Below are 225,455 nucleotides of genomic sequence, written 5' to 3' on the forward strand. Positions count from 1 at the left end.
ATCCAGCCAGCATCTTGAATCACAAACATCCGGTTTTGGGAATCCTACGATTCTCCCAAAATAGGAAATGCTCTAGGCCGCTGATTGAGGCAGCACGAACGGCATATTGCCGGCTGGCAGGACTCCAACCTTTAAGCGGCAACCGAATACCCTTTCGATCAGATCGTCGCTCAGCACATCCTGCGGCGAACCGGTGGCGGCAAGCCGGCCGCGGTGCATGACGAAAATCCGGTCGGCATACATCGCCGTCAGGTTGAGGTCGTGCAGGATGGCAACCACGCCGCCGCCCCTTCTGGCGAAGTCGCGGGCAATGTTCATGATGATCAGCTGGTGCTTGATGTCGAGGCTGGACACCGGCTCGTCCAGGAACAGATAGCGCGGCTTGCCGTCGAGCACCGGCGCCCAGATTTGGCACAGCACGCGGGCGAGTTGAACGCGCTGCTGCTCGCCGCCGGAAAGCTCCTGATAGAAGCGGCCGGCGAAACCGTCGAGGTCGACACGCGCCAGCGCCCGTTCCGGCAGGCGTTCGTCCTCGCCCGGCAGCACACCTGAGCGGCCTCCGACAAGGCCGAGCCTGACAATCTCGCGCACAGTAAAGGGAAACGACAAGGTCGTCGCCTGCGGCAGCACCGCGCGCAGCGTCGCCGCCTCGACTGGCGTTATCGTCGAGAGCTCGCGGCCGTTGATGGCAATCCGGCCGGTATGCGCGAGTTCCCCCGACAGCGCCTTGAGGAAGGTCGTCTTGCCCGACCCATTGGGGCCGACAATGGCCGAAATCTCACCCGGCCTGACCTCGAAATCGACGCCGGCGACAATGCCTTTCCTGCCGATCGCCACCGAAACATCGCGCGCTTCGATCATGAAACACCCCTACAGGTCGATGACGCCGCGCTTGCGCAGCAGGATCCAGAGGAAGAACGGCGCTCCGGCGATCGCCGTGACGATGCCGATCGGCAGTTCGGCGGGCGCCACGATGGTGCGCGCGACCGCGTCCGCCAAAAGCAGCAGCGAGGCGCCGAGCAGCGCCGAGGCCGGCAGCAGATAGCGATTGTCGGGGCCGATCAGCAGGCGCAGCAGATGCGGCACCACGATGCCGATGAAACCGATGCCGCCGCTGACGGCGACGGAGGCGCCGACCGCCGCCGAGACGCCGACGATGGCCGTGTACTTAAGCCGCTGCACCGGAATGCCGAGATGGCCGGCGGTCGCCTCGCCCAGCGCCAGCGCATTAAGGCCGCGAGCCAGGAACGGCATCGCCGCCAGCGAAAGCACGATGACCGGGCCGACAGAGCCGATCTTCTGCCATGTCGCACCGGCCAGCGAGCCGAGTTGCCAGAAGGTCAGGTCGCGCAGTTGCCGGTCGTCGGCCATGAAGATCAGGATACCGGTCAGCGCCATGGCAAGTGCGGCCAGCGCCAGGCCGGCAAGCAGCATGGTGGCGACGGATGTGCGGCCCTGCCGCGTCGCGACCTTGTAGAGCAGCAACGTCACCGACAAACCACCGCCGAAGGCCGCCAGAGGAAGGGTCAGCGCGCCGAACGAGGCGGTCACCGGCGACAGCACGGTCGTGCCGAGCACGATGACCGCCACCGCGCCGAGGCTGGAGCCCGCCGAAACACCGATAAGGCCGGGGTCGGCAAGCGGATTGCGGAACAACCCCTGCATGACCGCGCCGGACACCGCGAGGGCGGCCCCGATCAGCACGCCGAGCACGACGCGCGGCAGCCTTATGTCATAGACGATGAGGCGATCTCGCGCGCTCATCGCCACGTCGCCAGGCGCTGCGCCGAACAGCCAGTCGCCAACGACCTTGACGGCGGACGCATCCGAGGCGCCGGAGGTCAGCGACAGCAATACCGCTGCCGCAAGCATGACGCAGGCGAGCGCGATGACCAGACGGGCGCGCCCGGAACGGTCACCGTCGCTGGCCATCTTCCTCTCCGCCGGCCCGGCGATCGACTGGTCGACCATGCCGCTCAGTCCGTAATCTGCGTGCCATAGAGCGCGGCGGCAAGGTCGTGGACGGCGTCGGCCGTACGCGGTCCGAAGCCGAGCAGATACCCGCCGTCGATGCGGATCAGCTTGCGCGCGGTTCCGGCCGGCGTCGAGGCGATCGATGCGTTGCCGAACAGTTCATCGTCCGATACCGGCGGCCCGGCATTGCTCATCATCAGGATCGCGTCCGGCCTGGCGGTGACAACAGCCTCGTCGGACAGTTGCTTGTAGCCGGAGAAGCCTTCGATCGCGTTGACGCCGCCGGCCAGCTTGATGATGCCGTTGGCCGCGGTGTCGCTGCCGGCCGCCATGATCTTGCCGCCCTGCATCGACAGCACGAACAGAACGCGCTTGCGCTCCTTGATCGAGGCCGTCTGCTTTTCCGCCGCCTGCAGCTTGGCATCGATCTCCCTGGCCAGCGCTTCGGCCTTGGCGTCGGCGCCGAGCGCCTTGCCGACCACGCGGACCTTTTCGAGGATGCCTTCACGGTCATACAGGTCAGGCACTTCGATGAAGGGTATGCTCGTCTTCTTCAGCACATCGAGCGCCTCCTTGGGGCCGCTGCCGTGCAGCGCCAGCATGCCCGAAGGGTTGACCGACAACACACCCTCCGGCGACAGCTGGCGCATGTAGCCGACATCTTGCAGGTCGATAGCGGCTTTCGGATAGCGGCTGGTGGAATCGCGCGCCACAAGACGCTTTTCCTCGCCGAGCGCATAGACGATCTCGGTGATCGAGCCGCCGATCGACGCGATCCTGGTGGGATCGGCGAAGACGGAAACACCGTCGCTGGCGCCGGCCGGCTGCAGCGCTGTGAAAGCAAAGGAAAGGCCGACCATCGGGCCAAGCATCGATCCGCGCGCAGCCGTCAATCCGGAGAGAAGACCCATCATCGTTTCCTCAGGCTGCCGTCGGGCTTGGAATGCGCGGCAGGTTTTCGGCCAGGAAGCGCCAGTCGTCGCGCTCACCCTCTCCTTCATGGCGCTTGCCGAAGAACTGGATGATCATGTTGCCGCCGGCGTCGTAGACCTCCAGCGACGTAACATGGCCGTCCTTGGTCGGCTTGCGCACGGCCCAGACCTCATGAATGTGGTCGGTGCGCAGGTGCAGATGGAAGGTCTCGTCCAGCACATTGATCCATGGCCCCATTGGCTTGATCGACTTGACCGGACCGGAATGGATTTGGATACAGCCACGGTTTCCCACAAAGCACATGATCGGCATCTCGCCCTCGGCGGCACGATTGAACATGGCTCTCACCGCATCATTGTCGAGCAGCCATGCATAGTCCTGGCCGACCATGCGCACCGCCTGGCGGCGGCTGAGCTTCAACGTCTTCAGCATGCCGAAGAACTGATGCACATCGGTCAGCCGGCTCCAGCGATCGCGCAGATCGTCGAGATTCGCGGTCGTTGTCACCGCCTCGCCTTCGTTCTCGGCGGCTGGCCCCGAAATGGCGACCAGTGGCTCCTGGTTCGGCGATTCCAGCGAAGCGACCAGTTTCTGATAGGCATAGAGGTTTGACCCCGGCCGCAGATGCACCTTGTGCACCGCCTCGCCCGCCGCGTCGAAGAATTGCAGGCTGCGGCGGATGTCGTCGCCGTCGCGTTTTTCCACGGCAAAGCCGTGCGCCCATATTTTCGGGAAAATGCGCAGGTCGATGTTCTCGCCCAGCACCATGGCATTGTGATTGCCGGTGACGACCTTGTCGTAGGCGCCGATCTTTTCATGCACGGCGCTTTCGTTGCGGGTGAGCGCCATCACCTCGCCGACGGCTTCGAGGCCGGTCAGAAGATCGTTGACGCGTGGCTCGACGCGAACGACACCGTCGCCGCAATGCGCGGCCACCAACTCAGCCTCCGAAATGCCAAGCTGTGCGGCCAGATCGCGCTCGCGCGTTTTCGGATTATCCGTCCGCGCCCGCCGGATTTCGTGCGGGGTGGGTTTTACGCGCTGGTCCATTGTCCTGCTGCCTTACGCTTACTTGTTGAGGATGAGCTTGCCCTGACGGGTGATCTTGAGCCGGTAGAGCGCGCCGTGATGCTCGATGCCGATCTCGTGCTCACCTTGGAACAGCGTGTTGCTCGACAGCGTCCGCACCGCCAGCTGAACGCGGTCGAAGCGGGCGGAAGCATCGTCGGACCGGCGGACGCGATAGCGGAAGTCGTTGGGATTGTGCGTGTTCATGTGGATCGGTCCTTTCCTGTGCCGGGCGTCTGGCTAGGCGTTTGCGTAATCCCATTCATTCTTGACTTGAATAATCATGTTTACTAGTCAGTGCAATACCGGATTAAATTAGTCAAGATTTAAGACGCGAATACGATCACAAATGCCAGCCAGCCCCAGGCCAGCCCGCATCGAACCTGGAAACTTTGGAGTTGGGGCACATGGGGTTAGCGATTTGGGAACGGCGCGGCTGGTCGGCGGCGAAGGGTGCAGCGGCTTTGCTGGCGGGCGTGGCGGCGATTGCCTTATACGTGCCACCTGCCAACGCTCAGCAATCAGCACAGGCGGCGGGAGAGCAGGCCGATCAATCGAAGCAGGCTGAGGGGGAAAAGCCGGCGCCAGCGGGCGCAACGCTGCTCGACAAGGTGCTGGTCATCAGCCGCACCGGAGAAACGGCCATCCAATCGCTGGCCTCGGCCGGCCATGTCGACCAGGAACAGCTCGACCGCCGCATGGCGACGACGCCGAACGAAATGCTGTTCGGCGTGCCCGGCGTCGCGGCGCAGGCCGATGCCAGGCGCGTCAGCACCAGCGTCAATATCCGCGGCCTGCAGGATTTCGGTCGCGTCGCGGTTATCGTCGACGGCGCGCGGCAGAACTTCCAACGTTCCGACCATGGCACCCAATCGACCTTCTACGTCGACCCCGAGCTTATCAAATCCGTCGACGTGATCCGCGGGCCGGTCGCCAACACCTATGGCTCGGGCGCGATCGGCGGCGTGGTCTTCTTCGACACCAAGGACGCCCAGGACTTCCTCAAGCCGGACGAGACATGGGCTGGTTCCGTCACCGGACGCTACGAGAGCAACGGCAAGGGCTGGACCACCAGCGCATCCGGCGCCTATCGCTTTAACGACAATTTGGATGCGCTGGGCAACATCGTCTACCGCAATTATGACGACTACAAGGATGGCGACGGCGACACCGTCAAGGGCACCGGCTTCGACGTGCTGAGCGGATTGCTAAAGACCACGATCCGCCCGAGCGACAATAGCGAACTGAAGCTCGGCTGGGTCGGTTCGAGCGACGGCTGGAACGAGATCAGCGGCGGCATGCCGGTCAATGACGTCGACCTGAAATCGAACACCTTCACGGCTCGCTACAATGTCACGGACGAAGACAGGAGCTGGCTCGACCTCCACGTCAACACCTCCTACAACAAGACCAATCTCGACCTGACCGGCCTTGTTCCGCAGCGCCGCTTCGATCCCGTCACCGGCCTTCCCGTGATGTTGCCGGCAGGTTCGACGTCGACCTTCGATGTCGGCACAGCCGCCATCGACATCTGGAACACGTCGCGATTCGAGACAGGCGGCCTCGCGCATGAACTGACCTATGGCGGCGACTGGGTGAATGACGACGTCGAGACTGGCGGCACGGCAGGCGGCGACAGCTTCTACACGCCTTCCGGCAAGCGCAACGTTTCTGGCGCCTACGTCCAGGACAAGCTCAGCTGGGATTGGCTCGAAGTCATTGCCGGGCTGCGCTATGACAATTACAGCCTCGAGGACGACACGCACGAAACGTCGGGCGACCGCCTGTCGCCGCGCGTCACCGTCGGCGTCTCGCCTTTCGAAAGCGCCGGCCTTGCCGGCCTGCAATTCTACGGCACCTACGCGGAGGGCTACCGGTCGCCTTCGCTGACCGAAACCCTGATCAGCGGCAACCATCCGGCGGGCGTCAGCTTCCCGTTCCTGCCCAATCCCAATTTAAAGCCCGAAACCGGCAAGACCGTCGAATTCGGTGTCAATTACAAGCAGAACGACGTTCTCGAGTCCGGCGACGCGTTTCGGCTGAAGGCGGCCTATTTCAACAACGACGTCGACGATTATATTGACGGCGTTACGCTGTCGGCCTTCGATCCGACCAGTGGGTGCCCCTTCGGGCCGGGCATTCCGATCTGCTTCCAGTACCAGAACTTCGCCAAGGCAAAGATCAACGGCTTCGAGATGGAAGGCGTTTATGATGCAGCATGGGGCTACGCCGGACTTTCCGCCTCCATCATCAATGGTCACACCATATCCTACGAAGGCGATCGGGCGGACCTTGCCACGATACCGTCCGCGCAGGTCACCGTGCAGCTCGGCCTGCGCTTCCTCGAGGACAAACTCACTGTCGGCGGCGAGGTGCAGTACAATGGCAAGCCCAAGGGTAACCCGATCGCCAAGGACTATACGCTGGTCAACGCTTTCGCCAGCTACCAGGCGACCGACAATCTGAAGGTTGATTTCCGCGCCGACAATCTGTTCGATGTCAAATACGCCAATCCGTTGAACGGCAGCACCACGGTCGCGGTCTATGAACCGGGCATAACGCTGAAGCTGGCGGCAACGATGCGATTTGGAGGATGATGATGACGAACTTGACGGCATCCCTTCGTCTGCTGACCTCGGCGCTGGCGATGTCGCTCGCAGCGGTTCCGGCGTGGGCACAAGAGTCCGCGCCGGCGCCTGCTCTCTCCCTCGAACTCAATGGCGCGCAACCGTCTGAAAAGGGCTGCCGCCTGACCTTCGTGGTCACCAACAATCTCGGCGCCGACCTTTCCAGGGCGGCGTTCGAGATCGCGCTGTTCAACGACGCCGGCGTCGTCGACCGCCTGACCGTGCTCGACTTCAAGGACCTGCCGGCCGGCAAGACCAAGGTGACGCGCTTCGATCTCGCTGGCACCAACTGCGCCAAGGTCAGCCGCGTGCTGATCAACAGCGCGACCGAATGCGTCGGCACCGGCGTCGAGCCGAACACCTGCATGCGAAAACTCAAGACAGATGCCAAGACCGGCATCGCCTTCGGGGTCTGAGCACGGCGTGGGGCCGCACGCGGCATCCTGCGGCACCACCCGTCTAAGTCCAGGAAATCGAAAGGAACTCCATGTACATCGCCATGAACCGCTTCAAGGTGCAGAACGGCTCGGAAGCCGATTTCGAGGCCGTGTGGAAAAAACCGTGATTCCAGCCTTGCGGAAATGAAGGGCTTCCGGGAGTTCCATCTGCTGCGCGGCCCAGTCAACGAGACCGAAGGCTATACGCTGTTTGCCTCGCACACGGTCTGGGCAAGCCACGACGATTTCATCGCCTGGACCAAGTCGGAGAACTTTCGCGCCGCCCACAGGAACGTCGGCACGACGAAGGTCCACTATCTCGGCCATCCCCAGTTCGAGGGTTTTTCGGTCGTCGAGGGCGCCTGAAGCAACCTCGCCAGCCGGATAAGGGTCCTCACGCCGCCGCAAGCAGGCTGGCATTGCCGCCCGCGGCGGTCGTGTCGACGCAAACGGCCCGCTCATGCGCGTAAGCCGCCGGATTGAGCACCTCGCTGACCAGCGGCACGATCGGCCCTGAGCGTCCGGCGATCATTTTGCGCACGATGCGCGCCGCCTCCGGCGTCCCCGAGAAGGCGACGACGTCGACGCGTAACGAACGCGCCTCAACCGGATCGGGGCGGCCGTCGATCGCCGCCAGCGGCAGGCCCTTGCCGGTCAGCGCCGAAAGCGCCGCCGGCGCGCCTGGCGCCACCGCCAGCACCGCGTTGCCGGCGGCGAGCGCCTGGATCGTCTGCGCAAGCAGCGTGTCGCCGTCCGGTCCCAAGCACAGCACCCGGCCGCGCGGCGCCAATGACAGTGTATTGGCCTCGCCGGTCGGCCCGGGCAGGTCGACCTGGCCGAAATCGATTGCGGCGGCGGCACCGATCGCCGCGGCACCTTTGCCTCGCAGGTGCTTGCGCAGGATGGCGATGCGGTCCGGCCGCGTCGACCAGCCGCCAAGCGCGGGATCGGGCAGATTGTCGGCGAGTTCGGTCGCCGTCACCTTGTGGCCGTCGCCAACAGGCGTGCCTGCCTCCGGTCCCTTGCGAAAGCGCCGGAGATAATGCGGTCCGCCGGCTTTGGGCCCGGTGCCGGACAGCCCCTCGCCGCCGAACGGCTGCGAGCCGACGACCGCGCCGATCTGGTTGCGGTTGACATAGATGTTGCCGGCATGGATCCCGTCGACGAAATGCTGCACGCGACCCTCGATGCGGGTGTGCAGACCGAACGTCAGGCCGTAGCCCTTGCGGTTGATGGCGGCGATCACCGCATCGATCTCATCGGCGTCGAAACTGGCGACATGGAGCACCGGCCCGAACACTTCGCGCTCCATCTCCTCGATACCCTTGACCCGAAACACATGCGGCGCGACGAAGCGGCCATCCCTGGGTGCTTCGAGCTTGGCGATCAGCCGTCCCTGCAAACCCATCGTCGTGCAGTAATCGCGGATCGAACCCTGCGCCTCGTCGTCGATGACGGGACCGACATCCGTCGAGATAGCCCAGGGATCGCCGACCTTGAGCGCCTCCATGGCGCCCTTCAGCATCTCCAGCATCTTCTTCTCGACATCCTTCTGCACATAGAGGACGCGCAGCGCCGAACAGCGCTGGCCCGCACTCTGGAAGGCGGAGGCGAGGATATCGCGCACCGCCTGCTCGGGCAGCGCGGTGGAATCGACGATCATGGCATTCAGCCCGCCCGTCTCGGCGATCAGCATGGCATCGGGCGCGGCTGTCTCGGCCAGTTGCTTCTCGATCAGCTTGGCGACGTCGGTGGAGCCGGTGAAGCAGACGCCGGCAATGCGCGGATCTGATGTCAGTGGCCCGCCAACCGAGGGGCCGTCGCCCGGCAGAAGCTGGATGACGTCTTCCGGCACGCCGGCCTCGCGCAGCATTTCGACGGCTCGGAAAGCGATCAGCGGCGTCTGTTCTGCGGGCTTTGCAATTACCGAATTGCCGGTGACGAGCGCTGCGGCGATCTGGCCCGTGAAGATGGCGAGGGGGAAATTCCACGGCGAGATGCAGACAATGACGCCGCGCGCCTCGGTGCCCGCTTCGGCATTGGCCGCCTCGGCCGCGTAATAGCGCAGGAAATCCACCGCTTCGCGCACTTCGGCGACGCCGTCGGCCAGCGATTTGCCGGCCTCGCGGGTGGCCAGCGCGAAGAATTCGACGGCATTGGCCTCGTAGAGATCGGCGGCGCGATTGAGGATGGCCGCGCGCTCGGCAACCGGACGCTTTGCCCAGGCTGGCTGCGCTTCGACGGCGATGCGCACGGCGGTTGCCGCCTGCTTGGCGGTGGCTTCGCTGACCGTGCCCACCACTTCCGAAGGCCTGGCGGGATTGACGACCGGGCGTTGCTCGCCATAGCCGGCCGCGCGCGTGATCGGCTTGGCGTGCCAGCGGTTAGGGCCCGCGAAGGCTGTCCTCTCCTTCTCGATTGCTGCCAACGTCACCGGATCGGTGATGTCGAACCCTTTCGAGTTGCGGCGGCTTGCACCGAAGATGACGGCAGGCCGGGGGATCGCGGGATTGGCGGCGGGGCCTTGGCTCTCGACCGCTTCTAGCGGGTCGCGCGCGATGTCTTCGGGCTCGACATCCTCGTCGGTGAGTTGGTGGACGAAAGATGAATTGGCGCCGTTCTCCAGCAGCCGGCGCACCAGATAGGCGAGCAGGTCGGAATGCGCGCCGACAGGCGCGTAGATGCGGCAGCGCGTGCCTTCGGCCTTGCGCACCGTCTCGTGCAACGCCTCGCCCATCCCGTGCAGGCGCTGGAACTCGAAGCTCTCACGGTTCTTCGTCATCGACAGGATGGCGGCGACAGTGTGGGCATTGTGGGTGGCGAATTGCGGATAGATGCGATCGGTCATCGACAAAAGCTTTCTCGCGCAAGCGAGATAAGAAACGTCGGTGTTGACCTTGCGGGTGAAGACGGGGTAGCCGGCGAGCCCCAGCGTCTGCGCCCGCTTGATCTCGGTATCCCAATAGGCACCCTTGACCAGCCGCACCATGATGGTGCGATCGTATTTCGTGGCAAGCGCATAGAGCCAGTCGATGACGAAGGCAGCGCGCGGACCATAGGCCTGGACGACGACGCCAAAGCCGTTCCAGCCTGCAAGCTCCGGCTCGGCAAGCACGCGCTCGATGACGTCGAGCGAGAGGTCGAGGCGATCGGCCTCCTCGGCATCGATATTGAGGCCCATGCGCGAATGGCGCGCCGCGAGCGCCAGCGAAAGGAGCCGCTCGGCCATGACAGGCAGCATCTCTTCCTTCTGCGCTTCCTCGTAGCGCGGATGCAGCGCCGAGAGCTTCACCGAGATGCCGTGGTTGTGGCGGATATCAGGCCCGTTTGAACCGGCATCGAGTGACGAGATGGCATCGGCATACGCCTTGTGGTAACGCAGCGCATCGGCCTCGGTGCGGGCCGCCTCTCCCAGCATGTCGAAGGAATAGAGATAACCCTTCTGCGTCATCGGCCGGCCGCGCTTCACCGCTTCGGCGATGGTGCGGCCGAGCACGAACTGCTCGCCCATCTCGCGCATCGCCGCCGCCACCGCCTTGCGGATGACGGGCTCGCCCAGCCGGCGAACCATGGCGCGCAGCGTGCCTTCGATGCCGCCCTCGCCTTCATCGAGCACGCGGCCGGTCAGCATCAGCGCCCAGGTCGAGGCATTGACGAAGATGGAGCTCGAGCCGCCCGAATGCGCCGACCAGTCGTGCGGCGCGATCTTGTCGGCGATCAGGTCGTCCATCGTCTCGGCATCGGGCACGCGCAGCAGCGCCTCGGCCAGGCACATCAGCGCCACGCCTTCCTTGGTGGAGAGGCCATAGGCGGACAGGAAAACCTCCATCAGCCGCGGATCGGACGAGCCGCGCACCGCCCGCACCAGATCGGCGGCACGAGCAGAGATCGCCCGGCGGTCCTCCGCCGAGAGGCCGCTCGCCTCGGCCAGCCGCTTCACGGCCTGATCCTCGTCGGGCAGATAGTTGGCGCGGATTTGCTGGCGGATGGCGTCGAGCGCTGGCATGGCGGGTCCTACGGGCAAGCACAAGGGAGCGGGCCGGCGGTCACCGGACCGAATGGCGCAAGCTAGCACAAGTCCCGATTTTCAGGCGGTCTGAAGAAATCGACATTGCAGTTCGATCGATCTATCATATCGCCGCAAACTACCCGAAGAAGGCTGCATTTTCGATGAGGGAAGACCAATTGGACCGCATCGACAGGAACATCCTGTCGGCGCTGGCAAGCGCCGGCAGGCTTTCCATGTCGGAGCTCGCCGCCAAGGTCGGCCTGTCCAAGACGCCGGTGCAGGCGCGGGTGAAGCGGCTGGAGAAGGACGGCTACATCAGGGGCTACCAGGCGATTATCGACCGCGAGCGCATGGGCGAAGGCCATGTCGCCTTCGTCCAGGTGAAACTGTCCGACACCCGGTCCGCCGCGCTGGACGCTTTCAACCGCTCTGTCCAAGCCGTTCCGGAGATCGAACAGTGCCACATGATGGCGTCGAGCTTCGATTATCTGCTGAAGGTCCGCACCCGCGACATCGCCGCCTATCGCCGCGTGCTGGGCGAGCGCATCTCCGCCCTGCCCCATGTCGCCCAGACCTCGACCTTCGTGGCGATGGAGACTGTGAAGGATCGATAGTTCACTCCGCCAAGGTCTTCAAAAACGCCACCAGCGCCGCGCGCTCGCGGTCCGACAGCTCAAGCGGATGAATTTCGGATGTACCCTCAACGCTGGGGGCTGCCTTCGCGTAGTGCGCCACCACCTCGTCGAGCGACGCAAACTGACCGGCGTGCATGTAGGGCGGCCGCGTCGCCGCGCCGCGCAGCGAAGGCGTCTTGTAGGCGCGCACCAATTCCGGCGCATCCTTGACCATGAACCGCAATTCGCCGCAGGCGCCGACATCGCCATCACGGTAGGCGCCGAAGCAGTTGAACGGGTCGGCCTGAACTTGGCCTACCGCATCGACGCGGCCGCGATCCGGCGGCAGGCCCTTGACCGGCGGCACGCCGGTGTTGTGGAACCCATTGTCGGTGAAGCGCGGCCCATTGTGGCAGGTCACGCAATTGGCCTTGCCGATGAACAGTTTCAGGCCGAGGATTTCCTCCCGGGAGAAGGCGGCGTCGCCTTTCGGCTCGGCGCCGGTCGCCAGGTCCAGCGCGAACCGGTCGAAGCGGGCCTGCGGCGGCTCGATCGAGCGTTCGAAGGCAGCGATTGCCTTGCCGATGTTGGCGAACACCCCGTTTATCGCGTCACGCTGCTGGTCGCTCATGGCGCGCCATGCAGCCTTCTCGGCATCGCTGCCGAGCGGACTGGCATTGGCTGGTATGTCGGACAGATCGGGCAGCGGGCCGAAGATGCGCTCGTAGCGGTCGCCGAAGCGCGCCTTGATGTAATGCGCATAGGCGGCGCGGTTTCCCGCCTGCTCCAGGGGGTTCTCCAGCGGCGTCAGCGCCTGCGCCCACAGGCTGTCGCGCCGTCCGTCCCAGAAAAACCAGGGATCGCGCGCGATGCCGGCGAGCGGCATGGTACGCCGGTTCGTGCGGCCGACGCCAACCGCCTGCGGCAGGCCGTCCTGAAACTGCCTGTCGATCTTGTGGCAGGTCGAGCAGGACACCGTGCCGTCGCGGCTCATGCTGGCGTCAAAGAACAGCGTCGAGCCAAGGGCAGCGGCGGCCGGGACATCGGCGAACCGGTTGGTGGTGTCGGGTTTCAGCGCCGGCAGCCTCGACAGCGCCAGCGAGGCGATGGTCTTCTTCTCGGCATCGGAAAAGTCCGGCTTGCCGCAGCCGGCAAGGACGGCCATCGCCATCAAGACGAAAAAGCGCGCAAGACGCCTCATCTGCGGCTCACAGCACGACGTTGAAGACGACCGTATCCGACCCAGCCGTCGCGGAGATGGCAAAATGCAGCTGCCACCAGCCGCTCATGGTGAATTTCACGCCTTCGATGCGATAGCGCCCGTCGCCGAGATAGTCCGTCGCTTGCGGGCTGGTCGGCAGGCCGTGGCGGTGCTGCGGCATGCCTCCCGATACCGCGATCGCGGCCCCTTCCACCGGCGTCCCGGCTATCGTCTTCAACGTCAACAGCCAGGCTTCCAGTTCGCCTTGACGGACGACGCCGCGTTCCGGCGCGAAGCTCGCCATGAACAATCCGTTCTCGGTCTTTTTGGTTCGGGAGATATCCGGGCCGGCAACCTGCGCGGTTCGCGGTGCGGTCAGATAGACCACTGCCAGGATGCCAGCCAGCAAGGCTGCCAGACCAAGACCCGCCAAAAGATAACGCCATATCGAAGCCAAGCCGGTTCCTCTTCAGGGGATAACGTTTTGCCGCACCGATCGCATCCCGCCAAACCTGTTGGAATCGCAGGTGACGGAAAAAACCGCCCTTGCCAAGCATGGCGCTCTACTCTCCAAAAAGCTACAGCAGCATCGTAACAGGGGATGGATCATGATCGGCAAAGGTGTCGCCTCGATCGGCGAATGCATGATCGAGCTTTCGGGCCAAACAGGTTCGAACTGGCGCATGGGATTTGCCGGCGATACGTTCAACACGCTGTGGGCCCTGCATGCGCTGAGTGGAAGGCCAGCGACCTACGTCTCGGCTTTCGGAGACGATCCTTTCTCGCAAGACCAGATCGGCTTCTTCGCGGACAATGGCATCGGCATTGGCGAAAGCCCTGTTATCCCGGGGGCGCGGCCCGGCCTCTATGCCATCACGCTGACCGGCGCGGAACGCTCCTTCACCTATTGGCGCGGCGATGCGGCTGCCAGGCAGCTTGCCTCCAATCCGGCTGCGTTGGCAAAAAGCCTTGAAAAGCAGGCGCTTGTCTACTTTTCCGGAATCACTTTGGGAATTCTGGACTCCGCTGCGCGCGCCACGTTGCTATCGGCCGTGGCCGAGGCGCGATCCGCGGGGTCGCTGATCGCCTTCGATCCCAACTACCGGCCACGGCTGTGGCGCGATCGCGAGGAGGCGCAAGCCGCGATCCTGGAGGCGCTCGCCGTCACCGACATCGCATTGCCGACTTTCCCGGACGAGCAGATGCTGTTCGGCGATGAAGCGCCACAGGCAACGGCTGGGCGGCTCGGGCAACTGGTCGGCGAAGTCGTGGTCAAGAACGGGGAACAGCCGGCGCTGATCGTCGAGAACGGGATGCTGCGGGACGTTCAGGCGATCCATGTGGCCACGCCCGTCGACACCACGGGCGCGGGCGATTCCTTCAACGGCGGCTATCTCGCCGCGCGTCTCGCCGGACACACCCCTGCGGAGGCTACAAAGCGCGCGCACCGTGTCGCGGCCAGCGTGGTGCAGGTTCGCGGCGCATTGGCGCCATTCGAGACGTTGCGTGCGGCATTCGAAACGGATTGAGGGTCAGGGCAGCCGGAACCGATATTCCGTCACGTGATGGTAGATCGCACCCGGCCACAGCGTCGCCTGCGGGAAATACGGCCGGTTCGGCGCGTCCGGCCATATTTGCGGCTCCAGGCAGAAACCGCAGAAAGCTTTGTGGTTTCGCCCTTCCAGCCCCGTGCGCGGCGTCACATACTGGCCGGTATAGAGCTGGACGCCGGGCTCCGTGGTCCACAGTTCCATCTCGACGCCGGAGCTCGCGCCTTGCACCCACGCCGCCTGCTTGAGCGGCCCGCGCGCCGAAGCGAGGCAGAAGTTCTGGTCATAGGCAAGCTGCTCGCCCTCGATCTCCATGCGCAGCGGCCGTGCCTGGCGGAAATCGAAAGGCGTGCCGTCGACAGGCTTCACCGTGCCCGTTGGAATCATCTCGCCATCCACCGGCAGATAGGCGCCGGCATTGAGCATCATCCGGTGATCGAGGATGTCGCCCGTCCCGCCATCATCGAGATTGAAGTAGGAATGCTGCGTGAGATTGCACAGCGTCGGCTCCTCGCATGTGGCTGATATCTCGACGCTGAGCGTGCCGGGGATCTTCAGCCGGTAGGTGCAGGTGACGTCGAGTGCGCCGGGAAAGCCCATCGTGCCGTCGGGATCGTGCAGCGTCAGCGTGACGAAGTCCCGCCCGTGCAGCGAAACCGTCCACGGCCGATGGAAAAAGCCTTGCGAGCCTCCATGCAGCGTGTGCTTGTCGAGAAAATTGCGCTCGGTCTGGTAGCGCTTGCCGGCGATGGTGAAACGGCCGTCGCGGATGCGGTTGGCATAGCGGCCGACGACCGCGCCGAAGAAAGCCGTGTCGGTTTCATAGGATGATAGATTATCATAGCCGAGCACGAGAGGCGCATCGTGGCCGGCCAGGCGCAGGTCCTGGATGATCGCGCCGAGCCCAAGGATATTGGCGCTAAGTCCGCCGCCTCTGATGGTGAAGCGGCGAATCGGGTCGCCCGCCTGGGTGGTGCCGAAAACCTCGCCGTCCTTCATTGCCATGCCCGCAAACGTCAGTTGATCCAGACGGCCCGTTTCGTAGCCGGGGCAGGCAGATCATAGGCCTGCCTGTCCCGGCGACAGTCTATCAGAGGCCGAGGCCGCCGATGCAGACATATTTGGTGTCGAGGTAATCCTCGATACCCTGATGTCCGCCTTCCTTGCCGAGCCCGGACTCCTTGACGCCGCCGAACGGTGCTTCCGGCGTGGTGATCAGGCCTTCATTGACGCCGACCATGCCATATTTCAGCCCTTCCATGACGCGGAAGGCGCGGCCGAGATCGCCGGTGTAGAAATAGCAGGCGAGGCCGAATTCGGTGTCATTGGCAAGCGCAATCGCTTCTTCCTCGGTCTCGAACCTGAAGACGGGCGCCACCGGCCCGAATATCTCTTCCTTCATGAAGCGCATCTTGGGCGTCGCATCGGCGATGACGGTCGGCTGGAAGAACGAGCCGCCGAGCGCATGGCGCTTGCCGCCGGCGACGACCTTGCCGCCCTTCGAAGTCGCATCGGCGATCAGTTCCTCGACCTTCTCGACCGCCTTCTCGTCGATCAGCGGCCCCTGCTGCACGCCCTCCTCCAGGCCGGAGCCGACCTTCAGCTTGTCGCTGGCGGCAGCCAGCTTCTCGACGAACCGGTCATAGACGCCGGCCTGGACAAGGAAGCGGTTCGTACAGACGCAGGTCTGGCCCGAATTGCGGTACTTGGCCGTGATCGCACCGGCGACGGCGCGGTCGATGTCGGCGTCGTCGAAGACGATGAACGGCGCATTGCCGCCGAGCTCCATCGACACCTTCTTCACGGTGACGGACGACTTCTGGATCAGGATCTTGCCGACCTCGGTCGAGCCGGTAAAAGTGATCTTCTTGACCAGCGGATTGGCGCAGATCTCATCGCCGATTTCGCCGGCCGCACCGGTCAGGATGTTGATTACGCCCTTGGGGAAGCCGACTTCCTCGGCCAGCGCGCCCCAGGCGAGACCGGAGTAAGGCGTCTGCGAGGCGGGCTTGACCACGGCGGTGCAACCCGCGGCGAGTGCCGGGCCGAGCTTGCGGGCCAGCATCGAGGACGGGAAATTCCACGGCGTGATGGCGGCGATGACGCCGACCGGTTCCTTGGTCACCAGGATGCGGCGGTCCGCCCACGGCGACGGCACGACATCACCATAGGTGCGGCGGCCCTCCTCGGCGAACCACAGGATGTAGGAGGCGGCCGAGCCGATCTCGCCCTTCGATTCGAACAGCGACTTGCCCTGTTCAATGGTCAGGAGCTCCGCCAGAACGTCCTGATTGTCCATCATGGCATCGTGCAGCTTGCGCAGCAGCTTCGAGCGCTCGAGCGCGGTCGTCTTGCGCCAGGTCTTGAAAGCTTCGTCGGCGGCTTCGATGGCGCGGCGGGTCTCGACCTTGCCCGCTTTCGGCACGGTGCCGATCTTGAGGCCGGTTGCCGGATTGGTGACGTCGACCGTCTGGCCGCTGTCGGCCTGCACCCATTCGCCGTTAATAAGATTGGCCTGGCGCATGAAATGGCTGGTTTTCTGAAGCATGGTCTAGCCTCCGTTCGGCGCTCACGGGCCGCTATCTGGATGTCTTCGATTAGCGCACCGTGCGCTGGGGCCATTGCTCTTAACCTAGGGAAAGCCCCGCAAGCAATCGCAAGATGGCATATAGGGGTTATGCCAGTGCAAGGCGAGAGCCGAGGTTTGATTTCACCGCTGAGACATCGCGTCAAACCGGATTCACGCCGAGCGGCTCAGACCCCGGTCTTATTCATGTCAGCCGAACACGTGCACGCTCACCGCCAGCCAGAAAGCAGTGGTGACGACCGCGCTCGCGGTCGCGATGGTCATCTGGTTCGACGCCAGCGCCTGGCCTGTGTTGAACTGCACGGCAATGAGATAGGAATTGATGCCGGATGGCAGCGCCGCCACCACGACCGCTACCTTGGCGGTCAAGGGCGGCAGGCCGAGCAACCAGACGAAGATCAGAACCAGCGCCGGCATCAGGAACAGCTTCAGCGTTGATAGCGCCAGCGCCGGGCGGACATTGCCTGATATGCCGAAGCGGCGCAGGCTGAGCCCCATGGCGAACAGCGCCACCGGCCCGGCGGTGCCGGCCAGCGCGTCCACCAGCCGCATGACCAGTTCGGGCAGCGGGATGCCGCTGAAGCGCCATGCGAGACCCAAAAGAATGCCGATGATCAGCGGATTGATGAACAGCCGCCTCAGGAAATTGCGGACGACGCGCACGGGGTGCACATGCTCGCCGCCGCCGCGGCCGAACATCTCGAACAGCACGATCGAAGCCATCATCATGACAGGCAGATGCACGGAAACCAGGAGCGACAGCACCTCGAATCCATCCCGCCCGAATATGCCGAGAATGAACGGCGCGCCGAGCAGGACAACATTGGAATAGGCCGACGACACCCCGCCGACGACACCCGCGCGTGCGTCGCGTCCGAATATCCGCGTGGTAACGACATGGCCGGCGGCCCAGGTGATTGCCACCGCCGCGAAATAGGCCCCCCATAGCGACCACGGTGCCACCCCGTGGAAATCGGCATTCACCATCGTCTGGAACAACAGCAGCGGCATCGCAACGCTGACCGCAAAATCGGATATCCCCTCGCCGCTCGCCGGCTTCATATAACCGGTGAACCCGGCGAGGTAGCCGAGCGCCACGAGGCTGAAGACGAAAAGGACGGTTTCGGTAAGCGGAGACATTTTTCCAGGGATAGGCGAGCCAAGGTCGCGGTGCAATCGCGCCCGAATTTCTTCGACCCCGAATTTGTTCTGCCAAGCGGGCATCGCCGAAGGCGGCTGGACGTTTCCCATCCCGCTCACGACCGGAAGACCGATCTGGTGAAGCAGCGGATGACGAAGGAGAAGTGAGACCGCGGAGACCGCAGGCCTTTCGCTTGTCTTTGTACCTGCTTTCCGATCCCTATATGCGGGTGGCCGGTGCCCGGCTTCTGGAAGGATTACGATGATCCGATTTGCCTTGGCGTTGTTCCTGTTTGGCGTTCCGGCTGCAGCGCATGCGACGGATGCCGGCTGGGCGCTGCTGCGCGATGGCGGCCATGTCGTGCTTTTGCGCCATGCCATGGTCACCGGCACCACCGATCCCGCCAATTTTGATATCGACAGCTGCGCCACCCAGGTCAATCTGTCCGCACGCGGCAAGCAGCAGTCGAGCAAGATCGGCGCCTTGCTTGCCGCCCGCGCCGCGCCGATCGAGCGCGTGCTGTCCAGCCGCTATTGCCGCTGCCTCGACACCGCGCGCATCGCCTTCGAGACCGAGCCGGAGCCTTTCGCGCCGCTCGACCTGCTGAAGGGCGACGCGGCGCAAAAGGCGGCCCAGATCGCCGCGATCATGAAGGAAATCCGCGCCTATTCCGGCTCTGACAACCTGGTCATGGTCACTCATCTGGAAAATATCGCTGCGTTGACCGGCGTCTCGCCGCGCGAGGGCGAAGCCGTTGTCGTCGAGCCGCAGGGCGAGGGTCTGCGTGTGCTCGGCCGGGTCACGTTCTAAATCGGGGCCGACCGGCGCATCCGCGAGCAGCCACGCGATGAGGACTTGCGACAGAGGTAATGTTGCCAAAATACCACCCAAAAAAGATGCCGCGCTAGGGCCGCGACGATGAGGCCAACATCATCCGCGGTCGCCAGCCATGGAGGGGCCGCCGGGTTGACCGGCGGCCCGTCTTGCGTTTCTTGGGCACGCTACCCATCTGCGCCCGGCGTATCAGGCCTTTTCCTGCCGGGAAAAACCGATTAGACAGCGCCCAAACAAGATGCGGACAGATTCCGCCCGCAACCGAAGGAAAAGCCCTTGTCCACCACGTTCGACAAAGTCGCCAAGATCATTGCCGACACCAGCGAGATCGACATCGACACCATCACGCCCGAGAGCCACACGATCGACGATCTCGGCATCGACAGCCTCGATTTCCTCGACATCGTCTTCGCCATCGACAAGGAATTCGGTATCAAGGTGCCGCTGGAAAAGTGGACCCAAGAAGTCAATGACGGCAAGGCTTCGACGGACGATTACTTTGTCATGAAGAACCTGTGCGCCAAGATCGACGCACTGGTCGCCGCCAAGACCGCCTGATCCGTACCCGATCATCCATGAGCCCCCGCGACGTCGTCATCACCGGCATTGGCCTTGTCTCCTCGTTGGGAGAAGGCCCCGATGAACACTGGCGCAAGCTCACTCAGCCGGATCAGAAGCCGGTGCTCGAAGCCGAGCGTTTCGCGCCCTACACCGTCCATCCGCTGCCGGAGATCGACTGGAACCTGCAGATCGCCAAGCGCGGCGACCAGCGCCAGATGGAAACCTGGCAGAGGCTCGGCACCTATGCCGCGGGTCTTGCGCTGGACGATGCCGGCATCAAGGGCAATGACGAGCTCTGCACGACCATGGACATGGTCGTGGCCGCCGGCGGCGGCGAGCGCGACGAAGCGGTCGATGCCGCCATCCTGGCCGCCTCGGAAAGCCGCAACGACCGTGACGTGCTGCTCAACGAGAAGCTCACCACCGAACTGCGCCCCACCCTGTTCCTGGCACAGCTTTCCAATCTGCTCGCCGGCAACATCTCCATCGTCCACAAGGTGACGGGATCGTCCAGGACCTTCATGGGCGAGGAAGGCGCCGGCGTAGCCGCCGTCGAGACGGCTGCCGCGCGCATTCGTTCCGGCCAGTCGACGCATATACTGGTGGGCGGCGCCTTCCAGACCGAACATTCCGATATGTTGCTCGGCTATGAGCTTGCCGGCTACCTGCATCGCGGCGCCTGGAAGCCCGTCTGGCAGCGGCAAGGCGCCGAAGGTGGCGGCGTGGTATCGGGATCCGGCGGCGCTTTCCTGGTGCTGGAGCAGCGCGAACACGCGGCAAGCCGGGGGCGCAGGATCTATGCCGAGCTCGGCCCGGTCGTCTCCGGCCGTGCCAGGCGGCGGCAGGGCGAGCTCGATTCCGAGATCGCCGCGCTGCTCAAGAAGACCGCCGTGCCGAATGGCGGCTTGCTTTCCCTGTCTGGCGCCTCAGGCGCTCACGCGGCTACCGCTGCCGAGAAGTCGGCGTTCGACAGCAATCCCGCGATCGCGGTGCGCGGCTTCGCGACGCTGACCGGCCACATGAAGGAAGCGCAGTTTCCCTTCGCCGTGGCGCTGGCGGCGCTCGCCGTCGACCGTAAGGCCGCCTACCCCGTTTTCGATGCCGCTGCCGAGAAACCGTTCGAAGGCATTCCAAGAAGCGTCCTTGCAACGGCGATCGGCTACCACCAATTCGAGGGCATGGCGCTGGTCAACGCCGCATAGAGCGGCCAGCCACATACAACGACAAAGGTTAGGGCTTCCGGATGGCCAATCTCAGAGATCACATGGGCAGGCCGATCGTTGCCGTCACAGGCATCGGCGTGGTTACTTCCCTTGGAGCCGGCAAATCAGACAACTGGACGGCGCTGACCTCGGGCAGATCGGGCATCCACCCGATCACCCGCTTCCCTGTCGACCACCTCAACACCCGCATTTCCGGCATGGTCGATTTCCTTGCGTCGAGCTCGAAGGGCGCCAGCCCCCTCACATACGAACTGGCGGAGACGGCCGCGCAGGAAGCCGTTGCCGAAGCCGGCCTCAATTCCAGCGACTTCGGCGGACCGCTGTTTCTGGCCTCGCCGCCGGTCGAACTCGACTGGCATGAGCGGTTCGCGCTCTATAATTCCGACAAGCATGACGCCGGTGCCGAAAGGCTGCTTCGGGTGGCGCGCGGCTTGAAGGAGCTCGATACATTCGAGACCACGCAGTTCGGGTCGATCGCCGACCGGCTCGCCGACCGTTTCGGCACGCGCGGCCTGCCGATCACGCTGTCGACCGCTTGCGCCTCCGGTGCAACGGCCATCCAGCTTGGGGTCGAGGCAATCCGCAGAGGCGAATGCGACCGGGCGCTGTCGATCGGCGCGGACGGCTCGGCGACCGCCGAGGCGCTGATCCGTTTTTCGCTGCTGTCGGCGCTTTCGACCCACAACGACATCCCGGAAAAGGCTTCCAAGCCCTTCTCCAAGGACCGCGACGGCTTCGTGCTGGCCGAAGGTTCCGGCGCTCTGGTGCTGGAATCGCTGGAGGCAGCGCTCGCCCGTGGAGCAAGCGTTCTGGGCATTCTGCGCGGCTGCGGCGAAAAGGCGGACGATTTCCACCGCACCCGCTCCAAGCCGGATGGTTCGCCGGCCATCGCGGCGGTGCGCGCCGCCCTCGCCGATGCCGGCCTGGGCGAGGACGAGATCGACTATGTCAACGCGCATGGCACCTCGACGCCGGAAAATGACAAGATGGAGCACCTGTCGCTGTCGACGGTGTTCGGCGAGCGGATCGGCTCGATGCCGATCTCGTCCAACAAGTCCATGATCGGCCATACGCTGTCCGCCGCCGGCGCGGTGGAAGCGGCGTTTTCTCTCATGACCATGCGCGAAGGCGTCATTCCGCCGACCATCAACTACGACAATCCCGATCCGGCGATCGTGCTCGATGTCGTGCCCAACAAGAAGCGCAATGCGCAGGTTGGCACCGTGCTTTCGAACTCCTTCGGCTTTGGCGGCCAAAACACTTGCCTTGTCATGGCGCGGGAACCGGTCTAAGCGAGCCACTTCCGCTAGAACAGAACCGACAGGCTCCATGCGCGCACTGCAACTTATCGAGGACCGCCGTCTTGAAACGGTGGACCTGCCGCCCCCGCCGCCGCCCGCGCTCGGCGAGGTGACGCTGCGCATCAAGGCAGTGGCGCTGAACCACATTGACGTCTGGGGCTGGCGCGGCATGGCTTTCGCCAAGCGCAAGCTGCCGCTGGTCGTCGGCGCGGAAGCCTCCGGCGAGGTCGAGACCGTCGGTCCCGGCGTTTCCGGCCTGCTGCCGGGACAGTTGGTCTCGATCTACGGCGCGCGCACCTGCGGCCTTTGCCGTGCCTGCCGCGAAGGCCGCGACAATCTTTGCGAACACGTCTCGGGCGTTCATGGCTTCCACCTCGACGGCTTCGCGCAGGAGAAGATCAACCTGCCGGCGCGCCTGCTGGTCCCCGTCCCTCCAGGCGTGAGCGAGATCGGCGCGGCTGTCGCCCCCGTCACTTTCGGCACCGTCGAACACATGCTGTTCGACAATGCCAGGCTCGAGCCCGGCGAGACGATCCTTGTCCACGCCGGCGGATCCGGCATCGGCTCGGCCGCCATCCAACTGGCGAAGCGGATGGGCTGCACGGTCATCACCACGGTCGGCTCGAACGACAAGATAGACAAGGCCAAGGCGCTCGGCGCCGATCATGTCATCAACTACCGTGACGACCGGTTCGAGGGCGTCGTGCGCAAGCTGACCAAGAAGAAGGGCGTCGACGTCGTCTTCGAACATGTCGGCGCCGACACCTTTGCCGGCTCGATGCTGTGCCTGAAGCGCGGTGGCCGGCTCGTCACCTGCGGCTCGACGTCCGGCGTGTCGGCGCAGGTCAATCTGATGCAGCTCTTCCAGCAGCAGTTGAAGCTGCTCGGCTCCTTCGGCTGCCGCATGGAGAACATGGCTGACGCCATGCAGAAGATGGCGGCGGGACAGGTCGCACCCGTCATCGATACCGAAGTCGGCTTCGACGACATCGACGCCGCGCTGAAGCGCATGGAAGGCCGCGACGTCTTTGGCAAGATCATCCTACGCGTCGTCTAGGCCCTGACTTCTGTGTTGAAGAAGCTTCGCCGCGACCTGATGTTCCGCTACGGCCGGCAATTGCGCCGGTTCGAGCACTGGCTGGTCGCGCGCATTGCGATGATCATCATCTCGGTGCTGCGCCTGCTGCCCCCCGACAGCGCGCTGAATTTCGCCGACCGCGTCGCCCGCCGCATCGGTCCATGGGTCGGACGCCATAATGTGGCCGTCGAGAATCTGCGCAAGGCCTATCCGCACAAGAGCGAAGCCGAGATCCAGGCCATCGCCTCCGACATGTGGGGCAACATGGCGCGTCTCGCCGCCGAATACATCTTTCTCGACGCCTTGTTCGACTACGATCCAGCCGCCACCGGTCCCGGCCGTGTCGAGGTCAGGGGAGTAGACCATTTCGTCGAGATCGCGGCCGAAAAGAAGCCGCACATCGTCTTCACCGGACATCTCGGCAATTTTGAATTGCTGCCGGTGGCGGCGGCTACTTTCGGCATGAATATCACCGCGCTGTTTCGCCCGCCCAACAATCCGTACCTGGCCGACTACATCCTCTCGACGCGCCGCGCGACCATGGGATCGTTGCTGCCCTCGATGGCGGGCGCTTCGTTCGCGCTCGCCTCGGTATTGGAAAACGGCGGCAATATCGGGGTCCTCGTCGACCAGAAGTTCACGGGCGGCCTGGAAACGACATTCTTCGGCCGCCCCTGCCAGAGCAATCGCGTGCTCGGCACACTTGCCCGTCATTATGATTGCGACGTCTACCCGGCGCGCTGCGTCAGGCTGCCGGGCAACCGCTTCAGGCTCGAGATAGAAGAGAAGCTGACATTGCCCCGCACCGCCGATGGCAGTGTCGACGTGCGCGCCACCACCCAGCTCCTCAACGACGTGGTCGAGCGCTGGGTGCGCGAGGATCCCGGCCAGTGGATGTGGTTCCACAAGAGATGGGACATCAGCCGCAAGCGACGCAAGGCAAAGACCCGAAGCGCCTAGCCTGAATCCGTCCGATGCGCCTCCGGCACAGTGGCCGGCTTAGCAGTCAGTTCCTCACGACGATGCGCGTGTTGCCGAAGCCGACTTCTCGCACCATCGAGTAGAAAGCCGCCGCATTGGCCGTATGCAGCCGCACGCAGCCATGCGACGCCGGTCGGCCGAGCTGCCTCACCGCGCCCGTTCCGTGGATGGCATAGCCGCCGTGGAAGAACACGGAATAAGGCATCGGCGACATGTCGTATTTGCGCGAATACCACATCCGGGCCGTTCGCTGCGGTCGGTAGGTGCCGCGTGGCGTGAAGTAGCCGGACCGAGCCGTGGACACGCTCCACCGGTAGACCTCCTGGCCGTACCTGACCGTCATCGTCTGCGACGACACGTCTATATTTGCAATGAGGCTGGCTGCCCAGCTCTGCACCGAAGCACCCAACAGCATCGTGACAAGTGCTGCTGCCATGAGAACTGTCTTTTTCATGCGATCAAACCCCTTTGATTGCCCCTTGCCTGCCTTCACGTCGTTTTTCATCTCTTTAATGACAGGTGAACGGCATAACATATACCCTTGACCAATTCGCCAATCCAAAGCAGCGAATTTGAACGAATTCCCGCAAGAGTTGCCGTAACGACACGCCGCAACGGCCTAATTGCCAGCGGACTTGCAAAACGACGCCGATCGCTGCTCAACTCGGGCCATGAACGAGCGACTCTTCCAAGCGATCGATGACCGGCGTGACGATCTCGTCGCGCTGACCGCCGAGCTGATCCGCTTTCCCACCATCAACCCGCCCGGCGAAGCGTACCGGCCATGCGCCGAATTTCTTGCCGCGCGGCTGAAGAAGAGCGGCTTTCAGACCGAGTTCATCCGTGCCGAGGGCACGCCCGGCGACACCGACCGCTACCCGCGCGTCAACGTCGTCGCTCGCTTCGATGGGCGCTCGCCTGGCGCCTGCGTCCATTTCAACTCGCATATCGATGTCGTCGAGGCCGGCGACGGCTGGACCGTCGATCCCTTCGCCGGCATCGTCAGGGACGGCAAGGTCTACGGCCGCGGCGCCTGCGACATGAAGGGCGGCCTGGCTTCCTCGATCATCGCGGCCGAAGCCTTCATGGAGGTATTTCCCGATTTTCCCGGTGCTATCGAGATATCAGGCACGGTCGACGAGGAATCTGGCGGCTTCGGCGGTGTCGCGCATCTGGCGAGGCTCGGCTATTTCTCGAAACCCAGGGTCGACCACGTCATCATTCCCGAACCGTTGAACAAGGACCGCATCTGCCTTGGCCATCGCGGCGTCTGGTGGGCCGAGATCGAGACCAAGGGCGAAATCGCGCATGGCTCGATGCCGTTCCTCGGCGACAATGCGGTGCGCCATATGGGCGCCGTGCTGCAGGCCTTCGAGGACGAATTGTTCCCCGCGCTCGACCGCAAGATGACGCGCATGCCGGTCGTGCCCGAAGGGGCGAAGCGTTCGACCATGAACATCAACTCCATCCATGGCGGCCAGACCGAGGATTTCCGGCCCGGCCTGCCCTCGCCCAACGTGCCCGATTCCTGCCGGCTGACCATCGACCGCCGCTTCCTGCTCGAAGAGGATCTCGCCACGGTCAAGGGCGAGGTGATCGGCATTCTCGAGCGGCTGAAGCGCGATCGGCAAAAGTTCGACTACGAGATCCGTGACCTGATGGAGGTGCTGCCGCTGATGACCGAACGCGACGCTCCGGTCGTCAAGGCAATCGCGCAAGGCGTCCACGCGATCTTCGATCGCGAGCCCGACTACGTCATTTCACCGGGCACCTACGACCAGAAGCACATTGCCCGCATCGGCCATGTCTATGATTGCATCGCCTATGGCCCGGGCATTCTCGATCTCGCCCACCGGCCTGACGAATGGGTCGGCATCTCGGATATGGTGGAATCGGCCAAGGTGATGGCGTTCGGGCTCAACGTGCTGCTGCGCGGCGCCCGATAGCGCCGCACGGGCAAGAGCCAACGGTCGACGCGGCCGTCCGGAGAAAAACATTCCCGGCTACGCCGCCGCGCGGCACGAAACGCAATTTACTCCCGTGCGAAATCACGCTTCTATTCGCCCGGTTTGAGCGCATGTTTGACCACACGGGGAGTAGCACGATGAAATTGTGGAAAACCATCCTGGCCGCGGCCGTCCTGGCGCTGGCCGTCGGCACTCCCGCGCTGGCGGCGCGAACCGATCTGGTCATCGGCATCCCGCTCGAACCGCCACATCTCGATCCGACCGCCGGCGCGGCCGCGGCAATCGACGAGGTTCTCTACGCCAACGTGTTCGAAGGCTTGACCCGCATCGGGCCAAATGGCGAGGTCCTGCCGGATTTGGCTGAAAGCTGGACCATCTCCGACGACGGCAAGACCTACACCTTCAAGCTGCACACCGGCGTGAAATTCCACGATGGCGCCGGCTTCAGCGCCGACGACGTGAAATTCTCGCTCGACCGCGCCCGCGCCGACAATTCGGTCAATGCGCAAAAAGCCCTGTTCGCAGCCATCGATATGGTCGACGTGGTCGACCCGGCAACGGTCAAGGTGACGTTGAAGAACCCGCAGGGATCCTTCCTCTACAATATGGGCTGGGGCGATGCTGTCATCGTCTCGCCGAAATCCGCTGACGCCAACAAGGAAAAGCCGGTCGGGACCGGCCCGTTCAAATTCCAGAGCTGGGCCAAGGGATCCTCGATCACGCTGGTGAAATCCGACAGCTATTGGGGCACGCCGGCTTACCTCGACAAAGTCGAGTTCCGCATCGTGCCCGATGCCGCTGCTAGCGTACCGGCATTGCTTTCCGGCGATATCCAGGCGTTCCCATTCTTCGATCCCGACAGTCTCGCGCAGGTCAAGGACGATCCGCGTTTCAAGGTGGTGATCGGTTCGACCGAAGGCGAAACCATCCTGTCGATCAACAACAAGAAGCCGCCCTTCGACAAATTGCTGGTCAGGCAGGCGATCTCCTACGCGCTCGATCGCAAGGCGATCATCGACGGTGCCTCGGCCGGCCTCGGCCTGCCGATCGGCTCGCATATGTCGCCGGCCAACAAGGACTACGTCGACCTCACCGGCCGCTATCCGCACGATGTCGCCAAGGCCAAGGAACTCTTGAAGGAAGCAGGCCTGGAGAATGGCTTCAAGGCGACGTTGAAGCTTCCGCCGCCCACCTATGCCAGGCTCGGCGGCGAGATCATCGCCTCGCAGCTCCGTGACGTCGGCATCAACCTCGAGATCATCCCGGTCGAATGGGCGCAGTGGCTGGACCAGGTGTTCACCAAGAAGGACTACGACCTGACCATCGTCTCCCATACCGAGCCCAACGACATCGGTATCTATGCGCGTAAGGATTATTACTTCAATTACGACAATCCGGCCTTCGACAAGGTGATCGCCGATCTGGACGTCACCTCCGATGAAGCCAAGCGCAAGGAATTGCTGGGGCAGGCACAGAAGATCTTGGCCGACGACGCCGTGGTCGGCTTCCTCTACGAACTGCCCAAGGTCGGCGTCTGGGACGCCAAGCTGCAGGGCCTGTGGGAAAACGCGCCGATCCAGGCCAATGATCTCACCAAGGTGAAGTGGAACGAGTGAAGCCGTTGGCCAAGAGGCGACGTTTGCGCTCCGCACCCCCCTCTGCCCTGCCAAGCTGCCTGACCCGAGCCGCAGGACGATCGCTTCAGGTTTGCGCCGCCCCTCATCGCCCTGCCGGGCACTTCTCCCCGTATAGTGACGGGGAGAAGGGGGCTGGCCGCAACCTCGGCACCCTTTCTGCAACGCTGAAGATTGGCGAAATCCTTTGCGAAGGCGTCCTTCTCCCCGTCTCTATACGGGGAGAAGATGCCGGCAGGCAGATGAGGGGCAGCGCCGATTTCGACTGTTGGCCGATCAAGCGATGACCGCCTACCTCCTCAGGCGTCTCGCGATCGCCGCCGCCACGTTGGCGCTGGCCTCCATGGTCGTCTTCGCGGTGCTGGAGATCCTGCCCGGCGACCCGGCGCGGCTGATGCTGGGCATGAATGCCAGCGCCGACCAGGTTGAGCTGCTGCGCAACCAGATGGGCCTCGACGCGCCCCTGCCCTGGCGCTACCTGCACTGGGCCGGCGGCCTGCTCTGCCTGGATTTCGGCCGCTCCTACACCTATTCGGTGCCGGTCATCGACCTCGTGCGCGAGCGTCTCGTCGTCTCATTGCCGCTGGCGCTGATTGCGCTCGCCCTATCCACCCTCATCGCCATCCCGGTCGGCCTGTTTTCAGCGAACCATCGCGGGCGGATGGGTGACACAGCGGCGATGGGCGCCGCGCAGCTCGGCGTCGCCATTCCCAATTTCTGGTTCGCGCTGATGCTGATCTATCTCTTCGCGGTCTGGCTGCGGCTGGTTCCGGCCGGCGGCTTTCCCGGTTGGGGGGCCGGTGCCTGGCCGGCGCTGAAATCACTGCTGCTGCCGGCTGTGGCGCTCGCATTGCCGCAGGCCGCGATCCTGGCACGCGTCACCCGTTCGGCACTGATCGAGGTGCTGAACGAGGACTATATCCGCACCGCCCGCGCCAAGGGCCTGCCCTATCGCGCGGTCCTGTGGCGGCACGCACTGCGCAACGCCATGATCCCGGTGCTGACCATTCTGGGCCTGCAATTCGCCTTCCTGCTCGCCGGCACCATCATCATCGAGAACGTCTTCTACCTGCCCGGCCTCGGCCGGCTGGTGTTCCAGGCGATCACCCAGCGCGACCTGATCGTCGTGGAAAGCGTCGTCATGCTGCTGGTCGCCGCGGTCATCGCCGTCAACCTCGTCGTCGACCTCTCTTATGCCGTCGTCGATCCGCGCCTCCGAAGCCGGCAATGATGTTGCATCCGGACATCCCCGAAGAGACGCTGGGCGGCATCCTCGTCAAGGCGTTCGGCAACCGCTCGTTTCTTGCCGGCTTCGCCGTCACGTTGTTCGTGGCGGCGGTGGCGATCCTCTCCTATCTCTGGACGCCCTATGACGTGACCCGGCTGGTGATATCCGACAAGACGCTGGCGCCGTCCTGGGCGCACTGGTTCGGCACCGACCATTTCGGCCGCGACATCCTGTCGATGATCATGGTCGGCGCCCGCAATTCGATCGCGGTGGCGCTGGTCGCGGTCGGCATCGGCATGGGCGTCGGCGTGCCGCTCGGTGCTTTCGCCGCGGCGCGCGGCGGCCTCGTCGACGAGGCCTTGATGCGCATCAACGATCTCGTCTTCGCCTTCCCTGCGCTTTTGTCGGCCATCATGATCACCGCCATCTTCGGCCCCGGCGCCATCAATGCCATTATCGCCATCGGCATCTTCAACATCCCGGTTTTTGCCCGCGTCGCCCGAGCCGGCGCCTTGGCGATCTGGCCGCGCGAATTCATCCTCGCCGCCCGCGCCGCGGGCAAGGGCAAGGCGCTGATCACCATCGAACATGTGCTGCCCAACATCGCCACCTTGCTCCTGGTGCAAGGCACTATCCAGTTCGCGCTCGGCATATTGGCCGAGGCCGGGCTTTCCTATCTGGGCCTTGGCGCCCAACCGCCGATGCCGAGCTGGGGCCGCATGCTGTTCGACGCCCAGACCCGCATGGTGGTGGCGCCCTGGATGGCGATCTTTCCCGGCATGGCGATCGTGATCACCGTGCTTGGGCTGAACCTTTTGGGCGACGGCATCGCCGACATCCTCGATCCGAAATCGCGGCGGCAACGATGAGCCTTCTGGAAATCGACAATCTGTCGCTGGCGATCGGCGACACGCCGATCCTCCGGAGCATCGAGTTCTCCATCGCGCCCGGCGAGGTAATGGGGCTGGTCGGCGAATCCGGCTCCGGCAAATCGATGACGGCTCTGAGCGTCATGCGGCTCTTGCCATATGCCGCGCGTGCCAGCGGGCGCGTCACCTTCGACGGTATCGACATCCTTGCGGCAAGCGAGGATCAGATGTGCGCCCTGCGCGGTGACGATATCGGCATGGTGTTCCAGGAACCGATGACCGCGCTGAACCCGCTCAAGACCATCGGCGAGCAGGTCGCCGAAGGCATACGCTGGCATGCCAAGGCAACACGTGCCGAGACGGAAGAGCGGGCGCGAAAAATGCTCGACCGGGTTGGCTTGCCATCGGCAAAATTCCCGCTGTCGCGCTATCCGCACGAGCTGTCCGGTGGCCAGCGCCAGCGCGTCGTCATTGCCATGGCCTGCGCGCTGAAGCCGAAGCTGCTGATCGCCGACGAGCCGACCACGGCGCTCGACGTGGTGCTGCAGGCGCAAATCCTCACCCTCTTGCGCGACCTTGTCGCGGAGAGCGGCATGGGCCTGCTCCTGATCTCGCATGACCTCGCCGTGGTCACCGAGATGGCGGATCGCATCACCATTCTTCGTCGGGGCGAAGTCATGGAAGCCGGCGATACGGCCCGCACGCTCTCTGAACAGCTCCACCCCTATACCCGCCAGTTGGCGCTGGCCTCGATGCACGTGCCGGCCCGCGCCCGGCCGCATGGCGCCTCGGCAGCCCGGCCCTTGCTCGAGGTGGAGGGCGTGACGCGCGACTATCCAGGCCGGCGCACCTCCCTGTTCCGGCGCGCGCCTGATATCCGCGCCGTCGACGGCGTGTCGCTGTCGATGGCGCCGGGCCAATCGGTGGCGCTGGTCGGCCGCTCCGGCTGCGGCAAGTCCACCTTGGCGCGCATGATCCTGGCGCTGGACCGGCCGAGTTCGGGGACCATCCGCTTTCGCGGCGAGCCCCTCACCGGCAAGAGCGAGGCGGACCTGAAGCCGGCGCGGCGCGACATGCAGGTGGTGTTCCAGGACCCCTATGGCTCGTTCGATCCGCGCCAGAAGGTCGAGAAACTGGTCGCCGAGCCGCTGCACGTGCTGGACAGGAAACCGGGGCGCGCCGAGCGCCGCGAGATGGTGGCGCAGGCGCTGCACGAGGTCGGCCTCGACCAGCACGACATGGAAAAGTATCCGCACGAATTTTCCGGCGGCCAGCGCCAGCGCCTGTCGATCGCCCGCGCCATCATCACCCGCCCAAAACTGGTCGTCGCCGACGAGCCGGTTTCGGCGCTCGATGTTTCGATCCGCGCTCAGATCCTCGACCTGTTCGCCGAGCTCAACCAGAAACTCGGCATCGCCTATCTCTTCATCACCCACGACCTCACCGTCGCCCGCGCCATAACGGACGAAGTGCTGGTCATGCATGACGGCCAGATCGTCGAGCGTGGCCGGACGAGCGAGGTGCTGGATCACCCGCAATCCGAGGCGGCCAAGGCGCTTGTCGCCGCAGCGCCGGACCTGCACAGGGCAATTGCACGCCGTATGCAGGAGCAGGGGTGAGCGATCGGTTCGCGAAGCGAATCCGCCGTGTGAGTGAAAGGCCGCAAATGCCGGAGGCTGCCGTAGACAGCCGGCCCGGCTGGGATCCCATCAACCTACTGCTCAGATTTCACCACGTCGACCGGGCTGATGTCGAGCAGGTCGAGCGTGCGGCGCAGCAGGCGCACCTCGGTCTCGGCCAATTGCGCGTCCGCCTTGGCGATCTCGGCCATATGCTGCGCCAGTTGCTTGCGCCGCTCGACATCGAGGTCGCGGAACAGCGCGATGGCCTGTGAGCCATTGGTTTCGTAGCCGAATTCGTTGAGATATTCGATGACGGCGTCGATGCTGGTTTCCGGAATGCCGAAGGCATCCTTGCAGATGCGCCGGAAGGCAACCATCTCGCTCTCGCTGACCGTTCCGTCAGCCAGGATCATGCGGAACAGCATCAGAAGTTCCGCCGACAACACGGGGTCGTCCGCCACCTTGCGCACCCCGGGGTCGCCATCGAAGATCGAGCGTATCTGGTCGAGCAGTTCGAATGCCATCGGGAGCCCCTTTTGCCGATTCCTCTAATCCATGTAGCCCAAAAAAGCGCAGCGGTTTTGGGATAATGACAGCACAACGCGAAATCCAGGCGCGACGCGCTTGGATAGAAGTAGCGTGAAATCGGTCTTGCGCAAACGGGGTGTTCGTGATCGAAGCCGGAGCATCTCTGGCTTGATTTCTCCCTGATGATCGACTTCACCTTAGAATCCGTCGCCATGCTCGCCTTCGCCGGTTTTGCCGCGGGCTTTGTCGACTCGATTGCCGGCGGCGGTGGGCTGATCACTATTCCCGCACTGCTGCTGGCCGGCTTCTCGCCGGTCGAGGCGCTGGGAACCAACAAGCTGCAGGGCATGTTCGGCTCGGGATCTGCGACCATCCACTATGCCGCGAAAGGCCATGTCGACCTTCGCCGGCAACTGCCTTCTGCGCTGCTGGCGCTTGCCGGCGGTGCCGTCGGCGCCTTGCTGGCAACGGTCGTGCCCGCCGATCTGCTGCGGGCGCTTCTGCCGCTGGTGCTGATCGCCATCGCGCTCTATTTCGCCCTGAAGCCCAACATGACCGACGTTGACCGCGCCGAACGTATGACGCCCTTCCTGTTCGGGATAACGCTGGTGCCGGCCATCGGCTTTTACGACGGCCTGTTCGGGCCGGGTGCCGGGTCCTTCTACATGCTGGCCTTCGTCGCGCTTGCCGGCTACGGCGTACTCAAGGCGACGGCCCACACCAAGCTGCTCAACTTCGCCTCCAACATCGGCGGCTTCGTCGTCTTCGCCGCGGTCGGTGTCATCTCCTGGAAGATCGGCCTGATGATGGGCGTCGCCCAGTTCCTCGGCGCCCGCCTCGGCGCCAGCCTGGCCATGCGCATCGGCGCCAGGCTGATCAAGCCGCTGCTTGTCATCGTCTGCGTCGCTCTGGCGGCGAAGCTCCTGGCCGACCCGGCGAACCCGCTGCGCGTCCTGATTGGTGTGTGACCCGCGCGCCTGATGGAATGCCGCTGTTCGAATCATGTCGAGGAGAGGACCCGCACATGAATCTCAGCGCACCTACCGAGATTGTTTTCATCATCTCCCTTGTCATCGCCTCATCGGCATTCTCGCCGCCCTCGGCCTCTTTCGTTCATCCACTCGCGTCGGTGTGGACCGTGCCCATTGCTTACCTCGTGCGTGCCGGCGGCTGCCTGATGCGCGGCGCCTGACATTCAAATCTCAGGCAATTCGGAGCGCCCGGCCAAAAGCCGGGCGCTTTTGATTCGGGTCCGGGCTCTGCTAGAGTCCTGTCGATGCCAATCGAGATGCCATGTCAGGAGGAACAGGACCGGTCAGTCCCCGGGCGGTTCGAGATGCGGCGGCGCCTTCCCAGCCCTGCCCTCGCGGGCATTGTGTCAGACATTTGCGGTTATCGCGAAACGGCGCCCGGCCATCACCGCAATGTCGAATATGCCTCCCTTACCGTGCCTCTGGTCATCAGCTTCGCCGAACCTTTCGCCATCGGCCTTGGCAAGCCGCCCGGCGACAATGATCGCTTCGCCAGTTTCGCCGCCGGCCTCTATGCCGGACCCGTGATGATCGAATCCTTCGGCGGCGCCTGCTGCGTCCAGGTCAATTTCACCCCGCTTGGCGCACGCCGATTCTTTGGCCAGCCGATGAGCGGGTTGACCGACCGCATGGTCAGCCTGGACGATGTGCTCGGCATCGAAGGCGTCGCCTTGCGCGAGCGGCTTGGCAACGCGGCGGACTGGAGCAAACGTTTTGCCCTTGTCGAGATGTTCGTCGCCGCCCGGCTGGCCGATGCGCCGGAAACGCAGGCCGGGGTTGCCTGGGCCTATGACAGGATCCTCGCCTCCGGCGGCCGCGTGCGCGTCTCGTCACTGGCCGACAGGCTGGGCTGGAGCCGCAAGCATCTGGCGGGGAAATTCGCGGACGCGACCGGCATCGGCCCGAAAACGCTGTCGCGCATCGTCCGCTTCAACCGCGCGCTTGGCCTGTCGAGGCAGCAAGCCTGCGATTGGGCCGACATCGCGGCCGATTGCGGCTATGCCGACCAGGCGCATCTGGTGCGTGAGTTCCGCGACCTTGCCGGCGAGACACCGACCGCGATCGAGGGTTCGGCACAGGCCTGAAGTCCCGGGTAACATTTCTTCAAGACGCCGGAACGGCTGTCGCTCAGACTGGGTTCATCGATGAGCTCGAATGAAGGAAGTTGCCATGCCCGCTGAAGCCCCCCGCCTCTACCCCGCCTTGCGTTACAGGAACGCCGCAAAAATGATCCGCTGGCTGTGCGAAGCCTTCGGCTTCAGCATCCGTGCTCGCTACGGCGAAGGCGATGTCGTGCACCATGCCGAACTGGTCTTCGGCTCCTCGATGATCATGCTCGGCAGCGCGCGCGACGACGACTACGGCAAAATGGTTGGCGAACCCGGCACAGGCGGCGGCAAGTCAATCTACATCACCGTCGACGACGCAGACGCCGCCTACGCCAAGGCGAAGAAGGCAGGCGCCACGATCCTCCAGGAATTGACCGACCGCGACTATGGCAGTCGCGAGTTCATCTGCCGCGACCCGGAGGGCAATGTCTGGTCCTTCGGCACCTATTGGCCGAAGGCGGGAGAAAAGAGCAGCTAGCTACCGCGCCAGCGAAAAGATCGCGTCGCAGTCAAGATGGCTCTCCAACTGGGCCGCGACCTCGTCGAGAGCCCTCTCGACCTCGGCGCGATAGTCGATGCCGCCGCCCTTGACGCCGAGGCTTTCGAGGAACCTCCCTCGAAAGGCGTCGGCGCCAAACAGCCCGTGCATATAGGTTCCGACCACCTTGCCATCCGCCGAGACCGCACCGTCCTCGGCGCCATTGATGATCGCCGACGGCCGCAGCATGTCCGGGCCGGTGGTGCGGCCGAGATGGATCTCGTAGCCTTCGAGCGGCAGGTCGAACGGCACCGAGCGGGCGCTGACGTTGCGCACCGTCTTTTCCGGTTCCATCACTGTTTCGATGTCGAGCAGGCCAAGCCCTTCCGCTTCGGTGACGCTGCCCTCGATGCCGTCGGGATCGCGCACGATGCGGCCAAGCATCTGGAAGCCGCCGCAAATGCCGACGACATGGCCGCCGCGCCTGCGATGGGCGAGAAGATCACGGTCCCAGCCATTTTCGCGAAATTTCAGCAGATCCCCGATCGTCGACTTCGAGCCGGGAATGACCACCAGTCCCGCATCCTGCGGCAACGGCTTTCCAGGCTGCACGAATACCACTTCCACCTGCGGCTCGGCCTTGAGCGGGTCGAGATCGTCGAAATTGGCGATGCGGCCAAGCATCGGCACCGCCACCTTCAGCGCACGCGCCTCCCCGGAGGCAAGCCGCTCCAGCACCACCGAATCCTCCGAGGGCAGCCGGGCAGCGGCCTTCAGCCACGGCACGACGCCGAAGCAGCGCCAGCCGGTGAACGCTTCGATCGCGTTGATGCCGTCGTCGAACAGCGACACGTCGCCACGGAACTTGTTGATGAGATAGCCGACGATCATGCGCCGGTCTTCCTCCGGCAGGATCAGATGCGTGCCCGCGACCGAGGCGATGACGCCGCCGCGGTCGATGTCGCCGACCAGCACGACAGGCACATCGGCACGCGTCGCAAAGCCCATATTGGCGATGTCGCGGTTTCTGAGATTGATCTCCGCCGGCGAACCCGCGCCCTCGACGATGACGAGATCGGCGCCCTCGCCGACCTTGCCCCAGGAGTCCAGAACGGCGTCCATCAGCCGGCCCTTCAACGCCTGGTAGTCGCGCGCCCGCGCCTCGCCGAACACCTTGCCTTGCACGATGACCTGCGCACCGACATCGGTCTGCGGCTTGAGCAGCACCGGGTTCATGTGAACCGATGGCGGCACGCCGCAGGCGATCGCCTGCAGCCATTGCGCGCGGCCGATCTCGCCGCCGCCAGCCCTGTTGTCGCCGGGAATATCGGCGACAGCGGCATTGTTCGACATGTTCTGCGGCTTGAACGGACGCACCTTCAGCCCACGCTTTTTTGCGGCGCGGCACAGCCCTGCGACCAGCACGGTCTTGCCGACATCCGAACCCGTGCCTTGCAGCATAATGGCTTTAGCCATGGCTCAGCCCCTGCCCTGCGTCACGGTCCCGGTGATCGTGGATTTCTGCGCCAGCGGCCCGCCGCGCCAGATATAGAGCGCCAGCAACGGCTCCTTGCCGGTGCGCATGGCGTGATTGACCTTGGAAGCGTGGTACACGACCTCGCCGGCCTCTCGCTTGTGAAAGCTGTCCTCGCCCATGCGCCACTCGGTGCCGCCGGTCAGCGGGATATAGATCTCCTCGGCGACATGATGGTGGTCGGGATAGACGATATCAGGCCCAAGGATCAGCACGCCGGCGGCGACCTCGTCGTTGGCGAAGTGGCCGCGGGTGCCGAATACTTCGAGCCAGCCATAATTGTCGATGAACGCCTTGCCGAAATCCGACTCGCCGTAGGTCTGGCCCCAGCGCGATTCGCCGCGCTCCTGCGCCAGAAATTGCACCAGCTGCTTGGTCCGCGCCGGTGTCAATTCGGCGGCACGATCGAGATGGCGCAGGCAGCCGAGTGAGTGCGGTTCAAGCTCGCGGGCGGGCATATCCCACCCTATGCGCGCCACCGCATCCTGCACCAGGAAGTCACCCACGGAAGCGAGATAGGCGTGGAACCGCTCTAGCAGCTCATCGAATTTTGTCGTCACATCTTGCTCCGGACATGCATTGACGCACAGCCGCTCCGCGGCGGCTCGGGTTGCGCGGCGGCATCATTGGTCTAGATTGGTGCGCGCGCAAAGCCAAAAACGACAGGCCAGCGAGCCAGCTGGCCAGTATATAGGGAGCACGCCATGGACGCCGTGGTCGATGCGAGCACCAGCCAGTTCGAACTCAACGAGGACCAGCGCGCCATCCAGGAAATGGCTCAGGCCTTCGCCGCCGATCGCGTCGCGCCGAATGCGCTAGACTGGGACCGCAACAAGCATTTCCCCGCCGACGTGATCCGCGAGACTGGCCCGCTGGGCCTCGGCGGCATCTATGTCAGGGACGATGTCGGCGGCTCCGCGCTCGGCCGGCTCGACGCCGTGCTGATCTTCGAAGCGCTGTCCCACGCCGACCCGGCCTTTTCCTCCTTCATCTCGATCCACAATATGGTGGCCTCGATGATCGATCGTTTCGGCGACGACGGCCAGCGCCAGCGCTTTCTGCCGAAGCTCACCTCCATGGAATGGCTGGCGAGCTATTGCCTGACCGAGCCGGGTTCCGGCTCGGACGCCGCTGCCCTGAAGACGCGGGCGGTGAAGAGCGGCGGCGACTACGTGCTGAACGGCGCCAAGCAGTTCATCTCCGGCGCCGGCGACAGCGATATCTATGCCGTCATGGTGCGCACCGGCGCCGAGGGACCAAAAGGCATTTCCACCATCGTCGTGCCGAAAGATGCGCCGGGACTCTCCTTCGGCGCCAATGAGCACAAGATGGGCTGGCATATGCAGTCGACCCGCCAGGTCATTTTCGAGGATTGCAAGGTGCCGGCTGAAAACCTTTTGTCAGGCGAAGGCGCCGGCTTCGGCATCGCCATGGCCGGGCTTGACGGCGGCCGGCTGAACATTGCCGCCTGCTCGCTGGGCGGCGCGCAGTCGGCTCTCGACAAGGCGCTGTCCTACACAGCCGAGCGCAAGGCCTTCGGTTCGAAGATCAACCAGTTCCAGGCTTTGCAGTTCAAGTTGGCCGACATGGAGACCGAATTGCAGGCGGCGCGCATCTTTCTTTATGCCGCCGCTTCCAAGCTCGACCGCAAGGCACCGGATGCCTCGAAATGGTCGGCAATGGCCAAGCGCTTCGTCACCGACACCGGTTTCAACGTCGCCAACGATGCGCTGCAGCTGCTCGGCGGCTACGGTTACCTGCACGATTACGGCATCGAGAAACTGGTGCGCGACCTGCGTGTGCATCAGATCCTCGAAGGCACCAACGAGATCATGCGCGTCATCATCGCCCGCGCGTTGATCGGTCGCTGAAGCGTGCAAACTCCGGGAGAGACACAATGACCACAATCGCCTTCATCGGCCTTGGGAATATGGGCAATCCAATGGCGGCGAACCTGGTCAAAGCGGGGTATGCCGTGCACGGCTACGACCTAATGTCCGAAAACCTCACCGTCGCCAAAGAACATGGCGTTACGATCATGGCCAATGCCTTGACCGCAGTGAAAGATGCGGATGTTGTCATTACCATGCTGCCCGCCGGCAAGCATGTCCTGTCGGTCTACGAAGAGATCGCGTCCAAGGCAAAGAAGGGCGCGCTTTTCATCGATTCCTCGACCATCGACGTCGAATCGGCGCGCAAGGCGCATGCCATCGCCGCAAAGCACGGCCTGCTGTCGGTTGATGCGCCGGTCTCGGGCGGCACCGGCGGTGCCGCCGCCGGCACGCTGACTTTCATGGCCGGCGGCTCGGACGACGCCTTCGCCGCCGCCGAGCCGATCCTGAACCCCATGGCCGGGCGCATCGTCCATTGCGGCGGCGACGGCGCCGGCCAGGCGGCCAAGATCTGCAACAACATGATTCTCGGCATTTCGATGATCGGCGTCGCCGAGGCCTTCGTGCTGGCCGAAAAGCTCGGCCTGGCGCACCAGGCCCTGTTCGACGTTGCCTCGACCTCTTCAGGCCAGTGCTGGTCGCTGACCACCTATTGCCCGGTGCCCGGCCCGGTGCCGACCTCGCCCGCCAACCGCGACTACAAGCCCGGCTTCGCCGCCGCGCTCATGCTGAAGGATTTGAAGCTGTCGCAGGAAGCCGCACAAGCCGCGGGCGCGGTGACACCGCTTGGCGCCGAAGCGACACAGCTCTACGGCCTGTTCAACGCGCAAGGGAATGCCGGCGCCGATTTTTCCGGGATCATAAATTTTCTGCGCGGCGCCAATCAATAAGCAATTGATAAAGCTCGTTTTTCTTTCGTACGCCTCGCCGGAGAACCGCAAAATTTAGGTTTGCTTAAGCTCTCGATAACTCCGCGGTAACGATGTCCCTATAAAACGGACTGCGAGGCGGATATCGCGTCCGCCCGGCGCTCCGGATCAGGTCTCGCGTACCGGAGCCCGTAAGTTTCGCCAAGTGTTTGCGTAGCGAAACGCCAAGCGTATCTGGCAAAGCCGCGTTCCCGGTGGGGCGCGGTTTTTGCGTTCCAGGATCCGACATCCCTCATATTCCGATTGCCGCGTTCGGGATCGGCACGTGATCTTCATTGGTCAGCACGATCGGCGCATCGGCGCCCTCGACCCGGACCACGAGCAGGTGCGTGCTCCACGTGCCTGCATTGCGAACAAGATGCGAAAACACCGTGCCCTTTCCCTTGGCGCCGTGGATGGGAATGCTGAACTGCGCGTCACCCGTCCCATCTGCGTTGACGTTGAGATGGCCGCCGACCCAGAAATTGGCGGTCACGTCGTCGCCGATGGCGGCTTTCACCCGGGTATCGGCGCGAACGACCTCCATGGTCATGTGATAGGCGTCACTGCCTTTGATCATGAAAGGGATGCCACCGACCATCGTCGCGCAGCCCCCGATACTAAGCACCCAGACGGCAAGACCGGCGATCGCCCAGTTGCGCTGCGTTCTGCGGAACTGCTCGGCATCGCGCCACACCCGGTTCCGCCATGCCCAGCGGCTGCCGCGCGCGCCGAGCACGAAGATCATGACGATGTTGACGATCGGGATCAGCGCCAGCAGGGCGATGAAGGTGGAGTTGCCGATGCCCCAGATCCAGTTGAGGAAGAAGGCGCCCCAATTCCAGCGATCGAGCTCAGCCGGGATTTCGGCGGGCTGGTTGAGCGGTTGTCCGGCCATCGCGTTCCCCGTCGGCAAAACTGCCTTGGCGGGTTGTAACCGATAGCGCCGGCGACCGGAACCCTCAGTCTGTCTGGGGCCAGCGGCCGGGCGTCTCGATCACGAACGCCCGGCCATTTCTTTTACCGTTTGCGCAGATCCGCTTGCGCCAGGTTGAGCGCCTTGCCGATACGCTCGCAGGCCATATCGATCGTGTCGCGGGTCCAGATCAGCGGCGGTGACAGGATCATTGTGTCGCCGGTGGCGCGCAGCATCATGCCGTTGGCGATCGCATGGTCGCGCACGGTCACCGCGGCACTTCCAGCCGGCAGGAACCGCTCCTTGGTCGCCTTGTCTTTGACGATCTCGATCGCACCCATCAGCCCGATCGAACGCACCTCGCCGACCAGCTCGTGCCCGGCGATGCGCTCTTGCAGCGCCTTGGCGAAATAGGGCCCGGTGTCGCTCCTGACGCGGTCGACCAGACCCTCCCGCTCCATGATCTCCAGGTTCTTCAGCGCCACGGCGCAAGCCACGGGGTGGCCGGAATAGGTATAACCGTGATTGAACTCGCCGCCCTTCTCGATCAGCGTCGAGGCAATGCGATCGCCGACCAGCAGCGCCGACAGCGGCTGGTAGCCCGACGTCAGCGCCTTGGCGGTGGTGATGGTGTCGGCCTGGATGCCAAGCGTCTGCGCGGCAAACCATTCGCCCGTGCGGCCATAGCCGGTGATGACCTCGTCCAGCATCAGCAGCACATCGTATTTGCGGCAGATGCGCTGTACCTCGGGCCAATAGCTTGCCGGCGGTATCTTCACGCCGCCAGCTCCCATCACCGGCTCGCCAATGAAGGCGGCGACCTTGTCGGCGCCGGCTTCGAGGATGGCGTCCTCGACCGCCTTTGCCGCGCGCAGGCCGAAATCATGATCGCTCTCGCCCGGCAGCGACAGCTCATAGGCGTACGGCGTCATCACATGGACGATGTTGGGCACCTCTCCGTTGAGCTGCTTGTGCATGGCGTCCATGCCGCCGAGCGACGTGCCGGCGATGGTCGAGCCGTGATAGGCCATCTTGCGCGAGATGACGCGGTTCTTCTGCGGCTTGCCTTCGAGCACCCAATAGTGGCGCACGAGCCTGAGCGCAGTGTCGTTGGCTTCCGAGCCGGACGAGCCATAGAACACCTGGTTGACATTCTTCGGCGCGATCTCCGCCAGCTTCTTCGACAGAAGCACAGGCGTCGGCGTCGAGCATTTAAAGAAGGAATTGTAGTAAGGCAGCTCCCTCATCTGCGCATAGGCAGCCTCGGCGAGCTCGTCGCGGCCATAGCCGATATTGACGCACCACAGCCCCGCCATGCCGTCGAGCAGTTCCGTCCCTTCGGAATCGTAGATGAAGGGACCGTTGGCGTGGGTGATGATGCGCGATCCGGCCTCGCGCAATTCCCTATGGTCGGTGAACGGATGCAGATGATGCGCGGCGTCGATCTGCTGAAGCTGCTTCAGCGAATAATTTTGATAGGTCATGGATCTGATCTTCCTCTGGAACCAATCCGGCTGCGCCGGGGCGGATTCTTCAGAGGATAGCGGGTGGCGAATAGCCTATGCGGGCGCAAAGCCGCAAAAGCTCGGCGCGCAACGTGCGCAGCGACGGCGTCACCGCGCCCCCAAATGCCCGAACCCCGAAAAGGCCGGCCAATGTCACCACGGGAGCCATGAAGGCACCTTAGAGCAAAGAAGGTTCGAGGTGAACCACCCTTCGCTCCGGTCCGAAGGCTTTCGGTTCAGCCCTTCCCGCCTAGCGTCCTCTGCAGGAAAACGTACTTCATCGCGGCCTGTGCCGCCTGCGGCCGGCGGTCGCCGCGGCCGCCATGGCCGCCCTCGGTCTCTTCGAAGAAGAGCGTCCCGGCGTGGCCGGCCTCCTGCAGGCGGGCGGCCATCTTGCGCGCATGGCCGGGATGCACCCGGTCGTCGGCGGTCGAGGTGGTGAGCAGCACCGGCGGATAGGCACCGGCCTCGACATGCTGGTAAGGCGAGTAGGCGGCCAGCCAGGTCGCATCTTCCGGCTTCGACGGATCGCCATATTCGGCCATCCACGACGCGCCGGGCGGCAATTCGGTGTAGCGCAGCATGTCGAGCAGCGGCACCTCGATGATCACGGCGCCGAACAGCTCCGGATGCTGCGTCAACGAGACGCCCGTCAGCAGGCCGCCATTCGAGCCGCCCTGGATGCCGAGCGAGGCGGCTGTCGCAATGCCGCGCCTGACGACATCCTGCGCGACCGCCGCGAAATCGTCGAAAGCGTTCTGCCGGTTGCCCTTGAGCGCTGCCTGGTGCCAGGCCGGGCCGAACTCGCCCCCGCCGCGGATGCAGGCCTGCACATAGGCATTGCCCTTCTCCAGCCACAGCCTGCCGCGCACGCCGGCATAGCCAGGCAGCAAAGGCACTTCGAAGCCGCCATAGCCGTAGAGCAGCGTCGGCACCGGGCCCTTCTGGTCACGCCGCCTGACGACGAAATAGGGAATCATCGTGCCGTCCTTCGAGCGCGCCTCGAACTGTTCCGAGACGAGCTGCGAAGCATCGAATCGCGACGGCTGCGACTTCACTGTGGCGAGCGTCTCGCCATTGTCGTCGGACCAGATGATCGAGCTCGGCGTCAGGAAATCGGTGAAAGAGAAGGAGACGCTGGCGCCGAAATGTTCGGCATGGCTGATGCCTACCGTGCCGTTTTCCGGCAATGCGACCGGTTTCAGCGACCAGGCGCCTTCCCTGCGTTCGCAGGCCACAACCTTGCCGCGCACATCGTCCATCAGACTGATGAACAGGTGGTCCTGCGTCCTGGCGAGAGCGGCGATGGACACGCGATGCGCCGGCGCGAGCAAGGTCTCGATGGCGCCGAAACTGCCGGTCTCGATCCAATGAGCGAAATCGAACGAATAGAGCCCGTCCGGCCGGCAGGCCGTTCCATCCGGCGCCGTCCAAGGCGTACGCACGCCAAACACCATCTGGTCCTTGAAGAGCGCCGTGTCGGTAACGTCGTCAGGCAACGGAATGCGTCTGTTTTCACCTGACGGGAGACGCAGGAAACTGTGCGATGCAAAGAAGTTGAGCGTCCGCGTTAGAAACAAATGCCGCTTCTCGCCATCGAACTCCAGGCCGGCGCCGACGGCGAGGTCTTCCTTCTGCGCTTCGAAGATCGGCGTCGCGTCTTCAAGGTCCGTGCCGCGCGTCCACAATTTGACGACGCGCGGGTAGCCGGATTCGGTCTTGTCGGCCTCTTCGAAGGCTGCCGAGACGATCACCGTATCCTTGTCGAGCCAGCCGAAGCCGGACTTGGAAGCGGGCGCGCGAAAACCGTCCTCGACGAACGATTTGGCGGCGATGTCGAATTCGCGCATCTCGCTGGCGTCGCCGCCATCAGGCGACATCGAAACCAGGCAGCGGTTGAAATCGGGGTAGAGCCGGTTGGCGCCGCCGAACACCCACTTCACTCCCTCCTTCGCCGCGAGCTGGTCGAAGTCGATGATGGTTTCCCAGTCCGGTCTGTCGGTCTTGTAGGAAGCCACCGTCGTGCGGCGCCACAGGCCCAACACATTGGTCTTGTCCTGCCAGAAATTATACACATAGCCGTTGAGCGCGGAGCCGACGGCGATGTTGTCCTCGGCGGTCATCAGATCGAGCGCGGTTTCGAACGACGCCTGGTAGGACGGATCGCCCTGCAATTGCCCCACCGTGACTTCGTTCTGGCGATGTACCCAGTCGAGCGCCTCCTTGCTCGTCCTTTCCTCCAGCCAAAGAAAGGGATCATCGGTCGCCAAGCCAGGCTTTGTCGTCGAAATGGTCATGGGGGTCTCCGGGAAATCGGGGGGCGGCCCTGCCTACATCGCGTCAAAGGGCGCCGGATTCAAGGTGTTGAAGCCGCGTCATCGCGGCAGATCGCTTCAGGCCGTCACACGATCCGCCGCCGGATGACGGTCGCAGCCGCCAGCGCCAGGCAGATCGCGCCGAGCGTCACCGGCAGGCCGCTCGCGCCGATCCCGTCCATCACGCCGCCCGCAAGCGGCGGGACGAGGATGCCGCCGACGCCCCACATCAGGGAGAAAGCGGCATTGCCGGCAATTAGCGCCGAGCCGCTGAAACGCTCGCCGAGTTCGATGATCGCCATCGTATAAATGCCGTAGGACACCGCGCCCCAGACGAAGATCATCGGCCAAACCAGCGGCGTTTCGATCAACAGCGGCAGCAGCAGACAGCCGAGCAGCGTCAGCACCAGGCAGATGAACCGCACCAGGCGCGCCGTCAGCCGCTCGGCCAGCAGGCCGAGCGGCACCTGCATGGCGATGTTGCCGGCGATCATCGTCGACAACAGCGCCGACATGCGGTTCTCGGCGATGCCATAATGCGTGCCGTAGACGGGCAGCAGCGCCAGCACCGCCTGCTCGAAGCCGGCAGCCACGATTACTGCCGACAAAAGCAGCCAGGCGAGCGGCATGAAGCCCATCACCGAAAGCCGATGCCCGGCTTCGTCGACCTTAGGCAGGCGCCCGACCACCAGGGCGAGGCACCCGCCGCAGAAGATGAAAGCGGAAATGCCGACCAGGAATGGCGGCCAGCCCTCCGTACCGACGGCCAGCAGGCAAAGCGGCCCGGCGGCGAAGCCGGCCGAGATGATCGTGGAATAGACGCCCATGATGCGGCCGCGCCGGGCCGGCGGCGCCAGCGCGATCACCCAGATTTCGCTTAAGACATAGAGCGGATTGGTCACCGCGCCGATCAGGAACCGCAGCGGAAACCAGAGATAGACGTTCTGTGTCCAGCCGATCAGCGCCAGCACGACCGCCGAAAGCGCCGCGCAGGTCAGCGCCGTGCGCCCTGCCCCGAACCGCCGCGCCAGTGACGGGATGAGCGGCGACGAGACGATGAAGCCAATCGGCGTCATCGCCGCCGACAGGCCGATCATGACAGGCGAAACGCCCTGCCGCTGCAGGATGAAGCTCAAGAGCGGATAGGACAGTCCCTGCGCGATGGCGAACACCGACACGGTTGCGATCACACCGGTGATCGCTGCCCACTGCATCGTATCGTCGCGCTTCGGTTCCACCCGGTCCATGATCCACATCGCCTCTCGGCTGCAGGCTTAGCGTTTCGACCCGACAGCCGTAAGCCCCAAAGCCCGAACCCACGCTTGTTCCGGCCAAACCCTGTCAGGAGCCTCTGCGGCTGGCCGATCTGTAGAGCACGAAGGCGACCAGCAGCGCGTCCAGGCCGACGATCACCGCCGGCAATCCCAAAGGCCCGATCGCCTGCATCAGCAGACCGGCGCTGGGCGGACCGACAATGCCGCCAACGCCCCACAACAAGGCGAAAGCGGCGTTGCCGGTGACCAGCAGCGAGCCCTTGAAGCGGCTGCCGAGTTCCACCAACGCCATCGTGTAGACGCCATAGCCGACCGCTCCCATCACCAGCAGCACCGCCCAGATCAGCGGCGTCGTGATCAGCAGCGGCAGCAGAAGCGCGCAAACGGTGGTCGCCACCGCACAGGCCAGGATCATGGGGCGGCCGCCGAAGCGTTCGGCGAGCAGGCCGAGCGGGATCTGCAGCAGGATATTGCCCAAGGATAACGCCATCACCAGAGCGGCGAGCACGGCTTCCGGCAAGCCATAGCCGGCGCCGAAGACCGGAACCAGCGCATAGGTGCTTTGCTGGACCGCTGCCGAGACCAGCACCGCCAGCAGCAGCGCCGGCGCCAGCCGGGCAAAACCGATAAAGCTGCCGGCTGGCTGGCCGTCATCCTCGAAACCGGTGAGCTTTGAGGAGACAAGGCGCAGAATAACGGCGCAGAGCACGAAACCGCCAATGCCGACGCTGAAGGGAGCCCAGCCCGACGTGCCGACCAGGGTCAAGGTGAAAGGCCCGGCCGCGTAGCCGGCCCCCATCAGCGTGTTGAACACGCCCATCACCCGGCCGCGCCGCGCCGGCGGCGCCAGCGACAGCGCCCACACCTCGCCGAGGATATAGAGCGGGTTGATGACCACGCCGATGAGGAAACGGAGGAGGAACCACGCCACCCAGTCCTGCAGATAGCCGATGCCCAGGAAGCACAGCGCACCGATCAGCGAGCAGCCGACGGCGAGCGTGCGGGCGCCGACCAGCCGCACGGCGGCGGGCACGAACGAGGCAGACAGGATCAAGCCAACCGGCATCATCGCCGCCGACAGGCCGATCAGGCCCGGCGACATGCCTTGCTTCTGCATCAGCAGCGTGAACAGCGGCGAGCTCAGCCCTTGCGCGGCGCCGAACATCGCCAGCGCTGCGGTGACGCCGGCGAGCGCTGCCCACTGCGTTGCCGCTTCGCCTTGGCTCGAGCCGGTCGCGACCATGCTGCCGTTCCCTGAGTGAATCGCCGACCTGCGGATCGGCAAGCCATCAGCTACCGGTTCGATCCCGGGAAAGGAAGGGCCGGACAGCGAAATCCGCCTGCGCCAACGGCCGGCGCCGTGCACCGGAAGGCTCGCGTCAAAAGCCGTCAGCACCTGCCGGCAGCACTATGGAAAATACCGTGCGATCGCGCCTTTCCTGCCTTGCGCGTAAGGCTTCAGCCACTTGTCGTCGATGGAGAGCCCATCGTCATCCGAAGGGCCTTTGCCGATGGTCCTGCGCCAGGCGCGGAACTTGTAGTGGTCGAACACGTCCAGCATATGCACGACATAGGCCGCGGCGAAGGTCTTGTCGCCTTCGACGATCACCATGTTCTCGTCATTCTCGTAGGAAGCCTTATAACCGAGATTGTGGCTGCCGGTGACGACCGTTGCGTTGTCCTCCATCGGATCGATGATGACGATCTTGTCGTGCACGATGGCATGGCCGACGGTCAGCACCTCCGCCTGGAAATCGCGGGCGATCGTGGCGCCGGTCAGGTTCGCCGCCCGCACGATGGAAACGTTCGGCGCCTCCCAGACCTTCTCCGGATAGACGAAGGGCGACTTGCCGTCCCTGTTTGATTTATGGGTGACCGGATCCTTGGTCGGCGCGACATAGTTGGGCATGGCGGTCTCATCGCTGATTGCCCCTTGCACGATCAGCTTCGGATCGGCCCTTGCCGCCGCCACCGCCTGGTCGACGATCGAATTGTCGCCGAGCCGCGAAGGATTGAACACCAGGAACAGCACGGCGCGCTTGGCTGCCTTGATGCGGGCGAAGAGGTCCTCGAGATCGACCGGCCGCACCGAGATGTCCTTCTTGTTGCGCTCGGGATCATTGGGCGAGAACCACACCGTCATGCCGTCCAGCGCCGCCGTGGCGCCGCTGAGCGGGTTTGGCCTGTGGTTCTCCCTGCGAAACGGCACGCCTTGCGTCTGCGCGACATGGCCGGCGGCGCTTTCCGTGGCCGGCGGCGGGAACAGGTCGGCCTTCATGCGCTGCCAGTAGGCGTCGAATATCTCGGCCATCGCCGGGTCGTCGCGGATGAAGGCGTTGTTGGATTGCCCGCAAATGCCCGTCGAGGTCCAGTTGGTGCTGCCCGTCATCACCGATTGCGGCTTGCCCTGGGCATCGCGATAGACGGCGAACTTGTTGTGGCCGATATGGTTGTTGTTGAACAGGCGATCCGTCACCGCGACGCCTGCGTCGTGCAGCCGCTTCCTGTAAGGCGCGTTGCCAGCGTCCCAGGCCTTCGTCTGGTCATCCCTGCCCGAGTTGGAAAGAATGACCTCCACGACATCCTTGGCGGCAATGATTGCGTCGCACAGTTCGTCGTCGCCAAGCTCGTAGAGCGCAAGCCTGACCGTGCCGCCCTCGGCCTTGGCCCGCTTCAGCAGGCTGGTCAGCACATCAGGCACGTCGCCATGCAGGTAGGCGCGTATCTTGCTGGTCGGGTCCTGCAGCACAGCCCTGATCTTGTCGCGCTGCCCGACCTTGATGCCGGCCTCGGCCAGCGCGCGCGACATCCATTGCGTCGACAGCACGCCATTGGTGAAGGCGACGCGCGCCTTGCCGAACATCTGGCCGAGGAAGATCGGCGGACTGACCGCGCCCCGGCCGAGATAGCCCAGCGGCCGCGCTGGGCCGGTATAGGCCTTTTCGGGGCGCACCGGCACGGGATCGAGCCCCGCCTTCATGTCGCCGACTGGACGCACCCGGTAGGCGATCATTTCGCCATCTGGCCTGACATCGAGGCTGTCGCGGCGCCGCCGGACAGTGAGATCGCGCCAGAATGTCTTCTGCACCGGCCAGACGCCGGTATCCTGGGGGATCCAATCCTTGTTGCGCTGTCCCTTGAAGGGCACCCAGGACGCCAGGCAACGCTCCTCGCCGGTGTCGGGATAGAGGCGGACGATCTCGAAGCCCAGGCAGCCCGGGATCATCCCGTCGAGGTCCCAGGAGAGGAACGCGACTTCGTTGTTGGTGGCGGCACGCACTTTGACGACGTCAGGCATGGCTCTCCCTCCGGAGATATTCGACGCACAAGTTTATCAGAAGCAAAAGACGATACTGCAACGAATGGCGCCCCCTTATCCGCGGGCCCGCCTCGGGACCACGCAGCTGCCGTTCCGGCATGTCGCTTCCCTCGCTCTAGTGGTCGCCGCCTCCGCAATGGCCGGACAGCCGCCGGTCCATTATGCCGCCCACTTTCGCATCGTACGAGGCCCCTCATGACCGCCGCCCTTCAACCCGCCGAACCGGCATTGGCAACCGATCGTGCCCGCCGCGGCGGCCGCGCCGGAAAACGCGCAGGCGGCTCGGCCGCGTTCGAGCAGCCGCCGTTCCGCCAGCTGAAAATCCCGCTCCAGCCGACCAAGCTGGTTTCCGACGACGAGCTGGAATCGATCCACCTGGCCTCGCTGCGGGTGCTGAAGGAGATCGGTGTCGACGTCCTGCATGACGAAGCCCGCCGCATCATGAAGGAACACGGCGCCGACGTGCGCGAAGGCAGCGAGCGCGTGCGCTTCGACAGCGACATGATCCTCGATCTGGTGTCGCACTGCCCACCTGAATTCACTATCCATGCCCGCAACCCCGCGCACAATGTGCGCTTCGGCGGCGACAACCTGATCATCTCGATGATGGCCTCGGCGCCCAATTGCTCGGACATCGATCGTGGCCGCCGGCCCGGCAACCAGCAGGACTATCGCAATTTCCTGCGCCTGGCGCAGATGCACAACATACTGAACTGCACGGGCGGCTATCCGGTCGAGCCGATCGACATCCACCCCTCCGTCCGGCACCTCGAATGCATCCGCGACCTCGCCACGCTGACCGACAAGGTGTTCCACATCTATTCGCTCGGCAAGGAACGAAATGTCGACGGCATCGAGATCACCCGTATCGCGCGCGGCATCAGCCACGAGCAGTTGCTCGAAGAACCGTCCGTCTTCACCATCATCAACACCAATTCGCCGCTGAAACTCGACGTGCCGATGATGGAAGGCATCATCCAGATGTCGAGCAAGGGCCAGGTCGTCATCGTCACGCCGTTCACCCTGTCGGGCGCCATGGCGCCGGTGACCATTGCCGGCGCGCTGGTGCAGCAGAACGCCGAGGCGTTGTCCGGCATCGCGTTTGCCCAGATGGTCAGGAAGGGCGCGCCGGTCGGTTATGGCGGCTTCACCTCCAACGTCGACATGAAGTCCGGTGCGCCCGCCTTCGGCACGCCCGAATACATGAAGGCGCAGCTCGTCGGCGGCCAGCTCGCCCGCCGCTATAACATCCCCTACCGCACCTCCAACACCTGCGCGGCCAACACGGTCGACGCACAGGCCGCCTATGAAAGCGTGTTCTCGCTGTGGGGCGCCATCCAGGGCGGCGGCAATCTGATGATGCACGCCGCCGGCTGGCTCGAAGGCGGCCTGCGCTGCTCCTACGAGAAGACCATCCTCGACATCGACCTGTTGCAGATGGTGGCGGAATTCTTGACCCCGCTCGACCTGTCCGAACAGGCGCTTGGCTTCGACGCCATCCAGTCGGTCGGCCCCGGCGGCCACTTCTTCGGCACACAGCACACGCAGGATCGCTACAAGACGGCCTTCTACTCGCCGATCCTGTCCGACTGGCGCAATTTCGAGACCTGGGCCGAAGCCGGCTCGCCGACGGCGCTCGAAAAGGCCAACAAGGTGTGGAAGGAGCGGCTGGCCTCCTATGACGAGCCCTACATGGACCCGGCGATCCGCGAAGAACTCAACGCCTTCGTCCAGAAGCGCCGCGCCGAAGGCGGCGCCCCGACCGATTTTTGATCGTCTGCGTTGTCGATGAACTGATCACGCGTATGGATTCGATGAACGGTCGACCCCCACTCCGTCGAGCTGCGCTCGACACCTCTCCCCCGATCGACGGGGAAGAGGAAGGGCGCGGGCTTGGCCAGGCTGGCTCCCTTCCTCTCCCTCCGGAGGGGGGAGAGGTGGCTCGGCGAAGCCGAGACGGAGTGGGGGAAGCCGCTCGTGAAACCCGCAGTCGCCGCAAGATGGGCACCACTCAACGCGCGCGAAAGCTGAGGCAAGGCAACAATCAAGCCGAAGCACTGCTTTGGCTCGAACCAAAAGCCCGCAGACTTGGTCGCTACAAGTTCACACGCCAGTTCTCTATCGGACCATACTACGCCGACTTCTGTTGCCGCGAAAAATGGCTGGTCGTCGAGCTCGACGACTCACAGCACGCCGACAGTCCCTATGACCGCCGCCGCGACGATTTCATGCGCGCCCAAGGCTATTCGATCCTGCGCCTCTGGAGCTATGACGTCCTGAAACATTGTACTCCCGTTTGTGAAACCGTCCTTGCCGCGCTCGACGGCAGGCTGACCGAAAACATCGCTGCATCCGACCTCCGCTTTGTTTTCACACCGCACTCACCCGATTCAATCTCTTCAAAAACGGACCTATCTTCATGAAATCCCATGTAAAAGCGGTTGTCATCGGCGGCGGCGTCGTCGGCTGCTCGGTGCTCTATCACCTGGCAAAGGCCGGCTGGACAGACATCATGCTGATCGAGCGCTCGGAGCTCACCTCCGGCTCGTCCTGGCACGCGGCGGGCGGCTTCCATACGCTCAACGGCGATCCCAACGTCGCCAAGCTGCAGGCCTACACCGTGCAGCTCTATAAGGAGATCGAGGAGCTTTCCGGCCAGTCCTGTTCGCTGCACCTGACCGGCGGCGTGATGATGGCCGATTCGCCCGAGCGCATGGACTTCCTGCGGCTTGCCCACGCCAAGGGTCGCTACCTCGGCATGGATACCGAGCTGATCACGCCATCCGAGGCCAAGGCGATGTTCCCGCTGATGGACGAGACGAATTTCGTCGGCGCCATGTGGGATCCGGTCGAAGGCCATCTGGATCCGTCCGGCACCACGATTGCGTACTCGAAAGCGGCGAAGAAACTCGGCGCCGAGATCGTGCTGCGCAACCGCGTCGTCGAACTGACGCAGCAGGTCGACGGCACCTGGAACGTCATCACCGAACAAGGCACGGTTCACGCCGAGCATGTCGTCAACTGCGGCGGCCTGTGGGCGCGCGAGATCGGCCGCATGGTCGGCCTCGAGCTGCCGGTGCTCGCCATGGAGCATATGTATCTCTTGACCGAGCCCATGCCGGAGGTCGAGGAATTCAACAAATCGACCGGCCGCGAGATGATCGGCGTGATGGATTTCAAGGGCGAGATCTACACCCGCCAGGAGCGCAACGGCATCCTGCTCGGCACTTACGAAAAGGCGTGCAAGCCATGGTCGCCGGTCAACACGCCCTGGGATTTCGGCCACGAGCTGTTGCAACCCGACCTCGACCGCATCGCGCCGTCGCTGGAGGTCGGCTTCAAGCATTTCCCCGGCATCGAGAAGGCCGGCATCAAGCAGATCATCAACGGTCCCTTCACTTTCGCATTGGATGGCAATCCGCTGGTCGGCCCGGTGCAGGGCCTGACCAACTTCTGGTGCGCCTGCGCCGTCATGGCCGGCTTCAGCCAGGGCGGCGGTGTCGGCCTGGCGCTGTCCAACTGGATGGTGCATGGCGATCCCGGCTTCGACGTCTGGGGCATGGACGTCGCCCGCTTCGGCGAATGGGCCAGCCTGCGCTACACCAACGCCAAGGTGCGCGAGAACTATTCGCGCCGGTTCTCGATCCGCTTCCCCAACGAGGAACTGCCGGCAGCGCGCCCGGCGCAGACGACGCCGCTTTATGACACCATGCTCGCCAACAACGCCGTCATGGGCGACTCCTGGGGCCTTGAAACGCCGCTGTGGTTCGCGCCGAAGGGCAAGGAGCCGAAGGATATCGTGTCCTTCCACCGCTCCAACGATTTTGGGCCGATCGGCGAGGAAGTGCGCGCCACGCGCGAGCGCGTCGGCGTCACCGAAATCGCCAACTTCGCCAAATACGAAGTCTCCGGACCGGGGGCGGAGGATTTCCTCAACCGGCTGATGACCAACCGCATGCCGAAGGCCGGCCGCATCGTGCTGACCCCGATGATCAACGAATTCGGCAAGCTGATCGGCGACTTCACAATCGCCAAGGCCGCGGAAGACCGCTTCATGATCTGGGGCTCGTCGGCCGCGCAGAAATATCACATGCGCTGGTTCGAAAAGCACCTGCCGAAGGATGGTCCAAGCGCGTCAGAGGTGCGCATCCACCGCTTCGACCAGACGCTTGTCGGCCTGTCGATTGCCGGACCGAAGTCGCGGGATCTCCTGCAGAAGCTGGTCGATGTCGACATCTCGACCAAGGCCTTCCGCTTCATGGATTTCCGCGAAATGGCGGTCGGCGGCGCGCCCTGCATGGTCAACCGCATCACCTATACCGGCGACCTCGGCTACGAGATCTGGATGGCGCCGGCCTATCAGCGCTTGGTTTACAAGGCGATCAGGGACGCAGGCGAAGAATTCGGCCTGGTCGATTTCGGCATGCGCGCCCTGCTCTCCATGCGCCTGGAAAAGAACTTCCCGACCTGGTTCCGCGAATTGCGCCCGATCTACGGACCGTTCGAAGGCTCGATGGACCGCTTCATCAAGCTGGAGAAGAACGACTTTATCGGCCGCGACGCGGCCGCCAGGGAACGGGCCGAAGGACCGAAGCTGCGCCGCGTGTCCTTTATCGTCGAGGCGGCCGACGCCGACGTGATGGGTGACGAGCCGATCTGGGCCAAGGTCGGCAAGGACTACGGTACGGTGGAAAAGCCGCATGGCTTTGGCGCGCCGCGCTTCGATGCGGCCGGCAAGGAAGTGCGGGGCTCCAAGGCGGCACAAGGCGCATCCGCCGTACGCGGCATCGTTGACGGCGACTGGCGCGTGGTCGGTTGGGTCACCTCCGGCGGCTATGCCCACTACGTCCAGAAGTCGATGGCGCAGGGCTACGTGCCGGCGGCGCTGGCCCAGGATGAAAGCGCCGGCCTGTTCGAGATCGAGATTCTCGGCCATCGCCGTCCGGCCCGCATCAATGTCGAGGCGCCGTTCGACCCGAGCGGCGAGAAGATGCGGAGCTGAGGTTTCGCCATGGACAGCGCGGCGCCAAAGGGGAGCTTCGGCCGCCACCGCAAGATCATGCCGTTTGTGCCGGGCTCGATCGAGGCGCTGCGCGAGGCCTCCCGCCGGAAGGCGGCTGATCTCAACCAGCATGTGCTGGGCTACGGCGCGACAGCCGAAGCGGAATGGGCGGCGGCAGGCATTGCCGCCCCCGACCTGGCCGAAATGCGCAAATATCGGCTGGAGCGCATCCGCACGGAGCTGAGGCGCCGGGGCTACGCCGGCGCGCTGCTCTACGATCCCGTCAACATCCGCTATGCGGCCGATTCCACGAACATGCAGCTTTGGGTGGCGCACAACCCGACACGGCATTGTTTCGTCGCCACCGAAGGGCCGGTGGTGCTGTTCGACTATTTCTCCTGCGAACATCTGTCGGACCATTCCGGCGTCGTCGACGAGGTTCGCCCCGCCGTCTCGTGGATGTATCTCTACAGCGGCGAGCTCACCGAGCAGAAAGTCCGCCGCTGGGCGGCCGGGATCGCCGATCTGGTGCGGGAACATGGCGGCTGCAACAGCCGCATCGCGGTCGACCACATCAATCCGGAAGGCGTCGAGGAACTTGCGCGCCGCGGCATTTCCATCGGCAATGGCGAAGCGGTGATGGAGAATGCCCGGCTGATGAAATCGCCGGACGAGATCCTTGCCATGCGCCGCGCCATCGTCGCCTGCGAGGCGGCAATGGGCGAGATGGAACAGGCGCTGAAGCCCGGCATCTCTGAGAATGAATTATGGGCCGAACTGCACCGCGGCAACATTGCCCGCGGCGGCGAATGGATCGAGACGCGGCTGTTGGCATCCGGCCCGCGCACCAACCCCTGGTTCCAGGAATGCTCCTCGCGCCTCATCGAGGCGGGCGATCTCGTCGCCTTCGACACCGACCTGATCGGCCCCTACGGCTTCTGCGCCGACCTGTCGCGCACTTGGCTGTGCGGGGATGTGAAGCCAACCGACGAACAGCGCGATCTTTTCCGCATCGCCGCCGACCAGATCGCGCACAACACCGAATTGATACAGCCGGGCACCGCCTTCCGCGACCTTGTCGACCGCTCGGCGGTGCCGCCCGGCGACTGTTTCCCGACCCGCTATGGTGTGCTCTACCATGGCGTCGGGCTGGCCGACGAATACCCCACCTTGCCGCATGCCGACGACTGGACATCGGACACGCCCGACGGCGTGATCGAGCCAGGCATGGTGCTGTGCGTGGAGAGCTATATCGGCAGGCTCGGCGGGCGCGAGGGTGTCAAGATCGAAGAACAGATCCTGGTCACTGGCACCGGCAACGAAAAGCTTTCAACCTATCCGCTGGATGCGAGGCTGCTCGACTAAGCCGGCAAGGGCCTCGCGCATCGCGGCAACCGTTTTTTCCGGCGTCGTTTTCGCGGTGATGAAGGGCAGGCCCTTGCGCAGGCCCGTCCAGCCGACGACCTTCACTTGCCGGGCGGCCCGCTCGAAGCGCTGCGCCAGCGCCCAGCTCTCGCAGTCGATCGCCGCGACATCGGCCCTGCCCTCGGCCACGGCGACGATCGAAGCGCGATGTCCGCCGCTTTCGCTGCGCGAGGAAAACACATCAAGGCTTTCGCCCAACGCCTCCAGGTCGCGCGTCGGCGCGATGATACCGGACATGGAATCGAGGCTGTTGAAGGTGAAGCGCTTGCCCCGGATCAGATCGAGCGGGATGACGGGCCTGCCATTGCCAGGCGCAGGCACCGACGCCTTGCCGTCCGCCCGCATCACCAGCGCGCTCGAATAAAGCTCGCCCTGGCCGCCTTCGTAGACGTCATAGCTCGGCTGGCCGACAACCTGCACATGGCCGGCTAGGCCAAGCTCCATCGGCCCCCAGCAAGTCTGCGCGAACAGCAGTGCGGGATGCAGCCAGAGCTGGTGAAAATCGAGCGCGTCCGGCGGCAATGTCGCGGGGTCGGGCGCGATCAGAACGCCGGTGCCACTATGAATGCCGCCCGGCACCGGCGGCAGATCGCCGTTGCGGCGAATGACGGTCTCCGGCGCATCGATTATCCCCCCTTGACGGAAGGCATCGCGCAGCAGTGCCCATTGGTCGTCGACCTCGCGGCGCACTTCCGGCCAGTCATACATCGGCAGCGCTGCAACGAATTCGCTCATGCCGGGATCTGACCATTAAATCTGGAGAGAGGTTCACAAAAACGCGGCGTCGGATTTGAGTTAGCCGACACCGTCCGTCGTGTCGCGGGCTTCATTCCTTGGGCGGCTCGGCCGGGACTGGCGCGGTGCCGAGCCCGCTGATGCTCCGCGCCCTGACGCGCGGCTTGAACGCCCTGCCCGGCTCCGGCTGGCGCCGCAACACCGGATGCACGATCGGCTCCTTGGCCTTGAAAGCATAGGACCTGATCAGCGCGAAATAGCTGGGATAGGCATAGCCATTGTTCATCCGCAGCCATTCCTCGCGACGCTCGCGAAACAGCTGAGGCAGCCGGTACCAGGCCACCGTCGGGGTCTTGTGGTGGACGAAGTGCAAATTGTTGTTGAGGAACAGGAACGACAGCGGCGAGCGCTCGATGATCACCGTGCGGCCTTCGGGATGCTCGGACCATTGATGCTCGGCAAAGGTGCGGATCGCGATCAGCGACTGGCCGAGCCACACCGGGAGAATATAGAGCCAAAGCGGAATGCCAAAGCCGAACTGCACGATCGGCGCCACGACGGCGAGGCCGATCGCATGCAGCAGCCAGGCTTTGCGGATGGCCTTGTCGCCGGCCATCATATGTTTGGCGTCGTCGATGAAGAAGCCGATGCAGGACAGCCAGGGACCGAGAAAGAACCGGCCGGCCATGGTGTTGTTGATCCTGAGCAGGAATTTCATTGCTCGCGGCAGGTCGTCATGCTGCCAAAGCGCCTGGTAGTAGCTTTCCGGATCGTCGAGCGGATCGGTCAGGCGCTCGTCGGCATGATGGCGCAGATGAAGCGTCTTGAAGCGGCGGAACGGCCAGACCAGACCGATCGGCAGGAAGACGAAAGCCTCGTTGATCAGGGCATTGCGCGTCGGATGGCCGTGCAGCACTTCGTGCATGATCGACGACTGAAGTGCCAGGATGAAACCGAGGAGAGTGAGCGCGAAGATCGGATAGGACGGCCAGAGCAGAAGGCCGGTGGCGAGCCATGCTCCGTAACAGAAGAAAGCGAGGGCTACGGTTGGCCACTCGATGGCCGGTGTATTGCGTCGCCTGATGCTCTTGCCAGTCATGCTATCGACCACTGCCCCTCAGTCGCCGGAACCCCAGTGGCTCCTGACAGCATAGTGTCAGGAGAAACGATTCCACTCAACGAGACAAAGTGTACAAACTGTTGCGATTGCGCATTTTCAACCGCACATGTTACAGATTGTAAACAGGCCTAGGGATTCATTTACGCCTGGAGCGCCTCGTCAGGACGTCTCGGCGAAAATTTTTCCTCATGATTCGGAGACTTGGAAGATGGACAAACGAGATCTGTCAGCAATCTTTCGGGAGCGTCTCAAGTTGCTCCTGACAAGGTCCGACCTCAACCAGTCCGCCTTCGCCACCGCCGTCGGCATCGATCGGTCGGCGCTGTCGCAGCTGATGTCGGGCGCGTCGACGCGCTTGCCGCGGGCCGAAACGCTGCTCAACATCGCGGCCGAGTTCAAAGTGTCGCTGGATTGGCTGCTCGGCCTCAGCCAGGACGAGGGCGTCACCGGTGAAATCCGCGAAAGCCTGGAGATCGAGGAAGCCCCCGACGGTTTCGACCGCACGCTTCTGGCCAGATGGTTCGCCGAGGCCGCGGGCACCAAGATCCGCTATGTGCCGGCCGGCATCCCCGATCTTCTGCGGACCCACGCGCTGGTCGACTATGAGGCAAACATCACCAACAGGAGCAGGCTCGCACAGGCCAGCGAGACCCAATACCGCATCGAATACAACCGGCGCCCGGAGACCGACATGGAAGTCTGCATGCCGCGTCACACGCTGGAGATTTTTGCACGCGGCCTCGGCGTCTGGGACCGCTTTCCGGAGGCCGACCGTCGGCAGCAACTCGCCCATATGGCGACGCTGCTTGATGATCTCTATCCAACTTTCCGGCTGTTTCTCTACGACGGCCGCATGCGCTATTCGATCCCGCTCACCATTTTCGGACCTTACCGCGCCGCCATCTATGTCGGCGACATGTACGTCGTGCTGAACGCCACCCAGCCGGTCCAGGCATTGACCCGGCATTTCGACAATCTGATCCGGGCCGCCGACGTCAACCCGCATGAGGCAGCAAGCTTCGCGCGCAATCTGGCTGGCATGTCGTTCCCATCAGGTTCCGCATGACAGCGCGCACCCGTAACCGCGCCCTTTAACTGCGACTCCGCCGTCGCTATTTTATTGACCGGACATAAAGATTTCTTTATATCCTTATTCGAATTCAGAATGTGAAAGCCAATCCGATGACGACGACCAACCCGATCGACGCGCTGCTGGCGCAAAAAGGCGTGCTTTTGGCTGACGGCGCCACCGGCACCAATTTGTTCGCAATGGGTCTGGAGGCTGGCGAGGCGCCGGAGTTGCTGAACGAGACCGCGCCCGACACCATCACCAGCCTGCACCAGAATTTCGTCGACGCCGGCGCCGACATCATCCTGACCAATTCCTTCGGCGGCACCCGTCACCGGCTGAAGCTGCATCATGCCCAGGACCGCGTGCACGCCCTGAACAAGCGCGCCGCCGAGATCGCCCGCGCCGTTGCCGACAAGGCCGGCCGCAAGGTGATCGTCGCCGGCTCGGTTGGTCCGACCGGTGAGTTGCTGGTGCCGCTTGGCGCCATGACCTATGACGAGGCGGTCGACGCCTTCGCCGAGCAGATCGAAGGCCTCAAGGAAGGCGGCGCCGAGGTCGCCTGGATCGAGACCATGTCGGCGCCCGACGAGATCCGTGCCGCCGCCCAGGCGGCGATCCGCGTCGGCCTGCCCTACACCTATACCGGGTCCTTCGACACAGCCGGCCGCACCATGATGGGCCTGCTGCCGAAGGACATACACGGCGTGGCCGACGGCTTGTCGCAAGCCCCGCTCGGCGTCGGTGCCAATTGCGGGGTTGGCGCTTCCGACATCCTCGCCTCGCTGCTCGACATGACGCAGGCGAAGCCGGAGGCAACCGTGATCGTCAAGGGCAATTGCGGCATCCCCGAATTCCGCGGCACCGAAATCCACTATTCGGGCACGCCCGAATTGATGGCCGACTATGTGCGCCTTGCCGTCGACGGCGGCGCGAAAATCATCGGCGGCTGCTGCGGTACCTCGTTCCAGCACCTGGCCGCCATGCGCAAGGCGCTCGACGCCCACAGCAAGGCGGATCGTCCGACCGTCGAGACGATCGTCGAGCGCATCGGTCCGATGCGCAACAAGGTGGCCACGGCGAACACCGCCGAGACCAGCGAGGCCCGCCGCGAGCGTCGCCGCAGCCGGGCCTGAAGCCACCGCTTTCTAATTATTCGCTGTTGTCGGCGTAGCTCGACTGCGCCGATTTGAGATCGACGACATTGTCGCCGCGCATCGTCATCAGCGCTCCGGATGAAACCGGATCGGTGATCTGCTCCAGCATAATGCGGAAACGGTCGTTGGTCAGAGCCGACATGGCGGTGTGGCGCGCCTGCGCGACATCGTCGCCGATGCGCCTGGATTCGGCTGATTGGGCGGCCGCCGAAGCGTCCCGTGCCGGCGGTGTCGAGTTGGCGGTAGTCCTGATCTGCAATTCCGGCTCCCTCAGCCCCACACACCTATCCGGCGTAACAAGAGGAAATTGCGATCCGGTACCGGAAATGCCGCGCAATTTAACGATCGCAAATTCCGAAAAAAACGGGCCGGCAGGGAATGCCCCCTCGCCGGCCTCGCCTCACCCGCCCGTGGCCGGTTTTCCCATCAGAACGACCCCATCTGGAAGAAACCGACCGTCATCAACATCAGCGGTTGCCGCTCAGCGCCGAGGCAAGGCGCACAAGCGAGAGGAACTCGGACCTGTACCCAAACGGGTCGGCTCCCCGGGCGGCTGTGGCGATCTCCAAGATCTTGTCGTAGCCGAACTTCGCCGTTGCATCCTCCTCGCGCAGCTTCTGGCCGAACGCCGCGACGGCGACGGAGAAACGCTGGTCGGCGCCGGCCTGGTCGAAGGATGCCACCTCGTTGGCTGACGTCACCGGCGTGGTGATCAGCTTCGAGACGTCCTCGTTGGGCAGCTTGTAGCGTATCTTGACGAAGGCGTATTCGTCCGCATTGGCGACGCCACCATTGTTCACCGCGGCTTGGCCATAGCGCAGCGGGTCGATCCGTTCGCCGCCGCTGCCCTTGGGCGTGATCTCGTAGATCGCGGTGACCGAATGGCCCGAACCGATGTCGCCGGCATCGACGCGGTCATTGTTGAAATCCTCGCGGTTCAAGGCGCGGGTCTCATAGCCGATCAGCCTGTACTCCGAGACCTTCTGCGGATTGAACTCGACCTGGATCTTCACGTCCTTGGCGATGGGGAACAGCGTCGAGGAGGCATCCTCGACCAGCACCTTCTCGGCCTCGGCCAGGGTGTCGATATAGGCGGCGGTGCCATTGCCGTTCTGGGCGATGGTCTGCATCATCTCGTCGTTGAGATTGCCGCGGCCGAAGCCGAACACCGACAAGAAGACGCCGCTCTTGCGCTCTTGTTCGATCAGGCGCTTGAGATCGTCCTCGTCGCTCTGGCCGACATTGAAGTCGCCGTCGGTGGCGAGCATCACGCGGTTGACCCCGTCCTTGATGAAGGACTGCTCGGCCAACTTGTAGGCCTCCTTGATGCCCGCCTCGCCGGCCGTCGAGCCACCCGGCTGCAAATTGTCGATGGCGTTGAGGATCTTGTCCTTCTCGGCAACCTTTGTCGGCATCAGCACCGTGCCGGCATCGCCGGCATAGGTGACGATCGAGATGGTGTCGTCGGCCTTCAGCTTGCTGACCAGCAGCCGGAATGCCGACTTGAGCAGCGGCAATTTATCCGGTTCGTCCATCGAGCCCGAGACGTCGATCAGGAACACCAGATTGGCCTTGGGCTGCTCGGCCGGCTTGACGTCGAAACCCTTGATGGCGACATGCATCAGCTTGCTGTGCGCGTTCCACGGCGTCGGCATGACGCTGACGGTCGAATTGAACGGCGTCGACGCCGCATCCGGCCCCTTCCAGTCATAGGGGAAGTAGTTGATCATCTCCTCGACCCGCACCGTGTCGGCCTGCGGCAGGAAGCCCTCCTTCAGCGAACGGCGCACGAAGGAATAGGAGGCGGTGTCGACGTCGATCGAAAAGGTCGAGACCGGGTCCTCGAGTGCCGAATGTACCGGATTGGTCTTGAAATCCTGGACGCGATCGCGGTTTTCCTCCTGTGGTGCGATCTGGTCCGCCGGCGCCATGGCGGGCTGCTGCGGTGCTATCATTTTGGACATGCGTGCGGCTCGCGACGTGCTGGGCGCGGCAGTGCTATCCAGGGCGAACTCGCCCGTTGGCGCAGGTGGCGCAGGTTCCGCCGGCGCAACCTGTTCCTGCGCATTCTGCGGCGCCAGGCCTCCAGCAACGGCCGATTCGGATTTGCTCGGCGCCGCCAAGGCCTCCGTTTCGTCGCGGCTTTCCGCGTCGGTCTTCTTGTCTTTCTCAGGCGCGCTCGTTGCGAGCGGTTTGTCGATCGCCTGATCGCCCGCCGCTTGTTTGGCCAGCGGCTTCACGGTGGCGGGCTTGTCGGCCAGCGTCTCGGTGATCTTTTCGTCGCCGCCGAAAGTGGACGGCTGTTCCCTCAGCATATGGAAAGTGGCGTATCCGGCGATCGGCAGCGCGACGAGCCCGGCAATGGCCGGCGTGGCAATGAGTTTCTTTTGCATGATTTCGCTCCAGAGCTTTTGTGCTCGCTCTGTGAGACGAAGGCCGCCGGCCGATCCTTGGCTCACGGTAGAAATATTTTCCCCATCATAGGCGCGCAAGGCCGCCTCGAAGGCGCGCGCCTTCGCGCTCGCGCCGGGTGCCGGTGCTGCGATGTCGCGCAGCCTTCTAAGGTCCTTGTCGTCGACCATGGTCACACTTCCCCGGCCGAGCGCATGAGCGTCCTCAGCCGTTTCTTCGCTTCGTGGATGTGCCAGGAAACCGTCGTCTCCGAGATCGCCATCGCCTCGGCAGCGGCCGCGTGGCTCAAGCCCTCGCCATAGACCAGCAGCACGGCGTCGCGCTGCTTGTCGGGCAGTTGCCGCACCGCGACCCACATCGCCTCGGCAGGATCCTCGTTCTCGGCAGGATCCTCGCCCGAAATCAGCGCATGGACGCCATAGGCTTCGGTCTTGACCGTCTCGCGGGCGCTCTTGCGCATCATGTCGCGCGCGGCGTTCAGCGTCATGGCATAGAGCCACGTGGTGAAGGCGCTGCCGCCGCGATAGTCGCGGATCGACTTGCCGAGCCGGACGCAGACTTCCTGGGCGATGTCTTCGGCGTCCGCCTTCCGACCGCACCAGCGGTAGGCGGCGCGATAGACGAAGTCATAGTGCCTTTCGAGCAACGCGCCGAAAGCTCCCCTGTCTCCGCCCTTCGCCCGCCCGATCAGTTCGGCGTCGGAGGCTTCGCTCTCATCCAGCATCATCGCCATCATTTGCCTGTTGGACGAAGGCTAATGGCCAATCCTTGGGGTGAGGGAAAGATTTTTTTACTGGTACCTCTTCCTTCTCCCCGTTCTACGGGGAGAAGGTGCCCGAAGGGGCGGCGCGAACTCATGAAAGTTTACGCAGCCGCGTCCGGCGAATTAGGCTGGGTTTGCGTTTGGGCCGAAGGACCTACCCGAGCGTCTCGGAAAACAGGGTGATCAACCGGTTCCAGTGCCGCTCGGCGCCATCTTCGTTGTAGACGCTGTGGTCCGGCACGCACCAGCCATGCGCCATGCCGACATAATTCTCCAGCACGTAATCGACTTCCGCCGCCCTGAACGCCTCGGCCAGCCGCGCCGACTGTTCGGGCGGAAAACTCCTGTCGACGCCGGCCATGCCGACATGGACGCGTGCCTTGACCGACCCCGCCTTGCGGTGCGGACTGTCGGCCGCATCGCTGGCGAGATTGCCGCCATGGAAACTGGCCGCCGCCCTGATGCGATCCGGATAGGAGGCGGCTGCGTTCAGCGCCCGCGCGCCGCCCATGCAATAGCCGACAACGCCGATCGGCCCGGTGACGCCTTCGGCAGCGAGTGCATCGAGGAAGGCGCCGCTGTCGGCAATCGTCATTTCCTGCGTCGTGCCGCTGATCAGCGCCATCAGCGGCACCTTGGTTTTCTCCTCGACGAAGGCGGTCTTGGCATCGAACGGACCGTAGGGCGCGTTGCGATAGAAGAGATCGGGCGCCAGCACGGCGTAGCCCTCCTCCGCCAGCCGCTCGGCCATGCCGTCGAGCGCCGGGCGTGGGCCGAAGGCATCCATATAGAGGATGATGCCGGCCCTGGGCGGGGAAGCGTTGGCCGGGCGGAACAGCCCCGCGCTCGCCGTGCCGTCCCTGGTCTTGATCTGAAGGTCCTGTTTCGGCATCGCCAGCTCCGTTCGGTTGCTGGGCGATACATATCCGGGCAGGCCGACAGGGCAAGCTGTTGCCTGATTTTGGCAGTCAACATTTCGTGCGGCAGCGCGACGAGCTTACCGGCCCGCGAACGCTGCCATGTGGAAGGCCTGCACCTCTGAGGGGTAGCGATAGGCTGTGCCATAGGGACAGGCGTTGCGGTCAAGGCAGCCGCCGTCACAACAGGGGTCGCCACTCGGCCCGCGCACATGCGCCAGGCAGGCCTGATGGGCGAACCCCTCCGCGGAATAGGCATCGACCGGACAGGATTTCAGGCACGGTTTGTCGACACAGGTGTCGCAAAGATGGACCGCCTCGCGAGCCTCCGGGAGCGCGATCTCGTCCTCGAACAGCAGCGCGCCGCGATAGGCATGCCAAAGCCCATATCGCGGATGCATGAGGATGCCGAGCGGTGACGGCTTCAGGCCCTCGGCCCGCATCGCCCATCGCTGGAACGGCAGATAGGGCTTGTCGGACGGCGACACGGCGCGTGCGCCGAATTCTTCCGCGACCGCGCCTATGACCTGCCGGGACCAGGTGTCGAGCGGATTGGCGATTGCTCGCGGCTGCTTTTCACGCCAGCGCAGAAAATGCGGCCAGGGTGCTGCCCCCGCCTGTCCCACCAGCAGCGCCGACCTGGTTGGTGCACCGGAGCGGCCACAAGGCGCCGCCTCGCCGTCCCCAAAGGTGAAGCCGCCACGCAGGATGAGGCCGTCGGCGCCAAGCGCGGCCGCAATCTCCTCCATCCTGCCGCGCGAAGGAATCATCCCTTCTTGACCGGATCGGAGAAGGCGCTCCGCCAGACTTCCTTGTGGATGATGTTGGCGACTTTAGCCCCGCCTGACTCGGGCTCCTTTCACGTGAAGGCGTCGGGCATCGACCCCTTCTTCTTGGCGATGAAGTCCTTCAGCGCTTCGTCGATCGCCGGATCGAGATGCGGCGCCTCATAAGATTCCAGCCAGCGGCGGGCGAGTTCGTTGGCGCGCTGCGGCGCGGTCTTCTCGCCTTCGGCCAGCCACTGCTCGTATGAATTGTTGTCGGCGATGTTGGAGCGATAGAAGGCAGTCTGGAAATTCGCCTGCGTGTGGTCGCAGCCGAGATAGTGGCTGCCCGGCCCGACTTGGCGGATGGCGTCCATCGCCTGGCCGTTTTCCGACAGGTCGACGCCTTCGGAGAATTTTTGCGTCATGCCGAGCTGGTCGATGTCCATCATGAATTTTTCGTAGCAGGACGCCAGCCCGCCCTCGAGCCAGCCGGCCGAATGGAGGACGAAATTGGTGCCGGCCAGAATGGTCGAGTTCAGCGTGTTGGCGCTTTCATAAGCTGCCTGCGCGTCGGGGATTTTCGAGGCGCAGAGCGAACCGCCGGTGCGGAACGGCAGGCCGAGGCGCCGTGCGAGCTGTGCGGCGCCGTAGGATACCAGCGACGGCTCCGGCGTGCCGAAGGTCGGCGCGCCCGACTGCATCGAGATCGACGAGGCGAACGTGCCGAACAGCACCGGCGCGCCCGGCCGGATCAGCTGCGTGAACGAAGCGCCGGCAAGCACCTCGGCAAGCACCTGGGTCAGCGTGCCGGCCACCGTCACCGGGCTCATCGCGCCGGCGAGGATGAACGGCGTGACGATGCAGGCCTGGTTGTGGCGCGCATAGACCTTCAGCGCGCCAAGCATGGTCTCGTCGAAGACCATCGGCGAGTTGGCGTTGATCAGGCTGGTCAGGACCGTGTTGTTTTCGACGAAGTCGTCGCCGAACACCAGCTTGGCCATGGCGACCGTGTCTTCAGCACGTTCCGGCGCCGTGACCGAGCCCATGAACGGCTTGTCGGAATATTTGATGTGCGCGTAGATCATGTCGAGATGGCGCTTGTTGACCGGCACGTCGACCGGCTCGCACACGGTGCCGCCCGAATGGTGAATCGAAGGCGCCATATAGGCGAGCTTCACGAAATTCTGGAAATCCTCGATGGTCGCGTAACGCCTGACGCCGTCGAGGTCGCGCACGAAGGGCGGGCCATAGACCGGGGCGAAGACGGTGGCATTGCCGCCGATCTGCACCGAGCGTTCGGAATTGCGGGCATGCTGGGTGTAGATGGGGGGCGCGGTCTTCAAGAGCGAACGGCAGAGCCCCTTCGGGAAATGCACGCGTTCGCCCTTGACGTCGGCGCCCGCCTCTTTCCACAGCTGCAACGCCTCCGCATCGTCGCGGAAGATGATGCCGATTTCTTCCAGCACCGTGTCGGTGTTCTTCTCGATCAGCGCCAGGCCTTCCTCGTCCAGCACTTCATAGACGTTGATCTTGCGCTTGATGTAGGTGAGCTGGGTGCCGGGACCGCCGCCCGACCGCGCTGCCCGCCTTGCCGCCGCTCCGCCGCTGGCGCCGCGTCCACGTCGCGCGTTTGACGCTTCCTGGTCCACTGCCGCGTGTTCGCTCATGATCGTTCTTCCCTGAATTTGGACCGGCTTGACTAGCGCCCGGCCCGGAACCGTTGTGGCCGCCTATCGCGGCTTCCGGCGGATCGTAGCCATGCACCCTATTCGAAACGGCCCGTCCGCGCCAACGCCTGTCGCAAAATCGACAAGAAAACCGATAGATTTTTCAGTCGCTTTCCTTTTGCGGGAAGTCGCAAATCAGCTATGGATACCCGCCCCTTGCGGGTTAGGTATTGGCGCGTTGATTTTAAGCTGCCATGGTCGTTCCCGGCAGCAAGGAGCCTGAGAAACAATGTCCGACGACGAGATTATCCTCTCCGAGCTTTCCGACGACGAGTTGGTGCAGCAGATGCACGACGATCTCTATGACGGTCTGAAGGAAGAGATCGAGGAAGGCACGCGCATCCTGCTCGAGCGCGGCTGGGCACCCTACAAGGTGCTCACGGAAGCGCTGGTCGAAGGCATGCGCATCGTCGGCGAGGATTTTCGCGACGGCATCCTGTTCGTTCCCGAAGTGTTGCTGTCGGCCAATGCGATGAAGGCCGGCATGTTCATCCTGCGCCCGCTGCTCGCCGCCACCGGCGCGCCCAAGCAGGGCAAGATGGTGATCGGCACCGTCAAGGGCGACATCCACGACATCGGCAAGAACCTCGTCGGCATGATGATGGAAGGCGCCGGCTTTGACGTCATCGATCTTGGCATCAACAATGCGGTCGAGAAATATCTCGATGCCATCGAGCAGCACCAGCCGGACATTATCGGCATGTCGGCGCTGCTGACCACGACCATGCCCTACATGAAGGTCGTCATCGACACGATGAAGGAAAAGGGCATCCGCGACGACTACGTGGTCCTGGTCGGAGGCGCGCCGCTGAACGAGGAATTCGGCAAGGCGGTCGGCGCCGACGCCTATTGCCGCGACGCCGCTGTGGCGGTCGAGACCGCCAAGGACTACATGAAGCGCAAGCACAATGTGCGCGCTTCCGCCTGATACAAGGCAAGGCGGACGCTCAACAGACGAAGCCGCGCCTTGCAGCGCGGCTTTTTTGTTCCCAGATGTCGGGAGCGGCGGTCAGGGTTTCTTGACGGTATCGTCAACGGCTTTCGCGGTAGACTTGATATCCCTGCCGACGCCGCGAACGGTGTTGGCACAGGCCGAAAGGGCCAGGGCACAAGCCAGGATTGCGATTGGCGCAATGCGTAACAGTTTCATCGACGGTTTATCCCTCTCTCGGTAGATCGCCCCACAGCAACGAAAGCCGGCTCGGCTGGTTTCATGAAGATGCCCAGACCCAAGCAGAATCAAGCGGACAAGCTGCTCATCATCGCCTGCGGGATGATTGCGCGCGAGGTGTTGGCCGTCAAGGAACAGCTCGGGCTCCATCACCTCGAATTGACATGCCTCCCGGCCGAGTTTCATTTCTATCCGGACCGCATCGCGCCGGCGATGGACAAGGCCATCGAAAAGGCCAAGGCGGAAGGCTACAGCAACATCTTCGTCGGTTACGCCGATTGCGGCACCGGCGGCCTGCTCGATCGGGTCTGCGAGAAGCATGGCGTCGAACGCATGGCCGGTCCGCATTGCTTCGCCTTCTACCAGGGCATGGATGCCTATGCGAAGGTCGCCGACGACGACATGATGTCCTTCTACATGACCGATTTCCTCTGCCGCCAATTCGATGCCTTCTTCATGAAGCCGCTCGGCCTCGACAGGCATCCGGAGCTGATCAAGGACTATTTCGGCAATTACGAGAAGCTGATCTACCTGGCCCAGACCGACGATCCGGAGCTCGACAAGGTCGCGGAAAGGGCCGCGAAACTGCTTGGCCTCGTCTATGAGCGGCGCGCGACAGGCTATGGCGATCTGACGGCTGGGCTGGCCAAGGCCGCGGCTGACGTCTGACGCTGGCTGGGCTGCGGCCCTCTTGCGCGGCGATTGGCGATTATCGCCCTTTCCGAAGGCGAAGACAGGACGGATCGCCGCCTTCTACTGGAGAATGGCCTTGATCTGTTCCCAGGCCAATTGCCTTAATTTGGATCGCGGCGTGGTTTCGTTGTTAAGCACGGATGACAGCCTGCCGCGAATGGGTAAATTGCGCGCAAGCCATGCAAAGGCGCCGTCCAGTGGTCGGCTGCCGGACACCGACGAGGAATGCCGATGACCCTTCGCCCGATGCTTGCCGTTGCCGGCCTTCTCTGCTGCACCTTGCCCGCGCTTGCTGACGGCGAGGTGCAGAAGCTGATCACCGCCGCCGACAAGGCGCGGCTGGACAAATATGGCGAGACGCGCAAGGCGGCTCTTGCCGAGGCGAAGGCGGGCAATCCTGGCGAGGTCAGGCAACTCGACGCCTTGCTTGCCAAGCCGCTGGTTGCCTTCTCCGACAAGGACCTCACCGGCAAGTGGCAATGCCGCACCATCAAGGTGGGCGGGCTGAGCCCGCTCGTTATCTATGGCTGGTTCAAATGCAGGGTGACCGACGACGGCTCCGGCTGGCGGCTGGAAAAGCTCACCGGCTCGCAGCGCACCAAGGGCCGCTTCTTCGACGACAGCGAAAAGCGTGCGATCTATCTCGGCTCCGGTTCCGTCAACAACGATCAGGCAAAACCCTATGGCAGCGGCCCCCGGACCGACCAGGTCGGCTACGCCTTCCGCAATAGCGCCGGGGAATGGCGCATCGAGTTCCCCGCTCCCTATTACGAATCGAAGCTCGACATCATGGAGTTCAAGCGCTGAGCGGAGCCTTCCTGACGACTCCGGCATACCAAGGATTAACCCGCCTCGTCTAAGCTCCGGCCGTGGCAGTTGGTCCCGGGGGTGGCAAGATCAATGGCAGTATCGGAAACCAATCCGAGACCGATCGTGGTTGTCACCGGAGGCGGCCAGCACGTATGGGCAATGGTCAACGCCATTGCCGATCGTGTCGGCCCAGTCATCGTGATCCTGGAAGTCCCTGAATCCAAAAAGCGATTGCTGCTTGGCCGTGCCCGTCGCCAGGGCTGGCTGCAGGCCATCGGCCAGTTCGGCACGATGGTGCTGAGCAGGCTGGGCAAGCGGCTCTACGCCAGCCATGCCGCCCGGTTGATTGCGCAGGAGAAGCTCGATACCGAGCCGCGGCCGGGCCAGGAGATCATCCATGTTGCCTCGGCCAATGGGCCGGAGTGTCTCGCGGCGATCCAGAGAATCCAGCCAGGCGTCGTCCTGCTTAACGGCTGCCGACTCCTGTCGAAGGACGTGTTGGCCAGGATGCCTTGCCCGGTGCTCAACTATCACGCAGGCATCACGCCGAAATATCGCGGCATGAACGGCGGCTACTGGGCTTTGGCATCAGGCGATTCCGCGAATTTCGGCACCACGGTGCATCTGGTCGATGCCGGCGTGGACACGGGCGGCGTGCTGAAACAGGCATACGGCCAGCCGAAACCAGGCGACACGATCTCAAGCTATGCGCTGCGCCAAACCGCGTTTTCGCGCGACATCTGCGTCGAGGCGGTCAGCGATGCTCTGGCCGGAAAACTCGTGACGTTCGATCCAGGCCTGCCATCTAAACAGTGGTACCACCCGACGATCTGGTTCTATCTCTGGACGGGGCTCAGAACCGGCATCTGGTAGCGCTGGCGATACTGGCGATCGTATGCTATTGTCATACAAAATATGGAGCCCTATCGATGTCCAGCATGGCGCCTGTCAGCGTTCGCGTCACCTCGGACGAGCGTGACATTCTCGAGGCCGCCGCCAGGCAGGCTCATACAAATCTGAGCGACTTCATTCGGCGCAAGGCTGTTGAGGCGGCCGAGATGGAGGTTTTGGGCGGCCGTGTCGTCGTTATTCCCGCAGTCGATTGGGAACAATTCGAGGCCTGGGCGAAATCGACGCCAACGACCATGCCTGGACTGCAAAGGCTTGCTGCGTCCAGGCCAGTATGGCGGGACTGACGCCACCCCGCCCGCTTGCCGGAGATGACAGCTGGGACGCTTTCGATTGCGGTCGTGAGTCGTTGAACAACTGGCTTCGCCGTCATGCATGGCGCAACCAGCAGGATGGATTGTCGCGGACGAGCCTCATCTGTGATTCCGAAACCGGTGGGATAGCGGCTTACGTTGCGCTGAGCGCTGGCCATATCGAACGCGCATACCTGCCCAAATCGGCACAGCGTAATCGGCCTGATCCCATTCCGGTAATCCTGCTCGGCCAGTTGGCCGTCGATCGCAAATATCAGGGACGCGGCTGCGGGCGCTCCCTTCTCCTGTTTGCGCTCAGGACGGCGGTGCGGTTTTCCAGCAATATCGGCTGCTTCGGCGTTATCACACACCCGCTGGACGAAGGCGTAAGAGACTTCTATCGCGACTTCGCTTTTCAGGATCTTCCATTCGATCCCAAACGGAGCATGATCGTCCGCATTGCCGATCTGAGGCACAATGGCTTCGATGGCAGCATCGATCATTCCTGCTGATTTCTGCCTCAGGCCGACATTGAAGATTGCCTTTCATTTTACGACATCCAAATGCGTCGCTTTTGAATGCGCGCGCGTCGTCCCATAACAAGCGGCCCAATTGCGCATGCGGCAATGCTCGCAGATCGAGGAGTGAGAATTCATGGCCGATCTGATCGTCGTCTACTGGCGCGACATCCCTGCCCAGGTCATCGTCAGGAAAGGCCGCCAGAACGCCAAGCGCGAACTGCCGCTGCGCTTCACCGAGGCGATCGACATGTGCGCCATGCGCACCGGCGCCGGCGGCACGGACGACTATCTAGCCGAATGGCGCAAGGCCGATCCGGTTCCGGTCGGCGACGACCTCGAAGCCGAGGTCGAGAAGGCATTCCAGGACCTCGACGCGAAATATGACCGCGAGCGGCTGGTCGCTCTGGTGAAGGCGGGCGGCAAAGAAAATGTCTGAAACCATTCCCGCCAAGGAGAGCCCGGCGGCCCTCCAGCCGGTCACCCAGGCCACCCTGGTCAAGAAGGCAGCACCGAAATCCGACTACAAGCCGGCCGATGTGTCGCCGCAGCGCCGCGTGCAGCGTTCTTTCGCGGTGAGATTATGGTCGGTCCGGCACTCGCGCCTGCTCGAATGGTTCTATGCCCGCTTCGCCGACACGTTCCTCCTGCTGCATCCCTTGTGGAAAGGCATCGGCTACAGCCGTGTCGAGGCCCCGGTGAAGTTTGTCGAAAAGCGCGTCAAGGGCTTCATGTTCGACTGCCGCATGTGCGGTCAGTGCATCCTGTCCTCGACCGGCATGTCGTGCCCGATGAACTGCCCCAAGCAGCTGCGCAACGGCCCTTGTGGCGGCGTGCGCGCCAACGGCAATTGCGAGGTCGAGCCCGACATGCCTTGCGTCTGGGTCAAGGCCTGGGAAGGGGCGCGCAACATGGAGCACGGTGACAGGATTCTTGCGGTGCAGAAGCCGGTCGACCAGTCGCTGCGCGAAACGTCCGCCTGGCTGCGTGTCACCGCTCAGGCGGCAGCCGCCCGTGAAGCCGCGGCCGATGCGAAGACCGGAGCGGCCGCATGATCGCCCGCCAGCGTGACGAGAACCCGGCCGGCATCCATCTGCCGCTCGACCCCTTGCCCGGCCACACCTCGCGCGGCCGGCTCGAACGCGTCCTGCGACGCGGTGAATTCGCGGTCACCACCGAGCTCAACCCGCCCGACAGCGCCGATCCCGAAGACGTCTACAACAGGGCGAAGATCTTCGACGGCTGGGTCGATGCCATCAACGCCGTCGATGCGTCGGGCGCCAATTGCCATATGTCGTCGGTCGGCATCTGCGCGCTCCTGACCCGCATGGGCTACGCACCGATCATGCAGATCGCCTGCCGGGACAAGAACCGCATTGCCATCCAGGGCGACGTGCTGGGCGGGGCTGCTATGGGCGTCGCCAACATGCTGTGCCTGACAGGCGACGGCGTGCAGGCCGGCGACCAGCCCGGCGCCAAGCCGGTGTTCGACCTCGATTCCATGTCGCTGCTCGAAACCATCCGCATCATGCGCGACAACGGCAAGTTCCTGTCCGGCCGCAAGCTCACCACGCCGCCGCAGTTGTTCCTCGGCGCGGCCGTCAATCCGTTCGCACCACCCTTCGACTTCCGCCCGATCCATCTCGGCAAGAAGATCGCCGCGGGCGCTCAGTTCGTCCAAACGCAGTATTGTTTCGACGTACCGATGTTCAAGGCCTTCATGCAAAAGGCACGCGATCTCGGCCACACGGAGAAAGTGTTCGTCCTGTGCGGTGTCGGACCGCTCGCCTCGGCCAAGACCGCCAAATGGATCCGCTCCAACGTGCCGGGAATACATATTCCCGATACCGTCATCAAGCGGCTGGAAGGCGCCCAGGACCAGAAGAAGGAAGGCAAGCAGCTCTGCATCGACATCATCAACGAGGTGAAGGAAATCCCAGGCGTTTCAGGCGTCCATGTGATGGCCTACCGCCAGGAGGAGTATGTCGCCGAGATCGTCGATGAATCGGGCGTGCTGAAGGGCCGCCAGCCGTGGAAGCGCGAAATCCGCCGCGACGACCAGATGGTCGCCGACCGGCTCGACCATATCCTGCACGACGATGTTACCGAAACCCAGGTGGACATGGTGAAGACCGCGCATTGACTTGCGGGACAGCCACCATTCGCTTGATCGACAAGAGATAACGATATAAAGAACTCTTTATATCACGACGGAGAGATTTCATGACCCGGACCATCGTTGCCTCGGCGACACGAGAAATCATCATCGGCTTCGACCAGCCCTTCTGCGTGATTGGCGAGCGCATCAACCCGACCGGCCGCAAGAAGCTCGCCGCCGAGATGATCGCCGGCAATTTCGAAACCGTCATCAAGGACGCGCTGGAACAGGCCGCTTGCGGCGCCACCATGCTCGACGTCAATGCCGGCGTCACCGCCGTCGACCCCAACGCGACCGAGCCGGCATTGCTGGTACAGACGCTGGAGATCGTCCAGGACTTGGTCGACCTGCCGCTGTCGATCGACTCCTCGGTCACCGCCGCGATCGAGGCGGCGCTCAAGGTCGCCAAGGGCCGTCCGCTGGTCAACTCCGTCACCGGCGAGGAGGAAAAACTCGAAGCCATCCTGCCGCTGATCAAGAAATACAACGTGCCGGTCGTCGCCATCTCCAATGACGAGACCGGCATCTCGATGGATCCGGATGTGCGCTTCGCCGTCGCCAAGAAGATCGTGCAGCGCTGCGCGGATTTCGGCATTCCGGCGCATGACGTCGTCGTCGACCCGCTGGTCATGCCGATCGGCGCGCTCGGCGACGCCGGCCGCCAGGTGTTCGCCCTGCTGCGGCGCCTGCGCGAGGAACTGAAGGTCAACACCACCTGCGGCCTGTCCAACATCTCCTTCGGCCTGCCGCACCGCCACGGCATCAACGCCGCCTTCATCCCGATGGTGATCGGCGCCGGCATGACATCGGCCATCATGAACCCGGTGCGTCCGCAGGAAATGGAAGCCGTGCGCGGCGCCAACGTTCTGAACGGCACCGACGAGAATTGCACCAACTGGATTCGCACCTATAAGGATTACAAGCCGGCCGAAGGCGGCCAAGCGGTCGCCGCTCCGACGGCGGTCAATGCACCAGGCGAAGGCGGCGGCAATGGCGGTCGCCGTCGTGGCGGTCGTGAAGCCCGCATGGCAAGGGGATAAGCGCGCAATCGTGAATTCGCATACCAACATCACCGATCCGCTCGTGCTGTTCATGCCGTCGGGCAAACGCGGGCGGTTTCCGGTCGGCACGCCGGTGCTCGACGCCGCGCGCCAGCTCGGCGTCTATGTCGAAAGCGTGTGCGGCGGGCGCGCCACTTGCGGGCGCTGCCAGATCGAGGTGCAGGAAGGCAATTTCGCCAAGCACAAGATCGTCTCCTCCAACGACCACATCTCGTCCAAGGGGCCCAAGGAAGAGCGCTATGAGCGCGTGCGCGGCCTGCCGGAACGGCGCCGCCTCTCCTGCTCGGCGCAGATCCTCGGCGACCTTGTCATCGACGTGCCGCAGGACACGGTCATCAACGCACAGACCATCCGCAAGGATGCCGACACCAGGGTGATCGCGCGCGATACGGCGATCCGCATGTGCTATGTCGAAATCGAAGAACCCGACATGCACAATCCTTCAGGCGACCTCGACCGGCTCAAGATCGCGCTGATGAAGGACTGGAACTTCAAGAACCTCGAATTCGATTTCTATCTGCTGCCGCAGGTGCAGGGCATCTTGCGCAAGGGCAACTGGACCGCGACCGCCGCCATCCACAAGGATGCCGACAGCGATATCGCGCGCGTCATCGCTTTGTGGCCCGGCCTCAAGAACGAGGCCTATGGGCTGGCCTGCGATATCGGCTCGACCACCATCGCCATGCATCTGGTGTCGCTGCTGTCGGGCCGCGTCGCCGCTTCGTCAGGCACGTCGAACCCGCAGATCCGCTTCGGCGAGGATCTGATGAGCCGCGTCTCCTATGTGATGATGAACCCGGATGGCCGCGAAGGCATGACGGTCGCCGTGCGCGAGGCGATCTCCGGCCTTGTCGACAAGGTCTGCGCGGAAGGCAGTGTCCAGCGCAACGACATCCTGGATTCCGTCTTCGTCGGCAATCCGATCATGCACCATCTGTTCCTCGGCATCGATCCGACCGAACTCGGCGGCGCGCCCTTCGCGCTCGCCGTCTCCGGCGCCGTGCGCATCAAGGCCTCGGATATCGGCCTCAAGCTCAACCCGGGCGCACGGCTCTACATGCTGCCCTGCATCGCCGGCCATGTCGGCGCCGACGCCGCGGCGGTGACGCTGTCGGAGGGCCCGCATCGCCAGGACGAGATGATGCTGATCGTCGACGTCGGCACCAATGCCGAGATCGTGCTCGGCAATCGTGCGCGAGTTGTGGCTGCTTCCTCGCCCACCGGTCCCGCCTTCGAAGGCGCCGAAATTTCCGGCGGCCAGCGCGCCGCGCCCGGCGCCATCGAGCGCGTGCGCATCGATCCCGACACGCTGGAGCCGAAATACCGCGTCATCGGCTCTGAACTGTGGTCCGACGAGCCGGGTTTCCTCGACAGCGTGCAGGCGACCGGCGTCACCGGCATTTGCGGCTCCGGCATCATCGAGATCGTCGCGGAGATGTATCTGGCCGGCATCATTTCGGAAGACGGCGTCGTCGACGGGTCGCTCAGCATGCGCTCGCCGCGTATCGTCGCCAACGGCCGCACCTTCTCCTACGTGCTGAAGGAAGGCGAGCCGAAGATCACCATCACCCAGACCGACGTGCGCGCCATTCAGCTCGCCAAGGCAGCACTTTATGCCGGCACCAAGCTGTTGATGGAAAAGCAGAACACCGAGCATGTCGACCGCATCCACTTCGCCGGCGCCTTCGGCTCCTTCATCGATCCGAAATACGCCATGGTGCTGGGTCTGATCCCCGATTGCGACCTCGACAAGGTCTCGGCCGTCGGCAACGCCGCCGGCGCGGGTGCACGCATGGCGCTGCTCAATCGCGGCTATCGCCGCGAGATCGAGGAGACGGTGAGCCAGATCGAGAAGATCGAGACCGCACTGGAGCCCAAATTCCAGGAGCACTTCGTCTATGCGATGGCGTTGCCGAACAAGGTCGATCCGTTCCCGAAACTGTCGGCGGCGGTGAAGCTGCCGCCGCGCAAGACGGTGAGCGAAGACGGCATCGCCGGCGACGCTACCCCGCGCCGGCGTTCGCGCGAAGGCCACGCCGCGCGGCGCGGCCGGGAATAAAATTAGGGCACGATGCAATGCAACGCCGAGGCGCCTTGGCCGCTTGTCAGTCGTTTGTCTCATTCGATGGCAAGCGCAAGCTGGGCCGCTGAGCGAGCAACGGCATGCTTCTGACGCGCGACCGGTTGAGAAAGCCCGTCAGCGGCTTTTCAATCGACAGGTAAAGCATCGCGGAAAGCGCGATGCTGATCAAGGCAATCGGCGCCGGCTGCCAATTTGGCGGAACCCCAAGCCGCAGCATGAGGCCAGTTACCACGACAACCACCAGCACATGCCACAAGTAGATCGAATACGAGGCACTACCAAAAAATGTAAACAAGGCCACGGGGTTGAACGGTCTGGCACGCTCGGCAAAAACCGCTCCAGCAACGATCAGGGTCGCCGGAATACCCCAACGCAGAGCACGAGGCAGCTCGGGGTCAAGCATCTGGATCGTCATCAACAGGAGAAATCCGCCAACAACCAGCGCCAGCGCCGGCACAAGCCGGAGCCGAATATCCTCCATCCACAGCCGCCCGATAACAATGCCGGCCGCGAACTCGAGCATGAGGGGAGAGGTAAAGCGGTAGCCTTTGAGCAGCAAGTTCGATGCGACCATCACCGTCAGCACGCCGATCAGCGCGGCAAAACGCTGCTTCTCGCCTAAAAAGAGCGCCAAGGCGAAAATGACGTAAAACATCATTTCATAACACAGCGTCCAGCCCTGGATCACCACGGGATGAAGTACCCCATCCTGCACGATCGGAAGAAACACCAGCGAGCCGAAAAAATTTTCCGGGCTCAGCACATGTCCGTAGAGAAATTGCGGCTTGAGGAAAATTGCCAGCGCGGTCAGCACCGTGACGATCCAATAGAGCGGCACGATGCGAACAATCCGACGCCATATGAAACGCCGTGGATTGGCAGGGCGATCGGCCGTGGTCACCCACATGATGAAACCGCTGATGACAAAAAACAGGTCGACGCCAGCAGCACCGACCGCGAACGGACCGCCGAACTGCTCGTTGATGTGAAAGCAAACTACCGCGGAAGCGGCGAGTCCTCGAAGGTATTGGATACTGTGAATGTCATTCACGCCATACTCCTTACCCGCGCCCCCGATGCTGCAGTGCACAATAGCAGACACCCGCCACCTGCTGTCAACGGGCAAGCTAGGTAGGATCGCGGCACGCCCTCTTGGACGCGGCCAAGAAGCGATCGCTCGGGGGTGTCAATCGCCCTGTAATTTCATTTGTATGCAAATGTTTCCGGATCGGCCTGTCCGGAAACCAAATCACCGTTTTCGCGAAATCCGACCGATACATGGCAGGCGCATTTACCCGGCATCGAACGGCGGCCGAAGATAATCCTCGGCCGCCGCCGTTCTTCAAGGGAGATGAAAATGTCGATGTTCGAAAATCTCGGCCGCTACGGTGCGACCATCAGGCAGGCCCGTGCCAGGAACAAGGCCGTCCGCGCCCTGAACAGCCTGCCGGCGCATGTCCAGAAGGACATCGGCTGGCCGGCCTCGCCGCCCAGCGACCCGCAGGCGGCGCTTTCCGCCCTGCTTTTGGGCTTTACGCGCTGATGACCTTCGCCGAAAAGTGCAAACTGCTCGGCACGCGCCGGAGCCCGCGCGGGGCTCCGGCCGTCACCAGCAACCGCCTGCGCGCAGCCCTTCTGCCGCAGCGCTGATCCCTCCCGCGAGAAATGCGGGGCCCATCACAGCGACGTGTGCACACAGCGTAAATCTTGACATCTTCGACCAGGGCACGATCTTCAAATATGAAGGGGACTTCTCTTAGTCGGCAGCCGCCGAAGTTCGTGTATCCGCATGCCAAGTTTGAAAAGCCACGTCGTGTCCTTCGTGCTCAGGCACAGTCGCAAGAAGGCGTTTTCCAGCCCGGAAAACCTGCAGCGCTGGATCGCTGCGGCGCGCCGGACAGAGGACCATCACCCTCCGGTGTCAGTGCAGCAGCGCTTCAACATCGAGACGCGCACCGTCGACGGCTTTCCCGTCTACGAGATCGCCCCCAGGGCCGGCGAGCGCAAGCGGGTTCTCTATCTGCACGGCGGCGCCTATGTCTTTGAAATCACGCCCTATCATTGGCACCTGATCGCCGACATGGCCGACCGGCTGGGCTATGCCTTTACGGTGCCCATCTATCCCATCGCGCCCGAGCATGACTTCCACGCCATGTTCGGCATGGTCGGCGACGTCTATCGCCGGATGCTCGGCGAGACGGAGGCGGAAGACATCATCTTCATGGGCGATTCCGCGGGCGGCAACATGGCCGTGGTGCTGACCATGATGGCTGCCGAAGAAGGCCTGCCCTTGCCGTCGCGCCATGTGCTGATCTCACCCGGTCTCGACGTCTCGCTTGCAAACCCCGAGGTGTTCGAGGCGGAGCGGAACGATCCCTGGCTGGGCATCGCGGGCGGACGGGAGGCTATCCGGCTCTACAGTGCCGGAATAGACCCGACGGACTGGCATATCAGCCCCGTCTATGGCGACCTCTCGGTGCTGCCCAGGACATTGCTCCTGGCGGGCTCTCGCGATCTTCTCACGCCCGACAATCTGATCTTCGCACAAAAAGCACGGGCCGCTGGCGTCGAGGTAGAGCTCGTGCACGAGGAAGGCATGTTCCACGTCTGGCCGCTGATCGACATGCCGGAATCGCGCCGCGCGCGCGAACGGATCGTGGCGTTTCTGACCGAGAACCCCTCGCCCCTTGTTGAAGGCGCCGGCGCAAGCTTCGAAGCGCCGTCCACCGAGGCTTCGGGGCAGAGCCTCCAGTCAGAGCACCCCGGTTGATCAGAACTTGCCGGTTTCCCGGAAGACTTCGAACGTCGCCCGGATGTGGTCGGCCACCGCCTTGACCGGCGCGCTGGCGTCCGGCGCTACCACCATGGCGAGGTTATAGGTGCCGATATCGGGCATGCCGTCCTTGGGGCAGAGCTCGACCATGTCGTTGCCGAGGAAAGACTTCGGCAGCGGCGCCACGGCGAGATCTGACATGATGGCGGCGCGCTGGCCGGCCGTATGCGCGCTCATATACGCGATGCGGTAGTTGCGGCCCTCGCGGCTCAGCGCTTCGAGCGCCCCTGCCCGCCAGGCGCAGCCCTCTTCCCACAGCGACACCGGCAAGGGTTCGCGCAGATGCGCGCAGCCGCCCTTGGCGCCGGCCCAGACGATCGGCTCCGTCAACAGCACCTCGGCGCCGAGCGCGCTGGTCTTGTAGGAATTGGTGAGCAGCGTGATGTCGAGCGCCCGGTCATCCATGCGCCGGCGCAGATTGCTGCTCTGGTCGATGGTGACGTCGACGGCGATCGATGGATGCGACTGCGCAAAACGCTTCAGCACATGCGGCAGCACGCGCTCGCCATAATCGTCCGGCGAACCCAGCCGCACCACGCCGACAATATCGGGAATGATGAACTTGGACACCGCCTCGCGATTGATCGACAGCAGACGACGGGCATAGCCCAGCAGCATTTCCCCGTCGGTGGTCAGCGTCACCGAGCGCGCATCGCGCGCGAACACCGAGCGGCCCAGAATATCTTCCAGCTTCTTGATCTGCATGGAGACCGCCGAGGGCGTACGGAAGACCGCATTGGCCGCGGTGGTGAAGCTGCCGGTTTCGGCGATCGCCACGAAAGTGCGCAGCACGTCGAGGTCCAGCAGCGGCAGCGGATGATTGAGTGGGGCGTTCATGACGATCGACCTTCAATTTTTCTGATGCAAACTATCATTCCATTTCGTTTGATTGAACATCAGTTCGAGCGCATAGTCAACTCCATCGAAGCAGGATGCTGCCAAGGCAGCCACGAAACGATCACGACACAGACCTGCCTTCGACATGCAATGAAGCTGATACAGACCTGACGTAAGGCATTGCCGGGCACTTCCGCCCCGACATGAGGAGATCGAAATGTCTATCCTGTCATCCATCGGTCGGCTTGCGACCGAATTCAGCGCGGCCCGCGCCCGCTACCAGACCGAACGCGCCATCCGCTCCCTGCCGATCGAGCTGCAGAAGGATATTGGCTGGCCTGAAGCGGCCGACACGAAGGCCGGCATACGCGCCGGCGTCGGATCCTGGGCTGGAGCAAAGTAAACCGTGTGTACCATGCATTGAAGGCCTGCCGCGCAAACCGCCCGGCAGGTCTTCTTGTTTTACCGACCTGTTTTGCCGTTTTATTTGCGTTCACATGAATTTCGGAGCCATGCTGCCGCTGCATGGCGCATATGAACAAGCCGCATAGCGGCTGGGTTTTGAGCTAACGCTTTGTAAGGTAACGAAAAATCTGGGAGTGCCTACAAAGGCTCCCGCCTTGCGTGTCGCTTTTCATATCAAGTGCTTCGCTTTTGCGATTTAGTTTTTACTTACACAAGCCTATATCCACGCCAGCAAACGAGCTGCCCCACTCCATCAAGCGAAGGCGACCCGTCTGAGCAACCGATTGGAGATGAACATGAAGCTTTTTGCCCGCCTTTTCCCTCGCCGCGAAATGAACCTGACCACGGCCCTCGAGCGCCAGCGCCTCGCCAACACCATGCCCGGCCAGACCGGCGCCATGGCTGCCGCACGCCTCGGTTTCGTCGCCTGAACCGATCCCGCAGGCAGCGCTCCCTCGCGCTGCCTGAATAGATGACGCCGCCCGGTTCCGCCGAGGCGGCGTTTGTTTGCACACCCTGACGGCGCTTCCATCGCGAACGGCGCCGCGGCTGCGCGGCATCGCAACACGATTGCCTATTTGCGACCCATGTCGCAAATTAAATCTTGCTAAAGCTCCTTAGCCGATTGACAAGGATGGTTTTTCCTGTTGTCGCTATGCTATTCGCGACATTCTGTTCGCGCCATGGCTGCGTGAGGTTCCCGTGAACGCCGTTAAGCATCCGATCAAGCGATCGTTTGTATTTTTTCTCATTCCCGACTTCACCATGATCGCGTTTGCGACGGCGCTCGACCCGCTGCGCTCGGCCAATCGCATGCTCGGCTACGAGGCCTATCGATGGCGCCTCGCCAGCATCGACGGCAAGCCGGTGCGCGCTTCGAACGGTGTCGAATGCGCGGTCAACACCTCGCTGGAGGAGGAGCGCAGGAAGATGGGAGGGCCGGATCGCCCCAACATGGCCATCGTCTGCAGCGGCACCAATGTCGAGCGCTACCAGAACAAGTCCGCCTTTGCCTGGCTGCGCGAGGAATACAATCGCGGCGTCTCCGTTGGCGGCCTGTGCACCGGCGCGCATGTTCTGGCCGCTGCCGGCCTGTTGTCCAACAAGCGCTGCGCCATCCATTGGGAGAACCTGCCGGGCTTCTCCGAGGCATTCCCGAAAGCCAATGTCTTTGCCGACCTGTTCGAGATCGACCAGAACATCTACACCTGCGCCGGCGGCACCGCCGCGCTCGACATGATGCTGAAGCTGATCGGCGACGATTTCGACGAGAATCTCGTCAACCGCGTCTGCGAACAGGTGCTGACCGATCGTGTGCGCAGCCCCACCGACCGCCAGCGCCTGCCGCTGCGCGCCCGGCTCGGCGTACAGAACTCGAAAGTGCTGACCATCATCGAACTGATGGAAGGCAATCTGTCGGAGCCGCTGTCGCTGATCGAGATCGCCGACCATGTCGACCTGTCGCGTCGCCAGATCGAGCGGCTGTTCCGCACCGAGATGGGACGCTCGCCGGCCCGCTACTATCTCGAAATCCGCCTCGACCGTGCAAGGCATCTCTTGATTCAGTCCTCGATGCCGGTGGTCGAGGTGGCGGTCGCCTGCGGCTTCGTTTCGGCCTCGCATTTCTCGAAATGCTACCGCGAGCTCTACGCCCGCTCGCCGCAGCAGGAACGCGTCGACCGCAAGCAGCTGCTGGCGGCATAGAGCCGCGCCTCAGAGCACCTCTGCCGATCGCATCGCCTCGACACGTATGTCCTCGGTCAGCCGCGCCTTCAACACGGAGAATTCCGGACTGGTCTTCAGCGTGTAGTGGCGCGGGTGCGGCAGGTCGATGGCGACGTCCGACTTGATCCGGCCGGGCCTGGCCGTCATCACCACCACGCGCGACGCCATGAAGATCGCCTCCTCGATGTCGTGGGTGACGAACAGCACCGTCTTCTTGCGCCGTTCCCAAATGCCGAGCAGCAGTTCCTGCATCAGCCCGCGCGTCTGGTTGTCGAGCGCGCCGAACGGCTCGTCCAGCAAAAGGATCGCGGGGTCATTGGCGAGCGCCCTGGCGATCGCCGTGCGCTGCTGCATGCCGCCGGAAAGTTGCTTCGGCCAGTGGTTCTCGAAGCCCTTCAGCCCGACGAGGTCGATATAGGAGGCGACGATTTCGCCCCTCTCCCGCTCTGCCATGCCGCGTTCGCGCAGGCCGAAGGCGATGTTTTCGGCGACCGTCAGCCATGGGAACAGCGTATAGGACTGGAAGACCATGCCGCGATCCGGTCCCGGCCGGGTCACCGCTTTGCCGTCGAGCAGCACGCGCCCTTCGCTCGGCGCCTCCAGCCCGGCGACGATGCGCAAGAGCGTCGACTTCCCGCATCCCGAAGGCCCCAGGATGGTGATGAAATCATTGGCCGCGACCACCAGGTCGACAGGCATCAGCGCCTGGACCGGTGAGCCGCCGCGCACGCCGGCGAACGTGCGCGAGACGCCCTCGATGAGAAGCTTGCTCATGCCAGGCTCCATGGGAAGAGCCAGCGATTAAGCGCCTTGAAGGCAAGATCGGACAACAGCCCGATCAGCCCGATGACGATGATGCCGAAGATGATCTGGCCGGTTGCCAGTCGCGACTGGCTGTTGATGATCATGTAGCCGATGCCCGACGACGAGCCGATCAGTTCAGCGACGATGACATAGGTCCAAGCCCAGCCGAGCACCAGCCGCAGCGTCTCGGCGATCTCGGGCGCATTGGCGGGCATGATTACACGCTTGACGATGCCGTTGTCGGTGGAGCCGAGCGTGTAGGCCGCCTCGACGAGATCGCGGCGCGTGGAGCCGACCTTTACCGCGATGATCAGGATGATCTGGAACACGGAGCCGACGAAGATGACCAGCAGCTTCTCCAGTTCGCCTATGCCGGCCCAAAGGATAAGCAGCGGAATGAAGGCCGAGGCCGGCAGGTAGCGGGCGAAGGAGACGAACGGCTCCAGGAACGCCTCGACAGGTTTCCACGCGCCCATCGCTATGCCCAGCGGCACGGCGACGGCCGATGCCAGCACGAAGCCGCCGAAGACGCGCCAGATGGTGATCAGTATGTCGAGCCAGAACCGGTCCTCGACCAGCAGCCGCCAGCCATCCCGCAGCATCGACAGCGGATCGGCGAGAAAGATGCGGTTGACGTGGCCGCCAAGCGTGATCCACGCCCAGAAAACGACGAACAGCACGAAGAAGGAAATGCCGAGCACGGTTCGCGTGCCCGGCGAGATCGGATGCAGGGGGCGCGGCATTTACAACGGTCCTTGTGGAAGCGAAACGGCGGCGCGGGGCGCCGCCGCAAGACAGCGGCCGCTCAGTTCGCCACGGCGCTGGTATCGGCCAGCGTGGAGACGTCAGGCGCTTCCTTGATCAGCCCCATCTGCAGCAGAAGCTCGCCGGCGGTCTTGGAGAAATCCTGGAACTCCTTGGTGAAGAACTGCTTGTTCTCCGCCCGGTCGGCCCATTTCAGGTACTTCGCCGAATCCTCGAACTCCTTGGCCGACTGTTTCACGTCCGCGCCCATGATGCCGTAGGATTTCTGCGGGTCCTTCTTGATCAGGTCGAGCGCGTCGAAATAGCTGTCGGCAAGCGCCTTGGCGGCGTCCGGATTGGCTTTGAGGAATTCGGGCGTGCAGCCGACCGTGTCGAGCACCATCGGGTAGTCGAGCGTGGTCGCCAATATGTGGCCCTGGTCGGCCTTGTCGCGCACCGCCGAGATGAACGGCTCATAGGTGACGGCCGCGTCGTTCTGGCCGGCAAGGAAGGCCTGCGCCGCCGCGTCCGGCTCGAGATTGACGACCGTGACATCCTTTGTCGACATGCCGTTCTTGTTCAGCACCCAGGCCAGCAGGAAATAGGGCGAGGTGCCCGGCGCCGAGGACGCGACAGTCTTGCCCTTGAGGTCGGCGACGGTCTTGATGTCGTTGCGCACCACGATGCCGTCGGCGCCATAGGATTTGTCGAGCTGGAAGATCTGCTTGGTGGTCACGCCGCTGGCGTTCCACACCTGCCATGTCTCGACCGTGGTGGCGGCGCATTGCAGGTCGCCGCTGGCGATGGCGAGCGGCCGGCTGGCCTGCGGCACCTTCTTCAAGGTCACGTCGAGGCCGTGCTTCTCGAAGAGACCGGCCTGTTTGGCGAGCGTCAGCGGCGCGAAGCCGGTCCAGCCGCTGATGCCGATGGTGACCGATGTGGCGGCCATCGCCGGCGCGGACAGGCCGGCGGCAAGCGCCAGCGTAAGGATAATGGTCCTGTTCATGTCAGTTCCCCTTTGTTTTCTCTGGGGGAATGTTCACGGACGCCGCCCGGCTGTCAATGAACAGGGCCGTGTTCGCCCCCATCGTCGGCGACGAATGTTCGCCTTTGCCGCCATGAAGCGGCTAGGCCGAGGACCTTGTCGTCAATACTGGTCGCAGTAGCACTCCGCGGACGAGATGCGGTCGTTCCAGTCGCTGCCGCCGAAATCGCGGACCCTGCGCCTGATCTCGATCGATCGGCCTCCCCTGCGCGAATCCTCATAGGCAACGAGAGTGCAGCCTCGGCGAACGATCACCGACGACACGCGGTCGTTCCAGAACTCGCGGCCGCGAAAATTGACCGAATCGTCGGCCCCGAGCGCGATCGACCGTCCGCGAAAATTGCCGTTTTCGAACATGATGCAGGCGGCCTGATCGTCGTATTGGGCGCTGGCGCCGTCGGCGTAAAGCATGGACGCGACCGCAGTCAGGATGGCTAGACGTCTCATCTGGTGTTTCCTCGGTTTGACCGCGTCACCCCGCCCGCCGGATGGCGCGGCAAGGTCAGTTTGCCACTGCTTCTGCCGGACTGGCAAGCCTGGAACAGTTCGGCATTTCACGGAAACGCCGAACCGCTTTAACTATTTTTTTCAATCAATTCCAAAGGGAAAGCGTTACGCGCGTACCGGCAAAGCGCTATGCGCTTTTTCTGGAATTTCTCAGCGGCTATCGAGCATCCAATTGCGGTTGCGCCACATCTTTTCGCCGACCAGGCAATCGCTGGCCTGTTCGGCCTGCGCCAGCACCACCGGCGGACGATCGGCCTGGTCAACCGGCCGCGGCGAGGCCGGGCCGGCGAGTTCAAGCACAAGCTTGCGGCGGATAGCTTCGGGAAACTGCGTCCAGTCGTTGACCGGAACCATGAAGGCTCCGGGACCGCCAATGACGCAGTCGCTGTAATAGCGGTCGAGATCGTTGACATCGTAGGCGCTGGTGAAGCCGCCGCGGGTCATCAGCGGCAAGCCGTTTATGACGATGCCTTGCTTGACCACCTCGTCGCGGATGATATCGACCGGCGCGCCCTGGTTGTTGGGGCCGTCGCCGGAAATATCGATAACCCGCTTCGTCCCTTGAAAGCCACTTTCGGCGAAAAGGTCCGCGCCGAATTCCAGCGCGCCGGAGATAGACGTGCGCCGCGCGCTGTTGGGAGGCTGGGCGGACAGCCGCGCCACCACCTGCTCGGCGTCGGCGCGGCTGGCGATCACCGTCCACGGCACGACGACGTGCTGCCAGTTGGTGCCAGCCCATTCGACATAAGTAACGGCGATCCTGCCATAAGCGCCGGCGGCGATGGCTTGCAGCACATGATCGTGCGTCAATGCAGCCGCGTAGCCGCGACGCTGGATCTCGAGCTCGTCCGCCGACATGGACAGCGAGACGTCGACCGCCAGCACCAGTTCGACGTCGACGGGTTCGTCCGCGAGCGACACCGGGGCCAGCCACAGCATCAGCGCCAGGGCGGCGGCGCCTGAAAGCAGATGTCTTGCGCGAGCAAAAGCAGACATGCCGCAGGGTAAGCCAGAATCGCCAGCCGAAAAAGAGAAAAGCCCGACCTTGGCCGCCGGGCTTATCCAAAAATTTGCTCACGAGCCCTGCTGGGAGGTTGCCTAGCTTCTCGGCTTCAGATTCTCCGGATCGTAGAGCGGCTTGTAGCCGACACCAGCGACTTCGACCGGATAGGTCTCGCCGAAATACTCCACCTTCAGCTTGCGGCCCTCTTGGGCATAGGCCCATGGCAGATAGGCGAGCGCGATGTTCTTGCCGATGGTCGGGCCGTAAGCGACCGACGTGGTGAAGGAACGGCGGCCGAGTTCGTCGACCAGCGTCTCTCCGGTCTCGGGGTCCAGCACCGGCATCGTGCCCACCGGATAACGCGCCACACCCTTGGAATCGGTGTTTTCGGTCATCACCAGCGTGCACAGCATCGCCGGCTGGTGCTCGCGGGCGCGGTATTCCAGGTGCTTGGCCTTGCCGCAGAAGTCGTTCTCCTTGACTTTCGGGCGGGCAAGATCGGCCTCGAGCAGGTTGTACTCGGTGAGCAGATCGGCATTCTGCAAACGCAGGCTCTTTTCCATGCGCCGCGTATTGGCATAGGTCTCGACGCCGAACGGCATGACGCCGGTCGAGCGCAGCGCGTCCCAGACGGCCAGGCCGTCCTCGTAGCGCATGTGCAGTTCCCATCCCTGTTCGCCGACATAGGAGATGCGGAAGGCGGTGACGTCCTTGCCGGCGATCCGGATCGGCTTGATCGCGGCGAACGGGAAATTCTCCAGCGCAAGGCCCTCGGGATCCTCGACCACCTTTTGCAGGGTTGCTCGCGCGTTCGGGCCCCAGATGCCGATGGTGACGTATTTTTCCGTCACATCGGTGATGGTGACATCGAAACCTTTATCCTGCGCGGTGCGGCGCATGTACTGGAAGTCGCGCGGGCCGGCGTCCGCGCCATCGATCAAACGGCAGCGGTCGGCCATGCGGATGACCGTGAAGTCGGCGCGCACCATGCCTTCCTCGTCGAGGAAGTGGGTGTAGATGCCCTTGCCGATATTGTTGTCGCCGCCGATCTTGGCCGCGCACAGCCACTCCAGCAGCGCGACGTGGTCGGGTCCCTCGATGTCATACATCGAAAAGTGCGACAGGTTGACGATGCCGCAGTCTTCGCTCATCGCCAGATGCTCGGCATTGGACACGCGCCAGAAATGGCGGTTGTCCCATTCGTTCTCGCGCACCGGCACCCGGTTGGCGTATTTCTCCAGAAGATGCTCGTTGGCGGCATAGCCGTGCGCGCGCTCCCAGCCGCCCAGCTCCATGAAATAGCCGCCGAGTTCCTTCTCGCGCTCCCAGAACGGCGAGCGCCTGATATTGCGGCCCTTGGAGAAGGGCTCGCGCGGATGCACGGCGGGATTGTAGACCTTCATCGCCGTCTCGGTGCAGCGATCCCAGATGAACTGCTCCTTGGTCTGGTGCGGATAGAAGCGCGCATAGTCGATCGCGTGATGGTCGATCGAGGTGCGGCCGTCCGTCATCCAGTCGGCGATGAGCTTGCCCATGCCGGGGCCGTCCTTGACCCAGATGGCGACGGCATACCACAGCCCCCTCACCTTCTGGCTCTCGCCCATCGACGGACCGCCATCCGCCGTCACCTGCAGCAGGCCGTTGAAGGAATGGCTTTCGTTGTAGCCGAGTTCGCCCAGGATCGGCGTCAGTTCCATGGCGCGCTCCAGCGGCGCCAGGATCTGCTCCATGTCGAGGTCGCGCTGCGAAGGCGAAAGCCGGGCCTGGTCCTTCTCGAGCAGGTCGCGCGGATGGCAAAGGCGTGGATTGGTCTCTTCGTAGTAACCCCACTCGATCTGCCCGCCCTCGGCGGTCTTGGGATCACCGGTGTCGCGCATATAGGCGGAATTGCCCTGGTCGCGCAGCAGCGGCCAGCCGATCTCCTTGCCCGTGCCGGCGAACTCGTTGTAGGGGCCGAAGAAGGTGAGCGGATGGTCGATCGGCATGACGGGCAGGTCCTCACCCACCATCTCGGCGATCAGCCGGCCCCAGATGCCGGCGCAGACGATGACGTAGTCGGCCTCGATGGTGCCGCGGTCAGTCACCACGGCGCTGATGCGGCCGTCCTTGACGACGAGCGACCGGGCCGGCGTGTTGGCGAAGGATTTGAGCTTGCCCGAGGCTTCCGCCTGGTCGACGAGCTTGCCGGCGACCGTCTGCGAGCGCGGGATGACCAGGCCGGCGTCGGGATCCCACAGGCCGCCCTGCACCATTGCCTCTTCGATGAGCGGGAATTTCTCCTTGATCTCGGCCGGTTCGATCAGCCGGGCGCGCGTTCCAAAAGCCTTGGCCGAAGCGATCTTGCGCTTGATTTCGTCCATGCGGCCGTCATCGCCGACGCGCGCGACTTCGAGGCCGCCGATGCGCGCGTAATGGCCCATCTTCTCGTAGAAATCGATGGAGTAGAGCGTCGTCCAGCAGGACAGGAAATCGTGGCTGGTGGTGTAGCAGAAGTCGGAAGCGTGCGCCGTCGAGCCGATGTCGGTCGGGATGCCTGATTTGTCGACACCGACAATGTCGTCCCAGCCGCGTTCGATCAGGTGATGGGCGATCGACGCGCCGACAATGCCACCCAGGCCGATGATGACGACCTTCGCCTTGTTCGGAAACTCTGCCATTGCCCGCGACTCCAGGTGCTGTTGCGGGCGGCGTCGGCGCCCGTCTGATCGGCGCACAATATGCAGACGACGATGAGCGCGCTACCGCCTGTTTGCGACACGCCGCGAATGCGTCGCGACCCGATTTGGATCAGGAAAATCGCTGCCGTCAGGCGAAGGCCCAGATGTCCTCGGCCTGGAAACCGACCTGGTAGCCGGCGGTCTTGAGCTTGACCACGACCTGGCCGATCTCCGGAGCGGGCAGTGCGCCGACCTCGACCTTGATCATGCCCGGACGGTAGCGTTGGAGATCGAGTTGCTCGAAGACCATCCAGTCTGCGCCCTCGCAATCGACGAGGAAGGCGTCGATATGGCTGATGCCGTTGCGGTCGAGCAATGTCTGCAAGGTCTCGGACGGCACTTCGATGTCCCTGAGATAGGGCGCGAATTTGTTGAAATTCACGTCATCCTCGCCCCAGGCATTCTTGCCCGACATCAGGTTGGTGTCGGTAACCGAGGAGCAGCCGATGAACTCGATCGGCAGCGTGCCGGCCTCGAGCGCGGCGGCATCGAAGGTGTGGACGGTGATCGTCCCCCTTGTTTTCGTGGCGGCAACCGGCTCGATGATGAACCGGTTGGTATCGGGATAGTTGGCGCGCAGGCGCTTCTGGTTATAGGGGATCGGCTCGACCAGCAGGGCACGGGCGCCTGGAATGCGATGCAGCCAGGGCGTGACGTCGTCGAACAGCGCGCCGTCGCAGGCGCCGACATTGACCATCTGGAAGGGCCGCCTTGTCCCGCCGAGGCGCGCTTTCAATGCCGCCCCGGCCAGGAATTTCGTGCCGCGCAGCGACGGCCCCCGGTCGAGCAAACCGGCCGGAAGGCCAAGCGACAGCGCGATGCGCGTCAGGCTGGACAGCGAACTCATGGCGTGTCTCCGGGAATGACATGCAAGACCGCGCGGTGCTGGTCACGGGCGACTGTCGCCCACAGCGCCATGAAAGGGGTGGCCAGCAACAGGAATGGCGGAACCAGATGCGGGAAATAGATGCGCGTGTCGTGGATCGGGAAGACGGTGAATTTAGCCAGCGCGCCGAGCACGAGCGCGGCGAACAGAATGCCGGCGCGTCGGTCGAGCCGGAAGCCGGCACGGCCGACCGCGTACCAGCCGGCCAGCGCCAGCACCGAGACGCCGACCCAGCTGTTCAGGTTGACGGCGCGCAGCAGCGATGCGGCAAATGCCTTGAGATAGGCAACGACGGAGAACGGCGGCTCGAACCCGTCCATATTGTAGTGCTGCTCGACGCTGGAGAACCACAGATGCGGCCACCAGCCAGGATGATGCGCCCAGTGCGAGATGGCGAAATAGGCGACGAAGGACGCCGCAAAACCGACCAGCGCACCCCATGCCTGCTGCCGGAAGGCGATGAGCAGAACGGCGAAAACGGCAAGAAAGACAATATTGTCCGGCCGCACCATGAACGCGAGGAAGAGCAGGATCGCCGTCGCCGCCTCGCGGCCCCTGACATAGGCGTAAAGCCCGCCGAGCAGCAGCGCCGAAGTCAGCAGATCCGGCGTCGAGGCGCGCGCCGCATCGCCGAAATCGGCCATGATCAGCACCGCGCCGATCACCGGCGCCAAAGCCAATGCTTTTTCCGAGCGCAGCCAGAGCAGCGTGATCGCGCCGAACAGCAGCACCGAGGCTACCTGCACCAGCCGCATCGCCTCGACCGGCGACATCGCCGCGCTCAGCGTCGACAGGATCTCGGCGTAGAGGAACTTGATCCGGTACATGCCGAGCAGCGAATGGAAGTCGGCGGCATTCTCCGCCATGTGGCTGCGGAAGCCGCCGCCATCGTCGGTCAGCGTCTTGTAGTCACCTGCCGAGACCCCGGCCTTGACGGTGTTGTAGGCATAGTCATGCAGCGCCTGCGCATCGGGGTATGTGCCTTCCTCTGATATGGCGAGATAGGGCAGCATGTCCCAATTGGCATCGGGCATCACCCAGGCCGTCAGCGCCGTCAAAAGGATGTAGAACGCGAAAGCCGCCGCGCCGATGGGTGCCGCCAGCCGCGCATAGGTCCCCTCGCCCCACGCCAGGCCGGCCGCTGTGAGCCGGTCGAGCGGGTTTTGCGGAGTGGGCGACTTGGTCAGCATCGTCGTGGTGCTCAACGAACCTGGCTTTTGACGAAATCCTTCACGATTCCCACAATGCCGCGCGACAAAAGGCTGTCGAAAGCGTCGACAAACCGGTCGACATGCTCGCGCTGGCAGATCAGCGGCGGCTCGAGCCGGATGACGTTGCGGTTGTACTCGGTGAAGGCGACCAACACGTCATAGTCACGCAGCAGCAGCGCGCCGATAAAGCCCGACAGCGAACCCTTCAGCTTGTCGTCAAGCACGCTGACCACCGGCCGCAACACGGTCGGCAATGTCTGCGAGAAATCATGGAACTCGAGCCCGATCATGAGCCCCTTACCGCGGACGTCCTTGATGATCTTGGGGTATTTGTCCTTCAGTGCCTGGAGGCGCTGCAAAAGGTACTCGCCGGTAGCGGCGGCATTGTCGATCAGGCCCTCGTCATAGAGAACGTTGAGCGCTTCGATCGAGGTGACGCAGGCCTCGCCCATGCCGCCAAAAGTCGCCATGGCATGGATCATCGCCGTCTTCGGCGTGCCGTAGGCCTTCATATAGATCTCGCGCCTGGCGACCATCGCGCCGACCGCCGCCTTGCCGCCGCCGAGCGACTTGGCGAGCGCCGTCACGTCGGGAACGACGCCATAATGTTCGAAAGCATAGAAGCGGCCGGAGCGGCCATAGCCGCACTGCACTTCGTCGGCCACCCACAGCACACCGTATTGATCGCACAATGCGCGCAGCTTCTGCCAATATTCCGCGGGCGCCTGGATGATGCCGCCGCCGCCCTGGATGGTTTCCAGCACGATGACGCCGATCTCGGGATCGGCGCGGAATGCGCGCTCGACCGCTTCGATGTCGGCGAACGGAATCCGGACCGCATTGTCCGCCACCTTGAAATCGGCGCGGTAGAGCTGGCCGTCGGTGATCGCCAGCACACCCTTGGTCTTGCCGTGGAAGGAATTCTCGGCATAGACGATTTTCGGCCGCTTCGGGCCGGCGGCACGCTCGGCGAGTTTTACCGCCGCTTCCATCGCTTCCGAGCCGGACGAGCCCAGAAACACCATGTCGAGATCGCCGGGCGAACATTTGGCGATGTTGTGGGCCAACGCGGCCGCATATTGCGACATGAAGGCGATGGCGATCTCCTGGCGCTTCTCCTCCTGGAATTTCTTGCGCGCTTCGAGGATGCGCGGATGGTTGTGGCCGAAGGCCAGCGAACCGAAGCCGCCGAAGAAATCCAGGATCTTGCGGCCGTTCTGGTCGATGTAGAACATGCCCTCGGCGCGCTCGATCTTGATCTTGTGGAAGCCGAGCAGCTTCATGAAATGCAGCTGGCCCGGGTTGAGATGCGCCTTGAACAGGTCGGTCATCGCAGCGACGTCCATCGCCTTGGCCTGCTCGACGCTGATCAGGTCAGGCTTGGCGATGGTGGCTGGCGACAGCGCCGGCGCGCTGACCATGGTGCGCGCGCTCGCCTGATCGGGCTTGGCCATGACGGTCATTTTCAATCTCCTGTCCGCGCGCAGGATCGGGGATCGTGCGCAGATGAAACTGTTGGCGGGCTGCTATTCGGCGGGCACATGTTTGGCGGCGACGGCGTGGCCGGCCTTCCTGGCGCGGTATTCGCTGTAGGCGGCGATCAGCATGTCCTCGTCGCGATGTTGCGGCACCCAGCCGAGCTGGCGTCCCGCTTTAGAGACGTCGAGCACGCACTCCTCGTCGGCGATCAGATATTGCTCCGGATCCATGATCGGCAGGTTCATGAGGTCGAGCAGATCGAGCGTGCGCTTCACCGCCCAGCCCGGCGTCGGAATCAGGATCGATTTCGAACCGGCATGCCTGATCAGGTCGCCGAGCAATTTCCTGACCGGCGGCGGGTTGAGCGAACCCAGATTATAGACCTCGTTCGGTACGCCGGCTTTCCAGGCCGCGCGGGCAGCTTCCGCACAATCGAAAACAGAAATGAACTGGTATGGATTCCGGCCCGAGCCGATCATCGGCACCGGAAGGTTCCAGTCGATCAGCTTGAACAGTTTTTCAAGGATGCCGAGCCGGCCGGGACCGATGATCAGGCGCGGACGAAACAGCGAGATCGACATGCCGCGCTTGCGCCATTCGGCGGCCAGTTCCTCGGTCATCTGCTTCGACCAGCCATATTCGCCGAGCGGCGCGACCGGATGTTCCTCGGTCATCGGGAAGGTGACCGTATGGCCGTAGATCATGTCGGTCGTGTAATGCACGAGCCGGGGCGCGCCGGCCTTGTCCATCGCCTGCATGATATGCTCGGTGCCATGGAAATTGACCGGAAAGAAGAAATCGTGCCGCTTGGCGCGCACCTGGATCGGCGACAGCATCTTTGCCGACAGATTGTAGATCATGTCGTCGGCCTTCAGCCCAACCGCCGCCACCGATGCGGGATCGGTCACGTCGCAATGGATGAAGCCGACGTTGCGATAATGCGCCAGGTCGCTCTTGACGATGTCGGCGACGACAACCTCCTCGCCATCCGCCACGAGCTTCGGGGCAAGGTGGCGACCGACAAAGCCGTCGCCGCCGAAAATCACATGTCTCATCGAACGATCTCGCTGGTGCCGATCTTGTCGGAGGTGATGGAAACGGTCTGCTCGTCATGCCCGTGGTCACCCAGGTCTCGGCCGCTTTGGGCGATTAGCACTGTGCCCACGCAGATGCAGCCGATACCTGCGATGCGCCAGCCATTGAGGTCCTCGCGAAAGACGAAATAGGCGAAGACCGCGACGGCGACATAGGCGAGGCTAAGGAACGGATAGGCAAAGGAAAGCTCGACCTTGGACAGCACGTAGAGATGCGAGGCCATGGAAATGACGAAGGTGCACAGGCCGAGGAACACCCAGGGGCTGAAGACGATCTGCAACAGCCTGATAAGCGGGTTGGCGCCTTCGAACGAGATCGGCCCAAGCGACATCATGCCTTGCTTCAGCATCAGCTGCGCGGCCGCATTCGTCATGACCGTAAAGAGAATGAAGACGATATATTTCATGTCAGCTCACCCACCCGTGACGCCTTCTATTACAAACCCGAAAAGATTTCGTGAACTCACAAGGACGTTTTGAGTAAATCTTCTCGTTAACCGATCGCTAACCACGATCCATTTCAATTTTATCTATTCCGCGGCCTCGGCACCCCGTCTTCGCAGGTCGATGTTTTTGGCTGTGCGCGCCCAGAAGCCGGACATGAAGGCCGGGTCGCGCTGCGCCTCCAGCCGTGACCACTCCGGAAAGGACGCGGCGAAGGTCGCGGCGCTCATACGCGCATCCTTGTAGGGGTTGACTGCCCCGCCGGCTCCGATGGCGATGCGGTCGAGTTCGTCCAGCAACGCCAGGGTCGCGGCTCCCCTGTTGGGGAAATCCAGCGTCAGCGTGTAGCCAGGTCGCGGGAAGGAGAGCAGCGCCGGGGATCGGACGCCGCCGAAGCGTTTCAGAACAGTGAGGAACGAGCTCTGCCCGGCCCGCCTGGCAGCCGCGAGCAGCATCGGCACCGCTTCACGCGCGGCTTCTTCCGGCACAACGCTCTGGTGCTGGAACAGCCCGTTCGGACCGTAAAGCCGGTTCCAATCGCGCACGCCGTCCAGCGGGAAGAAGAAGCCCTGGTAACCGACCTGGCGCGGCGCGGCAGAGCGGCCCTTCCTCCATCGGTAGGCCGCATTGAAGGCGCTCAGGAACGGTCGGCTGAGCACATTGAACGGCGGCTGGAACGGCACCGCGAAATTGCCGCCGGCGCGCGCGGCGGTATGCGAGCCATGCTCGGCGTGATTGCCCGTGAACAGCAGGCCGCGCCCGCTGCGCCTGCCGCCGGCGAGCTGATCGATCCAGGCGACCGCATATTCATTGGCCTGGTCCGCCGCCTCGGCCAGCTCGAAAAATTCGCCCAGGTCGCGAAACGGCGTCACCTTCTCGATGATGTCGAGGGAATGCACCCGCATCAACCGGATCGAGGCCGACAGGATCAGGCCTGTCAGCCCCATGCCGCCGATCGTCGCCCGGAACAACCGCGGATTGTCTGTCGCGGAGCAGCGGTAGGTCCTTCCATCGGACCGCAGCAGCGTGAAACTTTCGACATGGCAGCCGAACGTGCCGCGCCGGTGATGATTCTTGCCGTGGACGTCGTTGGCAATGGCGCCGCCGAGCGTGACGAACTGCGTGCCCGGAACGACTGCCGGGAAGAAGCCGTAGGGCGCGGCGTGGGCAATGATGTCGGACAGAAGCACGCCCGTATCCGCTTCGAGAAGGCCGGTCTCGGCATTGAAGGCGCGGATGCGGTTCAGCGGCCGCATGTCGACGACGGCACCGGCCTCGTTCTGGCAGGAATCGCCGTAGGATCTGCCATTGCCATAGGCAAGCAGCGAGGCGTGCCTGGCCTGACCGCCCTTCAGCAGCACGATAGCGTCATCGATGCCGATGGCGCGCGGTGCGGGCGGCGTCGCGCGCCCGAAGCTGTCGAAGCGCTCGCCGGCCATGTCTACCAGCCCCCGATCACCAGCAGCACGGCGCCGATCAGCACCACGATCTGGCTGCGCCAGTCGCGGATGATGAACACGACCGGATCGTCATGCATCTCATCGCGACGCGCCAGGATCCAGACCCGCATGGTGAGATAAAGCACGATCGGCGGCAGCGGCCAGATCAGCCAGGGATGCGGGTAGAGCTCACGCACTGCAACACTATCCATGTAGAGCGCCAGCACCAGTGCCGAGGAGAAGGCCGAAGCCATGCCGGCCTGAGCGACGATCTCCTGGTCCTCGGTGCGATATCCGCGCCCGGCAATGCGCTCGCCGGGTGGAATGGCCGTGGTGCGCAATTCGACGAAGCGCTTCACCAGCGCCAGCGACAGGAAGAAGAAGATCGAGAAGGCGAGCAGCCAGAACGAGACCTCGACGCCGGTCGCGGCCGCGCCCGCCAGAACGCGGATCGTGTAGAGGCCGGCCAGCGTCAGCACGTCGACCAGCAGCATGCGCTTGAATGACAGCGAATAAGCCGTGGTGACAGCCATGTAGCCGCCGAGCACGGCGAGGAATTCGGGCGACAGAAACAGCCCTGTGCCGATGCCGATCGCCAGCAGCACCGCGATCGCGCCGATCCCGAACGGGATAGAGAGCGCGCCGCTGGCGAATGGCCTGTTACGCTTGGTGGCATGCTTGCGGTCAAGCGCCAGGTCGAAGAAGTCGTTGAGGATATAGATGGCCGACGCCACCGCGCTGAACGAGATGAACGCCAGCACGCACTCCCAGATCATGCCGGCGTTGAAATATTCGTGCGACAGCACCATCGGCACCGCGATCAGCGAATTCTTCAGCCACTGATGCACGCGCAGCATTTTGACGATGGTCCGCAATGTCGGTTTCGGCGCCGACATGGTTTCGGCGCCATGCGCAGCCTGCCAGCGCGCGGCGTGGCGATCCGGCGCCACCACGATCGCGCTGCGTGCCGCATCGAAAACCTTGAGATCATGGCGGCTGTTGCCGGCATAATCGAAGCCGCCATCGCCATAGGCCGCAACAAGCGAGGCACGCTTCTTGCCGGAAGTCAGATTGTCGACCCCGTCCGTCGCCAGCACCCGGTCGAAGACACCGAGGTGGCGAGCGATGGCGTCGGCGAATTTGCGCGGCGTGCCTGTCGCCAGCACGATCTTGCGGCCTTCGGCATGCTCGGCCCGTATGCGGTCGAGCAATGGCGCGCGGTAAGGCAGCGACGCGGGATCGATATCGACGCGCTGGGCGATGGCCTGCTTCAGCCGGGCCGGCCCGGCGGCGGCCCAGAAAGGCACGAGGAAAATGTAGAGCGGGTTCTTCTTGAGAAGGATGAACAGTCCTTCCCATAGCAGGTCGGTCGCGATCAGCGTGCCGTCGAGATCGACCGCAAGCGGTATTGCGTTTCCGTCGGACCGCGCGTCCATGTCGTCCTGCCCTGCCTCGAACCCGTCGCGCCGTTTGTCGGCGTCTTCACAAGACGTATAGCGGGGAGACGGCGTAACGAACGTTAAAACGCCGGGTTGTGGGCGGCTGTCACCGCGGTATTTCCCGTGTCATTGTTAAACAACCGCTACCGGAAACAATAAAAGGCCGGGCAAATGTCCGGCCTCTCAAGAGATGTGGACAAAAATTACTTGATGCGGGCGATGCCGCCCGAGATCTCGACCGTTTCCGAGCCGGTCAGGGCTTCGAGATCGCCATTGGGCAAGGTGACGAAGCAGCCATTCGGGCAGAATTCCACGGTTTCGCCGGCGGCCAGCGCCAGGTCGGTCTTGCTGCCGCCTTCCGTCACGATCAGCGTGCGGGTCTCGGCGTCCTTGTTGACCGCGCTGGCGGAATGGGCCGACCCGCTCACGGCGAGCAAGGCGACGGCAGCGACGAGAGACTTCCACATGTGCAATATCGGTGTTCCCACCGCCTCTGTTGCATTTCGCAAGGCATTCTCGCCTTTGCATGGGAGCTTATATGAGATGGAAGCTGAACCGCAACTGAATGCCGCATTCATGCCGCAATTGGTTTGATGGCCTGAACCTTACGACCGCCGATCTAATCCGGATCAGGCTTCTTCGCCTTGCGTCCTGATCTGGAGAGACGTTTGGCCTCGGCCGCGGCTTCCGCCTTTGCTCGTTCCTGTTCGGCGAAGTCGGCCTCGATCTTGTCGTCGTCGGTCGGCCAGGCCTTGACATGCTTGGGCTCGACGACCGCGCGTGGCGTCGAGGGTATCTCGATATGCTGATCGCTGAATGTTTCCAGCACGGTGAAGCGGATGTCGTTCTGCACGATATTGCCGTTCATCACATCCGCCAGGAACAGGCGGATCTCGAATTCCAGCGCGGCAGGCCCGAAATTGGAAAACAGCACGAACGGTTCGGGGTTCTTCAGCACCAGCGGATGACCGCGGGCGATCTCGAGCAGCACTGCGTGCACCTGCTTGACGTCGCTGCCATAGGCGACGCCGACCTTGATGTCGATGCGGCCGAGTTTGTTGCGGTGCGTCCAATTGCCGACGGCGTTGTTGATCAGGTTCGAATTGGGCAGGATCACCGACTGCCGCTGGAAGGTCTCGATCTCGGTGGCGCGCACGCTGATCTTCTTGACGGTGCCGCTGATGTCGCCGGCGACGATCCAGTCGCCGACCTTGAACGGCCGCTCGGCCAGCAGGATCAGGCCCGAGACGAAGTTCGACACCACGTTCTGAAGGCCAAAGCCGATGCCGAGGGAAAGCGCGCCGGCGACCAGCGCCAGGCTGGACAGGTCGATGCCCGCCGCCGAGATGCCGATCAGTGCCGCAAGTGCCACGCCGGCATAGCCGACGGCCAGCCGGATCGAGTTGCGCACCCCCGTGTCGACCTTGCCGCGCGCCATCACCGAACCGTCGAGCCAGCCCTGGAACCAGCGCGTCAGGAAATAGCCGATGATGAAGACGACGATGCCCGACAGGATGCCGGTGACCGAAATCGTCACCGAACCGATATTAATCCCGGTCGCCAGTTTGTACGCCCAGGCCTGGATGTCGCCCGGTTGGAAGCCCCACATCAACAGGATCAGCGGCAGGAAGACCAGCACGATCATCACGTTGATGGCCACGCTGACGACAAGGCCGAGCTGGTCGAGCGCGGTGTCCTCGTAGCTGGAATTGACCGACAGCCAGCGCCCGACCGACGTATTGGCGAAGGCGCCCTCGTCGCCGATCGCCTGTGCCGACAGGAAGCCGATATAAGCGGTGACGAGCGCCGTGCCGGTGACCACCACCTGCAGCGACACGAACAGCGCAAGGCCGATATAGCCAAGCAAGGCGGCTATGATGGTGAAGAGCCCCAGAGCCAGCGCCAGGTAGCGCAGCCATGCCGGCCAAGGCCGCCAGCTGCCGTCACGGGCCTTGAACGGCCGCAGCATCGCCATCAGGATCAGGATGATGCCGACGACGATGGTGGCCACGAAACTGCGCGCGATCGTCAGCGACAGCGGCGATCCCATCTTGTCGTTGATGACGGACAGGAAGGTGTTGACGCTGATGACCACGGCCATGGCGGTAGTCAGGCGCACCAGCCAGCGCGCCGGGCCGGATTCGACCGGGATCAGGCGCCAGTTCGGCAGCCTCGGCTCGAGCGCCGCATTGGCCAGCCGATTGACGCAGAACACCACCCCGATGACCGTCGCCAGCGCGTTGAGGAAAAGGCCAATGTCGCCGCGCAAAACGTTGTAATAGTTGAAAAAGAAAATCGTCGACCCAAGAAAGGCGCCGACTGCCAGCGTCGGCAGCAATGTCGACCAGAAGGCCACCGACAGGCGGCTGAGATAGGACGGGTCCTCATTGGACGGATCGGCTTCGAACACCCGTCCAAACAACCGCCTGCCGCCGACCAGAAGCACCAAGGCCAGCCCGAGCGCCACGAAGGTTGCCGCCAGAATGGCCTGGAACTTGAACCTGAAGGCGAAGCTCAGCCAGGACGAGACCGCCTTGTAGAAATTGCCGAACTCGTCGCGGGCGTCGGAAAAGACCTGTGGGCTCAGCGCATCCGACAGCACATAGCGCTTGGTCAGGAGATTGCGGAAAAGCGCGCTGCGCATGTTGCCGATCTTGTCGATCATCCCGCTGATGCGGATCGACAGCGTCTGCGCCTGCGCGATGACCGCGTTGATCTCGGCCTTTTCGGAGACCAGCGCCTGGCGCTCGGTGCTGACGATGTCGGGTTCCGGCGGCTGGCCTGCGGCGGGTGCCGGGCCAAGCTGCTCGAGCCGGCTGTTGATCTCGCTAAGGCGGGTGCGGAAGGCCAGCGCGCTGTTCAGCGATTGCCGCGACAGTTCCTCGAGTTGCAGGCGGATATCGACGAGAGTGGCGTCGTCGTCGCCGTCCTGCTGGATCTTCTTGTCGAAATTATCGGTCTTGGTCGTCAGGTCCTGAAGGATTTTCTGCTGGTCGGCGACCAGTCCGGCAGGCGCCTGGCCAAGCCCTTGCGCCGACGCATCGAACGAAAGCGGCGCCGAAACGACAAGCGCGAACATCAAGACGAGACGAAGCAATTTGAAAAACATGATTTGTTGGCGACTCAAGGCGGCAATGGCAATTGAATTTGCCTGTCCTTGATAAAGACGGCCATATCATGGGGCAAGCCGTCGCATCCGACCGCCAGGGCTCCGAACTCGGGGCAACAAAGACCTGACGACCGCCAGTCCCGTTGTGCCGGCAGCTTTATGATAGGAATTTTTTCTTGACTGGGTGAAGGCAGCTATGGTAGATATTCAGTCATGGTGCTGAGTTGCGCCAACGACCCGCCGCACAGGCGGGTTTTTTCGTTCAATGCTCCATCAACAGCGCGCCGGCGAAGGACCCCGTCACCCGGACTCGTCGCCTGATCCGACCGCACCTGCGCTGATCTGACGGTGGCCGGAGCGTCGGCCAGTCGAAAGGCGATGGCGCAATATTGGCTTTGCGCGTGCGGCCTGCTCTATAGTCTGCCGCATCGCCCGAAACGGACATCATATCCATGGCAGAGTACTCGGCCCTTTCGCTGCTCGCGAACGCGCTCAAGGGAAACAAGGACTGGAAGCCGGCCTGGCGCAAGCCGGACCCGAAGGCATCCTACGACGTCATCATCATCGGTGGCGGCGGGCACGGGTTGTCGACCGCCTATTATCTCGCCAAGGAACACGGCATCACCAATGTCGCGGTGCTGGAAAAAGGCTGGCTCGGCTCCGGCAATGTCGGCCGCAACACCACCGCCGTGCGCTCCAACTATCTGCTGCCCGCCAACACCCGCTTCTACGAGCATTCGATGAAGCTGTGGGAGAACCTGTCGCACGATCTCAACTACAACGTCATGTTCTCGCAGCGCGGCTGCCTGAACCTGGCGCACACGCCGGCCCAGTTCGACGACTATGCACGGCGCGGCAACGCCATGCGCCATCTCGGTGTCGACGCCGAACTGATGACGCCGGCGCAAATCAAGCGCCTGATCCCCGCGCTCGATATTTCCAGTGATGCACGCTTCCCCGTGGTCGGCGGCCTGATGCAGCGGCGCGCCGGCACCGCCCGCCACGACGCCGTGGCCTGGGGCTATGCGCGCGGCGCCGACCGGCGCGGCGTCGACATCATCGAGAATTGCGAGGTCACCGGCTTCCTGCGCGACGGCGACCGCATCACCGGCGTCACCACATCACGCGGCGACATCCGCGCCAAGAAGGTGGCGGTCGCGGTGGCCGGCAGCACCGGCCGGGTGATGCAGCTTGCCGGCATCGAGACGATGCCGATCGAGAGCCATGTGCTGCAGGCCTTCGTCACCGAATCGCTGAAGCCCTTCATCGATACGGTCGTCACGTTCGGCATGGGCCATTTCTACATGTCGCAATCGGACAAGGGCGGCCTCGTCTACGGCGGCGACATCGACGGCTACAACAGCTACGCCCAGCGCGGCAACCTGCCCATCGTCGACGAGGTGATGAGCGAGATGCTGGCGCTGTTCCCGGGGCTTGCCCGCGTGCGCATGCTGCGCTCCTGGGGCGGCGTCTGCGACATGTCGATGGACGGCTCGCCCATCATCACCACCGGGCCCCTGCCCGGCATGTATCTCAACTGCGGCTGGTGCTATGGCGGCTTCAAGGCGACGCCCGCCTCCGGCTGGTGCTTTGCCTGGACCATCGCCAAGGACGAGCCGCATGACCTCAACGCCCCCTTCACGCTCGACCGCTTCCATCGCGGCCTGGTGATCGACGACAAAGGCCAGGGCGCCAATCCCAGACTGCACTGAACAATATCTCTCCAAGCAAGGCTTCACCGAGCAAGGCTGCACCAGGAATATCCGATGTTGATCACTTGTCCCTATTGCGGCCCGCGCGACGTCATCGAGTTCACCTACCAGGGTGACGGCAACCGCGAGCGTCCCGACCCCGCCTCGCAGAACTTCGAAGCCTGGAACGCCTATGTCTATGACCGGCTGAACCCGGCCGGAGACCACAACGAGATCTGGCAGCATTCCGGCGGCTGCCGCGCGCATCTCAGGGTCGTGCGCAACACGCTGACGCATGAGATTTCCAGCGTCGCCTTCGCACGCGGTGACCACGGCTCGGTCGCGCGGCGCAAGGCGGAGGGCAGATCGTGAGCCCGCGCCGCACCGAAACCGGGGGCCACATCGACCGGCTGAAGACCATCCGCTTCACCTTTGATGGCGCGTCCTACACCGGCCATGCCGGCGATACGCTGGCTTCGGCACTGCTGGCCAACGGCGTCACGCTTTACGGGCGCTCGTTCAAATACCACCGCCCGCGCGGCCTCCTGACAGCAGGCGTGGAAGAGCCGAACGCGCTGGTGACGGTGCTGAAGGGCGAGGTCCGCGAGCCCAACATCGCGGCGACAATGGTCGAGCTTCATGACGGGTTGGTCGCCGTCAGCCAGAACCGTTTTCCGTCGCTGGCCTGGGACGTCAGCGCCGTCAACCAGCTCGGCGGCAAGCTCCTGTCGGCCGGCTTCTACTACAAGACCTTCATGGGTCCGGTGATCGGGCCGCTGAAGGGCACGCGCTTCTGGATGTTCTGCGAGCATTTCATCCGCCGCGCCGCCGGCCTCGGCCGTGCCGGTTCTGCGGCCGACCCGGCGCGCTATGAGCGCATGAACGCCTTTTGCGACGTGCTGGTGGTCGGCTCCGGCCCTGCCGGGCTGACGGCCGCCAAGGCTGCTGCTGACCAGGGCGCGCGCGTCATTCTTGCCGAACTCGATCCGCGTTTCGGCGGCTCGGCCAACTGGTCGAACGGGACGATTGATGACTTGCCGGCGGCCGACTGGGCTAGGCGAACCGTGGCCCAGCTCGAAGGTTATGACAATGTCCGGCTTCTGCCGCGCACCACGGTCTGGGGCTACTACGACAGCAATACGCTTGCCGCCCTTGAACGGGTCACCGATCACAAGGAGACACCCGGCAAGGGCGAACCGCGCCATCGCTATTGGGCGATCCGCGCACGGTCGGTTGTGCTGGCCACCGGCGCCTTCGAACGGCCGCTTGTATTCCCGGGCAATGACCGCCCGGGCGTCATGCTGGCCCATGCCGCGGAACGCTACGCCAACGAATTCGGTGTGCTGGCGGGGCAGACGGTCGCGCTGTTCACCAACAATGACAGCGCCTATCGCTGCGCCCTGGCGCTGAAGAAGGCCGGCGCAAGGATTGCCGCGATTGTCGATGTCCGCCCCGAGCTTTCCGGCGAAATGCGCGAGCTGGCCGAGGAAACCGAAGCCAAGACCTTTCCCGGCCATGCCGTCATCGCCACTGAAGGCGGCAAGGCGCTCTCCGGCGTCAAGCTGCAGCGCTTCGACATGGCCAACGGCACGCTCACCGGCGACGCCCGCAGCATCCATGCCGACTGCCTCTTGATGTCGGGCGGCTGGTCGCCAACCATCCATCTGGCCAGCCAAGCCGGCGCCAAGGCGGAGTGGAATGCCGCCCGACAAGCCTTCCTGCCGCCGAAGCCGACGCAGAACTGGATTGGCGCCGGCGCCTTCACCGGCAGCTTTTCCACCGCCGAAGCGATGACCGAGGGCCGCGCCGCGGGCCTTGCCGCGGCAGGCGCGCAAGCCACGCCGGCCGCACTGCCCTCGGTCGAAGCCGTAGCTTGCGATCCCGATCCGGCGCCGGTGTTCGAGATCAGGGCCAGCGGCAAGAGCTTCGTCGACTTCCAGCACGACGTGACGTCGGAGGACGTGCGGCTGGCGCACCGCGAAGGCTTCGTCTCGGTCGAGCATCTGAAACGCTACACCACGCTCGGCATGGCCACTGACCAGGGCAAGAATTCCAACGTCCCCGGCCTGGCCATCATGGCCGAGGCGCTCGGCAAGCCGATCCCGGAAGTCGGCACGACACGCTTCCGGGCGCCCTTTGCACCGGTTTCGATCGGATCACTGGCAGCGGAGCGCTTCGGCGACCTCAAGCCCGAACGGCTGACGCCGATGCATGACTGGCACCTGGCCAATGGCGCGACCATGTATTCCGCCGGCCTGTGGTACCGGCCGATGATCTACGGCCTTGCCGGCGAGACGATCGAGCAGGCCTATGTACGCGAGGCCAGGGCAACGCGCGAAAGCGCCGGCATCGTCGATGTCTCGACGCTCGGCAAGATCGCGGTGCAGGGTCCGGACGCGGCCGAATTCCTCGACCGTGTCTACACCAACATGTTTTCCACGTTGGCCGTGGGCAAGGCGCGCTACGGACTGATGCTGCGCGAGGACGGGCTGGCCTTCGACGACGGCACCACATGGCGGCTCGGCGAACGGGATTTCCTGATGACCACCACCACGGCCAATGCCGGCAAGGTGATGCAGCATCTGGAATATTTTCTCGATGTGGTCTGGCCGGAGCTCAAGGTTCATGTCACCTCCGTGACCGACCAGTGGGCGGGCGCTGCGATCGGCGGGCCGAAAGCCAGGCAGATCCTGGCCGGCTGCGTCGCCGGCACCGCTGTCGACAATGCGGCGCTGCCGTTCATGGGCATCGTGCATGGCCAGATCGCTGGCGTGCCGGTGATGATCTGCCGGCTGTCCTTCTCCGGCGAAATGGCGTTCGAGGTCTATTGCGGCGCCGACCATGGCACCCATGTCTGGGAAACGCTTGTCGAGGCCGGCAAGCCGTTCGGCCTGGCAACCTACGGACTGGAAGCGCTGGGCACGATGCGCATCGAGAAAGGCCATGTGACGGGCGCCGAGATCGACGGCCGCACCACGGCGCGCGACCTGCATCTCGACTGGATGCTGTCGAAAAAGAAACCGTTTATCGGCTCGGCGATGATGGACCGCGAGGGCCTCATCTCGCCCGACCGGCTGGAACTTGTCGGCCTGGTCGCGCTCGACAACAGGCCGCTCAACGGCGGCGCGCATATCGTCGAGGAGCTTGACGAGTCCAACCCGCACGGCTCCATCGGCCACATCACGGCATGCTGCTATTCGCCGGCGCTCGGCAAGCACATCGCGCTGGCGCTGGTCAAAGGCGGCAAGGCCAGGCACGGCTCGCGCGCCCATGTCTCCGATCCGCTGCGCAACCGGTTCGGACCGGTCGAGATCGTTTCCAACCACTTCTACGATCCGGACGGGAGCCGCATGCATGGTTGAGCGCCTTTCACCGCTGGAACCGGAATTCCATGTCGGCTCGCACGGCAATTTCGAACATGGTGTCGAGGTCATCCTGACCGAGACGAGACCGGGCTCGATCGTGCAGCTCGCCGCCTGGCCGGGCGAAGAGAAGAAACTGATATCATGCATCCGCGCCGTCACCGGGCTTGCGCTGCCCGACGGTGCCGGCGGTGGCGCCACCAATGGCGCCAAATCGGCATTCGGTTTCGCACCGGGAAAGTTCACCGTAGCCGACGAAGCCGAGGGGCTGGCCGCGGCTTTCGCGGGCGTGGTGACCCCCGCCATCGGCACGGTGACCGATCTTTCGCATGGCCGCAGCGCGATCCGCATCGCCGGACCGAAGGCCGAATGGGTGCTGGCGAAGTTCTTCGCCATCGATTTCGCGCTGCCTGCCTTCCCGCTCGGCGCCGGCCGCTCGACCACCCATCACGATGTCTTCGCCCAGATCCAACGCACCGGCGGCGACCAGTTCGACATCTACGTCTTCCGCTCTTTCGCGCGCTCCTTCTGGAAGGCGCTGTGTCACGCCAGCGAGGAAGTCGGCTACGAGGTCCAGTAGGCGCGCCTCGAGGGATTCTGGCATCAAGGCCGGCCGGCTCTGACGCTACAGCAATGCGCCGGCGGCCGCCATAATGGCGTGATATGGCCGTCAAGCCGGTCCGAAGGGTAACAAAACCCGTCTCCAGAATCCGCGCATCCGTTTGGTTCGAATATCTCCATGACCGCAGAAATATCCGCCGGCGTCACCGATCGCGCCGATGTGCCAGCCAGAGCCCTGCTCCTGCTGCCGCTGACGGTCGCCTGCGGCGTGTTCATGACCAGTCTCGACCAGAATGTCGTGGTGACGGCGCTGCCCGGCATCAGCGAAAGCCTTGGCCGTCCACCGAGCCAGCTTGGCCTGCTGATCACGGTCTACGTCGCCAGCCTGATCATCTCGATGCCGCTCGGCGGTTGGGCTGCCGACCGCTTCGGCCTGCGCAACGTCTACTGCTTTGCGCTGCTGGTATTCGCCGCCTCGTCGGCGCTGTGCGGCCTGTCCGACAACATCTGGACGCTGGTCGGCGCCCGCGCGCTGCAGGGCTTCGGCGGCGCGCTGATGGGCACGCTCGGTCAGGTCGTCATCCTGTCGACCTTCCCTCGAAGCCGGACGCTGAAGATCAACATGTATATCTCGCTGGCCGGCCAGTCCGGCCCGCTCGTCGGTCCGCTCGTCGGCGGCGCGCTGACCACTTACATTTCCTGGCGCTGGATCTTCTTCATCAACGTGCCCTTCGCGCTGGCCGCGGCTGTCCTTGCCGCCTCGCTGTTTCCGACGGTGACCAAACCCGTGCGCACACCGTTCGATTTCCCGGGCTTCCTGCTGGTCGGCAGCGGCATGGTCCTGCTTGTCTTCGGCATGGATTCGCTGGCGGCGAAAGATGCGGCCGCCGGCGTGATCGCGGCCGAGCTTGCCCTGGCGCTGGTCATCCTGACGGTCGCCTCGTTCTATTGCCTGCGCGTGCGCAATCCCTTGCTCGACCTCAAGCTCCTGCGCATCCGCACCTTCCGCATCTCCTTCCTCACCGGCGGCGGTCTGGACACGATCGGCCTCAGCTCCGTCGTCTTCCTGCTGCCGCTGATGTTCCAGCTCGGCTTCGGCATGAGCGCGGTACAGGCGGGATCGCTGACCTTCGTCGCCGCGGTCGGGTCGGTGGTCATGCGTGTCTTCATGCCTCGCCTGCTCAACCGCTTCGGTTTCCGCCGCGTGCTGGTTTTCAACACGCCCGTCGTCGCGGCCATGGTTGCGGGCTTTGCCCTGATGCAGGCGACCACACCGGTGTGGATCGTGCTTGCCTACATCTTCATCTTCGGCGTCTTCCGTTCCGCGCAATGGGCGTCGACCGGCAACCTTGCCTATTCCGACATCGCGCCCGATCAGCTCGCCCGCTTCAGCGCGCTCTATTACATATTGTGGCAACTGGCGGTGGCGATCAGCGTCGGCCTGGCCGCCGCGGCACTATCGTTTCTGGCCGGCGGCGGCCCGGCCGTCGCCAATGACTTCCGGATACTGTTCGTGATCGAGGGTGTCATCACGCTGTGCGCGCTATCAGCCTATCTCAAGCTGACGCCGCAGGATGGCGCCCATGTCAGCGGCCATGGCGCCCAGATGAACACGGAATAGCGGATGTCGCAGCGCAGCAGCGGCCTACTCGCTGAACGTCACCCATTCCTCCAGCGGCACGCGGTCGGTTCGGAAGGCGTTTTCGGGCTTCGACGTATCTTCATAACCGAGCGCCATGCCGCAGACGACGATCTCCTCGTCGGGAATGCCGAGCACCGGCCTGATCTGCCGGTGATAGGGCGCGAACGCCGCCTGCGGACAGGTGTGCAAGCCCCTGCCCCGCGCGGCAACCATGATGTTCTGCAGGAACATGCCGTAGTCGATCCAGGAACCCTGGTTAAGCCGGCGGTCGATGGTGAAGATCATGCCGACCGGCGCGTCGAAGAAGACGAAGTTGCGGTCGTGCTGGGCACGCATCTTGTCGACCTCGCGGCGACCGATGCCGAGCGCGCCGTAGAGCCCGAAACCGTTGGCGCGGCGGCGGGTCAGGTAGGGTTCGAAGAACTGCGTGGGATAATAGCGATATTCGTCCCAATCGGCCTTTTCAGCACGGATGCCGGAATTCAGGATGGCATCCGATATCCGCTGCTTGGTGTCACCCTTGGTGACATAGACCCGCCATGGCTGCATATTGGTGCCGGAAGGGGCGCGTGCCGCGACCGCCAGTATGTCGCGGATCGTGTTGTCGTCGACCATGTCGGGCAGAAAAGCGCGCACCGACCGGCGCGATACGATCGCGTCGTCGACGATCTCGGCATCAACCGTGATTCGAGCCTTCTTTCCAAGCATGGGCCGTCCTTACCCTGTGTCCCGATCGGACGTCCCCACTCGCCGCTCGCGGCCGAGCCTTTGCATGAACCGCCAAAATCGCGCAAGCAAATCTTGTGCACCCGTGAAAATCCGCTTGATTTTTTCACCGCTCCGGCATCTCATGAAATTTGATGGGATTTTTTCACGAGAGCGCGATTTGCCTCCAACTACAGCGAAAGCATTGCAGGGAAATTACGAGCGATTGCTGGCCAGCGACATCAGGGCGCTGCGCAAGGCGCGAGGGTTGACGCTCGCCGAGATCGCCCTGAAACTCGGCCGGTCGGTCGGCTGGGTCAGCCAGGTCGAACGCGGCCTGTCGACACCGTCGCTCAGTGATCTCCGGGCTTTCGGCGAACTGTTCGGCGTGCCGGTCAGCCTGTTCTTCGGCCACGACGTGCCTGTCGAAAGCGAGCGCGGCGCGGTCGTGCGGGCCGGCAGCCGCCGCACCCTTGGCACAAGCGAATCCGGCCTCATGGAGGAGCTTCTGTCGCCCGATCTCGGCGGTAGCTTCGAGATGCTGCGTTCCGTCTTCGCGCCGGGCGCCGAGCTCAAGAGCGAGGCGCGCCGGCCGACCGAAGAGGCTGGATATGTCGTGTCGGGGACGTTCGACATCGAAATATCGGGGACATGGCATCGGCTCGGCGAAGGCGATTCCTTTCGCTTCGAGGGCAAGCCATTCCGCTGGCGCAATCCGGGAATGGAGCCGGCGGTCGTCATCTGGGTGGTTTCGCCGCCAGTTTATTGAATGAAATTGGACCAAGGGTTGGAGAAGAACATGGCCGGTTTGCCGAGCACGGCACGCGTGGTGATCATCGGAGGCGGTGTCGTCGGCGCCTCCTCGCTCTACCATCTCGCCAAGGCGGGCTGGACCGACTGCGTTCTCCTGGAAAAGAATGAACTCACCTCCGGCTCGACCTGGCATGCCGCCGGTAACGTGCCGACCTTCTCCTCGTCCTGGTCGCTGATGAACATGCAGCGCTATTCGACCGAGCTCTATCGCGGGCTGGCCGAGGCCGTCGACTATCCCATGAACTACCATGTCACCGGCTCCCTGCGGCTTGCCCACACGCAAGAGCGCATGCAGGAGTTCCAGCGCGCCAAGGGCATGGGCCGCTACCAGGGCATGGACATCGATATCGTCGGCACGGACGAGATCAAGCGCCGCTATCCCTTCATCGAGACGCATGAGCTGGAAGGCGCCCTCTACGACCCGAGCGACGGCGACATAGATCCGGCGCAGCTGACCCAGGCGCTGGCCAAGGGCGCGCGCGACATGGGTGCCCGGATCATACGCTTCTGCCCGGTGACAGGCGTGCGCCGCGAAAGGGACGAATGGGTGGTCGTGACGCCGCAAGGCGAGATCCGCTGCGAGATCGTCGTCAACGCCGCCGGCTACCGTGCCGCCGAAGTCGGAAAAATGTTCGGCCGCGAGGTGCCGATGATGGTGATGAGCCATCAGTATATCCTGTTCGAGGAGATCCCCGAACTCGCGGCATGGTCGAAGGAACAGGGCAGAAAGTTGCCGCTGCTGCGCGACGTCGATACCTCCTATTATCTGCGCCAGGAAAAGAACGGCATGAATCTCGGTCCCTATGAGCGCAATTGCCGCGCGCATTGGGCTGGTCACAACGACCCGATGCCGGAGGATTTTTCCTTCCAGCTTTTCCCCGACGATCTCGACCGGCTGGAACACTATCTGGCAGACGCCGTCGCCCGCGTGCCGATCCTGGGTACCGCCGGCCTGTCCAAGGTCATCAACGGCCCGATCCCCTATGCGCCGGACGGCAATCCGCTGATCGGGCCGATGCCGGGCGTCCCCAATGCGTTCGAGGCCTGCGTCTTCACCTTCGGCATCGCGCAAGGCGGCGGTGCAGGCAAGGTGTTGGCCGAATGGGTCACGCAAGGCCAGACCGAATGGGACATGTGGTCTTGCGACCCGCGCCGCTTCACGTCCTTCGCTTCGGCTCCGGATTACTGCGTTGCCAAAGGCATGGAGATCTACGGCAACGAATACGCCATCCAGTTTCCGCGCCATGCCTGGCCGGCGGGACGCGACAGGAAATTGTCGCCGATCCATGATCGCATGAAGGCGTTCGGCGCGCGCTTCGACGCCTATAATGGCTGGGAGCGCGCCACCTGGTATGCGCAGGATGGCGACGACGTCTCGGAGGAAGCAACGCTCACCTTCCGTCGCGACGGGCCGTGGCAGCACCGCGTGCGCGAGGAATGCCTGGCCGTCCGCGACGCCGCCGGCATCCTCGACCTGCCGGGTTTTTCGCGCTTCAACCTCGAAGGTCCGGGCGCCGCCGAATGGCTTAGCCGGCAAGTGACCGGCCTTGTGCCGAAGCCCGGCCGCATCGGTCTCGTCTATTTCTCCGACGACAAGGGCCGCATCGTCACCGAAATGTCGGTGGTGCGCCACGGCGAGGAATCCATGACGCTGATCACCGCGGCGGTGGCGCAATGGCATGATTTCGAATGGCTGAAATCGCACATGCCCGTCGATGCGACTTTCAAGCTGATCGACCGGACCGAGGAATTCTCCACCCAGATCCTGGCCGGACCCAAGTCGCGGGAAATCCTCGCCGCCGTCTGTGAGGCCGACCTGACCTTGCCCTGGCTCACGCATCAGGAAACCAAGATCGCCGGGCGCTGGGCGAAGCTGGTCCGCGTCTCCTTCGCCGGCGAACTCGGCTGGGAAATCCACACCAGGGTCGACGACACCGCCGCCGTTTTCGACACCATCTGCGCGGCGGGACAGCCGCACGGCCTGAAACCATTCGGCATGTACGCGCTGGATTCGTTGCGGCTTGAAAAGGGCTATCGCACCTGGAAAGGCGACCTCTCGACCGACTACTCGATCCTGCAAGGCGGGCTCGAGCGGTTCGTCAAATGGGACAAGCCCGAGTTCCGCGGCAAGGCGGCGCTCCAGAACGAGAAGCAGCAGGGCGTCAAGAAGCGCTTCGTCACGCTGGTGGTCGAAAACCCCGGCGATTGCGACGCCCCCTACATGTCGACGCTGTGGCATGACGGCCAGATCGTCGGCGAGACGACGTCGGGCGGCTGGGGCCATCGCGTCGGCAAGTCGATCGCGCTCGGCATGCTGCGTGCCGATCTGGCGGAGCCCGGCACCGCCGTGGAGATCGAGATCTTCGGCGACCGTTTCAAGGCGGTCGTGCAGAACGATGAGCCCTTGTGGGATCCGAAGAACGAAAGGTTGAGAGCCTGATGCCAAAACCATCATCGCGCATTTCAGGCATCGTGCCGTCGGGCAAGGATGGCTGGGAAGTCCACTTCGCCGCATGGGCCCGCAAGGAAGCCGGCGAGGACATCATCATGCTGTCGGTCGGCGATCACGATTTCGACACACCTTCCGAAACGATCGAGGCTTGCGTGACCGCGGTTCGCGGCAGCAATCACCACTATACCCCTTTGCCCGGCCTGCCGCGCCTGCGCAAGGCGATGGCGGCGGCCTCGGTCGCCTGCACGGGCGTCGGGACGACGCCGGACCAGGTCATCGCCACGCCGGGCGGCCAGGCGGCGCTCTACGCCGCCGTGCAGGCCGTGCTCGATCCGGGCGACCACGCCATCGTGGTCGCGCCATACTACGCGACCTACCCCAACACCTTCAGCGCCGCGGGCGCGACCTTCACGGTTGTCGAGACGCCGGCCGAGGACGGTTTCCAGCCCCGCGCCGACATGATCCGGGCGGCACTTCGGCCGAATACGCGCGCCATCCTGATCAACACGCCGAACAACCCGACCGGAGCCGTCTATTCGCGCGAACGGTTGGAACAGCTGGCCGAGGTCTGCCGCGAGCACGATTTGTGGCTGCTGTCCGACGAAGTCTACTGGACGCTCGGCGGTGGCGAGCACATCTCGCCGCGTTCCCTGCCCGGCATGGCTGAGCGCACGCTGGTCATCAATTCCATGTCCAAGAGCCATGGCATGACCGGTTGGCGCATGGGCTGGCTGACCGGCCCCAGCGAGATGATCTCGCTGCTGACCAACCTCAATCTGGTGACGACCTACGGCCTCCCGGCCTTCATCTCGATCGCTTGCACCGAGGCGCTGGAGAAGGGTTATGGCGTGAAGGAAATCGCCGAACGCTATGCGGCGCGACGCGCCGTCCTGCTCGACGCCGTGCGCGGCATGAACGATGTCGGCGTGCGCGGCTCCGAAGGCGGCATGTATGTCATGCTCGACATATCGGCCGTCGAATCCGACGACGAGAAATTCGCCTTCGCCTTCCTCGACAAGGAGAAGGTCGGCGTCATGCCCGGCTCCAGTTTCGGCGAGGCCGCGGCCGGCCATATCCGCGTCAGCCTGTGCCAGCCGGAACCCGTCTTGCGGGAAGCAGCGCTCCGGCTGCGCCGCTTTGTCTCCAGCTACCGCCGCGAGGCCGCATGAATATCCCCTCCCCCAGAACCATTCCCGCCAAGGCAAGAGCCGTCATCATCGGCGGCGGCGTTTCCGGCTGCTCGGTCGCCTATCACCTGGCCAAGCTCGGCTGGACCGACATCGTCCTTCTGGAGCGCAAGCAGCTGACCTCGGGCACCACATGGCATGCCGCCGGCCTGATCGGCCAGTTGCGCGGCTCGCAGAACATGACGCGGCTGGCGAAATATTCGGCCGACCTCTACGTCAAGCTGGAAGCCGAGACCGAGGTCGGCACCGGCATGCGCCAAGTCGGCTCGATCACCGTCGCGCTGACCGAGGAGCGCAAGCACGAGATCTACCGTCAGGCGTCACTCGCCCGCGCCTTCGATGTCGACGTGCGCGAGATTTCGCCCAGGGAAGTCAAGGAGATGTACCCGCATCTCAACGTGTCCGACGTCGTCGGCGCCGTGCATCTGCCGCTTGATGGCCAGTGCGACCCCGCCAACATCGCCATGGCGCTGGCGAAGGGCGCGCGCCAACGCGGCGCCACCATCGTGGAGAATGTGAAGGTCACCAAGGTCCACACCAAGGCGGGCCGCGTCACCGGCGTGTCCTGGGCGCAGGGCGAAGAGCAAGGCACGATCGAGGCCGACATCGTCGTCAACTGCGCCGGCATGTGGGCGCGCGAACTGGGCGCCCAGAACGGCGTCACCATCCCGCTGCACGCCTGCGAGCATTTTTACCTCGTCACCGAGCCGATCCCGGGGCTGAGCCGCCTGCCGGTGCTGCGCGTGCCCGACGAGTGCGCCTATTACAAGGAAGACGCCGGCAAGATGATGCTCGGCGCCTTCGAGCCGGTGGCCAAGCCCTGGGGCATGGACGGCATCCGCGAGGACTTCTGCTTCGATCAACTGCCCGAGGACATGGACCATTTCGAGCCGATCCTGGAAATGGGCGTAAACCGCATGCCGATGCTGGCGACCGCCGGCATCCACACCTTCTTCAACGGCCCCGAGAGTTTTACGCCCGACGACCGCTACTATCTCGGCGAGGCGCCGGAACTGCGTGGCTACTGGATGGCGACCGGCTACAATTCGATCGGCATCGTCTCGTCAGGCGGCGCCGGCATGGCGCTGGCACAGTGGATCAACGACGGCGAGGCACCGTTCGACCTGTGGGAAGTCGACATCCGCCGCGCCCAGCCTTTCCAGAAGAACCGCCGTTACCTCAAGGAGCGCGTCTCCGAAACGCTCGGCCTGCTCTATGCCGACCATTTCCCCTATCGCCAGATGGCGACGTCGCGCGGCGTGCGCCGTTCACCCCTGCATGAGCATCTGAAGGCGCGCGGCGCCGTGTTCGGCGAGGTCGCCGGCTGGGAGCGCGCCAACTGGTTCGCGCGCGAGGGACAGGAGCGCGAGTACCGCTATTCCTGGAAGCGGCAGAACTGGTTCGACAACCAGCGCGAGGAGCACCTCGCCGTCCGCAACAAGGTCGGCCTGTTCGACATGACCTCGTTCGGCAAGATCCGCGTCGAAGGCCGCGACGCCTGCGCCTTCCTGCAAAAACTCTGCGCCAATGACATGGACGTAGCGCCGGGCAAGATCGTCTACACGCAGATGCTCAACCGGCGCGGCGGCATCGAGAGCGATCTCACAGTGTCGCGCCTGTCGGACACCGCCTATTTCCTCGTCGTGCCCGGCGCCGCGCTGCAGCGCGACCTCGCCTGGCTGCGCAAGCACCTGACAGATGAGTTCGTCGTCATCACCGATGTAACCGCTGCCGAAAGCGTACTCTGCCTGATGGGCCCGGATGCGCGAAAACTGATCCAGAAGGTCAGCCCCAACGACTTCTCCAACGAGAACAACCCATTCGGCACGTTCCAGGAGATCGAGATCGGCATGGGCCTCGCCCGCGCCCACCGTGTCACCTATGTCGGCGAACTCGGCTGGGAGCTCTATGTCTCGACCGACCAGGCGGCCCACGTCTTTGAAGCCATCGAAGCGGCCGGCGCCGATGTCGGCCTCAAGCTGTGCGGGCTGCATGCGCTCGACTCCTGCCGTATCGAAAAGGCTTTCCGCCATTTCGGTCACGACATCACCGACGAAGACAATGTGCTGGAAGCCGGCCTCGGCTTCGCGGTGAAGACGGCCAAGGGCGATTTCATCGGCCGCGACGCGGTGTTGAAGAAGAAGGAAGCCGGATTGAGCCGCCGGCTGGTCCAGTTCCGGCTGAAGGACCCGCAACCGCTGCTCTTCCACAACGAGGCGATCCTGCGCGACGGCAAGATCGTCGGTCCGATCACCTCAGGCAATTACGGCCACCATCTCGGCGGCGCGATCGGGCTGGGCTATGTGCCCTGCCAGGGCGAGACCGAGGCGGATGTGCTGGCCTCGTCCTATGAGATCGAGATCGCCGGCGAGCGGTTTGCGGCAGAGGCATCGCTGAAGCCGATGTATGATCCGAAATCGGAACGGGTGAAGACGTAGCGCGGTTTCCCTTCTCCCCTTTTGGGCCTGTTGCGCAGTTTGTGAGTGGGAGTTGGCGGCGATTGACGTCTCGCGACCTTCCGCCGGTTTCTCGGGATTTGGCGGCTGGTTCAGGGTTGAAGGCGGCGGTTCGGCTGGTGAGGCCGGATTGCGGGCGCACCTATCCCGTGATGGCCGCCCATCGGCGCATGTTGAAGGCGATCGCCGCCATCGTCACCTGGGCGGTCGCCTTGGCCAGTCCGACATAACGGATCCTGGTCAGCTTCATGCGGTTCTTGAGCGTGGCAAAAGTGGTCTCGACCGCCGCTCGGCGTCTTGCGATCAGGCGATTGTAATGGTTGAGCCGCGGCGGCAACTGCGGATGATGCTTGTTGGGGCGCCGTGCAATGCGAGCCTTCTTGCCCTCGGCCTTGAGGCGGGCGCGGCGGGCATGGGTGTCGTAAGCGGCATCCGCCCACACCGTCGTCTCGTCGCCGCAGATCAAATCACCGGCCACCACCGTGTCGTTGACGTTGGCCGGTGTGGTGATCACCGTGCGGATCAGGCCGGAGCCCTCATCCACCCCGACATGGGCCTTGTAGCCGAAGGTGAAGCCGCCCTTGCCCTGCCGTGCGGTGATGCGGGCGTCCGCATCCTTCGACGGCCGCTCGGACGTCGGCGGCGCCGAGACCGCATTGATCAGCGTGGCATCCAACATCGTGCCACGTTTCAGGATAACGCCAGCCTTCTCCAGCTGCCGGTCCAGTTCGCTAAACAACTTGTCGAGCAGCCCTTCGCCGACAAGCAGATTGCGAAAGCGCGAAAGCACCGTGTGATCGGGAATGCTCTCCTCCAGCCCGAGCCCGATAAAGCGCCGGAACGACAGCCGGTCGCCAAGCGCCTCTTCCAACTCACGGTCCGAAAGCCCGTAGAGCGATTGCAGCAAAAGCGCCTTGAACAACACCAGCGGCGGCCAGGCCGCCCGTCCCGGTCCGCCATCGCGCAGCGGGTTGAGTAGCTTCTCGAAGCGATACCACTTCACCAGATCCGACAAACGATCAAGCGGCGAAGAACCACCCGCAAGCTTGGTGCCCAGAAAAGCCTCCGCCAAGCTCAGCTGACCAGTCTGCTTCACTGCCATCGCGATTCCCTCAGAGCCTCCGTCTCAGAGAATCACAATCAGCGAATTACGCAACAAGTCCACAAGGGGAGAAGGGCAGTTCGCCCCCTCAAAACCGCTCCAGCTTCGCCCGCACCTTCGCCAGAAACGCGGCCCTCGTCTTCGGCGTCGAGGCGTCCATCAGATAGTGCGCCATGAAGAAGGTCCGGCAGCGCGTGGCGCACAGCGCGCGCATGCCGCGCAGCAAGGTTTTGCGCCCGGGCTGGCCGACGACGACGCTCCACCATGTCGGCGCGCCGCAGGTGGTGATGACGCCGACCTTGGTCACATGCCGCATCAGCGACTTGATCCGCCCCTTGCCGGCCGGCAGCTTGAAGGCGACGTCCGTCGCCCACACCCGGTCGAGCCAACCCTTCAGCATCGCCGGCAGCCCGTACCACCAGGTCGGATAGACGAAGAGGATTGCCTCGGCCCAGTTGAGCAGCTCGAAATGCGGCTTCAGCGCAAGGTCCTGCGGCGCCTGGTTGTTGTAGAAACGCCGTTCCTCGCAGCTCATCACCGGATCGAACTTCTCGGCATAGAGGTCGAGCAGCCGCACCTCCCAGCCCTTTCGCGTCAGCACCTCCACGGCGGTGTCGCGGATAGCGGCGCAAAAACTCTCCGGCACCGGATGGCAATAAACCACCAGCGCGCGCATCAGAATCTGTCCATGCTGGCCGTGACCTTGGCCAAGAACGCCTTGCGCGTCTCGTCGCTCGAAATGTTCATCGAATAATGCGCCAGATAGGAAACCGAAGCGCCCGGCTTTACCGTGGCGCGCAGTACGCGCTTGACCAGTTTGCGCGGCGGGTCCCCCATCAGCATGGCGCGGAACCGGGTGCCGCCATAGGTGGTGACCGCCGCGATCTTCCTGATGTTGTGCAGCGACGGCTGCGCCTTGCCGTCGACCAGCTTGAACGACACGCCGGGCAGGAAGACGCGGTCGAAGAACCCTTTCAGGATTGCCGGAAAGCCGTAGTTCCAGACCGGATAGGAAAGCACCAGCGCATCGGCGCGCAGCAGGCGTTCGACATACGGCGCCGCAGGGTCGGCGGAGCCGCGCGGATTGTGGTAGTCCAGCCGCTCCTGGCGAGAGAGCCGCGGATCGAAATCCTCTGCATAGAGGTCGCAGTCGTCAATCGCATGGCCGGCAGCCGTCAGTCGCTCGACGATCGTCCGGTGCAGGCCGGCATTGAAGCTGGTTTCGACCGGATGGGCGTGGACGACGAGGATGTTCATGGCGGAGCATTGCCTGGGTCAGCGCGAGGCACCCCCCTCTGCCCTGCCGGGCATCTCCCCCGCAAGGGGGGAGATCGGATTATCTCCCTGCTTTCGCCAATTGTCAGCGCGGCAGGTTGGCGGCAGCGCTTAAGCTGCCGATCTCCCCCCATGCGGGGGGTGAGGAGTGGTCCGCGCAGCGGACGGGAAGCCAATTTCTTGGCTTTCCGAGCGACGAACGCCCGAAGCGACAGCGAAGGGCCCGGGCCGGCAGGCCAGAGGGGGGTGTTCAAGCGCGAGCCTCTCCTCATCCCGTCCTCTGCAGCCCCTTGAACAGAAAAGTTCGTCCCGAACGGTAGTCATAATCCGGGTTTTCCCAGGCGATCATCTTGCCGGGATTGAGCAGTCCTTGCGGGTCGGTCTCGCGCTTGAAGGCGAGTTGCACCGCATCGGTCTGCTTCATGCCGCCCTCTTCCAGCGTGTAACGATGCGGGTTGAAGATCGGGCAGCCATTCTCTTCATGCAGGCGGATGATCTCGTCGAGCCGCGCCTCGGTGGTGAATTTGATCAGCGGCAGGCCGAAGCAGGTGATGTTGCCATCCAGCCGCACGAACTCCAGATGCGAGAACACTTCGCCCGGAAACATCGCGTCCATTTTCTCGACCAGCGCCAGCTGGTTGGGAAAGGGATAGAGCGACTGCAAATAGGTGATGTCGGGGTCGACCCGCAGCGCCCTGAGCGTCGTGTGGTTCCAGGCCAGTTCATAGGCCGGCGGCAGACCCTTTTTCTCCTCCGGCGTCGCCGTCGCGGCATTGAAGACCACCTCGCCTCCAGCCCGCCGCGTGAAAGCGAGAAAGGCGTCCAGCCCATGCCGCGCCACCATTACGACGCAGATGCTCTGCCCATCCTTCAGGAATTTCTGGTGCCGTTTGAAATAGAGCTGCGGCACCGGTGCCGCGATCGGCGTGATCAGCTTGGTCAGGATGCCGTCCTGGCAGGCCAGCGCGTTGCCGTAGCGCGCCGCATTCATGAAGGCGTCGAAGCCGACAATGATGTCGATCCACTCATAGGCCGCGGTCAGCGGCATCTCGACTTCCATGATGATACCGTTGGTGCCGTAGGCGTGGGTCACCTTGTGCAGATCCTCGCCGGTGAGTTCGAGCTCCCTCGGCTCGGCCTCCATGGTTACCACGCGCAGGCGCAGCACATTGCCGAAATCACGCAAGCCGCCGAAATTGATCGAACCGACGCCGCCCGAACCGCCGGCGATGAAGCCGCCGATCGAGGCGGTGTTGTAGGTGGAGGGTGAGAGCCGCAGTTCCTGGCCGGAATGCGCCCGCGTTGCCTTGTCGATGTCGGCCAGCACAGCGCCCGGCCCGGTCACCACACGCCCCGGCGCGATCGACTTGATCTCGTTCATCTCGGCGAGATTGAGCACGACGCCGCCCGAGAGCGGCATCGCCTGGCCGTAATTGCCTGTGCCGCTGCCGCGCGGCGTCACTGGCACGCCATGCCGGTGGCAGGCGGCGAGCACGCGGATCAGCTCGGCCTCGTTCTTGGGCGTCACGACAAGATCGCCGGTGACGTGATCGAGCTGCTGCTTCAGCACCGGGCTGTACCAGTAGAAATCGCGGCTTTTCTGCTGGACGATGGCCGGATTGTCGTCGAGTTTTATCCCGTCGAGATCGCGTTTCAGCGCGGCGATATCCATCAGTCCACCATCAGCTCGTCGAGTTCGGCATAGTCGGGCAGTTGCCGGTCGATCGCCCGCCCGGCGCGCACCACGATGCGATCCGATTCGGGCCGCGACAGCAATTCCGTCCAGCTGCGGCCCTTGAAGACGATGAAATCGGCATCGGCGCCGGCGGCAAGCGTGCCGAAACCATCGAGCCGCATCACGTGAGCCGGCGTTGCCGTGACGGCCTGCGGCCAATCGGCGACCGGATGATCGAAATGCAGGATGCGCGTCGCCATGCGGTAGACCTCCAGCATGTCGAGATCGCCATAGGCATAGAACGGATCGCGGGTATTGTCGGAGGCGACCGCGATCGGAATGCCCCTCGCCTTCATCTCGTGCAGCAGCGTTACCCCGCGCCAGCGCGGCGTGGTTTGATCGCGCCGCCGGTCCTGCAGATAGAGATTGCACATCGGCAGCGAGACGATCGCCAGCCCGGCTTTCGCCACCTTGTCCAGCGTGTCCAGCACCTCGAGGTCCGGCTGGCGCGCCAGCGAACAGCAGTGGCCGACGAGGATCTTGCCCTCGAAGCCGCTCCACAGCGACGCCTCGGCGATCTTCTTCAGCGAGATCGCCGCGACGTCGTCGGTCTCGTCGGCATGGAAATCGAGATCGAGGCCATGCTTGACGGCTTGGGAGAAGACATGGTCGAGCAGTTCTTCCAGATCCGGCACCATGTAGGTGACGACGCCAAGCACGCCCTTGGCGGCGGCCACCCTTTTGGCCAGCCTGTCGAACCAATTCTTGTCGCGCACGCCCTCGACGCCAATCAGGCAGGCGCCCTGCAACTCGATGCGGCCGCGCCACCTCTCGCGCATCGTCTCGAACACCGGCCAGGAGATTTCCTCCTGCGGCGGGACACTGTCCAGATGCGTGCGCAGTGCTTTGGTGCCATGCGCGTAGGCGCAGCGCAGCGAGAAATCAATGCGCCGCGCCACGTCCTCGGCACTCCAGCGGTCAGTGCGGTCGGCACCTGTGGCATTCAGCGCCCCGATGAAAGTGCCGTCAGGATTGGGTTTTCGCGGCCAGATATGGCCCTTGTCGATATGGGTGTGACAATCGATGAAGCACGGCAGCAGAATCCGCCCGCCGAGGTCGATCGCATCGGCAGGTGCGTTCGATCTGCCAGGAACAGCAATGCTGGAAATCTTGCCGTCGCCCACCGCGATGTCGGCAAGTGCGAAACCGTCGCCGTCGAAGGGCGCGGCAAGGCCAGGCGTGACGGACCGATGAACGCGTGCGTTGGCGAGCCGGTATGAACCTGTGTTCGGAATCAAGGCGCTACCGCTCCTGCTTCAGCGCGCTCTCGTGCCAGCGCCGTAAGATGAGATGCGAAATCAGCGACAGCACGAGGAAGATCAGGATGCCGGTCAGCGAGATCAGGAACAGCGCCGCGAACAGCCTGGGCGCGTTCAGCCGGTAGCCGGCCTCGATGATGCGCGAGGCGAGGCCCGAAGACTGGCCGGTGGCGCCGGCGACGAACTCGGCCACCACCGCGCCGATCAGCGACAGGCCGCCGGCGATCTTCAGCCCGCCGAGAAAATACGGCATCGCCGCCGGCAGCCTGAGATAGCGCAATTGCTGCCAGCGCGTTGCGCCGTTGAGCTTGAACAGGTCGCGCAGATTGCGGTCGACCGAGTTCAGGCCGAGGGTGGTGTTGGAGAGGATCGGAAAGAAGGCGACGATCCAGGCGCAGAGCAGAAGCTTGGTCGTCTGGTTGTCGACATAGATGTTGATCAGCGGGAAGATGGCCACGATCGGCGTCACTTGCAGCACGATGGCGAAGGGAAAGAACGACATCTCCACCCATTTCGACTGCGCGAACAGCACCGCCAGCCCGACGCCGCCGATGACGGCAAGGAGCAGACTGAGGAAGGTGATGCGCAAGGTGACCAGCAGTGCGGAGAACAGCAGGCCGGCGTCGTTGTAGAGTGTTGCCAGCACCACACCGGGACGCGGCAGGATGTATTGCGGAATTTCATTCCACACGCAGATACGGTCCCACAGCCAGATCGCCAGGATCATGATCGCCAGCGGCAGAACCCAGCGGCCGATCCGCTCGAGCCGCTCCTGGCGCGCGCGGCGTGCTTCCTCGGGGTCGAGTTTCAATACACCGTCAATGGCCGTCATGATGCGAGCCTGCAATTGAGTTGATGGCCTTGACCAGCACGTCGGACGTCTGCCGGCACAGCGCCGCATAATCGGGTGAGGTGCGAAAGGCCTCGTCGCGCGGATAGGCCGCATCGATGGCAAGCTCGTCGAAGATCCTGCCTGGCCGCGCCGCCATCACGACAACCCTGTTGGACAAAAACACGCTTTCGAAGACGCTATGCGTGACGAAGACGACGGTGAAGCGCTCGTCCTGCCACAACTCCAGCAGATCGTTGTTGAGCTTGAAGCGGGTGATTTCGTCGAGGGCCGCGAACGGCTCATCCATCAAAAGCACGCGCGGTTTGGTCACCAGGGCCCGTGCGATCGAGACGCGCATCTTCATGCCGCCCGACAATTCGCGCGGCACCGCGTTCTCGAAACCGGTGAGATGAACCCTTGCCAGCATCTCGGTCACCACCGGTGCCGCCTTGGCGCGGCTGACGCCCTTCAGCCTGAGCGGCAGCCAGACATTGTCGAAAACGCTGGCCCAGGGCAGCAATGTCGGCTCCTGGAACACGAAGCCGATGTTCGAGCGGTCGAGCGAACCGCCCGCACGCCAGTCGAGCATGCCGGAGGTCGGCGTTGACAGGCCGGCGATCAGCCGCAGCGCCGTCGACTTGCCGCAGCCGGACGGCCCGAGCAGGCTGAGGAAATCCCCTTCCCGGATCGTCAGGTCGACGTCGGCGAGCGCCGTCACGCCATTGGAAAAGACCTTGCCGACGCCCCGCAGCGCCAACAATGCCGGAGCCGTGTCGGACCCGTTCGCCGGCGCCTGCGCTACCTGTTCCCGCATCATGCTGGGACGGCCTATTTCTTCAGCTCGAGCCCGACGCCCTTGTTGACGAAGGCCAGCGTGTAGGCTTTCGTGATGTCGATGCCGGCGGGCGTGACCTTGGCCTTGACCATCTTGTCGTAAAAACTCTTGATCCGCGCCTCGTTCATGGCGCCGATGCCGAGCTTCTCGGTGTCGCCGGAATCGGCTAGGCCGAACTTCTTCATCTGCTCGATTGAGAAAGCGATCTGCTCATCCGTCATGTCAGGATTGTCTTTCTTGATCATGTCGTTGGCGGCCTTGTTGTCGCCGTAGAGATATTTGTACCAGCCCTTGGCCGAGCCATCGACGAAGCACTGGACCACCTCCGGCTTCTTGTCGATCGTGTCCTGCATCACCTCGATCGTCGTCGAATAGGTGTCCCAGCCATAGTCGGCGAGCAGGAACTGGTTGGGCACGAAGCCGCCTTCCTTTTTGACCGCGAACGGCTCGGACGTGACATAGCCTTGCTGGATCGACTTCTTGTTGGCGAGGAAGGGAGCAGTGTTGTAGGTGTAGGGCACGCGCTTGGCCGCGTCGAAGCCGAGCTCGATGATCATCCACTGGAAGAAGGTCTGCGCGCCCTCGTCACCCAGAATGTACTGCTCGGCGTTCTTCAGGTCCTCCCATTTGTCCAGCCCCTCGCCGGGATGGGACATGATGACCTGCGGATCCTTCTGGAAGTCCGCCGCCACCACGCGCATCGGAATGCCTTGCTGGACGGCGTCGAAGGCCGACAGCAGGTTGCCGCCCATGTAGAAATCGATCTTGCCGGCCAGGAGCATCGGCCGGCCGCTGACCTGCGGGCCACCCTGCATGATGGTGACGTCGAGGCCGCAGGCGGCATAGGTGCCGTCGGCCACGGCCTGGTAGTAGCCGCCATGTTCCGGCTCGGCCAGCCAGTTGGTGCCGAAGGTGACTTTTTCATTTGCCGCGGCACCAAGCGTGCTCGCTGCAAGCACGGCCACCGCCGCTACCGACATCTTCAGTTTTCCGTACATCGACACCACCACCCTTTGTTTGCTCCGGCGCGCCACGCGCCAGGCTCGACACCAGAGATTCAAGAAGCAAGACACATGCCACCGGCGTCTCGCGCCGGGACCCGCCCGCCTGCACCACAGCCATCTGCGAACGCCGGAAAGGTCGTGCTGCACCGGAGGCATCGTGCCTATTTTTTAAACGCCTGTCCACAATCGCACCGGCGACATGCACCGCCATCTTGAAGCTGTGATGAATCCAGTCTTAGGCTGGCGGTATCCAGGAGATTGCCATGTTCAAGTTCCTCACCCCGAAGTCGATCAAGCCGCCTTTTGCCCGCTACAGTCACGGCGTCGAAGTGCCCCCGGGCAAGCGGCTGGTGTTGTGTTCAGGCCAGGTCGCGATCACGGCGGACGACCAGATCCCCGAAGACGCCGGCGCCCAGGCCGAGCTTTGCTTCAAGAACATCGCCGCGATCCTCGGCGAGGCGGGGCTGGGGCTCGGCAATATCGTTCGCATCAACGCCTATGTCACCGACCGCGCGCATCTGAGACCCTATATGGATGTCCGCGACCGGCTTTTTTCGAACCCCGCGCCGGCCTCGACCCTGATGATCGTCAGCGGGTTTGCCCGGCCTGAATTCAAGGTGGAGGTCGAGGCCATCGCGGCCGGGTGATCGACACGCCGTGTATCTCGCGCTAGGTCTCACCGTTCATCGAAGAGGCATGACATGACCGTAGCAAAAAGACGTGTGTGGTGGGGTGACTATCGGACCACGGAATATGCCTCGATCGATCCCGAAGCGACGATCGCTGTGCTGCCGGTGGCGGCGATCGAGCAGCATGGACCGCATCTGCCTGTCTCGACCGACACCTCGATCATGAACGGCATGCTCGACACGGTGATCGCCCGCCTGCCCGACGATCTCGACATCCGCATCCTTCCGGTCCAGGCGGTGGGCAAATCGAACGAGCATCTTCACGCGCCGGGCACGCTTACTTTGCCGGCAACGACGCTGGCGGACGCCTGGACCGAGCTTGGCGTGTCGATTGCGCGGGCAGGCGTGCGCAAGCTGGTCGTCGTCAACTCGCATGGCGGCAACGAGGAGATCATGGGCATCGTCACGCGCGAATTGCGGGTGCGCGAAAAGATGCTGGCGGTGAAGACCAGTTGGCAACGCTTCGGCCGCCCGGCCGGCATGTACACCGAACTCGAGGACCGCCACGGCATCCATGGCGGCGACGTCGAGACCTCGCTGATGCTGCATTTCCGGCCGGATCTCGTCGACATGACCAAGGCCGACAATTTCGTCTCCAACGTCGCCAACGCGGAGCAGGAATTTTCGCTCCTGCGCCACACCGGCACCCACGCCTTCGCCTGGATCGCCAGCGATCTCAATCCGAACGGCGTGGTCGGCGACGCCAGCATTGCCACGGCTGAAAAAGGTCGGCTGACAGCGGAACATCAGGCTGATGGTTTTGTCAGCCTGCTTAGGGATGTACGCAAGGCGAAGCTCGCCGATTGGCTGAAGTAGCCCTACATATCGATCTTCAGTTCGAACGGTGTGCCTTCAAAGGCATCGGCGCCGCGCCCGATCGCTTCGATTGCCGCGATCATGCGGCCGCCTCGACCAAGCAGCGCGTCGGCCACCGCGATCAGCCGCGGATTTGGCGTCGCCGAAGGCGACAGCGTCCGCAACGTCCGGGCCAGCTCGGCCTCGTCGCGTTTCGGCGCCAGCGCGGCAGCGATGATATAGGCGGAGGCCGTCGAGCGGCTGATGCCGGCATAGCAATGCACGACCATCGGCCTCGCCCGGTCCCAGCGGCGCGCGAAATCGAGCAGGTTGCGCACATGCTCCTCGCCCGGCATGGTCATGCCATCCTGCGCCACCGCGATGTCGTGCATGACCAGGTGCAGATGATTTTCCCTCATGATCGAGGCCGGGCGGAGCACATCGGTGCCGGCGGCCAACAGCGACAGCAGCCGCTCGGCGCCGGTCCTCGCCACCGTTTCCTCGACCTTTGCCAGCGAGCAGACATGGATCATGGTTTGATACCTTCCGCTCCATCCTCGCGCCGGGCCGCCCATTCGGCAAGGGCGGATTCAAGCCGCAGCCACTCCTCCCCGTTCCCCGGCAGGCCGGCCCGCAGGACATGCGGGCGGTCGGTGAAATGGCGAAGCAGGATGCCGCGTTCCCCAAGCACAGAAAACAAGCCGGCGGCATCCGGCAGGCTGAAATAGCGGAACAATGTGGTGCCGCCCGCGACAGGCACGCCGAAACGACCGAACAGTCCGTCGAGCCGAGCCGATGCCTCCGCCAGCGACGCGCGCATCGCGTCCTGCCAGCCGATATCGGCAAGTGCGCGAATGCCATATTCCAGCGCCGGGCCGGCGACAGCCCAAGGTCCGAATTGCGTTTCCAGCCGCTGGGCCGTCGGCGCATCGGCAAGCGCAAATCCAAGCCGCAGGCCGGCCAGCCCGAAAAACTTGCCGAAAGAGCGCAGCACGACGATGCCGCCCTGGCCGACATAGCCGGCAAGGCTGTGTTCGCGCGGGCCGACATCCATGAACGCCTCGTCGACGACCAGCAGCCCGCCCTTGGCGCGCAAACCGGCGGCCAGCGCCAGCAGCCGGTCGCGCTCGACGATGCGCCCATCCGGGTTGTTCGGATTGACCACGATGGCCAGGTCGGCATCCGCCAGATCAGCGAAATCGCTGACTTCGGTCACCTCGTGCCCCGTGATTGCCGCCGCGCGGGCATGTTCGGCATAAGTCGGCCCCAGCGCGAGCGCCCTGCCCGGTGCGATGAGCGAAGCCACGCGTGGCAGCAGGATCTGCGTACCGGGCGCAGCGACGACATTGGCTGGCGAGGGCGCACCATAGCTAATGGCCGCGATCGCCGTCAGCTCACGCGCCCGCCCCGCTTCCGGCAATCGCGACAGCGAGGTGGCGGGCAGCTCGAAAAGCGGGTAGGAGTGCGGATTGATTCCGGTCGAGAGGTCGACGAAAGGCTGGGGGGCGTTGGGGAAAAGCGCCCTTGCCCGGCCGAGACTTCCACCATGGTCCACCGCTCCTTCAAGAAGCTTCATGTCAGTCCTGATCGCTTTCCTGTCATTGGCCATCGAATCCGCGCTGGGCTACCCCGACTGGCTGTTTCGCGCCATCGGCCATCCCGTGACGTGGTTTGGCAGGCTGATATCCTTTCTCGATCGCAGGCTCAACCGCGCCACTGATCCCGACGCACTGCGTCGCCAACGTGGTGTCCAGGCGCTTCTGGTCATCGTGCTGGTGCCGGCGCTAATTGGCCTGTGCGTGCAGATCCTGCTCTGGTTCATTCCCCTGGGACTGTTCATCACCGCCCTTCTGGCAACATCGTTCCTGTCGCAGCGGAGCCTTTATGAGCATGTCGAGGCCGTCGCCGATGCGCTCGACTCGGGCGGCCTCGACATGGGCCGCGCCGCCGTCTCGCGCATCGTCGGCCGCGATCCCGAAACCCTCGACAGGGCCGGCGTCTGCCGCGCGGCGATCGAGAGCCTGGCCGAGAATTTTTCCGACGGCATCGTTGCCCCCGCCTTCTGGACGGGCGTCGGCGGCCTCGCCGGCGGCGCCGCCTACAAGGCCGCCAACACCGCCGATTCGATGATCGGCCATCGCACGCCGCGCCACGAAACGTTCGGCAGGGCAGCCGCACGCTTCGACGATTGGATCAACCTGCCGGCGTCGAGGCTGACGGCGTTGCTCATCACGTTGGCGGCTTTCCTGGTGAAAGGCGCCGACGCGAAAGCCGCATGGCAGGCGGTGCGGCGCGACGCGAAAAAGCACCGCTCGCCCAATGCCGGCTGGCCGGAGGCGGCGATGGCGGGCGGGCTCGGCCTGGCCCTCGCCGGGCCGCGCAGCTATGGCGGCGTAACGGTCGACGACGCGTTCATGGGCGAAGGCGGCCGGCGCGAAGCCGACAGCATCGACATAAGGCGGGCGCTGAAACTTTATCGTGTCGCCGACTGCCTGTTGATCGCGCTGTTCGGCGTGGTTTCGGCGATCGTCATTCTGGCATGATCTCACCCCCCCCGTGAGTTCTCTCCCGAAGGGGAGGAAGGGAGCCGGCCTGCAACAGGTTCGCGCCTTTCCTCTCCCCCGTCGATCGGGGGAGAGGTGGCTCGGCGAAGCCGAGACGGAGTGGGGGTCGACGAGCTCGGCAGTCGCGGTTCTCGCACCCGCCGGGTTGCGCCTGCCTGTCTGCGGACCGCGCGTTCGATCACCGCCTTCCCCCAATCCGTCGCTGCTTCGCAGCGCCACCTTTCCTCCCTCCGGAGGGAAAGGAAGTGAGCCCTGCTGGAAGCGTTTGGCGACCAGACTTGAATGCTCATCCACAAAAGGGGACAACAGCTCTCAAAACTCCACCCCCTGCTGCGCCTTCACGCCCGCCGCGAAATGGTGTTTGGTCAGCCCCATCTCGGTCACCAGGTCGGCCGCCTCGACCAGCGCCGGCTTGGCGTTGCGACCGGTGACGACGACATGCAGGCCCTCGCGGCGCGCTTTCAGCGCGGCAACCACCTTGTCCAGATCGAGATACTCGTAGCGCAGCGCGATGTTGAGTTCGTCGAGCACGACGAGACTGATCGACGGATCGGCCATCAGCTCCAGCGCCTTGGCCCAGGCGGCCTCGGCCGCCGCGATGTCGCGCTTCAGATCCTGTGTCTCCCAGGTGAACCCCTCGCCCATCGCGTGCCAGACGACGCGGTCGCCGAAGGCGGCGAAGGCCTCCTTCTCACCCGTATGCCATTTGCCCTTGATGAACTGGACGACGCCGACGCGCTTGCCGTAGCCGAGCATCCGCAGCGCCAGGCCAAAGGCAGCCGTGGTCTTGCCTTTGCCCGGGCCGGTGTTGACGATCAGCAGCCCCTTTTCGACCGTCTTGCTCGCCACCTCGGCGTCTTGGACCGCCTTGCGCTTGGCCATCTTGGCGCGGTGGCGCTCTTCGTCCTTTTCGTCGATGTCGGTCATGTCACTTCACCTTGAGCGGCAGCCCCGCCACCATCAAAAGCACGGTCTCGGCAATCGCCGCGACCTGCTGGTTGAGCCGGCCGGCGGCGTCGCGGAACCGGCGCCCCAGCGCATTGTCGGGCACGATGCCTTGCCCGACCTCGTTGGATACCACGAACCAGGGTCCGCGCGGCCGCGACAGCATGTCAGCCAGCCGCCGACATTCGGCCTCTACATCATGATCGGCCAGCATGTGATTGGTCAGCCAGAGCGTCAGGCAGTCGACAAGGACCGGCTGGTCCTCCGGTAGGGCCTCGAGTGCACCGACAAGGCCAAGCGGTGCATCGATGGTCGTCCAGCCCTCGCCGCGCCGCGACCGGTGCAACGCGATGCGCTGCCGCATCTCGTCGTCATAGGCTTGCGCCGTGGCGATGTAGGTCCATGGCGAAGGCAAGGCCGTCATCAGCGTTTCGGCGTGCGCGCTCTTGCCGGAGCGCGCACCGCCGATGATGAAGGTCAGTCTTCCGCGATCAGGCAAAGCTGTCGCGCAGGCTCGTCGCGCTGCCGGTGAAGCGTCCGCGCACCACGCCGACGACAGCGCCGAGCACGAGCCAGAACACCAGGTTGGTTACGGTTACCGCCACCACGAACTGATGGTGCAGGCCTTCCGGAATCGGCGTCTCGAAACTGTCCGGCTGCGGCGCGCCGACAATATGCGGCGCGACGATCAACACCACGCCCAGAATCGCCAGCGGCAGTGATTTGCGGAAGGCGATCAGGGCAAGGCCGATCGCCGTCGCCGCCACCGTCGCCGTCCACCAGATCTGGCGTGGCAGAAGCTCGGCGGCAGGCATGGCCGGCAGTTCCGGCGGCAGGCCGAGGCCCGGCGCCAGCGTGAACACGGCAAAGCCGGCCAGTCCCCAGAACACGCCCTGGCGCCAGTTGCCGATGCCGCCGGCGAATTCCGAAACCGCGACCAGGACCAGCGCGAAGCCGATGCCGGTGACGATGTTGGCAAGCACGCTGAAGGCGAAGCGCTCGAAGCCGTCGGCCGGCGCCCAGCCTTCCTCTTCAGCCGGAACAGCTTCAGCGGCTGCCGGCGCGGCGGAGCTCATGGCATTGCCCGCCGGGGCGGCAGAGTTCATGGCGTTGTTGTCGGTCGGGGCCGGTGCGGTATGGTCGTGGTGGTGGCCGCCGCCGGCCTGTTCGTAGACTTCCGCCTTCAGGATCAACGGCACGGTGGCATAGGCCTGCATGCAGGCGAGAACGACACCGGCCACGAGCCCTGCGATCGCCGCGATGAACACGACGTTGCGAAACAGGTTCATGATGTCAAATCCCTATCAGTGGCAGGGAAACGCCATCGAGTGGCGATAGTCGTGCGCGGCATTGTGGACCGCGTCGATATGCGAGAAACCGACAAAGCCTACGACGAAAACGCCGAGCAGCGCCGCGAGCGCGAGCTGCAGGAGGCGCGACTGCGAGGAGATGGAGGCGCCGAGGGAGACGGAAGCGGTATTCATGTCTTGTCCTTTCACCCTCCACCCGAGGGCATCGAAGTCAGTTTCCTGTCGCCGGCAGGTCTCCTGGCTCGCGGATCAGCGCCCTTCCCCACCTTCCCGAAGAAAATCTTCAGTGGCATATGGAGAGGACTACCGCACACAGTTGCGGGGGCAGCCACGGCATTGGGCAACAAATCTGCCCGCACCGCATTCCCTCTTGGCTCCAATCGGAACCGACGACGAAGGTGACTATAGGGAAAATCGCCGCATCCGGCAAACCAAATTCCGACGGCGACAAGCGCTTTAGCGCCGTCCGGCCGCTTGCTCCGCTGCAATTGACAATTTCCGTGGCCGGGTGTCGGCTGCCATCCTCACAGGAGGCCAGCCATGCAGCCCGTCCAGAGCCAGCACGCCCCCTATAACGGCCTCACCCGGGCCGAGCCGACATTGCCGTCCTCGGCCTATTGGGATGCGGCGGCCTACCAGCGCGACCTCGACGCCATCTGGTACAGGAACTGGCTGCTCGTCTGCCGTGAAGCTGATCTCGCCCAACCGCTGGCTTTCCGCACCTTCCGTGTCGGCAGCCAGGAGATCGTCGTGCTGCGTGACGATACCGGCGAACTGCGCGCCTTCCACAACACCTGCCGGCATCGCGGCTCGCAGCTTTGCCAGGAACGCGAGGGGCGGCTGAGGGCGCGGCTGATCACCTGCCCCTACCACGCATGGTCCTATTCGCTGCGCGGCGAGCTCGTGCGCGTGCCATCGAAAACGCTGCCCGAAGGTTTCGACAAGGCGGACCATCCGCTCTATCGCGTCGCGCTGTCGGTCTGGCGCGGCTTCGTCTTCGTCAATCTCGCGGAAGATGCCGCCGGCTCGGCGCACTCATCCTTCGACCCGGCCTCCGGCGATCTCGGCAACTGGCCGCTGGAATCGCTGGTATCGGGCCATGTGCTGCGCAAGGTGATGAACTGCAACTGGAAGATCTTCTGGGAAAACTTCAACGAATGCCTGCATTGCCCCGGCGTCCACAAGGACCTGTCGCGGCTGGTGCCGATCTACGGCCGCGGCCTGATGGGCCGGCATGACGACCCCGAATGGACCCGCCATGCCGACAATGACGCGCCGGAATTTTCCGGCGGGCTGCGGGCGGGTGCCGAAACATGGTCACGTGACGGCCAGGCGCATGGGCCGGTCTTTTCGGGCCTGACGCCGGCCGAGCGCGCCGCCGGCCAGACCTACGCCACCAGCCTGCCCTCGATGTTCATCGTCGGCCACGTCGACTATGTCAGGTCCGTACGGCTGGTGCCGCTTGGCCCCGAGCAGACCGAATTGACCGCCGAATGGCTGTTCGCGCCCGACGCGCTCGCCGCCACCGACATCGACAACATCGTCGGATTCGGCACCCAGGTGCTGGAGGAGGATGCCGCGATCTGCGAGGTCAACCAGAAAGGGCTGCGCTCCATGCGCCATAAGGCCGGCGTGCTGATGCCGGAGGAGTACGACCTCCACCGCTTCCACGATTGGGTACGCGAACGACATGCTGCGCTTGTGCCGTAAGCTTCACAGCGACTTCGGCAGATACCGCCAGGTGACATAACCGCAGACCGCCGCAAGCAGGCCGAGCGTGACGAAAACCGAGCCTAGTCCGAAAAAGGCCAGCACCACCGAGTAGACCAGCGGCGGCGTCAGTTCGGAAAAGTCGAGATAAGTGCGGTAGACCGCAGCCATCTGCGCCCGCTCATAAGAGCGGACCGAGCGCATGAAGGCGGTCGAGCCCAGCGCGTCGAGCGCGATGGTGAAGAAGGCGCCGCACAGCAGGAAGGCGCCGGTGACGAGCGGCGCGCTTTCGCCGACGGCACCCGCCGCCAGCAGCACCACCGACATGGCGAAATAGGCAAAAGTCATGGTCCTGCGGCCGCCGAAGCGCTTGCCGGCCTTGCCCCAGAAAATCGCCATGAACAAAAGCGCGTTGCCTGCCGAAACCAGAATGCCGCCGGCAAGTTCGCCCTCACCGGTGATGACCATGAACAGCGGGCCATAGACGAAAAATGTCGTCCAGAAGCAGGAGCGGCCGAAGGCGATCAGCCAGGCCAGCCTCAGCCTCGGCTGCGCGACGAAGCGGCCGATATTGGCCAGCGGGTTGACTGGGCGCGTCTTGCCCGGCCGGATCGAGGGATTGTCGCCGAGCCGGTAGGTCCAGAACAACGCCAGCAGGGCCAAGGCGAATACGGCGACCGCGCCATGCGCGGCATAGATGCCGAAGCGCGTGTAGAGAAAGATGCCGAGCGTCGGCCCACCCGTCCAGGCAAACATCGACCACGCCATGCGCAGCGATTCGGCCTGCATGAAATCGGTCTTGCGGATGTGGTCCATGATGTAGAGGTTGAGCGTGATCGACAGCGCGCTGGCGCCCATGACACGGCACAGCATACCGGCCAATTGCCCGGCGAGCGTATGCGTGACGAAGAACAACGAGCCGATCGCCAGCAGGCAGGCGCCCGCCGTGTAGACCCAGCGCCGTGCGAAGCGCTGGATCAGCATCGGCATGAACAGGGTCACCGACAGGCCGAGCATCGCCACGATGGTGTAGAGGATCGAGACGATCTGCTCGTTGTGGAGGATTTCGTAGGCCTGGATCGGGATGACGCTCGACACCGTGGCGCGAGCGAAGGATTCGACCGCGTAGAGCGAGGCGAAGGTGCGGGCATCCGCGGCCTTGAGGGCCGGTAGCCAGATCGGATGGCGCACATGCGTGGACATTGCTTCCCCAAAGCAGAATCAGCAGCCAATCTGCGGCCATCAGTTCGCGACCGGTAACAGGAAACCGACGTGCCCCGGATAAAAACGAAGCCGGTCAAAGGCTTTCCGGTGCTGGCCTAAAGGGGTGCCTCATGCAGCGCCGGCTGACTGTCTGTATCGAAGCTCACGGCCTTCTTTTGTCCGGCGTAACCGTGATAGTCCTCGTGCGGGGCTGAATCAGATCGCGAGACCATGAGCATCCAGACGCCGACCATGCCCACAGCGGAGTTGCCGAGGACCAAGCGCATCGTCGCCATCGACATGCTGCGCGGCATCGCGCTGATCGCCATGGCGAGCTACCATTTCACCTGGGACCTGGAATTCTTCGGCTACACCGATCCCGGCCTGACCGCCTTCGGCTGGTGGAAGTTCTATGCTCGCTGCATCGCCTCGACCTTCCTGTTCCTGGTCGGCGTCAGCCTGTATCTCGCCCATGGCAAAGAGATCCGCTGGAACGGCTTCTGGAGACGCTTCGCCATGGTCGCCGGAGCGGCGATCGCCATTTCGGTCGCCACCCGTATCGCCACGCCGGACGGGTGGATCTTCTTCGGCATCCTGCACCAGATCGCGCTGGCGAGCCTGCTCGGGCTGGCATTCCTGCGCCTGCCGGCGCTGCTCACACTGCCGATCGCCGCGGCGGTCATCGCCATTCCCTTCTATTTTCGGCTGGAATCGTTCGATCACCCCTGGCTGTGGTGGGTCGGGCTTTCCGCGGTCAACCCACACTCCAACGACTATGTCCCGCTGTTCCCGTGGTTCGGTGCGGTGATTGTGGGGCTCGGAGCGACCAAGCTTGCCTCCGGCTTCGGCGCCTTGGCGCGCCTGGCAGATGTGGCGCCCGGGCGCTGGTCCAACCCGCTGGGCTTCATCGGCCGGCACAGCCTGGCCTTCTACCTCATTCACCAGCCGCTGCTGATCGGCAGTGTCTGGTTGTTCTCGCAAGCAATGCCGGCCAAGGTCGAAACCCCGCAGGTGAACTTTCTCAAGACCTGCCAGATCTCGTGCGAGCAGCAGCGCGACAGCAAGTTCTGTTCGAGCTATTGTGGGTGCATGCTGGACACGCTGGAGGGCGAGGCAACGCTTGATCGGCTCTACAAGAACGACCAGACCGCCGAATGGAGAGCGCATCTGGCGGATCTCGCCGGCACCTGCACGGCCCAGACCGACAGCAAGATGACGGAGGAAGGTGTCGAATGACCGAGACCCCGCCCAAACCTGGGCTGATACCGTGGCCGCCGCTGATCTACATCGCCGCCATCGCCATCAGCATCGCGCTCGGCTTGCTTTTTCCCCTGCCCTGGATCGGCGACCTCCTGGGCGACCTCCTCTACGCGGCCGGCTGGGTGGCGCTGTTCGGCGTCGCCGCACTCTGGTTCACCGCCATCCGCACCATGACGCGGGCCAAGACCACGCTCAACCCCAACGCCGTGCCGGACCATTTGGTCACCACGGGTCCTTTCGGCATCACCCGCAATCCGATGTACCTCGCCAACACGCTGCTGTTGATCGGCGTTGCCTTCATCTCCGGGATCGTCTGGTTCCTGCCGCTCGCCTTCGTCGCCGCCTTCGTCACGCAGAAGGTCGCGGTGGAAAAGGAAGAAAAGATGCTGTCGGCAAAGTTCGGCAAAAAATACCGCGACTATGCCAAAAGAGTGCGGCGCTGGATTTGAGCATCTGAACGCCGGCTGCCAGAGCCATATCGGGAAGATAACGGTTTCCGATTTGTGGCGGAGACCAACAATTTGTCGATGTCGGCGCCGCCCCTCACCTGCCTGCCGGCATCCTCTCCCCGTATAGTGACGGGGAGAGGGGCGCTGTCATCAGCGGTTTCGCCAGCCACCAGCGTTGCAGGAAAGAGACCGAGATCACGGTCAGCCCCCTTCTCCCCGTCACTATACGGGGAGAAGTGCCCGGCAGGGCGATGAGGGGCGGCGCCGACTCTAAAGCGATTGTCCTGCCTGGAAGGCCGCTACGTATTAACCCCGAGCTCGACCAGCCGCTCAACGCAGGATTCCTCGGCCTGGTCGAGTTCGGCCAATGTCTCCTCGAGGTCGCGGCGCTTTTGCCTCAGATCCTCGCGCTTTTCCTCGATGCGCTTGATCATCAGCTTGAGCTGGCCGACCTCGCCGGGCGGTTCCTTGTACATCTGGATGATTTCGCGGATCTCGTTGATCGAGAAGCCGAGCCGTTTTCCGCGCATGATCTGCCGGATCAGGTGTCGGTCGGATGGACGAAACAGCCGCGTGCGGCCCCGCCGCACCGGCTGCACCAGTCCCTCGTCCTCGTAGAACCGCAGCGTCCGCGTCGACACGTCGAATTCGCGCGTCAGCTCGGTGATCGAATAATATTCCCGCATTCTCGCCCCATAGCCGGAGATTGGCGACTGCTGCTCTCCGTCCGCGGCAGACCTGCCGGAATCGGCCGCAGTCTGCCTGTCGCCGAGCCTCGCACGGCATTTACGTAAAAGTCAATTGAGCCGGATCAATGGACGCCGAACCACCACGTGGCAAGGCCCAGAAAAGCGAAGAAACCAACGACGTCGGTGACCGTGGTGACAAACACCGCCGAAGCGACCGCGGGATCGATCTTGAAGCGGTCGAGCAGCAGCGGGATCAGGATACCGGCAAGGGCCGCAACGAACATGTTGATGATCATGGCCGCGGCGATGATGCCGCCCAGATTGGCATCGCGGAACCAGACGGCGGCTACGATGCCGATCAATATGGCGAAAACGATGCCGTTGATGAAGCCCACGCCTATCTCGCGGCGAATGATGCGGCCGGCATTGTAGATGTCGAGATCCCTTGTCGCCAGCGCCCGCACGGTGACGGTCATGGTCTGCGAACCGGCATTGCCGCCCATCCCGGCCACGATCGGCATCAGCACAGCGAGCGCCACAATGCGCTCGATCGTGTGGTCGAACAGGCCGATCACCGATGCCGCAAGGAAGGCGGTCAGGAGATTGACAAGCAGCCATGGCACACGCGAACGCGAGGTCGAAAAGATGCTGTCGGAAAGCTCTTCGTCGCCGACGCCGCCCATGCGCAGGAGATCTTCCTCGGCTTCCTGCTGGATGACGTCGACGACGTCGTCGATGGTCAGCACGCCGACCAGCCGCTCGTTCTCGTCGACGACGGCGGCCGACAAAAGGTCATATTGCTCGAACTCCCGCGCGGCCTCTTCCTGGTCCATCGTGGCCGGAATGGCGTGCCGCGTCTCATGCATGACCTCCTCGACCTTGACCGAGCGCTTGGTGCGCAGGATCTGGTCGAGGTCTATGGCGCCAAGCAGCTTGAAGCTCGGGTCGATGACGAAGATCTGGCTGAAGCGGTCGGGAAGGTTCTTGTCCTCGCGCATGTAGTCGATGGTCTGGCCGACCGTCCAGAACGGCGGCACCGCGACGAACTCCGTCTGCATGCGCCGCCCGGCGGTCTCCTCGGGGTAGTCGAGCGAGCGACGTAGCCTGATGCGCTCGGTAAACGGCAGCTGCGACAGGATCTCGTCCTGGTCCTCCGGTTCGAGATCCTCGAGGATGTAGACCGCGTCGTCGGAATCGAGTTCCTGCACCGCCTGGGCAATCTGCGCGTTGGGCAGATTGTCGACGATGTCCATGCGGATCGCCTCGTCAACCTCGGTCAGCGCGGAAAAATCGAAGTCGGCCCCCAAAAGCTCGACAAGGGCGCGCCGCTGGTCGGGATGCAGCGCCTCGATCAGGTCGCCCATTTCCGACTGGTGCAGGTCGTCGACCTCACGCTTGAGCGTGAGCGTATCGCGGTCGGCGATCGCCGCGCCGATCTGGGCGAGAAAGGACGAAAGGACAGCGCCGTCCTCACCGTAGATGTCGGCGCGGTGTTCGTCAGCGACCCCAGCGCCGGTCGTCCGTTCGTCCTGGCCTTCCACCAGCGCCTCCCGCCATTGCAATCCTGGAAAAGGTGCATCTCAGGTCTAGAACATCGGACCCGAAAGTGGAAACCGGTTTCGGGAAAATCCGACGCTCAAAAAGAAACTGGCGTAACGCGCGGGAATATCAAACGAAATGCGCGGTGTCCGTAGGGCTGGAGGTGCCGCTACAAATCAGATTCTGGGGAGAGAGAATGGTGCGGTCGAGAAGACTCGAACTTCCACGGGTTGCCCCACAGCGACCTCAACGCTGCGCGTCTACCAATTCCGCCACGACCGCACGTGGTAGGAGCCGGAACCGACCGGCTCGCGGCGTGTAGCAAATCGTTTCCGGCGAAACAAGTGCGCCCCGAGCATTTAATCGCTGGGAATTGCCATAACGGATCAAAGCGCCAAAATGCACCGCGAACTGGACGTTTCGGCCCGATATCGCCATATGGAGTACAACAAGAGACATCCCATGCCAGAACGCAGCCAGATCGCCACGTCGTTCCTGCCTTTGCCCGGTTCGGCGCCCGTCGAATGGGCGATCGAGCCCGGCCTCACCGCCTACCCCGAGGCGCTTGTCTTCATGGAGGCGCGCGCCGAAGCGATCCGCAGCGGGGCCGCCGGCGAGATGGTCTGGCTGGTCGAGCATCCGCCGCTCTATACCGCCGGCACGAGTGCGCGCAGCGAGGACCTGATCGACGCCAACCGGTTCCCGGTGTTTTCGGCCGGCCGCGGCGGCGAATACACCTATCATGGGCCGGGCCAACGCGTCGCCTACGTCATGCTTGACCTGAAACGCCGCCGGGAGGATGTGCGCGCCTTCGTCGCCGCCCTCGAACAGTGGATCATCGGCACGCTCGCCGCCTTCAACGTCAATGGCGAGCGCCGTGAGGATCGCGTCGGCGTCTGGGTGGTGCGGCCCGATCGCCCTGCCCTGCCGGACGGCTCTGCCGCGGAGGACAAGATCGCGGCAATAGGTATTCGGCTCAGGCGCTGGGTGAGTTTTCACGGCATCGCCATCAATGTCGAGCCGGACCTCGGCCATTTCAGTGGTATCGTGCCGTGCGGCGTGCAGGACCACGGCGTCACCAGCCTCGTCGATCTCGGGCTGCCGGTGACGATGGCCGATCTCGACCTGGCGCTGAAATCAGCGTTCGAGGATGTCTTCGGCCCAGCCACGGCCTTGCCCGTGGAAACAGCCCGCGAGGCCGGCTGAACGCTTCCCGGACAGCTCAGATCAGCCGTGCCGACGCCCAGAGCACTCCATAACCGTGGATGAGGAACACCGCCAGCAGCGCGCCGGCGATGACGAAACGGTCGGCCGTGCGGATCGGCTTCAGTTCGTGGCGCGGCTTCACCCCGCTGCCCGCTGTCAGAAGGCTGAGGATTGCAAAGACCGCGCCGGCCGCGAGCAGAAAGCCGATGGAAAAGCCGGCCCGCCAGCCAAGCGCCAGGAAGGCCGAGAGCAGGAAGAAGGAGGCCAGCGCCAGCGCGACCGGCCCTGGGCAGATCTGGCGCAGCACCTGGCCGCCGTCGAATTTCCACACCGGCACCAGATTGGCGATGTTGAAGAGCGCAGCACAGCCCGCCAGTGTCGCCAGCAATGTCGCGGTGAGCCAGTGCCCTTCCGCGCTTGCAAACGTACTGCCCACCATTGCCAACGGCACCAGGAAAGCAGAGAACCCGGCGCCCATCAGCGCCACGAACGCAACTTCGAAACGGCTGTCATAGGGCCGGCCGCCAATGGCGACGCCGCCGAGCAGCGGGATGAAGATCATGCGCGCCCTGCGATGGCCCATCAGGCGGAATGCCGCCATGTGGCCGAGCTCGTGCAGGGCGACAACGGAAGTCAGGATCGCGGCCAGAGCAAGCCCGCCGCGGTGAAGCCCGAAGAACGGCCACAGGATGAACGCCGAGAGAGCGGCGAAGCCAAGCTGGCTCAGCGGATGTTCGAACCAGCCGCCCTTGCGACACCGCCCTGTCCTGGCCCAGCCATCCAGCTTGGCGAGTTCGCGGCGCATGGCGAAATAGCGGAACGCCAGGAAGGCCGCGCCGCGGTAACGGTCGGTCTGGGTGAGCGTCACCCGGGTGGCCTCGCCAATCGAGACCAACTGCGCGGTTTCCCGATAATGCGCCCAGAAAGACGGATCGAGCGCCGTGTCTTCGATGACGCGCATCGAAAAGCACCTGCCGTGCACGACATTCTCGAACAGGGCCTTGCGTTCGATCGGCCGGCCGTCCCGGCCCTCCCAGGACATTCTGGTACGGACCACTCCCTCGCCCAGCATCTCCGCCGAGAGGATTTCGCCGGACCAGCCGGCATTGCTCCCGAGCGGCCACAGCGCCTGCCACAGGCGCTGCCGGTCGGCCGCGACCGTGCGGCTGAGCCTGATGGTGCGCAAACCAAGCGGCACGCTCATCAGGAGAAAGATCAGCCCGAGATTGCTGGCCACGAGGAAGGCGGCGACGATGGGCGACACGCGGCGCTCCTGCTTTCAGGAGCGACACCCTAGCGCCATGGGCGGCAAGAAAGGCTTAACGGCAAAGCGGACTTTCGTCCGCCGGAACAGCGACGGCAGAGACAGTCACCTCACATGGCTCCGATCCAGATCGCCATGGAAATGAGGAAGGTGCTCATGCAAACCAGCGAGATGACATCCTGAACCAGATCGGTCATAACTCTCTCCTGTTGTTGATATGTTCGCAATTTGTTCTAATTTTGTTTCAAAGTCAACGAGCGGAATCCGTCCGCAGCCGGAATTTTCGAGCGATCAAACCGGCAGGGTTAAGAAAAGGTTGACGGCGCGGGACCTATCAACAGGTCAGGAAGATGTCGGCGACGCTATCGTCAGTTAGCGTATGGGATGAGCGCCTGCTGCCCTCAATCTCAGTAGAGACAATAGTGGGTAAGCTACGACTGCCGAGTGATGGACGTGAGGCAACACCAAGGCGCCAATCAAGCTGATCGCTGGCGAAAGCGCATGAGGCAAGGCCGCCGGTGGCGCCTCTCGCGCAACTTTGTGACCCTGGCTGCTCATCCTGGTGATGACCGCGATCTCTTCCGCCCTGATCGCACTGAAGGCTCACTGGCGGTTCTGATCCAGAGGACTCCCGGAGGGATCAGTATCCCCGAAGGCAAACTAAACCCGCGGAAATCTCGCTGGACGTTGTTAAGGTTGAACCCAATCTCGCAGCGGACATCGAGGTACCCCTTAGAGCGGCACCACCTTGCCCTCGGCCAGGGTGACGCGCCGGTCCATGCGCGCTGCCAGCTGGTGATTGTGGGTGGCGATCAGCGCCGCGAGGCCGGATTGCCGCACCAATGCCTCCAGCGCCTCGAACACATAGGAGGCAGTGACCGGGTCGAGATTCCCGGTGGGCTCGTCCGCCAGCAGCACCAGCGGCGCATTGGCGACCGCGCGTGCGATTGCCACGCGCTGTTGCTCGCCGCCCGACAGTTCGGACGGCCGGTGCGATGCGCGCTTGCCGATCTGCATGTAGTCGAGCAGCTGCGCCGCGCGCTCGGCTGCCTCCTTGCGCGGCAGCCCTTTGATGAGCTGCGGCATCATGATGTTTTCCAGCGCCGAAAACTCCGGCAGCAGATGGTGGAACTGGTAGACGAAGCCGACATCGTTGCGGCGGATCGAGGTGCGCTCGTCATCGGATAGCCGGCCGCAGGCCCGGCCGGAGAGAATCACGTCGCCGGCGTCGGGCCGTTCCAAGAGCCCTGCCGTATGCAGCAGCGTCGATTTGCCGGTGCCGGACGGCGCCACCAGCGCCACCATCTCGCCGCGCTTCAGCGAGAAGTCCGCACCGTTCAGAATGGTGAGCTTGCGCGGCCCCTGGACATAGTGCCGCTCGACGCTCTTCAACTCGATAATGGCCTGCGCCATCATTCGTACCTCAGCGCTTCGACCGGATCGAGGCGGGCCGCCCGCCATGCCGGAAACAACGTCGCCAGGAAGGACAGGCCGAGCGCCATGATGACGACATAGGTCGTCTCGCGCGGATCCATCTTCGCCGGCAACTGGCTGAGGAAATAGAGCTCCGGATTGAACAGCACCTTGCCCGTCATCCAGGAAAAGAACTCGCGGATCGATTCGATGTTGAGGCAGATGACCACGCCGAGCAGCACGCCGGCGATGGTGCCGGTGACGCCGATCGCCGCGCCCGTCATCAGGAAGATGCGCAGGATGGCGCCGCGCGAGGCGCCCATGGTGCGCAGGATGGCGATGTCGTGCCCCTTGTCCTTCACCAGCATGACCAGCCCGGAGATGATGTTGAGCGCCGCCACCAGAACGATCAGGGTCAGGATCATGAACATGACGTTGCGCTCCACCTGCAGGGCGGAAAAGAAGGTCTCGTTGCGCTGCCGCCAGTCGACGAGGTCGATGGGTCGCTGCGCCGCCTCTTCCACCTTCGGTTTCAGCGCGTCGACATCATCGGGATTGTCGACATAGATCTCGATCGTCTGGGCTCGCCCATCCATGTTGAAATAGAGCTGCGCCTCGGAAAAGGGCATGTAGACGATGGAGGCGTCATATTCCGACATGCCGACTTCGAAGATCGCCGCGATCTTGTAGCCTTTCATGCGCGGCGTCGTGCCGAGCGGCGTCACGTCGCCGTCCGGCGAGATCAGCGTGATCGTGTCGCCGAGCGCCAGGCCGAGATTCTCCGCCATGCGCTTGCCGATGGCGACGCCCTCGCCCGTGTCGAAATCGGCGATCGAGCCCTGCTTGATGTTGCTGGCGACGATGGCAATCTTGCCCAGGTCCTCGCCCCTGATGCCGCGCACCAGCGCGCCGGAGCCGCCGCCGACATTGCCTTGCGCCAGCACCTGGCCGTCGATCAGCGGAATGGCGTATTTCACGCCGGCCACGCCGTTGATGCGGCCGGCGACCTGCGCATAGTCCTCAAGCGGCGAATCCAGCGGCTGCACGATCAGATGGCCGTTTACGCCGAGGATGCGGGTGAGCAGCTCGGCCCTGAACCCGTTCATGACGGCCATCACCACGATCAGCGTCGCCACCCCCAGCATGATGCCGAGGAAGGAGATCGAGGCGATGACCGAGATCACCGTCTCCTTGCGTCGCGAGCGCAGATAGCGCCACGCCACCGTGCGTTCGAAGATGGAAAACGGTCCGGCGCCTGCCGGTCTCGCTGCCGCCGCCTCGCTCATGCGGCGGCACCGAAGCGTTTTTTCGCATCGGCGATCGGCAGCGTCACGCGCTCGCCGGTCTTGCGGTTCTTGATCTCGACCTCGCCGGCGGCCACGCCGCGCGGTCCGACGATCACCTGCCAGGGCAAGCCGATCAGGTCGGCGGTGGCGAACTTGCCGCCCGGCCGCTGGTCGGTGTCGTCATAGAGCACATCCTTGCCGGCGGCGGTGAAAGCTGCGTTGAGTTCATCGCAGACGCGGTCGCAATCGGCATCGCCGGCTTTCATGTTGATCAGGCCGATGTCGAACGGCGCCACCGCTTCCGGCCAGATGATGCCGTTCTCGTCATGGCTGGCTTCGATGATCGCCGCAACCAGCCGCGACGGGCCGATGCCATAGGAACCGCCGGAAGCGAAATGATCCTTGCCGTCAGGCCCGGTCACCTTGGCGCCCATCGGCTTGGAGTATTTCTCGCCGAAATGGAAGATATGGCCGACTTCGATGCCGCGCGCCGAAACCTTGTCGCTGTCGGGAACCTCAGCCCAGGCCGCTTCGTCATGCATTTCGTCGGTCGCGGCGTAAGGCGTCGTCCAGGTCTTGACGATGCCTGATATCTCGGCGTCGTTGGAGAAATCGGTGTTGGCTCCGGGCACGCCGAGCGACAGATAATCGCGATGGCAGAACACCTGGCTCTCGCCGGTGTCGGCCAGGATGATGAATTCATGGCTGAGATCGCCGCCGATCGGACCGGTGTCGGCCCGCATCGGGATCGCCTGTAGGCCCATGCGGGTGAAGGTCCGGAGATAGGACACGAACATCCTGTTGTAGGCGGCTCTCGCGCCTTCGAAGTCGAGATCGAAGGAGTAGGCATCCTTCATCAGGAATTCCCGGCTGCGCATGACGCCGAAGCGCGGCCGCACCTCGTCGCGGAACTTCCACTGGATGTGGTAGAGGTTGAGCGGCAAGTCCTTGTAGGACTTTACATAGGCGCGGAAGATCTCGGTGACCATTTCCTCGTTGGTCGGGCCGTAAAGCATGTCGCGGTCTTGGCGGTCCTTGATGCGCAACATCTCCTTGCCGTAGTCGTTATAGCGGCCGCTTTCGCGCCAAAGGTCGGCCGACTGGATGGTCGGCATCAGGATTTCGAGCGCGCCGGCGCGGTTCTGTTCCTCGCGGATGATCTGGCAGACCTTGTCCAGGACCCGTTTGCCCAGCGGCAGCCAGGAAAAACTGCCCTGCCCCTGCTGGCGGATCATGCCGGCGCGCAACATCAGCCGATGCGAGACGATCTCCGCCTCGCGCGGATTCTCTTTGAGGATGGGCAGGAAATAGCGCGACAAACGCATGGGCTGGTCCGTGAATGAGGAGGCCGCGCCAGAATCGGTGCGACGCAGGCTTGCTTGCCCCGGCTTCATAGCCATTTCATGGCGCAATGGGAACCCGGACGCATCGACCCGGAAATCGGAAATTCAGCGTTCGAACGGCGTGGCGCGCGGAATGAAAACGTTTTGAGCACCCCTCGCGCGCGCCGCGAATGCTGGACGATCGAAGGAGCCACGGTTGCATAAAACGCCCGGCTGGTGGTTTCCCAAGCAAAGCCTGCCGTACTATTGTGCAGTGCAGCACGAGAATGCCCGTTTCAAGGCAAAATTCTTCGTGACATTTTCATTTCCGTTGGGCTAATGTGCCCCGATAACCGAGAGAGCAGAGAAAAATCTGTTCTCCTACGCGGTCAAAGTCTTGGGAGGATGCGATCTAGGCGCGGTTACTCGCTGCCGCCGGAAACCGGAAACAGATCGGACGCGTTTAAATTGCAAGGCCTTGTGCCTTGCATTTTTTTTGTGCAATCACCTGCTTAGCGCAATGCGTTGCCAAACCACCTTACCCCACGTCATGATTTTTGAAGCCTGAACAGATGAGCCGGCGCCGAATGGCGGCGTGACCTCGCCCGAAGCGCAAGAGCCGGTTTGAATGCTGCTATTTTGCCGTGGCCTGGCCGAATTCCGGCACGATGTGCGGGATGTCGTTGAGGCTATATCCCAGCCCGTGCGTCAGGCCGTAGAAAATGCCCATGAGCACCGCCGTGGCGACGGTGGTGCGGATCACCGCACGCAGCATATGTGGTCCGCGCGGCGCGCTAGGCACCGTGCCCAGCGTCACGTCACGGTCGTCATCCTGCGTCCTGACGCTGAACGGCAGAACGGCAAACAGCACCACCCACCAGGTCGCGAAAAACAGTGCGGTGAACGAAACCCAGCTCATGATTGCTCCAGTTCGATCAGCGTGCCGAAGAAATCCTTCGGATGCAGGAACAGCACAGGTTTGCCATGCGCGCCGGTCTTCGGCTTGCCGTCGCCCAGAACCCGGGCGCCGGCTGCCTGGAGCCGGTCCCGCGCGGTAAGGATATCGTCGACCTCATAGCAGAGATGGTGCATGCCGCCCGACGGGTTCTTCTCGAGGAAAGCCGCGATCGGCGAGCCCTCGCCGAGCGGCTCCAGCAACTCGATCTTGGTGTTGCCGACATTGACGAACACCACGGTGACGCCATGCCCGGGCAGCGCCTGTGGTTCGCTCACTTCGGCGCCTAGCGTGTCGCGATAGCAAGCGACAGCCGCAGCCAGATCCGGCACCGCAAGCGCGACATGGTTCAGGCGTCCAAGCATAGAGCGCTCCGCTTTAGGGGAGTAAGGGAGTAGGGAAACAAGACAGAAGAAAAGCAACGGCTCATTCTCCCCTACTCCCCTACTGCCTTATTCCCCTATTCGTCACCGCGTGACGAATACAGTCACCAGCGGTTTCTTGCCCCAGGCTTCGTTGGCGGCGCCACGTACGGCACGGCGTACCGCCTCCTGCACCAGATCGAGATCTTTTCGGCGCTGACGGGGGATGGAGTCCACCGCGCCGATTGCCGCATCGATCATCAGGTCCTCCAGCGTCTCGCCCCTGGCGTCGGCCTCGGCGACGCCGATTGCGACGAGATCGGGATCGCCGGCGAGCTCATACTTCTCGTCCAGCACCACATTGACCGCGACATGGCCGGCAAAGGACAGTTTGCGACGGTCGCGAATGCCCATCGCCTGGTCGGTGCCGATCAACCTGCCGTCCTTGTAGATGCGGCCGAACGGCACCTGGTCGATGATCGTGGCAGGGCCGGGAGCGAGCCGCAGCATGTCGCCGTCGCGCACCTGCGCCACCTGGCCGATGCCCGACGTCGACATCAGCGAGCCCTGCGCCACCAGATGCGCGGCTTCGCCATGCACTGGAACGCCGATCTGCGGCCGTACCCATTCATACATCTTGCGCAATTCGCTGCGCCGCGGATGGCCGGAGACATGAACCAGCGCATCGCCGTCCTCGATGATCTTGATGCCGAGATCGACGAGGCGGTTCTTAATTTCGAGGATCGCCTTCTCGTTGCCGGGAATGGTGCGCGAGGAAAACACCACCGTGTCGCCGGCCGTCAGCGACACCGACTTCATCTCGTCGCGCGAGAGCTTGGCAAGCGCCGCCAGCGGCTCGCCCTGGCTGCCGGTGCAGATGACGACCAGGTTTTCGCGCGGAATGAAGCCGAAATCCTCCTCGGCGATGAACTCAGGCAGACCGTCCATGTAGCCGAGTTCGCCGGCGACATCGATGACGCGCTTCAGCGACCGGCCGAGCACCAGGCACTGACGGCCGGCATCGCGCGCCGCCTTGGCGATGGAAACGATACGGCCGACATTGGACGAGAAGGTGGTGACGGCGACGCGGCCCTTGGCGGCCTGGATAACCCCTTTCAGCCCCTCGCCGACCGCGACTTCCGATGGCGATTCGCCTTCGCGCATAGCATTGGTCGAATCGCAGACCAGCGCCAGCACGCCCTTGTCGCCATAGGCGCGGAACCGTGCTTCGTCGGTCTTGGGTCCGATCGTCGGCGCCGGGTCGATCTTCCAGTCGCCGGTGTGGATGACGGTGCCTGCCGGCGAGGTGATGGCCAGCGACATCGGTTCGGGAATCGAATGCGCGACCGGGATCGCCTCGATTTCGAACGGACCGACAGTGAATTTTTCGCCCGCGCGGTAGATGGTCAGCGGGATCTTCGGCGCGCCCTGCTCGCCCTGGCGCTTGGCTTCCAGCAGCCCGGCGCTGAACGGCGTCATCCACACCGGCGCCTTGAGCCTCGGCCAGATATCCAGCAGCGCGCCATAGTGGTCCTCATGCGCGTGGGTGATCACGATACCGCGCAAATTGGCGATGTTCTCTTCGATGAAGCGCGTGTCGGGCAGGATCAGGTCGACGCCCGGATGCGCCGCGTCGGGAAAGGTGACGCCGACGTCGATGACGATCCATTCGCGCGCGCTCGGCGGACCATAGCCGTAGAGAGCGAAGTTCATACCGATCTCGCCGACGCCGCCCAGCGGCACGAAGACGAGTTCGGCGTTTTCCGCTTTCGCCATGATTTTTTCCTTCCTGGCCCTCAGGCCAAGCCATTGAAGCAATTCCGGGAAAAGTCTGTAACGGTTTTCCGTCTGGAATTGCGCAAAAACAAAATTATACCCGGGCGGATGCGACCGCGCCGAAATGCACATCGCCGGCGGCGATCGTCAAAACCGAGCCCTCATCGTCGCGGATCACGAAACGGCAGTCCTCGTCAATGGTCTCGAACACCCCGCGCACCACATTACCGTCAATTCTGACAGCAACCTCGCCGCCAAGCCCTGCCGCGCGTGCCAGCCAGCGCCGCCTGACGGCGGCAAGTCCCCGCCCGTCGTCCCACAGGCGGGCATTCTCGCTCCAGGCATCCGACAGCGCCAGGAACAGCGTTTCGGCATCGCATGCCGCACCCAGTGCGTGAAGCGACGTCGCGGGATACGGCAAATCCTCAGGGTACGCCACAACATTGACGCCGATGCCGACCGCCACCGCGAAACGGCCGCCGTCCAGCATGGCCGATTCCAGCAGGATGCCGGCGAGCTTGGCGCCGGAGGCGAGCACGTCGTTCGGCCATTTCAGCTCGAAACGGTTCTTGCCTTCATTGCTGCCGTCGAGGCCGATGGCGATCCGGCCCGCCGGCACCACGGCGTCGAGCGCATCGGCCAGCGCCAGGCCGGCGACGAAACCGAGCGTCGCGGCGAGGCGAAGCTCGCCCCCGGTGAGGACGAGCAGCGTCGCCGCCAGATTGCCCTCGGGTGTCGCCCAGACGCGGCCGCGCCGCCCGCGCCCGCTTTCCTGTTTCTTGGAAACGACCCACAATCTGCCGGGGTCGCCGGCCCGGGCGTGATCCAGCGCCAGCGCATTGGTGGAGCCGACGCTGTCATGCGCCTCCAGCCGGAATCCTTCCGACGCCGAGATTGGAGCCAGCCGAAATGCCATCCCGTCAGAAGAATGTCTTGGCGGCGGCTTCGGCATAGGTGCCGATCGGACCGCCGATCAGCACATAGAACAGCACGAAAGCGCCGGAGACACCGAGTACGAGGCGCAATTCACTGGCCATCGGCACGAAGCCGCCGACCGGTTCGTCGAACCACATGATCTTGATGATGCGCAGGTAATAATAGGCGCCCACTACCGAGGCCAGCACGCCGATGATCGCCAGCGCGTAGAGGTTGGCATTGATGGCGGCGAGAAAGACGTACCACTTCCCCCAGAAGCCGGCGAGCGGCGGGATGCCGGCCAGCGAGAACATCAGGATGGTCAGGATCGTCGCCATGATCGGGTTGGTCGAGGACAGGCCTGCCAGGTCGCTGATCTGCTCGACATTGCCTTCCTTGCGCCGCATGGCGAGAATGAAGGCGAAGGTGCCGAGCGTCATCACCAGATAGATCAGCATGTAGATGGCGACGCCGCGCACGCCGGCCTGGCTGTTGGCGGCAAGGCCAACCAGCGCGTAGCCCATGTGGCCGATCGAGGAGTAGGCCATCAGGCGCTTGATGTTGGTCTGGCCGATCGCCGCGAAAGAGCCGAGCGCCATCGAGGCGATGGAGATGAAGACGATGATCTGCTGCCAGTCGGAAGCGATCGGCTTGAACGCGCCCATGGTGACGCGCACGATCAGCGCCATAGCCGCCATCTTGGGTGCCGCCGCCAGGAAAGCCGTCACCGGTGTCGGCGCGCCCTCATAGACGTCGGGCGTCCACATGTGGAACGGCACCGCCGAGATCTTGAAGGCGAGGCCGGCCAGCACGAAGACCAGGCCGAAGACGAGGCCAAGCTGGCGCTCTCCGCCGCCCAGCGCCGTCGCGATCTCCTGGAAGCCGGTGTTGCCGGTATAGCCATAGACCAGGCTGATGCCATAGAGCAGCATGCCCGATGATAGCGCGCCGAGGACGAAGTACTTCAGGCCCGCCTCGGTCGAGCGCAGGTTCTCGCGGTTGATCGCGCACAAGACATAGATCGCCAGCGACTGAAGCTCGAGGCCGAGATAGAGTCCGATCATGCCGTTGGCCGAGATCATCAGCATCATGCCGAGCGTGCACAGAAGGATCAGCACCGGATATTCGAACTTGTCGAACCGCTCCGCCTTGGCGAAGCGCATCGACATGATCAGCGTCACCGCCGAGCCCACCAGCGCCAGCAGCTTCATGAAGCGGGCAAAGGAATCCTGGATGAAGGCATTGCCGTAGGCGCTGCCCTGCCCGGTGGAGAAGATCAGCCAGGCGCCCGATATCACCAGCACGGCAACGGCAAGGCCGGTCACGGTGTTGGCGGTGTTGGCGCGCGAATAGGCCCCGACCATCAGCAGCGCGAGCGCGCCGATGGCAAGGATCAGCTCGGGCGTCGAGAGCGACAGGCTGGAGAGAAGGTCCGGCGTCATGGTTCGCAAAACCCCTGGGTCAGTTCGCCGCCGCGGTCTGCGCGGCGCCGATGGATGCGGTGACATTGGTGACGAGCGACTTGACCGACTGGGCCGTCGCGTCGAAGACGGGAGCGGGATAGACGCCGAAGAAGATGACCAGCACAACCAGCGGATAGATGATCGCCTTCTCGCGTGTCGACAGGTCGAGCAGGCCCTTGAGGCTGTCCTTGGTCAGCGCGCCGAAGATCACCCGGCGGTAGAGCCAAAGCGCGTAGGCGGCCGACAGGATGACGCCGGTGGCAGCGAAGAACGCCACCCAGGTATTGACCCGGAACACGCCGAGCATGGTCAGGAACTCGCCGACGAAGCCTGACGTGCCCGGCAGGCCGACATTGGCCATGGTGAAGATCAGGAACACGGTGGCGTATTTCGGCATGTTGTTGACCAGGCCGCCATAGGCGGCGATCTCACGCGTGTGCATGCGGTCATAGATGACGCCGACGCACAGGAACAGCGCGCCCGAGACCAGGCCGTGGCTGAGCATCTGGAAGATCGCGCCCTGCACGCCTTCCTGGTTCATGGCGAAGATGCCCATGGTCACGAAGCCCATATGGGCGACCGACGAATAGGCGATCAGCTTCTTCATGTCCTCCTGCATCAGCGCCACCAGCGAGGTGTAGATGATGGCGACGACCGAAAGTGCGAAGACCAGCGGCGCGAACATCTCGGAGGCCAGCGGGAACATCGGCAAGGAGAACCGCAGGAAGCCGTATCCGCCCATCTTCAACAGAATGGCGGCCAGGATCACCGAACCGGCTGTCGGCGCCTCGACATGCGCATCCGGCAGCCAGGTATGCACCGGCCACATCGGCATCTTCACCGCGAAGGAGGCGAAGAAGGCGAGCCACAGCCATGTCTGCATGTTGGCGGGGAAATTGTGCGTCAACAGCGTCGGGATATCGGTCGTGCCGGACTGGTAGAACATCGCCATGATGGCGAGCAGCATCAGCACCGAGCCGGCGAGCGTGTAGAGGAAGAACTTGAAGGAGGCATAGACGCGGCGCTTGCCGCCCCAGACGCCGATGATGATGAACATCGGGATCAGGCCGGCTTCGAAGAAGACGTAGAACAGCACGATGTCGAGCGCGCAGAACACGCCGATCATCAGCGTTTCGAGCAGCAGGAAGGCGATCATGTAGGCCTTGACGCGCTTCTCGATCGCTTCCCACGACGCCAGGATACAGAGCGGCATCAGGAATGTGGTCAGAATGACGAACAGCATCGAAATGCCGTCGACGCCCATATGGTAGGAGATGCCGGAATCGAGCCAGGCGACCTTCTCGACGAACTGGAAGCCGGCTTGCGAATTGTCGAAGCCGGTCCAGATGAACAGCGAGACGATGAAGGTGAACGTCGTCGTCAGCAGCGCGATGGCGCGGATGTTGCGGCGTGCGTTTTCGCTGTCGTCGTTGATGAACAGGATGAGCAGCACACCAACCAACGGCAGGAAGGTGACCAGCGAGAGAATTGGCCAAGCGGTCATCAGAGCATCATCCAGGTGACGAATGCGGCAACGCCGATCAGCATGGCGAAGGCATAGTGATAGAGATAGCCGGTCTGCAACTTGACGACGCGGTTGGTGACATCGACGACGCGTGCCGAAATGCCGTCAGGCCCGAGACCATCGATGACGGTGCCGTCGCCGGTCTTCCACAGGAAGGAACCGAGGCGTTTGGCCGGCCGCACAAAGAGGAAGTCATAGAGCTCGTCGAAATACCATTTGTTGAGCAGGAAGGCATAGAGCCCGCGATGCTGGGCGGCCAGATTGACCGGCATTTCCGGCGAGCGGATGTAGAACTTCCACGCCAGCGCCAGGCCGATCAGCATGGCGATGAACGGCGACAGCTCGACCCATAGCGGCAGTTCGTGAATGTCGTGCAGGATGTGATTGTCCGGCAGTGTGAACAGGGACGCCTTCCAGAATTCGGCATAGCCTTCGCCAATGAAGGCACCGTGGAAGATGATGCCGGCAAACAGCGCGCCCGCCGCCAGCACGAACAGCGGCACCAGCATCACCGGCGGCGATTCATGGACATGGTGCATCACCTCATGGCTCGCCCGCGGCCTGCCGTGGAAGGTCATGAAGATCAGCCGCCAGGAATAGAAGGAGGTGAAGCCGGCGGCGATCACCAGCAGCACGAAGGCGAGGCCCGCCACGGAATTATGCCCGGCAAAGGCCGTCTCGATGATGGCATCCTTGGAGAAGAACCCGGCGGTGCCGATAACGGTGACCGGAATGCCGACGCCGGTCAGCGCCAGGGTGCCGATTACCATCATCCAGTAGGTCGTCGGGATCAGCGTCCTCAGGCCGCCCATCTTGCGCATGTCCTGCTCGTCGGAAACCGCATGGATGACCGAGCCCGAGCCGAGGAACAGCAGCGCCTTGAAGAAGGCATGCGTGAACAGGTGGAAGATCGCCGCACCATAGGCGCCGACGCCGAGCGCCACGAACATGTAGCCAAGTTGCGAGCAGGTCGAATAGGCGATGACGCGCTTGATGTCGTTCTGGACGAGGCCGACGGTCGCCGCGAAGAAGGCGGTGAAGGCGCCGATGAAGGTCACCACCGTCAGCGCCGAATGCGACAGCTCGAACAGCGGCGACAGCCGCGCCAGCATGAACACGCCGGCCGTCACCATGGTGGCGGCATGGATGAGCGCCGAGACCGGCGTCGGGCCTTCCATGGCGTCCGGCAGCCAGGTGTGCAGCGGCACCTGCGCCGACTTGCCCATGGCACCCATGAACAGCAGCAGGCAGACGATCGTCATCGCTGCCTGCTTATCCAGCGCATAACCGAGGAAGGTCAGCACCGCAGCACCTTGCGGGGCGCCTTCAGCCGGGATGAACGTCGCCGCATTGGCGAAGATGGTGCCGAGATTGACCGAGCCGAACAGCACGAACACGCCGAAGATGCCGAGCGCGAAGCCGAAATCGCCGACGCGGTTGACGACGAAGGCCTTGATGGCCGCGGCGTTGGCCGAGGGCTTCTTGTACCAGAAGCCGATCAGCAGGTAGGACGCCAGGCCCACCCCTTCCCAACCGAAGAACATCTGCACGAGGTTGTCGGCCGTCACCAGCATCAGCATGGCGAAGGTGAACAGCGACAGATAGGCAAAGAAACGCGGCCGGTTCGGATCGTGGTGCATGTAGCCGATCGAGTAGATATGGACCAGCGCCGACACGGTGTTGACCACCACCAGCATGACCACCGTCAGAGTGTCGATCCTGAGCGCCCAGGACGCCTCCAGTCCGCCGGACTGGATCCAGCGCAGCACCGGCACGGTGAACACCTCGCCATGGCCGAAGCCGACGGTGAAGAAAGCAACCCACGACAGCACCGCCGCGATCACCAGGAAGCCGGAGGTGATGTATTCGGACGCCTTGGCGCCGAGCGACGTGCCGAACAGGCCGACGATCAGGAAGCCGAGCAGCGGAAGGAAGACGATGGCCTGGTACATGGTGGTTCCGTCAACCCTTCATCATGTTCACGTCTTCGACCGCGATCGAGCCGCGGTTGCGGAAGAAGACGACGAGAATGGCAAGTCCGATGGCGGCCTCCGCCGCCGCGACCGTCAGCACGAACAGCGCGAACACCTGGCCGACGAGGTCGCCGAGAGCCGCCGAAAAGGCGACGAAATTGATATTGACCGCAAGCAGGATCAACTCGACCGACATCAGGATGACGATCACGTTCTTACGGTTCAGGAAGATGCCGAACACGCCGAGCGTGAAAAGGATCGCCGATACGGTCAGATAATGTGCGATGCCGACGACCATCTCAGACTCCTTCGCCCGACTTGACCTTGCGGATTTCCATGCCCGTCGCCGCCGTGCGGGCGACCTGGGCTGCGATCGACTGCCGCTTGACCCCTTCCTTGTGGCGCAGCGTCAAAACGATGGCACCGATCATGGCCACCAGCAGCACGAGGCCCGAGATCTGGAAGTAGTAGAGGTAGTCCGTATAGAGGATGTCGCCGAGCGCTGCCGTATTCGAGCGCGCCGCGAGATCGGGAATCGGCTTCGATACCGTCGAGGCGAGCTGCGGCGCGAAGGTATAGCCGCCGAGCACCACGATCAGTTCCGCCGCCAGGATCAGTCCGACCAGCGCGCCGATCGGCGCATATTGCAGAGCGCCCTCCTTCATCTCGGCGAAGTCGACGTCGAGCATCATGACGACGAACAGGAACAGCACCATGACAGCGCCGACATAGACGACGAGCAGGATCATCGCCAGGAACTCGGCGCCCGTCAGCATGAACAGGCCGGCGGCGTTGAAGAAGGTCAGGATCAGGAACAGCACCGAATGCACGGGGTTGCGCGACGAAATGACCATGAACGCCGACGCCACGGCGACAAAGGCGAAGAGGTAGAAAAAGGCCGCCTCTAGTCCACTCAGCATTGGGGTTCCCCCGGGTTCCTGTCCAAACAGGACGTTCGTCCTGTTTGTGTCTGTGGCTTCGTTCCGCCTCCGGTGCGAAGCCGCGTTGTCCTAGCCCATGTTCCAACCGGGTTGAAAGACCCGGCGCAAAGAAACATGGGCAACTCTGAAGTCCTGAGGGATGACCTTGCCTGAAATGCTTCGGGTCATCCCCGGACAAGGGCCCTCGCCCCTGTCCATGCGATATCAGCGGTACGGTGCGTCCAGCGAGATGTTGCGCGCCAGTTCGCGCTCCCACCGGTCGCCATTCGCCAGCAGCCTGTCCTTGTCGTAGTAGAGTTCCTCGCGCGTCTCGGTCGCGAATTCGAAATTCGGCCCCTCGACGATGGCGTCGACCGGGCAGGCTTCCTGGCAGAAGCCGCAATAGATGCACTTCACCATATCGATGTCGTAGCGCACGGTACGGCGCGTGCCGTCGTTGCGGCGCGGGCCGGCCTCGATGGTGATGGCCTGCGCCGGACAGATCGCCTCGCACAATTTGCAGGCGATGCAGCGTTCCTCGCCATTGGGATAACGGCGCAAGGCATGCTCGCCCCGGAAGCGTGGGCTCACCGGCCCTTTCTCGTGCGGATAATTGATCGTCTCCTTCGGCGCGAAGAACTGGCGCATCGACAAGAAGAAGGCGCTGACGAAATCCTTCAGCAGCAGCGATTTGGCGGCCTGGGACAGAGCGGACATCACGCAAACCCCGTGATCTTGAGGAAGGCGGCGGTCAGCACCACCATGAACAGCGAGATCGGCAGGAACACCTTCCAGCCAAGCCGCATCAGCTGGTCGTAGCGGTAACGCGGCACGAACGCTTTCACCATGGAGAACATGAAGAACATCAGGCAGATCTTGAGCACGAACCAGATCACCCCCGGCACCCAGGTGAAGGGCGCGAAGTCGAACGGCGGCAGCCAGCCGCCGAGGAACAGGATGGTGGCCAGCGCGCACATCAGCACGACGGCGACATATTCGCCGAGGAAGAACAGCAGGAACGGCGTCGACGAATATTCGACCATGTGGCCGGCGACCAGTTCCGATTCGGCTTCGACGAGGTCGAAAGGCGGGCGATTCGTCTCGGCTAGCGCCGAGATGAAGAAGATGACGAACATCGGCAACAGCGACAGCCAGTGCCAGTCGAGGAAGGTGTTGGGCAGGCCGAGCCTGGTGCCGAGCCCATCCTGCTGCGACAGCACGATGTCGGACAGGTTGAGCGAGCCGACGCAAAGCAGCACGGTGACGATGACGAAGCCGATCGAGACCTCGTAGGACACCATTTGTGCGGCCGAACGCAGCGCCCCGAGGAACGGATATTTCGAATTGGACGCCCAGCCGCCCATGATCACGCCATAGACCTCGAGCGAGGAGATGGCGAAGACATAGAGGATACCCACATTGACGTTGGCGACGGCCCAGCCCTGGCTGACCGGAATGACCGCCCAGGCCGAGATCGCCAGAACCGCCGATACCAACGGCGCCAAAAGGAACACGCCCTTGTTGGCGCCGGACGGGATCACCGGCTCCTTGAAGACGAACTTCAACAGGTCGGCAAAGGCCTGCAGCGTGCCCCAGGGGCCGACGACGTTCGGGCCGCGGCGAAGTTGCACCGCCGCCCAGATCTTGCGGTCGGCATAGAGCAGGTAGGCGACGGCGATGAGAAGCACGACGATCAGCACGACCGACTTCAACACGATGATCAGCGCCGGCAGCACGTAGAAGGAGAAGAAGGTGTCCATGCTTATTCCGCCGCCTGCTTGAAGCCGCTCTTGGCCAGCGCAGAGCACTCCGCCATCACGGCAGAGGCCCGCGCGATCGGGTTGGTCAGGTAGAAATCCTGGACCGGCGACGTGAACGTGCCCTTGTTCAGCCGTCCACCAAGCTTCGCCACATTGGCGATATCCTCGGCATTGCCCGCAGCAACCTGGTCGATGCGGGCAAGATGCGGGTATTCGCCGTAGAGTTTAGCGCGCAGCTGCGGCAGCGAATCAAACGGCAACTTCTTGCCCAGTACATCCGACAATGCCCTGATGATGGCCCAATCCTCGCGCGCGTCGCCCGGCGCGAAGCCGGCGCGGTTGGTCTGCTGCACGCGCCCTTCCGTGTTGACATAGGTGCCCGACTTCTCGGTGTAGGCAGCGCCCGGCAGGATGACGTTGGCGCGGTGCGCGCCGGCATCGCCATGGGTGCCCACATAGACCACGAAAGCGCCGCCGGTCTTTGCCATGTCGATCTCGTCGGCGCCCAGCAAGAACAGCACGTCCGTCTCGCCCAGCATGCCGGCGACGTTCCTGCCGCCCTCGCTCGGCACGAAGCCAAGGTCGAGGCCGCCGACGCGTCCAGCCGCATTGTGCAGCACGGCAAAGCCGTTCCAGTCCGCGCGCGCGGCGTTCACGGCCATGGCGAGCTTCGCTGCCTGGCCGAGCACCGCCGCGCCATCGGGGCGTGCCAGCGCGCCCTGGCCGACGATGATGAGCGGATGCGTGGCCTTCTTCAGCACCTGGAAGAACTTGCCATCGCCGTCGGCCAGATCCTTGAGCGATTCCGGCCCTGCGCCCAGCAGTTCGTAGTCATAGCGTGTATCCCCGACATCGCCGATGACGCCGACCGGCAGATTGCCGACCCGCCAGCGCTTGCGGATGCGGGCGTTGAGCACCGAGGCTTCGAAGCGCGGATTGGCGCCGATGATCAGCACCGCGTCCGCCTGTTCGATGCCTTCGATGGTGGGGTTGAAAATGTAGCTTGCCCGGCCAAGCGACGGGTCGAGCGCGGCGCCGTCCTGGCGGCAATCCATGTTCTTCGAACCGAGTGCGGCCATCAGGAGCTTCAGCGCGTAGATTTCCTCGACCGCGGCAAGATCGCCCGCTATGGCGCCGATCTCCTCGGGCGTAGTCTTCGACACGGCGTCCTTGATCGCCGTGAAGGCCTCGGCCCAGCTCGCCGGGACCAGCTTACCGTCCTTGCGTACATAGGGCCGGTCGAGACGCTGCGTGCGCAGGCCGTCCCAGATGAAGCGGGTCTTGTCGGAGATCCACTCCTCGTTCACCGCCTCGTTGACGCGCGGCAGGATGCGCATCACCTCGCGGCCGCGGCTGTCGACGCGGATCGCCGAGCCGACGGCATCCATGACGTCGATGGATTCGGTCTTGGTCAGTTCCCACGGCCGTGCCTGGAAGGCGAAAGGCTTGGAGGTCAGCGCGCCGACGGGGCACAGGTCGATGACATTGCCCTGCAGCTCCGAGGTCATCGCCTGCTCGAGATAGGTGGTGATCTCGGCATCCTCGCCGCGGCCGATCAGGCCGAGTTCGGAAATGCCGGCAACCTCGGTGGTGAAGCGAACGCAGCGCGTGCAGTGGATGCAGCGGTTCATCACCGTCTTGACCAGCGGGCCGATATACTTGTCTTCGACCGCGCGCTTGTTCTCGTGATAGCGCGAGGAATCAACGCCGAAGGCCATCGCCTGGTCCTGCAGGTCGCATTCGCCGCCCTGGTCGCAGATCGGGCAATCCAGCGGATGGTTGATCAGCAGGAATTCCATCACGCCTTCCCTGGCCTTCTTGACCATCGGCGTGTTGGTGAAGATTTCCGGCGCTTCTCCGTTCGGACCGGGACGCAGGTCGCGCACGCCCATGGCGCAGGACGCTTGCGGCTTGGGCGGCCCGCCCTTCACCTCGATCAGGCACATGCGGCAATTGCCGGCGATCGACAACCGCTCGTGGAAGCAGAAGCGCGGCACTTCCGCGCCCGCGTCCTCTGCCGCCTGCAGCAGCGTGTAATGGTCGGGTACAGTGATTTCTTTCCCGTCGACCTTGAGCTTTGCCATTCGCCTCAAACCTCTGCGGATTTCCCGCAATCTCATTTCCCGGGCGCGACAGACGCGGCGCCCGGCATTTCACTCACTTCTTCGCGGCCAGCACAGCCGCCTGGGCAATCCAGTCGTCGCGCACGATACGGCCGTTGAACGACAGGTAGTCGTCGACCCAGGCGATCTCTTCGGGCGACCAGTCGGCGATCTGGCGGAACGTCCATATGCCGAGCCCGTTGAGCACCGTCTCCAGCTTCGGGCCGATGCCCGATATCTTCTTGAGATCCGAAGGCTTCGCCGGCCTCTCGATAGCCTTGGGCTGCCGGAAATCCTCGGGCAGCAGCACATCCGAAAGCTCGTCCGCTGACCGCCCCGCCTGTGCCGCCGGCACCGTGGTGGCGGCCTCCCTGGCGGCAATGTCGGTGACTTCCTGCGCGAAGGACTGCGCCTCCGCAATCAGGGTCTTGGCCGTCGCCCGCGCTCTGGTGGATGAAAGGCTCGCATCCTCGAATTGTTCGACGCGCGCCTCGAAATCCTCGATGAGCGGCTGCATGAGGCGTTGCGACGCCTCGGCTGCGCCCGACAGCGCGCCCAACCAGACGCCGAAAGCGTGGTTGGCGAGCCCAAGTCCCAGAGCCGACATCGCCGCCGCGCCCGCGACAGGGTGCGCCAGAAGGTTGACGGCGCCGGCCATCTCCTTCGGCATCATCCTGGTCAGGTCCTGGTTCATCTTCTCGATCTGGTCCAAATTGGGCATCAACGGGTGGGGTGTCGAATACGGCGCCATAGAATTCTCCTGGTCGTTTCTTCGTTCGCCCCGCCCCGTTCTTCTCGCTCCGGGCTATCGCCCATTCAATGCTTCTCTATTCCGCCGCCACCAACACCGGCTCGGCCCGGTGCGCGTTGCGCGAAAATTCGTCGATGCGCCGCTCCACCTCGCCGCGGAAGTGCCGCATCAGGCCCTGGATCGGCCAAGCGGCCGCGTCGCCCAGCGCGCAGATCGTGTGGCCTTCGACCTGCTTGGTCACGTCGAGCAGCATGTCGATCTCGCGCTTCTGCGCCTCGCCGCGCACCAGCCGCTCCATCACCCGCCACATCCAGCCGGTGCCTTCACGGCACGGCGTGCATTGGCCGCAGCTCTCATGCTTGTAGAAGTAGGACAGCCGCGCGATGGCTTTGATGACATCGGTCGACTTGTCCATGACGATGACGGCCGCCGTGCCGAGGCCGGATTTGAGGTCGCGCAGCGCGTCGAAATCCATCGGCGTATCGATGATCTGCTCGGCCGGCACCAGCGGCACCGAGGCGCCGCCAGGAATGACCGCCAGAAGATTGTCCCAGCCGCCACGGATGCCGCCGCAATGCGTCTCGATCAGCTCGCGGAATGGGATCGACATCGCCTCTTCGACGGTGCACGGATTGTTGACGTGGCCGGAGACGCAGAACAGCTTGGTGCCGACGTTGTTGGGCCGGCCGAAGGATGAGAACCAGGCCGCGCCCCGGCGCAGGATCGTCGGCGCCACCGCGATCGATTCGACGTTGTTGACGGTGGTCGGGCAGCCATAAAGGCCGACATTGGCCGGAAATGGTGGCTTCAGCCTGGGCTGGCCCTTCTTTCCCTCGAGGCTTTCGAGCAGCGCCGTCTCCTCGCCGCAGATATAAGCCCCGGCGCCATGGTGCATATAGACGTCGAAATCGTAGCCTGAAGTGTTGCCCTTGCCGATCAGCTTGGCCTCATAGGCCTCGTCGATGGCACGCTGCAGCGCCTCGCGCTCGCGGATGAACTCGCCGCGCACATAGATATAGGCCGCGACCGCGCCCATGGCGAAGCCGGCGAGCAAGGCGCCTTCGACCAGCGTGTGCGGATCGTTGCGCAGAATGTCGCGGTCCTTGCAGGTACCGGGCTCGGATTCGTCGGCATTGATGACGAGATAGCTCGGCCGGCCGTCACTCTGCTTGGGCATGAACGACCATTTCAAGCCGGTCGGGAAACCGGCGCCGCCGCGGCCGCGCAGGCCCGACGCCTTCATCTCGTTGACGATCCACTCGCGCCCCTTGGCGACGATGCCGGGCGTGTTGTCCCAGGCGCCGCGCGCCATTGCGCCGGCCAGCGACTTGTCGAAGAGGCCGTAGATGTTGGTGAAGATGCGGTCTTTGTCCTGAAGCATTGTTCGTCCCTCAGACCGGCTTCTTGCCGAAGACGCGGATATATTCGGCGACGCCGCCCTTGGCGAGCGCCTTGGCCTGCTTGACCCAGTCGTCTCGCTCGATGCGGCCGCGGAAGGAGAGATAGCTGTCCACCCACTCCCGTTCGGCCTTCTTCCAAGACGCAACCTGGGCGAAGGTGAAGATGCCGAGCGAATGCAGGATGCTCTCGGTCCTCGGGCCGACGCCGGAGATCAGCTTGAGATCGTCGACCAGCGCCGGCCTGGCGATGCCGGCCGGCCGGTTCTTGTCTTCCAACGAAGGCTTGGCCGCTTTGGCGGGAAGCTTGGTTTCCGGCGACTTGAACGCGGAAGCCGGCTCAGCCTTGTTCAGGGGGCCGCTGCGCGGCTTCAAAACTTTCTCGACCTCGGGCGCCGCCTTGTTGGCGTTTGTCGCCGAGTGGCGGGGAGCCGCGACGCTCGCCGCTTTTTCCGTTGCCGACGCGACCTTGGCCGGCGACGGCGTTTTCAGCGCCGGGCTGGTTTCAGCCGCATCGGTTTTCGGCTTGCTGGCATTGGACGGCGCGACAGGGGTGGCGGCCGGCGTTGGCACCGGCGCCGCGATGATCGCGTCGGGTGCCGCCTTGGCGGCCTTGGCGGCTTCCCTGGCCTCCCTGTCACGGGTCGACTTGAGGATCGCCTTCTCGCTTTTCAGCGTCGTGAGGCCGGCGGCCGGCTCCGAGCCGGTGCGGCCGTTCTGCGGCCCCGGCGTCACCGAGGCCCCCTTGCCCGCATCGTAGAGATCAATGATTTCGGCCAGCCGTTCCGGCGTCAGGTCTTCGAACGTGTCCTTGAAGATCATGACCATCGGCGCGTTGACGCAGGCGCCGAGGCATTCGACCTCTTCCCACGACAGCGTTCCCTTGTCGTTGGTGTGGAACTGGTCATGGTGGATCTTGGAGCGGCACACGTCCATCAGCGCTTCCGAGCCGCGCAGCATGCAGGGCGTGGTGCCGCAAACCTGGATGTGCGCCCGCGTGCCGACAGGATTCAGCTGGTACTGCGTGTAGAAGGTCGCGACCTCGAGCCCGCGGATGCGCGGCATGCCGAGCATGTCCGAAATCGTCTCGATCGCCGCCTTGGTGACCCAGCCTTCCTGCTCCTGCGCCAGCATCAGCAGTGGAATGATCGCAGACTGTTCCCGGCCCTTCGGGTACTTCTTGATCCATTGCTTGGCCGCGGCCGCGTTCGCCCGGTTGAAGGCGAAGGATGCTGGCTGGACGCTGGCTTCTGCGAGACGACGGACTGACATTTAGCGATCGACCTCACCAAACACGATGTCGAGGGAGCCGAGGACGGCGGTGACGTCGGCCAGCATGTGACCGCGGCACAGGAAATCCATGGCCTGGAGATGCGCGAAACCGGGGGCGCGCAGCTTGCAGCGATAAGGCTTGTTGGTGCCGTCGGAGACCAAATAGACGCCGAACTCGCCCTTGGGCGCCTCGACCGCCGCATAGACCTCGCCGGCCGGCACGCGGTAGCCCTCGGTGTAGAGCTTGAAGTGGTGGATCAGCGCTTCCATCGAGCGCTTCATCGCCTGGCGCTTTGGCGGCACGACCTTGCCGTCGAGGTTCGACACCGGCCCGGCGCTTTCCTTGCCGAGCAGGAGATCGATGCACTGGCGCATGATCTTCGCCGACTGGCGCATCTCTTCCATGCGCACGAGGTAGCGGTCGAAACAGTCGCCGTTCTTGCCGATCGGAATATCGAAATCGAGCTCCGAATAGCATTCATAGGGCTGCGATCTGCGCAGGTCCCAGGCAGCGCCCGAGCCACGCACCATGACGCCGGAAAAACCCCAGGCCCAGGCGTCGGCCAGCGAAACCGTGCCGATATCGACATTGCGCTGCTTGAAGATGCGATTGCCGGTCAGCAACTGATCGAGGTCGTCGATCGACTTCAGGAACGGATCGATCCACTTGCCGATGTCCTCGAGCAGCTTCTGCGGCAGGTCCTGGTGAACGCCGCCCGGACGGAAATAGGCGGCATGCATGCGCGAACCCGAGGCGCGCTCATAGAACACCATCAGCTTTTCGCGCTCGACGAAGCCCCACAGAGGCGGCGTCAGCGCGCCGACGTCCAGCGCCTGCGTCGTCACATTGAGGATGTGCGACATGATGCGGCCGATCTCGCAGTAAAGCACGCGGATCAGCTGACCGCGCTTCGGCACCTCGATGCCGAGCAGGCGCTCGGCGGCCAGTGCGAAGGCATGCTCCTGGTTCATCGGCGCGCAATAGTCGAGCCGGTCGAGATAAGGCACTGCCTGCAGGTAGGTTTTGTGCTCGATCAGCTTTTCGGTGCCGCGATGCAAGAGCCCGATATGCGGATCGACACGATCGACCACTTCGCCGTCCAACTCCAGAACCAATCTCAAAACACCATGCGCGGCAGGGTGTTGCGGTCCGAAGTTGATGTTAAAATTGCGGACGGAGGTTTCAGCCATTCTGGCGCCTCTGGCGAAGAGTCAGTAGTGAGTAGTGAGTAGTGATCATCAATCTCAATGCCTGCTTCATTCCGCCTGCTTGGCCTGCACTGTTCGGATAAGAGATCTCGTCATTTTTCCAATCTCTTCGCATCGCAGCAGCAGTTCAATCTCATTGTCTTTTCGCAGCAAGCCCACCCGGCACGCCAACAGTATGTGTGTTTCCAGTTCCTTCAACGAGCCTTGCGCCATGCGCAAAAATTGAACGAACGACCCTCTGTTTTCCCGACCGTATCCCTCTGCGACGTTCGCTGCGATCGAAACCGCCGATCGGCGCATCTGAGAGGTCATGCCGTAGATCTCTTCCTTCGGAAATTCCTTGGTGTAACGGTAGCAGTCTTCAGCAAGCGTCATCGCTGATTGCCACACTTTCAAGTCCCGATAGGATTCGATCCGTTGCTCCAATTCTTCCCCTACTGACTACTGACTACTTCCCTATTCACTGTTTCGCCTTCTCATCCCCTGGCAGCACGTAATCGGTGCCTTCCCATGGGGACAGAAAATCGAAATTGCGGAATTCCTGCTTCAGTTCCACCGGCTCGTAGATGACGCGCTTGGCTTCGTCGTCGTAACGCACCTCGACGAAGCCGGTCAGCGGGAAATCCTTGCGCAGCGGGTGACCGTCGAAACCGTAATCGGTGAGGATGCGCCGCAGATCGGGGTGACCCGAAAACAGCACGCCATAGAGATCGTAGGTCTCGCGCTCGAACCAGTCGGCGCCGGGATAGACGCCGGTGATCGACGGCACCATCGTCTCCTCGTCTGCCTGCACCTTGATGCGGATACGCACGTTCTGCTTCGGCGACAACAGGTGATAGACGACGTCGAAGCGCTTGGCCCGTGACGGATAATCGGCGCCGCAGACATCGATGACCGAGATGAATTGGCAGCGCGGATCGTCGCGCAGGAAAGTCACCACTTCGATCAGATCGCGCGGTTCGACATGGATGGTGAGTTCGCCATAGGCGAACACTGCTTCATTGACGCGGCCAATCAATTTTTCGCCGAGATAGGTCGACAGTTCGCTCAGGGATGCGGCCATGGATTTACCGTTCGATCGTGCCGGTGCGGCGGATCTTCTTCTGCAGCAGAAGAATGCCATAGAGCAGCGCTTCGGCGCTCGGCGGACAGCCGGGCACATAGATGTCGACCGGCACGATGCGGTCGCAGCCGCGCACCACCGAATAGGAATAGTGGTAATAGCCGCCGCCATTGGCGCAGGAGCCCATCGAGATGACGTAGCGCGGCTCCGGCATCTGGTCGTAGACCTTGCGCAGCGCCGGGGCCATCTTGTTGGTCAGCGTGCCGGCAACGATCATGATGTCGGACTGGCGCGGAGACGCGCGAGGAGCAACACCGAACCGCTCCGAATCGTAGCGCGGCATCGAGGTGTGGATCATCTCGACGGCGCAGCAGGCGAGGCCGAAGGTCATGAACATCAGCGAGCCGCTGCGCGCCCAGGTGATCAGCGCCTCGGTCGAGGTGACGAGAAAGCCCTTGTCGGCGAGTTCGTTGTTGATTTCGAGGAAGAACGGATCATCGGACCCAACCGGCCTGCCGGTATTGGGATCGATCAGACCCTTGGGCTTCGGCGCGACGAGCGTGCCGGAACTGTCGCTCAATCCCATTCGAGCGCTCCTTTTTTCCATTCATAGGCAAAGCCGATGGTCAGCACCGCCAAAAACACCATCATCGACCAGAAACCGAGCATGCCGATCTTCGAGAACGACACCGCCCACGGAAACAGGAAGGCCACTTCCAGGTCGAAGATGATGAACAGGATCGACACCAGGTAGAAGCGGATGTCGAACTTCATACGGGCGTCATCGAACGAGTTGAACCCGCATTCGTAGGCGGAAAGCTTTTCCGGGTCGGGATTGCGGTAGGCCACCAGGAACGGCGCCACGATGAGCGCGACGCCGACAGCCGCCGCCACTGCGATAAACAGGACGATGGGCAGGTACGAACTGAGAAGTGCGTTCATGCTGCGGCTTTCCGTTGGCGCCAATCCATTTTGATTACAGCACCAGACCCCATTGCGGAAGCGTGACAGTTTAACCGCTGAACCGTTTTAAGGGGCCTTTGCTGCAACGCGGCGAGGGTTAGCGCAGCGCTTCCGGCGAAGCAAGTCAAACCTTGTTCAAAACACTGGCCTGGACGGCATAAGGGAAGAAACTGGTCCGATCCGCTCCTGTTTGATTTCCTTCGCTTTTTACTCCACTTTTCTCTCCTGACAGAGTTGCCGCCAAAACCCTGCTAGCATGGCCGGAATCAACTGTCCGAACCACGCTCAACAAGCCATCAGAGTCGCATCCGAATGAAGGAAAATATCTCGCTCGCCACGGCCCGGCGTATCGCGCTCGCCGCCCAAGGGTTCACTGATCCCCGCCCCGCCGGCACGCCCGACCGACGCCACTTCGCCCGTGTGCTCTCGCGTACCGGCCTGCTGCAGATCGATTCCGTCAGCGCGGTGGTGCGCGCTCACTACATGCCGCTCTATTCGCGCCTTGGTCCCTACCCGTTCGCCTTGCTCGACAACGCCGCCGTCACGCGCAAGCGCACGGTTTTCGAATACTGGGCGCACGAGGCTTCCTTCCTGCCGGTCGAGACCTATCCCCTGATGCGTTGGCGCATGCAGCGCGCCGAGCGTGGCGATGAAATGTATCTGGGTCTCGCCAAATGGGGCCGCGAGCACGCCGCCTATATAGAAGAGATCTACCGCGAGGTCGCGGAGCGCGGCCCGATCGCCGCTTCCGCGCTCGAAGGCCAGAAAGGATCCGGCGGCTGGTGGGGCTGGAGCCACGCCAAGCATGCCTTCGAATGGCTGTTCTGGGCAGGACGCATCACCACCGCGCACCGCCGTGGCTTCGAACGCTTCTATGATTTGCCCGAGCGCGTGCTGCCGCGGGCGATCCTCGATCTGCCGGTGCCGTCTGCCGAGGACGCGCATCGGGAATTGCTGCGGATATCCGCCCGCGCTCATGGCGTCGCGACAGCAAGCGACCTGCGCGACTATTTCCGCCTGTCGCCGGCCGACATGAAGGGCCGGCTGGAGGAGCTGGTTGAAACAGGCGAGCTGGTGCCGGTGCGTGTCGAGGGCTGGAACAAACCGGCTTACCTCCATAAGGAGGCCCGTATTCCACGAAAAATCGAGGCCCGCGCCTTGCTGGCGCCGTTCGATCCGGTCGTTTTCGAGCGCTCGCGCACGGAGCGGCTGTTCGATTTCCACTACCGCATAGAAATCTACACCCCTGCCGAAAAACGGCAATACGGCTATTACGTCCTGCCGTTCCTGCTCGGCGACAGGATCGTGGCGCGCGTCGACCTCAAGGCCGACCGGCCGGCCAGCGTGCTACGCGTCCACGCGGCCTATGCCGAGCCCGGCGCGCCGCCTGAAACCGCCGCGCAACTCTTCCAGGAATTGACGCAGATGCAGGGCTGGCTCGGCCTCGAACGGATCGAGGTTACGCCCGCCGGCGACCTTGGGCAGCCGCTCGCCGACATTGCCGTGTCGTAGACGCGCGTTGACACCGCCGCCTGCAAGAGCCTAAATCCATTCCAGACGGTCTCCTCTCGGCAAAGGGAGGAGCCAAGAGGGAATGCGGTGCGAAATCTCGATTTCAAATCCGCGGCTGTCCCCGCAACTGTAAGCGACGAGCCAAGGCCGAAAACCACTGGGACGGTCCCGGGAAGGCGGCACGAAGGCGATGACCCGCGAGCCAGGAGACCTGCCGTCTGAGACATAAGAATCCGATCGCCCGGCGGGTTTTCCGGGCAAGGAGCCCGATTTGGAACGCGACAGCAGTTTCCCGGCTGAAACAGCGGACATTTTGTCTGGCGATAGCGACTTGTCTGGCGATAGCGACGCCTTGGCCGGCGTCACTGTTATCATCTGCGCTTCCTGCCGCGACGAGACCGGTTCCGATGCCCATCCCCGCGCCGGCGAAGTTTTGGCTCAAGATACGCGCCAAGCCGCAACGGCCGACAATGTCCGTGTCCGCACCGTCGAATGCCTCGGCAACTGCAAGCGCCGTCTCAGTGCGGCGATTCTTCGCGACGGCTGCTGGAGTTATGTCTTCGGCGACCTGAACATCGCCAGCGGCGCCGATCTCGTCACCGGCGCGAAACTCTTCGCCGCTTCGACCAACGGCCTCATTCCGTGGCGTGGTCGCCCGGATTCCCTCAAGCGCGGCCTCGTCGCCCGCATTCCTCCCCTCGACATGCTGAAGGACTGATCATGACCGCCGCAGTTTCCGCCGCCACTCTCTCCCGCGTCCCCTGTACCGTGGTCACCGGCTTCCTGGGTGCCGGCAAGACCACGCTGGTCCGCCATCTCCTGGAGAACGCGGGCGGCAAGCGGATCGCCATCATCGTCAACGAATTCGGCGACATCGGAATCGACGGCGAGATCCTCAAGGGCTGCGGCATCGACACCTGCCCGGAGGAAAACATCGTCGAACTGGCCAATGGCTGCATCTGCTGCACCGTCGCCGACGATTTCGTCCCGGCGCTCGACCAGATCCTGTCGCTGACGCCGAAGGTCGACCACATCCTGATCGAGACCTCAGGCTTGGCTCTGCCCAAGCCGCTGGTCCAGGCCTTCCAGTGGCCGACAGTGAAGAGCCGGGTGACAGTCGACGGCGTAATCGCCGTGGTCGACGGTCCGGCATTGGCCGAGGGGCGCGTCGCCAACGACATGGACGCCCTGCAGGCGCAACGCGCGCAGGACCAGACACTGGACCACGACGACCCCGTCGAGGAGGTGTTCGAGGACCAGATCGCCTGCGCCGACCTCATCATCCTGTCGAAGAGCGACCTGATGGATGCCGCAGGTTCGGCTCGCGCCAACGCCATCATTGGCGAACACTCCGCCCGCGCCGTGAAGGTCGTGCCGACGGCTCATGGCAAGGTCGATCCGTCCGTGCTGCTCGGGCTAGGCCTCGCCGTCGAGGACGACATCGAGAACCGCAAGTCCCATCATGACGGCGCCTTCGACCACGAGCACGACGACTTCGATACGTTCATCGTCGACATCCCCTCGATCGCCAACCCGGACGACCTGGCAAAGCGCGTCGCGACCGCCGCCGAACAGGAGAACGTGCTGCGGGTGAAAGGCTTCGTCGAGGTCGGCGGCAAGCCGATGCGGCTGTTGCTGCAGGCGGTCGGTCCGCGCGTCAATCATTATTATGACCGCGCCTGGACGGCTGACGACGACCGCCGCTCGCGCCTGGTCGTCATCGGCCTCAAGGGGCTGAACCGCCCGGCGATCGAGCATATCCTCGCCGGCTGAGGCAACACCGACCGCGATGCACATCCTCACCACCACATCCGCCTCGCTCGACGATCTCGCCGAGCCGGTCGATCTGCGGCAGACGCCGGCGGAAATGGTGGCGCTGTCCTTCACGGACAGCGACCTGGCCGGACTGGCAGCGGCCTGGAAAGGCGACGCCGATCGGCTGCCCACGATGCGGCTGGCCGCGCTGCGCGACCTGCGCCACCCCATGTCCGTCGACCTCTGGATCGACAGCGTCGCCCGTCACGCCAAAGTCATTCTGGTGCGTATTCTCGGCGGTTACGAGTGGTGGCGCTACGGCTGCGACCAGTTGGCCGTGGTTGCCCGTGAGCGCGGCATAAAGCTGGCACTACTTCCCGGTGAAAGCCACGACGAGGATATCAGGCTGATCGAAGCCTCGACGCTGCCGCGCGAGGAACTGGACGGGCTGCTCAATTATTTCCGCCAGGGCGGCCCGGCCAATATGAGCGCGCTGGTGCGCAGGCTGGCGCGGTTGGCGGGGTCTGATGGCGAGATTGCCGAGCCGGTAAGCGTGCCGAAAGCCGGGTTTTATGAGCCGGGGCGCGGAGTCGTGGAGAAGCCGGACTTATCGAATGTTGACGATCCTTCACACCCCCCTCTGTCCGGCAGGACATCTCCTCCGCAAGGGGGGAGATCGGCTGTCATCAAGGCCGGCTCCTCTTCTGTCCCCTTGGACAGGGATTTATCTCGACCATCCGCGATAGGCGAAATCGTCGATGAAAGAGCAATCTCCCCCCTTGCGGGGGAGATGTCCGGTAGGACAGAGGGGGGTGTGACGGAACTCGACGCCGGCAACGTCAACCCACCCGTGATTCCCATCCTCTTCTACCGCTCGATGCTGCTCGCCGCCGATGTCGCGCCCATCGACGCGCTTTTCGAGGCGCTACGGCAGCGCGGCATGCTGCCGGTGCCGATCTTTGTCTCCAGCCTGAAAGACCCGGAATCTCTGGCTTTTGTTGAAACCGCGATTGCCCAGCCCAAGCCCGCCGCCATCATCACCGCGACCGCTTTCGCGTCCGGCGCCGAACCCGGCGTCGAAACCCTGTTCGACCGCGCCGGCGTTCCCGTCTTCCAGGTCATCGTCGCCACCACCCGCCGCGACGTATGGGAGAAGAACCAGCGCGGGCTGGCCCCCGCCGACCTCGCCATGCATGTCGTTCTGCCCGAACTGGACGGCCGCATCCTCGCCGGCGCCGTTTCGTTCAAGGGCGAAAGCGAGACCGACCCGGCGCTCGGCCACCGCGCCTTTGCCAACCGGCCGGAGCCCGATCGCGTCGAACAGGTGGCGGACCGGGTCGCGGCCTTCATCAGGCTTCGGGAAACGCCGCGCGCCGAGCGCAAGCTCGCCATTCTGATCCCCGATTACCCGAGCGCTCCCGGCCGCACCGGCTATGCGGTCGGGTTGGATGTGCCATCCAGCGTGCTGGCGATGCTGCACGACCTCCAGGAACAGGGCTATGTAGTTGAGGGAATTCCCCAAACGTCGCGTGCGTTGCTGGATGCGCTGGAGCGCAGCAAGGCTGGGTTGGAGTTGGATGAGTACCTTGCCTTCTCAACGGAATTGCCGGGCGCAGCAATTGCTGCCGTAGAAGCAGCTTGGGGCAAAGCCGAAGGCGAGACAGGTTTGCGCGAGGCACCCCCCTCTGTCCTGCCGGACATCTCCCCCTCTAGCGGGGAGATTGCGCTGTCATCTGCGCTTTCGCCAATCTCCAACGCTGCGGGAGTGGACGAAGCGCCAAAGCCGCCAATCTCCCCCCTTGAGGGGGAGATGTCCGGCAGGACAGAGGGGGGCGCCTCGCGCAAACCTTCGCCATCAAGCGAAAAACACTTCCCCTTCCGCGCCGCGACCTTCGGCAACATCACCGTGGCGCTGGCTCCAGACCGCGGCCGCTCGGCCGACCGCCGCGCCGACTATCACGACCCGACGCTGCCGCCGCGCCATGCGTTGCTCGCCTTCGGCCTGTGGCTGCGCAAATTGCTCGGCGTCCATGCGCTCATCCATGTTGGCGCGCATGGCACGCTGGAATGGCTGCCGGGCAAGACGGTTGCGCTTTCGCAAAGCTGCTTCCCCGAGATCGTCACCGGTCCCCTGCCCGTCATCTATCCCTTTATCGTCTCCAATCCCGGCGAGGCGGCGCAGGCGAAGCGGCGGATCGCCGCCGTCACGCTCGGCCATCTGCCGCCGCCGCTCACCGGCGCCGGATTGGACAAGAACCAGCACAGGCTCGAACGGCTGGTCGACGAATACGCCCAGGCTGACGGTCTCGACCGCCGCCGCCGCGACCGTCTGGCCAGTCTGATCGTCGAAACCGCGCAGACGACGGGCCTCGCCGCGGAGGCCGGCGTTGCCCGCACCGACGCGCCGGACGAGGCCCTGCGCCGCATCGATGCCTGGCTCTGCGACCTGAAGGATTTCGCTATCAAGGATGGGCTGCATGTCTACGGCCGCGCGCCCGACGAAGAGCCCGACCTTATGCGCCGGCAAAGCGCCAAGGCCGAAAAGGCCGCCCTTCTTGCCGCGCTCGACGGTCGTCATGTCACCGCGGGCCCGGCCGGCGCGCCCGCGCGCGGGCGTTCCGACGTTCTGCCCACCGGCCGCAACCTGTTCACGTCGGACCCGCGCGCCATGCCGACGCCGACGGCTTACGACATCGGCAAGGCTGCCGCCGAGGAAGTGGTGCGCACCTATATGCAATCGCATGGCGACTGGCCGCGCTCGCTGATCATCGACCTTTGGGGTTCGGCGTCTTTGCGCACCGGCGGCGAGGAGATCGCGCAGGGGCTTTCGCTGATGGGCTGCCGCCCGCAATGGGATGCCGCCACAGGTCGCGTCACCGGCATCGAGGTGTTGGCACCGGCAGCGCTTGGCCGCCCGCGCGTCGACGTCACCTGGCGCATATCGGGCCTGTTCCGCGACATGTTCCCGACCCAGATCGCGCTGATCGATGCCGCTGCCAACGCCGTTGCCGCGCGCGACGAGGACGATTCGGAAAATCCGCTCGCCGCAAGGACCCGCGCCGAGGGCAAGATCAGCCCGCGCATCTTTGGCACCTCGCCTGGCACTTACGGCGCTGGCGTCGAGGAAATCCTGTCGAGCGGCGACTGGGCGGCGCGCGAGGAAATCGGCCGCGCCTATCTCGATGCCACGTCGCATTCCTATGGCGGCGCCGGCGGTGAGGGGATCGCCGCGCCCGGCGCATTCGAGAACCGCATCGCCGAAGCCGATCTTCTCGTCCACACCGGCGACGATCCCGGCCGCGACATCCTCGAAGGCTCGGCCGATGTCGCTTTCATCGGCGGCTTCTCGGCCGCCCTTGCAGCGCTTGGCAGGAATGCCGACGTCATCGTGCTCGACACGACCGATCCGCAGAGGCCGAAGCCGCGTTCACTTAGTGAGGCCGTGACGCGCGTCGTGCGCGCCCGCGCCGTCAACGCCCGCTTCATAGCGGGCCAGATGCGCCACGGCCCGCGCGGCGCCTCGGAATTCGCCGAAACGGTCGACCGGCTGGTTGGCTTCGCCGAAACCACGCAGGCGATACCGGACGCGCTGATAGAGGCCGTGCACGATGCCTATCTCGGCGACGCGGACGTCCGCGCCTTCATCCTGCGCGAAAACCCGGCCGCCGCGAAAGCCATTGCCGAACGCCTCCTGTCGGCGCGACGGCGGGGCCTCTGGCATCCCTTGCGCAATTCGATCGACGACGACCTCGCGGTACTGATTGCCGAGGCACGGGAGTTGGCGGCATGAACGCCTACTCCCGCCGCGGCGCCTGCCCGGCCCTTTCGGCGCCGATGCAGACCGGCGACGGCCTGCTGGTGCGGCTCAACCCGGTCGCCGGAGGCCCATCTTCTGGCGGATTGTCGCCGAAGCTTCTGATCGGGCTGGCAGAATCCGCCCTGCGGCACGGCAACGGCATCATGGAAGTGACAGCGCGCGGCAGCTTGCAAATACGCGGATTGACCACGCAAAGTGCAACCCTGCTGGCGAAGGAAGTCGATGCGCTGGGCATTGTGGTCCGCACTGGCGTACCAGTGGAGACCGGACCACTGGCCGGCATCGATCCGCAGGAGATCGCCGACCCCAGGCCGCTGGCTGATCGGATCAGGGAAGCGGTCGAGGACGCCGGACTGACGCAGCGGCTCGGGCCGAAGGTTTCGGTCGTTGTCGACGGTGGCGGGCAACTCACGATGGATGCTGTGACGGCCGACGTGCGGCTGAAGGCGGCGAGCACCGAGGCGGGAATCCGCTGGCGGGTGTCGGTTGCCGGTGACGGGCGGAATGCGAAAGTGTTGGCAAAGGTCAACGCGCATGCCGCTAGAGACATAGCCGTCGCAGCGCTTAGGATGGTGGCTGAAAAAGGCCGCGAAGCGCACACACGGGATTTATCGGAGAGGCAAATAGCGTCTCTCGCAAGTTGGCATTCTACGGCGCCCCCCTCTGTCCTGCCGGACATCTCCCCCACAAGGGGGGAGATTGCTCATTCACGCTCGCCTTTGCCAATTTCCTGGGATGCAGAAGGAGAGCCGGCGCCCGAACCGCCAATCTCCCCCCTTGTGGGGGAGATGTCCGGCAGGACAGAGGGGGGCGCCGTAGAGCACCCTCGCTCGCCGATTGGCGTTTTCGACTTGAACACTGGCCACGCCCTCGGCATCGGTCTCCCCTACGGCAGCATGCCCGCCGAAAGGCTCATCGCCCTCGCTCAAAGCGCTCTCACCCTCGGGACGTCAGAAATCCGCCTCGCCCCGGGCCGCGCCCTGCTCTTCCTCGGCCAGCCACCAGCCGCCAATCCTTCCCTCCAGCAAACAGCCGCCACCCTCGGCTTCGTCACCTCCCCCACCGACCCGCGCACGCGCATCGCTGCTTGTCCCGGCGCGCCGGCTTGCGCCTCGGGTCGCATCGCCACGCGCGACATCGCCGAGGCGATCGCCACCGAAAACGCCGATAGTCTCGACTTCACCTTGCATGTTTCGGGCTGCGCCAAGGGCTGCGCGCATCCCGGCCCAGCGGCGCTGACCGTGGTCGGCGGCGAAAATGGAGCCGGACTTGTCGTGAACGCGACGGCAAAGGCCCTTCCTGCCGGTTACAGGCCGGGCTATGACGCCGCGCGCGGCATCGGCCGCGTCGCGGCGGCAATTCGCAGCGCACGCTATCAGGGCGAGACCGCCGCCGCCTGCCTGACAAGGCTGGGGCCGGCCGGCATCGCAGAGGCTTATCGACAGGAATGACAATGGTCGCCTACGACTACATCCACGACGGCACGGCGATCTACGAACGCTCCTTTGCCATCATCCGCGCCGAGGCTGATCTCGCGCGCTTTTCCGAAGCAGAGGCCGATGTCGCGGTCCGCATGATCCATGCCTGCGGCCAAGTGGAAGCCGCCAAGAATTTTGTCTTCTCCAGCGATTTCGTTTCCGCCGCACGGGCCGCGCTTGCCGCCGGCGCGCCGATCTTCTGCGACGCCGAAATGGTCTCGCACGGCGTCACCCGCGCCCGTCTGCCTGCCGGCAACGAGGTGATCTGCACCTTGCGCGACCCGCGCACGCATGAAATCGCCAGGACGATCGGCAACACACGTTCTGCCGCCGCGATCGACCTGTGGGGCGAGCGCATCGCCGGTTCGGTGGTGGCCATCGGCAATGCGCCGACCGCACTCTTCTATCTTCTGGAGAAGCTGCGCGACGGTGCGCCGAAACCGGCCGCCATCATCGGCATGCCGGTGGGCTTCGTTGGTGCCGCCGAATCGAAGGACGCGCTGGCGCAGAATTCCTACGGCGTACCCTATGCAATCGTGCGCGGCAGGCTTGGCGGCAGCGCCATGACCGCGGCAGCCCTCAATTCTCTCGCGAGGCCCGGCCTGTGAACGCGCTCCCCAAAACCGGCTCGAGGGGCCGCCTGGTCGGCGTCGGTACCGGTCCCGGCGACCCGGAACTGTTGACGCTGAAGGCCGCGCGTGCGCTGGCCGAGGCCGATGTGGTGGCGTATTTCGCCAAGCGCGGCAACAACAGCAATGCGCGCGCCATCGTCGAAACGCGCTTCCGGCCCGACATGCTGGAACTGCCGTTGCTCTATCCCGTGACCACGGAGATCGACAAGGATCACGACGATTACCGCGCGCAGATATCGGCCTTCTACGAGGAGTCCGCCGAGACCGTTGCCGGTCATCTGGATGTCGGTAGGATGGTCGCCGTGCTGTCGGAAGGCGATCCGCTCTTCTATGGCTCCTACATGCATCTGCATGTGCGCCTCGCCCATCGTTTTCCGACCGAGGTCATTCCCGGCGTTACCGCCATGTCGGGCTGCTGGTCGGCGACCGGCCTGCCGATCGTCCAGGGCGACGACGTGCTGACCGTGCTGCCGGGCACGATGAGCGAGTTCGAACTGACCCGGCGCCTCGCCGACACCGATGCCGCCGTTATCATGAAGGTCGGCCGCAACCTGCCCAAAATCCGGCGGGCGCTGGAGGCCACCGGCAAGCTGACACGCGCCGTCTATGTCGAGCGCGGCACCATGCCGGGCAGCGTCTCGATGCGGCTCACCGACAAGCCGGACGACAAGGCGCCCTATTTCGCCATTGTGCTCGTTGCCGGCTGGTCCGGACGCCCTGTCGCGTCGGCGGGTGGCGCATGAGCGGCCGCCTCACTGTCATCGGGCTCGGACCTGGCAACGCCGATCAGGTGACGCCGCAGGCGAGCCACGCCGTCGCCGAGGCAAGCTTCTTCTACGGCTACAAGCCCTATCTCGACCGGCTGGAATTGCGCCCGGACCAGACCCGCATCGCCTCCGACAATCGCGAAGAGCTTGCCCGCTCCAACGAGGCGCTGGCGAAGGCGGCCGAAGGTCACAATGTCGCCGTCGTCTCCGGGGGCGATCCAGGCGTCTTCGCCATGGCGGCGGCCGTCTGCGAGGCGATCGAAGCCGGCCCCTCCGAATGGCGCGCGATCGATCTCGCAATCGTGCCTGGCGTCACCGCCATGCTCGCTGTCGCTGCCCGCATCGGGGCACCGCTCGGCCATGATTTCTGCGCCATCTCGCTGTCCGACAATCTGAAGCCATGGGACTTGGTCGAACTGCGCCTGCTGGCGGCCGCCGGCGCCGGCTTCGTCATCGCGCTTTACAATCCCATCAGCAAGGCGCGCCCCTGGCAGCTTGGCCGCGCCTTCGAATGTCTGAAGGCCATTCTGCCGGGCACCACGCCCGTTATATTCGGCCGTGCCGCAGGCCGGCCCGATGAGCGCATCGAGGTGTTCCTGCTGGCGGATGCCGATGCCGACAAGGCGGACATGGCAACCTGCATCATCATCGGTTCGCCGGAAACCCGGATCATCAGGCGCGGTAACAGGCCGGCGCTGGTTTACACGCCGCGCTCCGCGGCAGGCTCGACAAGATGATCGACCATGTCGGCAAGCTGATCAACGGTCGCAGCCGAAGGGATCTCCGGCAGCGCAGGCCTGCGCACCATGACGACGTCGAGGCCAAGCGCCCGCGCCGCGGCGATCTTGCCATAAGTCGCCGCGCCGCCGCTGTTCTTGGATACGACGATGTCGATGCCGTGCCGCTGGAGCAGCGTGTGTTCCTCCGCCTCGCGAAACGGCCCGCGCGCCAGGAGATAGGTGGCATCGGGCACTGCCAGCTTCGGCTCGACCGGATCGACGCTGCGGATGAGATAGTGGTGCTGGGGCGCGGCTTCGAAAGCCGCGACCTCCTGCCGGCCGAGAGCCAGGAATACACGGCGCGGCGCCGGTCCAAGCGCCTGCACGGCATCGCCTGTCGTATAGACCTGCATCCAGCGATCGCCCTCGACAGGCTCCCAGCCGGGACGGCGCAGAGCGACGATCGGCACCCCAGCCATGCGCGCGGCCTGCGCCGCATTGGCGGAAATTCGCGCCGCGTAGGGATGGGTGGCGTCGATCAGCAGCTCGATGCTTGTCTCCTTGAGATAGGCGGCCAGACCATCGGCGCCGCCAAACCCTCCACTGCGTACCGGCACGCCCTGCGTCACCGGGCTTTCGGTGCGGCCCGCCAGCGACAGCATCACCGAGTAACCGGCTGCCAGTTTTCCAGCCAGTTGCCGGGCTTCGGTGGTTCCGCCGAGGATCAGAATGCGGTGGGTCATCATGCCTGCTAAGAGTCTACGCGGCGCCAACCAAAAATGGCTCACCATCGTCGGCATAGGCGAGGACGGTGTAGCCGGTCTCGGCGACGAGGCCAAGCAGCGGATCGCCGACGCTGAAATCATCTTTGGCGGCAAGCGGCATCTGGCGCTCGTCTCATCATTCGCCAAGGGCGATCCGCGCCCATGGCCGGTTCCCTTCGATGCCGAGATGCACGACGTGCTGTCGCTCGCCGGCAAGCGCGTTTGCGTTCTTGCCTCCGGCGATCCCTTTTTCCACGGCGTCGGCGTCACCCTCGCCCGCAAGGTTAAGCCGCGGGAGATGCATGTCATTCCCGCGCCCTCGGCCATTTCGCTGGCGGCCGCTCGCCTCGGCTGGGCGCTGCAGGACATCGAAACCATCTCGTTGCATGGCCGCCCCATCGACCTGATCCGGCCATTGCTGCAGCCCAACGCGCGTATCCTGGCCCTGACATCCGACGGCGATGCACCGGCGGCAATCGCCCGCCTGCTCACCGAGCTTGATTTCGGCGCCTCGCGGCTGACGGTTCTGGAGGCGCTTGGCGGGCCAAAGGAGAACCTGCGCTCGGCCCGCGCCGATGCGTTCAACCTCGAAAACATCAATCCGCTCAATGTGCTGGCGCTCGAAATTGAATCTGGTCCGGATGCGCGTATCCTGCCTTTGACATCAGGCCTCGCCGATCATCTGTTCGACCATGACGGCCAGATCACCAAGCATGAGATCCGCGCCATCACGCTGTCGGCGCTGGCGCCGAGGCGCGGCGAACTGCTGTGGGATGTTGGCGCCGGCTCCGGTTCCATCGGCATCGAATGGATGCTCGCCCATTCCTCGATGCGCGCTGTTGCCATCGAAGCCGACCCGATCCGCGCCGCCCGCATCGCCCACAATGCTGCCGCGTGTGGCGTTCCCGGCCTCATCGTGGTCGAAGGCAGCGCTCCCAAGGCGCTTGCAAGGCTCGAGACGCCAGATGCGATTTTCATCGGCGGCGGCGGCAGCGATGCCGGCGTGCTGACCGCCGCCATCAAGGCGCTGCGCACCGGCGGCCGCCTTGTCGCCAATGCGGTGACGCTGGAAATGGAGACGCTGCTTCTTGCCCGTCATACCGAGCTCGGGGGCGATCTCACCCGCATCGCCATATCCCGCGCCGCGCCTGTCGGTTCGATGCAGGCCTGGCGGCCGGCGATGCCGGTTACCCAATGGAGTTGGATCAAGCCATGATGGTCGCGGGCATCGGCAGCCGAAAGGGCGTGAGCGTCGAGGACGTGCTTGCCGCGATAGAAACCGCGCTCGAAGCGCACGGGCTGGCGATGACGGCGCTCTCGTCGCTCGCCACCGCCACGCTCAAGAAAGATGAACAGGCGATCGCTGCCGCAGGTCGCACACTCAACCTTCCCGTCATTGTCGTCGATGAGGCAGCGCTTAAAGCAGCGTCGACGAAGGCGCTCAGCAACTCCAGCCTCTCGCAGGATCTGGCCGGCACAGCATCGGTGTCCGAAGCATCGGCGCTGGCCGTCGCCGGCGAAGGCGCCAGGCTGCTGGGACCACGCATCGTGCTCGGCCCGGTCACCTGCGCCATCGCCATCAGCGGAGACGCGGCATGACCGTCCATTTCATCGGCGCCGGTCCGGGCGCCGCCGACCTCATTACCCTGCGCGGCGCGCGGCTGCTGGCAAGCTGCCCGGTCTGCCTCCATGCCGGCTCGATCGTGGCGCCCGAATTGCTGCAGCATTGCACCCCGGGAACGAAGCTGATCGACACCGCGCCGATGTCGCTCGACGAGATCGAGGCCGAATATCTGGCTGCCCACAAGGCCGGCCATGATGTCGCGCGGCTGCATTCCGGTGACCTGTCGGTATGGAGCGCGGTTGCCGAACAGATCCGCCGGCTGGAAAGGCACGGCATTCCCTACACGCTGACGCCGGGCGTTCCCTCTTTCGCTGCCGCGGCGGCTGTTCTGCGGCGCGAGCTGACCATTCCCGAAGTCGCCCAGAGCCTGGTGCTGACCCGCGTCTCCGGCCGCGCTTCAAAAATGCCGCCTGGCGAAACGCTGGCCGGCTTCGGCCGCACCGGCGCCACGCTTGCCATTCATCTTGCCATCCACGCCATCGATCGCATCGTCGCCGAGCTGACGCCGCTCTATGGCCGCGATTGCCCGGTGGCGGTCGTCTTCCGTGCCTCCTGGCCGGACGAGCGCGTACTGACCGGCACGCTGGAAACCATCGAGGCGCAACTGGCCGCCGACCCGATGGAGCGTACGGCCATCATTTTCGTCGGCCGCTCTCTGGCAGCGGAAGGCTTTGGCGAGAGTTCATTGTACGACGCGCATTACCAACGGCGTTTTCGCGGACGGGACGGATTGTGAGCGACAGCACCAAAAATAAGGGCGAGAACGCCGCGCTCCAACAGGCGCTTGCCCGGCTGAACTTCAAGCCGCGGACGCTTGAGCCCGGCCATGTCTGGCTCGCCGGCGCCGGCCCCGGCGATCCCGGCTGCCTGACGCTGGAAGTGCTGGCGGCGCTGAGTGAGGCGGATGCGCTGGTCTACGATGCGCTGGTCTCCCCGGACGTCGTCGCGGTTGCCGAAAACGCCGAGCTTTTCTTTGCCGGCAAGCGCGGCGGAAAACCCTCGATGAAACAGGACGACATAACCGCCCTGCTGGTCCGGCTGGCGCGCCAGGGCCGCCGCGTCGTCAGGCTGAAGGGCGGCGACCCCTATATTTTCGGCCGTGGCGGCGAAGAGGCGCTGGCGCTGGCGCGGGAAAACATCCCGTTCCGCGTCCTGCCCGGCCTCACCTCGGGCCTCAGCGCGCTGGCCGCCACCGGCATCCCCGCGACCATGCGCGGCATCAACAAGGCGGTAATCCTGGCGACCGGCCATGCCGCCGGCACCGATGACGATCTCGACTGGGCCGCGATCGCGCGCACCGGCCAGCCTGTTGTGGTCTACATGGGCATGGCCAATCTGCCTGTGATATCGGCCGCATTGCTCGACGGCGGGCTGGCGCCATCGACGCCGGCGGCGGTGATCGTCGCCGCGACGACGCCGCAGGAGCGCATCGTCGTCGCCACGCTGGCCACCATCGCCGAGGAAGCCGCCGCCGCCGGCCTGTCCGCACCGGCGCTGATCGTCGTCGGCGGCATCGTCGCCATGCGCGCGGCGCTGGCGGGTGCGTCGTGAGCGCCCGCGCGATCATCATCGGCGCGCCGCGCTCCGGCTCGGGCAAGACCAGCGTCACCATCGGTATTTTACGCGCACTCACCCGGCGCGGCCTGAAAGTACGCGGCGCCAAGTCCGGCCCCGATTACATCGATCCCGGCTTCCACACCGCCGCCACCGGCCTGTCCGGCGTCAATCTTGACAGCTGGGCGATGTCGCCGTCGCTGCTCAACGCACTGGCCGTAAATGCCGCCGACGACGCCGATTTTGTCATCCTCGAAAGCGCCATGGGCCTGTTCGACGGCATTCCGGCCGCGCCGGGCCGCAGCGGTTCGGCGGCCGATCTCGCGCGGCTCTACGGCCTGCCGGTGCTGCTGGTGCTGGACGTTTCCGGCCAGTCGACCACGGCGGCGGCCGTCGCCAAGGGGTTCGCCACCTATGATCCGGAGGTTCGCATGGCGGGCGTCGTGCTCAACCGGCTGGGCAGCGAGCGCCACCGCCGGCTGTCCGGCGACGCCATCGAGGCGATCGGCCTGCCGGTCGTCGGCGCCATCCTGCGCGATCCCACCTTGAACCTGCCCGAACGCCATCTCGGCCTCGTCCAGGCCGGTGAATATGATGACCTGATGGCGCATCTCGACCGGTTGGCCGACATGGCGGAAAAGTCGCTCGACCTCGACGCCGTCATGGCGCTGGCAACACCTCTCGCCCCGGAGCCCGGCAGCTTCGACGATGCGCTGCAGCCGCCCGGCCAGCGCGTCGCACTTGCCGAGGATACCGCCTTCACCTTCCTCTATCCGCACGTCGCGGCCTACTGGCGCAAGGCCGGCGCGGAGATGGTTCCGTTCTCGCCGCTCGCGGACGAGGCGCCCGACGACAGCTGCGACGTCTGCTGGCTGCCCGGCGGTTATCCCGAGCTTCACGCCGGCCGTCTCGCCGCTGCTGCGAATTTTCGGAGAGGAATGGCAAGGTTTGCCGGGACGAAGCCCATCCATGGTGAGTGCGGTGGCTTCATGGTGCTTGGCGAAGCTCTGGAAGATGCATCTTGCGAAACACACAAAATGCTCGGCCTGCTCGGCCATTCAACCAGCTTCGCCAAGCGCAAGATGAACCTCGGTTATCGCGAAGCACGGCTGCGCGCCGACTGTCCGCTCGGCCCGCGGGGCGCGTTGATCCGTGGGCACGAATTCCACTATGCGCAGATGACGGCGACCGGCGATGACGAGCCCCTGGCCGACCTCGCAGACGGGCAAGGCAATCCGATCGGCGCCTCGGGCTACCGGCGCGGCCAAGTCAGCGGCACCTTCTTCCATGCCATCGCAAGGGGCTGAGGCATGAAGTTCCCGAAGGTCACCCTTTCGCCCCGGCAAATCCCCAGCGATGTTGCCCTCTGCCTGGTCTTCTTCACCAGGCTGCCCTTGCCCGTCATCGACTTTCGCGGCCGCAGCCTTGCCGCCGCGATCTGGGCCGCCCCGGTCGCCGGCCTCGTCGTCGGCCTGATCGGCGCCATCGTCTTTGCCACGGCGGAACGGTTTGGCCTTGCCATCGGGTCGGCGGCAGCCCTTGCCCTGGTTGCAACCGCGGTCACCACCGGCTGCCTGCACGAGGACGGGCTGTCCGATGTCGCCGACGGTTTTGGCGGCGGCAACACGCGCGGTCGAAAGCTGGAGATCATGCGCGACAGCCGAATCGGCGCCTACGGCGCCATGGCGCTGGCGCTGTCGCTGCTCATCCGCTGGAGCGCGCTGTCGGAATTCGTCGATCCCACACAAGCTCTCTTCGCGCTCCTGGCCGCCCATGCGGCCTCGCGCGGCGTATTCGGCGCCTTCATGCATCTCTTGCCCCCGGCGCGCGACGATGGCCTCTCGGCCGGCGCCGGCACCGTCTCGCGGGAAATTGCCCTCGCCGGCGCCGTGCTCGGCGCCATCCCGCTCCTCCTGCTCGGGCTTGGCGGCGCCATCGCGGCGCTTATCCTGCTCGGACTGCTGTTTGCCGCCTTCCACGCGCTTTGCCTCAACCAGATCGGTGGCCAGACCGGCGACACGATCGGCGCTATGCAACAGGTGAGCGAAATCGCGGTGCTGCTCGTCGCTTCCGTAGCCCTTTCCTGACTCTGTTTCGGAGAATTTCCTTCCATGCCTTTCAAATCCCTAGATGAATTGCGCGCTGCTTGCCTCGACCTGCCTGATGGCGATGACGCCGCCGCGAGCGCGGTCGCCCGGCGCCAGGACACGTTGACCAAGCCGCAAGGAAGCCTCGGCCGGCTGGAGACGATCGCCGCGTGGCTGGCGCGCTGGCAGGGCCGCGACATGCCTAGGCTCGAGCGGGTGAAAGTTTTCGTCTTCGCCGGCAACCACGGCGTTACCGCGCAAGGCGTGTCGGCCTATCCTTCGGAAGTCACGGTGCAGATGGTGGCGAATTTCGCCGGCGGCGGTGCGGCCATCAACCAGCTCGCCCGCATCGCAGGCGCCGAACTCGATGTCATTCCGCTCGATCTTGACCATCCGACCGGCGATTTCACGCAAACGCCGGCGATGGACGACAAGACGTTTCTTGCCGCGGTCTCGGCCGGCTACGATGCGGTGACTGATGATCTCGATCTCGTCTGCTTCGGCGAGATGGGCATCGGCAACACCACGCCGGCCGCCGCGATCTCGGCGGCGCTGTTCGGCGGCGGTGCGGAAAAATGGACCGGACGCGGCACCGGCGTCGACGATGCCGGCCTCAAGCGCAAGGTGGTTGCCATCGAATCCGGCCTGAAACGCCACGCCGCCATTCTTGCCGATCCACTGGGGATTGCCATGGCGCTCGGCGGCCGCGAACTCGCCGCCATCTTCGGCGCCACGCTTGCCGCCCGTCACATGGGCATACCGGTGCTACTTGACGGCTTCGTCTGCACCGCAGCCGCAGCACCTTTGGCAAAGCTGCACTCCACAGGCCTTGCTCATACGATCGCCGCCCACGTCTCGGCTGAATCGGGTCACCGCGGCCTGCTCGAAGCGCTCGACCTGCCGCCGCTGCTCGACCTCGGCATGCGGCTCGGCGAAGGCTCCGGCGCTTGCCTCGCCGTCAACATCGTCCGCTCGGCGCTGGAGTGCCATGCGAGGATGGCGAGCTTTGCCGAGGCCGGCGTGTCGGAGAAGTAACATCTTCCGGTTGTAGCGATTCTCGAATAGATCTGGTGGATGAAAAAGCTTCACCCGGCTGCCGCTGCTATGACTATCGCCGTGCTGCTTGCTGGTGTGCTTCGGCACAGTGGATATTCAACTTACGGCCCGATCGACACCGCAATTCTCGTTGTTTTTCTGGTTTTCTTCTGGTGGCTCATCAGCGATTTCTCAGGCGGAAAGGCCGCCATTGATGCCGACGACGGTCGGAGCGCGGACAACGGCATGGCTTTTCGGTTCGGCAGGTTTCTGAGCCGCGTTTTTCGGCGCGGCCAATCGTAGTCTTTGACCAAGCTGCAAAGTCCCGCGTCTCACCTGGCCAACGGCGGCCGGGTTGCGAAGGCAGCCAAACACTGATGAACGAGCGCGGCAATTGAACCGGCCTATTCAGGGTCTTTCCACCAAGTCTTTGAAGAATTTGGTGGGTGCGCACAGGATTGAACTGTGGACCCGCTGATTAAGAGTCAGCTGCTCTACCAACTGAGCTACGCACCCACTCGGCCGGCAAAAACCGGCGTTGGCGGGCATATAGCCGCCGATGCCGGTCCTGTCCAGCCCTGCCGGAATCATTTCCCGACAAATCGCTGAAGTGACGCAGATGGTCAGACGAACAGCTTGCCTTCCGCCACCTTGACCGCGTTGCCACCGATGCGCGCCGAGACCAGTTTTCCGCCCTGTACGGCCAGTTCCAGGCGGATGCGCGAGGGCCGCCCCATCTCCAGCCCCTGTTCGATCCACAGCTGCGAAACGCCATCCGTCGGAGCGTCGAAATGCATGACGGCGCCGGCGAAGGCCGCCGCTGCCGAGCCCGTCGCCGGGTCCTCGTAGGAAGGCGTGCCGGGCACGATCATGCGCACATGGAAGGCGCTCTCGTGGTTCACCGTCTCTCGGCAATAGACATAGGGACTGGCAAACGCCCATTCGCTCTTGCGCGGGGCCAGTTCCGACCACGCCTGATTGTCGAGCCGGATCCGGCCCGCCGCCTCCAGATTGGCCACCGGTATGGTCACATAGGGCACGCCCGCCGACCAGAACGCGACGCGGTGATTCTCGAAACCGATCTCGTGCGGCGCCAGGCCAAGGGCGGCGCCGATCGCCACCGGGTCGGCTTCGAGCTTCAGCGGCTCCGGCAGCTTCGCCAGGTCGAATTCGGCGAAGGTGGCGCCATCGTGCTTGCTGACGGCACAGCGCACCGGGCCGATGTTTTCCTCCAGCACGAAAATGCTCGCAGCGCCGTCATTGTCGGCCATTTCAGCGAGCGCGATATCGGCCAGTTCGGCCAGCGCGATCGCCGAGCCCACGGTCGGGTGGCCGGCGAAAGGCATTTCATAATCGGGCGTGAAGATGCGGATACGGGCGCGGTGCTTGGGATTATCCGGTGGCAGCACGAACACCGATTCCGACAGGTTGAACTCGCGCGCGATAGCCTGCATCGCAGCCGTGTCCAGTCCGCCGCTGTCCAACACCACCGCCAGCGGGTTGCCGGCCAGCCGATCGGTCGTAAACACATCGTAAAGCAAGTAATCGCGTCTCATGGAGGAAACCTTCCGCTTTGATCCGAATTTCTGCCTCAATCCCAACATGAGCGAAATTTAATTTGATATTCGAACCATTAGCACTGATCTGTGCACTCATAGGGACATATTGCGCTTCAGGGGGTCCGGCGTGGACCAGATTGTCAATCTGCCAAAGACGGAATCGGATTCCGCCATCGAGACCGCGCTCGGGCTCGACCAGACGGGGCGGCGCAAGAATCGCCGCCGCGGCTGGCTCTATGCGCTGCTGGCACTGATCGTCCTTGTCGCGGCTTTTGCCGGCTACCAGTGGTATGCCGGCTCGCCGGTCAAGATCGACTATACGACGGCGCCCGCCGCCAAGGCCGACCTCACTGTCGAGGTTTCGGCGACCGGCACCTTGCAGCCCCTCACCCAGGTCGACATTTCCAGCCAGCTCTCGGGCATCATTCGTTCAGTCTCGGTCAACGAGAACCAGCAGGTCAAGAAGGGCGATGTGCTGGCCGCGCTCGACACCGCCAAGCTGCAGGTGCAGATCGAACGCGCCGAGGCATCCGCCAAGGCGGCCGCCGCCAATGTCGCGGACGCCACCGTGACGCTGGCCGAGAATGAAAGCGCGCTCGTGCGCGCCGCCGCCCTCACCAAGCGCGGCATGGCCACCGACCAGTCGCTCGAAGCGGCGACCGCGACCCGCGACCGTTCGAAGGCAGCGCTCGATAGCGCCGAGGCCAATCTCGCCATCGCCAACGCCGACCTGAAATCGCAGCAGACCGACCTTGCCAACAGCACCATCTATGCGCCGATCGACGGCATCGTGCTGACGCGCTCTGTCGACCCCGGCCAGACGGTCGCCTCCTCCTTGCAGGCGCCGGTGCTGTTCATCATCGCCGCCGATCTCAGGAACATGGAACTGGTGGCGGCGGTCGACGAAGCCGATATCGGCGCGGTGAAGCCGGGCCAGCATGCCCGCTTCACCGTGGATGCCTTCCCGGAGCGGCCGTTCGACGCCGAGATCCGCGACATCTCCTACGCCTCGGTCACCACCGACGGCGTCGTCACCTACAATGCGCGGCTCGAGGTCGACAACAACGAGCTGTTGCTGCGCCCCGGCATGACCGCCACTGTTTCGGTCGTCACCCGGCAGGCCAAGGACGTGCTGACCGTCCCCTCCTCCGCCTTCCGCTATCGTCCTGCGCAGCAGGCCGCCCGCGGCTGGAGCCTGAGCGACCTGTTCACCGGCCGCATGGGACGTCCCGGCGGCAATCGCCAGCGCCAGGCGGCAGCGCCGCCGACCGACGGCTCACGCATGCTCTACGTGCTGGAGAAAGGCCGTCCGCATCCGGTCAACGTCAGGATCGGCTCGACCGACGGCGAGCTGACCGAGATCACCTCGGGCCTGTCAGAGGGGGCGCAGGTCATCACGGCCTCGCAGCAGCGGAGCTGACGCCGTGGCGACGGGCGCCCCCCTCATCACCTTCGACAAGGTCTGGAAGAGCTACGGCCATGGCGAAGCCAAGGTGCACGCGCTGGCCGGCGTCGACCTGGCGATCCGGCGCGGCGAATTCGTCGCCATCATGGGCCCGTCCGGCTCCGGCAAATCGACGGCGATGAACATCATCGGCTGCCTCGACACGCCGACCGCCGGCACCTATTCCTTCATGGGCGTCGATGCTGGCCGGCTCGACCGCAACCGCCGCGCCATGCTGCGCAACCTCTATGTCGGCTTCGTCTTCCAGGGCTATAATCTGCTGGCGCGCACCACGGCGGCGGAAAATGTCGAACTGCCGCTGATCTATCGCGGCGTGGCCGGCCGCGAGCGCCGCGATCTTGCCATGCAGGCGCTGGCGCAAGTCGGCCTTGTCGGTCGCGAGCATCACACGCCGGCCGAGCTTTCCGGCGGCCAGCAACAGCGCGTGGCGATCGCGCGCGCCATCGTCACGAGGCCGACGCTGCTCGTCGCCGACGAACCGACCGGCAATCTCGACACTGCCCGCACGCACGAGATCATGGAGTTGCTGACGCAACTGAACAAGGAGCTTGGCTTGACCATCACCATGGTCACCCACGAGGCCGACGTCGCCGAATATGCCGAGCGCACGGTGCGCTTCCTCGACGGCCATGTCGCCTCCGACACCATGACCGTCGAGGTGGCCTGACAATGCTCTGGGAAACCGTCCGCCTCTCCTTGCGCTCGATCCGCCGCAACATGCTGCGCTCGTTCCTGACCTTGCTCGGCATCGTCATCGGCGTCGCCGCGGTCATCGCCATGCTCACCATCGGCGCCGGCACCACCGCCAAGGTCAAGGGCGACATCGCCAAGCTCGGCAGCAATCTTCTGGTTGTGCGCTCCGGCCGCCCGGCCGGTCCCGGCGGCCCGGGCGGGCTCGACCAGGTCGTCCGTCCGCTCACCGAAAAGGATCTTGCCGCGCTCATTGCCCATCTGACAGGCGCACGCGCCATTTCGCCGGCCTCGCAGAAGCAGGTCCGCGTCATCTTCGGTACCGAGAGCCTGACCTCCGGCGTTACCGGCACCGACAGCGCCTATCTCGATGCCCGCGACTGGAAACTGGTCTCAGGCCGTTCGTTCAGCGAGTCCGAGACCCGCTCGGGTACCGGCGTATGCCTGATCGGCGAGACGGTGCGCCAGCAGTTCTTCGGTGCCGGCGACCCCGAGGGCGAAATCATCCGCGTCAACCGCACCTCCTGCAAGATCATCGGCCTGCTCGAGCCGAAGGGCTATACCGGCTTCGGCCAGGACCAGGACAATGTCGTGTTGATGCCGCTGCATGCCTATCAGCGGCGCATTGCGGGCAACCGCAACATCGACAACATCTACGTCGCCGCCGACGACCGCACCCCGACCAGCGAGCTGCAGCCGCGCGTCGAGGATATTCTGCGCGACGCCAGACGCCTCACGCCCGACCACGAAAGCGATTTCGCGATCCGCGACATGACCCAGATCGCCGATGCCATGGCCAGCGCCACCACCACCATGACCGGCATGCTGGGCGCGGTCGCCGGCGTCAGCCTGCTGGTCGGCGGCATCGGCATCATGAACATCATGCTGGTGTCGGTCACCGAGCGCACCCGCGAGATCGGCATCAGGCTCGCCATCGGCGCGCATGAAAAGCACATCCTCATCCAGTTCCTGGTCGAGGCGACGGTGCTGTCGCTGCTCGGCGGCATCATCGGCATCCTGATCGGGCTCTCGCTGGCCGGTCTCGCCTCGGCGACGCTGGCCATTCCCTTTGCGCCGAGCCCGGCAGTTATCCTGCTCGCCGTCGGCTTTTCCGCGCTGATCGGCATGGTCTTCGGCTTCTTCCCGGCGCTGCGCGGCGCCAGGCTCGACCCGATCGACGCGCTGCGGCATGAATAAGGCGATTGGAAAGCAAAGGCGCGGCTACGACGCTGTTTCCCAGGGATTGATCGTATTCAATCCGGCGGCCGCGAATGGGCCGGTGTCGCGGGTGGCGACCGTAAGACCGTTTGCTGCGGCCGTGGCCGCGATGTAGGCATCCGCATTGCCGATCGCCTTGCCTGAGGCTCTCGCCTTTACCATGAGGTCGGCATAGGCGCGCGACGCGTCGAGGTCGAAAGGCAGAATGCGGCCTGCAAACAGTGGCAACACATCCTGATCGAGACGATTGTCCGCGCACGCACCCGATGTTTGGGGTTGCAGGCAGCCACTCAGACCTTCGTATGCCGGCATTGGCGATCAGCACGGAAGGTAAGGTTTTAGTCCGCGTTCGCAAAATGCCACTCGATCAGCGGCTTCATGTGCGGCATCAGCCCATGCGGCAGGTCGGCGGCGTGGCGGATGATGACCGGACCAACGATCTCCGGTTCGGCCTCGGTTGCGACGAAGGCCGAGATGCGCCGCGCGATCTCCTCGGCGGCCTCGGGAACCCGGTAGCGGCGGAAGATCACCGTGCCGCTTTCCGTCGACAGGGCATGGTAATGCAGGCCGCGTGCGGCGCCTGAAATGTCGAGGCCGGTTTCTTCCCGCACCTCGCGGATCATATTGAAATCGACATCGACGAGGCCATCGCGAAAATCGGCCGGTTCGAAGGAACCGGCGGCGAAATAGACGCGGCCGGCAGTAACGGTGTGGGCGGCCATGCGAATCGCCACCAGCGCATTGTCGCCGGCCACGAGCATGGCATGGGCATAGGCGTGCTCGGCGCCCGAATTCTCGCGCCGCTTCCGCCAGAGCATGAAGGTGGAGTAGTTGACCGCGTGGCACCGGCCGACGAGGCGATTGTCGCGCCAGGCAAGTTGCGAAAGCAGCACCACGGGGCCGTCGAAGAGCGCGGGGTTGGCCGCGATCTCATGATGCCAGTTCGCGGCGATCGCCTCGGCATTGTCCAGCGCGAAAGGATGCGGGCCGGGGTCGAGCCTGACATCGACGGCGTCGACCGGCAAAATGACATTGCGCGGCAGGTCGAAGCTCACGGTTCAGGCCATGTCCAGCGTGATCGCCACCGGACAATGGTCCGATGCCTTCGGCCGGTCCCAGCCGGCGCGCGGAAAGCGCTCCACTTCCTGGCCGGCAGGAAAGATCGTGCGCCAGGGCTGGCCGTTGCGGATGATGTCCGGGACGGCGGTGGCGTTCTTAGCCGCCAATCCCTTGGACAGCAGGATATAATCGAGCTGGCACAAATGCCGCTCTTGCGGCCCACGCGTGTGGTAAAAGGTCCAGCGGTTCATTTCCGGCCGCCTCTCGACCACGTTTTCGCAAAAACCGCCGGCCGTCAGCACGTTGATGCAGGACAGGTTCTCGTCTACCACCTCGAAACGATAGCCGTCGAATTCGTCGCCGGCGATCTTTACGCGCTGGCGGTAATCGTTCATGTCGCCGCAGATCGCCCAGCGCTTGTCGGCTGCATGATCCGCCCCGAAGCGCTCCTCGATGATCCGGCGCACCGCCTGCGCCTCCGCGATGCGGATCGGCATCGTCGCTTCACGCCCGTCGAGCCCGTTGCGGGGCGAGCCCATCGACTTGAAGTGCACGAGATAGAGCGTCAGCGGCGAGCCGCCCACGGTAATGTCCACTTCCAGGCAGTCGCGCCGGAAGATGCGTTCATTGGGCTGGTTGCCGAGCGCCGCCAGCTCCGGCGTGTGCAGCCCGAACTGTTCATAGGTCACATAGGCGTGGCTGGTCATGCGCACGAATTCGATGGGCTGGCCCTGCGCGGTCTCGCTGCGCATCATCACGGCGACGTCGATGCCGCGCGAATCATTGCCGGTAGCGGTGTACTTCTGGCGGTAGCCCTGCCCCACCATCTTGAAAAGATAGCCATATTCGAACGCCTTGAGGGCTTCGATATTGTCGACCTCCTGCATGCAGATGATATCCGCGCGCGTGGCCGCTATGGCCAGCGCCGTCAGCTGCCGCATGTCGTCCGACTGCGCGATGGCGCGGGCCTGCTCCAGCATCTTGTACTCGGCCTCGCTCTGGATATCGAAGAGAGCCAGCGTCCGGTCCTCGTTGAGCTGGTTGCGGTATCCGGAGAAATCGAACCTGTTCATCAGGTTCTCGACATTGAAGGTTGCAAGACGCAGCGACATATCATGACCTTTGCCCGCAAGCGCGGCAGAAAACAAGGCCGGGCAACCACCAGCTGGAATCGATTGATCCTGGCGCGCCTCGCGCCATGGTTGAGGGAACCTTTCCGTTCATCCGCCGTTCAGACGCAAAGACCCACAGTGGGCCCATCCCAGGGTCGGCGTGGGGCCTGTTCTCTTGGAGAAGTGCAATGAACGCGCTCTTTTCTTCCACAGTCAAATCCGGGCTGATAGCGCTCGGTATCTTCTCCGGCATCACGGCACCATCCGCTGCCGGACCAATCCTTCAGCCGGAGCTGTCGATCCCAGCCAGCACCGCGGCGCCGACGGTCACGCCTGTGCGCGACAGCTGGGCCGGCGGCAACAACCGGAGCTTCAACAACGACTGGAGATGGCGCCGGTCGGGCGGGTGGAACCACGGCAATTGGAACCGCGGCGATTGGGGCGGCCGTCACTGGAGCGGTCGTCACTGGAACGGCGGCGATGATTGGCGTTGGCGCCGCCACCATTATCGCGGCCGCTACTATGATGACAGCGCCGGCGCCGCGATCCTGGGGCTTGGCTTGGGGCTCGGCCTCGGCAGCATGTACAACAACTACAATTACTACGATGCACCGCCGCGCCGCTACTATCGCGCCGGCCGGCTGTCGAGCGCCCATGTCCGGTGGTGCTACAATAGATACCGCTCGTATCGCGCTTACGACAACACCTTCCAGCCCTATAACGGCCCACGCCAGCAGTGCTACTCGCCCTATCGCTGAGCCAGGCCGCACAATCCTGCAATAAAAAACGGCGCCGCGCGGCGCCGTTTCTTTTGGAGCGTGGATCGCTCAGTTCTTCGCCTTGTCGACCAGCTTGTTCTTGGAGATCCACGGCATCATCGCGCGCAGCTTGGCGCCGACTTCCTCGATCTGATGGCTGTCGTTGTTGCGGCGGATGCCCTTGAAACGCGACAGGCCGGCACGGTATTCCTGCATCCACTCCGAGGTGAACTTGCCGGTCTGGATATCCTTCAGCACCCGCTTCATCTCGGCCTTTGTCTCTGCGGTGATGATGCGCGGCCCCGAGACATATTCGCCCCATTCGGCGGTGTTCGAGATCGAGTAATTCATGTTGGCGATGCCGCCTTCATAGATCAGGTCGACGATCAGCTTGACCTCGTGCAGGCACTCGAAATAGGCCATTTCGGGCGCATAGCCGGCTTCCACCAGCGTCTCGAACCCGGCGCGGATCAACTCCACCAGGCCGCCGCACAGCACGACCTGCTCGCCGAACAGATCGGTCTCGCATTCCTCGCGGAAATTGGTCTCGATGATACCCGAACGGCCGCCGCCGACGCCGCAGGCGTAGGAGAGCGCGAGGTCGAGTGCGTTGCCCGAAGCATCCTGGTTGACGGCGACCAGGCACGGCACGCCGCCGCCCTTCTGGTATTCGCCGCGCACCGTATGACCGGGCCCCTTCGGCGCGATCATGACGACGTCGACCGTCGACTTCGGCTCGATCAGGCCGAAATGCACGTTGAGGCCATGCGCGAAGGCGATTGCCGCGCCGTCGCGGATGTTCGGCGCGATCTCGTTTTTGTAGATGTCGGCCTGCAATTCGTCGGGCGTCGCCATCATCATCAGGTCGGCCCATTTGGCGGCGTCGGCCACGCTCATCACCTTGAGCCCGTCGGCCTCGACCTTCTTGGCGGTCGCCGATCCGGCCTTGAGGCCGATGGCGATCTCCTTGGCGCCGGAATCCTTGAGGTTGAGCGCATGCGCCCGGCCCTGGCTGCCATAGCCGATGATGGCGACCTTCTTGCCCTTGATCAGGTTGAGATCGGCATCACGATCGTAATAGACGCGCATTTTTTGTCTTCCTTCCCGTTTGAAGATCAGAGGCCTTGCGGCCCGGTTTTTGCTCCGAAAAGAGCGAGAAACTGCTGCGTCGCGCGGACGGCATCACCGCCGATCGCCGCCTCAGTCAATTCCAGCCGGTCGCCAAGCAAGAGACGGATCTGCACGTCGCGGGCGACCAGCCCGAAAAAGGTACGGAACGCCGTCTCGGCGTCCGAGAAATCGAGCAGCCCGGCCTGGCGGCCGGCCTCCAGCACCGGCTTCAGGCGCTTGGCGAGGGCAAAGCGCCCGTTCTCCAGCACCACCGCGCCAAGATCATCCTTGCCCGAACCGGCATGGCCGACCGCCACCCGGTTGAGCGCGACAGAAGTGTCGCTGGAAATGACCTTCAGCCAGTCGGAAGCAAATCGCTCCAGGCTCGCGGCCAACGACGCAAGGTCGAGCCCCCTGCCGTCGACCGCCGTCACCCGCACCTTCGAGGCCTGCCATTGCACCGTCGCCGTCAGCAGTCCGTCGCGGTCGCCGAACCATTTGTAGAGCGTTTCCTTGGAGCAGCTCGCCCGCCGCGCCACTGCGGTCATGGTCAGATTGTCGCCCTCTTCGACCAGCAGGCGGAGCGCTGCATCCAGGACCGCCTTCTGACGCTCCGTCAGCGCTTCGCCGTTGTCGATATCGGCATTTGCCTGCAACACGCTCTGTTCCCGTTTGATGGTAGAGCCGTAGATCGCCCGCTCAGTACCGTACGTTACGGTTCGGCATATTGCGCAATCCGAAGATCGGCGCAAGGCCAAAATGACGAAATGTCTTTCCCGTGTCCCCGCAGCCGCGCAACGCGTATGTTCAGTCGCCGGCTGGCGGATCGCGCAACCGCCCGAGCAAGGCCGATACCGTGTTCAGTTCTTGCGGCGAGAGCTTGTCGCCAACCAGCTCCGCGATCGACCTGCCATAGACGGCCCACATACGGCGGCGCGTCTCTCGTCCCTTGGCCGTGATGCGGACGGTTTGGCCGCGGCCGTCATCAGCCACCGGCAGCTTCTCGACAAACCCATCGGCTTCAAGTCGGGCCAGCAGCCGCGAAATATTATACTGCGCGAACAGGGTTCGTTCGATCAGCTGGAACGGCCGCAAGCCGCCCTCGCCCGCCTCAGCGAGTTCGTGCAGCACGTCATACCAGGCAAGCGGCGGCAGGCCGCCTTCCTTCAGCGCGTCTTCGGCACGTTCCACCAGTTGGCGCGATACCCGCATCAGGCGTGCCCAGGTCTTGATGGCCTCCGGCGATGGCATGGCTGTGTCGGTCATGACGGCAGCATACGAGATAGATGCAATTGCATCAAGCTTGACGATAAATGCATTTGCATCTAGATAGATGCGAATGCATCGATCGAGAGGCAAACCCCAATGAAACATGCCAACACCCTCATTCTCGTCAGCCATCCCCTTTGCCCCTATGTCCAGCGTGCGGCGATCTCGCTGACCGAGAAAGGCGTGCCGTTCGAGCGCGTCGACATCGACCTCGCCAACAAGCCTGACTGGTTCAAGGCGGTCTCGCCGCTCGGCAAGGTGCCGCTGCTGCGCGTGCAGCGGGGGAACGATGAGACGGTGATCTTCGAATCCGCCGTCATCCTCGAATTCCTCGAAGAAACTGAGGCCAATCCCCTCCACCCGGCCGACCCCTATGCCCGTGCCCGGCATCGTGCCTGGATCGAGTATGGCTCAGCCATCCTCAACGCCGTCGGCCGATTCTATTCGGCGTCGACCGAGGCAGGATTCCTTGCCGAGTCTCGGACGCTGTCGGAAATGTTCGATCGTGTGGAGACCGAATTGGCGGGCGAAGCCGGCCGGACTGGACCATGGTTCGAAGGCGGGCGCTTTTCGCTCGTCGACGCAGTCTACGGCCCTGTCTTCCGCTACATCGATACCTTCGACCGGATCGGCGATTTCGGCATTCTGGACGGCAAACCGCTCGTCCAGGCCTGGCGCCAGGCATTGAGTGGACGCCCGTCCGTCAAGCATGCCGTGGCGCAGGACTATCCACTGCGCCTGCATGCCTTCCTGCGGGCGAAGGGATCGTATCTTTCGACGGTCATTCGCAAGAACGATCCGGCCAGCGCGCTTCCGCCAGCCCAGTTCGCCTGAACGGATGGACCACCGTGCCGGCCACCATTGAGGCGAGGAACTGCGGCGAATGCGCGGCGTCGCGGCGCCACCCCGCGGCTTATGCCTGGGCGGCATCAAAATCCGCACGCGCTTCGCGCACCGCATCATGGTTGAGTTCGGCCCATAGGATCAGTTGATGAAAGGCGCCGAACATCGAGCGCCCGAGATCGGTCAGGCTGTATTCAACGCTCGGTGGTTTGGTCGGGAACACTTCACGATGCACATAGCCGTCGCGCTGCAAATCATGCAGTGTCTGGGTCAGCATGCGCTGCGAAATGTCGGGCACCAGCCGCCGCAACTCACCGAAGCGATACGGCCTTTCAGCCAGCGCCATCACCAGCAGCGATCTCCATTTGCCGCTGACGCCCTGGATGACATTGCGAACCGGACAGCCGGCAAAATTACCGCCCCCGCTCATCGCTTTGTAGGTATCCAGCTTCGATTTCAGATTGGTGACCTTGCCGTCCATCGCTGGTTCCCTGGATGTGCCTACCTCCCGAAGAACTGCCTCCTTTACGGTGGCAGGTCAATTCCTATTTTAGTGCTGGTCTCTTTCTGAGACCACTAGAGCACCCGCCGCTTCGGCACAAATCAGGATCTCCGATGACCGAAACCCTTCTCGTCACCGGCGCCTCCGGCCAGCTTGGCCGCGGCGTCATCCGCTATCTCCTAGACGCGCATAAAACTCCGCCTGCAAAGATCATCGCCACCACGCGCAATCCCGAAAGCCTGGCAGATTTGGCGGTGCGCGGCGTCGTTGTCAGGGCCGCAGACTTCAACGACGCCATTTCGCTGGAAACCGCATTCAAGGGCGCCGACAAGGCGCTGATCATTTCGACCGGCGATCTCGATCTCAAAAGCGGCAAGCGCCTGAAGCAGCACGAGAATGCAGTCGCGGCGGCCAAAAACGCCGGCGTTTTGCACCTGCTCTACACCTCGATGCCCAACCCGGAACCGGTGTCACCGGTCCTGTTTGCCGGTGACCACTACAGCACCGAGCAGGCAATCAAGGCGAGCGGCATCCCCTACACGATCTTCCGCAACGGCTGGTACCAGGAGAACCTGTTCATGGCGCTGCCGCACGCGATCGCCTCGGGGCACTGGTACACGTCCGCCGGCGAAGGCCGCATCGCCCATGGCGCGCGCGATGACATGGCAGCGGCGATCGCCGCCGGTCTCGCTTCCGGCTCGACCGACAGCAAAACCTACACGCTGACTGGCCCGCAAGCGTACACGACGGCAGAGATCGCCGCCCTCGTCAGCGAAGTCACCGGCAAGCCGCTCGATGTCGTGCAGGTTTCGGATGATGTCCTGACCGAAGGGGTAAAGGCATCAGGCGTTCCCGAGGATTTTGCCGGCGTCATCGTTTCCTTCGACGTCAACACGCGTGCCGGCCGCATCGCCATGGTGACGGACGCGATCGAGATGCTTTCCGGCAGGACGCCAAGGACGTTGAGACAATTCCTCGAGGCGAACAAGGCTGCCCTGGCAGGTTGAAATCCACGCGGCGGGAAGTCTGTTCTCGACTTTCCGCCCCTACTTCGATGTTTTGATCAGGCCGTGCCGAATAAGGCTCTCTCCGGTCGCAGCCAGCGCGTCTTCGCGCGAACGCGGCTTCCAGCCGAGCATGCGAACCGCCTTGGCATTGGTGGCATTCTTGACCTTGCCCAGCTCAGGCACGAGCTGCGCGACTTCCGGATTGAACAGTCCCACCATGCGCACCAGCCAATCGGGAAGCTCTCTGGTCGAAACGCGCTTCGCCGCGTTGCCGAGCCGCTTTCTCAAGGTTTGCGCGATTTCCCGCACGGTCATGAAATCGCCGGCCACCGCCAGGAAGCGCTCGCCATTGGCAGCTGGATCGGTCATGGCGCGGACATGCAGGTCCGCCACGTCGCGTGCATCGACGACGCCGAAGGACAGACGCGGCAGGCCCGGCATGGCGCCATTCATCATGCGTTGGACAAATTCGGTGGAGGTCGAATGGTCCGGGCCAAGCACAGGCCCGAAGATGCCGACGGGGTTGACGGCAGCAAGCTCCAACCCGCCCCCCTCGGCGGCGATAAAATCCCAGGCCGCGCGCTCGGCGAGCGTCTTCGACTTCACATAGGCGCTGACCCTTCCCATCGGATCGGTCCAGCTCTCCTCGGTGAACGGACGGCCGTCGGGCGGCATCTTGCCGTAGCCGACAGCCGCGAAGGAGGACGTCAGCACGACGCGTCTGACACCGGCATCTCGTGCCGCCCGCAGCACCCGCAACGCGCCTTCACGGGCCGGAATGATCAGCTCGTCATCATGCTTGGGCACGCCGGGCGGGAACGGCGAGGCGACATGCAGGACATAGTCGCAGCCTGCAGCGGCTAGCGGCCAGCCGGCATCGCTCATGAGATCGGCGATTGCAAAGGAGAGCCTGTCATCCGGCTCGACGCCACCTGCCTTGAGCATGGCCAGGACATCGGCTTGCCGCCTGGCCGAGCGCACGGTGGTGCGCACGCGGTAGCCCGCCTTCAGCAGTTCAAGGATACAGTGGGCGCCGAGAAAGCCAGATCCGCCGGTGACAAGCACCAATTCGCCGCTCATGCCCGTCCCCCGAAGCGTCAGCCCAAGGCGATCGAGACAGTCAGATCGCCACCTGCGTGCCGATCTCTACCACACGGCCGGTCGGTATCTGGAAATATTCAGTGGCGTCGGCCGCCGTGCGCGCCAGCCCGATGAACAGCCGGTCTTGCCACACCGGCATGCCGGAATTGGGCGAGGCTTTCAGCGAGCGCCGGGACAGGAAGAAGGACGTCGTCATGATGTCGAACTTCCAGCCTTGCTTGCGGCAGATCGCCAGCGCGCGCGGGATGTTGGGCTGCTCCATATAGCCGAAGGTCAGCGTCACCCGCATGAACAGCTCGTTGACCGTCTCCATCTTGACCCGATCGCTGTCGGGCACCACCGGCTGCGGCGCGGTCACCACCGAGAGGATTACATTCTGCTCGTGCAGGACCTTGTAGTGCTTCAGACTGTGCATCAGCGCGGTCGGCGCGCTGAGCGGATCGCTGGTCAGGAACACCGCGGTGCCGGATACCAGCTGCGGCTTCTTCTTCAACAGATTGCCGGCCAGGAAATCGAGCGGGATCTCGTTGCGGCGGGTCTTGTCGAAGAGATAACGGCTGCCGCGCACCCAGGTCCACATGGCCAGCACGATGGTGAAGGCCACCGCCAGCGAGGCCCAGCCGCCTTCGAACACCTTGACGATGTTGGAAGCAAAGAAGCCGACATCGATGAAACCGAACAACGCCGTCATCGCGACAGCCACCCACAGCCGCCATTTCCAGATGCGGGTCATGACGACAAACAGCAGCACCGTGGTCACCAGCATGTTGCCGGTCACCGAGATGCCGTATGCCGAAGCCAGCCTGCTGGATTCGCCGAAGCCCACCACCAGCATCATCACCACCAGCGCCAGCAACAGGTTGACGCGCGGCATGTAGATCTGGCCGGACTGTTTTTCCGACGTGTGCAGGATTTCCAGCCGTGGCAGCATGTTGAGCTGCACCGCTTGCCTGGTCAGCGAGAATGCGCCTGAAATCACCGCCTGGCTGGCGATGACCGTCGCGGCGGTCGCCAGCACCACCATCGGGATCAGCGTCCAGCCTTCGTTCATTTCGAAGAAGGGATGTCCGACCACGCCGTTCTTGGCCAGCACGAAGGCGCCCTGGCCGGCATAGTTGAGCAGCAGGCAAGGGAACACGATCGCCAGCCAGGCGAGCACGATCGGCTTGCGGCCGAAATGGCCCAGATCGGCATAGAGCGCTTCGGCGCCGGTGACCGCAAGGAAGATGGCGCCGATGGTGACGAAGGCGACATCGGGCGAATTGATCAGGAAGGCGACAATATAGTGCGGGCTGATCGCCCACAGGATTTCCGGATCGGCGATGATATGGTTGAGGCCGGACAGGCCGATAGCCAGGAACCAGACCGCGGTGATCGGGCCGAAGATCAGCGCCACGCCGCCGGTGCCGAAGCGCTGCACCGAAAACAGAACCGCCAGGATGACCAGTGTCAGCGGCACGACATAAGGCTGGAAGGTCGGCGTGACGACATTCATGCCCTCGACCGCCGAGAGCACCGAAATTGCCGGGGTTATGACGGCGTCGCCGAAAAACAGCGAGGCGCCGACGATACCGATGCCCAGGATGATCGCCGAGCGCTTCGGGAAACTGCCGCGCGCCAATGCCATCAACGATAGCACGCCGCCTTCGCCGCGGTTGTTGGCGCGCAGCACGAACATGATGTATTTGATGGTGACGATGATCGTCAGTGACCAGATGATCAGCGAGAGAACGCCAAGAATGTCGCCACGGTCGGCCACTTCGCCGCCCGACGACGCCACCAGCGCCTCGCGGAACGCGTAGATCGGGCTGGTGCCGATATCGCCGTAAACAACGCCGAGCGCGCCGAGCATCAACACCTTGGTGCTGTGCTGCTCGATTTCAGGATGGCTCGATTGTTCGACGGTTTCTGCCTCACTACCAGTGTTGGCAAGGGCCATGAACGACACTCCGATAAGCGGGCGGTGCTCTACGCTTGCTGCGATGCAATATCAAGTACCGTCGCGTTATGGCTGCCATGCTTTGCACGCGAGGCTGCCACCATTACCACCCGCAAGCCCTGAGAAAGCGGCCCACCGTGCCGGCCATGCCATACTCCAACGCGTCGGCTGTCAACCCATGTCCGATCGACACTTCGGCCAATGCCGGAACGCGTCGCGCCAAGGCCGGCAGGTTGCTCACCGTCAGATCGTGCCCGGCATTGACCTCAAGGCCCGCAACAAAGGCCGCATCGGCCGTTTTTCCCAGTCTTTCCAGCTCCTTGGCCGCCTTGGCGGAATCGGCATGGCAACTGCCATAAGGTCCCGTGTAAAGCTCGATGCGGTCGGCGCCGGTATCGCGCGCGGCGTTTATGCCGGCAGGATCCGCATCGGAGAACAACGAGACCCGGAAACCGCCCTTCTTCAGGCGTCTCACGATCGGTGTCAGGAACGCTGCATCGGCGATGAAGTTCCAGCCATGGTCCGACGTTGCCTGGGAGGGATCGTCGGGCACCAGGGTCACCTGTTCCGGCTGGTGCTTTTCCACGAGCGCCAGGAAATGCTCGGTCGGATGGCCCTCGATGTTGAATTCGGCCCGCGGGAACTCATCGTCGATCAAGGCCCTGATCTCAGGCAGGTCTGAAAGGCGGGTATGGCGCTCGTCCGGGCGAGGATGCACCGTCAGCCCATGCGCTCCCGCCGCAAGCGCGATGCGGCCAAGCCTGATCACATCAGGCCACGGCAGGTCGCGCCGGTTGCGCAGCATGGCGATGGCGTTGAGATTGACGGAAAGCTTTGCGGGCATGGCTTCGGATCCTGCTCGATTTCGGCGCATCTATACCGCCTTTGACGGGAACAGATAGGGGGTTTCCGGTGTTCCAGAAGATCGCATGACGTTTGTGAAAGGATACGATCCCTTGAATTTCCTCGAAGCCGTGCCGGCAATCCGGCGCATCGATACGGACCGTGAGGATCTCTTCGCCATCGATATCGTCGGCCATGTCTCGGCGGCCGACGCGGAAAACCTGTTCGGCCTGCTCGAAGCGGCTTACGCGCTTCACCCGCGAATCGATGTGCTGGTGCGCGTGATCGATCATGACGGCGTCGACTGGAGCGACATATCGGACGAGACGCTGCGACAGGGCGCGGTCCAGGCCGCAGAGCATATCGGCCGTTGTGCCGCGATCGGCGAGCCGGACTGGACGGCGCAGGCGCGAGACTTCCTCCCTACCCCGCCGCCGGTCGAACTCAGGCATTTCAAAGACGAGGCCGATGCCTGGCAATGGCTCGGCGCCAGGCAACTGGGCTCCGCTACCTGACGATCGTCAACCGTTCGGCCGCCCGGGTGATCGCGGTGTAAAGCCAGCGCTGGCGCGTTTCCTTGAACGCCCAGCTTTCGTCGAACAGCACGATCTCGTTCCACTGCGACCCCTGCGCCTTGTGCACGGTCAGGGCATAGCCATAGTCGAAATCATCGAACCGCTTCTTCTGCTGCCACGGGATATCGGCGTCGGGATCCTCGAACGCCGCCTTGAGCAGCTTGATCTTGGCGACACCGCGGTCCGGATCATCCTCTTCGGGCGACACCAGAAGGTTGATGCCAGGTTTCACCGTCTCGCGCGACGAGGTCATCACCTTCCACAGCGAGCCGTTGAGCAGGCCCTTGGCCGGGTCGTTGCGCAGGCACACCAGCTTGTCGCCGGCCTGCGGATAGTCGGCATTGAACCCCTTGAGCTCGCGCAGGCGCTGGTTGTAGCGGCGGCGCGTGCGGTTGGTGCCGACCAGCACCTGGTCCGCCCTCAGCACTAGGTCCTGGTTGACGTCTTCCTTGCCGATCACCTGCGCAGTGCCGTAGTCGCCGCGCATGAATTCGCGCCCCTCGCGCACGTCGAGCGCCAGCCGCAGGATCGGATTGTCGCGCGCCTGCCGGTGGATTTCGGTGAGCAGGAAATCCGGCTCGTGGTCGGTGAAGAAGCCACCGCCCGAGATCGGCGGCAACTGGCCGGGATCGCCCAGCACCAGGATCGGCGTGCCAAAGCTCAAGAGGTCACGGCCAAGCTGCTCGTCGACCATCGAGCATTCGTCGATGATGACCAGTTTCGCACGCGAGATCGGGCTCTGCCGGTTGAGCGAAAAAGTCGGCGACATCGACGTCTTGCCGGTCACCTCGTCTTCGACCGATTCCTCCCCCTTGGGCCTGTAGATCAGCGAATGGATGGTGCGGGCATTAACCGCGCCCTTGGAGCGCAGCACCTGCGCCGCCTTGCCGGTGAAGGCGGCGAACTGCACCTGGCCGTCGACATGTTCGGCGAAATAGCGCGCCAGCGTCGTCTTGCCGGTGCCGGCATAGCCGAACAGCCGGAACAATTGCGGCTTGCCGGCCTTGAGCCAGCGCGCGACCGCTTGCAGCGCCTCGTCCTGTTGGGGTGAAAATTCCATCTGATCGTGTGACCGGATTCGCAAGGGAAAGACAAGATGGCGGCCACCGCCATCGAGGCAGCCGGCGGCAAACAAGGTTATCAGGCGAGGACGGGAACGTAAAGGGAACGGGCGGCGTGTCCGCACGATCACCTGACGGCGTGCGGATCGTTCTCCAGCAGGATCGGCTTGCCGTGCGGCGTGGCATGCGCGGCGCGCTCCCAGGCCCGTGCCATCGCATCGACATCGGGCTTGGCGGCCAATCCTTTCGACGCCAGCAGCGTTTCCAGCGCTGCCAACCAATGTTCGTAATAGTCATGGCCGTCAGCCCCGGCGCCGGGTTTCTTCACTTCGGCCGACAGTGCCTGCGCCCACTCGCTCCACGAAAACAGGCCCTTGTCGTGCAGCGCCACCGTCATCGCGAAGGCTTCGGCCTGCCAGGGCTCGGCGAAGACGGGCGCATCGAGGCCGGCGGGCAGACCGGCAGGCCCGTTCGCCTCAGGCCGGTTCAAGATAGTTCTCCCAGGCATCGATGGACACGGTCAGCGTCGGATCGGCCCCGTCGCCCCAGATCTCGGCTCCGTCGAAAACCACCGTATAGACCCATTGCGGGTTCTCGCCCTGCCCATGCGCGTTGGTGTCGGGGAATACAAAGCCGTCGCGCACCGCTTCGATCCTCCCATGCTTGCCGCGCGCGTAGCGCGGCAGCCTGGTGTGGCCGGTCGGATTGAAATTCCTGGTCCGCACGCGGTCGCCGGCCCTGAACCGCGGCGCCGTTTCGACCGGCCGGTTGCACGGAGCGCCCTTGGCCAGCACTGCCGGAACGTCATCGGCCTTCAGCACCCGTTTCGGCGTCGCGGCCGCATCGATCGCCTCGCCTGCCTTGAGATCACGCTCGCTGACGAAACCATGGCGCTTGAGCAGGGTTTCCAGCGCCTTGATCCAGATCTGGTAGTAGCTGGAGGCATAGTAGTCGGCCGGATGCAACGATTCCCGCGCATGCCGGCTCTCATCGATATTCCAGGCACCCATTGCGCCGGCGGTGAGCGTCACGCCGAGCGCCCGCCGCTCCCAGTCGGCATGGAAATACGGCTCGTCCCGTTCCGGCGCCACCGGTCCGAATCCCATCTGTCCGCCGAGATCCTGCGGGCCGTTCATGCCGGGCCCCCTGTTTGTTCCGGTTTTTGGGCTAGCACAGTGCCGATCATCGCATCGCGGCTTACCAATTCTGACAAGCGCTCCTCGCTCCAGCCTTCGGTTCCTTGAGGCCGCATCGGGACGACGAGATAGCGCAACTCCGCCGTCGAATCCCAGACGCGTATCTTTGTTGAGGCCGGCAGCGTCAGCCCGAATTCCTCAAGCACGCCGCGCGGATCGATGACCGCGCGCGAGCGATAGGGCGGCGCCTTGTACCAGACCGGCGGCAGGCCGAGCACCGACCACGGATAGCAGGAGCACAGCGTGCAGACGACGAGATTGTGAGTCTCTTCGGTGTTGAACACCGCCTGCATGTGCTCGCATTGACGGCCGGTATAGCCCAGCGATCCGATCGCCGCCGTAGCATCGCGCTTCAGCCAGTCGGCAAAAGCGGGATCGCTCCAGGCCTTGGCCACCACCCTCGCGCCGTTGCGGGGACCGATCTTAGTCTCGTAGGTATCGACGATGACATCGATCGCGGCCGGATCGATCAATCCCTTGCGGGTGAGAATGGTTTCCAGCGCGCGCACGCGAGCGGCAAACGGATCGAGTTCGTTGTCGTGGTCATGATCGTGGGACATGGCCACAAACTACGGCTGCGATCCGCCGGCCGCAAGCATGACGACTTGGGCCAGTGGGCGCGACGCGGATACACTACTCCGCGGCCGTCTTTTGCGGCTCGCCTCGGATTTCGTCATCATCGTCGAACAGCGAAGGCTGATCCCCCGCTTCGACCAGATGCAATTCGGGCTTGCGCTTCGGCATCAGCCCGACCAGCCAGCCCGAGAAATTTTCCATGTAGACATAGATTACCGGTGTGACGAACAGCGTCAGCGCCTGCGAGGCGAGCAGACCGCCGACAACGGCGACGCCCAGCGGCTGGCGCAGCTCCGCGCTGGCGCCCGTGCCGAGCGCGATCGGGAACGTGCCCATCAAGGCGGCCAGCGTCGTCATCATGATCGGCCGGAACCGCATCAGGCAGGCCTTGTGGATGGACTCGGTGGCCGACATTCCTTCTCGTCGCAATTCGAGCGCGACGTCGACCATCATGATGCCGTTCTTCTTGACGATGCCGATCAGCATCAGGATGCCGATCACCGCGATGACGGACAGGTCCATGCCGGCGAAGCGCAAGGCGACAACCGCTCCCAGCACAGCCGATGGCAAGCCTGTGAGGATCGTGAGCGGATGGATGAAGCTCTCATAGAGAATGCCAAGCACGATATAGATGGTCAGGATCGCGCCGCCGATCAGCAGGCCCTGGTTGGCGAGCGAATCCTGGAAGGTCTTGGCCGTGCCGGCAAAGCTGGTCGAGATCGTCTCCGGCATGCCGATCTGCTCCTTGAGCGCGTCGATGCGGCTCACGCTGTCGCCGAGCGCCACGCCTTGCGGCAGATTATAGGAGATCGTCACGGCCGGAAGCTGGCCGAGCTGGTTGACCGTCAAGGCGCCCGCCGTGCGATCGACCCGGGCGAAGGCGCCAAGCGGAACCAGGGAGCCGCTCGCCGTCCTCATCTGGATGGCCAGCATCCGCTCCGGCGACCACTCGATCGTGGGATCGAGCTCGGTGATGACTTCGTAGCTGTCGGCGGAGCCGAAGATCGTCGAAACCTGGTCGGTGCCGAACCCGCCATAAAGCGCCGAGCGCAGTGTGTCGGTGTCGATGCCGAGCTGGGCCGCCTTGTCGCGATCCACCACCAGCGTCGCCTGCAGCGCATTGTTCTGCAAATCGCTGGTAACGTCGGTGAAAGTCGCATGATCGGCCGCCATCGCATCATTCAGTTTCTGCGCCCAGATGTCTGTCTGGCCGGTGTCGAGGCCTTGAACCACGAGCTGGTAGGCGCTGGCAGACGAGCGCGAACCCAGCCTCAGATTCTGCACAGGCTGCATGTAGGTCTCGATGCCCGCGACGCCGGCCAATTGCTTGCGCAGATCCGCAAGCACCTTCTCGATATTGGGCCGCTGGTCCTTGCCCTTGAGCTGGACGAAAAGCTGCCCCTGGTTGAGCGCATTGTTGCCGCTGCCCGCCGACCACGCAACATGGTCGACATAGGGCGAATGCGAGAACACGCTGGCCACCTGCCCCTGCAGCTTTGCCATGGCGTCGAACGAGATGTCCTGGCGCGCAATGGTCGTCACCGATATCTGGCCGATATCCTCCTGCGGGAAAAAGCCCTTCGGCGAGACCTCGATCAGCCACACCGACGCCGCCGCGGTGCCTATGAAGACCAGGAACACCAGGAAAGTGTGCCGCAGACAGAAGCTCAGGATCCGGTCGTAGCCGCGGGTGATGAAATCGCGCCTGTGGCCATCGCCATGCGCCTCGCGGTCGGCCTTGGTCACCGACAGCAGCCGCGAGCACAGCATCGGCGTCAGCGTCAGCGACACGAACATCGACGCCAGGATGGCGACCGTCACCACGACGGCGAACTCGTTGAAGATGCGCCCGATGACGCCGCCCATCAGAAGCACCGGGATGAACACGGCCACCAGCGAGATCGAAATCGAGATGATGGTGAAGCCGATTTCGCGCGCGCCCTTCAGCGACGCATCGAAAGCCGACAATCCGTCCTCCTCCATGTGACGGAAGATGTTTTCCAGCATCACGATAGCGTCGTCGACGACGAGGCCGACCGCGAGCGTCAGGCCCATCAGCGAAATGTTGTCGATGGAAAAGCCGAACAGGAACATCGCGCCGAGCGTGGCGATCAACGAGATCGGCACCGCCACGGCCGGGATGATGGTCGCCGTAACGCGGCGCAGGAACACGAAGATCACCATGACCACCAGCGCGATGGTCAACAGCAGCGTGAACTGCACGTCGTCCACGGCCTGGCGGATCGAGGTCGAACGGTCGTTGAGCAGCTTGATCTGGGCGGCGGCCGGCATCTGGTCCTGGAAGGACGGCAGCATCGCCTTGACCTTGTCGACGACGTCGACAGTGTTGGCGTCGGGCTGGCGCTGCACCGCCATGATGATCGCGCGCGTGCCGTCATACCAGCTTGCAGTCGTCGTGGTCTGCACCGAATCGACGACGCGTGTCACCTCGCCCAGCCGCACCGGATGACCGTTCTTGGTGGCGATGATGAGGTTGGAGAATCCGGCGGCGTCGGTCAGCTGCGTATTGGCCGTGATCGTCAACTGCTGTTTGTTGTTCTTCAGAACGCCCAGCGGGGTGTTGGAGTTGGCGGATGCGATCGCCGCCTGCAGCTGGTCGATCGAAATGCCGCGCGCGGCAAGCGCGGTCGGGTCGATCTGGATGCGGACTGCATATTTCTGCTGGCCGAAGATGGAGACCTGCGCCACGCCGTCGATGGTCGACAGCGACGGCGAGATGACGTTTTCGGCGAAAGCATCGAGATCGGTCAGCGGAACCGTATCGCTGACCAGCGACATCAAAAGGATCGGCGCGTCGGCCGGATTGACCTTGCGATAGCTCGGCGGCGAGGTCATCTGCGGCGGCAGCGATCTTTGCGTGCGCGCGATCGCTGCCTGCACGTCCGCGGCCGCGGCATCGATGTCGCGGTTGAGCACGAACTGGATGGCGATCGAGGTCTGGCCGAGCGAGTTGGTGGTCGAGATCGAATCGATTCCGGCAATGGTGGCGAATTGCTTGATCAGCGGCGTCGCCACCGACGTTGCCATCGTTTCCGGCGAGGCTCCGGGTAGCTGAGCCGAGACGTTGACGACAGGGAATTCGGCACTGGGCAGCGCGGCCACCGGGAGGAACTTGTAGGCGAACAGCCCGCCCAGAACGAGGGCGAACGACATCAGGAGGGTGGCGACAGGCCTGCGAATGCAGAACTCGGAGATCATTGGGCCGCCTCGCCGGCCTTGTCCGCTTGCGCGATCTTGGGTGCTGCCTGGTCGCCGGATCCGGCGGATGCGTTGCCTTCGTGCACGGCAGCCCCGTTCTTCAGTCGCGTCTGGCCTTCGATAACAACCTTCTCGCCGCTTTTCAGGCCATCGCTGATGGCGGCGCTCTGACCCACGGTCAGCGCCACTTGCACCGGCCGCATTTCGACTGTGTTGTCAGGCTTGACCACATAGACGAACGGCCCCTTCTGGCTGGGCTGCACCGCGACCGTGGGGACGGACGTCATCTGCGGCATGATGCCGGCGTCGAGCACGACATTCACATATTGGCCCGGCCACAGCGACAGATCGGCGTTGGGTATGCTGGCTCGCGTTGCGATGGTGCCGGAAGCGGTATCGACGCTGGAATCGACGAAATCGAGCGTGCCCTTGCCAATGGGTGTCGGGTCGCCGTCCTGGGTCAGGGTCACTGCCCCTTGCTGTGGCTTTGCCAGTGCCTTGTGCAGCAGCGCAAGGTTGCTTTCGGGCAGGTTGAAGTTCACCTGCAGCGGATCCATCTGGGTGATGGTGACGAGCGGGGTCGAGGTGCTGCTGCTGCCATTGCTCGTGGTCACGAGATCGCCCACGGCAACGTTGACCGCGCCAAGCCTGCCGGAAATCGGCGCGGTGATCCTGGCAAAGCCAAGCTGGACATTGTCTGCATCGATTGTCGCCTTGTCGGCATCGACAGTCGCTGCCGCCGCCTTCTGCGCGGCAACGGCCTGGTCGTAGGTCTGCTGCGTACCGGCCTGCTTGGCGACAAGATCCTTGGCGCGCTGAAGATCGGAATTCGAACTGGCAAGCAGCGCCTGATCCTTGGCGAGCGTCGCCTGATCCTTGGCGAGCTGCGCCTTCAAGGCACGGTCATCCAGCGAAAACAGGAGATCGCCGGTTTTCACCATCTGCCCGTCCTTGACGTCGATCGACACGATCTGGCTGGACACGCGCGCGTTGATGCTGACCACGGCGGGAGAGGAGACGAAGCCGATGGCGTAGCGCCGGACCGGGAAATCGGCCGTCGTTGCCGTGGCCGAGATGATCGAGGCCGAACGGGCGCCAGTGCCGCCAGCCGCCTGCTTGGCCCCTGCCTGCGGATCCTGCCTATCCGGCGTCGGCTTGTCCGACGCGACCTGCTTTGCACCGATGATCTGCCGGGCCCTGCTCAGCGTGTCGGGAGACAGATAGAGCCAGGCCGCGCCTGCGCAGGCGACCGCAAGCAATGAAAGAATGACTTTTCCACGCATCGACAAAAGACCCTCTCCGTCCGACACGCCATAGCCAGGTGGTCGTATTCTAGCTCAAATCACGACGCCCTGCCGCGATTTCGCTGAATAGATAGGACAGGGCTTTGGCGGAAAAGGGCCAAAACACGGCATTACGAAGATTTAATGTGCACTGCACAATGGATGGGCTGGCCACCATGATCGCGTGCAAAAGGCGGATCGCGAACCTGGACAACTCACCGCAGCATCGGCCAAAGCGTCGCGGCCAGCAACACGCCCATGGCGATGTTGAACCACTTCAGCTGCACTGGATCGGACAGGAAACCGCGCAGCGCCGTGCCGAATCCCGCCCACACTGAAACGCTCGGCAGGTTGACGATGGTGAAGGCCACCGAGATCAGCGCCACCGACAGGAACGGATGCTCCGGATTGGAGTAGACGGCCATGGCGGTGATCGCCATCACCCAGGCCTTGGCATTGACCCACTGGAACGCCGCCGCCTCGATGAAACGCATCGGCCGCGCCTTCGTCTCGCCTTTGCCGCTGAGCGAGCGTGACATGGCGATTTTCCAGGCAAGGTAGAGCAGATAGGCGGCGCCGGCGATCTTGAGCGCGGTGTGCAGCGCCGGGAACGCCGTCAGCACGGCGCCAAGACCAAGGCCTACCGCCAGCAGCAAGACAAGAAACCCGATGCTGATGCCGAACATATGCGGCACGCTCCTCACCAGGCCGAAATTCACACCTGAGGCGAGCAGCATCAGATTGTTAGGCCCGGGCGTGATCGAGGTCACGAAGGCGTAGACAAGCAAGGCGAGGAATGCGTCGAGCGACATGATATCCTCCCAGATAAGCCAGTATTATTGTCTCTTCCAACGACCGCACAAAGGCCACCCTCGGCCGGTGGCCGATCCCGTCGTCACGCTGTGGAGAAACTTACCGGTGCTACATCCCCTGCGGGCCACGGTTCATCGCCGCCACGCCGGTGCGGCAGATCTCTACCAGGCCGAGCGGCTTCATGATGGCGATGAACTGGTCGAGCTTGGAGCCCTTGCCGGTGATCTCGAAGATGAAATGCTCGGTGTTGGCGTCGATGACGCTGGCGCGGAAGGCATCCGCCAGGCGCAGCGCCTCGACGCGGGCCTCGCCGGTGCCGGCGACCTTGACCAGCGCCAGTTCCCGCTCCAGCGGCCGCTCCTGGCCGAACTCCTGCGAGCGCACGGTGAGGTCGACGACGCGGTGGACCGGCACGATGCGCTCGAGCTGGTGCTTGATCTGCTCCAGCACATGCGGCGTGCCGCGCGTCACGATGGTGATGCGCGACAGATGTTTCTCATGCTCGGTTTCCGAGACTGTCAGGCTCTCGATGTTGTAGCCGCGCCCGGAAAACAGGCCGATGACCCGGGCAAGCACGCCCGGCTCGTTGTCGACCAGCACGGAAAGCGTGTGGTTCTCGGGCTTTTCCGTTTCCTTGGCGATGAAATAGGCGGAGCCGGTCGGTTGTAGCTGTGCGTTCATGATGTGAATCTCGACTTCAAACTCTTGGATCTAATCTCTGTTTACGCACGGCTTCTCGCGACAGCCCTGCCTCTGTCCGCTGCTAAACCAGTTCCCTGCCCTTGGCGTCGATGGCGTTGGCCACCGCTTCGTCCGTCGCCTCGTCCGGCAAGAGCATCTCATTGTGCGCCTTGCCCGACGGGATCATCGGGAAGCAGTTGGCGAGCGTCGCCACGCGGCAGTCGAACAGCACCGGCTTTCTGACCGAGATCATCTCTTTGATGGCATCGTCCAGCTCGTCCGGCTTGTCGCAGCGAATACCGTGGCCGCCATAGGCTTCGGCCAGCTTGACGAAATCAGGCATGGCTTCGGTGTAGGAATGCGACAGCCGGTTGCCGTGCAGCAGCTGCTGCCATTGCCGCACCATGCCCATATACTGGTTGTTGAGAATGAAGATTTTGATCGGCGCGTCGAACTGCACCGCGGCACTCATCTCTTGCATCGTCATCTGCACCGAAGCGTCGCCGGCGATATCGACGACCAGCGCGTTCGGATGCGCGATCTGCACGCCCAGTGCCGCCGGCAAGCCGTAACCCATCGTGCCGAGCCCCCCGGACGTCATCCAGCGGTTCGGCTTCTCGAAATGGTAGTGCTGGGCCGCCCACATCTGGTGCTGGCCGACCTCCGTCGTGATGTAGGTGTCCATGTCCTTGGTCAGGGCATAGAGCCGCTGGATGGCATATTGCGGCATGATCACGTCGTTGTTCATCTTGTACGCGAGCGAATCGCGCGCGCGCCATTTGGCGATCTGCTCCCACCAGGGATAGAGCGCCTTCTTGTCGGCCTTGGCGGTTGCCCGCCACAGCCGCACGAGATCCTCCAGAACCCGGCCGACATCGCCGATAATGGGCACGTCGGTGTGGACGTTCTTGTTGATCGAGGACGGATCGATGTCGATATGGATCTTCTTCGAGTTCGGCGAGAACGCGTTGAGCCGGCCGGTGATGCGGTCGTCGAAGCGCGCACCGATGCAGACCATCACGTCGCAATCATGCATGGCCATGTTGGCTTCGTAGGTGCCGTGCATACCGAGCATGCCGAGCCAGTTCTTGCCAGATGCCGGATAGGCGCCGAGCCCCATCAGCGTCGAGGTGATCGGGAAACCGGTGAGGTCGACCAGTTCGCGCAGCAGATGGCTCGCTTCCGGACCGGAGTTGATGACGCCGCCGCCGCTGTAGATGATCGGTTTCCTGGCACCGGCCAAAAGCTCGACCGCCGCCTTGATCTTCTCCAGATCACCCTGCACCTTCGGCTGATAGCTGGTGCGTGGCGCGGTTTGCGGAGAAACGTAAAAACCCTTGGCGAACTGCACGTCCTTCGGGATGTCGACCACGACAGGACCGGGACGGCCGGTGGTGGCGACATGGAAGGCCTCATGGATGGTTGCGGCAAGTTCGTTGACGTCCTTCACCAGCCAATTGTGCTTGGTGCAGGGGCGCGTGATGCCGACCGTGTCGCACTCCTGGAAAGCGTCCGAACCGATCAGCGAGGTCGGCACCTGCCCGGTCAGGCACACCAGCGGGATCGAATCCATCAGCGCGTCCTGCAAAGGCGTCACCGCGTTGGTCGCGCCCGGACCCGATGTCACCAGTATGACGCCTGCCCTGCCGGTCGAGCGCGCATAGCCCTCGGCCGCGTGGCCGGCGCCCTGCTCGTGCCTCACCAGGATGTGCTCGACGTCGTCCTGCTGGAATATCTCGTCATAGATCGGGAGAACCGCGCCGCCCGGATAACCGAAGACATGCTTGACGCCATTGTCCTTCAGCGCCTGCACCACCATTTCGGCGCCAGTCATTTCGCGCCGCTCGCTCTGTCCGTTGCTCATCGGTTTGGTCCCGTACTGTCCGCCATCTGGCGATTTGCTGGTCGTTTAGTCGTGTTTAAGGCAATAAAAAAGGCCCCCGAGGGAGCCTGTGTGTTGCGCATGGGAGGTTTTCGCCCGGCGGTTACACCGCCTTGCCCACGCGCCTTCCTACGAGAATGAGTGCCTTTTTCATGGTGGCGAACCATAAGGGTGAAAGCAGCCGTTCGTCAATGGGGTCGATTCCGCTTTCATGCCGGCTTGCCCGGTGCATGGCACGAAGCACGCGCACGCCGTCATTTAGACCCGGCTCGACGTCGGGTCGCTGGTCAAACCCTTGAAAACAAAGCGAACTATTTGGCGACGTGACGCGGCCCATGGTTTGCCGCGATACTGCCCGAGGCCGGACCCCAAGCTCGGCAAAGGCAGCTCGCAACGAGGCCGATCAACAAAAACGCGGAGGAAACTGATGCTCGACAAGGCCCCGAACAGGAAGCTTTCCGACCTTCTCGAACGATTTGGCGCGGCCCTTGCCGCCGGCGACGTCGACAAGGCGGTCGAATGCTTCCAGGAAGATTGTTATTGGCGCGACCTCGTCACCTTCACCTGGAATATCAAGACCATGGAAGGCCGCGATCAGGTGCGTGACATGCTGGAAAGCCAGCTGTCGAAGACGAAGCCATCACATTTCGCCATCGCCAGGGGCGAGGACGCGACCGAGGCGAACGGGGTGATCGACGGCTGGATCAGCTTCGAGACGGATGTGGCGCGCGGCTTCGGCCATATCAGGTTGAAGGACGGCAAGATCTGGACGCTGCTGACCACGATGGTCGAGCTGAAAGGGCATGAAGAGCCGGCCGGCTTCGCCCGGCCGATGGGCGCCAAGCACGGCTCCGGCAAGAACCGCCCGACCTGGAAGGAAGAGCGCGAAAAGGAAGCGGCCGAGCTTGGCTTCAAGACGCAGCCCTATACGGTCATCATCGGCGGCGGCCAGGGCGGCATCGCGCTTGGCGCGCGGCTCCGCCAGCTCGGCGTGCCGACGATCATCATCGAGAAGAATGAACGTGCCGGCGACAGCTGGCGCAAGCGCTACAAGTCGCTCTGCCTGCACGATCCGGTCTGGTATGACCATTTGCCCTACATCGATTTTCCCCGGAACTGGCCGGTTTTCTCGCCCAAGGACAAGATCGGCGACTGGCTGGAAATGTACACCAAGGTGATGGAGCTGAATTACTGGTCCTCAACCGAGGCCAAGAGCGCTTCCTACGACGAGGAGAACAAGGAATGGACGGTTGTCGTCCACCGCGACGGCAAGGACATCACGCTGAAGCCGAAGCAGCTGGTGCTGGCCACCGGCATGTCCGGCCGTCCCAATCTGCCGAAGTTCAAGGGCATGGAGAATTTCAAGGGCGATCAGCACCACTCCTCCAAGCACCCCGGCCCCGACCAATATGCCGGCAAGAAGGTTGTCGTCATCGGCTCCAACAATTCCGCGCACGATATTTGCGCAGCACTGTGGGAAGCCGGCGTCGACGTCACCATGGTGCAGCGATCGACCACCCACATCGTCAGATCCGACACGCTGATGGATATCGGGCTTGGCGCACTCTACTCGGAGCAGGCGGTGCAGAACGGTATGACCACCGCCAAGGCCGACCTCATCTTCGCCTCCCTGCCCTACAAGATCCTGCACGAGTTCCAGATTCCGCTTTATGAGAAGATGAAGGAGCGCGACGCGGCGTTCTACAAGGGCCTGGAAAAGGCGGGGTTCATGCTCGACTGGGGCGACGACGGCTCCGGCCTGTTCATGAAATATCTCAGGCGTGGCTCCGGCTACTACATCGATATCGGCGCTTCGCAGCTGATCATCGATGGCGCCATCAAGCTCAAGAGCGGCGTCGATGTGGCCGAGATCAAAGAACATTCCGTCCTGCTCAGCGATGGCACCGAACTGCCGGCGGACGTCATCGTCTACGCCACCGGATACGGCTCGATGAATGGCTGGGCGGCGGAGCTGATCTCAAAGGAGGTTGCCGACAAGGTCGGCAAATGCTGGGGACTCGGCTCGAACACCACCAAGGATCCCGGCCCATGGGAAGGTGAGCAGCGCAACATGTGGAAGCCGACGCAGCAGGAGGCGCTCTGGTTCCATGGCGGTAACCTGCACCAGTCGCGCCATTATTCGCAGTTCCTGTCGCTGCAGTTGAAGGCCAGGCAGGAAGGCATTGCGACGCCCGTCTATGGGCTGCAGCAGGTTCACCACAAGGGATAAGCCAGATCGTGGCGAAAAACCGAGGGAGGCGCGGTTTTGGACCGCGCCTCCCTTTCCTGATCGGTGCGATCGGCTACGCCGCCTGGTCGGCCGCGAACCGCGCCACCACGCGTTCTAGCAACGGCACATAGTCGCGAAACGTGCGCGTCCTCATGTCGGCGACCTTGCCGCCCTCGTCCCAGATGCGGACGCGCACCGCCTCTTCGTGAAACGGGTTCTTGCGGAACCCGGCCACCTCGTCCGGGCTCATCGGCCCGCCCTGCAACGACAGCGTATGAACCGAAGCCGGCGACAGCTTGTCGAAATAGGTCGGGTCGGTGGCGCAGAGATAGCGCTTGGCCGAGACATGCAGCCTGACGCATTCGACGATGACCGGCGGGAAGAACGGCGCCAGCACCTCGCCGCCGGCCTCGTCATGGTGCTTGTCCCCGACGTCATCGGGCGAATAGGTACCGAACTCGCTGGTGTAGTGGCCGATATCGTGCAGCAGGGCTGCTGCCACCAGTTCTTCCGGCGCACCATCCTGCTCTGCGAGCCAGGCGCCCTGCAGCATATGCTCGGACATCGTCACCGGCTCGCCGAGATAGGATTCGGCTCCCCGGCGCTCGAAGATATCGGCGATGAATTCGACGATGTTGCCGGCGTTCAGATCATGTGGGTTCATTCCGCCGCCTCCTTGAAACCGTGCTCGATCGCCGCCAACGTCGACAGCAGGCCGTCCTTGTCGGCATAGCAGCCCTGCAGCCAGCGTTTCCCGGTTCCCGAAAACGCTTTGCGCGCATGCATGACGCGGGTGTTGTCGACGATGAAGGCTTGCCCCGGCTCGAGCTTGAACGTTACTTCGAAGGCCGGATCCTCGATCAACTCCGCAAAGCGGCGATAGGCGGCGTAGTAGGCATCCATCTCGGCGAAAGGCACGTCGACGGTCGGCGCCAGCGAGCGGTTGTTGAAGCGGATGCAGATCAGTTCGCCGTCCGGCCCGAGTTCGATCATAGGCCGCTTCGCCTGCAGCCGCACGCCGGTCGATCCGGCATATTCGAACCGGGCAGGATGCGAACTCAGGAGTCGGAAGCCTTCGGGGTTCTCGGCCTGCAGGGCGGCCGCCACGGCGAACCCGTCGACCACGCTGGACTCACCACCCTCCACCGTGTTCTCGATACAGGACAGGATCTGCAGCGTCGGCACCGGGTCGCGATAAGGATTGTCGGTGTGCGCCTGGAGGCCGAGATTGGTGTAGGCCAGATTGTTCGGATTGACCTCGGCGCGCACTTCGAACCAGCGCCCGTAATTGGTCTCCCTGATGTAGCCGAACAGGTCGGAGACCTTGCACAGAGCGCCGGATTCGGCCGGCAGTCCGTCCATCACTGCAAAACCGTAGGCCCTCACCGCCAAGAGCCATTCCCGCAGCACACTGCGGCTGCGGCTTGCCTTCGGATAACCGGCGCGCGGCACCGAATTCTGCATCGTCGCCCTTGTCCAGCGCTGCACCGCGTCGGCGGTCCATCCGGACTGACGGGCCTCGGCGCGATCATAGGCATTGGCTCGAAGCCACGCCTCGGGAAAGCTGACCGTCTTCTTCTCGGGCACGAATCTGATCTCCACGGCATTGCCCTTGATCGAAGCGGCACCGATCCGCGTCTCGGCTGGAATATCGAGGATGGTGATCAGTCGCTGGCCGTTGCCGGCGCTGCGTGTCTTGTCGTCGAGTGCGTTGTCGCGAAGCCACATGGCATGGAACCGGCAGCGTGTGCCGTCCTTCCAGCCCAGTTCGATCATTCTTCCTGCGTCGCCTATCAGCGCATCGGTCAACATGGAGATGTTCCTGTCCATTGCGCCCCGCAGTCCGCTCAGCGGGGCCTCGATTGCATGTTGATCGAGCGAAAGGTACAATTGAAATTATCATTTTTCGGTCAATGGCTGCAAAATCGTAATGCCTGCGAGAACCATCCCCACCTTGCCCCCACTCGACTGGCTGCGCAGCTTCGAGGCAGCGGCGCGGCTTTCGAATTTTACGGCGGCGGCCGCCGAACTCGGCCTGACCCAGGCGGCCGTCAGTCAGCATGTCCGGCTCCTCGAGGATCGGCTGAAGACGCGTCTGTTCTCACGGCTGGCGCGGGGCGTCGCACTGTTGCCGGAGGGCGCCGCCTACTTGCCCCACATCCAATCAGCCTTCGCCACCATCGGCAGCAGCACGGCGGAACTGTTCGAGCCCCGCGCCGTCGAGACCGTCACCTTGCGGGCGCCGATCTCTTTCGCTTTGCTGGTGCTCGTTCCGAAGCTGCCCGACCTTGCCAAGGCGCTGCCGCGCATCCATGTCGACCTGGTGACGATCCATCGCCCGACCGACTATGACCTGCCGGGCTCAGCGCTGGACATCCGTTTCGGCAACGGATCCTTTCCCGGACGCCTGGCCGACAGGCTGACCGCCGAGCGGCTTGTGCCGGTGGCCGCCCCGGCCTTGGCCAGTGATGCCGACTGGACATCCCTGCCGCTGCTCCTGGTCGCCGGTGCGCGCGAGATGTGGGCGGAATGGTTCGCCGCGGCGGGATTGGCCGGTCACCCCAGGCGCTCGCATCGCTTCGACAGCTTCGTGGCTGCGATGGAGGCTGCGCGAGCCGGCGCGGGCGTGCTTCTGGGCTCGCGGCCGCTGATTGACGAGGCACTCGAAAGCAAGGCCCTGGCCAGGCTTTCCGATTTCGAGCTCCCGAGCACATCGGGGCATTTTCTGACCAAGGCACCGATCGCGCGACTGACCGGTGCCGAGCAGGATTTCCGCCAATGGCTGCTGTCGCGCCTCGGCGAGCCATCTCCGACATGACGTTCACCGGCCGATGCGCTTCCAGTAGATGAGCGTGCCGGTCAGCCCGCCATGGGGCTTCAATGCATAGTCCGGTATTTCCCCGGTCAGCGTGAAGCCCAGCCTCTCATAGAGCCCGGACGCCCCCTCTTCGGTCGCCGTATCCAGAACCAGAAGTGTGCGGCCCCTCTCCACCGCAAGGGCCTCGGCCGCTTGCATCAGGCGGGTCGCCACGCCTTTGCCTCGACGATCGAGGCGCGTCATCAGCTTGGCGATTTCGGCCCGGTGCGGCTGGTTGGGCGGACAGTCGAGCAGCAGCGTGACCGTGCCGACCAGCGTGTCTGCCTCCCACGCGCCAAGCACCACCCGCTCGCCTCTTGCGGCCGCCGTCAGCGACGTGTCCCAAAACCTGCGGGCGGTTTCCGGCGCCAGCGGATGCATGAAGCTCACCGACCCGCCCGCGGCAACCGTTTCGACCAGAAGATCGCCAAGCAACGCCTGTGTTCGCGCGTCCTGCGTCAACGTTCCGATCTCGATGGAGTGCATGCTCGTTCTGCCTGGCTGAGATGGAAGGACCGATACGGTCGAACTGGCGTCAATCGAAAGCGCTGAATCGCTTTCCCTTGCGCGCCGCCTTGATCGCGGCGATGCGTTCGGTTTCCTCTTCCTGAAGGTGGCGTCCGCGTTCGAGGAGTTCGAGCGTGTATTCCTCATAGGTAAGTCCCAGCCGTTCCGCCTTGTCCACGCGCATCAGCATGACGTCGCGGCTCGGTGCTTTCCACGCCTTGGCATGCGCGGCCTGCCAGGCCAGGAAAATATAAGGATCGCCCTTGCCCCATGGCGGCCCCTTGTAGTCGTCGAGCGGCGGTCCCCCATTGTGGGAGCGCTTTGGACGTCTCGGCATGATGTCAGGCCCTGACCAGCGCGACGAGATAGTCGGCGCCCGCCTCGAGTGCATGGAAGGTGCAGTCCGACGGCGCGCCGAGCGCCAGACAGTCGCCGGGCTCGAGCCTGTGCACCAGATCGCCCTCGGTGAATTCCAGCCGTCCGGAGATCAGCCATATCTGCTGTTTGATGAAGGCGTAGGATGCCGCGGGCAGGCTGACCTTGGCGCCCGCCGGCAGATGAACCCTGATCAGTTCGAGCGGCATGTCGCCGGCCGGCGAAAGATGCCGCCTGACATAGCCGGTGTCGGGATCCCGCCAAACGGGCTGGTCGCTCGCCCGCAGCAAGCCCCCACCCTGCAATTCCGCGCGTGCGATAAGGGTCGACAGCGTCATGCCGAAGGCGGCGGCGATCCGCACCAGGAGCGCTGCCGTCGGGCTGGTTATGCCACGCTCGATCGTGCTCAGCATGGCTTTGGAGACGCCGGAGCGCTCGGCGAGTTCGGCCAGGGACCAGTCCCGTATCGTCCTCTCGGCGTGTATCCGCCTGCCGATTGTCGAGGAGATGTCGTTCGCTATATCATCCATTCGTCTATTATAGCGAAAACTAATAACTGGAAAAGAGCCTTGTCGCGACAATTTTCGCCGGCTTCTTAATCCTCCCTACACCATCCGGCCACACTCGACCTTAACCCCGTTCCTGTAGGCTTCGACGTGAGGGAAAATGGGGATTGGCCTGTCCATGTATGTCGAACGCGAAGCCTCGGTCGGAGAACCGACATCGCAGGAGCGCCGCAACGCCGAACAGAACGACAGGCGCATCCTGGGCAATGTCGTGCAATGCGACGGTGCGCGCGCCACCATCAGCGCCTTTGCGGACGACGTCGACGGCGCGGTGACCGGCCTGTGGACGGTCGGCAAGATGATCTCGGTCAATCTCGGCACCACGCGCACCGTCGGCCTGGTCTATGCGATCGGCAAGTCGGATCGCGCCTGGAACAGCGAAGGCCAGAACGCCATCGAGGTCAGCATCGAGCTGATCGGCGAAGTGCGCGACGGCGCCGAGCCCGGCTCCAAGCCGATCTTCGACCGCGGCATCACCACCTATCCCCATATCGGCGCCATCGCGCACCGCATCCGCAGCCGTGACCTGCAGGCCGTCTACGATCTGGCCGGGCGTCATTCGATCACCATCGGCTCGCTGTCGCAGGACGAGGCGATCGCCGCCAACATCGCCATCGACGACACGCTGGCGCGCCACTTTGCCATTGTCGGCACCACCGGTGTCGGCAAGTCCACCGCCGTCTCGCTGCTGCTGCGCAAATCGATCGCGGCGCGGCCGGATCTGCGCATCCTGATCCTCGATCCGCACAACGAATTCGCCGCGTCGCTGCCCGAATATTGCGTCAAGGTCGATTCCAAGACGCTCGACCTTCCGTTCTGGATGTTCCGGCTCGAGGAATTCGCCGAGGTTCTGTTTCGCGGCCGCGAGACCGTGCCCGACGAGATCGATGCGCTGCGCGACCTCATTCCGCTCGCCAAAAACCTCTATCGCAACCCCAATTCCGGCGCCTATCTCAGGCGCGGCAGCGATGCGCTGACCGCCGATACGCCAGTGCCCTACCGCATTGCCGATCTGCTCAAGCAGATTGACGAGCGTATGGGCATGCTTGAAAGCAAGAACGAGCGCCCGACGCTCAAATCGCTGAAGACTCGCATCGAATCGGCGGCAGCCGATCCGCGCTACCGTTTCATGTTCAACTCGCGCCTGATCGAGGACACCATCCACGAGACCATAGGCAACATCTTCCGCGTGCCGCATAACGGCCGCCCGGTGACCTGTTTCGAAATGGCCGGCATGCCGTCCGAAGTGGTCAATTCCGTCTGTTCGGTGCTGGCGCGCCTGGCGTTCGACCTTGCACTGTGGAGCGAGGGCAAGCTGCAGCTCCTATTGCTGTGCGAAGAAGCGCATCGCTACATGCCGGCCGATGCGCGCCTCGGCTTCGCGCCGACAAGGCACGCGCTGTCGCGCATTGCCAAGGAAGGCCGCAAGTATGGCTGCTATCTCGGCGTCGTCACCCAACGCCCGGGCGAACTCGACCCGACCATCCTGTCGCAATGCTCGACCTTTTTCGCCATGCGGCTCGCCAATGAGCAAGACCAGGCGATCATCCGCTCGGCCATCGCCGACTCGTCCGCCTCCACGCTTGCTTTCCTGTCGTCCATGGGCCAGCGCGAAGCCATCGCCTTCGGCGAAGGCGTGGCCACGACGATGCGGCTGAAGTTCGAGAGACTGCCGGCTGAACTGATCCCCGGCACGGCGAAGCGCGAACAAGCCATGTCGTCGAAAACCGGCGACGATGTCGATTTGGTGGCGATCGTGGAACGGCTTCGCAACGTTCCAAAGCCGCAGCAGCAGGCGATGGCCTTTGCCGAAGTGGTCGATTCTGGCCGCCAGGCTGGCGATCCCGACTACCGCAAGCCGCCGGCCGCACGCGTGCAATCGGATGATGATTTCGATATGCGCTACGGCCTCAAGCCCGCCACCTTCGGCATGCGCCCCCAGAACGATTGAGCCTGCAAGCTCTCTGACGACCGGCCGGGAAGCCGCACACAAGCTTCCAAAGGCTTCATCGAACCAGCTTGGTCAAATCCCGAAAGGGAATTCATGAGGCCGGATTGAATGGCGTGGTTTTCGAGAAGCCGGAGCGGAGCGGACATTCAGTCCGTGAGCACCGGAAGTCGAAAAAGCCGCGTCAGGCAACCGGCCTCATGAATTCTTCTTCGGGATTTCAGGCGCAGACGCGGTTGCGGCCTTGCCTCTTGGCCTCGTAGAGCTGGCGGTCGGCGCGGCGATAGAATTCTTCCGCCGTCTCCTTGCGGTCCCAAACGGCAAGGCCGACGCTGGTGGTGATCTTGAGCCGGACATTGCCGGAGAGAACCGACATGTTGGCGATCGCCTTGCGGATACGCTCGGCGAATTTCGACAACAATTCCGCCTCCATGTTGGGCGTGACCACGGCGAATTCCTCGCCGCCCAATCGCGCCACCACGTCATGGTAGCGCGTCATGTCCTTGAGACAGCTGGCGACGGCCTTGAGCACCTCGTCGCCGACGTCGTGGCCGTGTGTATCGTTGACCTGCTTGAAATGATCGAGGTCCAGGATCATCAGCCCGACGGGTTTCTCGATGCGCTTGAACTCTTCGAGGTATTCCTTCAGCGCGTCGTCGAAATAGCGCCGGTTCTGCATGCCGGTCAGGCTGTCTGTCAGCGCCGCATGTTCGAACGTCTCGGAGCGGGCGCTCAGCGACACGGTCATGGCGCGCAGCTTGCCTTCCTCCGTCGCCTGCCTGCGGATCAGCGGGTATATGAAGAAGATGCCGAAGAACAGCGCGGTCGCGAGCAGCACGCCCGTCGCGAAAAGCAGCTTGTTGAGGTAGATGACCTTGTCCAGGCCGGAGGCCGTGTGCAGTTCGGTGGCAAAGGATTGCAGCAGTCCATAGGCATGCAGCGTCACCAGGCCGGCGGCCAGGATCACGAAGATAAAGACGAAAAACGCCGATTCCGCCTTGTGGAAACGCATCTGCTCCCCGATGGAAAAATGCCCATCGACCTTATGGCATGGCGGGCCTTACGGAGGGTTAATTTGGACAACCACAACGAGAACCTTTCCGTGAAGGAAAGGCTTTCTAGGTTGCATTAGCAACAAGCGTTTGGATCGTGGTTTCGATATCGTCACCAGGATGCAATCTTTGCCATTCCGGTCCTAGCTGGTGCCGAAACCAGGTCGTCTGCCGCTTGGCATATTGCCTGGTTGCGATCTTGGCGCGTTCGATCGCCTCGGGAAAACCCGATTGTCCGGCCATCGCCGCTTGCAGTTCGCGAACGCCGATCGCCTTCATCGCCGGCAATTGCGGATCGAGACGAAGCGATGCGAGTTGCCTGACTTCGTCCAGTGCGCCCTTGGCCAGCATCTGGTCGAAACGCCTTTCGATGCGTCCGACCAGCGCGGCCCGGTCCGGCTCGATGACAAAGAAGCGGGCCGTCTGTCTGTCTATGAGCGGCCGGCCCCGCGCGGCCTGCCAGTCCAGGATCGAGCGGCCGGATGCGTCGAGCACTTCGAGCGCCCGCACGATGCGCTGGCTGTCCGTGGGCTTCAACTGCATGGCTGCCCTGGAATCCTCGCGCAGCAGGATGCCATGCAGTTTGACGGCGCCTTGCTCCTTCAACTCGTAGCGCCAACGGTCGCGTACCTGCCGCGGAATGTCGGGCATTTCCGAAATGCCCTCGGCCAAGGCGCGAAAGTAAAGGCCGGTGCCGCCGACGAAGATCGGTCGCCGCGAGAGCGCACCGTCTTCGATCAGCCTCGTCACGTCGCGCAGCCACGCCCCGGTCGAGTAGGCGGTGCCGGGATGGACATGCCCATAGAGATAATGCGGTGCCCGAGCGAGGTCCGCCGCCTCCGGCCGGGCAGTCAACACGTCGAGAACCGAATAGGCTTGCATGGAATCGGTGTTGACGATCACGCCGCCTATACGTTCGGCCAGGTCGAGCGCCAGCGCCGACTTGCCGCTGGCGGTCGGCCCGGCTATCAGGATCGCATTCTTCACGCGGCCTTCGCCCGCATCCGCACCGGAATTATCGATGCCGCTTGTCGCCACGCTTGTTTCCCATCCCGCCGATCGTGCCTTGTCGCCATCGCTTGCGAATATGGCCTCACGGTCGGTGGGCGCAAGCACTGTTCGCTGGATGGCCGAAGACATTGCCTGCGATCTCGCACTGCCGGCGAATGCACAAGCCGACGAGGCGACCGCCAATCTACGCGCGGCGCTGGCCGCCGAGCCGATCGACGTGATCGTCCAGCAGTCGGCAACGCGCCGCAAGAAGATCCTCATCGCCGACATGGATTCGACCATGATCGACCAGGAATGCATCGACGAGCTAGCCGACGAGATCGGCGTCAAGGAGCACGTCGCGGCGATCACCGCACGATCGATGAATGGCGAGATCGCCTTCGAGCCCGCCCTGCGCGAGCGCGTGGCGTTGCTCAAGGGGCTCGATGCGGCCGTGGTCGATCTGATCGTTGCCAACCGGTTGACATTGGCCTCCGGCGGTCGCGCGCTGGTGCAGACGATGCGGGCCAACGGCGCCTGGACCGCGCTAGTCTCGGGCGGCTTCGAGGTCTTCACCTCACGCATCGCCGCCATGCTCGGCTTCCATGAAAACCGCGCCAACCGCCTGCTCGAACAGGATGGCCTCTTTGCCGGGTTGGTCGGCGAGCCGATCCTCGGCCGCGCCGCCAAGGCCGAGGCGCTGATCGAGATCACGGCGCGTCTCGGCCTCACCCCGGCCGATGCCATTGCTGTCGGCGACGGGGCCAACGATCTCGACATGATCCGCCTTGCCGGCACCGGTGTTGCGCTGCATGCCAAACCGATGGTGGCTGCACAGGCAAAGGTTCGCATCGACCATGGCGACCTGACCGCATTGCTCTATCTGCAAGGCTACGGGCAGGAAGAGTTCGTCCAATGAAACCAATGCGCACCGAGCGCCTGATCCTGCGCAACTGGGAGGATCGCGACCGGGAGCTGTTCCATCGCATCAATTCCGATGAACGCGTGATGGAGTTCTTCCCCTTCCGTCGCGGCCGCGCCGCAGCAGACGCCAAGATGGACGAACTGCGGGCCATCATCGATCGGGACGGCTATGGCTTTGCCGCCGCCGAGGTCGCCGCATCAGGTCAATGCATCGGCTTTGTCGGTATCACCGGGACCGACCATCTGCCGTTCCTTCCCGCCGGCACCGTTGAGGTCGGCTGGCGGCTGGCGCCCGAATTCTGGGGCAAGGGTTATGTCACGGAAGCTGCCGAGGCATGGCTGGCCTACGGCTTCGAAAAACTCGGCCTTGGCGAGATCGTCTCCTTCGCGGTCGAGAACAACCGCCGCTCCACTGCCGTCATGAAGCGCCTCGGCATGACCGCCGATCCCTCGGCCAACTTCGACCACCCCGGCATTCCCGACAGCCACCCGGAGCTGAAGAGGCATGTGTTCTACAGGCTGACGAGCGCGGATTGGCGGAAGAATCGTCGCTGATCAATGCCTGTCAGGTGGAAATTCGTCGCCGGACTGTGGCGATCTGTCTGCGACCCGCCCCAGCATTTTCGCGAAATCGCCCGGTGACGCGTCGCCGGCACGACGACGCAGGAAGTCAGCTGCCGCTTCCATTGCCCCGACCTTTTGCGCCACAGCCGACGCAATCCATTGATTGAGCGACACGCCATCGGCCTTCGCGAGGCGCGCGGCTGCTTCCTTAACCGACTGTGGCAGTTTCAGCGGATAAGTCGCTTTGCTCATGTACGAAGTCCTTCCAAGAACTCGGCCGGGCTCACAAGCAGTACATCAAAACGGCCTGCCGCAGCTAGGAAGTCCCGGCGATTGTGAGTCACCAACGCATCGGCCCGGCCGTTGATCGCTGCTTCAAGCACCATCTCATCCTTCGGATCGTTCAATTGCGGCCGCCAGAGAAAGTGCAGCTCGACCGGCTCAGCCAGCAATGCAAAGCCGGCCAGCAAACGGCCCAGATCCGGCGCGGACAACCCGTGAGCCGCCACCTGCTCGGGTCTGGCCAGCACGGTTTCATATTCAAGAAACAGCGCTGTCGTCACTAATGGGCGAATTTGCCGATCCGCAATCAGCTGCAGGATGGCGAAAGACGCGCCATTCCTGCTTCGCAAGCCTGCCGTCAAAACGTTTGTGTCCAGTACGATCCGCCTCACAAGTCAAAATAGTACATCCCATGGGATGTTACAATATGACCATCGTTAGCGATCCTCAGTCCATCCGGATCGTCACAAACCTCAGCTCACCGGTCTTGGACGCCAGCATCAACAGTGCGTTCTTGCGTCCCTGCTCCTTCAGCGCGCCGATCCGGTCCATCACATCCTTGGGCGTGGCAACCGATTCCTGTGCAATTTCGGTGATCACCTCGCCCGGCTGGATGCCGCGTTCAGCCGCGGCCGAGTCCTTGGCGACATCGGTGATGACGACGCCCGAAACATCGGCGGCGATGCTGAACTTCTTGCGCGTATCGTCGTTCAATTCGCCGACGGTCATGCCGAGCACCGAGGCCGTCGAAACCGCCGGCGCCTTGTCGCCTTTGTCCTGGTCGGTGTTGCCGTTTTCGCCGCTGGCGAGCTTCTCGCTGTCCTCGAGCCGGCCAAGTGTTACCTTCACCGTTTGCTCGACACCCTTGCGCACGATCAGCACGTCGACCGCCTTGCCGACCGGGCTCTCCGCGACCACACGCGGCAGGTCGCGCATTTCGTGGATGTCCTTACCGTCGAACTTGATGATCACGTCGCCGGCCTGGATGGTGCCGTTGTCGACCGGTCCACCCTTGATGACGCCGGCGACCAGCGCACCCTTGGCGGTCGCCATGCCGAGGCTCTCGGCAATGTCGTCGGTCACCGGCTGGATGCGCACGCCAAGCCAGCCGCGCCGCGTTTCGCCATATTGGCGCAGTTGCTCGACAACGCCCGATGCGAGCTGCGAGGGGATGGAGAAGCCGATGCCGATCGAGCCGCCGGACGGCGAAATGATCGCCGTGTTGATGCCGATGACCTCGCCGGCGCTGTTGAACAGCGGCCCGCCCGAATTGCCGCGGTTGATCGCGGCATCGGTCTGGATGAAATCGTCATAGGGGCCTGAATTGATGTCGCGGTTACGCGCCGAGACGATGCCGACCGTGACCGTGCCGCCGAGGCCGAACGGATTGCCGATCGCCATCACCCAGTCGCCGACGCGCATCTTGGTGGAATCGCCGAACTTCACCGCCGTCAGCTTGTGGCCCTTCGGATCGACCTTGAGCACCGCGACATCGGTCTTGGTGTCGGTGCCGACCAGCGTCGCCTTCAGCGTGACTCCATCGGAGAAATTGACCTCGATATCGTCGGCATCGGCGATGACATGGTTGTTGGTGACGACGATGCCCTGCTCGGCGTCGATGACGAAACCGGAGCCGAGCGACTGCACTTTCTGCGAGCCATTGTCCTTGTCGCCGCCGCGGTTCTTGAAGAAATCGTCGAAGAAATCCTGGAACGGCGAGCCTTCGGGAAGCTGCGGCATCGGCACCGCGCCCGGACCTTCCGTGCCCTTCACCGTCTGCGACGTCGAGATGTTGACCACCGCGCCGAGCAGGCCTTGCGCCAGGTCGGCCACCGAAGCAGGCCCGTCGGCGGCCATTGTCGGCGTCACGAAGGCCGGAACGGCCACGGTGCCCAGAAGAAGCGCTGCCGCGCCAGCGACGAACGTGCGTCGAGCCGCGCGCAAAAGGGTGTTGGATGTCATCGAGAAGCCTCCCGGCACTTCTGAAAGAGAAAAGCGCTTCGACGGAAACGCCGTGTCGCGCCATGATGGCAAGAAATAGGGCACGTTTGCGGCTATGGCTATTGGCAGAGTGTAAAACCCGCGTTTTTGCACACCCCCCTAGCCGCCGCGGATCAGCCAGACGATACCGACGCCGGCGCCAATCGCACCAGCCCGGCAATCCGCAATGCATTGTCCGGCAATGACAGCACCTCGCCCGCCAGTTTCCTGGCGAAACCGGGAAAGCCGCCATAGACCAGGCCCTCAATGACGACGACCAGGCCTATTGCCGCGAAGAAATCCTGCACCGGCCGCTATTGGCCGGTGCTGGGCGAAGCCGCGGGTGCCGTCGCCGGGGCGGCAGGTGGTGCCGGCTGCGGAGCCGCCGGCCTTGCCGGCGCCTCCTTGCCGTCAGGGTCGCGGAAGAAACGGAAGAACTCCGAATTCGGCGACAGCACCATTGTCGTGCCGGTGTTGTCCAGCGCCGTGCCATAGGCGTTCATCGACCGGTAGAAATCGAAGAACGCCGGATCGCGCTGATAAGCCTCGGCAAAGGTGGCGCTGCGCTGCGCCTCGCCCTCGCCGCGCAGGATTTCGGACTCCTTCTGCGCTTCCGCGATGATCTCGACCACCTCACGGTCGGCGCGGGCCTTGATGCGCTGCGCCGCCTCATTGCCGCGCGCCCTCAGCCTTTCGGCCTCAGCCAGACGTTCCGCCTTCATGCGATCGAAGGTCTGCTGCGAGACTTCGGCGGTGAGGTCGGTGCGGCGGATGCGGACATCCTCGATCTGCAGGCCGAGCGAGGTGGCGTCGGGCCGTAGCTGATCGCGCACTTCGCGCATCATCACAGCGCGCTCCTCCGAAAGGGCGGCCTCGAAGTCGCGCAGACCGTAGACGCGGCGCAAGGCAGCGTCGAGACGCGTCCTCAGCCGCGCTTCGGCGAGCTCGATCTGGCCGGATACGGCGGCACGGAAGACACGCGGATCCGAGATGCGGTAGGCGATGAAGGCATCGACCTCATAGAACTTGCCGCCCGAGACCTGGACGCGGATGTTGTCGAGGTCGAAGCGCAGCACCCGATTCTCGATCAACTGCACCGTGTCGGCGTCGAAGAACGAGAACGGCGCCTTGAAGTAGATGCCGGGCTCGGTCTTGACGTCGACGATCTCGCCGAACCTCAGCACCAGCGCCTGCTGGCGCGCATTGACCACGAAGACTGACGAATAGAGCAGGAACAGGATGACCGCCGCGATGACGACGATGACGGGGAGACGGTTGGCCATCACTGGTTACCTCCCGTCGTCGCGCCAAGCGGGGCCGGAGCCGGCGCTTTCTGCTGCAATGCCGGCAGCGGCAGATAGGGGACGACCCCCTGCCCGTTGCCTTGCTCGACGATCACCTTGCCGGAGTCCTTCAGCACCTTCTCCATCGTTTCCAGGTAAAGCCGCTTGCGCGTCACGTCGGGCGCCTTCGCATATTCGTCATAGACGGAGATGAAGCGCTGGGCCTCACCTTCGGCCTCCTGCACCACCCGGTTCTTGTAGGCGGCCGCGTCTTCGCGGACCTGTGCGGCCTCGCCGCGTGCCTGGCCGAGCTTCTGGTTGGAGTACTGGTTGGCCTGCTCGACGAACTTATCCTCGTCCTGCTCGGCGCGCTGCACCTCGTCGAAGGCGTCGGCGACCTCACGGGGCGGCGCCGCGTCCTCGATCGAGATGGCGTTGACCTGAAGCCCGGCCTTGTAGCCGTCGAGCGTGGTCTGGATGATCTCACGCACCGAAGCCGCTATGCCCTGGCGGTCGTCACGGAAGATGTCCTGCGCCGGCCTGCGGCCGACGGCCTCGCGCATCGCGCTCTCGGCGACCTGCCGCAGCATGCCATCCGGGTCGGAGACGTCGAACAGATAGGCGCGGGGATCGGAGACCTGATAGGCGACCGAGAACTGCACGTTGACGATGTTCTGGTCGCCCGAAAGCATCAGCCCCGACGTGTTGCCGCTGGACGCGCCACCGCCAATGTCGACGAGCTGCTCGGAAATCTTGGCCGTTTCGACGGTTTCGAGCGGCCACCAGTGGAAATGCAGGCCGGGCTGCGACAGCTCGGCCTTCGGCTTGCCGAAGCGCAGCTCGACCGCGACCTCATCGGGCTGCACGGTGTAGACTGCCTGGAACGCCCATAGCACGACCAGCGCCGCGCCGATCAGCCCGAATATGGCCGGACTGGCGCCGCCACCGCCGGGCAGCGCACGCCGCAGCCTGTCCTGGCCACGGCGGATGATGTCCTCGAGGTCGGGAGGCGAGCCTTGCGGTCCGCTTGGCCCCTTCGGTCCCTGCCCCCAGGGTCCCTGATTGTTGCCGCCGCCGCCCCATGGGCCGCCGCCACCGCCACCTTTGTCGTTCCAGGGCATGAATGTCCTTTCGCTTGGAATTCCCTCAAGCGCCGGAATTTCGGCGCAAATCCAGTCTTGTTCTTCTATAGGGACGCCACGGCATGCTTTCAACGCGATGCTCTGCCGGCATCATCGGTTTTGGGCCGGTCGCGACCCTTTGTCGTCTTTAAACGCCTTTTTTCTTTCAATGGCTCTCGCGGCGTCGCTCGTAAACCGTATAGCGCGTCGCGTGGCTGTCCTTTTCGCCGACCGGGATCTCCTGCGAACTGACTTCGCGCCAGCGTTTCGGATCGATCGGCGGGAAATGCGCGTCGCCGTCGACAGCGGCCAGCACATGGGTGACATGCAGCCGGTCAGCGAGCGGTAGCGCCTGCGCATAGATTTCGCCGCCGCCGATGACGCAGACCTCGTTCACCCCGCTCATGCAGCGCCCACGCACATCAGCCAGCTGGATCGCGTTCTCGAGCGTATGCGCCACCTCCACCCCGTCGGCGCGCCAAGCCTTGTCACGGGTGACAACGATGTTCAGCCTGCCCGGCAGCGGCCGGCCGATGCCTTCATAGGTCTTGCGTCCCATGATGATAGGTTTGCCCATCGTGTCTGCCTTGAAGCGCTTGAGATCGGTGGAAAGCCGCCAGGGCAGTCCCCCGTCCCGCCCGATGACGCCGTTCTCGGCGATGGCGACATAGATTGCCACGTGCATCAGTTGCCGTTCCCATTGTCGGATGGATCGAGGATAAGGATGTCGATGTCGCGCTCTGGATAGAAGTCCTCAGCCGTCATCTCGAAACTCGTCGGCCCGACCTTCCTGACATTGTCGCCGCAGAACGAGACCAGGGCTTTGGGATTGCCCTTGTCGACGGTCAGCTTGAACTTGCCGTTGCTGCCGGCCGCCCAGTTGCCGCCGGTGGTCAGGATGTAGGCGATGCGGCTCTCGTAATATTTTGGATAGCCGTCGGGATCGTTCTTGGCAGCCTTGCGCACTGCGTTCTCGAACGTGTCGTCCATGCAGTAGCGGGACTTGTAGGCGGCGTACTGTCCCTGGAACTTGCCGTCGTAGAAGAAGCTGACCGACGAGGTGCCGCCGACGCTCGGTTTGTAGCGGTGGGAAACGTGGACGTCCTTGTTGGCCGGAAAGGTCGAGCGCCACCAATAGGTCGAGCGCAATTGCCAGAACGGTGCATAGTTGGGTTTCGCGCCAGGGCTGTCATCGACAGTGTCCTCGATGATGATGCCGCGGGTGACCCAGTCGTCCGCCACCGTTTGCGGCAGCTTCGCGAGCGCCGCCTTTGCCGCTTCGCCGAATGGGTTGAAAGGCACGTTCTGCGCCTTCAGGTCGGCACCGATGTCGATGCCGAGCGCGAACGCCTTCTGCTCGAGCTCAGGCTTTGCCGCCACGCCGTCGATCGTCACCTCGAAGCCAAGGAAATTGTCGCTCTGGTTTTCGGGGATCGCCGGCATCTCCTCGGGATCGCCGGAGATGTCGGGCATTGGGAAGGCGACGATCGC

General features: G+C 63.8%; 210 protein-coding genes, 2 tRNA genes, 3 pseudogenes and 2 riboswitches (1 of these 217 running past the window's edge). Of the genes and pseudogenes, 88 read left to right on the forward strand and 127 right to left on the reverse strand.

Going from position 1 to position 225,455, the window contains the following annotated elements:
* Window positions 1-72: 72 nt before the first annotated feature.
* Genes FJ942_RS15040 through hemP form a run of 5 tightly spaced genes read right to left on the reverse strand, consistent with a single transcriptional unit; the run spans window position 73 to window position 4,182 of the window.
* Window positions 73-861, reverse strand: a complete 789-nt coding sequence (locus FJ942_RS15040) for a heme ABC transporter ATP-binding protein (RefSeq protein WP_140517200.1) — start codon at window positions 859-861, stop codon at window positions 73-75.
* A gap of 9 nt (window positions 862-870) precedes the next feature.
* Window positions 871-1,971: an iron ABC transporter permease gene (locus FJ942_RS15045; RefSeq protein WP_140670330.1), complete on the reverse strand. Its 1,101-nt coding sequence runs from the start codon at window positions 1,969-1,971 to the stop codon at window positions 871-873.
* A gap of 5 nt (window positions 1,972-1,976) precedes the next feature.
* A complete protein-coding gene (locus tag FJ942_RS15050) occupies window positions 1,977-2,885 on the reverse strand; it encodes a hemin ABC transporter substrate-binding protein (protein ID WP_140898076.1) in 909 nt (302 codons plus the stop codon).
* A 10-nt stretch (window positions 2,886-2,895) separates the two neighbouring features.
* Entirely contained in the window at window positions 2,896-3,957 is a 1,062-nt protein-coding gene (locus tag FJ942_RS15055) for a hemin-degrading factor (RefSeq protein WP_140517206.1), read from the reverse strand.
* An 18-nt stretch (window positions 3,958-3,975) separates the two neighbouring features.
* Window positions 3,976-4,182: a hemin uptake protein HemP gene (gene hemP, locus FJ942_RS15060; RefSeq protein ID WP_140517208.1), complete on the reverse strand. Its 207-nt coding sequence runs from the start codon at window positions 4,180-4,182 to the stop codon at window positions 3,976-3,978.
* Window positions 4,183-4,382: 200 nt separating this feature from the next.
* Here hemP and FJ942_RS15065 point away from each other — a divergent pair, with 200 nt between their 5' ends.
* The 3 genes and pseudogenes from FJ942_RS15065 (at window position 4,383) to FJ942_RS15075 (ending at window position 7,405) form a co-directional block, all read left to right on the forward strand.
* Window positions 4,383-6,572 (forward strand): TonB-dependent hemoglobin/transferrin/lactoferrin family receptor, encoded by a 2,190-nt coding sequence (locus FJ942_RS15065; RefSeq protein ID WP_140898078.1) that lies wholly within the window; start codon window positions 4,383-4,385, stop codon window positions 6,570-6,572.
* Window positions 6,573-6,574: 2 nt separating this feature from the next.
* Complete coding sequence (locus FJ942_RS15070) at window positions 6,575-7,018, forward strand: hypothetical protein (protein ID WP_140495707.1); 444 nt, start codon at window positions 6,575-6,577, stop codon at window positions 7,016-7,018.
* A gap of 71 nt (window positions 7,019-7,089) precedes the next feature.
* Window positions 7,090-7,405: pseudogene (locus tag FJ942_RS15075) on the forward strand (antibiotic biosynthesis monooxygenase).
* Between the two features lie 28 nt (window positions 7,406-7,433).
* Here FJ942_RS15075 and putA read toward each other — a convergent pair.
* Window positions 7,434-11,045, reverse strand: coding sequence for a bifunctional proline dehydrogenase/L-glutamate gamma-semialdehyde dehydrogenase PutA (gene putA / locus FJ942_RS15080; RefSeq protein ID WP_140898080.1), 3,612 nt, complete (start codon window positions 11,043-11,045; stop codon window positions 7,434-7,436).
* Window positions 11,046-11,209: 164 nt separating this feature from the next.
* On the opposite strand from putA, the gene FJ942_RS15085 reads away from it, so the two are divergent.
* Window positions 11,210-11,662, forward strand: a complete 453-nt coding sequence (locus tag FJ942_RS15085; protein WP_140631128.1) for an Lrp/AsnC ligand binding domain-containing protein — start codon at window positions 11,210-11,212, stop codon at window positions 11,660-11,662.
* Between the two features lies 1 nt (window position 11,663).
* Here FJ942_RS15085 and FJ942_RS15090 read toward each other — a convergent pair whose 3' ends face one another.
* Together FJ942_RS15090 and FJ942_RS15095 are read right to left on the reverse strand one after the other, a co-directional pair.
* Entirely contained in the window at window positions 11,664-12,863 is a 1,200-nt protein-coding gene (locus FJ942_RS15090; protein WP_140898082.1) for a cytochrome c peroxidase, read from the reverse strand.
* 7 nt (window positions 12,864-12,870) lie between these two features.
* Window positions 12,871-13,320: a FixH family protein gene (locus FJ942_RS15095; protein WP_140495703.1), complete on the reverse strand. Its 450-nt coding sequence runs from the start codon at window positions 13,318-13,320 to the stop codon at window positions 12,871-12,873.
* 151 nt (window positions 13,321-13,471) lie between these two features.
* Here FJ942_RS15095 and FJ942_RS15100 point away from each other — a divergent pair, with 151 nt between their 5' ends.
* Window positions 13,472-14,392: a sugar kinase gene (locus tag FJ942_RS15100; protein ID WP_140670324.1), complete on the forward strand. Its 921-nt coding sequence runs from the start codon at window positions 13,472-13,474 to the stop codon at window positions 14,390-14,392.
* A gap of 3 nt (window positions 14,393-14,395) precedes the next feature.
* On the opposite strand, the gene FJ942_RS15105 is transcribed toward FJ942_RS15100, so the two are convergent.
* From FJ942_RS15105 to FJ942_RS15115, 3 genes are all read right to left on the reverse strand, one after another.
* Entirely contained in the window at window positions 14,396-15,418 is a 1,023-nt protein-coding gene (locus tag FJ942_RS15105; protein ID WP_140517222.1) for an aldose epimerase family protein, read from the reverse strand.
* Between the two features lie 85 nt (window positions 15,419-15,503).
* The gene (locus FJ942_RS15110) at window positions 15,504-16,961 is read right to left on the reverse strand and encodes an NAD-dependent succinate-semialdehyde dehydrogenase (protein WP_140517224.1); all 1,458 of its coding nucleotides are present in this window, start codon (window positions 16,959-16,961) and stop codon (window positions 15,504-15,506) included.
* 228 nt (window positions 16,962-17,189) lie between these two features.
* Entirely contained in the window at window positions 17,190-18,140 is a 951-nt protein-coding gene (locus FJ942_RS15115) for an AEC family transporter (protein WP_140521072.1), read from the reverse strand.
* A gap of 262 nt (window positions 18,141-18,402) precedes the next feature.
* Here FJ942_RS15115 and FJ942_RS15120 point away from each other — a divergent pair, with 262 nt between their 5' ends.
* The 6 genes from FJ942_RS15120 to FJ942_RS15145 all read left to right on the forward strand — a co-directional run bounded on the left by FJ942_RS15120 (window position 18,403) and on the right by FJ942_RS15145 (window position 24,098).
* Window positions 18,403-18,951, forward strand: coding sequence for a histidine phosphatase family protein (locus FJ942_RS15120; RefSeq protein ID WP_140579794.1), 549 nt, complete (start codon window positions 18,403-18,405; stop codon window positions 18,949-18,951).
* 300 nt (window positions 18,952-19,251) lie between these two features.
* On the forward strand, window positions 19,252-19,533 hold the full coding sequence (locus FJ942_RS15125) for an acyl carrier protein (RefSeq protein ID WP_010909964.1): 282 nt from the start codon (window positions 19,252-19,254) through the stop codon (window positions 19,531-19,533).
* A 17-nt stretch (window positions 19,534-19,550) separates the two neighbouring features.
* The gene (locus tag FJ942_RS15130; RefSeq protein WP_140579795.1) at window positions 19,551-20,738 is read left to right on the forward strand and encodes a beta-ketoacyl-ACP synthase; all 1,188 of its coding nucleotides are present in this window, start codon (window positions 19,551-19,553) and stop codon (window positions 20,736-20,738) included.
* A 41-nt stretch (window positions 20,739-20,779) separates the two neighbouring features.
* Entirely contained in the window at window positions 20,780-22,051 is a 1,272-nt protein-coding gene (locus tag FJ942_RS15135) for a beta-ketoacyl-ACP synthase (RefSeq protein ID WP_140495696.1), read from the forward strand.
* Window positions 22,052-22,088: 37 nt separating this feature from the next.
* Entirely contained in the window at window positions 22,089-23,117 is a 1,029-nt protein-coding gene (locus FJ942_RS15140; RefSeq protein ID WP_140517233.1) for a zinc-binding dehydrogenase, read from the forward strand.
* Window positions 23,118-23,129: 12 nt separating this feature from the next.
* Window positions 23,130-24,098 carry a lipid A biosynthesis lauroyl acyltransferase gene (locus FJ942_RS15145; RefSeq protein WP_246679799.1) on the forward strand — a complete coding sequence of 323 codons (969 nt, stop codon included), beginning with the start codon at window positions 23,130-23,132 and terminating at the stop codon, window positions 24,096-24,098.
* Window positions 24,099-24,144: 46 nt separating this feature from the next.
* Here the strand turns inward: FJ942_RS15145 and FJ942_RS15150 are convergent, their stop codons facing one another.
* Window positions 24,145-24,573: a L,D-transpeptidase gene (locus tag FJ942_RS15150; RefSeq protein ID WP_140495693.1), complete on the reverse strand. Its 429-nt coding sequence runs from the start codon at window positions 24,571-24,573 to the stop codon at window positions 24,145-24,147.
* 217 nt (window positions 24,574-24,790) lie between these two features.
* On the opposite strand from FJ942_RS15150, the gene FJ942_RS15155 reads away from it, so the two are divergent.
* From FJ942_RS15155 to FJ942_RS15180, 5 genes are all read left to right on the forward strand, one after another.
* Entirely contained in the window at window positions 24,791-26,065 is a 1,275-nt protein-coding gene (locus tag FJ942_RS15155) for an acetylornithine deacetylase/succinyl-diaminopimelate desuccinylase family protein (RefSeq protein ID WP_140656537.1), read from the forward strand.
* A gap of 158 nt (window positions 26,066-26,223) precedes the next feature.
* Window positions 26,224-27,702, forward strand: coding sequence for an ABC transporter substrate-binding protein (locus tag FJ942_RS15160; protein WP_140817468.1), 1,479 nt, complete (start codon window positions 26,224-26,226; stop codon window positions 27,700-27,702).
* A gap of 301 nt (window positions 27,703-28,003) precedes the next feature.
* Window positions 28,004-28,951 (forward strand): ABC transporter permease, encoded by a 948-nt coding sequence (locus FJ942_RS15170; protein ID WP_140555073.1) that lies wholly within the window; start codon window positions 28,004-28,006, stop codon window positions 28,949-28,951.
* Window positions 28,948-29,817 carry an ABC transporter permease gene (locus FJ942_RS15175; RefSeq protein WP_140517241.1) on the forward strand — a complete coding sequence of 290 codons (870 nt, stop codon included), beginning with the start codon at window positions 28,948-28,950 and terminating at the stop codon, window positions 29,815-29,817. The genes FJ942_RS15170 and FJ942_RS15175 overlap by 4 nt, the downstream gene beginning before the upstream one ends.
* The gene (locus FJ942_RS15180) at window positions 29,814-31,436 is read left to right on the forward strand and encodes a dipeptide ABC transporter ATP-binding protein (protein WP_140898086.1); all 1,623 of its coding nucleotides are present in this window, start codon (window positions 29,814-29,816) and stop codon (window positions 31,434-31,436) included. Before FJ942_RS15175 ends, FJ942_RS15180 begins: the two co-directional genes overlap by 4 nt.
* A 95-nt stretch (window positions 31,437-31,531) precedes the next feature.
* On the opposite strand, the gene FJ942_RS15185 is transcribed toward FJ942_RS15180, so the two are convergent.
* Window positions 31,532-31,963, reverse strand: coding sequence for a TerB family tellurite resistance protein (locus FJ942_RS15185; RefSeq protein WP_140495687.1), 432 nt, complete (start codon window positions 31,961-31,963; stop codon window positions 31,532-31,534).
* 186 nt (window positions 31,964-32,149) lie between these two features.
* On the opposite strand from FJ942_RS15185, the gene FJ942_RS15190 reads away from it, so the two are divergent.
* The 4 genes from FJ942_RS15190 to FJ942_RS15200 all read left to right on the forward strand — a co-directional run bounded on the left by FJ942_RS15190 (window position 32,150) and on the right by FJ942_RS15200 (window position 34,585).
* Complete coding sequence (locus tag FJ942_RS15190; RefSeq protein WP_140898088.1) at window positions 32,150-32,935, forward strand: TSUP family transporter; 786 nt, start codon at window positions 32,150-32,152, stop codon at window positions 32,933-32,935.
* 56 nt (window positions 32,936-32,991) lie between these two features.
* A complete protein-coding gene (locus FJ942_RS28535) occupies window positions 32,992-33,159 on the forward strand; it encodes a hypothetical protein (RefSeq protein WP_181169595.1) in 168 nt (55 codons plus the stop codon).
* 84 nt (window positions 33,160-33,243) lie between these two features.
* Entirely contained in the window at window positions 33,244-34,083 is an 840-nt protein-coding gene (locus FJ942_RS15195; protein ID WP_140898090.1) for an AraC family transcriptional regulator, read from the forward strand.
* Window positions 34,084-34,168: 85 nt separating this feature from the next.
* Complete coding sequence (locus FJ942_RS15200; protein ID WP_140675723.1) at window positions 34,169-34,585, forward strand: VOC family protein; 417 nt, start codon at window positions 34,169-34,171, stop codon at window positions 34,583-34,585.
* Here the strand turns inward: FJ942_RS15200 and FJ942_RS15205 are convergent, their stop codons facing one another.
* Window positions 34,586-36,061 (reverse strand): cobyric acid synthase, encoded by a 1,476-nt coding sequence (locus tag FJ942_RS15205; protein WP_140898092.1) that lies wholly within the window; start codon window positions 36,059-36,061, stop codon window positions 34,586-34,588. It abuts the gene before it with no gap.
* A 3-nt stretch (window positions 36,062-36,064) separates the two neighbouring features.
* Window positions 36,065-36,679, reverse strand: a complete 615-nt coding sequence (locus FJ942_RS15210) for a dimethylsulfonioproprionate lyase family protein (protein ID WP_140898094.1) — start codon at window positions 36,677-36,679, stop codon at window positions 36,065-36,067.
* A 144-nt stretch (window positions 36,680-36,823) separates the two neighbouring features.
* Between FJ942_RS15210 and FJ942_RS15215 the strand changes: the two genes are divergently transcribed.
* Both FJ942_RS15215 and mmsB read left to right on the forward strand, forming a co-directional pair.
* Window positions 36,824-37,990, forward strand: a complete 1,167-nt coding sequence (locus FJ942_RS15215; RefSeq protein WP_140898096.1) for an isobutyryl-CoA dehydrogenase — start codon at window positions 36,824-36,826, stop codon at window positions 37,988-37,990.
* Between the two features lie 26 nt (window positions 37,991-38,016).
* Complete coding sequence (gene mmsB / locus FJ942_RS15220) at window positions 38,017-38,901, forward strand: 3-hydroxyisobutyrate dehydrogenase (RefSeq protein WP_140495679.1); 885 nt, start codon at window positions 38,017-38,019, stop codon at window positions 38,899-38,901.
* Window positions 38,902-39,172: 271 nt separating this feature from the next.
* Here the strand turns inward: mmsB and FJ942_RS15225 are convergent, their stop codons facing one another.
* The 7 genes from FJ942_RS15225 to FJ942_RS15255 form a co-directional block, all read right to left on the reverse strand.
* Window positions 39,173-39,817, reverse strand: coding sequence for a cytochrome c oxidase assembly factor Coa1 family protein (locus FJ942_RS15225; RefSeq protein WP_140495678.1), 645 nt, complete (start codon window positions 39,815-39,817; stop codon window positions 39,173-39,175).
* A gap of 122 nt (window positions 39,818-39,939) precedes the next feature.
* Entirely contained in the window at window positions 39,940-41,319 is a 1,380-nt protein-coding gene (locus FJ942_RS15230; RefSeq protein WP_140898099.1) for an aspartate aminotransferase family protein, read from the reverse strand.
* Window positions 41,320-41,368: 49 nt separating this feature from the next.
* On the reverse strand, window positions 41,369-41,509 hold the full coding sequence (locus FJ942_RS15235; protein ID WP_140495676.1) for a capsid protein: 141 nt from the start codon (window positions 41,507-41,509) through the stop codon (window positions 41,369-41,371).
* Window positions 41,510-41,576: 67 nt separating this feature from the next.
* On the reverse strand, window positions 41,577-43,637 hold the full coding sequence (locus FJ942_RS15240; RefSeq protein ID WP_140898101.1) for a prolyl oligopeptidase family protein: 2,061 nt from the start codon (window positions 43,635-43,637) through the stop codon (window positions 41,577-41,579).
* 104 nt (window positions 43,638-43,741) lie between these two features.
* Window positions 43,742-44,902, reverse strand: a complete 1,161-nt coding sequence (locus tag FJ942_RS15245) for an MFS transporter (protein WP_140555058.1) — start codon at window positions 44,900-44,902, stop codon at window positions 43,742-43,744.
* 94 nt (window positions 44,903-44,996) lie between these two features.
* Complete coding sequence (locus FJ942_RS15250) at window positions 44,997-46,172, reverse strand: MFS transporter (RefSeq protein WP_140656558.1); 1,176 nt, start codon at window positions 46,170-46,172, stop codon at window positions 44,997-44,999.
* A 165-nt stretch (window positions 46,173-46,337) separates the two neighbouring features.
* A complete protein-coding gene (locus FJ942_RS15255; RefSeq protein ID WP_140656561.1) occupies window positions 46,338-48,227 on the reverse strand; it encodes a phospholipase D-like domain-containing protein in 1,890 nt (629 codons plus the stop codon).
* 216 nt (window positions 48,228-48,443) lie between these two features.
* Here FJ942_RS15255 and FJ942_RS15260 point away from each other — a divergent pair, with 216 nt between their 5' ends.
* The 4 genes from FJ942_RS15260 to FJ942_RS15275 all read left to right on the forward strand — a co-directional run bounded on the left by FJ942_RS15260 (window position 48,444) and on the right by FJ942_RS15275 (window position 54,615).
* Window positions 48,444-50,021: a trimethylamine methyltransferase family protein gene (locus tag FJ942_RS15260; RefSeq protein ID WP_140521093.1), complete on the forward strand. Its 1,578-nt coding sequence runs from the start codon at window positions 48,444-48,446 to the stop codon at window positions 50,019-50,021.
* A gap of 164 nt (window positions 50,022-50,185) precedes the next feature.
* Window positions 50,186-50,671 (forward strand): DUF559 domain-containing protein, encoded by a 486-nt coding sequence (locus FJ942_RS15265; protein ID WP_140817456.1) that lies wholly within the window; start codon window positions 50,186-50,188, stop codon window positions 50,669-50,671.
* Complete coding sequence (locus FJ942_RS15270) at window positions 50,668-53,250, forward strand: FAD-dependent oxidoreductase (protein ID WP_140728947.1); 2,583 nt, start codon at window positions 50,668-50,670, stop codon at window positions 53,248-53,250. The genes FJ942_RS15265 and FJ942_RS15270 overlap by 4 nt, the downstream gene beginning before the upstream one ends.
* A gap of 9 nt (window positions 53,251-53,259) precedes the next feature.
* A complete protein-coding gene (locus FJ942_RS15275) occupies window positions 53,260-54,615 on the forward strand; it encodes a Xaa-Pro peptidase family protein (protein WP_140648806.1) in 1,356 nt (451 codons plus the stop codon).
* Here FJ942_RS15275 and FJ942_RS15280 read toward each other — a convergent pair.
* A complete protein-coding gene (locus FJ942_RS15280) occupies window positions 54,580-55,410 on the reverse strand; it encodes a PhnD/SsuA/transferrin family substrate-binding protein (protein ID WP_140648804.1) in 831 nt (276 codons plus the stop codon). The two genes, FJ942_RS15275 and FJ942_RS15280, sit on opposite strands and share 36 nt — an antisense overlap.
* A 91-nt stretch (window positions 55,411-55,501) precedes the next feature.
* Window positions 55,502-56,509 (reverse strand): fatty acid desaturase, encoded by a 1,008-nt coding sequence (locus FJ942_RS15285; RefSeq protein WP_140648802.1) that lies wholly within the window; start codon window positions 56,507-56,509, stop codon window positions 55,502-55,504.
* Window positions 56,510-56,738: 229 nt separating this feature from the next.
* Between FJ942_RS15285 and FJ942_RS15290 the strand changes: the two genes are divergently transcribed.
* Together FJ942_RS15290 and bmt are read left to right on the forward strand one after the other, a co-directional pair.
* On the forward strand, window positions 56,739-57,596 hold the full coding sequence (locus tag FJ942_RS15290) for a helix-turn-helix transcriptional regulator (RefSeq protein ID WP_140521099.1): 858 nt from the start codon (window positions 56,739-56,741) through the stop codon (window positions 57,594-57,596).
* A gap of 116 nt (window positions 57,597-57,712) precedes the next feature.
* Window positions 57,713-58,735, forward strand: coding sequence for a betaine--homocysteine S-methyltransferase (gene bmt / locus FJ942_RS15295; protein ID WP_181169917.1), 1,023 nt, complete (start codon window positions 57,713-57,715; stop codon window positions 58,733-58,735).
* Between the two features lie 16 nt (window positions 58,736-58,751).
* Here bmt and FJ942_RS28540 read toward each other — a convergent pair whose 3' ends face one another.
* The 6 genes from FJ942_RS28540 to FJ942_RS15325 form a co-directional block, all read right to left on the reverse strand.
* Window positions 58,752-59,015 (reverse strand): hypothetical protein, encoded by a 264-nt coding sequence (locus FJ942_RS28540; RefSeq protein WP_181169919.1) that lies wholly within the window; start codon window positions 59,013-59,015, stop codon window positions 58,752-58,754.
* A gap of 208 nt (window positions 59,016-59,223) precedes the next feature.
* Complete coding sequence (locus FJ942_RS15305) at window positions 59,224-61,338, reverse strand: VWA domain-containing protein (RefSeq protein WP_140898105.1); 2,115 nt, start codon at window positions 61,336-61,338, stop codon at window positions 59,224-59,226.
* Between the two features lie 2 nt (window positions 61,339-61,340).
* Window positions 61,341-61,901 carry an RNA polymerase sigma factor gene (locus tag FJ942_RS15310; protein WP_140898107.1) on the reverse strand — a complete coding sequence of 187 codons (561 nt, stop codon included), beginning with the start codon at window positions 61,899-61,901 and terminating at the stop codon, window positions 61,341-61,343.
* Between the two features lie 184 nt (window positions 61,902-62,085).
* A complete protein-coding gene (locus FJ942_RS15315) occupies window positions 62,086-62,823 on the reverse strand; it encodes a dienelactone hydrolase family protein (protein ID WP_140898109.1) in 738 nt (245 codons plus the stop codon).
* 105 nt (window positions 62,824-62,928) lie between these two features.
* A complete protein-coding gene (locus FJ942_RS15320) occupies window positions 62,929-63,618 on the reverse strand; it encodes a 4Fe-4S dicluster domain-containing protein (RefSeq protein WP_140898111.1) in 690 nt (229 codons plus the stop codon).
* Window positions 63,619-63,707: 89 nt separating this feature from the next.
* Entirely contained in the window at window positions 63,708-65,282 is a 1,575-nt protein-coding gene (locus FJ942_RS15325) for a trimethylamine methyltransferase family protein (protein ID WP_140495659.1), read from the reverse strand.
* 289 nt (window positions 65,283-65,571) lie between these two features.
* Between FJ942_RS15325 and FJ942_RS15330 the strand changes: the two genes are divergently transcribed.
* The 11 genes from FJ942_RS15330 to FJ942_RS15385 all read left to right on the forward strand — a co-directional run bounded on the left by FJ942_RS15330 (window position 65,572) and on the right by FJ942_RS15385 (window position 75,014).
* On the forward strand, window positions 65,572-66,270 hold the full coding sequence (locus tag FJ942_RS15330) for a B12-binding domain-containing protein (protein ID WP_140495658.1): 699 nt from the start codon (window positions 65,572-65,574) through the stop codon (window positions 66,268-66,270).
* A gap of 285 nt (window positions 66,271-66,555) precedes the next feature.
* Window positions 66,556-67,182: a DUF1638 domain-containing protein gene (locus tag FJ942_RS15340; RefSeq protein ID WP_140564151.1), complete on the forward strand. Its 627-nt coding sequence runs from the start codon at window positions 66,556-66,558 to the stop codon at window positions 67,180-67,182.
* A gap of 255 nt (window positions 67,183-67,437) precedes the next feature.
* Window positions 67,438-68,013, forward strand: a complete 576-nt coding sequence (locus FJ942_RS15345) for a DUF4893 domain-containing protein (protein WP_140817443.1) — start codon at window positions 67,438-67,440, stop codon at window positions 68,011-68,013.
* Window positions 68,014-68,106: 93 nt separating this feature from the next.
* Entirely contained in the window at window positions 68,107-68,889 is a 783-nt protein-coding gene (locus FJ942_RS15350; RefSeq protein WP_140898113.1) for a formyl transferase, read from the forward strand.
* A gap of 65 nt (window positions 68,890-68,954) precedes the next feature.
* Complete coding sequence (locus FJ942_RS15355; protein WP_246679807.1) at window positions 68,955-69,212, forward strand: DUF6290 family protein; 258 nt, start codon at window positions 68,955-68,957, stop codon at window positions 69,210-69,212.
* A complete protein-coding gene (locus FJ942_RS15360; RefSeq protein WP_140559614.1) occupies window positions 69,200-69,730 on the forward strand; it encodes a GNAT family N-acetyltransferase in 531 nt (176 codons plus the stop codon). Before FJ942_RS15355 ends, FJ942_RS15360 begins: the two co-directional genes overlap by 13 nt.
* A gap of 142 nt (window positions 69,731-69,872) precedes the next feature.
* Window positions 69,873-70,175 carry a virulence factor gene (locus FJ942_RS15365; protein WP_140555040.1) on the forward strand — a complete coding sequence of 101 codons (303 nt, stop codon included), beginning with the start codon at window positions 69,873-69,875 and terminating at the stop codon, window positions 70,173-70,175.
* On the forward strand, window positions 70,168-70,791 hold the full coding sequence (locus tag FJ942_RS15370; protein ID WP_140555039.1) for a methylenetetrahydrofolate reductase C-terminal domain-containing protein: 624 nt from the start codon (window positions 70,168-70,170) through the stop codon (window positions 70,789-70,791). Before FJ942_RS15365 ends, FJ942_RS15370 begins: the two co-directional genes overlap by 8 nt.
* Window positions 70,788-71,879, forward strand: a complete 1,092-nt coding sequence (locus FJ942_RS15375) for a methylenetetrahydrofolate reductase (protein WP_140495649.1) — start codon at window positions 70,788-70,790, stop codon at window positions 71,877-71,879. The genes FJ942_RS15370 and FJ942_RS15375 overlap by 4 nt, the downstream gene beginning before the upstream one ends.
* An 80-nt stretch (window positions 71,880-71,959) precedes the next feature.
* A complete protein-coding gene (locus FJ942_RS15380) occupies window positions 71,960-72,934 on the forward strand; it encodes a methyltetrahydrofolate cobalamin methyltransferase (protein ID WP_140898115.1) in 975 nt (324 codons plus the stop codon).
* Entirely contained in the window at window positions 72,885-75,014 is a 2,130-nt protein-coding gene (locus FJ942_RS15385) for an ASKHA domain-containing protein (protein WP_140728955.1), read from the forward strand. Before FJ942_RS15380 ends, FJ942_RS15385 begins: the two co-directional genes overlap by 50 nt.
* A gap of 46 nt (window positions 75,015-75,060) precedes the next feature.
* On the opposite strand, the gene FJ942_RS15390 is transcribed toward FJ942_RS15385, so the two are convergent.
* Window positions 75,061-76,089 carry an acyltransferase gene (locus FJ942_RS15390; RefSeq protein WP_246679801.1) on the reverse strand — a complete coding sequence of 343 codons (1,029 nt, stop codon included), beginning with the start codon at window positions 76,087-76,089 and terminating at the stop codon, window positions 75,061-75,063.
* 306 nt (window positions 76,090-76,395) lie between these two features.
* Between FJ942_RS15390 and FJ942_RS28545 the strand changes: the two genes are divergently transcribed.
* Window positions 76,396-76,581 carry a hypothetical protein gene (locus FJ942_RS28545; RefSeq protein ID WP_140657020.1) on the forward strand — a complete coding sequence of 62 codons (186 nt, stop codon included), beginning with the start codon at window positions 76,396-76,398 and terminating at the stop codon, window positions 76,579-76,581.
* A 246-nt stretch (window positions 76,582-76,827) separates the two neighbouring features.
* Window positions 76,828-77,808: an alpha/beta hydrolase gene (locus FJ942_RS15400; RefSeq protein WP_140495645.1), complete on the forward strand. Its 981-nt coding sequence runs from the start codon at window positions 76,828-76,830 to the stop codon at window positions 77,806-77,808.
* Here the strand turns inward: FJ942_RS15400 and FJ942_RS15405 are convergent, their stop codons facing one another.
* A complete protein-coding gene (locus FJ942_RS15405; RefSeq protein ID WP_140495644.1) occupies window positions 77,809-78,708 on the reverse strand; it encodes a LysR substrate-binding domain-containing protein in 900 nt (299 codons plus the stop codon).
* 217 nt (window positions 78,709-78,925) lie between these two features.
* Between FJ942_RS15405 and FJ942_RS15410 the strand changes: the two genes are divergently transcribed.
* The 3 genes from FJ942_RS15410 (at window position 78,926) to FJ942_RS15420 (ending at window position 80,877) form a co-directional block, all read left to right on the forward strand.
* Window positions 78,926-79,111: a hypothetical protein gene (locus FJ942_RS15410; RefSeq protein WP_140495643.1), complete on the forward strand. Its 186-nt coding sequence runs from the start codon at window positions 78,926-78,928 to the stop codon at window positions 79,109-79,111.
* 358 nt (window positions 79,112-79,469) lie between these two features.
* Window positions 79,470-79,604 (forward strand): hypothetical protein, encoded by a 135-nt coding sequence (locus tag FJ942_RS29020; protein WP_127853696.1) that lies wholly within the window; start codon window positions 79,470-79,472, stop codon window positions 79,602-79,604.
* A gap of 271 nt (window positions 79,605-79,875) precedes the next feature.
* Window positions 79,876-80,877 (forward strand): GlxA family transcriptional regulator, encoded by a 1,002-nt coding sequence (locus FJ942_RS15420; RefSeq protein WP_140495642.1) that lies wholly within the window; start codon window positions 79,876-79,878, stop codon window positions 80,875-80,877.
* A gap of 9 nt (window positions 80,878-80,886) precedes the next feature.
* Here FJ942_RS15420 and FJ942_RS15425 read toward each other — a convergent pair whose 3' ends face one another.
* From FJ942_RS15425 to FJ942_RS15495, 15 genes are all read right to left on the reverse strand, one after another.
* The gene (locus FJ942_RS15425) at window positions 80,887-81,672 is read right to left on the reverse strand and encodes an ABC transporter ATP-binding protein (RefSeq protein ID WP_140898117.1); all 786 of its coding nucleotides are present in this window, start codon (window positions 81,670-81,672) and stop codon (window positions 80,887-80,889) included.
* Complete coding sequence (locus FJ942_RS15430; RefSeq protein WP_140495640.1) at window positions 81,669-82,445, reverse strand: ABC transporter permease; 777 nt, start codon at window positions 82,443-82,445, stop codon at window positions 81,669-81,671. Before FJ942_RS15430 ends, FJ942_RS15425 begins: the two co-directional genes overlap by 4 nt.
* 62 nt (window positions 82,446-82,507) lie before the next feature.
* Window positions 82,508-83,452 carry an ABC transporter substrate-binding protein gene (locus tag FJ942_RS15435; protein WP_140516347.1) on the reverse strand — a complete coding sequence of 315 codons (945 nt, stop codon included), beginning with the start codon at window positions 83,450-83,452 and terminating at the stop codon, window positions 82,508-82,510.
* A gap of 141 nt (window positions 83,453-83,593) precedes the next feature.
* On the reverse strand, window positions 83,594-83,938 hold the full coding sequence (locus FJ942_RS15440; RefSeq protein ID WP_140495638.1) for a peptidase inhibitor family I36 protein: 345 nt from the start codon (window positions 83,936-83,938) through the stop codon (window positions 83,594-83,596).
* A gap of 210 nt (window positions 83,939-84,148) precedes the next feature.
* The gene (locus FJ942_RS15445; RefSeq protein WP_140898119.1) at window positions 84,149-84,994 is read right to left on the reverse strand and encodes a DUF1194 domain-containing protein; all 846 of its coding nucleotides are present in this window, start codon (window positions 84,992-84,994) and stop codon (window positions 84,149-84,151) included.
* A gap of 102 nt (window positions 84,995-85,096) precedes the next feature.
* Entirely contained in the window at window positions 85,097-87,658 is a 2,562-nt protein-coding gene (locus FJ942_RS15450; RefSeq protein WP_140898121.1) for an FAD-dependent oxidoreductase, read from the reverse strand.
* Window positions 87,659-87,806: 148 nt separating this feature from the next.
* Window positions 87,807-88,565 carry an FkbM family methyltransferase gene (locus FJ942_RS15455; protein WP_140898123.1) on the reverse strand — a complete coding sequence of 253 codons (759 nt, stop codon included), beginning with the start codon at window positions 88,563-88,565 and terminating at the stop codon, window positions 87,807-87,809.
* Window positions 88,562-89,794, reverse strand: coding sequence for a DUF2029 domain-containing protein (locus FJ942_RS15460; RefSeq protein ID WP_140898267.1), 1,233 nt, complete (start codon window positions 89,792-89,794; stop codon window positions 88,562-88,564). The genes FJ942_RS15455 and FJ942_RS15460 overlap by 4 nt, the downstream gene beginning before the upstream one ends.
* Before the next feature lie 11 nt (window positions 89,795-89,805).
* Window positions 89,806-91,236 carry an aspartate aminotransferase family protein gene (locus FJ942_RS15465; protein ID WP_181173456.1) on the reverse strand — a complete coding sequence of 477 codons (1,431 nt, stop codon included), beginning with the start codon at window positions 91,234-91,236 and terminating at the stop codon, window positions 89,806-89,808.
* 105 nt (window positions 91,237-91,341) lie between these two features.
* The gene (locus FJ942_RS15470) at window positions 91,342-92,349 is read right to left on the reverse strand and encodes an NAD(P)-dependent oxidoreductase (protein ID WP_140670265.1); all 1,008 of its coding nucleotides are present in this window, start codon (window positions 92,347-92,349) and stop codon (window positions 91,342-91,344) included.
* Window positions 92,346-92,795, reverse strand: a complete 450-nt coding sequence (locus FJ942_RS15475; RefSeq protein ID WP_140521117.1) for an EamA family transporter — start codon at window positions 92,793-92,795, stop codon at window positions 92,346-92,348. Before FJ942_RS15475 ends, FJ942_RS15470 begins: the two co-directional genes overlap by 4 nt.
* A gap of 123 nt (window positions 92,796-92,918) precedes the next feature.
* Window positions 92,919-94,271, reverse strand: a complete 1,353-nt coding sequence (locus FJ942_RS15480; RefSeq protein WP_140656982.1) for an FAD-binding oxidoreductase — start codon at window positions 94,269-94,271, stop codon at window positions 92,919-92,921.
* 2 nt (window positions 94,272-94,273) lie between these two features.
* Window positions 94,274-95,707, reverse strand: coding sequence for a UbiA family prenyltransferase (locus FJ942_RS15485; RefSeq protein ID WP_140898125.1), 1,434 nt, complete (start codon window positions 95,705-95,707; stop codon window positions 94,274-94,276).
* A gap of 206 nt (window positions 95,708-95,913) precedes the next feature.
* On the reverse strand, window positions 95,914-96,177 hold the full coding sequence (locus FJ942_RS15490) for a hypothetical protein (protein ID WP_140495629.1): 264 nt from the start codon (window positions 96,175-96,177) through the stop codon (window positions 95,914-95,916).
* A gap of 152 nt (window positions 96,178-96,329) precedes the next feature.
* Complete coding sequence (locus tag FJ942_RS15495; RefSeq protein ID WP_140564164.1) at window positions 96,330-98,819, reverse strand: mechanosensitive ion channel family protein; 2,490 nt, start codon at window positions 98,817-98,819, stop codon at window positions 96,330-96,332.
* Window positions 98,820-99,271: 452 nt separating this feature from the next.
* Between FJ942_RS15495 and FJ942_RS15500 the strand changes: the two genes are divergently transcribed.
* The 5 genes from FJ942_RS15500 to FJ942_RS15520 all read left to right on the forward strand — a co-directional run bounded on the left by FJ942_RS15500 (window position 99,272) and on the right by FJ942_RS15520 (window position 106,054).
* Window positions 99,272-100,531, forward strand: coding sequence for a sarcosine oxidase subunit beta (locus tag FJ942_RS15500; protein ID WP_140495627.1), 1,260 nt, complete (start codon window positions 99,272-99,274; stop codon window positions 100,529-100,531).
* 54 nt (window positions 100,532-100,585) lie between these two features.
* Complete coding sequence (locus FJ942_RS15505; RefSeq protein WP_140579829.1) at window positions 100,586-100,882, forward strand: sarcosine oxidase subunit delta; 297 nt, start codon at window positions 100,586-100,588, stop codon at window positions 100,880-100,882.
* Window positions 100,879-103,872 (forward strand): sarcosine oxidase subunit alpha, encoded by a 2,994-nt coding sequence (locus FJ942_RS15510; RefSeq protein ID WP_140898127.1) that lies wholly within the window; start codon window positions 100,879-100,881, stop codon window positions 103,870-103,872. The genes FJ942_RS15505 and FJ942_RS15510 overlap by 4 nt, the downstream gene beginning before the upstream one ends.
* Window positions 103,865-104,452: a sarcosine oxidase subunit gamma gene (locus tag FJ942_RS15515; protein ID WP_140564167.1), complete on the forward strand. Its 588-nt coding sequence runs from the start codon at window positions 103,865-103,867 to the stop codon at window positions 104,450-104,452. The genes FJ942_RS15510 and FJ942_RS15515 overlap by 8 nt, the downstream gene beginning before the upstream one ends.
* A gap of 159 nt (window positions 104,453-104,611) precedes the next feature.
* The gene (locus FJ942_RS15520; RefSeq protein ID WP_140516369.1) at window positions 104,612-106,054 is read left to right on the forward strand and encodes an MFS transporter; all 1,443 of its coding nucleotides are present in this window, start codon (window positions 104,612-104,614) and stop codon (window positions 106,052-106,054) included.
* Between the two features lie 24 nt (window positions 106,055-106,078).
* On the opposite strand, the gene FJ942_RS15525 is transcribed toward FJ942_RS15520, so the two are convergent.
* Window positions 106,079-106,783 (reverse strand): nitroreductase, encoded by a 705-nt coding sequence (locus FJ942_RS15525; RefSeq protein WP_140516370.1) that lies wholly within the window; start codon window positions 106,781-106,783, stop codon window positions 106,079-106,081.
* A gap of 223 nt (window positions 106,784-107,006) precedes the next feature.
* Here FJ942_RS15525 and FJ942_RS15530 point away from each other — a divergent pair, with 223 nt between their 5' ends.
* The 4 genes from FJ942_RS15530 to FJ942_RS15545 are packed head-to-tail and all read left to right on the forward strand — an operon-like array spanning window position 107,007 to window position 113,670.
* Window positions 107,007-107,549 carry an XRE family transcriptional regulator gene (locus FJ942_RS15530; RefSeq protein ID WP_181167629.1) on the forward strand — a complete coding sequence of 181 codons (543 nt, stop codon included), beginning with the start codon at window positions 107,007-107,009 and terminating at the stop codon, window positions 107,547-107,549.
* 30 nt (window positions 107,550-107,579) lie between these two features.
* The gene (locus FJ942_RS15535) at window positions 107,580-110,033 is read left to right on the forward strand and encodes an FAD-dependent oxidoreductase (RefSeq protein ID WP_140631067.1); all 2,454 of its coding nucleotides are present in this window, start codon (window positions 107,580-107,582) and stop codon (window positions 110,031-110,033) included.
* Complete coding sequence (locus tag FJ942_RS15540) at window positions 110,033-111,214, forward strand: pyridoxal phosphate-dependent aminotransferase (RefSeq protein WP_140495619.1); 1,182 nt, start codon at window positions 110,033-110,035, stop codon at window positions 111,212-111,214. The genes FJ942_RS15535 and FJ942_RS15540 overlap by 1 nt, the downstream gene beginning before the upstream one ends.
* Complete coding sequence (locus FJ942_RS15545; RefSeq protein WP_140685518.1) at window positions 111,211-113,670, forward strand: FAD-dependent oxidoreductase; 2,460 nt, start codon at window positions 111,211-111,213, stop codon at window positions 113,668-113,670. The genes FJ942_RS15540 and FJ942_RS15545 overlap by 4 nt, the downstream gene beginning before the upstream one ends.
* 160 nt (window positions 113,671-113,830) lie before the next feature.
* On the opposite strand, the gene FJ942_RS15550 is transcribed toward FJ942_RS15545, so the two are convergent.
* The 8 genes from FJ942_RS15550 to FJ942_RS15590 all read right to left on the reverse strand — a co-directional run bounded on the left by FJ942_RS15550 (window position 113,831) and on the right by FJ942_RS15590 (window position 121,724).
* Window positions 113,831-114,790, reverse strand: coding sequence for an IS5 family transposase (locus tag FJ942_RS15550; protein WP_140898129.1), 960 nt, complete (start codon window positions 114,788-114,790; stop codon window positions 113,831-113,833).
* 88 nt (window positions 114,791-114,878) lie between these two features.
* Entirely contained in the window at window positions 114,879-115,466 is a 588-nt protein-coding gene (locus FJ942_RS15555) for an NAD(P)H-dependent oxidoreductase (RefSeq protein ID WP_140516377.1), read from the reverse strand.
* Window positions 115,466-116,047: an NAD(P)H-dependent oxidoreductase gene (locus FJ942_RS15560; protein ID WP_140656966.1), complete on the reverse strand. Its 582-nt coding sequence runs from the start codon at window positions 116,045-116,047 to the stop codon at window positions 115,466-115,468. The genes FJ942_RS15555 and FJ942_RS15560 overlap by 1 nt, the downstream gene beginning before the upstream one ends.
* A 286-nt stretch (window positions 116,048-116,333) precedes the next feature.
* Window positions 116,334-117,737, reverse strand: coding sequence for an FAD-binding oxidoreductase (locus FJ942_RS15570; protein WP_140670248.1), 1,404 nt, complete (start codon window positions 117,735-117,737; stop codon window positions 116,334-116,336).
* A complete protein-coding gene (locus tag FJ942_RS15575; protein ID WP_140898131.1) occupies window positions 117,737-119,038 on the reverse strand; it encodes a cytosine deaminase in 1,302 nt (433 codons plus the stop codon). Before FJ942_RS15575 ends, FJ942_RS15570 begins: the two co-directional genes overlap by 1 nt.
* 4 nt (window positions 119,039-119,042) lie before the next feature.
* Window positions 119,043-119,891: an ABC transporter permease gene (locus FJ942_RS15580; protein WP_140898133.1), complete on the reverse strand. Its 849-nt coding sequence runs from the start codon at window positions 119,889-119,891 to the stop codon at window positions 119,043-119,045.
* The gene (locus tag FJ942_RS15585) at window positions 119,878-120,708 is read right to left on the reverse strand and encodes an ABC transporter ATP-binding protein (RefSeq protein WP_140495612.1); all 831 of its coding nucleotides are present in this window, start codon (window positions 120,706-120,708) and stop codon (window positions 119,878-119,880) included. The genes FJ942_RS15580 and FJ942_RS15585 overlap by 14 nt, the downstream gene beginning before the upstream one ends.
* Before the next feature lie 11 nt (window positions 120,709-120,719).
* Entirely contained in the window at window positions 120,720-121,724 is a 1,005-nt protein-coding gene (locus FJ942_RS15590) for an ABC transporter substrate-binding protein (RefSeq protein WP_140495611.1), read from the reverse strand.
* 269 nt (window positions 121,725-121,993) lie between these two features.
* Here FJ942_RS15590 and FJ942_RS15595 point away from each other — a divergent pair, with 269 nt between their 5' ends.
* Complete coding sequence (locus FJ942_RS15595; RefSeq protein ID WP_140555017.1) at window positions 121,994-122,377, forward strand: RidA family protein; 384 nt, start codon at window positions 121,994-121,996, stop codon at window positions 122,375-122,377.
* Window positions 122,378-122,431: 54 nt separating this feature from the next.
* A complete protein-coding gene (locus tag FJ942_RS15600; protein ID WP_140547725.1) occupies window positions 122,432-123,235 on the forward strand; it encodes a creatininase family protein in 804 nt (267 codons plus the stop codon).
* 2 nt (window positions 123,236-123,237) lie between these two features.
* Here FJ942_RS15600 and FJ942_RS15605 read toward each other — a convergent pair whose 3' ends face one another.
* Both FJ942_RS15605 and cobD read right to left on the reverse strand, forming a co-directional pair.
* Window positions 123,238-123,747 carry a tyrosine phosphatase family protein gene (locus FJ942_RS15605; RefSeq protein WP_140817418.1) on the reverse strand — a complete coding sequence of 170 codons (510 nt, stop codon included), beginning with the start codon at window positions 123,745-123,747 and terminating at the stop codon, window positions 123,238-123,240.
* Window positions 123,744-124,790 (reverse strand): threonine-phosphate decarboxylase CobD, encoded by a 1,047-nt coding sequence (gene cobD / locus FJ942_RS15610; RefSeq protein ID WP_140898135.1) that lies wholly within the window; start codon window positions 124,788-124,790, stop codon window positions 123,744-123,746. Before cobD ends, FJ942_RS15605 begins: the two co-directional genes overlap by 4 nt.
* Here cobD and cbiB point away from each other — a divergent pair.
* Window positions 124,789-125,757 carry an adenosylcobinamide-phosphate synthase CbiB gene (cbiB, locus tag FJ942_RS15615; RefSeq protein ID WP_140516390.1) on the forward strand — a complete coding sequence of 323 codons (969 nt, stop codon included), beginning with the start codon at window positions 124,789-124,791 and terminating at the stop codon, window positions 125,755-125,757. The two genes, cobD and cbiB, sit on opposite strands and share 2 nt — an antisense overlap.
* A 333-nt stretch (window positions 125,758-126,090) precedes the next feature.
* On the opposite strand, the gene cobO is transcribed toward cbiB, so the two are convergent.
* Genes cobO through FJ942_RS15635 form a run of 4 tightly spaced genes read right to left on the reverse strand, consistent with a single transcriptional unit; the run spans window position 126,091 to window position 128,207 of the window.
* The gene (gene cobO / locus FJ942_RS15620; protein WP_140495605.1) at window positions 126,091-126,705 is read right to left on the reverse strand and encodes a cob(I)yrinic acid a,c-diamide adenosyltransferase; all 615 of its coding nucleotides are present in this window, start codon (window positions 126,703-126,705) and stop codon (window positions 126,091-126,093) included.
* A 1-nt stretch (window position 126,706) separates the two neighbouring features.
* Window positions 126,707-127,222, reverse strand: coding sequence for a bifunctional adenosylcobinamide kinase/adenosylcobinamide-phosphate guanylyltransferase (cobU, locus tag FJ942_RS15625; RefSeq protein WP_140521135.1), 516 nt, complete (start codon window positions 127,220-127,222; stop codon window positions 126,707-126,709).
* Window positions 127,215-128,012 carry a CbtA family protein gene (locus tag FJ942_RS15630; protein ID WP_140555010.1) on the reverse strand — a complete coding sequence of 266 codons (798 nt, stop codon included), beginning with the start codon at window positions 128,010-128,012 and terminating at the stop codon, window positions 127,215-127,217. The genes cobU and FJ942_RS15630 overlap by 8 nt, the downstream gene beginning before the upstream one ends.
* A gap of 15 nt (window positions 128,013-128,027) precedes the next feature.
* Window positions 128,028-128,207 carry a CbtB domain-containing protein gene (locus FJ942_RS15635; protein WP_140495602.1) on the reverse strand — a complete coding sequence of 60 codons (180 nt, stop codon included), beginning with the start codon at window positions 128,205-128,207 and terminating at the stop codon, window positions 128,028-128,030.
* A gap of 35 nt (window positions 128,208-128,242) precedes the next feature.
* Window positions 128,243-128,439: riboswitch (cobalamin riboswitch) on the reverse strand.
* A gap of 134 nt (window positions 128,440-128,573) precedes the next feature.
* Here FJ942_RS15635 and FJ942_RS15640 point away from each other — a divergent pair.
* A complete protein-coding gene (locus FJ942_RS15640) occupies window positions 128,574-129,743 on the forward strand; it encodes an aromatic ring-hydroxylating dioxygenase subunit alpha (RefSeq protein ID WP_140521137.1) in 1,170 nt (389 codons plus the stop codon).
* A gap of 3 nt (window positions 129,744-129,746) precedes the next feature.
* Here FJ942_RS15640 and FJ942_RS15645 read toward each other — a convergent pair whose 3' ends face one another.
* A complete protein-coding gene (locus FJ942_RS15645) occupies window positions 129,747-130,946 on the reverse strand; it encodes an MFS transporter (protein WP_140495600.1) in 1,200 nt (399 codons plus the stop codon).
* 231 nt (window positions 130,947-131,177) lie between these two features.
* Between FJ942_RS15645 and FJ942_RS15650 the strand changes: the two genes are divergently transcribed.
* Window positions 131,178-132,182, forward strand: coding sequence for a DUF1624 domain-containing protein (locus FJ942_RS15650; RefSeq protein ID WP_140898137.1), 1,005 nt, complete (start codon window positions 131,178-131,180; stop codon window positions 132,180-132,182).
* Window positions 132,179-132,655, forward strand: coding sequence for an isoprenylcysteine carboxylmethyltransferase family protein (locus tag FJ942_RS15655; RefSeq protein WP_140516398.1), 477 nt, complete (start codon window positions 132,179-132,181; stop codon window positions 132,653-132,655). Before FJ942_RS15650 ends, FJ942_RS15655 begins: the two co-directional genes overlap by 4 nt.
* Window positions 132,656-132,954: 299 nt before the next feature.
* Here the strand turns inward: FJ942_RS15655 and FJ942_RS15665 are convergent, their stop codons facing one another.
* The 3 genes from FJ942_RS15665 to FJ942_RS15675 all read right to left on the reverse strand — a co-directional run bounded on the left by FJ942_RS15665 (window position 132,955) and on the right by FJ942_RS15675 (window position 135,165).
* Entirely contained in the window at window positions 132,955-133,341 is a 387-nt protein-coding gene (locus FJ942_RS15665) for a MerR family DNA-binding transcriptional regulator (RefSeq protein WP_006203215.1), read from the reverse strand.
* A 125-nt stretch (window positions 133,342-133,466) separates the two neighbouring features.
* Entirely contained in the window at window positions 133,467-134,885 is a 1,419-nt protein-coding gene (mgtE, locus tag FJ942_RS15670) for a magnesium transporter (RefSeq protein ID WP_140656953.1), read from the reverse strand.
* Window positions 134,886-135,080: 195 nt separating this feature from the next.
* Window positions 135,081-135,165, reverse strand: a tRNA-Leu gene (locus FJ942_RS15675).
* A gap of 180 nt (window positions 135,166-135,345) precedes the next feature.
* Between FJ942_RS15675 and lipB the strand changes: the two genes are divergently transcribed.
* Window positions 135,346-136,089, forward strand: a complete 744-nt coding sequence (gene lipB, locus FJ942_RS15680; RefSeq protein ID WP_140898139.1) for a lipoyl(octanoyl) transferase LipB — start codon at window positions 135,346-135,348, stop codon at window positions 136,087-136,089.
* Window positions 136,090-136,105: 16 nt separating this feature from the next.
* Here lipB and FJ942_RS15685 read toward each other — a convergent pair whose 3' ends face one another.
* From FJ942_RS15685 to FJ942_RS15800, 24 genes are all read right to left on the reverse strand, one after another.
* A complete protein-coding gene (locus tag FJ942_RS15685; RefSeq protein ID WP_140898141.1) occupies window positions 136,106-137,353 on the reverse strand; it encodes a site-2 protease family protein in 1,248 nt (415 codons plus the stop codon).
* A gap of 732 nt (window positions 137,354-138,085) precedes the next feature.
* Complete coding sequence (locus FJ942_RS15690) at window positions 138,086-138,769, reverse strand: ABC transporter ATP-binding protein (RefSeq protein ID WP_181165304.1); 684 nt, start codon at window positions 138,767-138,769, stop codon at window positions 138,086-138,088.
* Window positions 138,766-140,052, reverse strand: coding sequence for a lipoprotein-releasing ABC transporter permease subunit (locus FJ942_RS15695; RefSeq protein WP_140898143.1), 1,287 nt, complete (start codon window positions 140,050-140,052; stop codon window positions 138,766-138,768). The genes FJ942_RS15690 and FJ942_RS15695 overlap by 4 nt, the downstream gene beginning before the upstream one ends.
* Window positions 140,049-141,377 (reverse strand): proline--tRNA ligase, encoded by a 1,329-nt coding sequence (gene proS / locus FJ942_RS15700; protein WP_140495593.1) that lies wholly within the window; start codon window positions 141,375-141,377, stop codon window positions 140,049-140,051. The genes FJ942_RS15695 and proS overlap by 4 nt, the downstream gene beginning before the upstream one ends.
* Window positions 141,378-142,008: 631 nt before the next feature.
* Complete coding sequence (locus tag FJ942_RS15705) at window positions 142,009-142,293, reverse strand: DUF1467 family protein (protein ID WP_140495592.1); 285 nt, start codon at window positions 142,291-142,293, stop codon at window positions 142,009-142,011.
* Complete coding sequence (gene mce, locus FJ942_RS15710; protein WP_140555002.1) at window positions 142,290-142,694, reverse strand: methylmalonyl-CoA epimerase; 405 nt, start codon at window positions 142,692-142,694, stop codon at window positions 142,290-142,292. The genes FJ942_RS15705 and mce overlap by 4 nt, the downstream gene beginning before the upstream one ends.
* A gap of 102 nt (window positions 142,695-142,796) precedes the next feature.
* Complete coding sequence (locus tag FJ942_RS15715; RefSeq protein ID WP_140495590.1) at window positions 142,797-144,467, reverse strand: ribonuclease J; 1,671 nt, start codon at window positions 144,465-144,467, stop codon at window positions 142,797-142,799.
* A gap of 94 nt (window positions 144,468-144,561) precedes the next feature.
* On the reverse strand, window positions 144,562-145,383 hold the full coding sequence (locus FJ942_RS15720; RefSeq protein ID WP_140898145.1) for a biotin--[acetyl-CoA-carboxylase] ligase: 822 nt from the start codon (window positions 145,381-145,383) through the stop codon (window positions 144,562-144,564).
* Window positions 145,384-145,387: 4 nt separating this feature from the next.
* Complete coding sequence (gene nuoN, locus FJ942_RS15725; protein WP_140553638.1) at window positions 145,388-146,824, reverse strand: NADH-quinone oxidoreductase subunit NuoN; 1,437 nt, start codon at window positions 146,822-146,824, stop codon at window positions 145,388-145,390.
* 19 nt (window positions 146,825-146,843) lie between these two features.
* Window positions 146,844-148,349 (reverse strand): NADH-quinone oxidoreductase subunit M, encoded by a 1,506-nt coding sequence (locus FJ942_RS15730; protein ID WP_140495587.1) that lies wholly within the window; start codon window positions 148,347-148,349, stop codon window positions 146,844-146,846.
* Entirely contained in the window at window positions 148,349-150,322 is a 1,974-nt protein-coding gene (gene nuoL / locus FJ942_RS15735) for an NADH-quinone oxidoreductase subunit L (RefSeq protein ID WP_140516407.1), read from the reverse strand. The genes FJ942_RS15730 and nuoL overlap by 1 nt, the downstream gene beginning before the upstream one ends.
* A 10-nt stretch (window positions 150,323-150,332) precedes the next feature.
* Window positions 150,333-150,641 (reverse strand): NADH-quinone oxidoreductase subunit NuoK, encoded by a 309-nt coding sequence (nuoK, locus tag FJ942_RS15740; RefSeq protein ID WP_019858930.1) that lies wholly within the window; start codon window positions 150,639-150,641, stop codon window positions 150,333-150,335.
* A 1-nt stretch (window position 150,642) separates the two neighbouring features.
* Window positions 150,643-151,263 (reverse strand): NADH-quinone oxidoreductase subunit J, encoded by a 621-nt coding sequence (locus FJ942_RS15745; RefSeq protein WP_140495585.1) that lies wholly within the window; start codon window positions 151,261-151,263, stop codon window positions 150,643-150,645.
* A 225-nt stretch (window positions 151,264-151,488) separates the two neighbouring features.
* Window positions 151,489-151,980 carry an NADH-quinone oxidoreductase subunit NuoI gene (gene nuoI, locus FJ942_RS15750; protein WP_140495584.1) on the reverse strand — a complete coding sequence of 164 codons (492 nt, stop codon included), beginning with the start codon at window positions 151,978-151,980 and terminating at the stop codon, window positions 151,489-151,491.
* Complete coding sequence (gene nuoH, locus FJ942_RS15755) at window positions 151,980-153,023, reverse strand: NADH-quinone oxidoreductase subunit NuoH (protein ID WP_140495583.1); 1,044 nt, start codon at window positions 153,021-153,023, stop codon at window positions 151,980-151,982. Before nuoH ends, nuoI begins: the two co-directional genes overlap by 1 nt.
* Before the next feature lie 2 nt (window positions 153,024-153,025).
* A complete protein-coding gene (gene nuoG / locus FJ942_RS15760) occupies window positions 153,026-155,107 on the reverse strand; it encodes an NADH-quinone oxidoreductase subunit NuoG (RefSeq protein WP_140495582.1) in 2,082 nt (693 codons plus the stop codon).
* Window positions 155,108-155,180: 73 nt separating this feature from the next.
* On the reverse strand, window positions 155,181-155,876 hold the full coding sequence (locus FJ942_RS15765) for an NADH-ubiquinone dehydrogenase (protein ID WP_140495581.1): 696 nt from the start codon (window positions 155,874-155,876) through the stop codon (window positions 155,181-155,183).
* A gap of 76 nt (window positions 155,877-155,952) precedes the next feature.
* Window positions 155,953-157,257 carry an NADH-quinone oxidoreductase subunit NuoF gene (gene nuoF / locus FJ942_RS15770; protein ID WP_140898147.1) on the reverse strand — a complete coding sequence of 435 codons (1,305 nt, stop codon included), beginning with the start codon at window positions 157,255-157,257 and terminating at the stop codon, window positions 155,953-155,955.
* Between the two features lie 10 nt (window positions 157,258-157,267).
* Window positions 157,268-158,545 (reverse strand): NADH-quinone oxidoreductase subunit E, encoded by a 1,278-nt coding sequence (locus FJ942_RS15775; RefSeq protein WP_140495579.1) that lies wholly within the window; start codon window positions 158,543-158,545, stop codon window positions 157,268-157,270.
* Window positions 158,546-159,736, reverse strand: coding sequence for an NADH-quinone oxidoreductase subunit D (locus FJ942_RS15780; RefSeq protein ID WP_140495578.1), 1,191 nt, complete (start codon window positions 159,734-159,736; stop codon window positions 158,546-158,548).
* 66 nt (window positions 159,737-159,802) lie between these two features.
* Window positions 159,803-160,180: a four helix bundle protein gene (locus FJ942_RS15785; RefSeq protein ID WP_032919635.1), complete on the reverse strand. Its 378-nt coding sequence runs from the start codon at window positions 160,178-160,180 to the stop codon at window positions 159,803-159,805.
* A gap of 34 nt (window positions 160,181-160,214) precedes the next feature.
* Window positions 160,215-160,817, reverse strand: a complete 603-nt coding sequence (locus FJ942_RS15790) for an NADH-quinone oxidoreductase subunit C (protein ID WP_140495577.1) — start codon at window positions 160,815-160,817, stop codon at window positions 160,215-160,217.
* A gap of 4 nt (window positions 160,818-160,821) precedes the next feature.
* Window positions 160,822-161,403 carry an NADH-quinone oxidoreductase subunit B gene (locus tag FJ942_RS15795; protein ID WP_140495576.1) on the reverse strand — a complete coding sequence of 194 codons (582 nt, stop codon included), beginning with the start codon at window positions 161,401-161,403 and terminating at the stop codon, window positions 160,822-160,824.
* Window positions 161,394-161,759, reverse strand: coding sequence for an NADH-quinone oxidoreductase subunit A (locus tag FJ942_RS15800; RefSeq protein ID WP_140495575.1), 366 nt, complete (start codon window positions 161,757-161,759; stop codon window positions 161,394-161,396). The genes FJ942_RS15795 and FJ942_RS15800 overlap by 10 nt, the downstream gene beginning before the upstream one ends.
* 333 nt (window positions 161,760-162,092) lie before the next feature.
* On the opposite strand from FJ942_RS15800, the gene FJ942_RS15805 reads away from it, so the two are divergent.
* The 8 genes and pseudogenes from FJ942_RS15805 (at window position 162,093) to FJ942_RS15840 (ending at window position 172,478) form a co-directional block, all read left to right on the forward strand.
* A complete protein-coding gene (locus FJ942_RS15805; protein ID WP_140898149.1) occupies window positions 162,093-163,292 on the forward strand; it encodes a winged helix-turn-helix domain-containing protein in 1,200 nt (399 codons plus the stop codon).
* Between the two features lie 29 nt (window positions 163,293-163,321).
* Window positions 163,322-163,526, forward strand: a riboswitch (cobalamin riboswitch).
* A 37-nt stretch (window positions 163,527-163,563) separates the two neighbouring features.
* Window positions 163,564-164,010, forward strand: a complete 447-nt coding sequence (locus tag FJ942_RS15810) for a DUF1636 family protein (RefSeq protein ID WP_140495573.1) — start codon at window positions 163,564-163,566, stop codon at window positions 164,008-164,010.
* A 2-nt stretch (window positions 164,011-164,012) separates the two neighbouring features.
* Complete coding sequence (gene cobW, locus FJ942_RS15815) at window positions 164,013-165,065, forward strand: cobalamin biosynthesis protein CobW (RefSeq protein ID WP_140495572.1); 1,053 nt, start codon at window positions 164,013-164,015, stop codon at window positions 165,063-165,065.
* A 16-nt stretch (window positions 165,066-165,081) separates the two neighbouring features.
* Window positions 165,082-168,837, forward strand: a complete 3,756-nt coding sequence (locus FJ942_RS15820) for a cobaltochelatase subunit CobN (protein ID WP_140898151.1) — start codon at window positions 165,082-165,084, stop codon at window positions 168,835-168,837.
* Window positions 168,834-170,394: pseudogene (gene cobG / locus FJ942_RS15825) on the forward strand (precorrin-3B synthase). The gene FJ942_RS15820 and the pseudogene cobG overlap by 4 nt, the downstream one beginning before the upstream one ends.
* Window positions 170,318-170,950, forward strand: coding sequence for a precorrin-8X methylmutase (locus FJ942_RS15830; protein ID WP_140495569.1), 633 nt, complete (start codon window positions 170,318-170,320; stop codon window positions 170,948-170,950). The pseudogene cobG and the gene FJ942_RS15830 overlap by 77 nt, the downstream one beginning before the upstream one ends.
* Window positions 170,947-171,717, forward strand: a complete 771-nt coding sequence (locus FJ942_RS15835) for a precorrin-2 C(20)-methyltransferase (protein ID WP_140898155.1) — start codon at window positions 170,947-170,949, stop codon at window positions 171,715-171,717. Before FJ942_RS15830 ends, FJ942_RS15835 begins: the two co-directional genes overlap by 4 nt.
* Window positions 171,714-172,478 carry a precorrin-3B C(17)-methyltransferase gene (locus FJ942_RS15840; RefSeq protein ID WP_140495567.1) on the forward strand — a complete coding sequence of 255 codons (765 nt, stop codon included), beginning with the start codon at window positions 171,714-171,716 and terminating at the stop codon, window positions 172,476-172,478. The genes FJ942_RS15835 and FJ942_RS15840 overlap by 4 nt, the downstream gene beginning before the upstream one ends.
* Here FJ942_RS15840 and FJ942_RS15845 read toward each other — a convergent pair.
* Window positions 172,442-173,203, reverse strand: a complete 762-nt coding sequence (locus FJ942_RS15845) for a cobalt-precorrin-6A reductase (RefSeq protein WP_140898157.1) — start codon at window positions 173,201-173,203, stop codon at window positions 172,442-172,444. The two genes, FJ942_RS15840 and FJ942_RS15845, sit on opposite strands and share 37 nt — an antisense overlap.
* A 1-nt stretch (window position 173,204) precedes the next feature.
* On the opposite strand from FJ942_RS15845, the gene cbiE reads away from it, so the two are divergent.
* From cbiE to FJ942_RS15885, 8 genes are read left to right on the forward strand one after another with little or no spacing between them, the layout of a single operon-like run.
* On the forward strand, window positions 173,205-174,440 hold the full coding sequence (gene cbiE / locus FJ942_RS15850) for a precorrin-6y C5,15-methyltransferase (decarboxylating) subunit CbiE (RefSeq protein WP_140898159.1): 1,236 nt from the start codon (window positions 173,205-173,207) through the stop codon (window positions 174,438-174,440).
* Window positions 174,437-174,823, forward strand: a complete 387-nt coding sequence (locus FJ942_RS15855) for a cobalamin biosynthesis protein (RefSeq protein WP_140521152.1) — start codon at window positions 174,437-174,439, stop codon at window positions 174,821-174,823. Before cbiE ends, FJ942_RS15855 begins: the two co-directional genes overlap by 4 nt.
* Window positions 174,820-175,584 carry a precorrin-4 C(11)-methyltransferase gene (gene cobM / locus FJ942_RS15860; protein WP_140559572.1) on the forward strand — a complete coding sequence of 255 codons (765 nt, stop codon included), beginning with the start codon at window positions 174,820-174,822 and terminating at the stop codon, window positions 175,582-175,584. The genes FJ942_RS15855 and cobM overlap by 4 nt, the downstream gene beginning before the upstream one ends.
* Window positions 175,581-176,399: a uroporphyrinogen-III C-methyltransferase gene (gene cobA / locus FJ942_RS15865; RefSeq protein ID WP_140495562.1), complete on the forward strand. Its 819-nt coding sequence runs from the start codon at window positions 175,581-175,583 to the stop codon at window positions 176,397-176,399. Before cobM ends, cobA begins: the two co-directional genes overlap by 4 nt.
* Window positions 176,396-177,709 carry a cobyrinate a,c-diamide synthase gene (locus tag FJ942_RS15870; protein ID WP_140898161.1) on the forward strand — a complete coding sequence of 438 codons (1,314 nt, stop codon included), beginning with the start codon at window positions 176,396-176,398 and terminating at the stop codon, window positions 177,707-177,709. The genes cobA and FJ942_RS15870 overlap by 4 nt, the downstream gene beginning before the upstream one ends.
* Window positions 177,710-177,712: 3 nt before the next feature.
* The gene (gene cobS / locus FJ942_RS15875) at window positions 177,713-178,489 is read left to right on the forward strand and encodes an adenosylcobinamide-GDP ribazoletransferase (protein WP_140554992.1); all 777 of its coding nucleotides are present in this window, start codon (window positions 177,713-177,715) and stop codon (window positions 178,487-178,489) included.
* Between the two features lie 24 nt (window positions 178,490-178,513).
* Entirely contained in the window at window positions 178,514-179,524 is a 1,011-nt protein-coding gene (gene cobT, locus FJ942_RS15880; RefSeq protein ID WP_140898163.1) for a nicotinate-nucleotide--dimethylbenzimidazole phosphoribosyltransferase, read from the forward strand.
* Window positions 179,525-179,563: 39 nt separating this feature from the next.
* The gene (locus FJ942_RS15885; RefSeq protein ID WP_140516441.1) at window positions 179,564-179,827 is read left to right on the forward strand and encodes a hypothetical protein; all 264 of its coding nucleotides are present in this window, start codon (window positions 179,564-179,566) and stop codon (window positions 179,825-179,827) included.
* A gap of 137 nt (window positions 179,828-179,964) precedes the next feature.
* Here FJ942_RS15885 and FJ942_RS15890 read toward each other — a convergent pair.
* Window positions 179,965-180,040: transfer RNA gene (locus tag FJ942_RS15890), tRNA-Lys, on the reverse strand.
* A gap of 107 nt (window positions 180,041-180,147) precedes the next feature.
* The gene (locus tag FJ942_RS15895) at window positions 180,148-181,080 is read right to left on the reverse strand and encodes a PhzF family phenazine biosynthesis protein (protein ID WP_140898165.1); all 933 of its coding nucleotides are present in this window, start codon (window positions 181,078-181,080) and stop codon (window positions 180,148-180,150) included.
* A 130-nt stretch (window positions 181,081-181,210) separates the two neighbouring features.
* Here FJ942_RS15895 and FJ942_RS15900 point away from each other — a divergent pair, with 130 nt between their 5' ends.
* Genes FJ942_RS15900 through FJ942_RS15910 form a run of 3 tightly spaced genes read left to right on the forward strand, consistent with a single transcriptional unit; the run spans window position 181,211 to window position 184,435 of the window.
* On the forward strand, window positions 181,211-182,503 hold the full coding sequence (locus tag FJ942_RS15900) for an efflux RND transporter periplasmic adaptor subunit (RefSeq protein WP_140495412.1): 1,293 nt from the start codon (window positions 181,211-181,213) through the stop codon (window positions 182,501-182,503).
* 4 nt (window positions 182,504-182,507) lie between these two features.
* Window positions 182,508-183,215 carry an ABC transporter ATP-binding protein gene (locus FJ942_RS15905; protein WP_140898166.1) on the forward strand — a complete coding sequence of 236 codons (708 nt, stop codon included), beginning with the start codon at window positions 182,508-182,510 and terminating at the stop codon, window positions 183,213-183,215.
* A gap of 2 nt (window positions 183,216-183,217) precedes the next feature.
* Window positions 183,218-184,435, forward strand: a complete 1,218-nt coding sequence (locus tag FJ942_RS15910) for an ABC transporter permease (protein WP_140898169.1) — start codon at window positions 183,218-183,220, stop codon at window positions 184,433-184,435.
* 24 nt (window positions 184,436-184,459) lie between these two features.
* Here the strand turns inward: FJ942_RS15910 and FJ942_RS15915 are convergent, their stop codons facing one another.
* From FJ942_RS15915 to FJ942_RS15925, 3 genes are read right to left on the reverse strand one after another with little or no spacing between them, the layout of a single operon-like run.
* Window positions 184,460-184,768, reverse strand: coding sequence for a PIN domain-containing protein (locus tag FJ942_RS15915; RefSeq protein ID WP_140495406.1), 309 nt, complete (start codon window positions 184,766-184,768; stop codon window positions 184,460-184,462).
* Between the two features lie 26 nt (window positions 184,769-184,794).
* Window positions 184,795-185,511, reverse strand: a complete 717-nt coding sequence (locus FJ942_RS15920; RefSeq protein WP_140898171.1) for a hypothetical protein — start codon at window positions 185,509-185,511, stop codon at window positions 184,795-184,797.
* Window positions 185,512-185,514: 3 nt separating this feature from the next.
* Window positions 185,515-186,627 carry an endonuclease/exonuclease/phosphatase family protein gene (locus tag FJ942_RS15925; protein ID WP_140495402.1) on the reverse strand — a complete coding sequence of 371 codons (1,113 nt, stop codon included), beginning with the start codon at window positions 186,625-186,627 and terminating at the stop codon, window positions 185,515-185,517.
* 188 nt (window positions 186,628-186,815) lie between these two features.
* On the opposite strand from FJ942_RS15925, the gene FJ942_RS15930 reads away from it, so the two are divergent.
* The gene (locus FJ942_RS15930) at window positions 186,816-187,385 is read left to right on the forward strand and encodes a BA14K family protein (RefSeq protein ID WP_140495400.1); all 570 of its coding nucleotides are present in this window, start codon (window positions 186,816-186,818) and stop codon (window positions 187,383-187,385) included.
* A gap of 69 nt (window positions 187,386-187,454) precedes the next feature.
* Here the strand turns inward: FJ942_RS15930 and ilvC are convergent, their stop codons facing one another.
* The 3 genes from ilvC to FJ942_RS15945 form a co-directional block, all read right to left on the reverse strand.
* Complete coding sequence (ilvC, locus tag FJ942_RS15935) at window positions 187,455-188,474, reverse strand: ketol-acid reductoisomerase (protein WP_140495398.1); 1,020 nt, start codon at window positions 188,472-188,474, stop codon at window positions 187,455-187,457.
* A gap of 26 nt (window positions 188,475-188,500) precedes the next feature.
* Entirely contained in the window at window positions 188,501-189,154 is a 654-nt protein-coding gene (locus FJ942_RS15940) for a TetR/AcrR family transcriptional regulator (RefSeq protein ID WP_140554987.1), read from the reverse strand.
* Window positions 189,155-189,302: 148 nt separating this feature from the next.
* Window positions 189,303-189,761, reverse strand: a complete 459-nt coding sequence (locus FJ942_RS15945; RefSeq protein ID WP_140898269.1) for a MarR family winged helix-turn-helix transcriptional regulator — start codon at window positions 189,759-189,761, stop codon at window positions 189,303-189,305.
* Window positions 189,762-189,860: 99 nt separating this feature from the next.
* On the opposite strand from FJ942_RS15945, the gene FJ942_RS15950 reads away from it, so the two are divergent.
* The gene (locus FJ942_RS15950; RefSeq protein ID WP_140554986.1) at window positions 189,861-190,598 is read left to right on the forward strand and encodes a glutathione S-transferase family protein; all 738 of its coding nucleotides are present in this window, start codon (window positions 189,861-189,863) and stop codon (window positions 190,596-190,598) included.
* Between the two features lie 79 nt (window positions 190,599-190,677).
* Here the strand turns inward: FJ942_RS15950 and FJ942_RS15955 are convergent, their stop codons facing one another.
* The gene (locus FJ942_RS15955) at window positions 190,678-191,088 is read right to left on the reverse strand and encodes a helix-turn-helix domain-containing protein (RefSeq protein WP_140898173.1); all 411 of its coding nucleotides are present in this window, start codon (window positions 191,086-191,088) and stop codon (window positions 190,678-190,680) included.
* 134 nt (window positions 191,089-191,222) lie between these two features.
* Here FJ942_RS15955 and FJ942_RS15960 point away from each other — a divergent pair, with 134 nt between their 5' ends.
* Window positions 191,223-192,116, forward strand: coding sequence for an SDR family oxidoreductase (locus tag FJ942_RS15960; RefSeq protein ID WP_140898175.1), 894 nt, complete (start codon window positions 191,223-191,225; stop codon window positions 192,114-192,116).
* 39 nt (window positions 192,117-192,155) lie between these two features.
* Here FJ942_RS15960 and FJ942_RS15965 read toward each other — a convergent pair whose 3' ends face one another.
* The 3 genes from FJ942_RS15965 to FJ942_RS15975 all read right to left on the reverse strand — a co-directional run bounded on the left by FJ942_RS15965 (window position 192,156) and on the right by FJ942_RS15975 (window position 196,000).
* Complete coding sequence (locus tag FJ942_RS15965; RefSeq protein WP_140898177.1) at window positions 192,156-193,196, reverse strand: aldehyde reductase; 1,041 nt, start codon at window positions 193,194-193,196, stop codon at window positions 192,156-192,158.
* 40 nt (window positions 193,197-193,236) lie between these two features.
* Window positions 193,237-195,156 (reverse strand): potassium transporter Kup, encoded by a 1,920-nt coding sequence (locus FJ942_RS15970; protein WP_140495382.1) that lies wholly within the window; start codon window positions 195,154-195,156, stop codon window positions 193,237-193,239.
* 103 nt (window positions 195,157-195,259) lie between these two features.
* Window positions 195,260-196,000: a pyridoxine 5'-phosphate synthase gene (locus FJ942_RS15975; RefSeq protein WP_140564199.1), complete on the reverse strand. Its 741-nt coding sequence runs from the start codon at window positions 195,998-196,000 to the stop codon at window positions 195,260-195,262.
* A 112-nt stretch (window positions 196,001-196,112) separates the two neighbouring features.
* Between FJ942_RS15975 and FJ942_RS15980 the strand changes: the two genes are divergently transcribed.
* A complete protein-coding gene (locus FJ942_RS15980; protein ID WP_140521265.1) occupies window positions 196,113-196,514 on the forward strand; it encodes an STAS/SEC14 domain-containing protein in 402 nt (133 codons plus the stop codon).
* On the opposite strand, the gene FJ942_RS15985 is transcribed toward FJ942_RS15980, so the two are convergent.
* The 9 genes from FJ942_RS15985 to FJ942_RS16025 form a co-directional block, all read right to left on the reverse strand.
* A complete protein-coding gene (locus tag FJ942_RS15985) occupies window positions 196,507-197,634 on the reverse strand; it encodes an ATP-dependent RecD-like DNA helicase (protein ID WP_140516474.1) in 1,128 nt (375 codons plus the stop codon). The two genes, FJ942_RS15980 and FJ942_RS15985, sit on opposite strands and share 8 nt — an antisense overlap.
* Window positions 197,635-197,762: 128 nt before the next feature.
* Window positions 197,763-198,125 carry a nitrile hydratase accessory protein gene (locus FJ942_RS15990; RefSeq protein WP_181168352.1) on the reverse strand — a complete coding sequence of 121 codons (363 nt, stop codon included), beginning with the start codon at window positions 198,123-198,125 and terminating at the stop codon, window positions 197,763-197,765.
* Window positions 198,112-198,771 carry a nitrile hydratase subunit beta gene (nthB, locus tag FJ942_RS15995; protein ID WP_140898179.1) on the reverse strand — a complete coding sequence of 220 codons (660 nt, stop codon included), beginning with the start codon at window positions 198,769-198,771 and terminating at the stop codon, window positions 198,112-198,114. The genes FJ942_RS15990 and nthB overlap by 14 nt, the downstream gene beginning before the upstream one ends.
* A complete protein-coding gene (gene nthA / locus FJ942_RS16000; RefSeq protein ID WP_140898181.1) occupies window positions 198,768-199,391 on the reverse strand; it encodes a nitrile hydratase subunit alpha in 624 nt (207 codons plus the stop codon). Before nthA ends, nthB begins: the two co-directional genes overlap by 4 nt.
* Before the next feature lie 73 nt (window positions 199,392-199,464).
* Window positions 199,465-202,626, reverse strand: coding sequence for an efflux RND transporter permease subunit (locus FJ942_RS16005; RefSeq protein ID WP_140559563.1), 3,162 nt, complete (start codon window positions 202,624-202,626; stop codon window positions 199,465-199,467).
* Entirely contained in the window at window positions 202,623-203,909 is a 1,287-nt protein-coding gene (locus tag FJ942_RS16010) for an efflux RND transporter periplasmic adaptor subunit (RefSeq protein ID WP_140898183.1), read from the reverse strand. Before FJ942_RS16010 ends, FJ942_RS16005 begins: the two co-directional genes overlap by 4 nt.
* A 215-nt stretch (window positions 203,910-204,124) precedes the next feature.
* A complete protein-coding gene (locus tag FJ942_RS16015; protein WP_140898185.1) occupies window positions 204,125-204,721 on the reverse strand; it encodes a LysE family translocator in 597 nt (198 codons plus the stop codon).
* A 109-nt stretch (window positions 204,722-204,830) separates the two neighbouring features.
* Window positions 204,831-205,403 carry an acetolactate synthase small subunit gene (gene ilvN / locus FJ942_RS16020; RefSeq protein WP_023676680.1) on the reverse strand — a complete coding sequence of 191 codons (573 nt, stop codon included), beginning with the start codon at window positions 205,401-205,403 and terminating at the stop codon, window positions 204,831-204,833.
* Window positions 205,404-205,485: 82 nt separating this feature from the next.
* Window positions 205,486-207,267: an acetolactate synthase 3 large subunit gene (locus tag FJ942_RS16025; protein WP_140898187.1), complete on the reverse strand. Its 1,782-nt coding sequence runs from the start codon at window positions 207,265-207,267 to the stop codon at window positions 205,486-205,488.
* Between the two features lie 445 nt (window positions 207,268-207,712).
* On the opposite strand from FJ942_RS16025, the gene FJ942_RS16030 reads away from it, so the two are divergent.
* Window positions 207,713-209,515, forward strand: coding sequence for an NAD(P)/FAD-dependent oxidoreductase (locus FJ942_RS16030; protein ID WP_140559561.1), 1,803 nt, complete (start codon window positions 207,713-207,715; stop codon window positions 209,513-209,515).
* A gap of 73 nt (window positions 209,516-209,588) precedes the next feature.
* On the opposite strand, the gene FJ942_RS16035 is transcribed toward FJ942_RS16030, so the two are convergent.
* Window positions 209,589-210,179: an HD domain-containing protein gene (locus FJ942_RS16035; protein ID WP_140898188.1), complete on the reverse strand. Its 591-nt coding sequence runs from the start codon at window positions 210,177-210,179 to the stop codon at window positions 209,589-209,591.
* Window positions 210,176-211,327 (reverse strand): gamma-butyrobetaine dioxygenase, encoded by a 1,152-nt coding sequence (locus FJ942_RS16040; protein ID WP_140564205.1) that lies wholly within the window; start codon window positions 211,325-211,327, stop codon window positions 210,176-210,178. Before FJ942_RS16040 ends, FJ942_RS16035 begins: the two co-directional genes overlap by 4 nt.
* Before the next feature lie 118 nt (window positions 211,328-211,445).
* Here FJ942_RS16040 and FJ942_RS16045 point away from each other — a divergent pair, with 118 nt between their 5' ends.
* Window positions 211,446-212,333, forward strand: coding sequence for a LysR family transcriptional regulator (locus FJ942_RS16045; RefSeq protein ID WP_140630982.1), 888 nt, complete (start codon window positions 211,446-211,448; stop codon window positions 212,331-212,333).
* 3 nt (window positions 212,334-212,336) lie between these two features.
* Here the strand turns inward: FJ942_RS16045 and FJ942_RS16050 are convergent, their stop codons facing one another.
* Genes FJ942_RS16050 through FJ942_RS16060 form a run of 3 tightly spaced genes read right to left on the reverse strand, consistent with a single transcriptional unit; the run spans window position 212,337 to window position 213,784 of the window.
* On the reverse strand, window positions 212,337-212,858 hold the full coding sequence (locus tag FJ942_RS16050) for a GNAT family N-acetyltransferase (protein ID WP_140630980.1): 522 nt from the start codon (window positions 212,856-212,858) through the stop codon (window positions 212,337-212,339).
* 49 nt (window positions 212,859-212,907) lie between these two features.
* A complete protein-coding gene (locus FJ942_RS16055) occupies window positions 212,908-213,216 on the reverse strand; it encodes a hypothetical protein (protein ID WP_140898190.1) in 309 nt (102 codons plus the stop codon).
* Window positions 213,217-213,220: 4 nt separating this feature from the next.
* Window positions 213,221-213,784 (reverse strand): XRE family transcriptional regulator, encoded by a 564-nt coding sequence (locus FJ942_RS16060; RefSeq protein ID WP_140555380.1) that lies wholly within the window; start codon window positions 213,782-213,784, stop codon window positions 213,221-213,223.
* A gap of 154 nt (window positions 213,785-213,938) precedes the next feature.
* Between FJ942_RS16060 and FJ942_RS16065 the strand changes: the two genes are divergently transcribed.
* The gene (locus FJ942_RS16065; RefSeq protein ID WP_140559668.1) at window positions 213,939-215,771 is read left to right on the forward strand and encodes an ATP-binding protein; all 1,833 of its coding nucleotides are present in this window, start codon (window positions 213,939-213,941) and stop codon (window positions 215,769-215,771) included.
* A gap of 217 nt (window positions 215,772-215,988) precedes the next feature.
* Here FJ942_RS16065 and FJ942_RS16070 read toward each other — a convergent pair whose 3' ends face one another.
* Both FJ942_RS16070 and miaA read right to left on the reverse strand, forming a co-directional pair.
* Window positions 215,989-216,780: a GGDEF domain-containing protein gene (locus tag FJ942_RS16070; protein ID WP_140495351.1), complete on the reverse strand. Its 792-nt coding sequence runs from the start codon at window positions 216,778-216,780 to the stop codon at window positions 215,989-215,991.
* Window positions 216,781-216,886: 106 nt separating this feature from the next.
* Window positions 216,887-217,858, reverse strand: a complete 972-nt coding sequence (gene miaA, locus FJ942_RS16075; RefSeq protein WP_140559557.1) for a tRNA (adenosine(37)-N6)-dimethylallyltransferase MiaA — start codon at window positions 217,856-217,858, stop codon at window positions 216,887-216,889.
* On the opposite strand from miaA, the gene serB reads away from it, so the two are divergent.
* Both serB and FJ942_RS16085 read left to right on the forward strand, forming a co-directional pair.
* Window positions 217,842-218,729: a phosphoserine phosphatase SerB gene (gene serB / locus FJ942_RS16080; protein ID WP_140898192.1), complete on the forward strand. Its 888-nt coding sequence runs from the start codon at window positions 217,842-217,844 to the stop codon at window positions 218,727-218,729. The two genes, miaA and serB, sit on opposite strands and share 17 nt — an antisense overlap.
* On the forward strand, window positions 218,726-219,289 hold the full coding sequence (locus tag FJ942_RS16085) for a GNAT family N-acetyltransferase (RefSeq protein ID WP_140559555.1): 564 nt from the start codon (window positions 218,726-218,728) through the stop codon (window positions 219,287-219,289). The genes serB and FJ942_RS16085 overlap by 4 nt, the downstream gene beginning before the upstream one ends.
* Here the strand turns inward: FJ942_RS16085 and FJ942_RS16090 are convergent, their stop codons facing one another.
* The 8 genes and pseudogenes from FJ942_RS16090 to FJ942_RS16125 form a co-directional block, all read right to left on the reverse strand.
* A complete protein-coding gene (locus FJ942_RS16090) occupies window positions 219,290-219,550 on the reverse strand; it encodes a toxin-antitoxin system HicB family antitoxin (protein WP_140495345.1) in 261 nt (86 codons plus the stop codon). It lies immediately after the preceding gene.
* Entirely contained in the window at window positions 219,547-219,972 is a 426-nt protein-coding gene (locus FJ942_RS16095) for a putative toxin-antitoxin system toxin component, PIN family (protein WP_140495343.1), read from the reverse strand. Before FJ942_RS16095 ends, FJ942_RS16090 begins: the two co-directional genes overlap by 4 nt.
* Window positions 219,973-220,027: 55 nt before the next feature.
* Window positions 220,028-221,542 carry a DegQ family serine endoprotease gene (locus FJ942_RS16100; protein ID WP_140495341.1) on the reverse strand — a complete coding sequence of 505 codons (1,515 nt, stop codon included), beginning with the start codon at window positions 221,540-221,542 and terminating at the stop codon, window positions 220,028-220,030.
* Window positions 221,543-221,680: 138 nt separating this feature from the next.
* Window positions 221,681-221,868, reverse strand: a pseudogene (locus FJ942_RS16105) (DUF2065 domain-containing protein).
* Window positions 221,869-221,874: 6 nt separating this feature from the next.
* Entirely contained in the window at window positions 221,875-222,843 is a 969-nt protein-coding gene (locus tag FJ942_RS16110) for a protease modulator HflC (RefSeq protein WP_140516509.1), read from the reverse strand.
* Entirely contained in the window at window positions 222,843-223,964 is a 1,122-nt protein-coding gene (hflK, locus tag FJ942_RS16115) for an FtsH protease activity modulator HflK (RefSeq protein WP_140495337.1), read from the reverse strand. The genes FJ942_RS16110 and hflK overlap by 1 nt, the downstream gene beginning before the upstream one ends.
* Window positions 223,965-224,130: 166 nt before the next feature.
* Complete coding sequence (locus FJ942_RS16120) at window positions 224,131-224,649, reverse strand: dihydrofolate reductase (protein WP_140559551.1); 519 nt, start codon at window positions 224,647-224,649, stop codon at window positions 224,131-224,133.
* Window positions 224,649-225,455, reverse strand: the 3' portion of a protein-coding gene (locus FJ942_RS16125) for a DUF4424 domain-containing protein (RefSeq protein ID WP_140898194.1). The gene runs 204 nt beyond the window's last position; only the last 807 of its 1,011 coding nucleotides appear in the window; its start codon lies beyond the right edge, outside the window; the stop codon is at window positions 224,649-224,651. The genes FJ942_RS16120 and FJ942_RS16125 overlap by 1 nt, the downstream gene beginning before the upstream one ends.

This window comes from Mesorhizobium sp. B2-4-2 (genome assembly GCF_006442845.1).
Taxonomy (GTDB): domain Bacteria; phylum Pseudomonadota; class Alphaproteobacteria; order Rhizobiales; family Rhizobiaceae; genus Mesorhizobium.

What these genes read in the sequence shown, in the direction of transcription:
- FJ942_RS15040 (WP_140517200.1), bottom strand. Translation starts at nt 861, where the DNA reads ATGATCGAAGCGCGCGATGTTTCGGTGGCGATCGGCAGGAAAGGCATT.
- FJ942_RS15045 (WP_140670330.1), bottom strand. Translation starts at nt 1,971, where the DNA reads ATGGTCGACCAGTCGATCGCCGGGCCGGCGGAGAGGAAGATGGCCAGC.
- FJ942_RS15050 (WP_140898076.1), bottom strand. Translation starts at nt 2,885, where the DNA reads ATGGGTCTTCTCTCCGGATTGACGGCTGCGCGCGGATCGATGCTTGGC.
- FJ942_RS15055 (WP_140517206.1), bottom strand. Translation starts at nt 3,957, where the DNA reads ATGGACCAGCGCGTAAAACCCACCCCGCACGAAATCCGGCGGGCGCGG.
- hemP (WP_140517208.1), bottom strand. Translation starts at nt 4,182, where the DNA reads ATGAACACGCACAATCCCAACGACTTCCGCTATCGCGTCCGCCGGTCC.
- FJ942_RS15065 (WP_140898078.1), top strand. Translation starts at nt 4,383, where the DNA reads ATGGGGTTAGCGATTTGGGAACGGCGCGGCTGGTCGGCGGCGAAGGGT.
- FJ942_RS15070 (WP_140495707.1), top strand. Translation starts at nt 6,575, where the DNA reads ATGACGAACTTGACGGCATCCCTTCGTCTGCTGACCTCGGCGCTGGCG.
- putA (WP_140898080.1), bottom strand. Translation starts at nt 11,045, where the DNA reads ATGCCAGCGCTCGACGCCATCCGCCAGCAAATCCGCGCCAACTATCTG.
- FJ942_RS15085 (WP_140631128.1), top strand. Translation starts at nt 11,210, where the DNA reads ATGAGGGAAGACCAATTGGACCGCATCGACAGGAACATCCTGTCGGCG.
- FJ942_RS15090 (WP_140898082.1), bottom strand. Translation starts at nt 12,863, where the DNA reads ATGAGGCGTCTTGCGCGCTTTTTCGTCTTGATGGCGATGGCCGTCCTT.
- FJ942_RS15100 (WP_140670324.1), top strand. Translation starts at nt 13,472, where the DNA reads ATGATCGGCAAAGGTGTCGCCTCGATCGGCGAATGCATGATCGAGCTT.
- FJ942_RS15105 (WP_140517222.1), bottom strand. Translation starts at nt 15,418, where the DNA reads ATGGCAATGAAGGACGGCGAGGTTTTCGGCACCACCCAGGCGGGCGAC.
- FJ942_RS15110 (WP_140517224.1), bottom strand. Translation starts at nt 16,961, where the DNA reads ATGCTTCAGAAAACCAGCCATTTCATGCGCCAGGCCAATCTTATTAAC.
- FJ942_RS15115 (WP_140521072.1), bottom strand. Translation starts at nt 18,140, where the DNA reads ATGTCTCCGCTTACCGAAACCGTCCTTTTCGTCTTCAGCCTCGTGGCG.
- FJ942_RS15120 (WP_140579794.1), top strand. Translation starts at nt 18,403, where the DNA reads ATGATCCGATTTGCCTTGGCGTTGTTCCTGTTTGGCGTTCCGGCTGCA.
- FJ942_RS15130 (WP_140579795.1), top strand. Translation starts at nt 19,551, where the DNA reads ATGAGCCCCCGCGACGTCGTCATCACCGGCATTGGCCTTGTCTCCTCG.
- FJ942_RS15135 (WP_140495696.1), top strand. Translation starts at nt 20,780, where the DNA reads ATGGCCAATCTCAGAGATCACATGGGCAGGCCGATCGTTGCCGTCACA.
- FJ942_RS15140 (WP_140517233.1), top strand. Translation starts at nt 22,089, where the DNA reads ATGCGCGCACTGCAACTTATCGAGGACCGCCGTCTTGAAACGGTGGAC.
- FJ942_RS15150 (WP_140495693.1), bottom strand. Translation starts at nt 24,573, where the DNA reads ATGAAAAAGACAGTTCTCATGGCAGCAGCACTTGTCACGATGCTGTTG.
- FJ942_RS15155 (WP_140656537.1), top strand. Translation starts at nt 24,791, where the DNA reads ATGAACGAGCGACTCTTCCAAGCGATCGATGACCGGCGTGACGATCTC.
- FJ942_RS15160 (WP_140817468.1), top strand. Translation starts at nt 26,224, where the DNA reads ATGAAATTGTGGAAAACCATCCTGGCCGCGGCCGTCCTGGCGCTGGCC.
- FJ942_RS15170 (WP_140555073.1), top strand. Translation starts at nt 28,004, where the DNA reads ATGACCGCCTACCTCCTCAGGCGTCTCGCGATCGCCGCCGCCACGTTG.
- FJ942_RS15175 (WP_140517241.1), top strand. Translation starts at nt 28,948, where the DNA reads ATGATGTTGCATCCGGACATCCCCGAAGAGACGCTGGGCGGCATCCTC.
- FJ942_RS15180 (WP_140898086.1), top strand. Translation starts at nt 29,814, where the DNA reads ATGAGCCTTCTGGAAATCGACAATCTGTCGCTGGCGATCGGCGACACG.
- FJ942_RS15185 (WP_140495687.1), bottom strand. Translation starts at nt 31,963, where the DNA reads ATGGCATTCGAACTGCTCGACCAGATACGCTCGATCTTCGATGGCGAC.
- FJ942_RS15190 (WP_140898088.1), top strand. Translation starts at nt 32,150, where the DNA reads ATGATCGACTTCACCTTAGAATCCGTCGCCATGCTCGCCTTCGCCGGT.
- FJ942_RS28535 (WP_181169595.1), top strand. Translation starts at nt 32,992, where the DNA reads ATGAATCTCAGCGCACCTACCGAGATTGTTTTCATCATCTCCCTTGTC.
- FJ942_RS15195 (WP_140898090.1), top strand. Translation starts at nt 33,244, where the DNA reads ATGCCAATCGAGATGCCATGTCAGGAGGAACAGGACCGGTCAGTCCCC.
- FJ942_RS15200 (WP_140675723.1), top strand. Translation starts at nt 34,169, where the DNA reads ATGCCCGCTGAAGCCCCCCGCCTCTACCCCGCCTTGCGTTACAGGAAC.
- FJ942_RS15205 (WP_140898092.1), bottom strand. Translation starts at nt 36,061, where the DNA reads ATGGCTAAAGCCATTATGCTGCAAGGCACGGGTTCGGATGTCGGCAAG.
- FJ942_RS15215 (WP_140898096.1), top strand. Translation starts at nt 36,824, where the DNA reads ATGGACGCCGTGGTCGATGCGAGCACCAGCCAGTTCGAACTCAACGAG.
- mmsB (WP_140495679.1), top strand. Translation starts at nt 38,017, where the DNA reads ATGACCACAATCGCCTTCATCGGCCTTGGGAATATGGGCAATCCAATG.
- FJ942_RS15225 (WP_140495678.1), bottom strand. Translation starts at nt 39,817, where the DNA reads ATGGCCGGACAACCGCTCAACCAGCCCGCCGAAATCCCGGCTGAGCTC.
- FJ942_RS15230 (WP_140898099.1), bottom strand. Translation starts at nt 41,319, where the DNA reads ATGACCTATCAAAATTATTCGCTGAAGCAGCTTCAGCAGATCGACGCC.
- FJ942_RS15235 (WP_140495676.1), bottom strand. Translation starts at nt 41,509, where the DNA reads ATGGCTCCCGTGGTGACATTGGCCGGCCTTTTCGGGGTTCGGGCATTT.
- FJ942_RS15240 (WP_140898101.1), bottom strand. Translation starts at nt 43,637, where the DNA reads ATGACCATTTCGACGACAAAGCCTGGCTTGGCGACCGATGATCCCTTT.
- FJ942_RS15245 (WP_140555058.1), bottom strand. Translation starts at nt 44,902, where the DNA reads ATGGACCGGGTGGAACCGAAGCGCGACGATACGATGCAGTGGGCAGCG.
- FJ942_RS15250 (WP_140656558.1), bottom strand. Translation starts at nt 46,172, where the DNA reads ATGGTCGCGACCGGCTCGAGCCAAGGCGAAGCGGCAACGCAGTGGGCA.
- FJ942_RS15255 (WP_140656561.1), bottom strand. Translation starts at nt 48,227, where the DNA reads ATGCCTGACGTCGTCAAAGTGCGTGCCGCCACCAACAACGAAGTCGCG.
- FJ942_RS15260 (WP_140521093.1), top strand. Translation starts at nt 48,444, where the DNA reads ATGACCGCCGCCCTTCAACCCGCCGAACCGGCATTGGCAACCGATCGT.
- FJ942_RS15270 (WP_140728947.1), top strand. Translation starts at nt 50,668, where the DNA reads ATGAAATCCCATGTAAAAGCGGTTGTCATCGGCGGCGGCGTCGTCGGC.
- FJ942_RS15275 (WP_140648806.1), top strand. Translation starts at nt 53,260, where the DNA reads ATGGACAGCGCGGCGCCAAAGGGGAGCTTCGGCCGCCACCGCAAGATC.
- FJ942_RS15280 (WP_140648804.1), bottom strand. Translation starts at nt 55,410, where the DNA reads ATGAGCGAATTCGTTGCAGCGCTGCCGATGTATGACTGGCCGGAAGTG.
- FJ942_RS15285 (WP_140648802.1), bottom strand. Translation starts at nt 56,509, where the DNA reads ATGACTGGCAAGAGCATCAGGCGACGCAATACACCGGCCATCGAGTGG.
- FJ942_RS15290 (WP_140521099.1), top strand. Translation starts at nt 56,739, where the DNA reads ATGGACAAACGAGATCTGTCAGCAATCTTTCGGGAGCGTCTCAAGTTG.
- bmt (WP_181169917.1), top strand. Translation starts at nt 57,713, where the DNA reads ATGACGACGACCAACCCGATCGACGCGCTGCTGGCGCAAAAAGGCGTG.
- FJ942_RS15305 (WP_140898105.1), bottom strand. Translation starts at nt 61,338, where the DNA reads ATGGTCGACGACAAGGACCTTAGAAGGCTGCGCGACATCGCAGCACCG.
- FJ942_RS15310 (WP_140898107.1), bottom strand. Translation starts at nt 61,901, where the DNA reads ATGGCGATGATGCTGGATGAGAGCGAAGCCTCCGACGCCGAACTGATC.
- FJ942_RS15315 (WP_140898109.1), bottom strand. Translation starts at nt 62,823, where the DNA reads ATGCCGAAACAGGACCTTCAGATCAAGACCAGGGACGGCACGGCGAGC.
- FJ942_RS15320 (WP_140898111.1), bottom strand. Translation starts at nt 63,618, where the DNA reads ATGATTCCTTCGCGCGGCAGGATGGAGGAGATTGCGGCCGCGCTTGGC.
- FJ942_RS15325 (WP_140495659.1), bottom strand. Translation starts at nt 65,282, where the DNA reads ATGAGCGAACACGCGGCAGTGGACCAGGAAGCGTCAAACGCGCGACGT.
- FJ942_RS15330 (WP_140495658.1), top strand. Translation starts at nt 65,572, where the DNA reads ATGTCCGACGACGAGATTATCCTCTCCGAGCTTTCCGACGACGAGTTG.
- FJ942_RS15340 (WP_140564151.1), top strand. Translation starts at nt 66,556, where the DNA reads ATGAAGATGCCCAGACCCAAGCAGAATCAAGCGGACAAGCTGCTCATC.
- FJ942_RS15345 (WP_140817443.1), top strand. Translation starts at nt 67,438, where the DNA reads ATGACCCTTCGCCCGATGCTTGCCGTTGCCGGCCTTCTCTGCTGCACC.
- FJ942_RS15350 (WP_140898113.1), top strand. Translation starts at nt 68,107, where the DNA reads ATGGCAGTATCGGAAACCAATCCGAGACCGATCGTGGTTGTCACCGGA.
- FJ942_RS15355 (WP_246679807.1), top strand. Translation starts at nt 68,955, where the DNA reads ATGGCGCCTGTCAGCGTTCGCGTCACCTCGGACGAGCGTGACATTCTC.
- FJ942_RS15360 (WP_140559614.1), top strand. Translation starts at nt 69,200, where the DNA reads ATGGCGGGACTGACGCCACCCCGCCCGCTTGCCGGAGATGACAGCTGG.
- FJ942_RS15365 (WP_140555040.1), top strand. Translation starts at nt 69,873, where the DNA reads ATGGCCGATCTGATCGTCGTCTACTGGCGCGACATCCCTGCCCAGGTC.
- FJ942_RS15370 (WP_140555039.1), top strand. Translation starts at nt 70,168, where the DNA reads ATGTCTGAAACCATTCCCGCCAAGGAGAGCCCGGCGGCCCTCCAGCCG.
- FJ942_RS15375 (WP_140495649.1), top strand. Translation starts at nt 70,788, where the DNA reads ATGATCGCCCGCCAGCGTGACGAGAACCCGGCCGGCATCCATCTGCCG.
- FJ942_RS15380 (WP_140898115.1), top strand. Translation starts at nt 71,960, where the DNA reads ATGACCCGGACCATCGTTGCCTCGGCGACACGAGAAATCATCATCGGC.
- FJ942_RS15385 (WP_140728955.1), top strand. Translation starts at nt 72,885, where the DNA reads ATGGCGGTCGCCGTCGTGGCGGTCGTGAAGCCCGCATGGCAAGGGGAT.
- FJ942_RS28545 (WP_140657020.1), top strand. Translation starts at nt 76,396, where the DNA reads ATGTCGATGTTCGAAAATCTCGGCCGCTACGGTGCGACCATCAGGCAG.
- FJ942_RS15400 (WP_140495645.1), top strand. Translation starts at nt 76,828, where the DNA reads ATGCCAAGTTTGAAAAGCCACGTCGTGTCCTTCGTGCTCAGGCACAGT.
- FJ942_RS15405 (WP_140495644.1), bottom strand. Translation starts at nt 78,708, where the DNA reads ATGAACGCCCCACTCAATCATCCGCTGCCGCTGCTGGACCTCGACGTG.
- FJ942_RS15410 (WP_140495643.1), top strand. Translation starts at nt 78,926, where the DNA reads ATGTCTATCCTGTCATCCATCGGTCGGCTTGCGACCGAATTCAGCGCG.
- FJ942_RS29020 (WP_127853696.1), top strand. Translation starts at nt 79,470, where the DNA reads ATGAAGCTTTTTGCCCGCCTTTTCCCTCGCCGCGAAATGAACCTGACC.
- FJ942_RS15425 (WP_140898117.1), bottom strand. Translation starts at nt 81,672, where the DNA reads ATGAGCAAGCTTCTCATCGAGGGCGTCTCGCGCACGTTCGCCGGCGTG.
- FJ942_RS15430 (WP_140495640.1), bottom strand. Translation starts at nt 82,445, where the DNA reads ATGCCGCGCCCCCTGCATCCGATCTCGCCGGGCACGCGAACCGTGCTC.
- FJ942_RS15435 (WP_140516347.1), bottom strand. Translation starts at nt 83,452, where the DNA reads ATGAACAGGACCATTATCCTTACGCTGGCGCTTGCCGCCGGCCTGTCC.
- FJ942_RS15440 (WP_140495638.1), bottom strand. Translation starts at nt 83,938, where the DNA reads ATGAGACGTCTAGCCATCCTGACTGCGGTCGCGTCCATGCTTTACGCC.
- FJ942_RS15445 (WP_140898119.1), bottom strand. Translation starts at nt 84,994, where the DNA reads ATGTCTGCTTTTGCTCGCGCAAGACATCTGCTTTCAGGCGCCGCCGCC.
- FJ942_RS15450 (WP_140898121.1), bottom strand. Translation starts at nt 87,658, where the DNA reads ATGGCAGAGTTTCCGAACAAGGCGAAGGTCGTCATCATCGGCCTGGGT.
- FJ942_RS15455 (WP_140898123.1), bottom strand. Translation starts at nt 88,565, where the DNA reads ATGAGTTCGCTGTCCAGCCTGACGCGCATCGCGCTGTCGCTTGGCCTT.
- FJ942_RS15460 (WP_140898267.1), bottom strand. Translation starts at nt 89,794, where the DNA reads ATGCTGACCAAGTCGCCCACTCCGCAAAACCCGCTCGACCGGCTCACA.
- FJ942_RS15465 (WP_181173456.1), bottom strand. Translation starts at nt 91,236, where the DNA reads ATGGTCAGCGCGCCGGCGCTGTCGCCAGCCACCATCGCCAAGCCTGAC.
- FJ942_RS15470 (WP_140670265.1), bottom strand. Translation starts at nt 92,349, where the DNA reads ATGAGACATGTGATTTTCGGCGGCGACGGCTTTGTCGGTCGCCACCTT.
- FJ942_RS15475 (WP_140521117.1), bottom strand. Translation starts at nt 92,795, where the DNA reads ATGAAATATATCGTCTTCATTCTCTTTACGGTCATGACGAATGCGGCC.
- FJ942_RS15480 (WP_140656982.1), bottom strand. Translation starts at nt 94,271, where the DNA reads ATGGCCGGCGAGCGCTTCGACAGCTTCGGGCGCGCGACGCCGCCCGCA.
- FJ942_RS15485 (WP_140898125.1), bottom strand. Translation starts at nt 95,707, where the DNA reads ATGGACGCGCGGTCCGACGGAAACGCAATACCGCTTGCGGTCGATCTC.
- FJ942_RS15490 (WP_140495629.1), bottom strand. Translation starts at nt 96,177, where the DNA reads ATGTGGAAGTCTCTCGTCGCTGCCGTCGCCTTGCTCGCCGTGAGCGGG.
- FJ942_RS15495 (WP_140564164.1), bottom strand. Translation starts at nt 98,819, where the DNA reads ATGTTTTTCAAATTGCTTCGTCTCGTCTTGATGTTCGCGCTTGTCGTT.
- FJ942_RS15500 (WP_140495627.1), top strand. Translation starts at nt 99,272, where the DNA reads ATGGCAGAGTACTCGGCCCTTTCGCTGCTCGCGAACGCGCTCAAGGGA.
- FJ942_RS15505 (WP_140579829.1), top strand. Translation starts at nt 100,586, where the DNA reads ATGTTGATCACTTGTCCCTATTGCGGCCCGCGCGACGTCATCGAGTTC.
- FJ942_RS15515 (WP_140564167.1), top strand. Translation starts at nt 103,865, where the DNA reads ATGGTTGAGCGCCTTTCACCGCTGGAACCGGAATTCCATGTCGGCTCG.
- FJ942_RS15520 (WP_140516369.1), top strand. Translation starts at nt 104,612, where the DNA reads ATGACCGCAGAAATATCCGCCGGCGTCACCGATCGCGCCGATGTGCCA.
- FJ942_RS15525 (WP_140516370.1), bottom strand. Translation starts at nt 106,783, where the DNA reads ATGCTTGGAAAGAAGGCTCGAATCACGGTTGATGCCGAGATCGTCGAC.
- FJ942_RS15535 (WP_140631067.1), top strand. Translation starts at nt 107,580, where the DNA reads ATGGCCGGTTTGCCGAGCACGGCACGCGTGGTGATCATCGGAGGCGGT.
- FJ942_RS15540 (WP_140495619.1), top strand. Translation starts at nt 110,033, where the DNA reads ATGCCAAAACCATCATCGCGCATTTCAGGCATCGTGCCGTCGGGCAAG.
- FJ942_RS15545 (WP_140685518.1), top strand. Translation starts at nt 111,211, where the DNA reads ATGAATATCCCCTCCCCCAGAACCATTCCCGCCAAGGCAAGAGCCGTC.
- FJ942_RS15550 (WP_140898129.1), bottom strand. Translation starts at nt 114,790, where the DNA reads ATGGCAGTGAAGCAGACTGGTCAGCTGAGCTTGGCGGAGGCTTTTCTG.
- FJ942_RS15555 (WP_140516377.1), bottom strand. Translation starts at nt 115,466, where the DNA reads ATGCGCGCGCTGGTGGTTTATTGCCATCCGGTGCCGGAGAGTTTTTGC.
- FJ942_RS15560 (WP_140656966.1), bottom strand. Translation starts at nt 116,047, where the DNA reads ATGAACATCCTCGTCGTCCACGCCCATCCGGTCGAAACCAGCTTCAAT.
- FJ942_RS15570 (WP_140670248.1), bottom strand. Translation starts at nt 117,737, where the DNA reads ATGGATATCGCCGCGCTGAAACGCGATCTCGACGGGATAAAACTCGAC.
- FJ942_RS15580 (WP_140898133.1), bottom strand. Translation starts at nt 119,891, where the DNA reads ATGACGGCCATTGACGGTGTATTGAAACTCGACCCCGAGGAAGCACGC.
- FJ942_RS15585 (WP_140495612.1), bottom strand. Translation starts at nt 120,708, where the DNA reads ATGATGCGGGAACAGGTAGCGCAGGCGCCGGCGAACGGGTCCGACACG.
- FJ942_RS15590 (WP_140495611.1), bottom strand. Translation starts at nt 121,724, where the DNA reads ATGTACGGAAAACTGAAGATGTCGGTAGCGGCGGTGGCCGTGCTTGCA.
- FJ942_RS15595 (WP_140555017.1), top strand. Translation starts at nt 121,994, where the DNA reads ATGTTCAAGTTCCTCACCCCGAAGTCGATCAAGCCGCCTTTTGCCCGC.
- FJ942_RS15600 (WP_140547725.1), top strand. Translation starts at nt 122,432, where the DNA reads ATGACCGTAGCAAAAAGACGTGTGTGGTGGGGTGACTATCGGACCACG.
- FJ942_RS15605 (WP_140817418.1), bottom strand. Translation starts at nt 123,747, where the DNA reads ATGATCCATGTCTGCTCGCTGGCAAAGGTCGAGGAAACGGTGGCGAGG.
- cbiB (WP_140516390.1), top strand. Translation starts at nt 124,789, where the DNA reads ATGTCAGTCCTGATCGCTTTCCTGTCATTGGCCATCGAATCCGCGCTG.
- cobD (WP_140898135.1), bottom strand. Translation starts at nt 124,790, where the DNA reads ATGAAGCTTCTTGAAGGAGCGGTGGACCATGGTGGAAGTCTCGGCCGG.
- cobO (WP_140495605.1), bottom strand. Translation starts at nt 126,705, where the DNA reads ATGACCGACATCGACGAAAAGGACGAAGAGCGCCACCGCGCCAAGATG.
- FJ942_RS15630 (WP_140555010.1), bottom strand. Translation starts at nt 128,012, where the DNA reads ATGAACCTGTTTCGCAACGTCGTGTTCATCGCGGCGATCGCAGGGCTC.
- FJ942_RS15635 (WP_140495602.1), bottom strand. Translation starts at nt 128,207, where the DNA reads ATGAATACCGCTTCCGTCTCCCTCGGCGCCTCCATCTCCTCGCAGTCG.
- FJ942_RS15640 (WP_140521137.1), top strand. Translation starts at nt 128,574, where the DNA reads ATGCAGCCCGTCCAGAGCCAGCACGCCCCCTATAACGGCCTCACCCGG.
- FJ942_RS15645 (WP_140495600.1), bottom strand. Translation starts at nt 130,946, where the DNA reads ATGTCCACGCATGTGCGCCATCCGATCTGGCTACCGGCCCTCAAGGCC.
- FJ942_RS15650 (WP_140898137.1), top strand. Translation starts at nt 131,178, where the DNA reads ATGAGCATCCAGACGCCGACCATGCCCACAGCGGAGTTGCCGAGGACC.
- FJ942_RS15655 (WP_140516398.1), top strand. Translation starts at nt 132,179, where the DNA reads ATGACCGAGACCCCGCCCAAACCTGGGCTGATACCGTGGCCGCCGCTG.
- FJ942_RS15665 (WP_006203215.1), bottom strand. Translation starts at nt 133,341, where the DNA reads ATGCGGGAATATTATTCGATCACCGAGCTGACGCGCGAATTCGACGTG.
- lipB (WP_140898139.1), top strand. Translation starts at nt 135,346, where the DNA reads ATGCCAGAACGCAGCCAGATCGCCACGTCGTTCCTGCCTTTGCCCGGT.
- FJ942_RS15690 (WP_181165304.1), bottom strand. Translation starts at nt 138,769, where the DNA reads ATGATGGCGCAGGCCATTATCGAGTTGAAGAGCGTCGAGCGGCACTAT.
- FJ942_RS15695 (WP_140898143.1), bottom strand. Translation starts at nt 140,052, where the DNA reads ATGAGCGAGGCGGCGGCAGCGAGACCGGCAGGCGCCGGACCGTTTTCC.
- proS (WP_140495593.1), bottom strand. Translation starts at nt 141,377, where the DNA reads ATGCGTTTGTCGCGCTATTTCCTGCCCATCCTCAAAGAGAATCCGCGC.
- FJ942_RS15705 (WP_140495592.1), bottom strand. Translation starts at nt 142,293, where the DNA reads ATGAGCTGGGTTTCGTTCACCGCACTGTTTTTCGCGACCTGGTGGGTG.
- mce (WP_140555002.1), bottom strand. Translation starts at nt 142,694, where the DNA reads ATGCTTGGACGCCTGAACCATGTCGCGCTTGCGGTGCCGGATCTGGCT.
- FJ942_RS15715 (WP_140495590.1), bottom strand. Translation starts at nt 144,467, where the DNA reads ATGGCGAAAGCGGAAAACGCCGAACTCGTCTTCGTGCCGCTGGGCGGC.
- FJ942_RS15720 (WP_140898145.1), bottom strand. Translation starts at nt 145,383, where the DNA reads ATGGCATTTCGGCTGGCTCCAATCTCGGCGTCGGAAGGATTCCGGCTG.
- nuoN (WP_140553638.1), bottom strand. Translation starts at nt 146,824, where the DNA reads ATGACGCCGGACCTTCTCTCCAGCCTGTCGCTCTCGACGCCCGAGCTG.
- FJ942_RS15730 (WP_140495587.1), bottom strand. Translation starts at nt 148,349, where the DNA reads ATGACCGCTTGGCCAATTCTCTCGCTGGTCACCTTCCTGCCGTTGGTT.
- nuoL (WP_140516407.1), bottom strand. Translation starts at nt 150,322, where the DNA reads ATGTACCAGGCCATCGTCTTCCTTCCGCTGCTCGGCTTCCTGATCGTC.
- nuoK (WP_019858930.1), bottom strand. Translation starts at nt 150,641, where the DNA reads ATGGTCGTCGGCATCGCACATTATCTGACCGTATCGGCGATCCTTTTC.
- FJ942_RS15745 (WP_140495585.1), bottom strand. Translation starts at nt 151,263, where the DNA reads ATGCTGAGTGGACTAGAGGCGGCCTTTTTCTACCTCTTCGCCTTTGTC.
- nuoI (WP_140495584.1), bottom strand. Translation starts at nt 151,980, where the DNA reads ATGTCCGCTCTGTCCCAGGCCGCCAAATCGCTGCTGCTGAAGGATTTC.
- nuoH (WP_140495583.1), bottom strand. Translation starts at nt 153,023, where the DNA reads ATGGACACCTTCTTCTCCTTCTACGTGCTGCCGGCGCTGATCATCGTG.
- nuoG (WP_140495582.1), bottom strand. Translation starts at nt 155,107, where the DNA reads ATGGCAAAGCTCAAGGTCGACGGGAAAGAAATCACTGTACCCGACCAT.
- FJ942_RS15765 (WP_140495581.1), bottom strand. Translation starts at nt 155,876, where the DNA reads ATGGCGCCGTATTCGACACCCCACCCGTTGATGCCCAATTTGGACCAG.
- nuoF (WP_140898147.1), bottom strand. Translation starts at nt 157,257, where the DNA reads ATGCTTCAGGACAAAGACCGCATCTTCACCAACATCTACGGCCTCTTC.
- FJ942_RS15775 (WP_140495579.1), bottom strand. Translation starts at nt 158,545, where the DNA reads ATGTCAGTCCGTCGTCTCGCAGAAGCCAGCGTCCAGCCAGCATCCTTC.
- FJ942_RS15780 (WP_140495578.1), bottom strand. Translation starts at nt 159,736, where the DNA reads ATGGCTGAAACCTCCGTCCGCAATTTTAACATCAACTTCGGACCGCAA.
- FJ942_RS15790 (WP_140495577.1), bottom strand. Translation starts at nt 160,817, where the DNA reads ATGGCCGCATCCCTGAGCGAACTGTCGACCTATCTCGGCGAAAAATTG.
- FJ942_RS15795 (WP_140495576.1), bottom strand. Translation starts at nt 161,403, where the DNA reads ATGGGATTGAGCGACAGTTCCGGCACGCTCGTCGCGCCGAAGCCCAAG.
- FJ942_RS15800 (WP_140495575.1), bottom strand. Translation starts at nt 161,759, where the DNA reads ATGAACGCACTTCTCAGTTCGTACCTGCCCATCGTCCTGTTTATCGCA.
- FJ942_RS15805 (WP_140898149.1), top strand. Translation starts at nt 162,093, where the DNA reads ATGAAGGAAAATATCTCGCTCGCCACGGCCCGGCGTATCGCGCTCGCC.
- cobW (WP_140495572.1), top strand. Translation starts at nt 164,013, where the DNA reads ATGACCGCCGCAGTTTCCGCCGCCACTCTCTCCCGCGTCCCCTGTACC.
- FJ942_RS15820 (WP_140898151.1), top strand. Translation starts at nt 165,082, where the DNA reads ATGCACATCCTCACCACCACATCCGCCTCGCTCGACGATCTCGCCGAG.
- FJ942_RS15830 (WP_140495569.1), top strand. Translation starts at nt 170,318, where the DNA reads ATGGTCGCCTACGACTACATCCACGACGGCACGGCGATCTACGAACGC.
- FJ942_RS15840 (WP_140495567.1), top strand. Translation starts at nt 171,714, where the DNA reads ATGAGCGGCCGCCTCACTGTCATCGGGCTCGGACCTGGCAACGCCGAT.
- FJ942_RS15845 (WP_140898157.1), bottom strand. Translation starts at nt 173,203, where the DNA reads ATGACCCACCGCATTCTGATCCTCGGCGGAACCACCGAAGCCCGGCAA.
- cbiE (WP_140898159.1), top strand. Translation starts at nt 173,205, where the DNA reads ATGCCTGCTAAGAGTCTACGCGGCGCCAACCAAAAATGGCTCACCATC.
- FJ942_RS15855 (WP_140521152.1), top strand. Translation starts at nt 174,437, where the DNA reads ATGATGGTCGCGGGCATCGGCAGCCGAAAGGGCGTGAGCGTCGAGGAC.
- cobM (WP_140559572.1), top strand. Translation starts at nt 174,820, where the DNA reads ATGACCGTCCATTTCATCGGCGCCGGTCCGGGCGCCGCCGACCTCATT.
- cobS (WP_140554992.1), top strand. Translation starts at nt 177,713, where the DNA reads ATGAAGTTCCCGAAGGTCACCCTTTCGCCCCGGCAAATCCCCAGCGAT.
- cobT (WP_140898163.1), top strand. Translation starts at nt 178,514, where the DNA reads ATGCCTTTCAAATCCCTAGATGAATTGCGCGCTGCTTGCCTCGACCTG.
- FJ942_RS15885 (WP_140516441.1), top strand. Translation starts at nt 179,564, where the DNA reads ATGAAAAAGCTTCACCCGGCTGCCGCTGCTATGACTATCGCCGTGCTG.
- FJ942_RS15895 (WP_140898165.1), bottom strand. Translation starts at nt 181,080, where the DNA reads ATGAGACGCGATTACTTGCTTTACGATGTGTTTACGACCGATCGGCTG.
- FJ942_RS15910 (WP_140898169.1), top strand. Translation starts at nt 183,218, where the DNA reads ATGCTCTGGGAAACCGTCCGCCTCTCCTTGCGCTCGATCCGCCGCAAC.
- FJ942_RS15915 (WP_140495406.1), bottom strand. Translation starts at nt 184,768, where the DNA reads ATGCCGGCATACGAAGGTCTGAGTGGCTGCCTGCAACCCCAAACATCG.
- FJ942_RS15925 (WP_140495402.1), bottom strand. Translation starts at nt 186,627, where the DNA reads ATGTCGCTGCGTCTTGCAACCTTCAATGTCGAGAACCTGATGAACAGG.
- FJ942_RS15930 (WP_140495400.1), top strand. Translation starts at nt 186,816, where the DNA reads ATGAACGCGCTCTTTTCTTCCACAGTCAAATCCGGGCTGATAGCGCTC.
- ilvC (WP_140495398.1), bottom strand. Translation starts at nt 188,474, where the DNA reads ATGCGCGTCTATTACGATCGTGATGCCGATCTCAACCTGATCAAGGGC.
- FJ942_RS15945 (WP_140898269.1), bottom strand. Translation starts at nt 189,761, where the DNA reads ATGACCGACACAGCCATGCCATCGCCGGAGGCCATCAAGACCTGGGCA.
- FJ942_RS15950 (WP_140554986.1), top strand. Translation starts at nt 189,861, where the DNA reads ATGAAACATGCCAACACCCTCATTCTCGTCAGCCATCCCCTTTGCCCC.
- FJ942_RS15955 (WP_140898173.1), bottom strand. Translation starts at nt 191,088, where the DNA reads ATGGACGGCAAGGTCACCAATCTGAAATCGAAGCTGGATACCTACAAA.
- FJ942_RS15960 (WP_140898175.1), top strand. Translation starts at nt 191,223, where the DNA reads ATGACCGAAACCCTTCTCGTCACCGGCGCCTCCGGCCAGCTTGGCCGC.
- FJ942_RS15965 (WP_140898177.1), bottom strand. Translation starts at nt 193,196, where the DNA reads ATGAGCGGCGAATTGGTGCTTGTCACCGGCGGATCTGGCTTTCTCGGC.
- FJ942_RS15970 (WP_140495382.1), bottom strand. Translation starts at nt 195,156, where the DNA reads ATGGCCCTTGCCAACACTGGTAGTGAGGCAGAAACCGTCGAACAATCG.
- FJ942_RS15975 (WP_140564199.1), bottom strand. Translation starts at nt 196,000, where the DNA reads ATGCCCGCAAAGCTTTCCGTCAATCTCAACGCCATCGCCATGCTGCGC.
- FJ942_RS15985 (WP_140516474.1), bottom strand. Translation starts at nt 197,634, where the DNA reads ATGGAATTTTCACCCCAACAGGACGAGGCGCTGCAAGCGGTCGCGCGC.
- nthB (WP_140898179.1), bottom strand. Translation starts at nt 198,771, where the DNA reads ATGAACGGCCCGCAGGATCTCGGCGGACAGATGGGATTCGGACCGGTG.
- nthA (WP_140898181.1), bottom strand. Translation starts at nt 199,391, where the DNA reads ATGTCCCACGATCATGACCACGACAACGAACTCGATCCGTTTGCCGCT.
- FJ942_RS16005 (WP_140559563.1), bottom strand. Translation starts at nt 202,626, where the DNA reads ATGATCTCCGAGTTCTGCATTCGCAGGCCTGTCGCCACCCTCCTGATG.
- FJ942_RS16010 (WP_140898183.1), bottom strand. Translation starts at nt 203,909, where the DNA reads ATGCGTGGAAAAGTCATTCTTTCATTGCTTGCGGTCGCCTGCGCAGGC.
- FJ942_RS16015 (WP_140898185.1), bottom strand. Translation starts at nt 204,721, where the DNA reads ATGTCGCTCGACGCATTCCTCGCCTTGCTTGTCTACGCCTTCGTGACC.
- ilvN (WP_023676680.1), bottom strand. Translation starts at nt 205,403, where the DNA reads ATGAACGCACAGCTACAACCGACCGGCTCCGCCTATTTCATCGCCAAG.
- FJ942_RS16025 (WP_140898187.1), bottom strand. Translation starts at nt 207,267, where the DNA reads ATGAGCAACGGACAGAGCGAGCGGCGCGAAATGACTGGCGCCGAAATG.
- FJ942_RS16030 (WP_140559561.1), top strand. Translation starts at nt 207,713, where the DNA reads ATGCTCGACAAGGCCCCGAACAGGAAGCTTTCCGACCTTCTCGAACGA.
- FJ942_RS16035 (WP_140898188.1), bottom strand. Translation starts at nt 210,179, where the DNA reads ATGAACCCACATGATCTGAACGCCGGCAACATCGTCGAATTCATCGCC.
- FJ942_RS16040 (WP_140564205.1), bottom strand. Translation starts at nt 211,327, where the DNA reads ATGTTGACCGATGCGCTGATAGGCGACGCAGGAAGAATGATCGAACTG.
- FJ942_RS16045 (WP_140630982.1), top strand. Translation starts at nt 211,446, where the DNA reads ATGCCTGCGAGAACCATCCCCACCTTGCCCCCACTCGACTGGCTGCGC.
- FJ942_RS16050 (WP_140630980.1), bottom strand. Translation starts at nt 212,858, where the DNA reads ATGCACTCCATCGAGATCGGAACGTTGACGCAGGACGCGCGAACACAG.
- FJ942_RS16055 (WP_140898190.1), bottom strand. Translation starts at nt 213,216, where the DNA reads ATGCCGAGACGTCCAAAGCGCTCCCACAATGGGGGACCGCCGCTCGAC.
- FJ942_RS16060 (WP_140555380.1), bottom strand. Translation starts at nt 213,784, where the DNA reads ATGGATGATATAGCGAACGACATCTCCTCGACAATCGGCAGGCGGATA.
- FJ942_RS16065 (WP_140559668.1), top strand. Translation starts at nt 213,939, where the DNA reads ATGTATGTCGAACGCGAAGCCTCGGTCGGAGAACCGACATCGCAGGAG.
- FJ942_RS16070 (WP_140495351.1), bottom strand. Translation starts at nt 216,780, where the DNA reads ATGCGTTTCCACAAGGCGGAATCGGCGTTTTTCGTCTTTATCTTCGTG.
- serB (WP_140898192.1), top strand. Translation starts at nt 217,842, where the DNA reads ATGCCGCTTGTCGCCACGCTTGTTTCCCATCCCGCCGATCGTGCCTTG.
- FJ942_RS16085 (WP_140559555.1), top strand. Translation starts at nt 218,726, where the DNA reads ATGAAACCAATGCGCACCGAGCGCCTGATCCTGCGCAACTGGGAGGAT.
- FJ942_RS16090 (WP_140495345.1), bottom strand. Translation starts at nt 219,550, where the DNA reads ATGAGCAAAGCGACTTATCCGCTGAAACTGCCACAGTCGGTTAAGGAA.
- FJ942_RS16100 (WP_140495341.1), bottom strand. Translation starts at nt 221,542, where the DNA reads ATGACATCCAACACCCTTTTGCGCGCGGCTCGACGCACGTTCGTCGCT.
- FJ942_RS16110 (WP_140516509.1), bottom strand. Translation starts at nt 222,843, where the DNA reads ATGGCCAACCGTCTCCCCGTCATCGTCGTCATCGCGGCGGTCATCCTG.
- hflK (WP_140495337.1), bottom strand. Translation starts at nt 223,964, where the DNA reads ATGCCCTGGAACGACAAAGGTGGCGGTGGCGGCGGCCCATGGGGCGGC.
- FJ942_RS16120 (WP_140559551.1), bottom strand. Translation starts at nt 224,649, where the DNA reads ATGCACGTGGCAATCTATGTCGCCATCGCCGAGAACGGCGTCATCGGG.